Source organism: Rhizobium sp. BR 315 (assembly GCF_050577975.1).
Classification (GTDB): domain Bacteria; phylum Pseudomonadota; class Alphaproteobacteria; order Rhizobiales; family Rhizobiaceae; genus Rhizobium; species Rhizobium miluonense.
In genome coordinates, this window is sequence record NZ_JARWKZ010000002.1 from 1 (window position 1) to 230,194 (window position 230,194).

General features: G+C 60.3%; 201 protein-coding genes and 1 pseudogene (1 of these 202 cut by a window edge). 115 read left to right on the forward strand and 87 right to left on the reverse strand.

Translation table 11 applies throughout. The annotated features are described in order from the left end of the window. Nucleotides 1-2,825 (reverse strand): beta strand repeat-containing protein (locus QD409_RS02565; protein ID WP_430761883.1); only part of this gene is annotated, 2,825 nt, incomplete at its 3' end. A gap of 1,414 nt (nt 2,826-4,239) precedes the next feature. Between QD409_RS02565 and QD409_RS02570 the strand changes: the two genes are divergently transcribed. Continuing rightward, complete coding sequence (locus QD409_RS02570) at nt 4,240-6,579, forward strand: methyl-accepting chemotaxis protein (RefSeq protein WP_092855699.1); 2,340 nt, start codon at nt 4,240-4,242, stop codon at nt 6,577-6,579. Between the two features lie 158 nt (nt 6,580-6,737). Here QD409_RS02570 and QD409_RS02575 read toward each other — a convergent pair whose 3' ends face one another. From QD409_RS02575 to QD409_RS02600, 6 genes are all read right to left on the reverse strand, one after another. After that, nucleotides 6,738-8,375: a GMC oxidoreductase gene (locus QD409_RS02575; RefSeq protein ID WP_092855698.1), complete on the reverse strand. Its 1,638-nt coding sequence runs from the start codon at nt 8,373-8,375 to the stop codon at nt 6,738-6,740. A 17-nt stretch (nt 8,376-8,392) separates the two neighbouring features. Further along, the gene (locus tag QD409_RS02580) at nt 8,393-9,475 is read right to left on the reverse strand and encodes an ABC transporter ATP-binding protein (protein WP_092855697.1); all 1,083 of its coding nucleotides are present in this window, start codon (nt 9,473-9,475) and stop codon (nt 8,393-8,395) included. 4 nt (nt 9,476-9,479) lie between these two features. Beyond that, nucleotides 9,480-10,367, reverse strand: a complete 888-nt coding sequence (locus QD409_RS02585; protein WP_092855696.1) for a carbohydrate ABC transporter permease — start codon at nt 10,365-10,367, stop codon at nt 9,480-9,482. Further along, nucleotides 10,367-11,254 carry a carbohydrate ABC transporter permease gene (locus QD409_RS02590; RefSeq protein ID WP_092855694.1) on the reverse strand — a complete coding sequence of 296 codons (888 nt, stop codon included), beginning with the start codon at nt 11,252-11,254 and terminating at the stop codon, nt 10,367-10,369. The genes QD409_RS02585 and QD409_RS02590 overlap by 1 nt, the downstream gene beginning before the upstream one ends. 71 nt (nt 11,255-11,325) lie before the next feature. Beyond that, nucleotides 11,326-12,558, reverse strand: a complete 1,233-nt coding sequence (locus QD409_RS02595) for an ABC transporter substrate-binding protein (protein ID WP_092855692.1) — start codon at nt 12,556-12,558, stop codon at nt 11,326-11,328. 57 nt (nt 12,559-12,615) lie between these two features. Then, complete coding sequence (locus QD409_RS02600; protein ID WP_092855701.1) at nt 12,616-13,569, reverse strand: sugar phosphate isomerase/epimerase family protein; 954 nt, start codon at nt 13,567-13,569, stop codon at nt 12,616-12,618. A gap of 268 nt (nt 13,570-13,837) precedes the next feature. On the opposite strand from QD409_RS02600, the gene QD409_RS02605 reads away from it, so the two are divergent. From QD409_RS02605 to cysG, 6 genes are all read left to right on the forward strand, one after another. Next, nucleotides 13,838-14,905, forward strand: coding sequence for a LacI family DNA-binding transcriptional regulator (locus QD409_RS02605; protein WP_092855690.1), 1,068 nt, complete (start codon nt 13,838-13,840; stop codon nt 14,903-14,905). Between the two features lie 461 nt (nt 14,906-15,366). Next, the gene (locus tag QD409_RS02610) at nt 15,367-16,632 is read left to right on the forward strand and encodes an MFS transporter (protein WP_430761884.1); all 1,266 of its coding nucleotides are present in this window, start codon (nt 15,367-15,369) and stop codon (nt 16,630-16,632) included. Nucleotides 16,633-16,650: 18 nt separating this feature from the next. Continuing rightward, on the forward strand, nt 16,651-19,101 hold the full coding sequence (nirB, locus tag QD409_RS02615; RefSeq protein ID WP_092855686.1) for a nitrite reductase large subunit NirB: 2,451 nt from the start codon (nt 16,651-16,653) through the stop codon (nt 19,099-19,101). 10 nt (nt 19,102-19,111) lie between these two features. Beyond that, nucleotides 19,112-19,456 (forward strand): nitrite reductase small subunit NirD, encoded by a 345-nt coding sequence (gene nirD / locus QD409_RS02620; RefSeq protein ID WP_092855680.1) that lies wholly within the window; start codon nt 19,112-19,114, stop codon nt 19,454-19,456. Next, nucleotides 19,456-22,113: a nitrate reductase gene (locus tag QD409_RS02625; RefSeq protein ID WP_092855678.1), complete on the forward strand. Its 2,658-nt coding sequence runs from the start codon at nt 19,456-19,458 to the stop codon at nt 22,111-22,113. The genes nirD and QD409_RS02625 overlap by 1 nt, the downstream gene beginning before the upstream one ends. Further along, nucleotides 22,085-23,638, forward strand: coding sequence for a siroheme synthase CysG (gene cysG / locus QD409_RS02630; RefSeq protein ID WP_092855676.1), 1,554 nt, complete (start codon nt 22,085-22,087; stop codon nt 23,636-23,638). Before QD409_RS02625 ends, cysG begins: the two co-directional genes overlap by 29 nt. Here the strand turns inward: cysG and QD409_RS02635 are convergent. The 4 genes from QD409_RS02635 to QD409_RS02650 are packed head-to-tail and all read right to left on the reverse strand — an operon-like array spanning nt 23,606 to nt 28,615. Further along, a complete protein-coding gene (locus tag QD409_RS02635; RefSeq protein WP_430761885.1) occupies nt 23,606-24,151 on the reverse strand; it encodes a sarcosine oxidase subunit gamma in 546 nt (181 codons plus the stop codon). The two genes, cysG and QD409_RS02635, sit on opposite strands and share 33 nt — an antisense overlap. Continuing rightward, nucleotides 24,144-27,077: a sarcosine oxidase subunit alpha family protein gene (locus tag QD409_RS02640; protein WP_430761886.1), complete on the reverse strand. Its 2,934-nt coding sequence runs from the start codon at nt 27,075-27,077 to the stop codon at nt 24,144-24,146. The genes QD409_RS02635 and QD409_RS02640 overlap by 8 nt, the downstream gene beginning before the upstream one ends. Further along, complete coding sequence (locus QD409_RS02645; protein WP_092855670.1) at nt 27,074-27,352, reverse strand: sarcosine oxidase subunit delta; 279 nt, start codon at nt 27,350-27,352, stop codon at nt 27,074-27,076. Before QD409_RS02645 ends, QD409_RS02640 begins: the two co-directional genes overlap by 4 nt. Before the next feature lie 12 nt (nt 27,353-27,364). Beyond that, nucleotides 27,365-28,615, reverse strand: coding sequence for a sarcosine oxidase subunit beta family protein (locus QD409_RS02650; RefSeq protein WP_092855700.1), 1,251 nt, complete (start codon nt 28,613-28,615; stop codon nt 27,365-27,367). An 88-nt stretch (nt 28,616-28,703) separates the two neighbouring features. On the opposite strand from QD409_RS02650, the gene QD409_RS02655 reads away from it, so the two are divergent. The 14 genes from QD409_RS02655 (at nt 28,704) to QD409_RS02720 (ending at nt 42,791) form a co-directional block, all read left to right on the forward strand. Continuing rightward, complete coding sequence (locus QD409_RS02655; RefSeq protein WP_092855668.1) at nt 28,704-29,663, forward strand: GlxA family transcriptional regulator; 960 nt, start codon at nt 28,704-28,706, stop codon at nt 29,661-29,663. A 75-nt stretch (nt 29,664-29,738) separates the two neighbouring features. Then, on the forward strand, nt 29,739-30,422 hold the full coding sequence (locus QD409_RS02660) for a helix-turn-helix domain-containing protein (RefSeq protein ID WP_092855666.1): 684 nt from the start codon (nt 29,739-29,741) through the stop codon (nt 30,420-30,422). Nucleotides 30,423-30,514: 92 nt separating this feature from the next. Continuing rightward, nucleotides 30,515-31,423, forward strand: a complete 909-nt coding sequence (locus QD409_RS02665; protein ID WP_092855665.1) for a class II glutamine amidotransferase — start codon at nt 30,515-30,517, stop codon at nt 31,421-31,423. A gap of 33 nt (nt 31,424-31,456) precedes the next feature. After that, a complete protein-coding gene (locus QD409_RS02670; RefSeq protein ID WP_092855663.1) occupies nt 31,457-32,143 on the forward strand; it encodes a GXGXG domain-containing protein in 687 nt (228 codons plus the stop codon). 15 nt (nt 32,144-32,158) lie between these two features. Continuing rightward, entirely contained in the window at nt 32,159-33,487 is a 1,329-nt protein-coding gene (locus QD409_RS02675; protein WP_004125619.1) for an FMN-binding glutamate synthase family protein, read from the forward strand. 87 nt (nt 33,488-33,574) lie between these two features. Beyond that, on the forward strand, nt 33,575-34,882 hold the full coding sequence (gene glnT, locus QD409_RS02680) for a type III glutamate--ammonia ligase (protein WP_092855661.1): 1,308 nt from the start codon (nt 33,575-33,577) through the stop codon (nt 34,880-34,882). Between the two features lie 99 nt (nt 34,883-34,981). Further along, entirely contained in the window at nt 34,982-35,866 is an 885-nt protein-coding gene (purU, locus tag QD409_RS02685) for a formyltetrahydrofolate deformylase (protein WP_092855659.1), read from the forward strand. Nucleotides 35,867-35,869: 3 nt separating this feature from the next. Then, the gene (gene folD, locus QD409_RS02690; RefSeq protein ID WP_430761887.1) at nt 35,870-36,775 is read left to right on the forward strand and encodes a bifunctional methylenetetrahydrofolate dehydrogenase/methenyltetrahydrofolate cyclohydrolase FolD; all 906 of its coding nucleotides are present in this window, start codon (nt 35,870-35,872) and stop codon (nt 36,773-36,775) included. 112 nt (nt 36,776-36,887) lie between these two features. Next, nucleotides 36,888-38,021: an aminomethyltransferase family protein gene (locus QD409_RS02695; protein WP_092845315.1), complete on the forward strand. Its 1,134-nt coding sequence runs from the start codon at nt 36,888-36,890 to the stop codon at nt 38,019-38,021. A 10-nt stretch (nt 38,022-38,031) separates the two neighbouring features. Next, the gene (locus QD409_RS02700) at nt 38,032-38,637 is read left to right on the forward strand and encodes a dimethylamine monooxygenase subunit DmmA family protein (RefSeq protein WP_092845317.1); all 606 of its coding nucleotides are present in this window, start codon (nt 38,032-38,034) and stop codon (nt 38,635-38,637) included. Continuing rightward, nucleotides 38,634-39,599, forward strand: coding sequence for a PDR/VanB family oxidoreductase (locus QD409_RS02705; RefSeq protein WP_092845319.1), 966 nt, complete (start codon nt 38,634-38,636; stop codon nt 39,597-39,599). Before QD409_RS02700 ends, QD409_RS02705 begins: the two co-directional genes overlap by 4 nt. Before the next feature lie 29 nt (nt 39,600-39,628). Continuing rightward, complete coding sequence (locus QD409_RS02710; protein WP_092845321.1) at nt 39,629-40,669, forward strand: heme-dependent oxidative N-demethylase family protein; 1,041 nt, start codon at nt 39,629-39,631, stop codon at nt 40,667-40,669. Between the two features lie 67 nt (nt 40,670-40,736). Next, a complete protein-coding gene (locus QD409_RS02715) occupies nt 40,737-42,074 on the forward strand; it encodes an NAD(P)-binding domain-containing protein (protein ID WP_092845323.1) in 1,338 nt (445 codons plus the stop codon). A gap of 117 nt (nt 42,075-42,191) precedes the next feature. Beyond that, the gene (locus QD409_RS02720) at nt 42,192-42,791 is read left to right on the forward strand and encodes a methyl-accepting chemotaxis protein (protein ID WP_092845325.1); all 600 of its coding nucleotides are present in this window, start codon (nt 42,192-42,194) and stop codon (nt 42,789-42,791) included. Here QD409_RS02720 and QD409_RS02725 read toward each other — a convergent pair. After that, the gene (locus QD409_RS02725; protein ID WP_430761888.1) at nt 42,788-45,157 is read right to left on the reverse strand and encodes a DUF1989 domain-containing protein; all 2,370 of its coding nucleotides are present in this window, start codon (nt 45,155-45,157) and stop codon (nt 42,788-42,790) included. The genes QD409_RS02720 and QD409_RS02725 overlap by 4 nt on opposite strands. A 244-nt stretch (nt 45,158-45,401) precedes the next feature. On the opposite strand from QD409_RS02725, the gene QD409_RS02730 reads away from it, so the two are divergent. Then, nucleotides 45,402-47,186, forward strand: coding sequence for an APC family permease (locus tag QD409_RS02730; protein ID WP_092845329.1), 1,785 nt, complete (start codon nt 45,402-45,404; stop codon nt 47,184-47,186). A gap of 643 nt (nt 47,187-47,829) precedes the next feature. Here the strand turns inward: QD409_RS02730 and QD409_RS02735 are convergent. Beyond that, nucleotides 47,830-48,135: a hypothetical protein gene (locus tag QD409_RS02735; RefSeq protein WP_092845331.1), complete on the reverse strand. Its 306-nt coding sequence runs from the start codon at nt 48,133-48,135 to the stop codon at nt 47,830-47,832. 608 nt (nt 48,136-48,743) lie between these two features. Here QD409_RS02735 and QD409_RS02740 point away from each other — a divergent pair. Then, nucleotides 48,744-49,499 (forward strand): IclR family transcriptional regulator, encoded by a 756-nt coding sequence (locus QD409_RS02740; RefSeq protein WP_092845333.1) that lies wholly within the window; start codon nt 48,744-48,746, stop codon nt 49,497-49,499. A 212-nt stretch (nt 49,500-49,711) separates the two neighbouring features. Here the strand turns inward: QD409_RS02740 and QD409_RS02745 are convergent, their stop codons facing one another. Next, the gene (locus QD409_RS02745) at nt 49,712-50,599 is read right to left on the reverse strand and encodes a helix-turn-helix domain-containing protein (protein ID WP_092845335.1); all 888 of its coding nucleotides are present in this window, start codon (nt 50,597-50,599) and stop codon (nt 49,712-49,714) included. Nucleotides 50,600-50,711: 112 nt separating this feature from the next. Between QD409_RS02745 and pobA the strand changes: the two genes are divergently transcribed. Next, nucleotides 50,712-51,884, forward strand: a complete 1,173-nt coding sequence (gene pobA / locus QD409_RS02750; RefSeq protein ID WP_092845337.1) for a 4-hydroxybenzoate 3-monooxygenase — start codon at nt 50,712-50,714, stop codon at nt 51,882-51,884. Between the two features lie 6 nt (nt 51,885-51,890). Here the strand turns inward: pobA and pcaQ are convergent, their stop codons facing one another. Then, complete coding sequence (gene pcaQ / locus QD409_RS02755; protein WP_092845339.1) at nt 51,891-52,817, reverse strand: pca operon transcription factor PcaQ; 927 nt, start codon at nt 52,815-52,817, stop codon at nt 51,891-51,893. Nucleotides 52,818-52,911: 94 nt separating this feature from the next. Here pcaQ and pcaD point away from each other — a divergent pair, with 94 nt between their 5' ends. The 14 genes from pcaD (at nt 52,912) to QD409_RS02825 (ending at nt 67,332) form a co-directional block, all read left to right on the forward strand. Then, a complete protein-coding gene (pcaD, locus tag QD409_RS02760) occupies nt 52,912-53,721 on the forward strand; it encodes a 3-oxoadipate enol-lactonase (protein ID WP_092845341.1) in 810 nt (269 codons plus the stop codon). Further along, nucleotides 53,718-54,122, forward strand: a complete 405-nt coding sequence (gene pcaC / locus QD409_RS02765; RefSeq protein ID WP_092845343.1) for a 4-carboxymuconolactone decarboxylase — start codon at nt 53,718-53,720, stop codon at nt 54,120-54,122. The genes pcaD and pcaC overlap by 4 nt, the downstream gene beginning before the upstream one ends. A 12-nt stretch (nt 54,123-54,134) precedes the next feature. After that, nucleotides 54,135-54,884 (forward strand): protocatechuate 3,4-dioxygenase subunit beta, encoded by a 750-nt coding sequence (gene pcaH / locus QD409_RS02770; protein WP_092845345.1) that lies wholly within the window; start codon nt 54,135-54,137, stop codon nt 54,882-54,884. Beyond that, nucleotides 54,884-55,498 carry a protocatechuate 3,4-dioxygenase subunit alpha gene (gene pcaG / locus QD409_RS02775; RefSeq protein WP_092845347.1) on the forward strand — a complete coding sequence of 205 codons (615 nt, stop codon included), beginning with the start codon at nt 54,884-54,886 and terminating at the stop codon, nt 55,496-55,498. Before pcaH ends, pcaG begins: the two co-directional genes overlap by 1 nt. A gap of 3 nt (nt 55,499-55,501) precedes the next feature. Continuing rightward, nucleotides 55,502-56,554 carry a 3-carboxy-cis,cis-muconate cycloisomerase gene (locus QD409_RS02780; RefSeq protein WP_092845349.1) on the forward strand — a complete coding sequence of 351 codons (1,053 nt, stop codon included), beginning with the start codon at nt 55,502-55,504 and terminating at the stop codon, nt 56,552-56,554. Between the two features lie 144 nt (nt 56,555-56,698). Further along, complete coding sequence (locus QD409_RS02785) at nt 56,699-57,871, forward strand: ABC transporter substrate-binding protein (RefSeq protein WP_092845351.1); 1,173 nt, start codon at nt 56,699-56,701, stop codon at nt 57,869-57,871. A 92-nt stretch (nt 57,872-57,963) separates the two neighbouring features. Beyond that, on the forward strand, nt 57,964-58,827 hold the full coding sequence (locus QD409_RS02790) for a branched-chain amino acid ABC transporter permease (protein WP_092845353.1): 864 nt from the start codon (nt 57,964-57,966) through the stop codon (nt 58,825-58,827). A 1-nt stretch (nt 58,828) separates the two neighbouring features. Beyond that, nucleotides 58,829-59,833 carry a branched-chain amino acid ABC transporter permease gene (locus tag QD409_RS02795; RefSeq protein ID WP_092845355.1) on the forward strand — a complete coding sequence of 335 codons (1,005 nt, stop codon included), beginning with the start codon at nt 58,829-58,831 and terminating at the stop codon, nt 59,831-59,833. After that, on the forward strand, nt 59,830-60,594 hold the full coding sequence (locus tag QD409_RS02800; RefSeq protein WP_092845357.1) for an ABC transporter ATP-binding protein: 765 nt from the start codon (nt 59,830-59,832) through the stop codon (nt 60,592-60,594). Before QD409_RS02795 ends, QD409_RS02800 begins: the two co-directional genes overlap by 4 nt. After that, nucleotides 60,575-61,291, forward strand: coding sequence for an ABC transporter ATP-binding protein (locus QD409_RS02805; RefSeq protein WP_092845359.1), 717 nt, complete (start codon nt 60,575-60,577; stop codon nt 61,289-61,291). Before QD409_RS02800 ends, QD409_RS02805 begins: the two co-directional genes overlap by 20 nt. A gap of 138 nt (nt 61,292-61,429) precedes the next feature. After that, nucleotides 61,430-61,822, forward strand: a complete 393-nt coding sequence (locus QD409_RS02810; protein WP_092845361.1) for a GFA family protein — start codon at nt 61,430-61,432, stop codon at nt 61,820-61,822. A gap of 136 nt (nt 61,823-61,958) precedes the next feature. Beyond that, nucleotides 61,959-65,585, forward strand: a complete 3,627-nt coding sequence (locus QD409_RS02815; RefSeq protein ID WP_430761889.1) for a hydantoinase B/oxoprolinase family protein — start codon at nt 61,959-61,961, stop codon at nt 65,583-65,585. Between the two features lie 86 nt (nt 65,586-65,671). Continuing rightward, the gene (locus QD409_RS02820; RefSeq protein ID WP_092845365.1) at nt 65,672-66,199 is read left to right on the forward strand and encodes a winged helix DNA-binding protein; all 528 of its coding nucleotides are present in this window, start codon (nt 65,672-65,674) and stop codon (nt 66,197-66,199) included. A gap of 302 nt (nt 66,200-66,501) precedes the next feature. Continuing rightward, on the forward strand, nt 66,502-67,332 hold the full coding sequence (locus tag QD409_RS02825) for an MBL fold metallo-hydrolase (protein ID WP_092845367.1): 831 nt from the start codon (nt 66,502-66,504) through the stop codon (nt 67,330-67,332). 36 nt (nt 67,333-67,368) lie between these two features. Here the strand turns inward: QD409_RS02825 and QD409_RS02830 are convergent, their stop codons facing one another. After that, entirely contained in the window at nt 67,369-68,115 is a 747-nt protein-coding gene (locus QD409_RS02830) for a polysaccharide deacetylase family protein (RefSeq protein WP_092845368.1), read from the reverse strand. Beyond that, nucleotides 68,105-69,202 carry a glycosyltransferase family 4 protein gene (locus QD409_RS02835; RefSeq protein WP_092845370.1) on the reverse strand — a complete coding sequence of 366 codons (1,098 nt, stop codon included), beginning with the start codon at nt 69,200-69,202 and terminating at the stop codon, nt 68,105-68,107. Before QD409_RS02835 ends, QD409_RS02830 begins: the two co-directional genes overlap by 11 nt. A 200-nt stretch (nt 69,203-69,402) precedes the next feature. Between QD409_RS02835 and QD409_RS02840 the strand changes: the two genes are divergently transcribed. Both QD409_RS02840 and QD409_RS02845 read left to right on the forward strand, forming a co-directional pair. Further along, nucleotides 69,403-71,127, forward strand: coding sequence for an adenylate/guanylate cyclase domain-containing protein (locus tag QD409_RS02840; protein WP_092845372.1), 1,725 nt, complete (start codon nt 69,403-69,405; stop codon nt 71,125-71,127). Between the two features lie 90 nt (nt 71,128-71,217). Then, the gene (locus tag QD409_RS02845; RefSeq protein ID WP_092845374.1) at nt 71,218-72,096 is read left to right on the forward strand and encodes an FkbM family methyltransferase; all 879 of its coding nucleotides are present in this window, start codon (nt 71,218-71,220) and stop codon (nt 72,094-72,096) included. 2 nt (nt 72,097-72,098) lie between these two features. Here QD409_RS02845 and QD409_RS02850 read toward each other — a convergent pair whose 3' ends face one another. Next, nucleotides 72,099-72,578 carry a class I SAM-dependent methyltransferase gene (locus tag QD409_RS02850; protein ID WP_092845376.1) on the reverse strand — a complete coding sequence of 160 codons (480 nt, stop codon included), beginning with the start codon at nt 72,576-72,578 and terminating at the stop codon, nt 72,099-72,101. A 144-nt stretch (nt 72,579-72,722) separates the two neighbouring features. Between QD409_RS02850 and QD409_RS02855 the strand changes: the two genes are divergently transcribed. From QD409_RS02855 to QD409_RS02905, 11 genes are all read left to right on the forward strand, one after another. Further along, nucleotides 72,723-73,898 (forward strand): DUF3095 domain-containing protein, encoded by a 1,176-nt coding sequence (locus tag QD409_RS02855; RefSeq protein ID WP_092845378.1) that lies wholly within the window; start codon nt 72,723-72,725, stop codon nt 73,896-73,898. Nucleotides 73,899-74,273: 375 nt separating this feature from the next. After that, nucleotides 74,274-75,611: an adenylate/guanylate cyclase domain-containing protein gene (locus QD409_RS02860; protein WP_092845380.1), complete on the forward strand. Its 1,338-nt coding sequence runs from the start codon at nt 74,274-74,276 to the stop codon at nt 75,609-75,611. A 160-nt stretch (nt 75,612-75,771) separates the two neighbouring features. Continuing rightward, complete coding sequence (locus tag QD409_RS02865) at nt 75,772-77,682, forward strand: ABC transporter ATP-binding protein (protein ID WP_092845382.1); 1,911 nt, start codon at nt 75,772-75,774, stop codon at nt 77,680-77,682. Then, nucleotides 77,676-79,592 (forward strand): ABC transporter substrate-binding protein, encoded by a 1,917-nt coding sequence (locus QD409_RS02870; RefSeq protein ID WP_092845384.1) that lies wholly within the window; start codon nt 77,676-77,678, stop codon nt 79,590-79,592. The genes QD409_RS02865 and QD409_RS02870 overlap by 7 nt, the downstream gene beginning before the upstream one ends. Next, on the forward strand, nt 79,585-80,583 hold the full coding sequence (locus QD409_RS02875) for an ABC transporter permease (RefSeq protein ID WP_092845386.1): 999 nt from the start codon (nt 79,585-79,587) through the stop codon (nt 80,581-80,583). Before QD409_RS02870 ends, QD409_RS02875 begins: the two co-directional genes overlap by 8 nt. Beyond that, nucleotides 80,580-81,755 carry an ABC transporter permease gene (locus tag QD409_RS02880; RefSeq protein ID WP_092845388.1) on the forward strand — a complete coding sequence of 392 codons (1,176 nt, stop codon included), beginning with the start codon at nt 80,580-80,582 and terminating at the stop codon, nt 81,753-81,755. The genes QD409_RS02875 and QD409_RS02880 overlap by 4 nt, the downstream gene beginning before the upstream one ends. 101 nt (nt 81,756-81,856) lie before the next feature. Next, nucleotides 81,857-83,071, forward strand: a complete 1,215-nt coding sequence (locus QD409_RS02885) for a glycosyltransferase family protein (RefSeq protein WP_092845648.1) — start codon at nt 81,857-81,859, stop codon at nt 83,069-83,071. Nucleotides 83,072-83,088: 17 nt separating this feature from the next. Beyond that, nucleotides 83,089-84,348: a glycosyltransferase family 4 protein gene (locus tag QD409_RS02890; protein WP_092845390.1), complete on the forward strand. Its 1,260-nt coding sequence runs from the start codon at nt 83,089-83,091 to the stop codon at nt 84,346-84,348. After that, nucleotides 84,345-85,490, forward strand: coding sequence for a glycosyltransferase family protein (locus tag QD409_RS02895; RefSeq protein ID WP_092845650.1), 1,146 nt, complete (start codon nt 84,345-84,347; stop codon nt 85,488-85,490). The genes QD409_RS02890 and QD409_RS02895 overlap by 4 nt, the downstream gene beginning before the upstream one ends. A 238-nt stretch (nt 85,491-85,728) precedes the next feature. Beyond that, complete coding sequence (locus tag QD409_RS02900; protein ID WP_092845392.1) at nt 85,729-88,443, forward strand: ABC transporter ATP-binding protein; 2,715 nt, start codon at nt 85,729-85,731, stop codon at nt 88,441-88,443. A 52-nt stretch (nt 88,444-88,495) separates the two neighbouring features. Further along, nucleotides 88,496-88,972, forward strand: coding sequence for a cyclic nucleotide-binding domain-containing protein (locus tag QD409_RS02905; protein WP_004124544.1), 477 nt, complete (start codon nt 88,496-88,498; stop codon nt 88,970-88,972). Between the two features lie 90 nt (nt 88,973-89,062). Here the strand turns inward: QD409_RS02905 and QD409_RS02910 are convergent, their stop codons facing one another. The 8 genes from QD409_RS02910 to QD409_RS02945 all read right to left on the reverse strand — a co-directional run bounded on the left by QD409_RS02910 (nt 89,063) and on the right by QD409_RS02945 (nt 99,726). Beyond that, complete coding sequence (locus QD409_RS02910) at nt 89,063-89,296, reverse strand: hypothetical protein (RefSeq protein ID WP_139115038.1); 234 nt, start codon at nt 89,294-89,296, stop codon at nt 89,063-89,065. Between the two features lie 49 nt (nt 89,297-89,345). Continuing rightward, nucleotides 89,346-90,488, reverse strand: coding sequence for a fumarylacetoacetate hydrolase family protein (locus QD409_RS02915; protein ID WP_092845396.1), 1,143 nt, complete (start codon nt 90,486-90,488; stop codon nt 89,346-89,348). 180 nt (nt 90,489-90,668) lie between these two features. Beyond that, nucleotides 90,669-92,039 (reverse strand): alpha-glucosidase/alpha-galactosidase, encoded by a 1,371-nt coding sequence (locus QD409_RS02920; RefSeq protein ID WP_092845398.1) that lies wholly within the window; start codon nt 92,037-92,039, stop codon nt 90,669-90,671. 18 nt (nt 92,040-92,057) lie between these two features. Then, nucleotides 92,058-93,728, reverse strand: coding sequence for an ABC transporter ATP-binding protein (locus QD409_RS02925; protein WP_092845400.1), 1,671 nt, complete (start codon nt 93,726-93,728; stop codon nt 92,058-92,060). A gap of 13 nt (nt 93,729-93,741) precedes the next feature. Then, nucleotides 93,742-94,869, reverse strand: a complete 1,128-nt coding sequence (locus QD409_RS02930; RefSeq protein WP_092845402.1) for an ABC transporter permease — start codon at nt 94,867-94,869, stop codon at nt 93,742-93,744. After that, complete coding sequence (locus QD409_RS02935) at nt 94,869-95,879, reverse strand: ABC transporter permease (RefSeq protein WP_092845404.1); 1,011 nt, start codon at nt 95,877-95,879, stop codon at nt 94,869-94,871. The genes QD409_RS02930 and QD409_RS02935 overlap by 1 nt, the downstream gene beginning before the upstream one ends. Before the next feature lie 158 nt (nt 95,880-96,037). Further along, a complete protein-coding gene (locus QD409_RS02940) occupies nt 96,038-98,122 on the reverse strand; it encodes an ABC transporter substrate-binding protein (protein ID WP_092845406.1) in 2,085 nt (694 codons plus the stop codon). 137 nt (nt 98,123-98,259) lie between these two features. Further along, nucleotides 98,260-99,726, reverse strand: coding sequence for an alpha-glucosidase/alpha-galactosidase (locus QD409_RS02945; protein WP_092845408.1), 1,467 nt, complete (start codon nt 99,724-99,726; stop codon nt 98,260-98,262). A 244-nt stretch (nt 99,727-99,970) separates the two neighbouring features. On the opposite strand from QD409_RS02945, the gene QD409_RS02950 reads away from it, so the two are divergent. After that, nucleotides 99,971-100,840, forward strand: coding sequence for an AraC family ligand binding domain-containing protein (locus tag QD409_RS02950; RefSeq protein WP_425348521.1), 870 nt, complete (start codon nt 99,971-99,973; stop codon nt 100,838-100,840). Between the two features lie 191 nt (nt 100,841-101,031). Next, entirely contained in the window at nt 101,032-103,275 is a 2,244-nt protein-coding gene (locus QD409_RS02955; protein ID WP_092845412.1) for a glycoside hydrolase family 2 protein, read from the forward strand. A gap of 83 nt (nt 103,276-103,358) precedes the next feature. Here QD409_RS02955 and QD409_RS02960 read toward each other — a convergent pair whose 3' ends face one another. Beyond that, a complete protein-coding gene (locus tag QD409_RS02960) occupies nt 103,359-104,270 on the reverse strand; it encodes a GntR family transcriptional regulator (protein ID WP_092845652.1) in 912 nt (303 codons plus the stop codon). 362 nt (nt 104,271-104,632) lie between these two features. Here QD409_RS02960 and QD409_RS02965 point away from each other — a divergent pair, with 362 nt between their 5' ends. The 4 genes from QD409_RS02965 (at nt 104,633) to QD409_RS02980 (ending at nt 109,560) form a co-directional block, all read left to right on the forward strand. Then, entirely contained in the window at nt 104,633-105,652 is a 1,020-nt protein-coding gene (locus tag QD409_RS02965; RefSeq protein ID WP_092845414.1) for an aldo/keto reductase, read from the forward strand. A 270-nt stretch (nt 105,653-105,922) separates the two neighbouring features. Then, nucleotides 105,923-106,912, forward strand: coding sequence for an ABC transporter substrate-binding protein (locus QD409_RS02970; RefSeq protein ID WP_092845416.1), 990 nt, complete (start codon nt 105,923-105,925; stop codon nt 106,910-106,912). 94 nt (nt 106,913-107,006) lie between these two features. Next, entirely contained in the window at nt 107,007-108,557 is a 1,551-nt protein-coding gene (locus tag QD409_RS02975) for a sugar ABC transporter ATP-binding protein (RefSeq protein WP_092845418.1), read from the forward strand. Between the two features lie 31 nt (nt 108,558-108,588). Continuing rightward, entirely contained in the window at nt 108,589-109,560 is a 972-nt protein-coding gene (locus tag QD409_RS02980) for an ABC transporter permease (RefSeq protein WP_092845420.1), read from the forward strand. A gap of 31 nt (nt 109,561-109,591) precedes the next feature. On the opposite strand, the gene QD409_RS02985 is transcribed toward QD409_RS02980, so the two are convergent. From QD409_RS02985 to QD409_RS03000, 4 genes are all read right to left on the reverse strand, one after another. Next, nucleotides 109,592-110,599, reverse strand: a complete 1,008-nt coding sequence (locus tag QD409_RS02985) for an acyltransferase family protein (protein ID WP_092845422.1) — start codon at nt 110,597-110,599, stop codon at nt 109,592-109,594. Then, complete coding sequence (locus QD409_RS02990) at nt 110,596-111,888, reverse strand: O-antigen ligase family protein (RefSeq protein WP_092845424.1); 1,293 nt, start codon at nt 111,886-111,888, stop codon at nt 110,596-110,598. The genes QD409_RS02985 and QD409_RS02990 overlap by 4 nt, the downstream gene beginning before the upstream one ends. Nucleotides 111,889-111,897: 9 nt before the next feature. After that, nucleotides 111,898-113,172 (reverse strand): polysaccharide biosynthesis/export family protein, encoded by a 1,275-nt coding sequence (locus QD409_RS02995; RefSeq protein WP_092845426.1) that lies wholly within the window; start codon nt 113,170-113,172, stop codon nt 111,898-111,900. Between the two features lie 83 nt (nt 113,173-113,255). Then, the gene (locus tag QD409_RS03000) at nt 113,256-113,936 is read right to left on the reverse strand and encodes a sugar transferase (protein ID WP_092845428.1); all 681 of its coding nucleotides are present in this window, start codon (nt 113,934-113,936) and stop codon (nt 113,256-113,258) included. Between the two features lie 732 nt (nt 113,937-114,668). Between QD409_RS03000 and QD409_RS03005 the strand changes: the two genes are divergently transcribed. Together QD409_RS03005 and QD409_RS03010 are read left to right on the forward strand one after the other, a co-directional pair. Beyond that, nucleotides 114,669-114,959: an exopolysaccharide production repressor protein gene (locus QD409_RS03005; protein ID WP_092845430.1), complete on the forward strand. Its 291-nt coding sequence runs from the start codon at nt 114,669-114,671 to the stop codon at nt 114,957-114,959. Nucleotides 114,960-115,049: 90 nt separating this feature from the next. Beyond that, a complete protein-coding gene (locus QD409_RS03010; protein WP_092845432.1) occupies nt 115,050-116,057 on the forward strand; it encodes a glycosyltransferase family 2 protein in 1,008 nt (335 codons plus the stop codon). Between the two features lie 12 nt (nt 116,058-116,069). Here QD409_RS03010 and QD409_RS03015 read toward each other — a convergent pair whose 3' ends face one another. Both QD409_RS03015 and QD409_RS03020 read right to left on the reverse strand, forming a co-directional pair. Beyond that, complete coding sequence (locus QD409_RS03015) at nt 116,070-117,014, reverse strand: polysaccharide pyruvyl transferase family protein (RefSeq protein WP_092845434.1); 945 nt, start codon at nt 117,012-117,014, stop codon at nt 116,070-116,072. Nucleotides 117,015-117,102: 88 nt separating this feature from the next. Beyond that, nucleotides 117,103-118,062, reverse strand: coding sequence for a glycosyltransferase family 2 protein (locus QD409_RS03020; protein WP_092845436.1), 960 nt, complete (start codon nt 118,060-118,062; stop codon nt 117,103-117,105). A 453-nt stretch (nt 118,063-118,515) separates the two neighbouring features. Here QD409_RS03020 and QD409_RS03025 point away from each other — a divergent pair, with 453 nt between their 5' ends. From QD409_RS03025 to QD409_RS03060, 8 genes are all read left to right on the forward strand, one after another. Beyond that, nucleotides 118,516-119,871, forward strand: coding sequence for an acyltransferase family protein (locus tag QD409_RS03025; protein ID WP_245297940.1), 1,356 nt, complete (start codon nt 118,516-118,518; stop codon nt 119,869-119,871). A 4-nt stretch (nt 119,872-119,875) separates the two neighbouring features. Continuing rightward, a complete protein-coding gene (locus QD409_RS03030) occupies nt 119,876-120,682 on the forward strand; it encodes a family 16 glycosylhydrolase (protein ID WP_092845438.1) in 807 nt (268 codons plus the stop codon). A gap of 106 nt (nt 120,683-120,788) precedes the next feature. Continuing rightward, nucleotides 120,789-121,997, forward strand: a complete 1,209-nt coding sequence (locus QD409_RS03035) for a glycosyl transferase family 1 (RefSeq protein ID WP_092845440.1) — start codon at nt 120,789-120,791, stop codon at nt 121,995-121,997. After that, entirely contained in the window at nt 121,994-122,992 is a 999-nt protein-coding gene (locus QD409_RS03040; RefSeq protein WP_092845442.1) for a glycosyltransferase family 2 protein, read from the forward strand. The genes QD409_RS03035 and QD409_RS03040 overlap by 4 nt, the downstream gene beginning before the upstream one ends. Beyond that, nucleotides 122,989-123,927, forward strand: coding sequence for a glycosyltransferase (locus QD409_RS03045; RefSeq protein WP_092845444.1), 939 nt, complete (start codon nt 122,989-122,991; stop codon nt 123,925-123,927). Before QD409_RS03040 ends, QD409_RS03045 begins: the two co-directional genes overlap by 4 nt. Then, a complete protein-coding gene (locus tag QD409_RS03050; RefSeq protein WP_092845446.1) occupies nt 123,924-124,952 on the forward strand; it encodes a glycosyltransferase family 2 protein in 1,029 nt (342 codons plus the stop codon). Before QD409_RS03045 ends, QD409_RS03050 begins: the two co-directional genes overlap by 4 nt. A gap of 4 nt (nt 124,953-124,956) precedes the next feature. Further along, on the forward strand, nt 124,957-125,862 hold the full coding sequence (locus QD409_RS03055) for a UTP--glucose-1-phosphate uridylyltransferase (RefSeq protein ID WP_092845448.1): 906 nt from the start codon (nt 124,957-124,959) through the stop codon (nt 125,860-125,862). An 83-nt stretch (nt 125,863-125,945) separates the two neighbouring features. Beyond that, a complete protein-coding gene (locus QD409_RS03060; RefSeq protein WP_092845656.1) occupies nt 125,946-128,288 on the forward strand; it encodes a polysaccharide biosynthesis tyrosine autokinase in 2,343 nt (780 codons plus the stop codon). A gap of 5 nt (nt 128,289-128,293) precedes the next feature. Here the strand turns inward: QD409_RS03060 and QD409_RS03065 are convergent, their stop codons facing one another. From QD409_RS03065 to QD409_RS03085, 5 genes are all read right to left on the reverse strand, one after another. Then, a complete protein-coding gene (locus QD409_RS03065) occupies nt 128,294-129,181 on the reverse strand; it encodes a DMT family transporter (protein WP_092845450.1) in 888 nt (295 codons plus the stop codon). Between the two features lie 128 nt (nt 129,182-129,309). Then, nucleotides 129,310-129,870, reverse strand: a complete 561-nt coding sequence (locus tag QD409_RS03070) for an NADPH-dependent FMN reductase (RefSeq protein WP_092845452.1) — start codon at nt 129,868-129,870, stop codon at nt 129,310-129,312. 71 nt (nt 129,871-129,941) lie between these two features. After that, nucleotides 129,942-131,168 (reverse strand): NAD(P)/FAD-dependent oxidoreductase, encoded by a 1,227-nt coding sequence (locus QD409_RS03075; protein WP_430761890.1) that lies wholly within the window; start codon nt 131,166-131,168, stop codon nt 129,942-129,944. A 10-nt stretch (nt 131,169-131,178) separates the two neighbouring features. After that, nucleotides 131,179-131,490 carry a MocE family 2Fe-2S type ferredoxin gene (locus QD409_RS03080; protein ID WP_092845456.1) on the reverse strand — a complete coding sequence of 104 codons (312 nt, stop codon included), beginning with the start codon at nt 131,488-131,490 and terminating at the stop codon, nt 131,179-131,181. 25 nt (nt 131,491-131,515) lie between these two features. Beyond that, nucleotides 131,516-132,604, reverse strand: coding sequence for a fatty acid desaturase family protein (locus QD409_RS03085; protein ID WP_430761891.1), 1,089 nt, complete (start codon nt 132,602-132,604; stop codon nt 131,516-131,518). Between the two features lie 150 nt (nt 132,605-132,754). Here QD409_RS03085 and QD409_RS03090 point away from each other — a divergent pair, with 150 nt between their 5' ends. Together QD409_RS03090 and QD409_RS03095 are read left to right on the forward strand one after the other, a co-directional pair. Continuing rightward, on the forward strand, nt 132,755-133,783 hold the full coding sequence (locus QD409_RS03090; protein WP_430761892.1) for a LacI family DNA-binding transcriptional regulator: 1,029 nt from the start codon (nt 132,755-132,757) through the stop codon (nt 133,781-133,783). Between the two features lie 159 nt (nt 133,784-133,942). Continuing rightward, nucleotides 133,943-134,755, forward strand: a complete 813-nt coding sequence (locus QD409_RS03095) for a TIM barrel protein (RefSeq protein WP_092845460.1) — start codon at nt 133,943-133,945, stop codon at nt 134,753-134,755. 35 nt (nt 134,756-134,790) lie between these two features. Here QD409_RS03095 and nikR read toward each other — a convergent pair. The 3 genes and pseudogenes from nikR to cbiE form a co-directional block, all read right to left on the reverse strand. Then, nucleotides 134,791-135,211: pseudogene (nikR, locus tag QD409_RS03100) on the reverse strand (nickel-responsive transcriptional regulator NikR). Between the two features lie 77 nt (nt 135,212-135,288). Beyond that, nucleotides 135,289-136,047, reverse strand: a complete 759-nt coding sequence (cobM, locus tag QD409_RS03105; RefSeq protein ID WP_092845462.1) for a precorrin-4 C(11)-methyltransferase — start codon at nt 136,045-136,047, stop codon at nt 135,289-135,291. A 19-nt stretch (nt 136,048-136,066) separates the two neighbouring features. Next, nucleotides 136,067-137,293: a precorrin-6y C5,15-methyltransferase (decarboxylating) subunit CbiE gene (gene cbiE / locus QD409_RS03110; protein WP_092845464.1), complete on the reverse strand. Its 1,227-nt coding sequence runs from the start codon at nt 137,291-137,293 to the stop codon at nt 136,067-136,069. Here cbiE and QD409_RS03115 point away from each other — a divergent pair. Continuing rightward, a complete protein-coding gene (locus tag QD409_RS03115; RefSeq protein ID WP_092845466.1) occupies nt 137,292-138,062 on the forward strand; it encodes a cobalt-precorrin-6A reductase in 771 nt (256 codons plus the stop codon). The two genes, cbiE and QD409_RS03115, sit on opposite strands and share 2 nt — an antisense overlap. On the opposite strand, the gene QD409_RS03120 is transcribed toward QD409_RS03115, so the two are convergent. The 6 genes from QD409_RS03120 to QD409_RS03145 form a co-directional block, all read right to left on the reverse strand. Next, on the reverse strand, nt 138,026-138,790 hold the full coding sequence (locus QD409_RS03120) for a precorrin-3B C(17)-methyltransferase (RefSeq protein ID WP_092845468.1): 765 nt from the start codon (nt 138,788-138,790) through the stop codon (nt 138,026-138,028). The genes QD409_RS03115 and QD409_RS03120 overlap by 37 nt on opposite strands. Next, a complete protein-coding gene (locus QD409_RS03125; protein ID WP_092845470.1) occupies nt 138,787-139,524 on the reverse strand; it encodes a precorrin-2 C(20)-methyltransferase in 738 nt (245 codons plus the stop codon). The genes QD409_RS03120 and QD409_RS03125 overlap by 4 nt, the downstream gene beginning before the upstream one ends. Beyond that, nucleotides 139,521-140,153 (reverse strand): precorrin-8X methylmutase, encoded by a 633-nt coding sequence (locus tag QD409_RS03130; RefSeq protein ID WP_092845472.1) that lies wholly within the window; start codon nt 140,151-140,153, stop codon nt 139,521-139,523. The genes QD409_RS03125 and QD409_RS03130 overlap by 4 nt, the downstream gene beginning before the upstream one ends. Before the next feature lie 2 nt (nt 140,154-140,155). Continuing rightward, the gene (gene cobG, locus QD409_RS03135) at nt 140,156-141,586 is read right to left on the reverse strand and encodes a precorrin-3B synthase (RefSeq protein WP_092845474.1); all 1,431 of its coding nucleotides are present in this window, start codon (nt 141,584-141,586) and stop codon (nt 140,156-140,158) included. A gap of 59 nt (nt 141,587-141,645) precedes the next feature. After that, entirely contained in the window at nt 141,646-142,422 is a 777-nt protein-coding gene (gene cobF / locus QD409_RS03140; protein ID WP_092845658.1) for a precorrin-6A synthase (deacetylating), read from the reverse strand. Between the two features lie 82 nt (nt 142,423-142,504). Next, a complete protein-coding gene (locus QD409_RS03145; protein ID WP_092845476.1) occupies nt 142,505-143,338 on the reverse strand; it encodes an AraC family transcriptional regulator in 834 nt (277 codons plus the stop codon). Nucleotides 143,339-143,456: 118 nt separating this feature from the next. On the opposite strand from QD409_RS03145, the gene QD409_RS03150 reads away from it, so the two are divergent. Then, nucleotides 143,457-144,653: an MFS transporter gene (locus tag QD409_RS03150; protein ID WP_092845478.1), complete on the forward strand. Its 1,197-nt coding sequence runs from the start codon at nt 143,457-143,459 to the stop codon at nt 144,651-144,653. Nucleotides 144,654-144,940: 287 nt separating this feature from the next. On the opposite strand, the gene QD409_RS03155 is transcribed toward QD409_RS03150, so the two are convergent. Together QD409_RS03155 and alr are read right to left on the reverse strand one after the other, a co-directional pair. Then, nucleotides 144,941-146,191, reverse strand: coding sequence for a D-amino acid dehydrogenase (locus QD409_RS03155; protein WP_092845480.1), 1,251 nt, complete (start codon nt 146,189-146,191; stop codon nt 144,941-144,943). A gap of 31 nt (nt 146,192-146,222) precedes the next feature. Further along, nucleotides 146,223-147,356 carry an alanine racemase gene (gene alr, locus QD409_RS03160; protein WP_092845482.1) on the reverse strand — a complete coding sequence of 378 codons (1,134 nt, stop codon included), beginning with the start codon at nt 147,354-147,356 and terminating at the stop codon, nt 146,223-146,225. A gap of 125 nt (nt 147,357-147,481) precedes the next feature. Between alr and QD409_RS03165 the strand changes: the two genes are divergently transcribed. Continuing rightward, entirely contained in the window at nt 147,482-147,946 is a 465-nt protein-coding gene (locus QD409_RS03165) for an Lrp/AsnC family transcriptional regulator (RefSeq protein WP_092845484.1), read from the forward strand. A gap of 47 nt (nt 147,947-147,993) precedes the next feature. Here QD409_RS03165 and QD409_RS03170 read toward each other — a convergent pair whose 3' ends face one another. Then, the gene (locus QD409_RS03170) at nt 147,994-148,461 is read right to left on the reverse strand and encodes a sensor histidine kinase (RefSeq protein ID WP_430761893.1); all 468 of its coding nucleotides are present in this window, start codon (nt 148,459-148,461) and stop codon (nt 147,994-147,996) included. Nucleotides 148,462-148,488: 27 nt separating this feature from the next. After that, nucleotides 148,489-149,538: an ornithine cyclodeaminase gene (locus QD409_RS03175; RefSeq protein ID WP_092845486.1), complete on the reverse strand. Its 1,050-nt coding sequence runs from the start codon at nt 149,536-149,538 to the stop codon at nt 148,489-148,491. Nucleotides 149,539-149,680: 142 nt separating this feature from the next. Between QD409_RS03175 and QD409_RS03180 the strand changes: the two genes are divergently transcribed. Next, nucleotides 149,681-150,118, forward strand: a complete 438-nt coding sequence (locus QD409_RS03180) for an Lrp/AsnC family transcriptional regulator (protein WP_037154240.1) — start codon at nt 149,681-149,683, stop codon at nt 150,116-150,118. A 57-nt stretch (nt 150,119-150,175) separates the two neighbouring features. On the opposite strand, the gene QD409_RS03185 is transcribed toward QD409_RS03180, so the two are convergent. After that, nucleotides 150,176-150,433 (reverse strand): hypothetical protein, encoded by a 258-nt coding sequence (locus QD409_RS03185; protein ID WP_092845488.1) that lies wholly within the window; start codon nt 150,431-150,433, stop codon nt 150,176-150,178. 264 nt (nt 150,434-150,697) lie between these two features. Here QD409_RS03185 and QD409_RS03190 point away from each other — a divergent pair, with 264 nt between their 5' ends. After that, the gene (locus tag QD409_RS03190) at nt 150,698-151,045 is read left to right on the forward strand and encodes a hypothetical protein (RefSeq protein ID WP_092845490.1); all 348 of its coding nucleotides are present in this window, start codon (nt 150,698-150,700) and stop codon (nt 151,043-151,045) included. Nucleotides 151,046-151,136: 91 nt separating this feature from the next. Here QD409_RS03190 and hutC read toward each other — a convergent pair whose 3' ends face one another. Then, on the reverse strand, nt 151,137-151,892 hold the full coding sequence (gene hutC / locus QD409_RS03195; protein ID WP_092845492.1) for a histidine utilization repressor: 756 nt from the start codon (nt 151,890-151,892) through the stop codon (nt 151,137-151,139). A gap of 194 nt (nt 151,893-152,086) precedes the next feature. On the opposite strand from hutC, the gene QD409_RS03200 reads away from it, so the two are divergent. From QD409_RS03200 to solA, 6 genes are all read left to right on the forward strand, one after another. Next, entirely contained in the window at nt 152,087-152,926 is an 840-nt protein-coding gene (locus QD409_RS03200; RefSeq protein WP_004124716.1) for a transporter substrate-binding domain-containing protein, read from the forward strand. 101 nt (nt 152,927-153,027) lie between these two features. After that, the gene (locus QD409_RS03205) at nt 153,028-153,753 is read left to right on the forward strand and encodes an ABC transporter permease (protein WP_092845494.1); all 726 of its coding nucleotides are present in this window, start codon (nt 153,028-153,030) and stop codon (nt 153,751-153,753) included. A gap of 10 nt (nt 153,754-153,763) precedes the next feature. Beyond that, entirely contained in the window at nt 153,764-154,468 is a 705-nt protein-coding gene (locus QD409_RS03210) for an ABC transporter permease (protein WP_092845496.1), read from the forward strand. A 24-nt stretch (nt 154,469-154,492) separates the two neighbouring features. Beyond that, nucleotides 154,493-155,269 (forward strand): ABC transporter ATP-binding protein, encoded by a 777-nt coding sequence (locus tag QD409_RS03215; protein WP_092845498.1) that lies wholly within the window; start codon nt 154,493-154,495, stop codon nt 155,267-155,269. Continuing rightward, nucleotides 155,266-156,771: an HAL/PAL/TAL family ammonia-lyase gene (locus QD409_RS03220; RefSeq protein WP_092845500.1), complete on the forward strand. Its 1,506-nt coding sequence runs from the start codon at nt 155,266-155,268 to the stop codon at nt 156,769-156,771. The genes QD409_RS03215 and QD409_RS03220 overlap by 4 nt, the downstream gene beginning before the upstream one ends. Nucleotide 156,772: 1 nt before the next feature. Beyond that, a complete protein-coding gene (gene solA, locus QD409_RS03225; RefSeq protein WP_430761894.1) occupies nt 156,773-157,921 on the forward strand; it encodes an N-methyl-L-tryptophan oxidase in 1,149 nt (382 codons plus the stop codon). Nucleotides 157,922-157,941: 20 nt separating this feature from the next. On the opposite strand, the gene QD409_RS03230 is transcribed toward solA, so the two are convergent. Further along, on the reverse strand, nt 157,942-158,436 hold the full coding sequence (locus tag QD409_RS03230; RefSeq protein ID WP_092845502.1) for a cytochrome b: 495 nt from the start codon (nt 158,434-158,436) through the stop codon (nt 157,942-157,944). A gap of 119 nt (nt 158,437-158,555) precedes the next feature. Further along, complete coding sequence (locus tag QD409_RS03235; RefSeq protein ID WP_092845660.1) at nt 158,556-159,971, reverse strand: aldehyde dehydrogenase family protein; 1,416 nt, start codon at nt 159,969-159,971, stop codon at nt 158,556-158,558. Nucleotides 159,972-160,065: 94 nt separating this feature from the next. Here QD409_RS03235 and QD409_RS03240 point away from each other — a divergent pair, with 94 nt between their 5' ends. Both QD409_RS03240 and QD409_RS03245 read left to right on the forward strand, forming a co-directional pair. Further along, the gene (locus tag QD409_RS03240) at nt 160,066-160,980 is read left to right on the forward strand and encodes a LysR family transcriptional regulator (protein ID WP_092845504.1); all 915 of its coding nucleotides are present in this window, start codon (nt 160,066-160,068) and stop codon (nt 160,978-160,980) included. 144 nt (nt 160,981-161,124) lie between these two features. Further along, the gene (locus QD409_RS03245; RefSeq protein WP_092845506.1) at nt 161,125-161,742 is read left to right on the forward strand and encodes an O-methyltransferase; all 618 of its coding nucleotides are present in this window, start codon (nt 161,125-161,127) and stop codon (nt 161,740-161,742) included. A 51-nt stretch (nt 161,743-161,793) separates the two neighbouring features. Here the strand turns inward: QD409_RS03245 and QD409_RS03250 are convergent, their stop codons facing one another. Both QD409_RS03250 and QD409_RS03255 read right to left on the reverse strand, forming a co-directional pair. Then, nucleotides 161,794-162,552, reverse strand: coding sequence for an alpha/beta fold hydrolase (locus tag QD409_RS03250; protein ID WP_092845508.1), 759 nt, complete (start codon nt 162,550-162,552; stop codon nt 161,794-161,796). A 50-nt stretch (nt 162,553-162,602) separates the two neighbouring features. Continuing rightward, nucleotides 162,603-164,375 (reverse strand): cytochrome c biogenesis protein DipZ, encoded by a 1,773-nt coding sequence (locus tag QD409_RS03255; protein ID WP_092845510.1) that lies wholly within the window; start codon nt 164,373-164,375, stop codon nt 162,603-162,605. A 359-nt stretch (nt 164,376-164,734) separates the two neighbouring features. On the opposite strand from QD409_RS03255, the gene QD409_RS03260 reads away from it, so the two are divergent. The 9 genes from QD409_RS03260 to QD409_RS03300 all read left to right on the forward strand — a co-directional run bounded on the left by QD409_RS03260 (nt 164,735) and on the right by QD409_RS03300 (nt 171,800). After that, nucleotides 164,735-165,787: an alpha/beta fold hydrolase gene (locus tag QD409_RS03260; RefSeq protein ID WP_092845512.1), complete on the forward strand. Its 1,053-nt coding sequence runs from the start codon at nt 164,735-164,737 to the stop codon at nt 165,785-165,787. A gap of 114 nt (nt 165,788-165,901) precedes the next feature. Further along, the gene (locus QD409_RS03265) at nt 165,902-166,642 is read left to right on the forward strand and encodes a response regulator (protein WP_092845514.1); all 741 of its coding nucleotides are present in this window, start codon (nt 165,902-165,904) and stop codon (nt 166,640-166,642) included. Continuing rightward, the gene (locus QD409_RS03270; protein ID WP_092845516.1) at nt 166,639-167,961 is read left to right on the forward strand and encodes a sensor histidine kinase; all 1,323 of its coding nucleotides are present in this window, start codon (nt 166,639-166,641) and stop codon (nt 167,959-167,961) included. Before QD409_RS03265 ends, QD409_RS03270 begins: the two co-directional genes overlap by 4 nt. A gap of 188 nt (nt 167,962-168,149) precedes the next feature. Further along, entirely contained in the window at nt 168,150-168,566 is a 417-nt protein-coding gene (locus QD409_RS03275) for an organic hydroperoxide resistance protein (RefSeq protein WP_092845518.1), read from the forward strand. Nucleotides 168,567-168,683: 117 nt separating this feature from the next. Beyond that, the gene (locus QD409_RS03280) at nt 168,684-168,827 is read left to right on the forward strand and encodes a hypothetical protein (protein WP_167667928.1); all 144 of its coding nucleotides are present in this window, start codon (nt 168,684-168,686) and stop codon (nt 168,825-168,827) included. A gap of 52 nt (nt 168,828-168,879) precedes the next feature. Further along, entirely contained in the window at nt 168,880-169,611 is a 732-nt protein-coding gene (gene minC, locus QD409_RS03285) for a septum site-determining protein MinC (protein WP_092845519.1), read from the forward strand. 29 nt (nt 169,612-169,640) lie between these two features. Further along, on the forward strand, nt 169,641-170,456 hold the full coding sequence (gene minD, locus QD409_RS03290) for a septum site-determining protein MinD (protein WP_092845520.1): 816 nt from the start codon (nt 169,641-169,643) through the stop codon (nt 170,454-170,456). Next, nucleotides 170,453-170,713, forward strand: a complete 261-nt coding sequence (minE, locus tag QD409_RS03295) for a cell division topological specificity factor MinE (protein ID WP_004124753.1) — start codon at nt 170,453-170,455, stop codon at nt 170,711-170,713. The genes minD and minE overlap by 4 nt, the downstream gene beginning before the upstream one ends. Before the next feature lie 316 nt (nt 170,714-171,029). Further along, a complete protein-coding gene (locus QD409_RS03300) occupies nt 171,030-171,800 on the forward strand; it encodes a polysaccharide deacetylase family protein (RefSeq protein ID WP_430761902.1) in 771 nt (256 codons plus the stop codon). A gap of 15 nt (nt 171,801-171,815) precedes the next feature. On the opposite strand, the gene QD409_RS03305 is transcribed toward QD409_RS03300, so the two are convergent. Then, nucleotides 171,816-172,424 carry a TetR/AcrR family transcriptional regulator gene (locus QD409_RS03305; protein ID WP_092845523.1) on the reverse strand — a complete coding sequence of 203 codons (609 nt, stop codon included), beginning with the start codon at nt 172,422-172,424 and terminating at the stop codon, nt 171,816-171,818. Between the two features lie 110 nt (nt 172,425-172,534). On the opposite strand from QD409_RS03305, the gene QD409_RS03310 reads away from it, so the two are divergent. The 3 genes from QD409_RS03310 (at nt 172,535) to QD409_RS03320 (ending at nt 177,029) form a co-directional block, all read left to right on the forward strand. Next, complete coding sequence (locus QD409_RS03310) at nt 172,535-173,224, forward strand: PspA/IM30 family protein (RefSeq protein ID WP_430761895.1); 690 nt, start codon at nt 172,535-172,537, stop codon at nt 173,222-173,224. A 37-nt stretch (nt 173,225-173,261) separates the two neighbouring features. Next, nucleotides 173,262-173,543, forward strand: a complete 282-nt coding sequence (locus QD409_RS03315; RefSeq protein WP_092845527.1) for a YiaA/YiaB family inner membrane protein — start codon at nt 173,262-173,264, stop codon at nt 173,541-173,543. 90 nt (nt 173,544-173,633) lie between these two features. Continuing rightward, on the forward strand, nt 173,634-177,029 hold the full coding sequence (locus QD409_RS03320) for an acyl-[ACP]--phospholipid O-acyltransferase (protein WP_092845529.1): 3,396 nt from the start codon (nt 173,634-173,636) through the stop codon (nt 177,027-177,029). 95 nt (nt 177,030-177,124) lie between these two features. On the opposite strand, the gene QD409_RS03325 is transcribed toward QD409_RS03320, so the two are convergent. Genes QD409_RS03325 through QD409_RS03335 form a run of 3 tightly spaced genes read right to left on the reverse strand, consistent with a single transcriptional unit; the run spans nt 177,125 to nt 180,385 of the window. Next, nucleotides 177,125-178,138, reverse strand: coding sequence for a sensor histidine kinase (locus QD409_RS03325; protein WP_092845531.1), 1,014 nt, complete (start codon nt 178,136-178,138; stop codon nt 177,125-177,127). Continuing rightward, a complete protein-coding gene (locus QD409_RS03330) occupies nt 178,138-178,842 on the reverse strand; it encodes a response regulator (RefSeq protein ID WP_092845533.1) in 705 nt (234 codons plus the stop codon). Before QD409_RS03330 ends, QD409_RS03325 begins: the two co-directional genes overlap by 1 nt. A gap of 46 nt (nt 178,843-178,888) precedes the next feature. Beyond that, a complete protein-coding gene (locus tag QD409_RS03335) occupies nt 178,889-180,385 on the reverse strand; it encodes a DUF4153 domain-containing protein (protein ID WP_092845662.1) in 1,497 nt (498 codons plus the stop codon). Between the two features lie 773 nt (nt 180,386-181,158). Here QD409_RS03335 and QD409_RS03340 point away from each other — a divergent pair. The 3 genes from QD409_RS03340 (at nt 181,159) to QD409_RS03350 (ending at nt 184,702) form a co-directional block, all read left to right on the forward strand. Next, on the forward strand, nt 181,159-182,961 hold the full coding sequence (locus QD409_RS03340) for a diguanylate cyclase (RefSeq protein ID WP_092845535.1): 1,803 nt from the start codon (nt 181,159-181,161) through the stop codon (nt 182,959-182,961). A 113-nt stretch (nt 182,962-183,074) separates the two neighbouring features. Then, nucleotides 183,075-184,148 (forward strand): serine hydrolase domain-containing protein, encoded by a 1,074-nt coding sequence (locus tag QD409_RS03345; protein ID WP_092845537.1) that lies wholly within the window; start codon nt 183,075-183,077, stop codon nt 184,146-184,148. A gap of 2 nt (nt 184,149-184,150) precedes the next feature. Continuing rightward, nucleotides 184,151-184,702: a GNAT family N-acetyltransferase gene (locus QD409_RS03350; RefSeq protein WP_092845539.1), complete on the forward strand. Its 552-nt coding sequence runs from the start codon at nt 184,151-184,153 to the stop codon at nt 184,700-184,702. On the opposite strand, the gene QD409_RS03355 is transcribed toward QD409_RS03350, so the two are convergent. Further along, nucleotides 184,685-185,497: an AraC family transcriptional regulator gene (locus QD409_RS03355; protein ID WP_092845664.1), complete on the reverse strand. Its 813-nt coding sequence runs from the start codon at nt 185,495-185,497 to the stop codon at nt 184,685-184,687. The two genes, QD409_RS03350 and QD409_RS03355, sit on opposite strands and share 18 nt — an antisense overlap. 322 nt (nt 185,498-185,819) lie before the next feature. Here QD409_RS03355 and leuA point away from each other — a divergent pair, with 322 nt between their 5' ends. Then, the gene (gene leuA / locus QD409_RS03360) at nt 185,820-187,493 is read left to right on the forward strand and encodes a 2-isopropylmalate synthase (protein ID WP_430761896.1); all 1,674 of its coding nucleotides are present in this window, start codon (nt 185,820-185,822) and stop codon (nt 187,491-187,493) included. Between the two features lie 39 nt (nt 187,494-187,532). Here leuA and QD409_RS03365 read toward each other — a convergent pair whose 3' ends face one another. The 4 genes from QD409_RS03365 to QD409_RS03380 all read right to left on the reverse strand — a co-directional run bounded on the left by QD409_RS03365 (nt 187,533) and on the right by QD409_RS03380 (nt 191,230). After that, entirely contained in the window at nt 187,533-189,194 is a 1,662-nt protein-coding gene (locus QD409_RS03365) for a DUF4166 domain-containing protein (RefSeq protein ID WP_430761897.1), read from the reverse strand. Then, nucleotides 189,191-189,610: a thiol-disulfide oxidoreductase DCC family protein gene (locus QD409_RS03370; RefSeq protein WP_092845543.1), complete on the reverse strand. Its 420-nt coding sequence runs from the start codon at nt 189,608-189,610 to the stop codon at nt 189,191-189,193. Before QD409_RS03370 ends, QD409_RS03365 begins: the two co-directional genes overlap by 4 nt. Nucleotides 189,611-189,811: 201 nt before the next feature. Then, nucleotides 189,812-190,066 (reverse strand): GCG_CRPN prefix-to-repeats domain-containing protein, encoded by a 255-nt coding sequence (locus QD409_RS03375; RefSeq protein WP_092845545.1) that lies wholly within the window; start codon nt 190,064-190,066, stop codon nt 189,812-189,814. Nucleotides 190,067-190,336: 270 nt separating this feature from the next. Then, nucleotides 190,337-191,230: a phosphatase PAP2 family protein gene (locus tag QD409_RS03380; RefSeq protein ID WP_092845549.1), complete on the reverse strand. Its 894-nt coding sequence runs from the start codon at nt 191,228-191,230 to the stop codon at nt 190,337-190,339. Nucleotides 191,231-191,537: 307 nt separating this feature from the next. Here QD409_RS03380 and QD409_RS03385 point away from each other — a divergent pair, with 307 nt between their 5' ends. From QD409_RS03385 to QD409_RS03405, 5 genes are all read left to right on the forward strand, one after another. Further along, nucleotides 191,538-192,491, forward strand: coding sequence for a helix-turn-helix domain-containing protein (locus QD409_RS03385; RefSeq protein WP_092845551.1), 954 nt, complete (start codon nt 191,538-191,540; stop codon nt 192,489-192,491). 155 nt (nt 192,492-192,646) lie between these two features. Beyond that, a complete protein-coding gene (gene adh, locus QD409_RS03390; protein WP_092845553.1) occupies nt 192,647-194,155 on the forward strand; it encodes an aldehyde dehydrogenase in 1,509 nt (502 codons plus the stop codon). A gap of 81 nt (nt 194,156-194,236) precedes the next feature. Next, nucleotides 194,237-194,629, forward strand: coding sequence for a DUF779 domain-containing protein (locus QD409_RS03395; RefSeq protein WP_092845555.1), 393 nt, complete (start codon nt 194,237-194,239; stop codon nt 194,627-194,629). A gap of 93 nt (nt 194,630-194,722) precedes the next feature. Next, nucleotides 194,723-195,319, forward strand: a complete 597-nt coding sequence (locus QD409_RS03400; RefSeq protein ID WP_092845557.1) for a DJ-1/PfpI family protein — start codon at nt 194,723-194,725, stop codon at nt 195,317-195,319. A 19-nt stretch (nt 195,320-195,338) separates the two neighbouring features. After that, nucleotides 195,339-195,689 (forward strand): ribbon-helix-helix domain-containing protein, encoded by a 351-nt coding sequence (locus QD409_RS03405; protein WP_092845559.1) that lies wholly within the window; start codon nt 195,339-195,341, stop codon nt 195,687-195,689. Between the two features lie 105 nt (nt 195,690-195,794). On the opposite strand, the gene QD409_RS03410 is transcribed toward QD409_RS03405, so the two are convergent. Both QD409_RS03410 and QD409_RS03415 read right to left on the reverse strand, forming a co-directional pair. Then, nucleotides 195,795-196,307: a hypothetical protein gene (locus QD409_RS03410; protein ID WP_092845561.1), complete on the reverse strand. Its 513-nt coding sequence runs from the start codon at nt 196,305-196,307 to the stop codon at nt 195,795-195,797. A 364-nt stretch (nt 196,308-196,671) separates the two neighbouring features. Beyond that, the gene (locus QD409_RS03415; RefSeq protein WP_092845563.1) at nt 196,672-197,292 is read right to left on the reverse strand and encodes a TetR/AcrR family transcriptional regulator; all 621 of its coding nucleotides are present in this window, start codon (nt 197,290-197,292) and stop codon (nt 196,672-196,674) included. Nucleotides 197,293-197,353: 61 nt separating this feature from the next. Here QD409_RS03415 and QD409_RS03420 point away from each other — a divergent pair, with 61 nt between their 5' ends. Both QD409_RS03420 and QD409_RS03425 read left to right on the forward strand, forming a co-directional pair. After that, a complete protein-coding gene (locus QD409_RS03420) occupies nt 197,354-198,283 on the forward strand; it encodes an alpha/beta hydrolase family protein (RefSeq protein WP_092845565.1) in 930 nt (309 codons plus the stop codon). Nucleotides 198,284-198,414: 131 nt separating this feature from the next. Then, nucleotides 198,415-199,404, forward strand: coding sequence for an aldo/keto reductase (locus QD409_RS03425; protein WP_092845566.1), 990 nt, complete (start codon nt 198,415-198,417; stop codon nt 199,402-199,404). 81 nt (nt 199,405-199,485) lie between these two features. Here the strand turns inward: QD409_RS03425 and QD409_RS03430 are convergent, their stop codons facing one another. After that, complete coding sequence (locus tag QD409_RS03430) at nt 199,486-200,184, reverse strand: dihydrofolate reductase family protein (RefSeq protein ID WP_092845666.1); 699 nt, start codon at nt 200,182-200,184, stop codon at nt 199,486-199,488. A 2-nt stretch (nt 200,185-200,186) separates the two neighbouring features. After that, complete coding sequence (locus QD409_RS03435; RefSeq protein WP_092845568.1) at nt 200,187-200,582, reverse strand: (R)-mandelonitrile lyase; 396 nt, start codon at nt 200,580-200,582, stop codon at nt 200,187-200,189. Nucleotides 200,583-200,702: 120 nt separating this feature from the next. Between QD409_RS03435 and QD409_RS03440 the strand changes: the two genes are divergently transcribed. The 6 genes from QD409_RS03440 to QD409_RS03465 all read left to right on the forward strand — a co-directional run bounded on the left by QD409_RS03440 (nt 200,703) and on the right by QD409_RS03465 (nt 204,452). Continuing rightward, nucleotides 200,703-201,596 (forward strand): LysR family transcriptional regulator, encoded by an 894-nt coding sequence (locus QD409_RS03440; RefSeq protein ID WP_092845570.1) that lies wholly within the window; start codon nt 200,703-200,705, stop codon nt 201,594-201,596. Between the two features lie 243 nt (nt 201,597-201,839). Then, nucleotides 201,840-202,874 carry an aldo/keto reductase gene (locus QD409_RS03445; RefSeq protein ID WP_092845572.1) on the forward strand — a complete coding sequence of 345 codons (1,035 nt, stop codon included), beginning with the start codon at nt 201,840-201,842 and terminating at the stop codon, nt 202,872-202,874. 93 nt (nt 202,875-202,967) lie between these two features. Continuing rightward, nucleotides 202,968-203,258, forward strand: a complete 291-nt coding sequence (locus tag QD409_RS03450; protein WP_092845574.1) for a hypothetical protein — start codon at nt 202,968-202,970, stop codon at nt 203,256-203,258. Between the two features lie 104 nt (nt 203,259-203,362). Then, a complete protein-coding gene (locus QD409_RS03455) occupies nt 203,363-203,542 on the forward strand; it encodes a CsbD family protein (RefSeq protein WP_092845576.1) in 180 nt (59 codons plus the stop codon). Nucleotides 203,543-203,593: 51 nt separating this feature from the next. Next, nucleotides 203,594-203,878 carry a BON domain-containing protein gene (locus QD409_RS03460; RefSeq protein WP_092845578.1) on the forward strand — a complete coding sequence of 95 codons (285 nt, stop codon included), beginning with the start codon at nt 203,594-203,596 and terminating at the stop codon, nt 203,876-203,878. 55 nt (nt 203,879-203,933) lie between these two features. Beyond that, nucleotides 203,934-204,452, forward strand: coding sequence for a DUF992 domain-containing protein (locus QD409_RS03465; RefSeq protein ID WP_092845580.1), 519 nt, complete (start codon nt 203,934-203,936; stop codon nt 204,450-204,452). Nucleotides 204,453-204,573: 121 nt separating this feature from the next. On the opposite strand, the gene katG is transcribed toward QD409_RS03465, so the two are convergent. Continuing rightward, nucleotides 204,574-206,772: a catalase/peroxidase HPI gene (katG, locus tag QD409_RS03470; RefSeq protein WP_092845582.1), complete on the reverse strand. Its 2,199-nt coding sequence runs from the start codon at nt 206,770-206,772 to the stop codon at nt 204,574-204,576. Between the two features lie 301 nt (nt 206,773-207,073). Here katG and QD409_RS03475 point away from each other — a divergent pair, with 301 nt between their 5' ends. Then, nucleotides 207,074-208,075: a hydrogen peroxide-inducible genes activator gene (locus tag QD409_RS03475; RefSeq protein ID WP_092845584.1), complete on the forward strand. Its 1,002-nt coding sequence runs from the start codon at nt 207,074-207,076 to the stop codon at nt 208,073-208,075. A 188-nt stretch (nt 208,076-208,263) separates the two neighbouring features. After that, on the forward strand, nt 208,264-208,440 hold the full coding sequence (locus QD409_RS03480) for a hypothetical protein (protein WP_245297942.1): 177 nt from the start codon (nt 208,264-208,266) through the stop codon (nt 208,438-208,440). A 172-nt stretch (nt 208,441-208,612) separates the two neighbouring features. On the opposite strand, the gene QD409_RS03485 is transcribed toward QD409_RS03480, so the two are convergent. The 5 genes from QD409_RS03485 to QD409_RS03505 all read right to left on the reverse strand — a co-directional run bounded on the left by QD409_RS03485 (nt 208,613) and on the right by QD409_RS03505 (nt 213,507). Beyond that, nucleotides 208,613-209,794: a M20 aminoacylase family protein gene (locus QD409_RS03485; protein WP_092845588.1), complete on the reverse strand. Its 1,182-nt coding sequence runs from the start codon at nt 209,792-209,794 to the stop codon at nt 208,613-208,615. An 80-nt stretch (nt 209,795-209,874) separates the two neighbouring features. Continuing rightward, nucleotides 209,875-210,654 (reverse strand): amino acid ABC transporter ATP-binding protein, encoded by a 780-nt coding sequence (locus QD409_RS03490; RefSeq protein WP_092845590.1) that lies wholly within the window; start codon nt 210,652-210,654, stop codon nt 209,875-209,877. Next, nucleotides 210,651-211,595, reverse strand: a complete 945-nt coding sequence (locus tag QD409_RS03495; RefSeq protein ID WP_092845592.1) for an amino acid ABC transporter permease — start codon at nt 211,593-211,595, stop codon at nt 210,651-210,653. The genes QD409_RS03490 and QD409_RS03495 overlap by 4 nt, the downstream gene beginning before the upstream one ends. Further along, nucleotides 211,592-212,482, reverse strand: coding sequence for an ABC transporter substrate-binding protein (locus QD409_RS03500; protein WP_092845668.1), 891 nt, complete (start codon nt 212,480-212,482; stop codon nt 211,592-211,594). The genes QD409_RS03495 and QD409_RS03500 overlap by 4 nt, the downstream gene beginning before the upstream one ends. A 47-nt stretch (nt 212,483-212,529) precedes the next feature. Continuing rightward, nucleotides 212,530-213,507, reverse strand: a complete 978-nt coding sequence (locus tag QD409_RS03505) for a nitrate ABC transporter substrate-binding protein (RefSeq protein WP_092845594.1) — start codon at nt 213,505-213,507, stop codon at nt 212,530-212,532. 100 nt (nt 213,508-213,607) lie between these two features. Here QD409_RS03505 and QD409_RS03510 point away from each other — a divergent pair, with 100 nt between their 5' ends. Continuing rightward, complete coding sequence (locus tag QD409_RS03510) at nt 213,608-214,936, forward strand: PLP-dependent aminotransferase family protein (protein WP_092845596.1); 1,329 nt, start codon at nt 213,608-213,610, stop codon at nt 214,934-214,936. Between the two features lie 9 nt (nt 214,937-214,945). Here the strand turns inward: QD409_RS03510 and QD409_RS03515 are convergent, their stop codons facing one another. The 9 genes from QD409_RS03515 to QD409_RS03555 form a co-directional block, all read right to left on the reverse strand. Then, a complete protein-coding gene (locus QD409_RS03515; protein WP_092845598.1) occupies nt 214,946-216,016 on the reverse strand; it encodes an acyltransferase family protein in 1,071 nt (356 codons plus the stop codon). 38 nt (nt 216,017-216,054) lie between these two features. Then, complete coding sequence (locus QD409_RS03520) at nt 216,055-216,870, reverse strand: galactosyl transferase (RefSeq protein ID WP_092845600.1); 816 nt, start codon at nt 216,868-216,870, stop codon at nt 216,055-216,057. 94 nt (nt 216,871-216,964) lie between these two features. Then, nucleotides 216,965-218,455, reverse strand: coding sequence for a lipopolysaccharide biosynthesis protein (locus tag QD409_RS03525; RefSeq protein ID WP_167667929.1), 1,491 nt, complete (start codon nt 218,453-218,455; stop codon nt 216,965-216,967). Between the two features lie 212 nt (nt 218,456-218,667). After that, the gene (locus QD409_RS03530; RefSeq protein ID WP_092845602.1) at nt 218,668-219,300 is read right to left on the reverse strand and encodes a J domain-containing protein; all 633 of its coding nucleotides are present in this window, start codon (nt 219,298-219,300) and stop codon (nt 218,668-218,670) included. 366 nt (nt 219,301-219,666) lie between these two features. Next, complete coding sequence (locus QD409_RS03535; protein ID WP_092845604.1) at nt 219,667-221,169, reverse strand: DegQ family serine endoprotease; 1,503 nt, start codon at nt 221,167-221,169, stop codon at nt 219,667-219,669. 265 nt (nt 221,170-221,434) lie between these two features. Then, the gene (locus QD409_RS03540; protein ID WP_092845606.1) at nt 221,435-222,091 is read right to left on the reverse strand and encodes a DUF2161 domain-containing phosphodiesterase; all 657 of its coding nucleotides are present in this window, start codon (nt 222,089-222,091) and stop codon (nt 221,435-221,437) included. A 157-nt stretch (nt 222,092-222,248) separates the two neighbouring features. Next, a complete protein-coding gene (locus QD409_RS03545; protein ID WP_430761898.1) occupies nt 222,249-225,509 on the reverse strand; it encodes a GH36-type glycosyl hydrolase domain-containing protein in 3,261 nt (1,086 codons plus the stop codon). 176 nt (nt 225,510-225,685) lie between these two features. Further along, a complete protein-coding gene (locus QD409_RS03550) occupies nt 225,686-228,154 on the reverse strand; it encodes a glycoside hydrolase family 2 protein (protein ID WP_092845610.1) in 2,469 nt (822 codons plus the stop codon). Between the two features lie 28 nt (nt 228,155-228,182). Then, nucleotides 228,183-228,368, reverse strand: coding sequence for a hypothetical protein (locus tag QD409_RS03555; protein ID WP_092845612.1), 186 nt, complete (start codon nt 228,366-228,368; stop codon nt 228,183-228,185). A 347-nt stretch (nt 228,369-228,715) separates the two neighbouring features. Between QD409_RS03555 and QD409_RS03560 the strand changes: the two genes are divergently transcribed. Next, nucleotides 228,716-229,147 carry a VOC family protein gene (locus tag QD409_RS03560; protein WP_092845672.1) on the forward strand — a complete coding sequence of 144 codons (432 nt, stop codon included), beginning with the start codon at nt 228,716-228,718 and terminating at the stop codon, nt 229,145-229,147. A 63-nt stretch (nt 229,148-229,210) separates the two neighbouring features. Here the strand turns inward: QD409_RS03560 and QD409_RS03565 are convergent, their stop codons facing one another. Together QD409_RS03565 and kynU are read right to left on the reverse strand one after the other, a co-directional pair. Continuing rightward, nucleotides 229,211-230,041 (reverse strand): alpha/beta hydrolase, encoded by an 831-nt coding sequence (locus tag QD409_RS03565; RefSeq protein ID WP_092845614.1) that lies wholly within the window; start codon nt 230,039-230,041, stop codon nt 229,211-229,213. A 36-nt stretch (nt 230,042-230,077) separates the two neighbouring features. Next, a protein-coding gene (kynU, locus tag QD409_RS03570; protein ID WP_092845616.1) for a kynureninase crosses the window boundary here: on the reverse strand, nt 230,078-230,194 show its 3' end. 1,131 nt of this gene lie beyond the right edge of the window; only the last 117 of its 1,248 coding nucleotides appear in the window; the start codon falls outside the window, past its right edge; its stop codon occupies nt 230,078-230,080.

Consider the following 230,194-nt stretch of genomic DNA (forward strand, 5'->3'; position numbering starts at 1 on the left):
GCGACCGGAGCCTGGATGTTGATCGCCAGGCTGTAGGCGCGTGACCCCGTGAATGGCCCCGAGCCGGTCGAACTGTCGGTCGCGGTGACGGTGAAGTTGAATGTCCCGGATGCCGTCGGCGTGCCGGAGAGCACGCCCCCCGTCGACAGCGTCAGGCCGGCCGGCAGGGCACCGGCGGTCACCGCCTGGCTATAGGGAGCGGTTCCGCCCGAAGCCGTAAGGGTCTGGCTGTAGGCAGTGGCAACGGTTGCAGCCGGCAGCGTTGCCGGGGCGAGCGAAATCGTCGGGGCGCCGATGGTCAGACTGTAGGCTCTGGTGCCGGTAAACGTAAGACTGTCCGTCGCGGTGATGGTGAAGTTGAAAGTCCCCGCCGCAGTCGGCGTGCCGGAGAGCATGCCGCCGGAGGAAAACGCCACACCGGGAGGCAAGGAGCCAGCCGACAGGCTATAGGTATAGGAGCCGGCGCCGCCCGAGGCCGTGAGTGTCTGGCTATAGGCAGTTCCGGCCGCGCCAGCCGTCAGCGTTGCCGGTGCGATCGTGATCGTTGGTGCGGAAATCGCTATGCTGTAGGCCTGGGTGCCGGTAAATAAGTTGCCGTCCTTCGCGGTAACGGTGAAGTTGAAAGTCCCCGCCGTAGTCGGCGTACCGGAGAGCGCGCCGCCCGAGGAAAACGCCACACCGGGAGGCAAGGCACCAGCCGACAGGCTATAGGTATAGGAACCGGTGCCGCCCGAGGCCGTGATGGTCTGACTATAGGTAGTCCCGGCCGTGCCAGCGGGCAGCGTTGCCGGTGCGATGGTGATCGTGGGTGCGGCAATCGTTAAGGTGTAAGCCCGCGAGCCCGTAAAAGGGCCTGTGCCCGTGGAACTGTCGGTCGCAGTAACGGTAAAGTTGAAGGTCCCCGCGGTAGTCGGCGTACCGGAGAGCGCGCCGCCCGAGGAAAGCCCTACGCCAGCCGGAAGGGCGCCAGCCGAGAGGCTATAGGTGTAGGAACCAGTGCCGCCCGTGGCCGTCATGGTCTGGTTATACGCCGTCTCCGCTGTTCCGGATGGCAGAGAGGAAGGGTTGACCACGATCGTCGGCGCAGAAACGCTTAAACTATAAGCCCTCGAACCCGTGAACGGTCCGGTCCCGGTCGAGCTGTCAGTCGCGGTAATTGTAAAGTTAAACGTACCCCCTGCCGTCGGCGTGCCGGCGAGAGCTCCTCCAGAAGAGAGCGTCAAACCGGCAGGCAGAGCGCCGGCGGTGATCGCATAGCTGTAAGAATTAGTGCCGCCCGATGCGGTGACGGTCTGGCTGTAGGCAACAGCAACGGCCGCCGTCGGAAGCGTCGTCGGCGCTACCGTGATCGTTGGCGCAGCAACGGTCAGGCTGTAGGCCTTGGAACTGGAGAATGGCGCGCCAGTTCCAGTCGAACTGTCGGTTGCGGCGACGGTGAAATTGAACGTGCCTCCCGCCGTCGGCGTGCCGGCGAGAGAGCCTCCCGATGAGAGCGTCAAGCCGGCAGGAAGAGCGCCGGACGTGATCGCAAAACTATAGGAACTGGTGCCACCGGATGCCGTGATCGTTTGGCTGTAGGCAGTTCCGACGACGCCCGCCGACAGAGAGGATGGGCTAACCGAGATCGTTGGTGCAGCAACGGTTATGCTGTAGGCCTTGGAGCTTGCGAATGGTCCGGTACCTGTCGAGCTGTCCGTCGCGGTGATGGTAAAGTTGAAGGTGCCTGCTGCCGTCGGCGTGCCGGAAACCGAGCCGGTCGTTGTCGACAGGCTCAAACCGGCCGGAAGCGAGCCGGCGGTGATCGCATAGGTGTAGGGGCCGGTGCCGCCGGTGGCACTGACGGCCTGGCTATAGGCCACCGCGACAGTGCCGGATGGCAGTGTCGATGGACTGAGTGAGACCGTCGGTGGGCTGACGGTTATGGTTGCCGTTGCAGGCGTTGAGGTGCCTGCGCCATTTGTGGCAGTGTAAGTAAAGCTGTCTGGGCCGGAATAGCTTGCGGTCGGTGTATAGGTGATCGAAGTACCGCTCGCCGAGGCGCTGCCGTGCGCGGCCTGGGTCGCAATGGCCACCGATGATGCAGCTCCACCCGTAAGGTTGAGCGTGATCGGATTTGAGCTGCTGCCGTGGCTCACTGTTGCGCTGACCGGATTGGCGACGGGCGGCGGCACGTTTTGAACCGAAAAGTTAATCGTCACAACATTGAAATAGGGACCTGGCGATATGCCGTGCAGATTCGGACTGCTATCGGTTACAGTAACCTGAAAACTGAAGTTCCCTTGAGAGGTCGGGGTGCCGCTGATCGTACCGTTGCTGGCCAATGAAAGTCCCGGAGGAAGGGTCGAGCCGGTATAGAGCGCAAAACTGTATGGAGCCAAAGCGCCTGATGCGGAAAGCGTTGCGCTGTAGGCAACATTCACGCTGGCGGCTGGGGGAGTGGCAACCGCAATATTGTTGGATGGGTTCGGGACGGAGATTGTATAGGACTTGGTTGTTGTCGTGCCGACATTGTCCGTGACGGTAAAGGTTGCCGTATAATTACCGGCCTGCGTGGGAGTGCCGCTGATGGTTGATCCACTGAAGGATAGACCCGGCGACAGTGAGCCGCTGGTGAGGGAGAAGGTATAGGGTGCAGTGCCGCCGCTTGCGCTCAGCGTTTGGCTATAGCTTGTGCCGACTTGCGGGCTGGCCAGCGATGCCGGCGAAACGGTGATGGGGCTTGTAGCTGCCGCAATCGCTACATTGATCGTGAAAGGGTTTGCACTCGCATCTGCCACCACGAAGCTGTCGCTGGTGGCTCCATCACCGTTATTTGTATATGTCACTACCCCCGCAGCGGCATCGACGGTTACCGAACCATGCTGGGGAGAGGTCGTGTTTGGTCCGGGATAGGGGTTGAGGCCAAACGGATCACACTGAACACCGATGTTGATACTAATCGACCCACCGGAAGCCATCGGGTTCGTCGATGGTGTCGTGTTCGCATCGGGCACATTGAAGATTGAGCAAGCGGCATAGGCGGCGCTCGGGGCCGCGAACATCAGACCAATAGAGAACAGAATAACAATCAGCGCTAGCTTAGAAAGTGGCGTATGAGCGCGCGCATCGGCAGATTTTAAACTTGGAACTGCTTCAACGGCATGATTTACAAACCGCCTCATGCAGCACATCAAGCTTTTGATGAGATCGAGTTGCGATGTACTTGTTTCGTTCTCAAGGCGATGCCCGCATCTTGCAAGTCCAATGCCCAGCCGTTCATCGATTTTCATTTGCCCAATCCAAAGATCGAGCTCACATCCGACCGGTAGCCACCAGCAGGAGTTGCTCGCGTAATTGCCTGCCCGCACTTTGGCTTACGCCCCTCACTCGATTTCAGTACTATCGGAAGTGGTTGCATGGCAATTTGCTAAGCTTGGGATTCCTCTGGATTGAGTTTTGTGAAAGCATTATTCAATCGAATGTTGTATATTCACAACAATGCGAATAAGCGGTGCTGCATTGCTACCCGGCAGGGTCGTGGCGTTGGCACGTTGCCCTTGGCTTAAGGGGTGACGGGTAGTTGCGATGAGATGAGCTCCCCGTGAGCTACAATATTTTGTGGGGCTGCAGTTTATTTCTCTGAGCTGCTATGGCGGTCATGAGGCAATACGCCTTCTCACTCCTCTGATATCGAAGGGCTAGGTCCACCGCAAACCGCTCGCGTAGTCCGGATCGAACTTCTTCGCTCGGCATCGAACAGTGTCGAGAGAAACGATGATGCCAGCCGATATCCTTTAACATTTGCGCGGGTACCCCAATCGGCGATGTCCGGGTCAGACCCGATTGCGGGCGGAAAACTGTGACACGCTCAGCTGACGATGGGTTGGAGCAAGAATACTCGTTGTCAAACAGCGCCTTCAGCTAAATTAGCGCTATATTTTTGTATATTATACTTTAGTTTTTGATGTTATTTCCTGTAGGTCCGTGAATAATTAGTGATCAAGTTTGTCGTCGAGCCGAAAAAGGACGCAGACCGCAATTATTTCTATGTATTTTCAGAAGGCAATATTAATTCTGTTTCAATAAAGCTGGGCTAACGTTGTCTCTGATTGGACGGGCCATGAGGAGCCTGTGCTCGGGCGGCGTCTCGACGGCTCACTGACTGCTTTTCTTTTAGAAATTACACCACAAGAGCTCCAGAAATACGGGTTTCGGCGAAGCGGGTTAGCATCACGGCACCCCGAACGTAGGTGAGCAATTATGTTTTTTTCTCTTCGCAATATACTTGTTGGAATTTTCCTTTCTCTCAGCGTTGCTCTATGCGTGCTAACAGGATCTTCCATGCTCGATGCCTATCGCGGCGAAAGCACTTATGCCGACGTCTCGAAGTTCACCATGTTAGACCGCGCGCTCTTCCAAACACTCGCCAACTTCCGGAACGAGCGAGGTGACGGTTCGTCGCTCGCCAAGCTTGAGCTTGGCACGCAAGACGCAACGCTTGCCATGTTGAAAGCGGACCGGGTCATCGTCGACAAATATATGGCTGACGCAAAATCGGTCTCTGCAAACATTGACGAAGAGGCGCTCAAAGCGCCAATTGCCGATGTCATGAGCGCATACGATCGGGTCGTCGCATTCCGCTCAAAGCTCGACAGCGAAGTCGCCAAGAAGCTCGCCGATCGCGATCCGACACTGCAGGCCACGACGCTGGACATCGGCCAGCAGCTCCTGACCGCGCTGGAAACTGGTTCGACCGCCGTTGAAAGCCAGATCCGCGCGAGTGATCCTTCAATGTCGGCGCTGATCCAGATCCGTGCACTGACATGGTACACTCGCGCGACAGCGGGTGCAGCAAACCTGTTGTTCGTCAACACGCTCGCCTCCGGAGAGGCGATGAAGCCAGAAGAAGTCAGCAAGATCCAACAGTTCGACTACGCTGCCAGCTTCACCTGGGGACAGATCGGTACTCTAGTCAACCATCCGTCGACACCGCAGGTGGTCAAGGATGCCTACAAGATTAGCAACACGACCTATTTCAGCGGCGACTTCGCGGCAAAGCACAGTGCACTACTTGCCAAGTTCGCAGCCGGCGAGAAGAAGGCTATGTCCCTCGACGACTGGCGCCCGCTCGGCAACGCTGCCCTTTTGACCATCACAAACACCGCCGCTGGAGCCGCAGATGGCATGGTGGCCAAGGCAGCCGCCAGCCAGCATGATGCATTCATAAGCCTGATCGCCTACGGGCTCACCTTCCTTGTCGCCGCGGTTCTGAGTATCACTGGTATCTGCGTCATCGTCTTCCGCGTCACCAAGCCCGTCGGCGCGCTAACACATTCGATGACGGCGCTCGCCCAAGGCGACCTCTCGGTCTCGATCGGTGGCGTCGAGCGGCGCGATGAGATCGGTGCCATGGCGCGTTCCGTTGAGGTGTTCCAGCAGGCCGCCCTGCGCAACAAGGCGCTCGAAGCCGAAGCCGCAGAGGCACGCGTCACATCGGAGAATGAGCGCGTCGAAGTCCAGCGCCGTGCCGAAGCCGAGGCCGAACAAAGGCTGCTGCAGGCAACGGGTTCGCTTGCGACAGGTCTGCGTCATTTGGCCTCTGGCGACCTGCGTTGCGAAATCGAAACGCCGCTGGCTGCGCAGTTCGAAGCTCTGCGTCACGACTTCAATTCATCGGTCAGCCAGCTTCGCGCTGCCATGTCCCAGGTCGGCCAGGCCGCGTCACTCGTAAATAGTGGCAGCTACGAGATCTCGCAGGCTTCCGATAACCTCTCCAAGCGCACCGAGCAGCAGGCCGCGTCGCTGGAAGAGACGGCGGCCGCACTTGAAGAGGTTACGGCGAACGTCCAGTCGACCTCCAAGCGAACTGGCGATGCACGTGACCTAGTCCGCGGGGCCCGGTTGCGGGCAGAAAGCTCCAGCCAAGTCGTCAACAATGCCGTCAATGCTATGGGCAGAATCGAGCATTCGTCCAAACAAATCAGTCAGATCATCAGCGTGATCGACGAGATCGCCTTCCAGACCAACCTGCTCGCGCTCAACGCCGGTGTCGAGGCAGCGCGTGCGGGTGAAGCCGGCAAGGGCTTTGCCGTGGTCGCCCAGGAAGTGCGCGAACTTGCCCAGCGTTCGGCCAATGCTGCCAAAGAAATCAAGACTCTGATCGGCAATTCCGGAGTTGCCGTCGGCGAGGGAGTGAAGCTCGTCAACGACACCGGCGAGGGCCTGGCGGCTATCGCCGACCTAGTCCTGCAGATCAATCAGCACATGGATGCGATCGCCATTGCCGCCCAGGAGCAGTCCATGGGCCTGTCGGAGATCAACAGTGCCGTTAATCACATGGACCAGGCGACACAGCAGAATGCCGCCATGGTCGAAGAGATGAACGCGGCTGGCGCCGGTCTGGCCGAGGAGAGCAAGCGCCTCGGCGAACTCCTGAGTGCATTCCGCACAGGCGAAGCCGAACGCAGGGAGCCACAGGCGCGGCCCGTAGCCCGGCCTGCCTCTGCCCCGACAACGGGTCGACTTGCCGCACGCGCCGCTCCGGTCACGCAGGGCAATGCCGCGTTGAAACAACTCCAGCAGGAGTGGTCGGAGTTCTGATAAGTCTGACGTCAAGACAGGCAACTACGCCTTGCTGCGGTTAGCGCCGCGAGGATCGCCCCGGGCACCTTGTCCGGGGCATTTTCGTTTAGCCGTTTCAGCCCCACGCCGATCATGAATGTACTTGGACTGCCGGCTAGCTTTGCAGGCGAGCTTGTTCAGTGCTGGTGGACAAGCCTCCGGCATGCACGAACTGTCAACGCCATGACGGTAAGGGTCGTGCCGGCGATACCGCTGCCGGGGAATGCACTGGCATCCGTGACAATGACGTTAGGTACGCCCCAGAGCTGATTGTAGGGATTGAGCACGGAGTTCCGTGGGTCATCCCCCATCCTTGCGCCACCCGTTTCGTGGATCGCCGCTCCCATGCACATGGTCTTGCGGAACCATTTGCGGAACATGAGTCGGCTGAATGGATCGGCATCGGGAAAGGCGCCGCGGCCCATTTCCCTGAGACCGATAGGCGAGCCGATGAACTCCAGATCTCCGCCGACATCGCGCACCATCTCGACAAGCGCCTCCTCCTGCTGGCGGAGAAGCGCGTGCTCTTCCTCGCCCATGACGCATCGGATATGCGGAACGGGAATTCCCCAGGCATCCTTGCGCCTCGCGTTGAGGGTGATGCGGTTGTCTGCATAGGGCAGCATGCGACCGAAGCCGAAGAATGCCAGCCGGGCAGGCTCGCTATCGGGCGTGGGTGCTCGGCCAATGCTGCCTTGATAATCGAAATCGCCACGACCGGCATCACCGGCTCCAAAACGCGGCACGAAGATGCCGCCAGATGGGTTGTAGAAGGGATCAGTGGGGGCGGAATCGTCGACTGCCCATCCCTTCGCCTTGGAGAAGGAGCCGAAGGCGAGGCAAGGCAGCTGGTCCATGAAATAGCGTCCGAGTGCACCCGAACTGTTGCCCAGCCCCTCGGGATGCCTGGCCGATGCCGAATTGAGAAGCAACCGTACGCTTTCGATCGGCGAAGCCGACAGCACCACGAAGGCGGCGCGGACAGTCTCCACCTTCCCGGTGACGCGATCGATGAATTCGGCACCCGTGGCCCGGGTCCCTTGCTCGTCCGTTGCGATGCGGCGAACGATGGCATCGTGACGGATGGTCAGGCGTCCTGTCGCAAGCGCCTCTCTCAAGGGCTTGGGCGTGCGCTCGGGATCCGGGGCGATATAACGCCAGGACACGACATGCCGCTGCGGCCAGCGACCCTCCACTTCGCTCTTGAAGATTTGTTCGGCCGGCGTCAGCTTTGCCGGATGTGCATAAATTCCATCCGGCAGCGTCTCGACGCCGTCAGGATTGCCGTAGAGCCCGAGGCAGGCTTCAACCTCGTCGTAAAAGGGCGCAAGCTCATCATAGCCAACCGGCCAGTCCATGCCCTTGCCGGTTCGCGACTGGATCTTGAAGTCATCGTCCGTCCAGCGCAGCAAGACGCGGCCGAAGCTGTGCAGGCGACCGCCGCCCTGGCGCCCGCGGATCCACAGGAACGGCGCGTCCTTCGGCGTTGTGTAGGGGTTCTTTCGGTCGTTGACGAAGAAATGGCTGAAGCGCTCGGTGAAGAAGGCTGCGCGCGCCTGAATCGGCTGGCCCTTCACTGTGGCGCGTGCGCGCTCCCAAATGTTGATGCTGCTCGCCGGCTGCTTCTTGCGAGCCGGATCGAAATCCTTCTGGCTCACTGCGGGACCGGCTTCGAGCAAAAGCACTGAGAGCCCCTGAGCGGTCAATTCCTTGGCGGCAAAGGAGCCGGCAGCGCCGGAACCGATGACCAGCGCGTCATAAGTAGTCTGGGACATAGATTTTTCCGTATATTTCAGAGACGGACGCCGTCGGCGTCAAAGAGGGAGGCCTTGGCGATATCGAGGCCGGGCGAGATCGCTGTGCCTGGCTGCAGCGTCGTGTCGCCCATGATGCGATAGGAAAGGCTTTGCCGAGCCCAATCGAACCAGACCACCGTGTCGGCGCCCATCGGCTCGACCACCGAGACGATACCGGCAATGGTTGGCAAAGACCCTGTTCCCCGGTCGGGAACGATATGTTCGGGCCGGATGCCGAGCGTGGCGGCACCCGGCTTGATGGCTGCCAGAAAAGGATAGTTGGCCAGATCGATGGCCAGGCCAGTGCTTTCGAAGACCGGGTTTTCAGCCTTGATCGCGATCTCCCCCGTGATGAAGTTCATCGCCGGTGCGCCGATGAAGCCGGCGACGAAGAGATTTGCGGGGCGGTGGTAGATCTCCGACGGACTCGCCAGCTGCTGGATGACGCCGTCCCTCATGATGGCAATGCGGTCGGCAAGGGTCAGCGCTTCGACCTGATCGTGGGTCACATAGATCATCGTGTTGCCGAGGCTCTGATGCAGCTTCTTGATCTCGACGCGCAGCTCGTTGCGAAGCTTGGCGTCGAGATTGGAAAGCGGTTCGTCGAACAGGAAGACATCGACCTCACGGACGAGGGCCCGGCCGATCGCAACGCGCTGACGCTGACCACCCGACAATTCCGACGGGCGGCGATCGAGCAGCTTTTCCAAGTGCAGAAGCGAGGCCGTGCGGGCGATACGAGCCTCTATCTCCGGCTTGGGCAATCCAGCGACGCGCAGGCCGAAGGAGAGGTTCCTGCGCACCGTCATCCGCGGGTAAAGCGCATAGGACTGGAAAACCATGCCGATGCCGCGATCTTTCGGCTCCTCCCAGGTCACGTTCTTTCCGGAGATCCACATTTCGCCGTCGCGGATATCCTGCAATCCGGCGATCGCATTCAGCAGCGTCGATTTCCCGCAGCCGGATGGGCCGAGCAGCACGAGAAACTCGCGCGGGGCGATGTCGATGGAGAGCTTCTCGATGACGGTATGGTCACCATAGGCAATCTTGAGGTCTTTTACCGATACGGCAGGCTGCATGGCATTACCCTTTGACAGCACCGGCTCCGACACCGCGCAGGAACCAGCGGCCGGAGAAGAAATAGATGGCGAGAGGAACGACGGCGGTCAGAATGGTGGCGGCCATGTTCACATTGTAGGCGCGTTCGCCCATGGTTGTATTGACGATGTTGTTGAGCTGGACGGTCATCGGCAGGTTGTCTCGGCCGGCGAAGACCAGGCCGATCAGGAAGTCGTTCCAGATACCTGTGAACTGGAAGATGGAGGCAACCATCACCATCGGCGCGGACATCGGCAGCATGATCTCGAGGAAAATGCGCCAGAAGCCGGCCCCGTCGACGCGGGCCGCCTTGCAGAGCTCTTCGGGAATGGCGACGAAATAATTGCGAAACAGCAGCGTGACCAGCGGCAGGCCGAAAATGACGTGAACGAGGACGACGCCGGCCACGGAATTGTAAAGGCTCAAATTGGCAAGTAGCCGTACCAGCGGATAGAGGAAGATCTGGTAGGGGATGAGGCCGCCGGCCATCAGCAACCCGAACAGAAGGTTCGAGCCTTTCGGCCGCCAGAGCGACAGTGCATAACCGTTGATCGCCCCGATGGAGACGGAAATGACGACGGCGGGCACAGTAATCTTGATCGAGTTCCAGAAACCGATACGCACGCCAAGGCACTGCGTGCCCATGCAGGCTCCCGACCAGGCGGTGTTCCAGGCATTGAAATCAAGGGTATCCGGCAGTGCGAAGATATGGCCCTGGCGGATTTCCTCCATCGACTTCAACGACGTGACGAGCATGGTGTAGAGAGGCAGCAGGAAGAACAGCGCAGACAGGATCAGGAATGCGTAGAGCCCGATCTGGCCGACGCTAAGCCTGGACGGCTTGAGGCCACGAGGATGGAGGCGGGTTGTCATCAATGCGCTCCCCTTCTTCTGGCGCGCATGGCGAGCGCATAGCGGAACGGGGCGACGGCCATGACGACGGAAAGCACCAATACGGTTGCACCGGCGCTGGCGAGCCCGAGGTTCTGGCGTTCGAACAGATTGTCCATGATGAATTTTGCCGGCACTTCGGTCGAGTAGCCGGGGCCGCCGCCGGTTTGCGCGACGATCAGATCGTAGGTCTTGATCACGCCCATGGAGAGCAGCATTCCCGATGCGGCAAGCGCCGGCCCGAGTTGCGGCAGGATGATCGAAAAGTAGATACGCCAGACCGGTATACCGTCGATCTGAGCAGCCTTCCATTGCTCCTCGCTAATCCCGCGCATGCCGGAGAGCGCAATGACCATGACGAGCCCGGCGCCTTGCCAGACACCGGCGAAGACCACCGTATAGATCGCCATGTCGCGATTGACGATCCAGTCGAAGACGAAGCCCTGCCAGCCAAGTGCCCGCACGGTCGCCTGAATACCGAATGTCGGATTGAGCATCCATTGCCAGATCAGCCCCGTGACAACGAAGGACATGGCGTAGGGATAGAGGAAGATGGTGCGGAACACGCTCTCGAAGCGGACCTTGCGGTCAAGGGCTGCCGCCAGCACGAAGCCGAGAGCGAGGCACCCTCCGACATAGAGAGCACCGAAGATCAGCACATTCTCCAGCGATGCAAGCCAGCGCGAGTTTTTAAACAGCTTGGCATATTGAGCGAAGCCGACATAGTTGGATGACGGGAAGATCGTCGAATCCGTGAAAGACAGGCGGACGGACCAGACCATGGTGCCGATATAGACGAAGATCGCGGCGATCCATGTCGGCAAGAGTGCAAAGGTCGCAGCCAGGGAACGTCTGCGCTTGGCTCGCATGTGCAAACTCTCTCAAAAGAACGGAGGAGCCGACCGACGATCACATCTTCGACCGGCTCGAAATACAGGCTCTATTCGAAGATCGCGAAGAACTTCTTCGCACCCGCGGCGCTGTCCTCCGAGGGGTTGCTCCAGAATTCGTCGACGAAGTCGTTGAGCGCGCCTGCCTGCTGTGGCGAGAGGATCAGCGCCTGATCCGGAACGATCTTGCCGGCGCCCATCAGCTCGAGGCCCTTCTGCGCGCACGTATCGAGCTTCGATTTGTCGACGTCGGTACGCATCGGCACCGAACCCTTCTTAAGCGAGAACTCGACCTGCACGATCGGATCCATGGCGACTTCGGCCAGCAGCGCCTGCCCCTTTTGCGATGCCGCATCGGCGATCTTCGGGAAGGAGAAGGAGTCGGCGACATAGACCATGCCGGGGGATTGCGGAGCAAGCATGCAACCATAGTCCTTGCCAAGCTGTTTGCCGGCCGCGACGAATTCGCCCTTGGCCCAGTCACCCATGAACTGCACGCCGGCCTTGCCGGTGATGACCATGGCAGTGGCATCGTTCCAGTTGCGCCCCGGCGCGCCCTCGTCGACATAGGCGCGCAGCTTGCCGAGAATATCGAGCGTCTTCTTCACGCCTTCGACGGAAGCGTCGCCTTTGTCCTTGTCGACATAGATCTTCAGGAAGCCGTCTATGCCGACTTGCGTCAGCAGGATCATATTGAAGACCTTGGATTCCTGCCAGGACTGGCCGCCCCAGGCGACCGGTTGCACGCCGGCGGCCTTGAGCTTGTCGAGTGCCGCGAAGAAATCGTCCCAGCTCTTGGGCTCGCCGTTCACGCCGGCTTTGGTGAAAGCGTCCTTGGAATAGAAGACCCAGCTCTCGCCATGGGCGTCGGTGGGAGAGAGATAGGTCTGGCCTTTGAAGGTAGTGAGATCATGGATCGATTTCGGCAGAACCTCCGCCCATTTGCCTGCTTTTGCGATATCATCGATCGGGCTCAGCAGGCCCTGACTGACGAAATCGGCATTGGCAAGGCCGATCACCGCCTGTTTGGCAGCTGGCGGATCACCGGCGACCAACCGGTTCTGGAAGGCGGCGTCGGCCGCACCGAAACCGGCAATGGACGAATCTTTCCAGACCCCGCCGCGCTTTTCGAATTCCTGCTTGATGACATCGAGGGCGGCGGCTTCGCTGCCTGATGTCCAGGACGTCATGACTTCCGCCTTTGCCTTGTCCTCGGCATAGGCGGGAGCGGAGGCTGCCGCGAGTGCAGCTCCGACCAAGAGCAATTTCATCGTATTATTCATTGTTCACCTCTTCAAGAAGGCCCTCTTTGCGGGGCCATTGGTCTTCAGGTCATGAAATCAGCGATAGATCGGCAGCAATGCCTGCCGTACCAGCGTCAGGCCGTTGGCGATATCGCCGACCGGATCGGGTGCGGCGTCAAGCTCGAGAATAGCCCAGCCTTCGTAAGCGCGGTCGCGTAGCAACCTGATCCAGCCCGGCCAGTCGACGCGGCCGAGCCCGAAGCCGCAGAAATAAGGGCGATGACGATCATGAATATGCTCGTCGATCGGAGTGTCGGTCGGCATCGGTCCAAGCGCATCCTTCCAATGAGCGATGATGACCCGCTCATGGTGGCGTTCGACGACCTCAAGCGGATCGGAGCCGGCAACAATAATATGGGCGGTGTCCGGGCACATGTGGACATATGCAGGATCCGTCAACAGCATCAGAAGATCGACATCGCGAGAGGCGGCAAAGATCGAATGCGCCTCCGTGTGAACCGCGAGGCGCACGCCCTTCGCGTAGAGGATTGCGCCTAGGCGGTTGAGGAAATCGGCAATCTTGCGGGCCTGCTCGAAATCGAAGAATCGAACGGGCTGAGCGCCTGGGGTCTGGCGCAGCGGCGCGCCGATAACCATGATATCACTGCCGCAAGCCTTGAGAAATGCGGCATATTTCTCTGCCTTTTCGATGATGGCTGCCTGCGCCGATGCTTCGGCAAAATCGCCTGCAGCCTCGAGTTCGGCAAAAAAGCCGCTTGCCAATGCCAAACCGCGCTTGGAAAGCTCGCCCGCAAAGGCTTCGACCGAACCATAGGTTTTCGTCGCATCCTGCCAGTTGAAAGGAGAAAAGGTCAGCTCGACGCCAGTGACGCCGGATGCCTGTACGGCGTCCAGAATCTTGTCCCAAAAGGAGCGAGGTTCGCTGCGGGAGAGGGCGATTATGCCATCGTAATCCTCAACACCCCAGAAGGCGGGATGAAAGAAGGTAACGAGATCCACGCCAAAGCGAAGCCGTTCGGTCGAGCTCATGATGCTGTCCGTTCTCAGGATAGAGGCCATCGTCTGCGGAACTGATGTCGCAGCAGATAATCCGTAATGATTTCAATATATTATCATTTGGCAATCGTTTGCCATTGCTTGATAGTAGACAAGTCCTTTTCATATGCAAGCGATTTTTGGCAAACGTTTGCTAAGTCAGCGGAATTCCCGTAGCATCCGACACCGCAGGCATCGGGAAGGAAACAAAAAAGTGAAAAATAACAACAATTTGCCCGTGGCGGAGTATTCAGGACCCTTGATGGCGGACGTTGCGAGATTGGCAGGGGTGGCGATCTCAACGGTCAGCCGGGCACTTGCCAATCCCGGTCGGGTTAATGAGAAGACACGAGCTAAGATCGATGCAGCAGCAAAGCAATTGGGCTACACGCCGAATGCTATGGCGCGTGGCCTGCGGGTCGGCAAATCCAACACGATCATGATCATTCTGCCGGGTTCGCTCTATTACGGCGTTTCCCAGGTCATTCCGCAAGTCCTGCAAAGCATCAACAAAGCCTTGCTGCAGAATGGTTATAACCTGATGATCGCCAATCTCGGCCGCGACGTGGAATCTGAGCGCCATATTCTCGATCTCGCCTTCGGCGGCACCATTCGCGGCGCCATCATTCTCTCGTCCAAGCTGCCGGAAGTCGACGGCCGATCTCTTGCCAATGCTGGTTTGCCGATCGTCTCCATGTTGCTCGACATGAGTGATGCCGGTGTGCCGAGCGTCGTCACCAACGATCGCGAGGCGGTGCGGGATGCAACGGCCGATCTTATCCAACTTGGTCATCGCCGCTTTCTCTATCTTGCCGGCCCAGAGAACAACTATCATGACCTCGAGCGTTTTAGCGGCGTCGTCGAGGCACTACAGGAAGCAGGACTGCCAGAATCTGCGGTCGTTCGCTCGGGGGGCAAGCTGGATTATCAGCATGGTTTTGACATTGGCGTACACGCGGCGAGCGACTTTGCCGCACTTGCGGATAAACCGACCGCAGCCATCGCAACCAGCGACGACATGGCAATTTCTTTCATGAGTCGGGTGCAGCGTATGGGGCTGTCGATTCCGGGCGGCCTTTCGATCGTTTCCTTCGATGGTTCGCCCGTTTGTGCATTTTGCTCGCCGCCGCTTTCAACGATCGAGCAGCCGATGGAGGAGATGGGGCAGATGGCGGTCGCCATTCTGATGGTAGCCATCGATCGGCCGGAGCAAATGCCAGAGATGCGAAATGTTATCCGCAGCCGGCTCATTCAGCGTGAGAGCGTCGCTGCACCCGTAAGGGTAGTGTCGCCGCCTTCATCCGGAAATCATGAGGGCTCGACAATTTAAATCAAAGCCAGAAGATGACTTCAGCTGCGATGCATATGCTTGAGAAGAAGGTGTGGGCACATCGGTGACCGCGAAACGCGAGCCGTGGAAGCCTATTCGATCCCGATAAGGTGGGCGCCCATCTCGCCGCGCAGGCGGAGTCATGGCGCTATGCCTATTTTATACGCATTGCACAATTTTTTGACAGGATTGTTGCGACCGATCTCGCCATTGCAGCAATCCATCGCCGGCAGGCTCTGAATATAATCATTTAAAAACAATGGTGTAATCAATCTGGCATGGTCATTGCTTGGTAATGGGTAGGCCTTCGGCCACGATTTTGGCGTCCAACGACGGGCGTCACCAGCAAAGCTGCTGATCGGAAGACCTCGCGCTACACCGACGTATGCGCCCTGACCAGCGGCATTTTATTTTCAACCCTAGCGATGGATCGGCCCGACCTTGTCGGCCTTGGAGAAATCATGTCTGTTCATGAGAGAGCGCAATCCATATCCCCCGGCGAGCCAGCCAAGGCATTGTGGATTTCCACAATTGCTTTCACCCTCTGTTTTGCAGTCTGGACGATTTTTGCGATCATTGGCATTCGCATCAAGCAGGAGCTCGGCCTTTCCGAAGCCCAGTTCGGATTGCTTGTCGGCACGCCGGTTCTCACCGGATCGGTTGTTCGCATCGTGCTCGGGATTTGGACGGGCCGTTATGGCGGCCGTCTCGTCTATACAGTCACGATGCTGGCCGCAGCCGCGGCAACTTTTCTTTTATCCTATGCCACGACTTACGCGCAGATGCTGATCGCCGGCCTTGGTGTCGGGCTTGCCGGCGGCGCGTTCGCGGTTGGCGTCGCCTATGTCTCGCCGTTCTTTCCACCAGAGAAGCAGGGGACGGCACTTGGTATCTTCGGAGCTGGCAACGTCGGTGCCGCCGTCACCAAGTTTGCGGCTCCCGTCGTCCTGATTGCATGGGGATGGCAAGCTGTCGCCGAGATATGGGCATTGGTGCTTGCTGCAATGGCGATCGTCTTCTGGTTCACCACCACAGACGATCCGGCTTTCCGCGTACGTCGCGACCGCAAGCTCCCATCCAAGAGCCTACTGCAGGAATTCGCACCGTTGAGGAACGCCCAGGTCTGGCGGTTCTCGCTTTACTACTTTTTCGCCTTTGGCGGCTTCGTAGCCCTGTCGCTGTGGCTTCCTCGTTATCTGATCGGCGTCTACGGCTTCAATCTGGAGGTCGCCGGTATGGTGGCCGCCGCCTACTCCATTCCTGGCAGCATTTTCCGTGCCTTCGGTGGGATGGTCTCGGACAGGAAGGGAGCCCGAAGCGTCATGTACGTCATGCTGGCGGTGTCGGCAGTCACGACGCTGATCCTTTCGCTACCGGCTGCGCCTGCATCCGGCTCCGCCTTCGGAATCACGCCGCCGGTCTTCATCGCGGTCATCTTCGTTCTCGGCTTCGTCATGAGCCTCGGCAAGGCGGCCGTCTATAAGCATATCCCTGCCTATTACCCGGAGAATATCGGCGCCGTTGGCGGCATCGTCGGCATGATGGGCGGTCTCGGCGGCTTCATCCTGCCCATTGCTTTCGGCCTGCTCAAGGATCTGACTGGGCTTTGGTCGAGCTGTTTCCTGCTGTTGTTTGCGATTGTCGCGATTTCGCTCATCTGGATGCACCTCTCTATTCGCCAGCTTGAGCGCCGCGGGCTCTCCGCGCCCGTCGTGACCGCTACCTGATCTCAAGGACTTAGAACTATGACCCGGAAACTCGTCATCATCGGCAACGGCATGGCCCCAGGGCGCATGCTGGAGCATCTTCTGGAAAAGGCGCCTGATCTCTATCAGGTCACGATCTTCAACGCCGAACCGCGCGTCAACTACGATCGCATCATGCTGTCGCCGGTCCTTTCCGGCGAGAAGGACTATGAGCAGATCATCATCCATGGCGACGGCTGGTACATCAAGCACGGCATCACCCTCTACAAGGGACACAAGATCGTCGCCATCGACCGCGCTGCAAAGACAGTAACGTCGGACCATGGCGTGACCGAGAGTTACGACAAGCTGGTGATTGCGACCGGCTCCGTCCCATTCATCATTCCGGTCCCAGGCAAGGAGTTGCCGGGGGTCATCACCTATCGCGACCTCGACGATGTGCAGGCGATGCTGCTTGCGGCGCAGTCGCGCGAAAAGGCGATCGTCATCGGTGGTGGTCTGCTCGGTCTCGAAGCGGCGGCCGGCCTTGCCTCCCGCGGCATGGACGTCACCGTTCTCCACGTCATGCCGACGCTGATGGAACGTCAGCTCGATCCGGCCGCGGGCTATCTCCTGCAAAAGGCCGTCGAGGAACGCGGCATCAAGGTCATCACCAAGGCCAATACCAAGGCGATCGTCGGTAATGGCAAAGTCGAGGGGATCGAGCTCGATGATGGACGCGTGATCCCCGCCACGCTCGTCGTCATGGCCGTCGGCATTCGCCCCAATATCGGTCTTGCCAAGGAGGCCGGCATCGCCGTCAACCGCGGCATCGTCGTCGACGACGGCATGCAGACCTCCGATGGCAGCATCTTGGCACTTGGCGAATGCGCCGAGGTTGGCGGTATGGTCTATGGCCTCGTCGCACCGCTTTATGAGATGGCGCGCGTCGCCGCCGCGCATCTCGCTAGCGACACGACCGCCGCCTTCGTGCACTCGGACACGCCGACGAAGCTGAAAGTCACCGGTATCGATCTGTTTTCGCTCGGCGACTTCGCCGACGGCGACGACCGCGAGGAGATCGTCCTGCGTGACGCGGCGGCCGGCGTCTACAAGCGCCTGGTGCTGAAGGACAACAAGATCATCGGCACCGTGCTTTACGGAGAAACGGCCGACGGCGCCTGGTTCAACGACCTGAAGAAGAAGGCGACCGACATCTCTGAGATGCGCGAGACCCTGATCTTCGGCCAGGCCTATCAGGGAGGGTCGCCGCTGGACCCTATGGCGGCCGTTGCAGCCTTGCCGGATGATGCGGAAATCTGCGGCTGCAACGGCGTCTGCAAGGGCAAAATCACCTCGACCATCACAGCCAAGGGCCTGACCTCGCTCGACGACGTGCGTGCCCACACAAAGGCTTCGGCCTCCTGCGGCTCCTGCACCGGCCTTGTCGAACAGCTGATGTCGATCACGCTTGGCGACAGCTACAACCCCGCCGCCGTCCAGCCGATGTGCGCCTGCACCGAACTCGGACATGATGATGTCAGAAGACTCATAAAGGCCAAAGGGCTGAAGAGCATTCCCGCTGTCATGCAGGAGTTGGAGTGGAAGACCTCCTGCGGCTGCGCGAAGTGCCGCCCGGCGTTGAACTACTACCTCGTCTGCGACTGGCCGGACGAATATGCCGATGACTATCAGTCGCGCTTCATCAATGAGCGCGTGCATGCCAACATCCAGAAGGACGGAACCTATTCCGTGGTGCCGCGCATGTGGGGCGGCGTTACCAGCTCCAACGAGCTGCGCGCGATCGCCGATGTCGTCGACAAATTCGAAATCCCGATGGTGAAGGTGACGGGCGGCCAGCGTATCGACCTTCTCGGCGTGCAGAAAGAGGATCTGCCCGCCGTCTGGTCCGACCTCGGCAAGGCCGGCTTCATTTCGGGCCAGGCCTATGCCAAGGGCTTGCGTACGGTGAAGACATGCGTCGGCTCGGACTGGTGCCGCTTCGGCACGCAGGATTCCACCGGCCTTGGCATCCGCATCGAAAAATTCATGTGGGGCTCCTGGACGCCGGCAAAACTCAAAATGGCCGTCTCCGGCTGTCCGCGCAATTGCGCCGAGGCGACCTGTAAGGACATCGGCGTCATCTGCGTCGACAGCGGTTTCGAAATCCATTTCGCCGGTGCGGCCGGCCTCGACATCAAGGGCACGGAGGTTCTGGGCCTCGTCAAGACGGAGGACGAGGCGCTCGAACATATCGTGGCGCTGACGCAGATGTATCGAGAACAAGCCCGCTATCTTGAGCGCATCTATAAATGGGCCAAGCGCATCGGTCTCGACGAGATCCGCCGCCAGATCATGCAGGATCACGAAAAGCGCAAGGCTTATTACGAGCGCTTCGTCTTCAGTCAGACATTCGCGCAGGTTGATCCCTGGTCGGAGCGTGTCTCCGGCAAGGACAAGCACGAGTTCAAGCCGATGGCGACCGTCGGTTTCCATCAGGCTGCAGAGTGAGGAGATTGATATGAATTGGTCAAAAGAAACCTGGTATGAAATCGGCGATATCTCGGACATTCCTCTGCGTGGTGCCCGGTGCGTGAAAACCCCACAGGGCAAGATTGCCGTGTTCCGCACTGCCGAAAACGAGGTTTTTGCCATCGAGGATCATTGCCCGCACAAAGGCGGCCCGCTGAGCCAGGGCATCGTTCACGGCAAGGCCGTGACCTGCCCGCTGCACAATTGGGTGATCTCGCTCGAAACCGGCAAGGCGGTTGGAGCCGACCAAGGCGAGGTGCGGACCATTCCGATCCGCAACGAGAATGGTGCTCTCTTCATCGCGTTCGAAAGCCTGATGATGGCGGCTGAATGATGGAAACGGAGGTCAAGACAACCTGCCCTTATTGCGGCGTCGGTTGTGGCGTCATCGCCAAGGTCGGCGAAGACGGCAAGGTCTCCGTCAAAGGCGATCCCGACCATCCTTCCAATTTCGGGCGTCTGTGCTCCAAGGGATCGGCGCTTGCTGAGACGATCGATCTCGACGGGCGCCTCCTCCATCCGGAAATTGCCGGCCAAATGGCCAGCTGGGACCAGGCGCTCGATCTGGTCGCCGGAAAGTTTGCGGATACGATCAAAAAATACGGACCGAATTCAGTCGCTTTCTATGTCTCCGGGCAGTTGCTGACCGAGGATTATTATGTCGCCAACAAGCTGATGAAGGGTTTTATCGGCTCTGGCAATATCGACACCAATTCCAGGCTCTGCATGTCGTCATCCGTCGCCGGCCATCGCCGCGCCTTCGGCTCGGATACGGTGCCCGGCACCTATGAGGATCTGGAGTTGGCTGACCTCATCGTGCTGGCGGGCTCCAATCTTGCCTGGTGCCATCCGGTGCTCTACCAGCGCATCGCCGCTGCCAAGGCGGCGCGCCCCGGCATGAAGATCGTCGTCATCGACCCGCGCAGCACGATGACCTGCGATATTGCCGACCTGCACCTCGCAATCCGGCCGGATGCCGATGTAGCGCTGTTCATGGGTCTTTTTGAGCATCTGGTTGCTAGCAATACGATCGACCAGAACTACATTGCCGAACATACCGGCGGCTTTGCCGAGGCTTTCGCCGCCGCAAGCTCCTTGTCGTTCAACCAGGTGCTTGACCTGACCGGTTTGCCCGCCATGCAGCTTCGCGAGTTCTATCGGCTGTTTGCTGCGACCGAGAAGGTCGTCACCTGCTACAGCCAGGGCGTCAACCAATCCTCATCCGGCACCGACAAGGTCAATGCCATCATAAACTGTCATCTCGCGACCGGCCGTATCGGCCGGCCCGGCATGGGGCCATTCTCGCTGACCGGCCAGCCGAACGCCATGGGCGGTCGCGAGGTCGGCGGGCTCGCCAACATGCTTGCCGCGCACATGGCGATCGAGAGTGCTGAGGATCGCGACCGGGTGCAGCGCTTCTGGCGATCACCGCGGATTGCCGCCAAGCCGGGCTTGAAAGCTGTCGATATGTTTCGCGCCGTCGCGGATGGCCGGATCAAGGCGCTCTGGATCATGGCGACGAACCCCGTCGTCTCGATGCCGGATGCTGACGCCGTAGAGGCCGCCATCAAGGCCTGTCCTTTCGTCGTCGTCTCCGATGTCCTGCGAGAGACGGATACGACGCGGCACGCGCATGTGCTGCTGCCCTCACTTGGCTGGGGCGAAAAGGACGGCACCGTCACCAATTCCGAACGACGGATCTCCAGGCAGCGCCAATTTCTGACGGCGCCAGGCGAAGCCAGGTCGGACTGGTGGCAAATGGCGGAGGTCGGCCGTCGCATGGGATTTTCCCAAGCTTTTTCCTTCCGGACGAACGCAGATATTTTCGCTGAGCATGCTGGCCTCTCCAGCTTCGAAAACCAGGGTAGCCGCGACTTCGACGTCGGTGCTTATGAAGCGGTCGCGACCGCGGAATATGACGCACTTCAGCCTTTCCAGTGGCCGCAGCCTGCCGGAACGACACCAAAGCCGACGCGCTTCTTCGCAAATGGCGGATTTTATCATCCCGATCGCAAGGCGCGCTTCGTCGCGATCGAGCCGCCGGCAAGCGATCGAACCGACAGCCGCTTCCCGCTGACACTCAATACCGGGCGCGTTCGCGATCATTGGCACACCATGACCCGTACCGGCAAAAGCGCACGGCTATCGGCCCACATTGCCGAGCCTTTTGCCGAGATCCATCCCCGCGATGCGATCGAAATCGGTGTCGCGGAAGCCAGCCTGGTCGAGATCGAAAGCCCGCATGGCAAGGTAATCGTCCGCGCTTTGGTGACGGAGCGACAGGCGCGTGGCAGCCTGTTCGTGCCGATGCACTGGAACGATAGTTTTGCCGCCAAAGCCCGTATCGACGCCGTGGTTGCCCCCCTCACGGATCCGGTTTCCGGCCAGCCGGCTTCGAAGAATGTTGCGGTTCGCGCACGTCGTTTCCGGGCATCGCACTATTGCTTCGCGGTCTCGGCAGCAAAGCCGCGCGATCTCGATAGCCCTTATTGGGCGCTCGCCAAGGCCAATGGCGGATGGCGGACCGAACTTGCCTTCGACCTTATACCGGAGAACTGGATCGGCTGGTGCCGCGCGACGTTCGATATACCCGCCAATCTGGAGCCGCTCGGCTATGCCGATCAAGCCTCCGGCGATCTGCGCCTGGCCTTCTTCGATGGGGAGCGGCTGCTCGCAGCTCTATTCGTCGCTCGACAGCCGGTCGCCGTTGCCCGCAGCTGGGCGATCTCTCAGCTCACCGCCGAACACACCAATCTGCGCAAGCGCTTCGCTCTCGTCGCCGGTCGCCCAGGTGCGGACAAACCCGATCCCGGCGCCACCGTCTGCTCCTGCTTCGGGGTCGGCGTCAACCAGATCGTCGCGGCAATTCGTGGTGGCTGCCACAGCGTCGAGGCGGTGGGCAAAGAGCTCAAAGCGGGAACCAACTGCGGCTCCTGCCGTGCCGAAATCAGAGGGATCATCGATGGATGTCTTGCAGCTGCCGCGGAGTGACGTACCCGCCCGAATGGAGCCGCTTGCCAAATTGCCGGTGTTCTGGGCGCTTGAAGGCAAACGCGTCATCGTCGCCGGCGGCTCGGATGCGGCTGCCTGGAAGGCGGAGCTTCTTGCCGCCTGCGGCGCCGACGTTCATGTCTATGCAGACGAGCTTTCCGACACGTTCGAAAAGCTGATCCTGCGCGGCGCCGAACATCCGCAAGCCGGCTTCACCCATCACCCACGGATGTGGAATGAAGCAAGCTTTGCAGGTGCGGCCATCGCCATCGCCGATTGCGGGGAAGACGGTGAAGCACAGGCCTTTTTCGAAGCCGCCTGTATGGCCGGCGTGCCGGTCAATGTCATAGACAAGCCCGCCTTTTGCCAGTTCCAGTTCGGATCGATCGTCAATCGCTCGCCGGTCGTGGTGTCGATTTCGACGGATGGAGCAGCTCCCATCCTCGCTCAAGCGATCCGCCGGCGGATAGAGACGCTGCTACCCCGGGCGTTGAAAGGTTGGGCAGCACTCGCACTGTCACTGCGAGAGACTGTCCATGAGCGGCTTGCGCCGGGGCCGCTGCGTCGCCTCTTCTGGGAGGGCTTCGTCGATCGCGCGTTTTCAGGTTTAGATACGCCGGAGGAGGGCGTCGGCGGGCAGCTTCTCGATGAAGCCGAGCGGCTTCGGGAAGCGCCCGCCCATTCATCAGGAGGCCGCGTCACGCTTGTTGGAGCAGGGCCCGGCGATGCCGAGCTGCTAACGCTGAAGGCTGTCCGTGCGTTGCAGGCGGCCGACGTGATCCTCTTCGACGATCTGGTTTCGACAGAGGTCCTGGAGCTTGCCCGGCGTGAAGCCAAACGCATGCTGGTTGGCAAGCGCGGCGGCCGTACGAGCTGCCGCCAGGAAGACATTAACGACATGATGGTGAAGCTCGCAAAGGCAGGCAAGCATGTTGTTCGGCTGAAATCCGGCGATCCAATGGTCTTCGGCCGCGCTGGTGAGGAGATCGCGCATCTCGACCGGGAAAACATTCCCGTCGATATCGTTCCCGGCATAACGGCTGCGAGTGCAATGGCCTCTCGGCTCGGGATTTCCCTGACGCATCGCGACCATGCACAGTCCGTTCGCCTCGTGACGGGGCACTCCCGGCACGGCTGTCTGCCCGCTGACATCAATTGGGCTGCCATTGCTGATCCGCATACGACGACCGTGTTCTACATGGCGGGCAGGACGGCACCGTTGATCGCAGAACGGCTGCTCAAAGAAGGCTTGTCCCCTGAGACATCGGCCGTCATCATCAGTGACGTCAGCAAGCCAACAGAGCGCAATTGGCGCGGAACGCTTGTCGAGATACCGAGTGGGATCGCGACCATCGGCTACGACAATCCGGTACTCATCGCAGTCGGAAACGCACTCGCAGCACGTCAGGCTCTCCCCAAGGATTCCATCAAGAACACGTCATTTGCCTGGCCGCGCCCACCATCGGGGCGACACTCCCGGATCTGGAGCGGTTCAAGAGGCAACGCGCGACGCGCCGAAAGATAGCGCCAGCGCCTCGAGTTCCTCATAGAGCGATTGCGCAAAGCTCCGCAGCACGGTCAGCTCGAAGTCGTTGCCGCCGGTACGGGTGAGTTGGATCGAAATATGACCGAAGAGGGTCATGGCACTGCTTCCTTCGGGGAAATTCACTGGATACAGGTCGACGGCGGTACCCTTGTTGAGGAGCGCGACTGCATCGAGCCCGGAGACGTGAATACGGATGCGCCCGTGGCTCTGGTCCGAGATGAAGGCGCGGCCCGCCAGCGCGTCCGCAAGAGCCTGCCTAATGGGTTTGGCGAGTTGCTCATTGCCAGCGATGAACCATTGCCGATATCCGGCCGGGCGCACGGAGCTTTCCTTAAGGCCCGCCGCGAGAAGATGGCTCGCAATCTCTTCGCTCGTGATCGCGCCCATCACATGCAGGAGGTGCCCTTCCGGCAAGGCTTCCAGCCGGATGGCCTCGCCTCGTAAAACGTCCTTGCCGGCGAGGACCGGCTTCAATGTCGGCAAATCAGGCATGGAGTTTCTCATTCTGAGGGTCGACAAAGACGGGGCTGCAGAGCACCGCATCCGTGAATTCGTTTCGCAGGCCATTCCAGATGGTGATCTTCTCGCCGATGCGCTCCGGTCCGTTTTTGACCAATGCGAGACCGATCGTATGACCGAGGCTTGGCGAAAAGGCGCTCGATGTCACATAGCCTTGATCGTTTTCGAGAGTTGCTGCGGCGTCAGCCGCCAGGATATGAGCGCCTGTGCGGAAGCTGTTCGCCGGATCCAGCGGCTTGACGCCGACCAGGCGAGGGCGGTCGGCAGCCTGAAGGCCCTCGCGGGCAAGCATCGCCTTGCCGATGAAATCGGGCTTCGTCGTCGAGACCATGCGGACAAAGCCGAGATCGCCCGGTGTTACCGTGCCGTTGATCTCGGCGTGGGTGACATGGCCCTTTTCGATGCGCATAACGCCGAGCGCCTCGGCACCATAGGCGCAAATCTCATGCTTCCGGCCGGCCTGCATGATCGCATCGGCGACGAATTCACCATAGGCCGCGGGGACGCCGAGCTCGTAGGCGAGTTCGCCCGAGAAGGAAATGCGAAAGAGCCGGGCTTCGAGCTTGCCGCCGAAGAGTGAAACAGTACGGGCGCTCATAAAGGAGAAAGCCGTATCAGAGATGTCTTCATCGACGATCTCCGAAAGTATCGCTCGCGATTTCGGGCCCGCCACTGCCATCTGTGCCCATTGGTCGGTCGACGACGCAAAATAGACCTCCAGCTCGGGCCAGAGCGTCTGCGCGCAGAATTCCAGATGTGTCAGTACGCCGGCTGCAAGCGCCGTCGTTGTCGTCATGAAGAAATGATCTTCGGCGAGGCGGCTGGTGGTACCGTCGTCATAGATCATGCCGTCTTCGCGCAGCATGATGCCGTAGCGTGCCTTGCCGACGGGCAGCTTGGCAAAGCCGTTGCCGTAGATGCGGTCGAGGAAGGCGGCCGCGTCCTTGCCGAAGATCTCGATCTTGCCGAGCGTCGAGACGTCGCAAATGCCGGCATTCTTGCGGATGTTCAGCACCTCGCGATCCACACTTTCGCGCCAGGTCTTTTCGCCCTCGCGCGGAAACCAGGAGGAGCGATACCAGAGGCCGGTCTCAACGAAGGTCGCGCCATTCTTCTTCGCCCATTCATGCAAGGGGGATTTGCGCGCCGGCTGAAAATGCTTAGCCCGCGAACTACCCGTCAGCGCGCCGAAGGAGACCGGCGTGTAGAAAGGCCGGAACGTTGTGGTCCCGACTTTACCCGGCGAGACGCCACGGGCTTCCGCAAGGATGCCGATGGCATTGATATTGGAAAGCTTTCCTTGGTCGGTTGCCATACCATTGGTCGTGTAGCGTTTGGCAAGCTCGACATGGCCGTAGCCCTCGCGCACGGCAAGACCGAGATCTTTGAGATGGACGTCGTTCTGATAATCGACGAAGGCTTTACCCTTGGCGCCTTTGACGGACCAGAGTGGCGAGACTGAAGCCTGAACGTCTTCCTCGAGCGCAAAGGCCGGTACGACCTTGGCGAAGCCGATCTGCTCGAGTGCTTCTGCTGCCTTGCAGGCACCGTCGCCAAGGCAAGCCTCGGTTGAGGCAAAACCGGCAGCGGCGCCCGCTGTCTGCAAACCTTCCTGCCTTTCAGGCGCGAGGAAGGCCGCATGTCTGTCGGACCAGACGGGCTTTCCGCCGCGATGGCAGGCGAGGTGAATGATGGGGCTCCAGCCGCCGGACATCGCAAGAGCATCGGCATCGATCTCCTGCGTGCCTGACGCGCTCGCAATGCTGATCCTACGGACTTGCTTTGTGCCAAAAGCATCGGTGATGCATGCGCCGGTCAGCACTTGCGCCTTGCCGTTCCAGTGTTCGCTGCCATTGGCGCGAGTATCGACGATAGCTGCCACTTCGACGCCCGCAGCCTCGAGGTCCGCGGCAGTTCGGTAGCCGGAATTGTTGGTCGTGAAGACCACGGTGCGCTTGCCGGGAGCAACAGCCTGGCGATTCAGATAGCTGCGCATGGCGCCGGCCATCATGACGCCTGGAATGTCGTTGCCGCCGAACACGAGCGGTCGCTCCTCCGCCCCAGTCGCAAGAATTCCCTGCTTGGCGATGATGCGCCAGAGACGTTCGACCGGCTGGCGTGGATCAGGCGTTGCCATATGTTTTTGCACGCGCTCGACCGCGCCGAAGACATTGTCGTCGTACCAGCCGACGATGGTCGTGCGCGGTAGGCATTGCACGTTCGGCAGGCTTTCGAGCTCCGTCAGAATGTCGCTGAGGGCGGATTCGCGATCGGCAAGAAAGCTCCCGCCGAGAGCAAAGCCCTCGTCCGCAAGCAATACGCGCGCTCCGGCGCGTCCTGCCGTCAGCGCGGCCGCAAGTCCCGTCGGTCCCGCGCCGATGACGAGCAGGTCGCAATGCGCCCAGCATTTCTCGTAGGAATCGGGGTCAGGTTCGTAGGAAGCCTTGCCGAGACCGGCAGCCTTGCGGATCACTGGTTCGTAAACCTTCTCCCAGAAGGCGGCCGGCCACATGAATGTCTTGTAGTAAAAGCCGGCGCTCAGGAACGGCGAGAGCAGCCCGTTGACGGCGCCGACATCGAAGCCAAGCGAGGGCCAACGGTTCTGGCTGCGTGCGATCAGCCCGTCGTGAAGTTCGATCATCGTGGCGCGGGTGTTGGCCTCGGTGCGTCCACCCGTGCCGGTCGTGACGAGCGCATTGGGCTCGGCAGCACCGGCCGTCAGGATGCCGCGCGGCCGGTGATATTTGAAGCTGCGGCCGACGAGCTGGATGCCGTTGGCGAGGAGGGCGGAGGCAAGCGTATCGCCGGGATGACCGTTCAAATTCCGGCCGTCGAAACTGAAGGCAACGGTTCTGGTGCGGTCGATCCGGCCACCGGAGGAAAGGCGATAACTGCTCATGCGCCATCTCCAAGCTTGGCAAGTGCCGCATCGCTGACGGCATGGATCTTGTGGGTGACGGTGTCACGTTCGACGATCAGCCAGCGCCGGCAGCCGGAGGAATGATGCCAATATTCCTTGTGTTGCCCTTTCGGATTGTCGCGCAGATAGACATAGTCGTACCAGATATCCGAATTGGCATCTGCAGCCGGGCGCGCAAGGCTCGCATCACCCTTGATGGTAAACTCCTCCTTGGGGCGGATGCCGCAATGAGGGCAGGAAATCAGGCTGGCCATCTCGTCATGTCCTCAATGCAGGTTGGGCTGTGCACCCACGCCTTTTTCATCGATCTGATAGCCTCGCCGGAAACGGTCGAGGCGCAATTGCCGCGCCGTTTCATGCGGCTCGTTGCGGGCGATCAGATGGGCATAGCAGTAGCCGGAGGCCGGTGTGGCCTTGAAGCCGCCATAGCACCAGCCGGCGTTCAGATAGAGATTGTCGATATGGGTTCGGTCGATGATCGGTGAGCCGTCCATGCTCATGTCCATGACGCCGCCCCAGCTGCGCAGGTAGCGCACCCGGGTCAGCGACGGTATCAAGGCGACGCCGGCCTCGGCGACATGTTCGACAGTCGCGAGATTGCCGCGCTGGGCATAGGAATTGTAGCTATCGATATCGCCGCCGAAGACGAGGCCGCCTTTGTCCGATTGCGAGACGTAGAAATGTCCAGCCCCGAAGGTCACGACACAATCGATGAACGGCTTCAATCCCTCGGAAACGAAAGCCTGGAGCACATGGCTCTCGATCGGCAGGCGCAGACCCGCCATGTCGGCGACGACGGTGGAGTTGCCGGCCGCCGCAAGCGCCAGCTTGCCGCATCCGATGAAGCCTTTGGTGGTCTCGACGCCGGTCACACGGCCATTGTCTCTGCGTATGCCGGTCACCTCGCAGCCGGTAATGATGTCGACGCCGCGGCTGTCCGCGCCTCTGGCATAGCCCCATGCGACGGCATCATGTCGCACAGTGCCGCCGCGCGGCTGCAACAGGCCGCCCATGATGGGGAAGCGGGCATTGTCGAAATCGAGGAAGGGCAGCTTCTTGCGAACGGCCTCGCGATCAAGGAATTCCGCATCGACTCCGTGCAGGCGCATGGCGTTGCCGCGTCGCGTGTAGGCATCGCGCTGGGCATCGGAATGAAAGAGGTTCAGGACCCCGCGCTGCGAAACCATGGCATTGAAATTGAAATCCTGCTCCAGCCCTTCCCAAAGCTTCATCGAGAGCTCGTAGAAAGGGTTATTGCCCGGCAGCAGATAGTTCGAACGGATGATCGTGGTGTTGCGGCCGATGTTGCCCGAGCCGAGATAACCCTTCTCCAGAACGGCGACGTTGGTGATGCCGAAGGTCTTGGCGAGATAGTACGCCGTCGCCAGCCCGTGGCCGCCGCCACCGACGATGATGACGTCATAATGCTGCTTCGGTTGTGGCTGGCGCCAGGCGGGCGCCCAGCCGGTATTGCCGCGAAGGCCGTTGAGGAAAATGGAGAGAGCGGAATAGCGCATGGAGTCATCCGAGTGGAATTGCATCCATGATGGCAGAACGGCATTTACCGACTTGCCCATTCAGGACATATTTCGATAGAAAAGGGACATGTCAGCGATCGATGCCAAAAACGTCCAGAATATCGGCTTCATCCTGATCCCAGGATTTGCGCTGATGTCTTATGCTTCGGCAAGCGAGCCGCTTCGCGCCGCCAATTTGCTGGCCGGCCGCGAGATCTACCACTTGTCGACCTTCTCGCCGGATGGCATGCCCGTCTCATCGTCGGGTGGTGTGCCCGTCCCGGCAGCCCCGCTTCCCGCCCGTGGATCCGGGCTTGGAACGGTCTTCGTCTGCGCGGGCGGATCGCCGCGAGATTGGCATTATCCTGCGGTGCTGGCCTGTCTCAGGCAACTCGCGCGCGAAGGAGTGCGTATCGGCGGCATTTCCGGCGGTCCTTATCTGCTTGCCGCCGCCGGCCTTTTGGCCGACCGGGATTTCACCATCCACTGGGAGCACGCTCCGGCGCTGCTCGAGTCATTTCCCGCCTTGTCGCCGCGTCAGGCCCGTTTCGTCATCGATGGTAACCGCATCACCTGCGGCGGTGGCATCGCACCGCTCGATATGATGCATGTGCTGATCTCCGAGCGTATGGGACCGGATTTCGCCCGCCGGGTCAGCGATTGGTATCTGCATACGGAAGTCGGCGAGCCGACGGCCCCGCAGCGCGGCTCTCTTGCCGAGCGCTACGGCGTCCACCATCCCGGCCTGCTGAGCGTGCTGGAGAAGATGGAAGAGACGATCGAGATGCCGCTGGATCGCGCCAGCATGGCGCGGATTGCCGGCGTTACGCCGCGCCATCTCGATCGATTGTTTGCTGCGCATCTTGGCTCGACATTCCTCGACCAATATCGCCGCATCAGATTGGCGCACGCCCGACGGCTGCTTGAACAGAGCCCGCTGTCGATTTCCGAAATCGCGATCGCCACCGGCTTTTCCAGCGGCGCCCATTTCTCCAGGGCCTATCGCAACCTTTACGATATTGCTCCGAAGGAAACGCGCCGGGTGTAGTTTTCGTCTTAGTTGAGAAAATTTCACTGTGAGGATAGAGTGATGACAACGAAGAATAACCGTAAGGAACTGTAAATGAAAACCAAGCCGGGCAAAACAGCGAAAGAGGAGCATCCGAACAGCGGGCGGCCGGCTTTCTTGCAGGATCCGCACGCGGTGCGCGAGCCGAAGGAAAACAATCTCGAAATGGCGATCGGCCACGAGGTGCGCGCCTATCGCAAGAAACTTGGCATTACGGTCACGGACTTGGCGGCGGCAACCGGAATTTCTCTCGGGATGCTATCGAAGATCGAAAACGGCAATATCTCGCCATCCCTGACGACGTTGCAATCGCTTTCCCGTGCGCTGGGAGTGCCGCTCACGGCTTTCTTCCGGCGCTACGAGGAGCCGCACAATGCTGTCTTCGTCAAAGCGGGACAGGGTGTCGAGCTTGAGCGGCGCGGCACGCGTGCGGGCCATCAGTATAATGTGCTCGGCCATATCGACAATAATTCGAGCGGCGTCATCGTCGAACCTTATCTCATCACTCTGACGGCCGATTCCGACGTTTTCCCGACTTTCCAGCACGAGGGAATGGAGTTCCTTTATATGCTCGAAGGCGAAGTCATGTATCGCCACGGCGACCAGCTTTTCCCGATGCAGCCAGGCGACAGCCTCTTCTTCGATGCCGATGCGCCGCACGGACCGGAGGTTCTCGTGAAACTGCCGGCGAAGTATCTTTCGATCATCAGCTACCCGCAGCGCGGCAAGACCGACTGACTTGCCTTAAAAGAAAAAAATATTCTTTTGAGTTGAAAAGCCGCGATCAAACTGCTAGCCATTTTGCAGATGCGAAAATGGAGGGTTTGGGCATGTGCGGAATTGTCGGTCTCTTCTTGAAGGATAAGGCGCTGGAGCCAAAACTCGGAGCACTTTTGTCCTCCATGCTGGTCACGATGACCGATCGCGGACCTGATAGTGCAGGTATTGCGATCTACGGCAACGATAATGGCAACACGGCGAAAATAACCATTCAGTCTGCCGATCCGACAAAGGATTTCGACGGTCTCGAATATGAACTGCGGCGCTCGCTCGATGCGCCGGTGTCTGTGGCGGTCAAAAGCACCCACGCGGTCGTCACCCTTGCGAAGAACAGGCTTGACGAAGGCAGGGCGGCGATTGCGGCGCTGCGGCCCCATGTCCGGGTGATGAGCAGCGGCGACGCCATCGAAATCTACAAGGAGACGGGCCTGCCGAAGGATGTCATTTCCCGTTTCGGCGTTGCTGCCATGTCGGGAACCCATGGCATCGGGCACACCCGCATGGCAACGGAATCAGCCGTTACGACGCTCGGCGCCCATCCCTTCTCGACCGGATCCGATCAATGCCTGGTCCACAATGGGTCTCTATCGAACCACAATAATCTTCGTCGCGAACTCGTACGCGAAGGCATGACCTTCGAGACGCAGAACGATTCGGAAGTTGCTGCCGCCTATCTGACCGCCGAGATGGCCAGGGGTAAGGATCTCGGCGAGGCTTTGACCGGCGCACTCAGCGATCTCGACGGCTTCTTCACCTTCGTGGTCGGTACTAAGTCCGGCTTCGGCGTCGTTCGCGACCCCATCGCCTGCAAGCCGGCTGTCATGGCCGAAACCGATCAATATGTGGCCTTCGGCTCGGAATACCGGGCGCTCGTAAACCTGCCGGGCATCGAGAATGCCCGCATATGGGAGCCGGAGCCGGCGACCGTCTATTTCTGGGATCACGAAAAGGCCGCCTAGTTTTAGTCCTGGTGCAATCGAGAAAGTTCTTTCATGCCAGTTTTCGATCTATCCGTTACTTCGCTGCGCGAATTTAACAGCATGCTTCACAGCCTTACGGTCGGCGCCAATGATACCGCCTTCGAAGTCGTTAATCCTCGCGGCCATCATGCCGTCGCCGTCGGCATCGACACGCCCGTCACCGTCGATATCCGAGGATCGGTCGGCTATTATTGCGCCGGCATGAACGACGGCGGCACGGTCACGGTACACGGCTCCGCCGGACCGGGTGTCGCGGAGAATATGATGTCGGGCACCGTCGTCATCGAAGGCGACGCTAGCCAGTATGCGGGGGCAACCGGCCAGGGCGGCCTTCTGGTCATCAAGGGCAATGCGGCGTCCCGTTGCGGCATCTCGATGAAGGGCATCGATATCGTCGTTCACGGCAATATCGGCCATATGTCCGCCTTTATGGGGCAGTCCGGCCATCTGGTCGTACTCGGTGATGCTGGCGATGCGCTCGGCGACAGCCTTTACGAGGCCAAGCTTTTCGTTCGCGGTTCGGTGCAAAGCCTGGGCTCCGATTGCATCGAGAAAGAGATGCGGCCGGAGCATCTGCAAAAGCTTGCCGAGCTTCTCGAACGGGCGGGCGTCAGGGGCGTAAAGCCGGAGGAATTCAAGCGTTATGGATCGGCGCGCAAGCTTTACAACTTCAACATCGACAATGCCGACGCGTATTGAGGCGAAAGGGACACTATGAGCTATCACAACCCGCTTACGCCCCCGCGCAAGTCCGCAACCTTTGACGATCACACGCTGGCCGAAATCCGCCGCGCCGCAGCGACGGGGATTTACGATATCCGCGGTGCCGGCACCAAGCGCAAGGTGCCGCATTTCGACGATCTGCTATTCCTCGGTGCGTCGATTTCCCGCTATCCTCTCGAGGGCTATCGCGAGAAATGCGACACGACGGTCGTTCTCGGCAGTCGTTTCGCCAAGAAACCCATCACGCTCAAGACACCGATCACGATTGCCGGCATGAGCTTCGGCGCTTTGTCGGGCAACGCCAAGGAAGCACTCGGCCGCGGCGCCACGCTTGCGGGCACGTCCACCACGACGGGTGATGGCGGCATGACCAATGAGGAACGCGGCCATTCGCAGACGCTGGTCTATCAGTATCTTCCCTCGCGCTACGGCATGAACCCCAAGGATCTGCGCCGCGCTGACGCAATCGAAGTCGTCGTGGGGCAGGGCGCCAAGCCCGGCGGTGGCGGCATGCTGCTCGGCCAGAAGATCTCCGACCGCGTCGCCAACATGCGCAACCTGCCGAAAGGCATCGACCAGCGTTCGGCTTGCCGCCACCCCGATTGGACCGGGCCGGACGATCTCGAGATCAAGATCATGGAATTGCGAGAGATCACCGACTGGGAAAAGCCGATCTACGTCAAGGTCGGCGGTGCGCGTCCCTATTACGATACCGCCCTTGCTGTCAAAGCCGGCGCTGATGTCGTCGTCCTCGATGGCATGCAGGGCGGCACGGCCGCGACCCAGGATGTCTTTATCGAAAATGTCGGCATGCCGACCCTTGCGTGCATTCGTCCCGCCGTTCAGGCGCTGCAGGATCTTGGCATGCATCGTAAGGTGCAGCTGATCATCTCCGGTGGCATTCGCTCTGGCGCGGATGTGGCGAAGGCGCTTGCGCTCGGCGCGGATGCGGTTGCGATCGGCACGGCGGCACTGGTCGCCATCGGCGACAACGATCCGCGCTGGGAGGAAGAGTACCAGAAGCTCGGCACGACGGCTGGCGCTTATGACGACTGGCATGAGGGCAAAGACCCAGCCGGCATCACCACGCAGGATCCGGAGCTTTCAAAGCGGCTGGACCCGATCGTGGCAGGCCGACGTCTTGCCAACTATCTTAAGGTAATGACGCTGGAAGCGCAGACGATTGCGCGTGCCTGCGGCAAGAATCATCTGCATAATCTGGAGCCGGAGGACCTGTGCGCGCTGACGATGGAGGCCGCGGCCATGGCGCAAATCCCGCTTGCCGGCACCAACTGGTATCCGGGCAAGGGAGGCTACTAGCCATCTGACTTTTCCGACCGGGCCGAAGAGCCCGGCGGCTGCATGCATACATCGAAGTGTCTCGAAGAAATCCAAAGGGGAACGAGAATGACACTGGATCTTGCTGCTTTTGCGAAAGACAAAGGCATCAAATATTTCATGATCAGCTATACCGATCTTTTTTCCGGTCAGCGCGCCAAACTGGTGCCGGCCCAGGCTATTGCCGGGATGCAGGAAGACGGCGCAGGTTTTGCCGGTTTTGCCACCTGGCTCGACATGACGCCGGCTCATCCCGATCTGTTTGCCGTACCAGATGCATCATCCGTCATCCAGCTCCCATGGAAGAAGGATGTTGCATGGGTTGCGGCCGATTGCATGATGGAGGGCGAGTTGGTCGCCCAGGCGCCGCGCAACGTGCTGAAAAAGCTCGTCAAGCAGGCTGAAGCGGAAGGCAAGCGCGTCAAGACCGGCGTCGAAGCCGAATTCTTCCTGATCACCGCCGATGGTTCGAAGATCTCAGACGAATACGACACCGCGGAAAAGCCCTGCTACGATCAGCAGGCCGTCATGCGCCGCTATGACGTCATTGCCGAGATCTGCGATTATATGCTCGAACTCGGCTGGGGCGCCTATCAGAACGACCACGAGGATGCCAACGGCCAGTTTGAAATGAACTGGGAATTCGATGACGCCCTGAAGACCGCGGACAAGCACTCCTTCTTCAAATTCATGGTCAAATCGGTCGCCGAGAAACATGGCTTGCGCGCAACCTTCATGCCGAAGCCCTTCAAGGGTCTCACCGGCAATGGCTGCCACTGCCATATCTCGGTGTGGAGCAACGATGGCAGGACCAACGTCTTTGCCGACAGGGAAGCGGAATTCGGCCTATCGGCGGAAGGCCGGCACTTCCTCGGCGGCATCATGAAACACGCTTCGTCGCTGGCGGCGATCACCAATCCGACGGTCAATTCCTACAAGCGCATCAATGCGCCGCGCACAACGTCGGGCGCCACCTGGTCTCCCAACACCGTGACATGGACCGGTAACAACCGTACCCATATGGTGCGCGTGCCGGGACCCGGCCGCTTCGAGCTGCGCCTGCCTGATGGTGCGGTCAATCCCTATCTGCTTCAGGCGATCATCATCGCTGCCGGCCTCGACGGCTTGCGCAATAGGGCCGATCCCGGCCCGCATCACGATATCGACATGTATGCAGAGGGGCATCTGGTGAAGAACGCCCCCCGCCTGCCGCTCAACCTGCTCGACGCACTGCGGGCCTATGACGAGGACGAGGGTCTGAAGGAGGCAATCGGCTCGGAATTCTCTGCCGCCTATCTGAAGCTCAAGCATCAGGAATGGAACGCCTACTGCTCGCACTTCACGCAGTGGGAACGCGACAGCACGCTCGATATCTGAGCGCCGAGCGGAGGGTTTCCCGAATGAGCAGGCGCGCCGGAGTTCCAAGCTCCGGCGCAGCAGCTGGGTATCGCCCGTTGATGGCGGAGGAAGATCATCATGAAGAACTATGTACTGACTGTATCCTGTAAATCGACCCGCGGCATTGTTGCCGCGATCACCGGCTATCTCGCCGAACAGGGCTGCAACATCGTCGACTCCAGCCAGTTCGACGATCTCGATACCGGCATGTTCTTCATGCGCGTCTCCTTCATTTCTGAAGAGGGCGTCGGCGAGGCGGCGCTGGTCGAGGGCTTCAAGCCGATCGCCGAGAAGTTTGCCATGGTTGCCGACATTCATGACAGCAAGAAGCGCATGAAGGTGCTGCTGATGGTCTCGCGCTTCGGCCATTGCCTCAACGACCTGCTCTATCGCTGGAAGATCGGCGCGCTGCCGATCGACATCGTCGGCGTCATTTCCAACCATTTCGAATATCAGAAGGTCGTGGTCAATCACGACATCCCCTTCCACCATATTCCGGTGACCAAGGCCAACAAGCCCGAGGCGGAAGCCCGGATCATGGATGTGGTCGAGCAGACCGGCACGGAGCTGATCGTGCTCGCCCGCTACATGCAGATCCTGTCGGACTCCATGTGTCAGAAGATGTCGGGGCGCATCATCAACATCCACCATTCCTTCCTGCCGTCCTTCAAGGGCGCCAATCCGTACAAGCAGGCCTATGAGCGCGGCGTGAAGCTGATCGGGGCGACGGCGCATTACGTCACTGCCGATCTCGACGAGGGCCCGATCATCGAACAGGATACGGCGCGCATCACGCATGCGCAGTCGGCCGATGATTACGTCTCGATCGGCCGTGACGTCGAGAGCCAGGTCCTGGCGCGCGCCATCCATGCGCATATCCACTTCCGCACCTTCCTCAACGGCAACCGCACCGTTGTCTTCCCGGCAAGCCCGGGAAGCTACGCATCCGAGCGCATGGGCTGAGCTATGACGCTTGCAACAGTGATCGATGGCAAGGTTGCAGCCGCTTCGGTAATCGGGGCGGTGAAGAGTGCGGCCGCAGGGCTTGAGGCGGAGACCGGTGTGAAGACCGGACTTGCGGTCGTCATCGTTGGCGACGATCCGGCCAGCCACGCCTATGTGAACTCCAAGAGCAAGATGGCCAAGGAGTGCGGTTTCAACTCAGTCCAGCACACGCTGCCGGCCGAGACCACGCAGGAGGCGCTTGCTGACCTGGTCCAGTCCCTCAACGAAGATCCGTCCATCCACGGCATTCTGGTGCAGCTGCCGCTGCCGAAGCACCTGGATTCCGATGCGATCATCCAGTCGATCCGGCCGGACAAGGATGTCGACGGGCTGCATGTCGTCAATGCCGGCAAGCTGGCAACCGGCGACCTTGCAACTGGGCTGATCTCCTGCACGCCGGCTGGCGCCATGCTGCTGGTGCGCTCGATCCATGGCGAGGACCTGTCGGGCCTCAACGCCGCCGTCATCGGCCGCTCCAACCTGTTCGGCAAGCCGATGGCGCAATTGCTGCTCAATGCCAATGCGACTGTCACGACGGCGCATTCGCGCACGAAGGATCTCGCATCCGTCGCAAGAGGTGCGGATATTCTGGTGGCGGCCGTCGGCCGGCCGGAGATGGTCAAGGCCGATTGGATCAAGCCGGGCGCGACGGTCATCGACGTCGGCATCAATCGTATTGATGCACCCGAGCGCGGCGAGGGCAAGAGCCGGTTGGTCGGCGATGTCGCCTTTGCACAGGCGTCCGAAGTCGCCAAGGCCATCACGCCGGTTCCGGGTGGTGTCGGACCGATGACGATCGCCATGCTGATGGCCAATACCGTCATTGCAGCTCATCGCGCAGCCAACAGAAAGCCGCCGAAGTTTTGAAGAAAATGCCCTCCGAGTGATGACAAAAAACCATTCGGATCGGCTTGCCAAGGCATGAAAGACGACTATAGTCAGGAAATAAATATTCCATACAAGAAAATGAGGGAACGAAATGGCATTATCATGGCGTTTCTCCGCCTTGGCGGACCGGCACCGTGCTCTCGGATCGAAACTCGAAGACTGGAGCGGTATGGGAACCGCCTGGACCTACGAGAAGGGCATGTCGGACGAACATGTCGCGATCCGTACCAAGGCCGGGCTAATGGACGTTTCCGGCCTCAAAAAGGTGCATCTGGTCGGCCCGCACGCCATCGCCGTGCTCGACTATATCACCACCCGCGACATGTCGAAGATCTATCCCGGCCGCTCGGTCTATGCCGCGATGCTGAATGATCGCGGCTATTTCACCGACGACTGCATCGTCTATCGCACCGGACCGAATTCCTGGATGCTGGTGCACGGCTCGGGCTCCGGCCACGAGGAACTCGTCAAGCAGGCTGCCGGCCGCAACTGCGCTGTCCTCTTCGACGACGATCTGCACGACCTCTCGCTGCAGGGTCCGATCGCGGTTGACTATCTCGCCAAATATGTGCCCGGGATCCGCGACCTCAAATATTTCCATCATATGCAGACGACGCTGTTCGGCGCTCCTGTAATGATCTCGCGCACCGGCTATACCGGCGAGCGCGGCTATGAAATCTTCGTGCGTGGCCAGGATGCGCCGATGGTCTGGGATCGCATCGTCGCGGAAGGCAAAGAGATGGGGATCATTCCCTGCTGCTTCAGCGTCCTCGATATGCTGCGCGTCGAAAGCTATCTGCTCTTCTACCCCTATGATAACTCGCAGATGTATCCTTTCGCCGATCAGCCTCCCGGTGACAGCCTCTGGGAACTCGGCCTCGACTTTACCGTCAGCCCCGGCAAGACCGGCTTCAGGGGTGCCGAGGAACATGCCCGCCTCAAGGGCAAGGAGCGCTTCAAGATTTTCGGCATGCTGATCGATGCCGATGGCCCGGCCGATCTCGGCGACGAAGTCTTTGCCGATGGCAGACGAGTCGGCGTCATTACCTGCCCGTGCTATTCTGCGCTCACCAAGAAATCGATGGCCATCGCCCGTCTCGATGTCGACAAGGCGGTGCAGGGCACCAAGCTCGAGGTGCGTGGCAAGAGCCTGAAGGCAAGCGCCATCGCCCATACCCTGCCATTCGACGATCCGGAAAAGAAGAAGAGGACGGCCATCGGCTAAGGAGGCGCTCATGCTTGTCGAAGGCATCAAGAGCCGGCCGGTTTACCATGGTCTCGCAATCCAGCCGCATGCTCGCCGGCACCTCTTCGTTCTCGAAGGGGAGGGCGCTCATGCTCTTCTCGATCACAGGCCCGCGCTCGACGACACGATCCTGTCGCGTAGCGAAATCCTCTATGTCGCGCGCGGCTCGCAGGGCAAGGGCCATGACGAGACCCTGCGTAGCCTCGGCGCCGACATGTTCTTCACGGCGCCGACCATCGCAACGCTGCTCTTTCGTCTGAAAGGGTCGCTTTCGACGGCCCATATGGGGACGCGGCTTTATATCGCCGGCACGGAAGGCTTCATCGGCCAGGCGATGATGGTGGCGCTCGATTACGGCATGGACCATGCCTCGATCATCTCGGAGCATCGCGGTTCGCTGGCGCGCCGAGTCCAATGCGTCCACTGCAAGGGCATCACCGAGGACGTCACCCACAGTCCGTTCAGCTGCAGCCATTGCGGGCTTCCGCTTCTGGTGCGCGATCATTATTCGCGTCGCCTCGGTGCCTTCCAAGGCGTCAACATCGACGCCGAAGAGCCCGGCAGTGCGCCCGATCCCGAGGAGTTGTTCCTATGAGCGGTGGTACGGAAATCCCAGTCCGCGTTGCGAAGGTCACTCCCATTGCCGAGCGCATCAAACGGTTTCGTTTCGAGCGCCTCGACGGCAAGCCCATGCCATATTTCTCCGGCGGCGCCCATGTGATCGTCTCGATGAACGACGAAGGGCACATGAGGCGCAATGCCTATTCGCTGATGTCGCCGCCGCATGATTGTTCGGCCTATGAGATCAGCGTGCTGCGCGTCGAGGATTCGCGTGGCGGTTCGGCCTTCATGCATGAGAAGGTGAGGGAGGGCGACCAACTCAAAGTCAGCTATCCTGTCAATCTTTTTCAGCCGGATTGGCGCGGCCGCAAGCACCTCCTCATCGCCGGCGGCATCGGCATCACGCCCTTCATCGCGATGATGCAGCAGTTTTCGCGCGAGGGGGTCAATTTCGAGCTGCATTATGCCGTGCGTTCGCTGGATCGCGGAGCCTATTGCCGCGAGCTTGTCGAACAATATGGCTCGCAGCGCGTGAAGATCTATTGCGATGCAGACCGCAATTTCATCCCCGTCGCCCGTCTCCTCGAAAGCCAGCCGCTCGGCACGCATCTCTATGTCTGCGGCCCCTCAGGCATGATCGACGGCGTGCTGAGAACGGGTATCGAGGCCGGCTGGCCAGAGCAGAACCTGCACTCCGAGCGCTTCCTGTCCTCGCAGCCCGGCAAGCCTTTCTCGATCGAGCTGACGCGCTCCGGCAAAACTGTTCACGTCGGCCATCATGAGAGCATGCTGGAGGCGATCGAGGCAGCTGGCGTCGACGCGCCTTTCCTCTGTCGAGGCGGCGCCTGCGGGCAATGCGAGACCGGTGTTGCCGTCTGCGACGGCAAGCTTCTGCACCAAGACGTTTATCTGACCGAACAAGAAAAGGCTTCCGGCCGAAAGGTGATGATCTGCGTTTCCCGTTTCGAGGGAAGCGCACTGCATCTCGACCTTTAGGCATCGGGCCGATACCCAGGAGAACGGACATGGCAATCGCCTTCAAGCAGGAAACGTTCCGGGACGATTTCAGCTATCGCAACAGTCCGGAAAACATCCGGCGCTTTCCGTTCCCGTTCGATCGCGACGAGTACATGTACTCGGTCAACATGGAACCGCATGTGACGGGGCAGAAGAACACGATCTACGAAAGCCTGATCGATGTCGACGAACACTACGTCGCTGAAATGCATGACAGGGCGCTGGTGCTGAAGGAAGATCCGCTGCGCTATCAGGCGCTGCCGCATATGATGTCGGCCCAGTGGGATACGTTGGAACTGCTGATGGAGGAGCAGGCCGCCGGCTATCCCGAGCACTTCACGCTCACCAAGAACGGTGATCAGTGGCGCTGGATCAACCGGCCGCTCGGCATCGACGACACCTTTACCTTCGGTGATGCGTCGACATTGCCTTACGAACCCTTCGAGTACATCACCCGCCAGGCGCAGGGCGATTTCTGTATCGTCGACCAGCGCGACAGCAATCTCTGGATGGATGCCGGCATGGTGACGACCCAGGCCGACTGGTCGCTCGATTTCGACATCGGCATGAATTTCATGGAGTGGCATGGGCCGGTACCGCTCGCCCACCAGATCGGCGTCTTCGACCGTGCCTTGAAATTCCTTTTGAACCTGCAGCAGGGCAAGCCGACACGCCGGTTCAACTGGACGATGACGATCAATCCTCGTCTCGATACCAGCCCGGAAAACTATCCGAAGTGGGGTCCGGACCGCACCACGGTGACGCCGGACAATGTGGGCGAGAAGGTGCATCTGCGCGTCGAACTGCAGAGCCTCTGGCGCCTGCCGCGCTCGAACGCCATTCTCTTCGTCATCCGCTGTTACCTGATGAACATGAACGAGCTCGTGACCGTGCCGAAATGGGCGCGTCGCTTCCCGCGCGTGCTGCGCACCCTGCCGCCGGAGCTCATCGACTACAAGGGCCTCACCCGCTTCCGCGAGATGACGATCGACTGGCTTTCGAAATATGACGACGGGGCGCCGACCAGCGCCGGCACTTTCCCGGATTGATCCCGACCGCCGGGCCGAACGACCGCATGCGATAAAAATTCGATACAATCGAGAAGGGGAATGCTTCATGACAAGAGTTGCCGTTATCGGTGCCGGACCTTCGGGGCTTGCCCAGTTGCGGGCCTTCCAATCGGCAGCGCAGAAGGGTGCCGAGATTCCGGAAATCGTCTGCTACGAAAAGCAGTCCGACTGGGGTGGGCTGTGGAATTACACATGGCGCACCGGCCTCGACGAATATGGCGAGCCCGTCCACGGCAGCATGTATCGATACCTCTGGTCGAACGGCCCCAAGGAATGCCTGGAATTTGCTGACTATTCTTTCGAAGAGCATTTTGGCAAGCCGATCGCCTCCTATCCGCCGCGCGCCGTACTCTGGGATTATATCAAGGGCCGTGTCGAGAAAGCCGACGTGCGCAAATGGGTGCGTTTCAGCACCCCCGTGCGCATGGTGCGCTTTGACGAGGAAACGAAGAAGTTCACCGTGACGGCGCATGATCGCGCCCAGGACCGGATGTATGACGAGGAGTTCGATTACGTCGTGGTCGCTAGCGGCCACTTCTCGACGCCGAATGTTCCCTATTTCGAAGGCGTGAAGACCTTCAACGGCCGCGTATTGCATGCGCATGACTTCCGCGATGCGGTGGAATTCAAGGGCAAAGACGTGTTGCTCGTGGGCCGCAGCTATTCAGCCGAAGATATCGGTTCGCAATGCTGGAAATACGGCGCGAAATCGGTCACGACGAGCTATCGTTCCAAGCCGATGGGCTTCAAATGGCCCGGGAATTTCGAGGAGCGGCCGCTGCTGACGCGGCTCGAGAACAAGACGGCCCACTTCCTCGACGGCTCTTCCAAGGAGGTCGACGCACTGATCCTCTGCACCGGCTATCACCATCATTTTCCGTTCCTGCCGGATGAGTTGCGGCTGAAGACGGCCAACCGCCTCTGGGCCGATCATCTCTACAAGGGCGTGATCTTCGACAAGAATCCGCAGCTGTTCTACATCGGCATGCAGGATCAGTTCTACACCTTCAACATGTTCGACGTGCAGGCCTGGTGGGCGCGCGATGTCATGTTGGGCCGCATCAAGTTGCCGCCGGAAGACGAGCTGCAGGCGAATTTCGACAAGTGGCGTGCGCGTGAGGAAACGCTCGAGGATGCCGAGCAGATGATCTGGTACCAGGGCGACTATGTGAAGGAATTGCTCGCCGAGACCGATTATCCGAGCTTCGATATCGAAGGCACGAACAAGACTTTCATGGAATGGGAGCACCACAAGGCGGAGAATATCATGGGCTTCCGCGACCACGCCTATCGCTCGTTGATGACCGGCAATATGTCGCCGAAACACCATACGCCCTGGGTCGATGCGCTCGACGACTCGATGGAAGAATATCTGCGCAACTGATGCGCCCGGCACATTTCCGCGTAAACCGGCAGGGGAGGCTGAAGCCGATCCCTGCCGGCCTGTTTGAGTTGAGATGAAGCAATTTGATCAGCAACTTTTCCTTCGGGTACGGCCTTCATGGATTTTCAAACCAGCGTCCTTGGACGCATGAGCGGCTTCCTTTATCGTTGCCGTGCTGACGAGAACTACACGATGCTTGACATGACCGACGGCATCGAACGCATCTTCGGCTATCCCGTCGACGAGATCGTCGGCAACCGCGCGCGGACCTTCACCTCCATCATGTACGAGGAGGATGTTCCACTCATGGACGAGGTCGTCGGCAGGGCGTTGGAGAGCCGCACGGACTGGACGATGGAATATCGGATCCGTCACCGCGACGGCCATCTCGTCTGGGTGACGGAGACAGGCGGCGGCGTCTGGGACGAGGCCGGGGAGCTGCTCTATCTCGAGGGCAGCATCATCAACATCGAGTCGCTCTATCAGCGTATCGACGAGCAAACCTCGGGCATGCGGGTCACAGCTTCCAAGACCAACGAGATCCTGCAGTCGCTGCGCTACCTGAAGCTCCTTGCGGTCAATGCCGGCATCGAGGCCGCAAGAGCCGGAACGGCAGGGTCCGGTTTTGCGGTCTTGGCCGCGGAAATGCGCTCGCTTGCAAACTCTTCAGAAGAAGCCGCGCGCGCGATCTCGAACGCGCAGAGGAAGACAGACTAGGAGCGTGGCCGCGTCTTCTGCGGGTCGTAGTGGGAAAGCGGCACGATCGTAGCCGGCAACCGCTTCTGGTGGCCATCGAGCTTGCCGATTTCGACCTTGGTGCCTACCGCCGCATGCGTGACGTCGACACGGGCAAGTGCGATCGTCTTGCCGAGGATCGGCGAGCGTGTCGCGCTGGTGACGACGCCGATCTGGGCACGGCCGATATGGATGCAATCGCCGTGGCCGACCGCCTCATTGGCTTCTACATCGAGCCCCACCATCAGGTGGCGCGGATTTTCCTTTCGCCTGATCAGCGCCTCGCGGCCGATGAAATCATCCTGCTTGGATTTCAACGGCACGCTGAAGCCGATACCGGCCTCGAAGGGATCGGTCTGATCGTCGAATTCATCATGGGCAAAGATCAAGCCTGCCTCGATGCGCACCATGTCGAGCGCCTCCAGACCCATGGGCCTCAGCCCAAATGGCTCGCCGGCTTTCCAGACGGCATCGAAGACGGCCGAAGCATCCTTCGGGTGGCAGAAGATCTCGTAGCCGAGCTCGCCGGTATAGCCGGTGCGTGAGACAACGACCGGCGCGCCTTCGAAGTGGCCGATACGGCCCACCGCGAAACGAAACCACTCGAGTTCGCCGATCGTCGGCTGGCGCGGCGCCGTCCAGATGATCTCCTTCAGGATGTCGCGGCTCTTCGGGCCTTGCAGCGCGATGTTGTGCATCTGGTCCGTGGAGGAGCGGACCCAGGCCTTGAAACCTTTCTTCTCCGCCTGTTCGCGCAGCCAGATGCCGCTATAGTCATCGCCGCCGATCCAGCGGAAATTCTTGTCACCGAGACGAAACAGCGTGCCGTCGTCGATCATGCCGCCATGTTCGTAGCACATGGCGGAATAGACGACCTGGCCGGTCGAAAGCTTGCGGACATCGCGGGTCAGGCAATATTGCAGCAACTCTTCCGCGTCCGGTCCGGTCACCTCGAACTTGCGCAGCGGCGAGAGGTCGATGACGACGGCGCGTTCGCGGCAGGCCCAATATTCCTCGATCGGTCCTTCGGAGGAGAAGCGGTTCGGCAGCCAGAAGCCGCGATATTCTGTGTAATCCCGCGTCAAGGCTGAAAGGCGAGAATGGAATGCGGTTTCCCGCGTCAGTTCGGGGTCAGCGTCAGGGGTCATGCGATAGGCCACCGCTCGTGTGAATTTCTCTTTGCCGGAAAAGGTGCGGACATGAATGTCGGTCGGATCCCAGCCGTTGGCCGCGTCGATATCGTCGGGGCAGGAGGAGGAGACGCAAACAAGATCGGTCAGCGCGCGCATCAGCACATAATCGCCCGGCCGCGACCAGGGTTCGTCGAGATAAAGCTGATTATTGTGATCGACGTTGGTGTTGTAGAAGTAGTTGAGTGCCTCCCAGCCTTTGCGGCCGGGAATGCCGTAAGGAGCGAGTACCGCATTGAAGTTGTCGGTGCAGTTCACATGGCCGGGATAGCCAATATCATCGTAATAGCGTGAATTGCAGGCCGTGGCGAAGGCGTCGTGCCGGCCGACCGTATCCTGGACGATTTCCACCAGCGGTTCGAAATCCCGGTCGAAAGCTTTCGATGGCAGACCAGGAGTTGGATAGCTGCGGCCGAGCAGGGTGCGCGTGACGGTGGAGTCGAGCGCAAGATCAAGCCCCTTGTCCACCTTGCGGGCAGAAAAGGCCTGGAAGTCCGTGCACTGCCGCCCGTAAACGTCGATGATCTGGATGAATTCTCCGGCGCGAACGAAATAGGCCGAGGCGGTTGCCGCTCTGATGCGGATATCCTCTATGGGGTCGGCCAAGGGTTCGGGCAGGGCAGAGGTGTAGTCCTGCAGGATCGTGGTGCGCCGGATCCTGATTTCCAACGGCGTTGCGGTGTCCTGCGCCTCGGGCGACATGGGCGCGCCCGGAGCGCAGACGATCAGCAGACCTTTCAGAGCAATGGTAAATTCTGCCGTGCTGCCCGGTGGCGAAGCCTGGCCGAAGACACGCAGCGCCCCTGCGGAGGCGAGATCGGCGCCGCGCCGCTGCAATGCCGCACGCACGCGCGAAGCGCTTTCCTCCTTGGAGGACAGGATGGATTTCAATCCTTCGGCGGCGCAGGTGAAGGCGGTGCCCAATCCGGCGGACTGAAAACGGCCCTTCTCGTCGAGGAAGGAGAGCTCGCATACCTGACCGCCCTCGCAGTCGCTCAGCGTCGCACGGTCGCCCGGCTCCACACGCACGACCAGCGTTCCGCCCCCCTTGCAACGATAGCGTTCCGTGTCGTGTGGTAGCGTCGGAATGCCTGGATAACGAACAGTACTTACCGAAATGGGCCGTATTCCGGCGATCGGCGGATGGAGATCTCGCATGTAGCCCTCTCGGGAAAATGATGTGCCTCACCACACCGGAATCATGCTGACAAAATGCCGCCGGAAAGTAAAGTGATGTTGACTAAAAAGAAAATATCTTCACTATGCATAAAGGTCTTGCCTCTGGAAATCCGCGCACAGACGCGGCTCTCGAAAACCTCCAGCAAGCCCGCAATGCCATGGGAGGCACGTTCAGGGAGACGTACGAGAGATACGTCCGGAACAAAGATGGGGAATATCACCGATGACGGATATTGTGGACGCCGGCGTTTCTGCTGGCACCGAGGGTAAACTTATACGCGCGCTCGACTGGAAGGGCGCGTTCTGGGTGGCTGCAGGTGTGCCGCCGCTCGTTCTTTTCTCCATCGGCGGCATCGCCGGCACGACGGGCAAACTCGCCTTCGTCGTCTGGATCATTTCGATGATCATGGGGTTCCTGCAATCCTTTACCTATGCGGAAATTGCCGGCATGTTCGGCAACAAGTCGGGCGGCGCCTCGGTTTATGGTGCGACGGCCTGGCTGCGTTACTCGAAATTCATCGCTCCGCTTTCGGTGTGGTGCAACTGGTTTGCCTGGTCGCCGGTCCTGTCGCTCGGCTGCGCCATTGCAGCCGGCTATATTCTCAATGCCTTTTTCCCGATCCCGGCGGCGGATTCGCAAGCTGTTCTCAGCTGGATCAGTGCGCATGCGACGTCTATCACCGCCGATAGCCCGAGGGTCGCAGAATATATCGCTGCGCATGCCGGCACCTCTCCGCAAGATGCGGTAAAAGCGCTTCTGAGCGCTGATGGCGTTGCGGCATTCACGCCTGCCATTCGCAACTGGTCGCTCGTCAGCTTCAACATTCCCTTCCTTGCCACGGCCAACATCAATGCCACCTTCTTCATCGGCGGCATCCTGATGCTGGTCATATTCGCGATCCAGCATCGCGGTATCTCCGAGACGGCAAGCGTGCAGAAGTGGCTGGCGATCATCGTCCTCGTGCCGTTGCTCATCATCGGTATCTATCCGATCGTCAGCGGCCAGATCGCCTCCAGCAACGTCACCGGCTTGCTGCCGCCGACCGCCGCCTATGCCGGCACGGACGGGACATGGAGCAATGGTGGCTGGACGCTTTTCCTCGGCGGTCTATATATTGCAGCCTGGTCGACCTACGGGTTCGAAACGGCCGTTTGCTATACGCGGGAACTGAAGAACCCGAAGACGGACACCTTCAAGGCCATCTTCTATTCCGGTCTTGCCTGCTGCATCTTCTTCTTCCTCGTGCCGTTCGCCTTCCAGGGCGTGCTCGGTCATGCAGGCATGCTGGCGCCCGGTATCGTCGACGGCACCGGCGTTGCCGAAGCGCTCGGCGGCCTGATCGGCGCCGGCCGCGTCGTCACCCAGCTCCTTGTCATCCTGATGATCATGGCGCTCTTTTTGGCCATCATGACAGCCATGGCCGGCTCGTCCCGCACGCTCTATCAGGGCTCGAAGGACGGCTGGCTGCCGAAGTATCTCGACCATGTGAACGAGCATGGCGCACCGACCAGGGCGATGTGGACGGATTTTGCCTTCAACCTCTCGCTTCTCGCTATTGCGTCCGACACCAGCGGCTACTTCTTCGTGCTCGCCGTCTCCAACGTCGGATACATCATCTTCAACTTCCTCAATCTTAACTCCGGTTGGATCCACCGCATGGATTCCGGCCATGTAGAGCGCCCGTGGAAGGCACCTTCCTGGCTGATCGGCCTCAACACCGTTCTCGCTTTCGTCAATGCGCTCTTCCTCGGTGCCGGCGCCAAGGTCTGGGGCTATGCGAACGCACTCTGGATAGGCTTTGCTTTTGCCGCATTGATCCTGCCGGTTTTCGCCTACAGGCACTATGTCCGTGACGGCGGCAAGTTTCCGGCCGGCGCCATGGACGATCTGGGTCTTGTCGGCCAAGATCTGGGCGTGAAGAAAGCAGGAATTCTGCCGTACCTGGCCTTGGTCGGCGGCCTAGCCATCGTACTGATTGCCAATTGGGCCTTCCAGTTGCCGGCTTAGAAAAAGACGGATGAAATTAGCTGTCCCCGCTGTGGCGAGCCACGGCGGGGCGACTCTTAGGAGATCTTAGAAGCGGCGGCGACTCCGCCCCCAAAGTTAGAGCTAAATGGAAAGTGTCGAGTCTCGATAATATTTGCTGGCGCAACACCTCAGCCCGTCGCCTGGGATGGCAAAATCGACTGCGACGAGCGATCACCGCCATTCAAGCGCGAAATTCATCGTTGTCGTCGGAGGTTCGTTCGATTCAGCTGAATGACAGTTCCTCCGTCCAAATGCTTACTATCAGCTGCCCCGACAGCATTGGCATTTGAGCGGCCTATCTGGACCATTTCCTCTCCAGCCATATCACGCCGGCTCGCCAGCATTCGGATCCTAGCGCGTGAGCCGAAGTTTAACCATTGTTCCCACTTGTTTTCAGTTCAACCCTGTTGCCGCTGAGAACGACGATCTTGTCAGCCACTGACATTTTCTCGACGTCATCGCGGGTAACGTAGATCATTGCTGTTCCACGTCCGGTATGGAATTCGCATCAACTCGATGCGCTTGTATTTCCATCGCGAAGAACGGTTGTGGATAGCTCCACTCGATTTTGATTTTACCACTCACCGCGCATCGAATCTGCGCGACATGGCGGCGCGAGCTCTTAAATCCCTGATCCGTCGAGCTGCTGGGCGTCGCCGCCTTCCCAAGGCGAGGGCATCGAGGTGCGATTGGGATTGGCCGAAGGCATCGGCATCCAGCACTTCAATTCCGGCTCGGCATATTCGATGATGTGGCCGGGCGAGGAATCGGAGGCGCGCCAGCCTTCTGTACCGAACTGATCGCCATGCGACCAATATGCGAGATCAACTTCTGCCGGCCCCTGTTCGGACGGGCGGATCGTGACAAGGATCCGACTGCCGTCTTTCGGCGCGCTTGCCATGTGACGCCAGCGGTCTGGTTCTTCCATCGCTTTTCCTCCTGCCTTGCTGCAGGTTGCGAGTGTCGCCTTGTCATCGAAAAGGGTCAACTCAAACTTTGAACAACCCATCCGCTATCAATTGGCTTTTCGATCGAGAGATCACTCGGAATCTCCTCAACATCGGCGGAACGCCGCTACTGATGTGGCTCATAGCTCCGCCGAAGAGAGCGGGGCGCAAACTATCAACAGGCAATTTAACCCCAGGCTAGTCCCCGTTCAGTCCCTGCACCCCTCGAAACGTTTAGCGGCAAGCAGGCGACGTCCGGCGCAGGGCGGGCGCTCGAAGAGCCGTGTGAGGTGGATGGCTATCTTCCACTTTGGTCAAAACTGCCGGTGAGACGTCCGCGTGCCACAGTGTCTTCCCGCATCCGGTGCAGGTTCTGAACAGACGAAAGAGAACAGCCTTCGCGGGCACCGCCAAACTAGGCTGATGGAACGGTCTCGGGCAGAAAATCACACTTTTTGACGAACTGGCGTCGACAGAGCCGAGCCCCCGGATTTATGCTGACAAATCAAAACGATGCGCACCGTGAATCTCGCAGCAAAAACAGTGTTGAGAATTTGCGCTATGGACACAACAAAAGTGCAGGATCAGGATGCGCGAAACAGATTTCGTCAGCGGCTTTGCCAAGGGATTGAAAGTCATCGAAGCCTTCGGCGAGACGCGGCAGCGCCTGACGATTGCCGAAGCGTCGAAGCTGACCGGGCTCGACCGTGCCACCGTGCGCCGTTCGCTGCTGACGCTTTCTGAGCTAGGCTATGCCGTCTATGACGGGAAGTTCTTCACGCTGACGCCGAAGATCCTCAGGCTCGGTCATGCCTATCTTGCCGCGACGCCGCTGCCGATCATCATCCAGCCGCACCTCGATCAGCTTGCGGAGCGCGCCGGGCAGAATGCTTCGGCTTCCGTGCTCGACGGGACGGAAGTCGTCTATATCGCGCGGGCCTCCCAGCGCCGGGTCATGTCGATCAATCTGACGCCGGGGAGCCGCCTTCCGGCCTTTTGCGCCTCGATGGGCCGCGTCCTGCTCGCCGCCTTGCCGGAAAGTGAGGCGCGTTTGGTGCTTGGGCGGACCGACCTCAAGGCGAATACGCCGAATACCAAGACCGATCCCGAGGAGCTGATGGCCGAATTCCGCCGGGTGAGGGAGCAGGGCTATGCCGTCATCAATCAGGAGCTGGAAATCGGCCTCTGCTCGATAGCGGTGCCGGTGGAAAACGACCGCGGGCAGACCGTGGCGGCAATCAATATCGGCGCACCGGCCGCCTATGTCGCCGCTTCCGACATGGTGGAGCGGTTCCTGCCGCTGCTGAAGGAGACGCAAAAGGCGCTGCGGCTGGTGCTGCCTTAAGCTTCACGGCTCTCGGGGCCATCCTCGTCCTTCGAGGCTCCGCCTTCGGCTACGCACCTCACGATGAGGATTGAGCATGCCCGGTGATCGATATGCTTTGCAGCCTTTTTAGCGAAGCGAAAAGATCAGCCCTCATTGTGAGGAGGCCCAAAGGGTCGTCTCGAACCACGAGGGCGGGTGGTTGCCTGATTTTTCCGCTCAGATTGCTGTGCTTACAAGCCCAGCCTCTCCCGCTCCTCGATGCGCCAGGCGCGGGGCGTCTGGCCGGTCTGCTTCATGAAGAAGCGGGAGAAATAGGCCGGGTCGGCGAAACCGAGGCGATAGCTGATTTCCTGGACGGTCGCGAAGGTGAAGACCAGTTCGCGCTTGGCCTCATCGAGCAGCTTGCGGGTGATCAACTCGTGTGCGCCGTGCCCGGTCCGGCCGCGCACGATGCGGCTGAGATGCGCCGGCGAGATGCCGAGGCTTTCGGCATAGAAGGCGGCCGGCTTGTGCGAGCGGAAGTGGCGCTGGATGAGGCCCTGCAGCATCTCCATCCGGCGCTCGCCGTCATCGTCCGGGCCAGATCCTTCGTCAGCCTTCTGAGCGATGCGCGCCGTCAGCAACAAGGCCGAGGTCAGATAGGCCTCGAGCAAATCGTTGCGGCCATTGCGGTGGCTGGCAAACTCTTCACCCAGGCGCTTTAGCGTGCTGGCGACATGCGCAGCGTCCTCGTTTTGCATGTCGAGCAAGGTCAGATGCGGATCGGCAAGCCATGCTCCCAGCCGGCTGCGATCGCCCGGAGAGGCCTTCAGATGCGAGATCAGCACCGTGATGACGAAGCCGTCTATGTCTCTCGAAAACCGGAAGCCGTGGTTGAGACGTGGCGGCACCGTAATGACGGCGGGTGGCGTAATGGGGTGGGGAACGCCGTCAAATACGGCGTCGCCGGATCCGGCATCTATGTACAAGATCTGAAAGAAGCTCTCATGCCGATGCGGGCGGATTTCCCAGTGATGAAGGCTGCTGCGAGACGGAATCGTCTCGCAATGCAGCCAGAAATCCGGCTTTCGGCCAGTATTTTCACCATAGAGCTCATAGATCGGCACATTCTTCGTCATGGCTCTTCTCCCTCGAAATGTTCGATTTGTGCAATTTCATGACCGAAATGTCCATTGCGAACTTGCGATGCGCCGAAGAGACTTGAAGCAAGATCACGCATGGGAGGAGACGATGCGCACTCAAGTCGCCATTATCGGTTCAGGGCCATCCGGGCTGCTGCTCGGCCAGTTGCTGACGGAGGCCGGCATCGATAACGTCATTCTCGATCGCGTCGGCAAGGATTACATCCTCGGCCGCGTGCGTGCCGGCGTTCTGGAGGAAGGCACCGTCCGATTGCTGGACGAGGCGAAGTCCAGCGCCCGCCTGCATGCGGAGGGACTGCCGCATGATGGCTTCTCGCTCGCCTTCGACGGCCGCGACCATCGCATCGACCTCCATGGTCTCACAGGCGGCAAGCGGGTCGTCATCTACGGCCAGACGGAGATGACCCGCGACCTCATGGCCCGCCGCGAGGAAAGCGGCGCTCCGACCATCTACAGCGCGATCAATGTCCAGCCGCACGGCTTCGATGGCGATACGCCCTATCTGACCTACGAGAAGGACGGCGTTTCCCATCGCATCGATTGCGATTTCATCGCCGGCTGCGACGGCTTTCATGGCGTCAGCCGCAAATCGGTTCCGGAAAAGGCGGTCCGCAGCTTCGAAAAGGTCTATCCTTTCGGTTGGCTCGGCGTGCTGGCCGACGTGGCGCCCGTCAATCATGAGCTGATCTACGCTAATCATCCTCGCGGCTTTGCGCTATGCTCCATGCGCTCGATGACGCGCAGTCGCTATTACATCCAGTGTCCGCTCGACGAAAAGGTCGAGGACTGGAGTGACGACCGCTTCTGGGATGAGCTGCGCCGTCGACTGCCCGCTCATCATGCCGAGGCGCTGATTGCGGCACCATCCTTCGAAAAATCGATCGCGCCGCTGCGCTCTTTCGTGGCCGAACCCATGCGTTTCGGTCGCCTCTTCCTCGTCGGCGACGCCGCCCATATCGTGCCGCCGACTGGCGCCAAGGGGCTCAACCTGGCGGCGAGCGACGTGCACTACCTGTTTTCAGGTATTGTCGAGCATTACCAGGATCGCTCCAATGCCGGATTGGATGCCTATTCCGTGCGTGCGCTCGCTCGCGTCTGGAAAGCAGTGCGTTTCTCCTGGTGGATGACGACGATGATGCATCGCTTTCCCGATACCAGCGATTTCGATCAGAAGATCCAGGAAGCCGAGCTCGACTATCTCACCCATTCGCGCGCCGCTTCGACCGCGCTCGCCGAGAATTATGTCGGTTTGCCGTTCTAGGCAGGCCTAGAGCCTCTGGGTAACTTCGCTTGCCGCTTCCCGGATCGTCTGCATCAGGATCGACAATGGAAGGGTGGGGATGGAGTCGGTGCGCATGGTCAATCCCACCGGTCCCTTTGTCTCGCTGGTGTCGATCGGCAGGAGCGCAAGTAACCCGTCATCAACATCGCCGGCAACGACGCCGGCGGAGATGATCCAGATCGCGTCACAGGAACGCACGAAGGCGCGGCCAAAGGAGTCGGAAACAGTATCGATCTGGTTGGGCAGCCCGCCGGCGCCGTTGGCGATCAGAAAACTCTCGACGAAGGGGCGGATGATCGAGCCGCGCGTCGGCATGAGGATCGTGTAGCGATTGAGATCGGAAAACAGCGATTGCTGGGAGGAAAGCAGCGGATGGTCTGCCCGAACGGCGAAAACCACCTGCTCTGAGTAGAGGTGCTCAAAGGAAAAGCCCGTCATGTTTTCGGGGCTTGCAAGCCGCCCAACGACGAGATCGAGATCGCCAACGCGCAACTGTTCAAGAAGGACGGCGTTCTCGCCGGTCACGATCTTGATGCGGCTCCAGGTCTCCTCCTTGAGAAACAATTCCATCGCCCGCGGCATGATCCGCGTCGAAACCGTCGGCAGCGCGCCGACGCGGATCGGCGGCGCTTCACCGGAACGTTCCTGCGAGACGGAATCCAACCCCTGGCGGAGTGCGGTCAGCGCAGCACCGGCATGGCGGAGGAAGACTTCGCCGTAGCGGGTGATGCGGATGCCGCGCCCGTCGCGTTCGAAGACGGCGACGCCGAGCGCCTCTTCCAACTCGCGGATCGTCTTCGTCACCGCCGGCTGGCTGATATTCAGCAGGCCGGCCGCCTTGATCACGCTTTTCTGGCGCGCAACCTCGACAAAGGTTTGCAGATGGCGGAACTTAATGCGTGCGTCGAGCATGCTCACTCATAACCGTGGAGTTATCGTAGGGCAAAGAAATATCATTTTACCTAACCAGATTATACATCCAATCTCGCGCATGAGGAGATTTCCAGTGCAGTTTGCCCGCATCAACGACGTCACGATCCACTACCAGATCATTGGTGGCCCCGCCGACAAGCCGGTTCTTGTCTTTGCGAATTCGCTCGGCACCGATTTCCGGATCTGGCGGGATGTGATCGTTCGTCTTGCCGGCGATTTCGCCATCGTGCTTTACGACAAGCGCGGCCATGGCCTCTCCGATCTCGGCCAGATGCCCTATTCCATCGAAGATCACGCCACGGACCTTGCTGGCCTGCTCGATTTCCTCTCGGTCAAGAATGCCGTGATTTGCGGCCTGTCGGTCGGCGGGCTGGTCGCGCAATCGCTCTATCAGCGGCGCCCGGATCTGGTGCGGGCGCTGATCCTCTGCGACACCGCCCACAAGATCGGCACGGCGGAGAGCTGGAATGCCCGTATTGCGCAGGTCGAGACACACGGCATCGAATCCATTGTCGATGCGATCATGGAGCGCTGGTTCACGCCTGCCTTTCGCCGCCCGGAAAACATCGCCTTCGCCGGCTACTGCAACATGCTGCTCCGCCAGCCGGTCGCAGGTTACGCCGCAACCTGTGCCGCGCTCCGCGATGCGGATCTGACTGAAGCCGCCGCCAAGATCGCCGTGCCCACCATCTGCATCGTCGGCGATCAGGACGGCTCCACCCCGCCTGAGCTGGTGCTCTCGACGGCAAAGCTCATTCCGAATGCGCGCTATGAAGTGATCAAGGACGCCGGCCATATCCCCTGCGTCGAACAACCCGAGGCGTTGACCGAAGTCATCCGTGCCTTCGTCGATGTCGTCCTGCGTGGAGAACAAGCCCCATGAATGACCCCACCACGCCGTCCGAGCGCTATCTGCAGGGCATGGCCACGCGCCGTGCCGTGCTCGGCGACGGCCATGTCGATCGCGCCCAGCAGGGATCGACCGAGTTTGACCGACCTTTCCAGGAACTTATTACCGAGGCAGCCTGGGGGCATGTCTGGTCGCGCCCGACGCTCAGTTGGCGCGAGCGGTCCATCGTAACGATCGCGCTGCTTGCGGCGCTCGGTCAGGACGACGAGGTGGCGATGCATGTGCGCGCGACGCGCAACACCGGCGCGACGCGCGACGATGTTTGCGAGGCGCTTCTGCATGTGGCGATCTATGCCGGCGTGCCGGCTGCCAACCATGCGATCAAGATCGCTAAGCAGGTTTTCGAACAAATGGACGCCGAAGAGGCGGCATGAAGCGAGGCAGACATGTCCGATAGAACCAACAGCAAGCCCGAAACGGGCGCCTTTTTCGCCAGAGACCGCGCCTGGCATCCGCCGGCGTTTTCGCCAGGATACAAGACTTCCGTGCTGCGCTCGCCGCAGCGGGCATTGCTGTCGCTCGACGGCACCGTCTCCGAAATTACCGGGCCGGTCTTCGGCCATTCCATATTGAACGACCTGGACAACGACCTGATCCATAATTTCGCCAAGCCGGGTGAAAGCGCGATCGGCGAGCGGATCATCGTTCACGGCCGCGTGCTCGACGAGCGCGGCCGGCCGGTGCCGGGCGTCTTGCTCGAATTCTGGCAGGCCAATGCCGGCGGGCGTTATCGCCACAAGAAGGAAACCTATCTCGCCGCCATCGATCCGAATTTCGGCGGTTGCGGCCGCGCCATCACCGACGATGAAGGGCGCTACGCCTTCCGCACCATCCGTCCCGGCGCTTATCCTTGGCCGAACGGCGTCAACGACTGGCGGCCGGCCCATATCCACTTCTCGGTCTTCGGCCATGGCTTCGCGCAGCGGCTGATTACGCAAATGTACTTCGAGGGTGATCCAATGATCTGGAAATGTCCGATCGTCGGGACGATCCCCGACAAACAGGCGATAGAGCAGCTAATCGCACCGCTCGACTGGGGCAACACGATCCCGATGGACGCTCGCGCCTATAAATTCGATATCGTGCTGCGCGGTCGCCGTTCGACCCTGTTCGAAAACCGGCTGGAGGGCAATTGATGGTACAGGAACTCGGCTATCTCAAGGAAACGCCGTCGCAAACGGCAGGGCCTTACGTCCACATCGGCCTGACGCCGAATTACAGCGAGATCGGCGGCATCTACGAAACCGATCTCGGCTCCTCCATGGTCAACGACAAGACGCTCGGTGAACGCATCACGGTGACGGGCAAGGTCCTCGACGGTGCGGGCGCGCCGGTCAAGGATGCCGTCCTCGAAATCTGGCAGGCCGATAGCGCCGGACTTTACAATAGCCCCTCGGAACTGCGCGGCACAGCCGATCCGAACTTTACCGGCTGGGGGCGTTGCCCGACCAACTCGGCCGACGGCGTTTTCCGCTTCGAGACGATCAAGCCGGGTCGCGTTCCCTTCAAGGACGGCCGCAAGATGGCGCCGCACATCACCTTCTGGATCGTGGCGCGCGGCATCAATATCGGCTTGCACACGCGCATGTATTTTCCGGAAGAGGCTGCCGCAAACGCCGAAGACCCGCTGCTTGCGCGGATCGAACACAGGGATCGTGTTGCAACGCTGGTTGGGGTCAAGGCAGGCTCTACCTACACCTTCGACATCCATTTGCAGGGCGACAAAGAAACGGTTTTCCTCGATATATAGGCCATGAGCGTTTCTCCCTTCGACCATCCGTTCCTGTCCGGTCTCCTCGGTGACGAGGAGATCGCGGAGTATTTTTCCGCAAAGGCCGATATCCGTGCCATGCTTGCCTTCGAAGCTGCGCTTGCCAAGGTCGAGGCGCAGCGTGGGCTGATCTCGCCCGCGGCGGCCGGGCGGATCGCGGAGGTTTGCACGGGTTTCGAGCCCGATCTGGAGAGCCTGAAGGCGGCAACGGCGTCGGATGGCGTCGTCGTGCCTGAACTTGTCAGGCAGCTGCGCAAGGCGGTTGGTGAGGATGCGGGCAAGCATGTTCACTTCGGCGCCACCAGCCAGGACGTCATCGACACCAGCCTGATGATGCGGCTGAAGGCGGTGGCATTTGTCTTGAGCGGTCGGCTCTTCGCCGTATCGTCCGCGCTGACCAAGCTGGAGGAGCGTTTCGGATCGAACAGGCTCATGGGCCGCACCCGAATGCAGGCCGCGATCGCGATCGCCGTGTCCGACCGGCTGCGGGCATGGCGCCATCCGCTCGACCAGTATCGCGATCGGCTGACGCAGGAGACTTTCCCGCTGCAGTTCGGCGGTGCCGCCGGCACGCTGGAAAAATTCGGGCCGCAAGCGGCCGAAATCAGGAGCTCGCTGGCACAGGCGCTCGGCCTGACGGATGAGCCGCAGTGGCAAAGCCAAAGGGGGCGCATCGCCGAGTTGGCGGGATTGCTGTCGATGATCTCCGGCAGTCTCGGCAAGATCGGCCAGGATGTCGCGCTTCTGGCGCAGACAGGTGACGAGATCGAGCTTGCCGGCGGCGGTGGCTCCTCGGCCATGCCGCACAAGCAGAACCCGGTCGCAGCCGAAGTGCTGGTGACGCTTGCCCGCTTCAACGCCGTCCAGCTTTCGGGCATTCATCAGTCCCTCGTCCATGAGCAGGAACGCTCGGGCGCTGCCTGGACGTTGGAATGGCTGCTATTACCGCCTATGGTGGTGGCAACGGCGGCATCGCTGCGCCATGGGCTGCAACTGATCGGCACGGTCAAGCGCCTGGGAACGATAGGGAAGTAGGATATTCCTAGTCATCCATAACCAAATGAGTATGGATGATGACCTTTATTTCATTTTACATCACCATTTCCTATGAGAAATTGGCGGTGATCAGAATTTGAACGATCAAGGGCGGCTCGGAAAATGGCTGCCGGGAGGAGAAAAATGAAACGGTTTGTATTGGCCGCTATCGCGGCTGTTGCTCTTGGCGGTACCGCCTATGCCGACACGATCAAGGTTGGCGTCATCGGTCCTTTCTCCGGTCCATTCGCATTGCAGGGCAAGAACTTCAAGGCCGGTATCGACGCCTACATGGCTGTGAATGGCAAGAAGGTCGGCAAGGACGAGGTGGAGGTGATCTACCGCGACTTGCCCGCGGCTGATCCCGCCCAGTCGAAGTCGCTGGCGCAGGAGCTCGTCGTCAAGGAGCATGTCCAGTATCTCGCCGGCTTCTACTTTACGCCGGATGCGATGGCCGTGACGCCGATCCTCAAGCAGGCCAATGTGCCGATGGTGATCTTCAATGCTGCGACATCGGCAATCGTCACCAAGAGCCCGCTGGTCGTGCGAACCTCCTTTACCACCTGGCAGACTTCGACGCCGATCGCCAAAGTTGCCTATGATGCCGGCGTGAAGAAGGTCATCTCCGTCGTCAGCGATTACGGTCCCGGCATCGACGCCGAAAATGCCTTCAAGGCCGGTTTCGAGAAGCAGGGTGGCCAGGTGGTTCAGGCGATCCGCATGCCACTTTCAACCAATGACTTCAGCCCGATCATGCAGCGTATCAAGGATTCCGGCGCACAGGGCGTCTTCGCCTTCCTGCCGTCAGGCCCGACGACGCTCGGCTTCGTCAAGGCCTACAATGAAAACGGACTGAAGGCTGGTGGTATCAAGCTGTTTGCGCCCGGCGATCTGACGCAGGAATCCGATCTGCCGGCGCTTGGCGACGCCGCACTCGGTATGCAGACGACCTTCCATTATGCGATTTCCCACGATTCTGCTGAAAACAAAGCCTTTGTAGCAGCCGCTGGGAAGGCGATCGGCAATCTCGCCGAGCTGACCTTCCCGGCCGTCGGTGCCTTCGACGGCATGCATGTCATCTACAAGATGATCGAAGCGACTGGCGGCAAGCAGGATGCGCAGAAGGCTGTCGATGCCGTCAAGGGTCTGTCCTGGGTCAGTCCTCGTGGCCCCGTCACCATCGACGCCGAAAGCCGGCATATCACGCAGAATATCTATCTGCGCGAAGTCGCCAAAGGTAACGATGGCAAGTACTACAACAAGGAAATTCAGACCTTCGAGAAGCAGGGCGATCCTGGCCTTGCTGCCGCGAAGTAAAGCGCTCTTGTAACGTCGCCGGCCTGAACGGAAAACTTCGCTCGAGCGGGTGACGGCAGCGGTCGCGCAACAAAAACGGACCAGCGATTTCAATGCAAACCGTGCTCAGCATAGCAGTCGATGCCCTCGCTTACGGCATGGTGCTGTTCGTCATCTCCATCGGCCTCTCCGTCACCATGGGGTTGATGCGCGTCGTCAATCTGGCCCATGGCGCCTTTGCCATGATCGGCGGCTATATCGCCTCCTATGCAGCACACGACCTTGGTCTTGGCTATGCTGCGGCCGTATTGCTGGCCGTGGTCGGCACCGTCATCATCTCCATCCCGATCGAGCGGCTGCTCTACCGACGCATCTATGGCGCGCCGGAATTGACGCAGGTGCTGATGACGATCGGCATCACCTTCTGCATCATCGGTATCGCCAACTACGTCTTTGGCCCGACTTTGAAGACCATCCCCTTGCCGGGCAGCCTGCAGGGTTCCGTCGATCTTGGGTTCCGGACCATCGGCACCCATCGCATCTTCGCGATTGTCTGCGGTCTCGTGGTCGCTCTTGCGCTCTGGTATTTGATCGAGAAAACCTCGTTCGGCGTCAAGCTGCGCGCCTCCGTCGACAATGCCGCAATGGCGGCCGCCCTCGGCGTGCGGACCGAAATCGTCTACGCGGTCAGCTTTGCCGTTGCCGTCGGGCTTGCCGCCTTCGGCGGCGTGGTGGGTGCGGAACTTCTGCCGGTCGAACCCTATTATGCCCTGCGCTATATGGTGACCTTCCTCGTCGTCGTCTCGGTCGGCGGTGCCGGCTCGATCTCCGGCGCATTGCTCGCCTGCCTCATCCTCGGCTGCATCGACACGACCGGCCGTTACCTTATGCCGGAATATGGGGAATTCTTCTTTTATCTGGCCGTCATTGCCATCGTCTGCGTCTTCCCGCGCGGCTTTGCCGGGAGAATGAAGTAACATGGCATTGACCCTTGAAAGAGAGACGGCTGTGACCGTGACCAGACATCGTACATTCGGGCAGGATCTGATCGCGGTCGCGGTCATCGTCGTCGCGGCTGCCGCCGGCTACCTGCTGTTTCCTGATAATCTCGCTCTCCTCACTCGCCTGATCGCGGTCGCGCTTCTCGTGCTCTCGCTTGATCTCGTCACCGGTTATTGCGGCGTGGCAACACTCGGTCATGCGGCGCTGTTCGGCGCCGGCGCCTATGCGGCGGGTATCGCATCCGCCCACTATGGCATCAACGATCCGCTGCTGATGACGTTTGCGGGCATTGTCGCCGGAGCCATCGCCGGCCTGGTGTGTGGTGTCGTCATCTTAAGGGCGCACGGATTGCCGCAGCTCGTGCTGTCGATCGCGCTGGTCTATCTCTTTCACGAGTTCGCCAACAAGGCATCCAGCTGGACCGGCGGCAGCGATGGGTTATCAGGCATTTCGCCGGATCCCTTGTTTGGCACTTTCGAATTCGATCTCTATGGCCACACGGCCTATATCTACGGCGTCGCGCTGCTGCTGACTGCGCTTGTACTGCTGCGCTTTCTCGTGCGCTCGCCCTTCGGCATGCTCTGCCGCGGTATCCGTCAGGATCCCTTGCGCATCCGGGCCATGGGTGCATCGCCAAAGGCGGCGCTGATCAAGATGTATATGATTTCCGGCGCTGTTGCCGGCATCGGTGGCGCCTTGAACGCGATCTCGACCCAGGTCGTCGGCCTCGACAGCCTCTCCTTCACGCAATCGGCCGAGGCCCTCGTCATGCTCGTGCTCGGCGGCACTGGCTCGTTGTTCGGTGCGCTCGTCGGCACGCTGATCTTCATGCTGTTCGAGGACTACGTCTCGGCCGCCAATCCCTTCCATTGGCTGACGATCGTCGGCGCCTTGCTGATCCTCGTCGTTCTCTTCGCGCCCAAGGGCATTTACGGCACGGCCGCCGCCTACATTGCTCGTCGCAGGGAGGCGCGGGCATGAGAGCGATTTTCGAGGTCGGCAATCTGAAGAAGGCGTTCGGTGGCCTGACGGTGACCAACAATGTCAGTCTGTCCATGGCGCCGGGAGATCGCGTCGCCTTGATCGGCCCGAACGGCGCCGGCAAGACCAGCTTCGTCAATCTCGTGACAGGCAATTTGCCGGCGGATTCCGGCGAGGTCCGCATCGCCGGGCAAAACGTCAACAAGCTCGATGCCATCGGCCGTGTCCGGCGCGGCCTGGTGCGCTCGTTCCAGGTGACGCGGCTGTTTCACGACATGACGCCGGCCGAACATGTCGGCATGGCGGTGTTGCAGCGAACAGGCCGCTCCGGCCGCATGTTCGGCAATTTCCTCGCCATGCGCGATGTTATGGCCGAGACCGAGGAGTTGCTTGGCACGCTCGGCCTTGCCGGGCTGATGCATCGCAAGGTCAGCGAGATCGCCTATGGCCAGCAGCGGCTATTGGAAATTGCTGTCGCCATGGCCCTGAAGCCGAAAGTGCTTCTGCTCGACGAGCCCGCCGCCGGCGTGCCGCAAAGCGATACGGGCCGCATCGAGCAGGCGCTCGCCGATCTGCCCGCCGATCTCGCCGTGCTGATGATCGAGCATGACATGGATCTCGTCTTCCGCTTCGCCAAGCGCGTCGTGGTGCTGGCCGCCGGCACAATCATATTCGACGGGTCACCGAAAGACGTGACGCAGGATGCGCGGGTGCGCGAAGCCTATCTTGGGAGCTACGCCAATGCCGGCCACGCCGCTTGAAGTGGAAAACCTGTCGGCCGGCTATGGTCCGACGCGGGTGCTGGAAGGGGTTTCCTTTTCGGTTCCGGCCGGCGGCCGGCTTGCCGTGCTCGGCCGCAACGGCATGGGCAAGAGCACGCTGCTTGCCACCCTTGCAGGCCAGACACGCCGCTATGATGGCCACATCCGGCTGGGCTCGGCCGATATCGCCGGCCTGCCAAGCGCCAGACGCGCCCATCAGGGCCTCGGTTACGTGCCGCAGACGCGCGACGTCTTTCCGACGCTGACCGTGGAGGAGAATCTGTCCGTCGGGCTGAAGGGACGGCCGAAGAGCGCCTTGCAGGAAGCCTATGACATGTTCCCGCGGCTGAAAGAGCGCCGCCGGAACCTCGGTGGCCAGCTTTCCGGCGGCGAACAGCAGATGCTGTCGACTGCCCGCACGATCCTCGGCCGCCCCTCCGTCCTGCTTCTGGACGAGCCGCTGGAGGGGCTCGCCCCTGTCATCTGCGAGGAATTGATGGCCGCCTTTGCCAAACTCGCCAAGTCGGGTGACATGACGATCCTGCTCGTGGAGCAACGCATCCAAAGCGCGCTGGATTTTGCAAGCGATGTCATCATTCTTGAACGTGGGCGGCTTGCCTGGAAGGGTACGCCCGAGGCGCTGGCGCGGGATCATGATGCAGTCGAACGCCTGCTCGGCGTTGGCGGATTGCACTAGCACATCCGCCTTGCGGCCGTGCGCCGATGTGGCGCGACTTCGATTTCGTACGGTGCATTTCCGCTCGCCGCGTGCAATTGCCGTAGCAGTTTTGCTGTCGTAGACACTCCGCCTGCCTGAATTTGGAGGAGGTGCAACATGGACCGATTCACTGGAGGTTGCCTGTGCGGCAAGGTACGAATAGTGGCGTCGGGGCGCCCATATCGTGTCGGCATTTGTCACTGTCTCGACTGTCGCAAGCATCATGGGGCGCTTTTTCACGCTTCCGCGATCTTCCCTGAGGATGCGGTGACGATCGAAGGCGAAACGCGCGACTATGCCGGCCGGTTTTTCTGCCCTCATTGCGGCTCGTCCGTTTTTTCGCAAAGCGCTGACGAAATCGAAGTGAACCTGGGGTCTCTCGATGCCCCTGATCAGCTGACACCGACCTACGAACTCTGGACCATCCGCCGCGAATCCTGGCTGCCGCCGTTTCCGCTCGCGAGACGATACGAGCGTGATCGCGAGGCAGCGAGCCGCTTCGAGGATTAGGTCGCACTCGCAGCAAGGATTATACTAAGAAAACCTGTCGAAGGTTGCCGAAACCGGCGATTCAGGTTGACGACAAAACGTTGATAATTTATCGATATATTATCATTGTTATGGCGTCGCACTGCTGGAGGCGGATTTGTCGGAGAACACTTCGGGTCGTTGGGACTTCTGGATCGATCGCGGCGGTACCTTTACCGACGTTGTCGGGCGCGATCCGTCTGGCGCTCTCCACGCACGCAAGGTCCTGTCGGAAAATCCCGAAGCCTATCGCGATGCGGCCGTTCATGGCATCCGCCTTCACCTCGGTCTCGGCAAGAGCGAGCCGGTTCCCGAGGGTACGATCGGCGAGGTCCGCATGGGCACCACGGTCGCCACCAATGCGCTGCTTGAGCGTAAGGGCGAACGCCTCGCTCTGGTGACGACGAAGGGTTTCAGGGACGCACTGCGCATCGGCTATCAGGAGCGCAAGAAGATCTTCGCGACCGAGATCGTCAAGCCGGAAGCGCTGTACGAAGACGTCGTCGAGATCAAGGAGCGGGTGCTTGCCGACGGCACCATTGAGCGCGCTCTGGATGAGAAGACGGCAGAGATGGCGCTACGCGACCTTCTCGCCAAGGGCTATCGCTCCGTCGCCATCGTCTTCATGCATGCCTATAAGTTCCCGGCTCATGAGGCTGCAGTCGCCAGGATCGCGAGATCCCTCGGTTTCGAGCAGGTCTCGGTCAGCCATGAGGTCTCGCCGCTGATCAAGCTGGTCGGCCGTGGCGATACGGCTGTCATTGACGCCTATCTCTCACCAGTGCTCGGCCGTTATATCGGCCAGGTCTGCGATGAGCTCGATGTCGAGCGCACCGGCGCGCGCGTCATGTTCATGATGTCATCAGGCGGACTGACGGCGGCCGATATGTTTCAGGGCAAGGATGCGATCCTCTCTGGCCCGGCAGGCGGCGTGGTCGGGCTGGCGAAGACCGGCGAACAGGCGGGCTTTGCCAATGTCATCGGCTTCGACATGGGCGGCACCTCGACGGATGTGGCGCATTTCGATGGCGAATATGAGCGCGCTTTTGAGACGGAAGTGGCCGGTGTGCGCGTCCGCGCGCCGATGATGCTGATCCATACCGTGGCTGCAGGCGGCGGCTCGATCCTGCATTTCGATGGCGATCGCTTCCGCGTCGGGCCAGATTCTGCCGGTGCCTTTCCGGGGCCCGCCTGCTATCGCAACGGCGGCCCGCTGGCGGTCACCGACGCCAATGTCATGGCCGGCAAGCTGCTGCCGGAATTCTTCCCCTCCATCTTCGGACCCGATCAGGATCAGCCGCTCGATGTCGAGACAGTGCGCGGCAAGTTCGCCGCACTCGCCGCTGAGATCGGTGACGATCGCAGCCCGGAAGATGTGGCCGACGGCTTCATCCGAATCGCTGTCGCCAATATGGTCGAGGCGATCAAGAAGATCTCGGTGCAGCGCGGTTATGACGTGACGCGCTATGCGCTCAACTGCTTCGGCGGCGCCGGTGGGCAGCACGCCTGCCTGGTTGCCGATGCGCTCGGCATGAAGAGCATCCTTCTGCATCCGATGTCCGGCCTTCTTTCGGCCTATGGCATGGGGCTTGCCGATATCAGGGCAACGCGCCAGAAGGCGCTTGGTGTCTCCCTTGATGGATCGGCACCTGCCGCAATTGCAGCGCTTGGTAGCGAATTGCGCGGCGAATGTGTGCCCGAGCTCGAAACGCAGGGCGTTGCAACGGGCAACATCAAGACGGTCCAGCGCGCCCATATCCGCTATGCCGGCACCGATACTCTTCTGGCAGTCGAGACGACCTTCCCCGAGATTGACGACCCCTTGCGGTTGCGCAGCCAGTTCGAGACGCTGCACAAGCGCCGCTTCGGCTTCGTTGCCGAGGACAAGCCCTTGGTCGTCGAGGCCGTCGAAATCGAAACGATCGGCGGCGCGGCTGCCGATATCGCAGTCGAGCTGGAAGCCGCTGGCGAAGGCGAGGCGCAAACTGCAAGGCGCACGGCTTTCTATTCGGGTGGCGAGAGCCACGATGCGGCCGTTGTCCTGCGCCAGGCGATCAAGCCCGGCCAGACAGTCACCGGCCCGGCTATCATCATCGAGCCGAACCAGACGATCGTGATCGAGGACGGCTGGCAGGCGCAGCTGACGGTCAAGGATCATATCGTCCTCAAGCGCATCAAGGCGCTGCCCGAGCGCAATGCCATCGGCACCAAGGCGGATCCCGTCATGCTGGAGATTTTCAACAATCTCTTCATGTCGATCGCCGAGCAGATGGGCATGACGCTGCAGAACACCGCCTATTCGGTGAACATCAAGGAGCGGCTGGATTTTTCCTGCGCCGTCTTCGATGCGGATGGCAATCTGGTCGCCAACGCACCGCATATGCCGGTTCATCTCGGCTCCATGGATGCGTCCGTGGCAACCGCGATCCGTGAAAACCCCATCATCCATCCGGGCGATGTCTTCCTCATCAACGCGCCTTACAATGGCGGCACGCACCTGCCTGATCTGACCGTCTGCACTCCGGTCTTCGACGACACCGGCCAGAAAATCCGCTTCTGGGTCGCCAGCCGCGGCCATCATGCCGATATCGGCGGTATTTCGCCGGGCTCTATGTCGCCGCTCGCTACGCATATCGAGGAAGAAGGCGTCTATATCGACAATTTCAAGCTGCTCGATCGCGGCCGCTTCTGTGAAGCGGAGCTTACCAAGCTGCTGACAGGTGCGCGCTATCCGGTGCGCACGCTCGCCCAGAACGTCAACGATCTCAAGGCTCAGGTCGCCGCGAACGAGAAGGGCGTCGCCGAGCTGAAGAAGATGATCGTCCACTTCGGCGAAGACGTGGTCGACGCCTATATGGGTCATGTTCAGGACAACGCAGCGGAAAGTGTTCGCCGTGTTCTCGACCGTCTGTCCGATGGCGAATTCAGCTATGAGATGGATCAGGGCTGCAAGATCGTCGTCAAGATCTCGATCGATAAGGACAAGCGCGAGGCGACGGTCGATTTCACCGGCACTTCGCCGCAGCGTTCGGACAATTTCAACGCACCGCAGCCCGTAACGCGCGCCGCCGTGCTCTATGTCTTCCGTGTGCTCGTCGAGGCCGATATTCCGATGAATGCCGGCTGCCTCAGGCCGATCCGGATCATCATCCCCGAAGGCACGATGCTGACGCCGGAATATCCGGCGGCTGTCGTCGCCGGCAATGTCGAGGTCAGCCAGGCCGTGACCAACTGCCTGTTCGGTGCGGTCGAGGCGCTTGCTGCAGCTCAAGGCACGATGAACAATCTGACCTTCGGCAACGACGCCTATCAGTATTACGAGACGATCTGCTCCGGCGCGCCGGCAGGCCCAGGCTTCAATGGCGCCGATGCCGTGCACACGCACATGACCAATTCGCGTCTCACCGATCCCGAAATCCTTGAGACGCGTTTCCCGGTCGTGCTGGAGGATTTCCACATTCGTCCGAAGTCCGGCGGGCGTGGCAAGTGGAATTCCGGCAACGGCACACAGCGCACCATCCGCACCCGTGAAAAGCTGGAGTTCGCCATCCTGTCGGGCCATCGACGCGTGGCACCCTTCGGCGTCAAGGGCGGCGAAGCGGGGCAGACCGGCCGCAACTATGTCCGTCGCAACGATGGGGCCATCGAGGAGCTGATCGGCTCGGCCCATACCGTACTAGAGGCGGGCGAGGCCTTTACGGTCGTTACCCCCACCGGCGGTGGCTACGGAAAGCGGGACGAATAAGAACGCAATGCCGAAGCCGGGCAGCAATCGGTCGCTCGACTTCGGCAATCTGCAGGTGCCTTGATCCGGTTCGAAGGAGTTTTCAGGTGACGTCTGAGGAAAAGAGTAAGCGACGCGAGTTGATCGTATCGTCAGCCCATCTTGCAGGCGGCAGTTCGCCGGCTCTGTCGGAGCTGGAATACGGGTCGATCCTCTTTTCCCATGCCTTCAATCGTTGGCTTGTCCGCTGCATGGCGGCGGCCGGCGTGCCCGGCCTTTCGCCGGTCGAGATCCTGGTCATTCATTCCGTGCGGCATCGCGACAGGCCGAAAACGCTTGCCGATCTCTGCCTCGTCCTCGATATCGAGGATACGCATGTGGCCAATTACGCCATCAAGAAGCTGGAAGCGGCAGGCTTGGTCAAGAGCGGCAAGGCCGGCAAGGAAAAGACGATCCGGGTCACCGACAAGGGCCTGGATGCGTTGAAGCGCTATACCGAAATTCGCGAACGGCTGCTGGTGGAGGCGACCAAGGTGTCCGGTCTTTCGCAGGATGGCCTTTCCGATATCGCCTCGCATCTCAGGGCATTGTCCGGCTATTACGAACAGGCCGCGCGCTCGGCAGCCACGCTGTAAAACAGCAATAGGGACGAGCCTGTCGCAAATTCAGATCCTCCCAAGATCGGCCTTCCGTTCCGGGAGTAATTTCGCGCCGAACGACCGGGCCGCGACAGTCGAGCCCAGCCCCTTATCTATTTTGTCGTAGCATACCTATATTAGATTTGTGCGATCCGTTGGTGGTACTCGCCAAACGATCCTTATCGATAGAAAGATGAGATCCAGTTTTTACCACCGCGCAACTTTTGGAAATTGCTGGCTTCGCACGATAGCAAAAGTGTGCTTTTTTTGACCGAAAGGGGAATGGTGTAAAAACTTCCATGAACAACGATAGTTTCGAGCTGAAATTTTGGGGCGTGCGGGGAAGCATCCCGGTATCGGGACCGGAATTTGAGCGGTACGGCGGCAATACGTCGTGCATAGAGTTAAAACATGCCGGCAGGCATATCCTATTCGACGCCGGGACCGGTTTGCGCGAAGCGGCCGCATCCCTTGCCAGGGAAGGGGTCCGCAATATCGATCTCTTCTTCACCCATTCGCACTACGACCACATCATCGGCCTGCCCTTCTTCAACGCCATCTATGATCCGCGCGTCAGCGTCGATCTCTGGTCGGGCCATCTCGCCGGCAAGACGACGACACGGCAGCTGATCGGCCAGTTCATGCGGCCGCCATGGTTCCCGGTCGAACCGGATATCTGTCGCGCCGCGATGAATTTTCGCGATTTTGCCGCGGGCGACACGCTGAAACCGCATCCGGGGATCGTCATGCATACAACTCGTCTGAACCATCCCGGCGGCTGTATCGGCTATCGCATCGAATGGTCGGGCCGGGTGATCGCCATGGTCTACGACACCGAGCATGTGAACGGCCAGCTTGATGAAGCCGCACTCGCGCTGATGGCCGATGCCGACCTTGTGGTATACGACGCGACCTATATCGAGACCGAAATGCCGAAATATCTCGGCTTCGGCCACTCCACCTGGGTGGAAGGCATCAAGCTCGCCAAGAAGGCGGGCGCCAAGCGGCTTGCCCTGTTTCATCATGCGCCCGGCCGTACGGATCGCGAGCTGGATGAGATGCAGCGCGAGGCGCAGAAGAGCTTCCCCGAAGCGTTCTTCGCCTTTGACGGACAGTCGCTGCAGCTCTGAGCGCTCGCAGCGACAGACCGAACTGGCTGCACGGCGTTAGTGAACGAAGTTGCCGACCGGCCGCCATTCTATGGCGGCATGGCCGGCCGTTTCCTCGAACAGCGTCTCGATGAAACTCCAGGCAAGAGCGTCATGCACGAGATGATGTGTCATCACCCCAATCGGCTCGTCATTGCCGTCAAAGCGGTTTTGAAGTTCTTCCACCAGGCGTCCGATGATTTCGGCATGCGATAAGCCTCCGCGCACGCCATGCCATCTCATGATGTCGATATGCGTGTTGATCAGGCCGATAGGGGCCTGTTTTGCCAATCCGAAAACCGAGACGGCGCGATAGCCGAAGGGGGCGAGATGCGGCAGCAGCGCATCGTCGATCCGGTTCCACGGCGGCACGAGCAGCGGGACGAACTGCTGGGGATAAAGGGCTTTCAGCTTGTCGAAGCCCCGATGAAGTTCGTCGAGCACGACCTCTTGCGGTCGGTGCAGGCCAAGCTCCTGCTTCTTGGTATCATCCGGGGCATAGTTCCGGTGCGTCCAGCCATGCACCGTGGCGGTGATGCGGTTTGCATGCGTCAGTCGTTCGGCCAATGCTTGCCCGGTCGGGCCTGGAATGATCGCAAGCGTCATCGGCACCTCGAAACGATCGGAGAGCGACAGCAGGCGATCGAGGGCAGGGGTCGGCTCGATCGCGTCGTCGTCACGGAACCAGAGTTTTGCCTTTCGTCCCGCCTTGCTCCATCGCTGCAGCTCGGAGCGCAGGGGCTGCCATTCGGCTCTATCGCTCATAATAGGTATCTCCCAAATATTTTCGAAGAATGGTTTCCAATCGCTTCGACGCGGCGGTCAGGGACCGCTCCTGATGAACGAAGTCATAGGCTGCATCTGCCATGGCCTGCCGCCTGTCCGGATCGTTTAAAAGCTGGGCGATGGCGTCGGCATAGGCGCCCATATCGCCTTCCGGCGTCAGCAACCCCGTCCTATTAGCCATCACCACTTCCGGCACGCCTGCCGTCGCCTGCGCGACGACGGGAAGGCCTGCGGCCTGCGCCTCCAGATAGGCAAGGCCATAGGCCTCGTTGCAGCCGGGCCAGACATAAAGGCCGGCTGTCGCAAGCTCCGCTGCGATCTCGGATGTGGAGCGCTCTCCGCGCCAGATGATCCGACTTTCGTCAAATGTGGAAAACAGCGACCTGACCTCGGTCCGCATCGGTCCGTCGCCGATGATGGTTAGGGTCCAATCCTGGTCGCGGATCAGATCGAGCGCGCTTGCCAGCATCGCATAGCTGTCGAATTTATCGCCTTTGCGCAGCATGGCCACGGCAATCAACCGCCGCGGATCGGGGTTAGAGCGGGCAAAGGGCGCGGCGTCGATGAAAGGCAGGAAGCGCTCGTAACGGCCGTCGGGGATGGCGTCCAGCAGACCGATCCGATCCCGTTCGGTAAAGCACAGATTGACGGCGGCGAGCCGAACCGCATCGGCGATGAGGCGCTGGTTCTCATCCCAGCCATTGGCATCATGGCGTCGAGAATAAGACGCTTCCGCGGTAACATAGGGAATGCCGATCCTGCGGGCGATCTGCGGGCCGAGGAGATCGGGCGTCTTGTAGTAAGGATGATAGGTGAACCACAGGTCAGGGGTGGGCTCATTCTGCCATCGGCCAAGCAGCCGGACTATTTCGCTTTCACCCTGCCGGGAAATTTCCGCTCGCGGAGCGGCTTCAGGGTTTGGCGTGAAACTGCGCAATTCGGAAGCGATTTCGACCCGATGTCCCGCCATTTCCAGCGCTGCGATGATCTGCCGGGCCATCAACCTGTCGCCGGATGGGACCGGATGGCCGGGCGATTTCAGCGGAGCGTAGAAAGCGATCTTCATGATGCCGGCACACGGTTGACGATTAAGTGATGATGGAAGCCTGAATCGTGAAAGGATTGCCCGAATTCCGACCGGTTGCGTGACAATAAGGTGCCTGCTTCAAAACGCCGCATGCTCGACAGTATGCAGCGTTGCGGCTAGATGAATAGGCGATAGCCGTTTTCGCTTCTGTTGTGAACGGGCAATATACATTGGGTACGATGACCATCGAGGCAAGAAAGCCAATCATTTCCGATCGCCTTGTGCGAAAGCTGCGACTTGGCTCGGGTTTGGTCGTTTTTACCTTCGTGATCATGCATCTGGCCAACCACTCCCTCGGGTTGATCTCGCTCGGTGCAGCCGAATCTGCGCAGCATTGGTTCATGGCGGTCTGGCGCAATCCGGTCGGAACCGTGCTTCTTTATGGAGCACTGATTCTCCATATCCTGCTCGTGCTGCGAACGCTTTACAGGCGCAGAACGCTGGTCATGCCCGCCGGCGAAGCTTTTCAGATCGTGACCGGTCTGCTGGTGCCCCTTCTCCTGATCGACCACATCGTTGCGACGCGCATCGTCCATGACGTCTATGGCTATCACGATTCCTACAAGGCGATCGTGCGCAGCCTATGGGTGACGACACCGTTCAACGGTGTGCGTCAGTCGCTCGTGCTCCTGATCGTTTGGCTGCATGGATGTATCGGCGTTCATTTCTGGCTGCGCTACCGCCCTTGGTATGCGGCGATCGCTCCCGTGATCCTGTCGCTCGCTATCGTTCTGCCGGTTCTCGCCTTGCTCGGCTTCGCGGCGATGGGCAAGACCGTGGCACATGAAGTCGCTCACGAGGATGAGCGCGGCTATCGCGGCGGCTATTACAGCGACGTGCGGAGTTATGGCGAGACTGGCTCCGTGCCGGGTAGTCAGATGGCTGAAGCCTTGTGGCCATATCGGGCCGGGTTCTATGGCGCCTTCAGCCTGTCGATCGTTGCTCTCTTCGGTTTCCGCACGCATCGCAGATTGCGCGAGCGGCTATTCCAGGTCGCGATCCGTTATGCCGGCGGCGAGGTCGTACACGCGCCGCGCGGCTTCAGCGTCCTGGAAGCGAGCCGCCTCGGAGGCATCCCGCACTATTCCGTCTGTGGCGGCAAGGGCCAGTGCTCCACCTGCCGCGTCCAGATCATCGATGGCGCCGAGAACCTGCCGCCGCCGGAAGCCTTGGAGCAGAAGACCCTGAACCGCATCGGCGCTACGCCGGATGTCCGTCTTGCCTGTCAGCTGCGGCCCACCGGAAATGTCAGCGTCGTGCCGCTCCTGACGCCGATGGCCGAAGCGGCCATCCCGGTCTATAGCCACGCCGCCAGCCCCGGCCGTGAACGAGAAATCGTCGTGTTCTTCTGCGATCTCCGCCATTTCACCGCGCTGACGGAATCGCGCCTGCCTTTCGATATCGTTTTCCTGCTCAATCGCTATTTCGCTATCGTCGGACGCATCATTGAGGAGAATGGCGGCCGGATGGACAAGTTCATCGGCGATGGCGCCATGGCCCTGTTCGGTCTTCGCACCACCCCCAAGGAAGCCAATCGTCAGGCGTTGAAAGCGGCTGCCGCGATCGTGCGGGAAATCGACAAGCTCAGCGCCGAACTCGCCGACGAGTTGACCACCCCTCTCGAAATCGCCATCGGCCTGCACGCCGGTTCGGCGGTGGTCGGTTCGATGGGATATGGCAGCGTGAAGAACGTGACGGCGATCGGCGATACGGTCAATGTCGCCAGCCGCCTGGAGAGCGTCGCCAAGGAGTATAACAGCGCCTTGGTCTTTTCCGAGCCGGTGGCCCAGCTTTCGGAGATCGACGTCGCTGGCGTCGAAAGCCGCGAGATTGCCGTTCGAGGCCGCGGCGAGCCCTTGCGGGTCTATATCGTTTCGAAGGAAGCGAGCAGCCGCTTTGTCTGATGTCTCAAGTCAGGCCGTGCAGTCTGATGCAGCGTGCGATCCCGTGTCCCCCGTTTGCAACGGGAAGGCGCTGGTGTAGGGATAGCGCCCATGTTCGACGGCAAGATCCTCACGAGAAAATACTGGAAACGCGCCTTCCGCAGAAAGCGGGATGCGATCGCGACGCGCCTGTTTAATACCCGCCTCGGTCGGGATATCCTCGTGAGTGCGCTTGGTCCGCGCGTCAAGACGATGACGGTGGATTGCGGCGATCACGTCATGAGCTTTTCGCCGGCCGATTACATCGGCCGCAAGGTCTTTCGGAAGGGGCATTTCGAGCGCGACCATGTCGACCGGCTGCTGAGCGTGCTGCGCGAGCGTGGCCTGTTGCGCAAGGGGTCGGCCTTGCTGGAACTCGGCGGCAATATCGGCACGCAGACCTGCTATTTCGCTCTCAGCGGCGTCTACGGGCGCATCGTCAGCGTCGAGCCGGACCCGCGCAATTTCCGGCTGCTATTAACCAACATTGCTGACAACGGCTTTCAGGCCGCCGTGACCGTGGTCAATTGCGCCGCTGGCGATCGCGCTGGGCAACTCGATTTCTATCTGAATCACAAGAACCACGGCAAAAGCAGCGCTCTGCGCCAGAGCGCAAGCGACGAAAAGATCTCGGTTCCCGTCCGGCCTGTCGCCGATATTCTGATGCAGGCCGGTGTCGATCCCGCCGATGTCGGCCTGATCTGGATGGATATCGAGGGTTACGAGCCGGTCGCTTGCCGGTCGATGCGGATGCTGATGGCCCGCAAAGTACCGCTCTACATGGAGTTCACGCCCGCCTTCTACGGCCAAGAACAGGCCGCGGCCTTCGTCAGTGATCTCGCCAGCCACTACAGCGACTGCTTAGCCTTTCTCGAAGGCCGCGAGGAGACGATGAAGGTGGCTGATCTGCCGACAAAGGGTGAGCAGTTCGACGTCCTGTTTCTGGGCTGAAGCTATTCGCGTCGATAGATGAAATAGCGTCCTGCCTTGACGGTATCCGGCAGCGGCAAAGCTTGGAGGTCGGGATGGTCGAGTGGGAGGCCGCTGACCGCAAGTCCGCCTGGCGCCAGAACGCCGGCCATGATACCGGGCAGCCAGGTGAGTGTGACCGCATCCTTGTCTTCGTAGCCGGTGCCGATATCGGCATGGGCAAGCGAGGCTCCTGCCCCAACGAAGCCCCCGACCGTGTCCTTGATTTCACCGAGAACGAGATTGTCGGCTGACGGCATGGAAGGACCGTAGGCGTTGGCGGCCCGGTCGAAGGCGATAATGCGGCGATCTGGGAAGAGTTCGCGCAGGTGATCGAAAGTGCGGCCATTGCCCAGACCGAGCTCTAGTACCGGGCCCTCAAGCAATCTGACCTGATCGGCAACGGCATTGAGAATATCGCGCTGCGCGCTCAGGCGGCGAATGAAACTATCCAGGCGGCTCATCGTATCTGTTATATCCTTGGCGTTTTTGATGCCTCTGTCGCTCGCAGTAGCACGGCCGGCATTGTCGGTCGACCGCCCGCTGGTTTTTCGGCATGTTTGCTGTAGGGATAGAGTGTTGCGGTGCTCATGAAAGGGGGAGCAGTCATGGTCGAGATACCCAATGACGATTTCTTCCACAAGCTGACGGCTTTTACCCGCTTCGAGGGTGTGACCGACAGCGCCAATTATCGGCCTCTTCCGGATGATTGGCTGATTGCGATCGCCGACATCGTCAGCTCGACAAAGGCAATCGCGGCAGGCCACTACAAATCCGTCAACATGGCGGGCGCAAGCGTGATCTCCGCCGTGCTCAACGCACTCGACAAGGGCGACTATCCCTTCGTTTTCGGCGGCGACGGCGCACTGGTTGCCATTCCGCCGACGGGAGAGGCACGGGTGCGACCGGCCCTTGCGGCAGTGCGCAGCTGGGTCAAGGAGGAATTGCAGCTCGATCTGCGTACCGCGCTCGTGCCGATGTCGGCCGTTCGCAGCGAGGGGCTGGATGTCATGGTCGCCCGCTTCAGCCCCAGCGAATACGTGTCCTATGCCATGTTCTTCGGGGGTGGCACGAGCTGGGCCGAAAAGCAGATGAAGGCGGGCAATTTCATCGTGGAGCCGGCGGCGCCGGAAGCCAGGCCTGACCTGACCGGCCTGTCATGCCGCTGGAATCCGATCAAGGCCAATAATGGTGAAATCGTCTCCATCATCGCTGTTCCCGGCGATATCGGTAACAGCGTGAAATTCCAGCAACTCGTCGCCGATATCATCGCCATTTCCAGAGAAGAGAGCCGCGACGGCCATCCGGTACCGGCCGAGGGGCCGACACCGTCGCTGGTCTTCGACGGAGTCGATATAGAGGCACGCGCTCAGGCGCCGGCTGCCGATCGCTGGTGGCGCAAGCTAGCCATCGACGCGCAAGTTGTTCTCGTCTACATCCTTGATAAGTTCGGGCTGCGCGTTGCGTCTTTCGACGCGAAGATCTACAGGCGTGACTTGGCCGCCAACTCCGATTTCCGCAAATTCGACGACGGCCTGAAGATGACCATCGATGTCGATGCCGACCACCTCTCGCGCATCGAGGCGAGGCTGCGCCAGGCAGAGGCGGAAGGCGTCTGCCGCTATGGTCTGCATCGGCAGGACAGCGCGCTAATGACCTGTTTCGTGCCGACGCCGTTGATGCGCGATCATATGCATTTCATCGACGGGGCAAGCGGCGGTTATGCGATGGCCGCCATGGCAATGCGGGGCAAGAAGCCGCCTGAGTTTGCGGTCGGCGGTTGATTACGCAGATTCCGGGCGAGCGATACATTTCGTCGGCTATTTTGCCACGGAAGCAATTTTATCGAGCCAACGTGTCTTTTGCCCATTGTTTCAGCGATATGTTCGCCTTATCTGAAGGAGAACAAAACGAGAGTCGGCGATTTTGGCCGCTGTCTTTTGCCGCATTTCGACGGCGTCGAGCGCGCGAAGAAGTGCAGCCAATTTTTACAGCGTTGGTGCAATCCTGGGCTTTCGCGGAGGAGTGCCGCTGCGTCATATGATTGTTTCATCCGACCCAACTGGGCCGGAGGCACTGCGGAGGGCAGCCTGGGAACTTGGTCGCCGCTGCTTTGCTGGGCGACGCGTCGATAATTGCAAAGATAGGCCGCGGGGATAATGACTGCTCATTCGACTGTTTCCGATATTCTTCTCGACAAGGTTGCAGAGTGGTTGACCCAGGCGGCGTTGACCGGGGAGAACCTTGAGACCATCGTTCGGGGGTTCTGCGAGCGCATGGCGGCTACCGGGATGCCGATCAATCGGGTGCACCTGACCTTCTCGATGCTGCATCCGCTCTATGACGCGCTCGGCTTCACCTGGCGGCGAGCCGGCGGGCTGACGATCGAGGGCTACAGGCATGTGAACGAGAAGCCCGAACGCTTCGTACAGAGCCCCTATTATTATCTGCTGTCGAATAATCTTCAGCACTTGCGCCGTCGGATCGATCTGGACGGCGCCATCGAATTTCCGATTTTCGAGGATTTGCGTAAGGAGAAGGTCACCGATTACCTGGCCTTCGTGCAGACCTTCGGCGCGGGTTCGGTGCAGGGCATGATGGGCTCCTGGTCCACCGACAGCATCGGTGGCTTCAGCGAAGATATGATCGGTGCGCTGATGCGCATCCAGAATCATCTGGCCATGGCTGCCAAGATGGCGGTCCTTGGCAGGCTCGCCAACAACATGCTGACGACCTATCTCGGCGGCGACGCCGGCAAGCGCGTGCTGAACGGGCAAATCCGCCGTGGTGATGGTGAGACGATCCGTGCCGCATTGGTCATGGGCGACATGCGGCAATCCACCGTCTATGCCGAGAAAGAAGGGCGGCAGGCCTATATCGATACGCTCAACGAATTCTTCGACGCGATCGCTGCGCCATTTAATCGCAATGGTGGCGAAATAATGAGTTTCCTCGGCGATGGATTTCTGGCCGTCTATCCTTGCGGCCGGCACAAGGATCCGTCGAAAGTGGCCTGCGAGGCGGCGCTATCGGCTGTCTTCGAAGCGCAGCGTCGCGTCTCCGCCTTGAACGAGGAGCGCCAGTCACGCAATCTGAGCGCCGTGCGCTACGGGATCGGCCTGCATGTCGGCAATGTCATGTTCGGCAATGTCGGCTTGAAGGACCGGCTGACCTTCTCGGCCTTCGGTGCTGCCGTCAACGAAGTGGAGCGGCTGCAATCCCTGACGAAGAAATATGCGACCGAGGTCGTCGCAAGCCAGGCATTCTCCGGCTACACGGACTGCGAATGGGGAACGCTCGGGGAGGAGAAGCTGCGCGGCGTGCGTCAGCGCTTTACCGTCGTCTCTCCGAAGCCCGCAACGGCGGCCAGCCGCGTGGCGGATATCTTCAGCGATGCGGAGACGGATGGGTTATCCGAGGCGGAGCAGGTCATTCTGTTGCACAGGGATGCCAAGAAGTTCGAAAGCCATCTTCAAGTCGATAGGTTCCGGCCCTGACTGTTGCATTCTGCCAGTTCAGCATAAGCCCATATATCACTGGAAAGACGACAGTTTTTTAACAGCCCCACCACTACTTTGACAAGCTGGACACCTGTTCTGGCCTACGTTAGTGTGCCGTATAAGGCCACAACGGTCAGGTGAGTGGGAAGTAATATGTATGGCGTCAGGGACTGATCTGCTGCGTATCGAGAACCTCGACGTCTCGTTCTCGCTTTATGGGGATAAGCTGAATGTCGTCAAGAATGCCGGCCTGAGGGTGCTTCCCGGCAAGGTTACGGCATTGGTCGGCGAATCCGGCTCAGGAAAGTCGATTATCAGTCAGTCGATCATGGGCATTCTTCCCGCTGCGGCAAAGGCAACGGGACGTATTCTCTTCACCGATCCGCTCGATGGCCAGACAACGGACCTTCTCCAGCTGCCGCGTGATGGCGTTGAGATGCGCAGGCTGCGCGGCGCACGCATGGCGAAGATCTTTCAGGAGCCGATGACCTCGCTGTCGCCGTTGCACACGGTCGGCAATCAGATCAGTGAGGCGCTCCGCATCCATCGTCCCGGCATCAGCAGGGCGGAGCAGCGCGAAATGACCGAGGAGATGCTGGGCCTCGTCGGCTTTCAGGATCCCTACCATACGTTCAACATGTATCCCTTCGAGCTTTCGGGGGGCATGCGTCAGCGTGCGATGATCGCCATGGCGTTGATTTGCAACCCGGCGCTGCTGATTGCAGACGAGCCGACGACGGCGCTCGACGTCACCATCCAGGCGCAGATCCTCGGCTTGCTGCGTAATTTGCAGCAGAGCTTCAACATGGCGATACTGTTGATCACCCATGATCTTGGCGTCGTTGCCAACATGGCCGATGAGGTCGTTGTCATCTATCACGGCGAGATCATGGAGGCGGGGCCGGTCGATACGATCTTCCGCAAGCCGCAGCATCGCTATCTGAAGGCTCTGATGTCGGCCGTGCCGCATTTCGACATGAAACCGGGCGAGCGGCTGAAGGCTTTGCGCGAGGTTCCCGTCAATCTCGGCACATTCTCCGGCAAGAAGAAGCTCATTGGCAGCAGCCCAAGGACTTCGGGCACGGCGCCCGAAGTCCTGCTCAGCGTGCGCAACCTGACCAAGACCTATACTTCGAAGGCCGGTGGGCTGTTCGGTAAGCGGGATGGCACGAAATTCCGCGCGGTGGATGACGTCAGCTTCGATATTCGCCGCGGCGAATGTCTTGGTCTGGTCGGCGAAAGCGGCTGCGGCAAGACGACGGTGAGCAAGATCCTCATGCGGGCGATCAGGGCCGACAGCGGCTCCGTCAGCTTCGACGACGGCGGCGGCAAGATCGATGTGCTCGCCGTCAAGGGCAGGGAGTTGATGGATCTGCGCACGAAGATACAGATGGTCTTCCAGGATCCTGTCTCGTCGCTCTCGCCGCGCATGACCATCCGCAATATCCTAAGCGAGCCCCTGGAAATCCACGGGCATGGCGACAGCGACGAACGCAAGGAGAAGGTCAAGGCGCTGATGCAGGCGATCGGGCTCGATAAGCACTATCTGAGCCGCTATCCCCACAGCTTTTCCGGCGGCCAGCGCCAGCGCATCGGCATTGCCCGTGCCTTGGCTCTCGGGCCGAAGCTTCTGATCCTCGATGAACCCGTCTCGGCGCTCGACGTCTCGGTCCAGGCGCAGATCCTCAATCTTCTCAAGGATCTGCAGAAGGAGCTCGGCCTGACCTATCTGTTTATCTCGCATAACCTTGCCGTGGTCGATTACATGGCCGATCGGATTGCCGTCATGGCGCGGGGCCGCATCGTCGAAATCGCACCGCGTGAGATCATCCTGCGCGAACCCGTCCATCCCTACACGCGCTCGCTGCTCGCCGCCGTGCCGTTCCCCGATCTCGACCGGCCGCTGGATTTCTCGGCGCTGAACAGCGAGGGTCCGGCAGCCAGGCAGAAATGGGGGCCGCAATTCTCGGAAAGTGCGGATGCGGATCTCGCCTATGCCGATTTGGGCGGCGGTCATTTTGTTCGCGCCCGCCGGGGTGTCGATGCCCAGGAGTTGCGCAAATGGTAACTCGCAGAACTTTTCTTGGCCTGCTGGCCTCCACGGTGCTTCCTGCGCCTCTTGCCGCAGCCGATGTCGACAACGAGCCCGAATATCTCGCCGATTGGCTGAGAGCCGGCCAGTTGCCGCATCTCGCCAAGCGCCTGCCGAAATTCCCGCGCGTCGTCAACGTCGCCGGCATGGGGCGTGCGCCAGGCCACTATGGTGGCTCGGTGCGCACCATCATCGGCAGCCAGAACGATATCCGTTTCATGACGATCTACGGCTATGCCCGTCTCGTCGGCTACGATCGCAACCTGACGCTGCAGCCGGATATTCTGGAGTCTTTTTCCTCCGTCAATGACATGGTTTTCACCTTCAAGTTGCGCGAAGGGCATAAATGGTCGGACGGGCATCCCTTCACCGCCAATGACTTCCGCTACTGGTGGGAAGATGTCATCCTCAACAAAGAGTTGACACCCGGCGGCGGGGCCCTGGAGCTGCGACCGCACGGCAGCCTGCCGCGTTTTGAGATGCTCGACGAATTGACGGTGCGCTATTCCTGGGATGATCCCAATCCGGGTTTTCTGTCGATTCTTGCCGCCCCGCAGCCGCTGGTCATCGCCGGCCCGGCGCATTATCTCAAGCAGTTCCACAAGAAATACCAGGACAGCATTCGCCTTGCTTCGCTGATGCAGGAAAACCGGGCGAAGAAGTGGCAGGACCTTCATATCAAAATGGGCCGCTCGTACCGGCCTGAAAATCCCAATCTGCCGGTACTTGACCCCTGGAAAAACACGACTGCACCGCCGGCCGAGCAGTTCATATTCGAACGCAACCCTTATTTTCATCGCGTCGACGAGAACGGGCGGCAGCTGCCCTACATCGACCGCCTGATCCTGAACATCAGCTCGTCGTCGATCATCGCCGCCAAGACCGGTGCGGGAGAGAGCGATCTTCAGGCAACCGGCATAGACTTCAGCGACTATACCTTCCTGAAGGAGGCGGAGAAGCGCTATCCGGTCAAGGTCAATCTGTGGAAATCGGTGCGCGGCTCGCGCGTCGCGCTGTTTCCAAATCTGAACAGCGCCGATCCCCTCTGGCGGGATGTCCTGCGCGATGTCAGGGTGCGCAGAGCCATGTCGCTGGCGATCGACCGCCATGAGATTAACATGGCCGTCTTCTACGGCCTTGGCACGGAGAGCGCGAACACCGTCCTGCCGGACAGCCCGCTCTTCAAGCCGGAATATGCGTCGGCCTGGATCGCGCACGATCCGGATCAGGCCAATGCTCTCCTTGATGCAGCCGGTCTCGCCAAGCGCGACGAGGACGGCATCCGCCTATTGCCGGATGGGCGTCGGATGGAGATCACCGTGGAAACGCCGGGTGAAAGCACGCTTGATTCCGACGTCCTGGAACTGGTGACCGATCACTGGCGCAAGGTCGGCATTGCGCTTTTCACACGAGTCTCGCAACGCGATGTTTTTCAAAGCCGCGCCATGGGCGGGCGCATTCAGATGTCGTTGTGGTACGGCCTCGACAATGGTGCGCCGACGGCGGACATGAATCCGGCGGAGCTGGCACCGACGACCAACGACCAGATGCAATGGCCGCTCTGGGGCATGTATTACCTCTCGCGCGAGACGAAAGGGGTTGCGCCGGACGTTCCGGAAGCGGCCAAACTCGTCAAGCTGCTTCATGAGTGGGAGGCGGCCGCCTCCTCCTTCGAGCGTGCCGAGACCTGGCACAACATGCTGGAGATCTATACGGACCAGGTTTTTTCCATCGGGCTCGTCAATGGCACGCTGCAGCCGATCGTTCACTCGTCGCGCATGCAGAACGTGCCTGATAAGGCGCTCTATGGCTTCGCTCCGACCTGCTATCTCGGGGTCTACATGCCAGACACCTTCTGGATGAAGGAGGATCGTCCCAATGCTTAGATATATCTTCTGGCGCATTGCGGTGATGATCCCGACGCTGATCGTCATCTCCATGCTGGTCTTCACCATCATCCAGCTCCCGCCTGGCGATTTCTTCGAAAGCCAGATCGCCGAGCTGCGCGCTCAGGGCGAGACCGCGGACCTTCAGAAGATTGAGGAGCTTCGCCACGAATATGGGCTCGACCGTCCGCTTCCGGTTCAATATCTCCGCTGGGTCGCCGGCATGCTGCAGGGCGATTACGGCTACTCTTTTGAATATCAGTTGCCGGTATCGGATGTGGTCGGCGACCGCCTGTGGCTGACCATTCTGGTGTCGATGACAACAATCCTCGTGACGTGGCTCATCGCCTTCCCGATCGGCATCTATTCGGCCACGCATCAATATAGCTGGGGCGATTACGGCCTCACCTTTCTCGGATTGCTTGGCATCGCCATCCCGAACTTCATGCTGGCGCTGATCCTGATGTATTTCGCCAATGTCTGGTTCGGCGTGTCGGTCGGCCATCTGATGGATCAAAAATACCTGTCGCAGCCGATGAGCTGGGAAAAGGCGCGTTCGATCTTGGCGCATCTGTGGATCCCCGTCATCATCGTCGGCACGGCGGGGACGGCGGGTATGATCCGCCGCCTTCGCGCCAACCTGCTCGATGAAATGCCGAAGCAATATGTCATCACCGCGCACGCCAAGGGCCTGCATCCGCTGAGGGCGCTGGTCAAATATCCGTTGCGCATGGCGTTGAACTTCTTCGTCGCCGATATTGGTTCCATCCTGCCGTCGATCATTTCCGGCGCCGAAATCACCGCCATTGTGCTGTCGCTTGAGACGACCGGGCCGATGCTGATCCGTGCCTTGCAGAGCCAGGACATGTATCTTGCCGGCTCGTTCCTGATGTTCCTGGCCTTCCTCAACGTTATCGGCGTGTTGATTTCCGATATCGCTCTCGGCTTTCTCGATCCCCGCATCCGCTTGCAAGGCAGGAGCACAAAGTGACCGCACCCCTGCCAAGCCCTGGCGCCCCACTGGAGCATTATGTCTCGAGCGCGGATTTCGATCCGGATCAGTTCGAGGCCATGTCCGCTGGCCAGCAACGCTACTACATGGCCTCTCAAAAGAAGCTGATGTGGTGGAAGTTCAAGAAACACAAGCTCGCGCTCGCATCCGGCATCTTCCTGGCGCTGATGTATGGGATGATCCTGATCGTGGAGTTCGTGGCGCCCTACGGGCTGCACAGCCGCAACGTCGACTATATTCATTCGCCACCGCAGGCGATTCACTTCTTCGACAAGGGCAACTTCGTCGGGCCGTTTGTCTATGGCCGCAAGATGACACTCGATATCGACACGCTGCGCAGGAGCTATACCGACAACACATCGGACGTGCAGCCCATCCGCTTCCTCTGTCGCGGCGATGCCTATCGCTTCTGGGGGCTGGTGGATTCAAACGTCCATCTGGTTTGCCCGGCCGTCGGCGGCCAGATGTATCTGCTGGGAACGGACCGGCTCGGCAGGGACGTGCTATCGCGGATCATTTATGGCGCGCGCATTTCTTTGACGATCGGGCTGATCGGCATTGCCATCAGCTTCGTGCTCGGGATCGTCATCGGCGGTCTTGCGGGATATCACGGCGGCTTGTTCGACCTGCTTGTTCAGCGCGTGATCGAAATCCTTCAATCGATACCAAGCTTGCCGCTATGGATGGCGCTAGCCGCGATCATGCCGGTAAGCTGGAGCCCGATCATCGTGTATTTCGGCATTACCATCATTCTCGGCATTCTGGACTGGACGGGTCTTGCGCGTGCCGTTCGCTCCAAGCTTTTATCGTTGCGCGAGGAAGACTATGTGCTTGCCGCCCAGCTGATGGGCGCACCGACAAGGCGCATCATCGGCCGTCATCTTGTGCCGGGCTTTATGTCGTATCTGATCGCTGCGGCGACGACCGCGGTTCCTCGCATGATTCTCGGCGAGACGGCGCTGAGTTTCCTCGGATTAGGCCTGCGCCCGCCGATCACGAGCTGGGGTATTCTGCTGACCGAGGCCAAGGACGTCAGTGTGATCGCCTTCTATCCGTGGCTTCTTTTCCCGATGATCCCGGTGATTTTGGTCATTCTGGCGTTCAACTTTTTAGGAGACGGCTTGCGCGATGCCGCCGATCCCTACAAATAGCAGGGTGAATGGCGAAGACAGGATTGCAATTCGAGGAGCGGACGCGGATGTCGTTTGCCGACATCCGCGTACATGACTTTCATCCCCCAGAGGTTTTGCCCATGAAGCGGCGCTTAGAAGATGCTCGAATCCTCATGTATAGCCACGACACGTTCGGTCTCGGCCATCTCAGACGATGCCGTACGATCGCACATTCTCTCGTGGAGGATTATCGCGGGCTGAACGTATTGATCATTTCCGGCGCGACGATCGCCGGTGCCTTCGACTATCGGTCGCGCGTCGATTTCGTCAAGGTGCCGAGCGTCATCAAGCTGCGGGACGGCGAATATACCTCGATGGCAAGCCATGTCGCTCTTCAGGAAACGCTGAAGATGCGGCAATCGATCATTCGCCACACCGCAGAAACATTTCAGCCCGACGTCTTCATTGTCGACAAGGAGCCGATGGGGCTCAAGGGCGAAATCGAAGAGACGCTGACCTATCTCAAGGCGCGGGGCACGACACTTGTTCTCGGCATGCGCGACGTCATGGATGCACCGCACCTTTTGGATGCGGAATGGAAGAAGAACAACGTCCTGCACAAGATCGACCAATTCTACGATCGCGTCTGGGTCTACGGTCCGCCGGATTTTCATGATCCGCTCGTCGGTCTCGACGTTCCCATGGGCGTACGCCGGAAGATGGAGTTCGTCGGCTTCCTGCAGCGCAGTGTTTCCACCCTCGGCACGAAGTCGGAACATGTGCCGGATGAGGATTATATCCTGGTCACGACGGGCGGCGGCGGCGATGGCGCGGACCTGGTCAGCGATGTCCTCGGCGCCTTCGAGCACGACGAAACCCTGACGCACAAGACGCTGATCGTCCTCGGCCCCTATATGCCGGCTAAGGAGCGAAGCCAGCTCTTGGAACGCGCAAGCAGGATTGCCTGTCTGCAGGTGATCGAGTTCGACAACAAGATGGAAGAGCTGATCGCCGGCGCAAAGGCCGTCGTTGCCATGGGCGGCTACAATACCTATTGCGAGATCCTCTCCTTCGACAAGCCGGCGCTGATCATTCCACGCACCCGGCCGCGCGAGGAGCAGCTGATCCGAGCGCAGCGGGCAAGCGAGCTCGGTCTCGTGGATATGCTGCTGCCCGAGGAATCCGCGGATCCGAAGCAGCTTGCCGCGGCCTTGAAGCGGCTGCCCAACCGTGCACCGCCATCGGCGAGCAGCAGCAGTATGCGCCTTGAAGGGCTGGTGCATATTTCGCGCACCGTCGGCGAGTGGTTCGATGATCGCGAGCGCTATACGCCGCTGTCGATCGTTGCCGAGTAGATCGTCGGGACTCGTCGATGCGAAAGAAAATACTGGTAGTCCTCAAGGGCTATCCCCGCCTGTCGGAAACCTTCATCGCGCAGGAACTTCTCGGCCTGGAAAAGGCCGGGTTCGACCTGACGCTGATTTCGATGCGAAAGCCGACGGACAAGAAGCGCCATCCCGTGCATGACGAGATCAAGGCGCGCGTGGTCTATCTGCCGGAGTATCTGCACAACGAACCCTTAAGGGTCCTGCGCGCCTTCTTTGCTAGCCTCGGCAAGCCGGGATTCAAGCGGCTGCTGAAGCAGTTCTGGGCGGATCTCAAGCGGGATATCACGCCGAACCGCGTGCGCCGCTTCGGTCAGGCATTGGTGCTGGCGCATGAATGGCCTGACGGGGGCGGATGGCTGCATGCGCATTTCATCCACACGCCAGCTTCCGTGACTGCCTATGCCAGCATCATGACCGGCATTCCTTGGACCTGCTCGGCGCATGCCAAGGATATCTGGACCTCGCCGAACTGGGAGCTTTCGGAAAAGCTTGGTCGGGCCCGTTGGACGGTGACCTGCACACGCAATGGCTTCGAGCACATGCGTGATCTGATCAAAGTGGATGATAAGGTCTATCTGAGCTATCACGGCTTGGATCTCGACCGCTTCGGACCTTTTGCCGGCGAACATTCCAACCGCGACGGCACCGAGACGTCCGATCCCGCCTTCGTCCTCAGCGTTGGGCGCGCGGTGGAGAAGAAGGGGTATGACGTGTTGCTGAAGGCGCTGGCACTGTTGCCGGGCGATCTCAGCTGGCGTTTCACCCATATCGGTGGCGGCGACGGCCTGTCTAAATTGAAGGTACTGGCCGAGACGCTCGGTATTGCCGATCGCATCACCTGGAAGGGAGCGTTGGCACAGGAGGAGGTGCTGGCGCATTACCGCCAGGCGGATATTTTCGCGCTCGCCTGCCGCGTGGCCGCCGATGGCGATCGCGACGGTCTGCCGAATGTGCTTGTCGAGGCGTCCAGCCAGCGCCTTGTCTGCATCTCAACCAATGTCTCGGGCGTTCCGGAACTGCTCGATGACGGCGAAAACGGCCTCGTGGTTCCCACGGAAGATCCCCAGGCGCTTGCGGCGGCGCTGGAGCTTGCGATCCGCAATCCGGCGCTGCGCCACCGGCTCGGTGATGCGGCTGAGCGGCGGGTGCGCGAGCATTTCGACCATCATGCCAGCATTCGGCAATTGACACGGCTGTTCGAAGAGCAGTGGCAAAAGGAAGATCAATGGCGGAAATCCGCATGACAGCCACGCATGCCAGCCCCTTGCGCATATTCTTCTACGTCCAGCATCTGCTCGGCATCGGCCATCTGGCCAGGGCCAGCCGCATTGCCAGCGCCATGGCGAAGGACGGCTGCCAGGTGACGGTCGTCACAGGCGGTATTCCGGTGAATGGCTTTCCCGGCAGCGACGTGACCTCCGTCACGCTGCCGCCGGTAGTCGCCAGCAGCGCCGGCTTTTCCGGGCTTGCCGATCAGTCCGGCAACCCGGTCGATGAGGCGTTTCTGGCACGCCGTTGCGAGCTTCTGCTCGAAGCGTTTCGGCGGGCCGAGCCGGATGTCGTCATCATCGAAGCCTTCCCCTTCGGACGGCGGCAGATGCGCTTCGAGCTGCTGCCCTTGCTCGATGCCATCGCCAAGGCCGATCGCAAACCGCGGCTCTACACATCGGTACGGGATATTCTACAGCAGCAGAAGAAGCCGGGGCGCGACGAGGAGACAGTAGGGCTGCTTCGCGATCATTTCGACGGCGTTCTCGTTCACGGTGATCCTCATTTCATTCGGCTGGAAGAAACCTTTCCTCTGACCGCATCCATCGCCGACAAGATCGCCTACACTGGGCTTGTTGCGCCGGCGCTCCCCCCGGAGCCCGCCGAGAGCTTCGATATGGTCGTGTCGGCTGGCGGTGGTGCCGTCGGGCGCGACCTCATCCGCGCATCGCTCGAGGCCGCAAGCCGTGTGGCGATCGACCGCCGCTGGCTGTTGGTGACCGGACCGAACTTGCCGGAACAGGATTTTGCCGATCTGGCCGCCGACGCGCCCGAAAATGTCGAGCTCGTCCGCTTCCGCAAGGATTTCCCGTCCTTGCTGAGAGGGGCGGAGCTGTCGATTTCCCAGGCGGGCTACAATACGGTCGGCGACCTCCTCGTTGCCGGCTGCCGCGCCATTTTGGTGCCGTTCACGGCCGGCGGCGAAACAGAACAATCGGTTCGGTCCGAGCGACTGGAAAAGCTGGGTCTGGCACTCGCTTTGCCGGAAGCGGGACTGACGACGGATTTGCTCGTCACGGCGGTCGAGACGGCGCTGTCACGGCCCAAGCCGAATAGCCCCGACATCGATCTTAGCGGAGCGGCAAGGACCTCGGCCATTGTTCGCGGCGCCGCGTGACGGACAAGGCGGGACGCCGATCGTGATGACCCGTCGATTTATGCTCCTGGATTCCTGCAATCTTGTGATATAAATCAAGAAATCGATGAATCGGGAGGAGCGTGGACGAAGGACCGGGCGGAGTCCCTTTTCACAATGGGGCCACGTATCCACAACAAACTCACCCTGTATTTCTGCAACAACGGTGCCGGCATCCGGTCGGCGCTGGGCGTTTGAATCTGAAAGCCTGCAATAAGCGATGGAAAAAAGCCTAGCGCGATATATTTGGTCGAATACCCGGCTGGAGCAGGTTTGGATCCTGCTGGTCGTTGCGGCTTCGATGATCCCTTACTTCCTGTCCTTCGACCTGCCGAAGCAGATCGTCAACGGGCCGATCCAGGGTAAGGGTTTCGAGCATCCCGGCGACACACAGACGTTCATGCACATCGCCTTCGACGTGCCGTTGATCGGCCATATCGTGTTGTTTCACGGCATACAGCTTACCCGTATGTGGATGCTGGTCGCGCTGAGCCTGGTGTTCCTGGCGCTCGTCGTCCTCAATGGCCTCTTCAAGCTCTATATCAACACCTATAAGGGCCGGCTCGGCGAGCGCATGCTGCGTCGTATCCGTTTCGAGTTGATCGATCGGGTATTGCGGTTCCCACCGGCGCTTTTCAAGCGGGTGAAGCCCGCTGAGATTGCCACCATGATCAAGGATGAGGTGGAGCCGATGGGCGGCTTCACGGGCGATGCCTTCGTGCAGCCGGCGCTCCTGGGCGGTCAGGCGGTCACCGCTCTCATCTTCATCATCATGCAGAATTTCTGGCTGGGCATGATCGCCGCTGGCATCGTCGCCGTGCAGGCGATCGTCATTCCCCGCATGCGCAAGCGGTTGCTGGAGCTCGGCCGCCAGCGGCAGCTGACGGCACGCGAGCTTTCCGGCCGCGTCGGCGAGATTGTCGATGGTATCGGCACCATCCATGCCAACGACACGACGAACCTGGAGCGCGCCGACATCGCCCACCGCCTCGGGCTGATCTTCTCGATCCGCTACGATCTCTATCAGTGGAAGTTCCTGGTAAAATTCATCAATAACTTCCTCGCACAGGTCACACCCTTCCTGTTCTATCTGGTCGGTGGCTTCCTCGCCTTGCAGGGGCGTTTGGACATCGGTCAGCTCGTCGCCGTCATCAATGCCTACAAGGACTTGCCAGGCCCCCTCAAGGAGCTGATCGACTGGGACCAGTCGCGCCAGGACGTTCAGGTCAAGTACAATCAGGTGGTCGAGCAGTTCAGTGTCGACCAGCTGATCGATCCGAAAATTCAGGTCGTTTCGCACGCACCCGCAGGCCGCATCACCCATTCCCTGGTTGCGACCAACGTGACTGTCGTCGATGACAGCGGCGCCCGCGTGCTCGATCACATCTCGGTCGAGATCCGTCCCGGAGAAAGGGTCGCGGTCGTTGGCGACAGTGGCGCCGGTGGCGAATATCTGGCCGAAGCATTCGGCAGGCTGGTCTGGCCCGATAGCGGTCGCGTCTCGATTGACGGGCGTGACCTATTGGAATTGCCGGAGTCTCTGACCGGAAGGCGCATCGCCTACGCATCCTCCGAAACCTTCTTCTTCCACGGCACGTTGCGCAGCAATCTTCTCTATGGCCTCAAGCATGCTCCGCTCATTCCTCCCGTCTATGACGAGGAGGAGGCCACTAAGGCCAAGTGGCGCATGAACGAGGCACGGCGCGCGGCCAATCCCGAGCTGGAGCTCAACAGCGATTGGGTCGATTATGCTGCGGCAGGCGCGACTGGTCCGGACGATATCTATTCGGCTATCCGCCCGGTTCTGGATGCCGTTGCCATGTCGCAGGACATTTTCGACATGGCGTTGCGCTCGAATGTTGATACGGCGACACATCAGGATCTGACGTCGCGCATCGTCGAACTGCGTCAGGCATTGCGGCTAAGGCTGCAGGAGGAGAAGCTCGAGGATCTCGTCGTTCCCTTCCAGTTCGATGCCTATAATCCGCAAGCGACCGTTGGTGAAAACCTGCTGTTCGGCACGCTGAAGCGGCCGCAGATGACCAATCGCAAGCTTGCAGCGCATCCGTATTTTCGGCAATTGTTCGCAGAAACGGGGTTGATTTCCGACCTCTACGATATGGGTCTGGAGATAGCAGAAAACGCCGTCGAACTCTTCACGGATCTTCCGCCGGACCATCCCTTCTTCCAGCAGCTGACCTTTATGACGGCGGAGGATATTCCGACCTATGAGGCGCTGCTGCAGAAGCTGAACGGCAAGGGCTATGAGGCGGCGACCGACGACGAACGCTCCGCGATCATCCGTCTAAGTTTCTCCTACATCGAGCCTCGCCACCGTTTCGGTCTTCTGACGCAGATGCTCATGGAGAAGATCGTCGAGGCGCGCGCGAAGTTCTATGAGAACATTCCGGCGGATCTTGCCAGCGTCATCGAGCGCTATGATCCGGAACGCTTCACCGCTTCCGCGACCCTGATGGACAATGTGCTGTTCGGTCGCATCGCGCATCAGCAGGCGAATGCCCCCGAGCAGATTCACCAAATCATGTATGATGTGTTCGGGCGTCTCGGCATGCACGATGGCGTTCTGTCGATCGGCCTGGATTTCGATGTCGGTTCGGGTGGCAAGCGCCTGACGAATGTGCAGCGTCAGAAGCTCAATCTTGGACGCGCGCTGTTGAAACGGGCGGATTACATCATCTGCAATCGTCCTCTGCCGGCGCTCGACCATCGCATTCAGGACCAGATTGCGAGAGCCATCCTCGGTGATCTCGACAATGGAGGCCATGCGCCGGCGATCATCTGGGTCCTGTCCAATCCGAGTTTTGCGGAGCTGTTCGACCGTGTGCTGGTCTTCGATCACGGCAGCCTTGTCGAAAGCGGATCGACCACCGATCTTTTAGAGAAAAACGGTATGTTCAAAGAACTGTTATCGTAATATTCTATCTGCACAGTGGCGTCTGGGGCCGAACACTGGGGGTTTGAAGCTCATGCTTCTGAAAGATGAAGTCGAAATGCTGAAGCGGGTGCCGATTTTTTCGCGCATCGCACCTGCGAAGTTGAAACTTTTGGCGTTTACGTCAGATCGCGTTAGCTACAATGCTGGCCAGATCCTGTTTCATCAGGGCGATCAAGGCGACGCGGCCTATGTTGTTCTTTCAGGAACTGCTGATATTCTCGTCGATAGCCCAGCCGGCGAGATCAAAGTTGCCGAAGTCGACCTCAACTCCATCGTCGGCGAAATTGCCATCCTCTGCGACGTCTCCCGTACCGCGACCGTGAAGGCCACCTCGAAGCTGGAGGCATTGAAGATCAGCAAGGAGCATTTCCTGAAGCTGCTCAGCGATTTCCCGGAAATGGCCGTCGAGATCATGCGCGTTCTTGCCGATCGTCTGAACCATACGACCTCCGAACTCACCGCCGTTCGCAGCCGTTTGAGCCAACCGCAGCCAATGTCCACGCATTGAGGCGGGACGATCCCCCTCGTTCGGCTAAAATTCCTTGCGAAGAGCGCTGCGTAATCCAACCCAGATCGGACTACGCTTATCCTTCGCCTGCTAGTAGGCGATAAAGAAGGTCGAGATCAGAAGCGTGATCCCGACCCAGCCGATGAGAAGCAGGCGCCAGGTCGCCTTCATCCTTCCCCGAACGAAAGCCTTTCTCGCTGCCTTATCAGTCTTGAAAGCCGGATTGCTCGCGGCTTGGACATTCGTTGCGACGATGCGACGCCATCCGCCGCCGATCCCGATAATTGCGAGGATGAGGCATGCGATGCGAACAATATCGATCATTCCGAACTCGCTGAAAAAGACCATTGCCAAGCGTCGGCCGTCTGGCTTTTCAAATCAATCCACGCCGTGCCAGATTGCGCATCAGGTGAGAGACGCCAAAGGTCCATGGCGGGCATTCTGTCGATAGAAGCACACGGTTCCGCAAGGCGCCCAACCTATCGTTGGAGATGGTGACGATGTCGCCAACCTTGTGGGTGAAGCCTTGCCCGGGAGTGTCACGATCTTCGACGGGTGCAAAAAGTGTTCCCATGAACAGCACAACGCCGTCGGGATATTGGTGATGGCGGCCGATGGTCTGCGAGACGAGATCAAGGGGATCGCGGCTGATTTCCTTCATCGACGAGCGGCCGTGCAATACATAGCCGTCCTCGCCCTCGACCTTCAGGTCGAGATCGGCATTGCGCACATCATCGAGCGTATAGGTTTCGTCGAAGAGGCGGATGAATGGCCCGATAGAGCAGGAGGCGTTGTTGTCTTTTGCCTTGCCGAGCAGCAGTGCGGACCGTCCTTCGACATCGCGCAGATTGACGTCGTTGCCGAGCGTTGCGCCTTTGACCCGGCCCTGGCTGTCGACGGCAAGGACGATTTCCGGTTCCGGATTGTTCCACTTGGAGATCGGATGCAGGCCAACGTCCGCGCCCAGCCCGACCGAGGACATCACCTGCGATTTGGAAAAGACCTCAGCATCGGGACCGATGCCGACTTCGAGATATTGCGACCAGACACCTTCCTCGATCAGCGCGGCCTTGACCTTGGCGGCTTCAGGCGAGCCGGCCTTGAGGTTGCGCAAGCTGTCGCCGATCAGCGCGGTCACCTTGCCGCGGATCGCTTCGGCAAGATCCGGATTGCCGGCTGCGCGCTCCTCGATGACGCGTTCGAGCATCGAGCGAGCGAAGGTGACGCCGCAGGCTTTGATCGCCTGCAGGTCGACTGGAGCGAGAAGATGAATGGTCGCACGATCGGCCTTTGCTGCGAGCAAGTCGTCAAGCTTTGCGACCGCTTCGCCCTGCTGCGCGCGGACGAAAGCGACCGCATCGTCTTTCTCCAGAAGGTCGCGCGCAGTCGGCGCCTCTTTCGAGGTGATGTCGTAAACGGTGCCATCCTGGACTGTGACGAGAGCAGGGCCTTCGACATCGGGGCGCCAGATACGTCCAATAAATGTACCGGTACTGAAAATGTCTGAATTGGCCATGTCTTCGATCTCCCCAAAACTCCGACCCGTTTCTAGCGCAGTCGGTCCGGCTTTGCCATCCGGCGTCTGTCGGTAATTCAGCGTGTTGCGGACATTTGTTTTCTGCCGGTGGGCCAAAGACATAAGGCCTCGCGGCAGCGCCGCGAGGCCCCTTGGGCCGCAAGCCGGGAGAGAGTAGCTTTAGGCGGCCTGAACCTTGCGATTGCCACGCGCCCATTCCGGCAGCCAATCGCCATGAGCGACCAGCAGCTCGTCGACCAGCGACCAGATCTGGTCGAGATCGAGTTCGGCGGCCGTGTGCGGATCCATCATCGCTGCGTGGTAGATGTGCTCGCGATTTTCAGTCATCAGGGCTTTCACCGTCAGTTCCTGCACGTTGATGTTCGTGCGGATAAGGGCGGTCAACTGCGGCGGCAGATCGCCGACATAGGTCGGCTGGATGCCGGAGGCATCGACTAGGCAAGCGACTTCCGCGGCGCAATTGTACGGCAGCGAGGTGATGCAGCCATTGTTACGGACGTTGCCATAGATGACGGAAGGTTCGCCGGTCCAGACCGAATTGATGATCGAGGAGGCATATTCCTTCGATTGCTTGACTTCGATCTTCTCGGCGGTGCGATATTCCTCGGCCTGGTTCTTCCAGCGCGCCACCTGCTCGATGCAGCGCTTCGGATATTCGTCGAGCGGAATGCCGAATTTCTCGATCAGGTCCTCGCGGCCTTCCTTGATGAAGTAGGGCGTGTATTCGGCGAAATGTTCGGAGCTTTCGGTGACGAAATAGCCGAGGCGGGTCAGCATCTCGTAGCGTACCTTGTTCGGGCAGCGCGGATTCCAGCCGGGCTTCGGCGCACGTCCTTCGCGATAGGCGCGGACGAGATCCGGGTAGAGATTGCGATAGGAACCATCCGGCTGGCGATGCTCGAATTCGAGATAGAAGGCCATGTGGTTGATGCCGGCCGAACGATAGCGGATCTCGTCATAGGGAATGTCGAGATCGTGCGCCAGTTCCATGGCAGTGCCCTGCACGGAATGGCAAAGGCCGACCTGCTTGATCGTCGGGTACTTCTCGCCGATCGCCCAGGTGTTGATCGCCATCGGGTTCACATATTGCAGCATGATTGCGTTCGGGCAGACGGCGAGCATGTCTTCGCAGATCTTCCACAGATGCGGAACCGTGCGCAGGCCGCGCATGATGCCACCGACGCCGAGCGTGTCGGCGATCGTCTGACGCAGGCCATATTTCTTCGGCACTTCGAAATCGGTCACCGTGCAGGGCTCATAGCCGCCGATCTGGAAGGCGACGACGACGAAATTAGCGCCGTCCAGCGCCTTGCGCTGATCGGTAAAGATCTCGACCGTGGCCGGAGCGCCGAGCGTCGAAGCCAGCTTGCGGGCGACGATCGCGCTTTCTTCCAGCCGCTGCGGATTGATGTCCATCAGAGCGATTTTTGCGCCTGCGAGCGCCGGGCGCTGCAAGACGTCGCCGATGATGTTCTTCATGAAGACAGTCGAACCGGCGCCGATGAAAGTGATCTTGGGAGTGCTTGTCATTTCAAAATCTCCTGGATGCTATGAAGCTACCTCGAACGCCGCTCTAACGAGGCGTTCGGTGTAAGCGGTCTTGGGATGGGACAGAACCTCGTCGACCGGCCCTTCCTCCATGATCTTGCCGTGCTGCATGACGATCACGCGATGGCAAAGGGCGCGGACGACCTTGAGGTCGTGCGAGATGAAAAGGTAGCTCAAGCCCCGCTCGTCCTGCAGCTTGCGCAGGAGGTCGATGATCTGGGCTTGAACGGAGAGATCGAGCGCGGAGGTCGGCTCGTCGAGCAGGATGAATTCCGGTTCGAGCGCGATGGCACGGGCAATCGCGATACGCTGGCGCTGTCCGCCGGAAAACTCATGCGGGAAGCGCGAGAGAATGTTGGCCGGCATGCCGGCGCTGACGAGCGCGTCCTTGACGCGGTCCAGCCGCTCGGCCCTGTTGGCGCCGATATTGTTGACCACCAGCCCCTCGGAAATGATCTGGCCGATGGTCATGCGCGGATTGAGCGACGAGAACGGATCCTGGAAGACGACCTGCATACGGGACCGCAAAGGCCGCATCTCGGCGCGAGATCTGCCATGGATTGCCTGCCCGTCGAAGAAAATCTCGCCGCTATCGGCATCGATCAAGCGCAGAAGTGCCTGGCCGAAGGTCGTCTTGCCGGAGCCGGATTCGCCAACCAGCCCGAGCGTTTCATGACGGCGAAGTTCCAGGTTCAGACCGTTGACGGCGACGAGCTCGCGCATGTCGGGTTTGAAGAAGCTGCCATGCCGCATCATGAAGGCGACCTTGACGGACTTGCCTTCGAGAACGGTATCACAGTTCGGCGGCAGTGGTTTTGCCCGGCCGCGCGGCTCCGACGACAGGAGATGCTTCGTATAGGGGTGCTGCGGATGAGCAAACAAGGCTTCCGTCGTATTGTGCTCGCGCATTTCTCCGTGCTGCATCACGTAGACATAATCGGAAAACTGGCGCACCACGGTCAGGTCGTGGGTGATCAGGATCACCGCCATGCCGAGCTGCTTTTGCAGGTCGCGGATGAGGTTCAGGATCTGCGCCTGCACGGTCACGTCGAGCGCCGTCGTCGGCTCGTCGGCGATCAGCACGTCCGGATCGTTGGCAAGCGCCATGGCGATCATCACACGCTGGCGCTGGCCGCCAGAGAGCTGATGCGGATATTGCTTCAGCCTTGCTTCCGGATCGGGAATCTGAACCTGCTTCAATAGATCGAGCGCCCGCTTTTCGGCGTCCCGGCGGCTAACCTTGCGATGAACACGGATCGCCTCGACGATCTGGCTGCCGATCGTATAGATCGGGTTGAGCGAACTCATCGGCTCCTGGAAGATCATCGAGATGCGGTCGCCGCGCAGTTGCCGGCGGGCGCGCTCCGAGAATTTCAGGACATTCTTGCCGTCATAATGAACGACAGACTTGTCAGAAACCACGGCGCGTTTGGTCAGCAGCCCCATCACGGTGCGGGCCGTTACCGATTTTCCGGAACCGGACTCGCCGACGATGGCAATGGTCTCACCGCGATAGAGCTGGAAGGAGATATCCTTGACGGCATCGACCACGCCGTCCTCGACCTTGAACTTGACGGCGATGTTGCGGGCATCGATAACAGGCGCGACGGCCCTTTCGCCGGCGTCGAAGCGAATGTCGGGAGCGAAGGGATTGACGAGTGCGAGAGCCATATCCGTTCTCCTTTCAATAAGGGTCGATCGCGTCGCGCAGTCCGTCGCCGAGCGCATTGAAGGCGAAGACGGTGACGAGAACGAAGGCGACGGGCGAGAGAATCCAGGGGTAGGAGCCGATGACCGAATAGGTCGACGTATCCTGCAGCATCAGACCCCAGGAGATCAGCGGCGGTTTGACGGCAAAACCCAGGAAACCCAGGAAGGATTCAAGCAGAACCACGCTCGGGATCGCAAGCGTCACGGCGACGATGACGTGGCTCATGACGTTCGGGAATATGTGCTGCAGGATGATACGCCGGTCGGTGGCCCCGATCGCCATCGCTGCTCGCACGTAGTCGATCCTTGCCAATGCCAGCGTCTTGCCGCGAACCTCGCGTGACATCTGTGCCCAGCCGAGTGCAGACATGACGATGATGACGAAGGCAAGGAAGACATTGGTCGGCGCTGTCACGGGGATCAGCGAAGTCAAGGCCAGATAAAGCGGCACTTGCGGGAAGGCGAGAACGACCTCGACAAAGCGCTGGATCCAGGTATCGAGGACACCCCCGAAGTAGCCTGAGATCATGCCGATCGTGGTGCCGACGATGGTCACGATGGCAACGACCGTCAGGGCGATCATCAGCGAGATACGCGAGCCGTAGATGGCGCGCGACAACACGTCTCGGCCGAACTTGTCCGTGCCGAGGAAATGAACCGGGCCGCCGTCAGTCGCACCGAAGAGATGCCGATTACCGGGGATCAGGCCGAACATGTAATAGGGGTCGCCTTTGACGAAGAGGCCGAGCAGGCGCGGGTGATCGTAATCCGGCCCGACGATCGGTTGGAAGGTGACCGGGTCGAGATCGGTGGTCTCGACGAGCGCGTAGACTCTAGGCAGGAAGACGAGATTGCCGTCCTTGTCGTGAAAGCTGATGACCTGCGGCGGCGCGAAGCCGGTGTCGGTCGCCTTGGGATCAAGCGGCGCGACGAATTCGGCAAAGACCGCCATAAGCAGAAGCAGGATGACGAGGACAAGGCCGCTCATACCCGTCCAGGAACGCTTCAGGCGTCGCCAGACCAGTGCGACGTAGCTTTCGCTGCCGCCTTTGTGCTTGATCTTTTCTTCCGGTGGGGGCGGGGAGTTGCTGAAGGCGAGCATTAGTGGATCCCTCCCTGTTGACGCACGCGCGGATCGAGCAGCGCAAGCAACATGTCGGCGATGATGTTGCCGATGATGAGGGTTGCCGAAAGCACCATCATGAAGGTTGCCGTGACATAGACGTCGCCGACGGCCATGGAGCCGACGATAGCCGGCCCGACTGTGGGCAGCGAGAAGATGATTGCGGTCTCGATTTCACCGGTCAGCATGTAGGGAAGCACGACGCCCTGATACATGATCAGCGGATGCAGCGCATTCGGCACGGCATGGCGCATGACGACCGCGCCGCCGGAAAGACCTTTCGCCCGTGCAGTCTCCACATATTGGGCATTCAGCGTATCGAGAAGATTGCCGCGCATGACGCGCATATTGTAGGCAAGGCCGCCGAAGGTGGCGATCGCAACGACCGGCCAGACATGCTTGACCAGATCGACGAACTTGGCCCATGACCAGGGGGCGCCACCATATTGCGGCGAGAAGAAGCTGCCTATCTCCGAGACATTAAGCTGGAAGACGAGGATATAGACGATGATCAGCGCCATCAGGAAGCGCGGCACGGTCATGCCGAGGAAGGATATGCCGGCAAGCAGATTGTCGATCCAGCTATATTGCCGTGTTGCCGCCCAAATGCCGAAACCGATGCCGAGGATGGAGGCCAGGATGTGGCACACCAGCGCCAAGGCCAGGGTTCGAGGCAGACGCTCGCCGACGACATCGGCGACAGGCTTGTTATAGACCATGCTATATCCGAAATCACCTCTGGTGACGATGCCGCCGACCCAGTTGAAATACTGGACGATCATCGGCTTATCGAGACCATGTTCGCGGCGGTAGGCCTGCGCCTGAGCATCTGCCTGTTCGAAGGACGCGCCGCCCTGGTTCATCAATTGCGAGCGGATGTAATCGGCATAGTCGCCCGGCGGTGCCTGAATGATAGCGAACGTCACCACGCTCAGGATGAAGAGCACTGGAATGGCGGAGGCTATGCGAACGAGCAGGAATCGTAACATCGGACGGTTCGCTTCTCTTGATGCTGTCAGCAGTCTCATTCCATCAGGACGATATGCGTCAGCGGTTCATTCTTGTCCGGCGACAGCGAGTCGCTGGGATGCTTCAGGTTCCCTGCCAGCCGACCTCATGCCGGCTGGCAGGGGAGCTTCATATGGCCCTATTTGATCGGGCCGGCGCTGCCCGGGGCACCCGGAAGCTGATCGGGGAACAGCTCGTATTTGCCCTGCTTGTCCGCAGCCACCCAGAGACGTTCGCGCAAGACGGAGTCTTCTGCCCAGTTGAACAGGAAGATCGGCGTGCCTGGAGGAACGTTGGAGAAGCGCTTGTTGATGATCAGCGCGCCCGGATATTCGGTCAGGCCGATATTGTAGAGGTTCTCGGTCGAGATCTTCTGGAACTTCTTCATCAGAGCCACGCGTTCGTCACTGTTCTGCGACTGCGTGAACTTGTTGACGATATCGACCATCTCCTTTTCGAACGGCATCAGATCGACCTTGCCGTCCGAGCCGGCGCGATGGTTCCAGCTCGTTCGCGGACCGACCGGCGCGAGCTGCTCGGTGTTCTGCACGACCGAGGCGAGCTCCGTGGTGTTGCGCCGAACCATCCAGTCGAAGCGACCGCTGTAGTTGGCGTCGTCACGCTGGTTGCCGTCGAGCGCATTGATGACGACGCGCAGGCCGAGCTTCTCCATCTGGGCGATCACACCTTCGGCCAGGCTCTTGTCCGTGGTGTAGCTGTTGTTGACCAGAAGAGTGAGTTCCACGTCCTTGCCGCCATTGACGCCAGCGGGGAAGTTGACGATGCCGTCGCCGTCCGTGTCCTTGAGGCCGGCCTTCGCAAGCTCGGCTTTGGCGGCGGTGAGATCGAACGGATAATAGACGGTCGAATTGCGGTCGTAAAAACTGCTGCCGGAGGAGAGGCCACCCGGATAGATCGCCGTGAACGGTCCCTTGACCAGCGACTCACCGATTGCCTTGCGATCCAGCGCCATGCTGACGGCCTTGCGAAAGTGCTCGTTGCGGTTCAGCTCGCGTACCGCCTGAGCGCGTGCGTCCGGATTGCCCCAGCCATTGGCGGAGAAATTCATCTGCAGGTTATAGCCGATGAGGCGGGGGCCAAAGGCGAGACGGGCTGGAGCTTCGGGTTGTGCGGCGCGCTTCAGCGAGGCAACGAAGTTTTCCGGCTGTTCGAGGTTCGAAAAGTCCCCGGAGCCGGCAACCGCCTGCACGTCGCGGTCTGCCCAGGTCGAGAGCTTGTAGTGCAGCTCGTTGAGGTAAGGCAGCTGATTGCCCTTCTCGTCGACCTTCCAGTAGTAAGGGTTGCGGCGCATCACGATGATGTCGTCGGAACGGTATTCGACCGGCACCCAGGCGCCCATGACAGGCATGTTCATGAATTCCGGCGGGAACGCATTCTTGAACTGCTCGTAAGTGTTCTTCGAATATTTCGGATGCTGCGGCTTCAGGATATGCGACGGACCGGGGCAGAAGGTGCCGTACGCCATGGCGTAGAGATATTGTCTCGGGAACGCATCCTTGAAGGTCCACTCGACGGTGTAATCGTCGATTTTCTTCAGCGTCGTGCCGGCCCCGAACGTTTCCGGGCTAGCGCCGTTCAGCGGCGAGACGTTATGATCGTTGACCTCGTCTTCCCAGTAGAACATCAGGTCGTCGGCGTTGAAGGGCACCCCGTCGGACCATTTCGCGCCTTCGACCAGATGCATGGTGAGCTTGTGGCCATCCGTCGACCATTCCCAGCCCTTGGCGAGGTTGGGCAGGGGTTCGGTATCCTTGGCTTCGACCTGGAAGAGTGGCGCGGTGCGCGTCAGGCATTCGGAAAGGCCGATGTCGATGCCGCCCCAACCCTGTGTCTGGCCGCCGCCATAGTTCCAGCCCTCCGGCCGGCCACCAATGACGTGTCGCAGCGTGTCGCCGTAGACGCCGATGCCGTCGGGCATGTTGCCGGTCTTAAAGACGAGCGGCTCCTTCGGCAGGCGGTCTTTCACGGGCGGCAGCTTGCCGCTCTTGACGAATTTGTCCGTAACCCAGGCCGGCTCGTGATAGTCCGGTAGCGCCTTGAACTCCAGGATCGAGCTGCGCTCGACATATTTGATCTTTCCTTCCGCCGGGAAGACCGCTGGAACCGGTGGCACTGTCGGTTCGGCCGCATAGGCGCTGATGGCGATCGCCGATGTGGCAATCGTCAACGCGGCTAGAAGGCCGATCGGTCGAAAATGTCTCATCTTTTTCTCTCTCCCTCTTTTGCGTGCGCTCTGTTCGAGGCGCCGCGCTCCTCCAGTACAGGGGAAATAGTCGATTTGCGGCGGTGGATCTCCGCTGAAATCCCCGCCGCATTCTCATTTCCCGAACTCTGCCTGCATCAACCAGCTTGTTTCAGGGCGGCTTTTTCTGCCCGCAATTCCTCGATCGAGCGGACATTGCGGCTTGCCGCGCCCTTCCAGTCGCGCGTCTTGACCTTGCTGCGCGACAGCCGGTCCTTGGCCCCATCAACCGCATGTGCATATTGCGGCAGCCAGCGAGCTTCGGCGACGACCATCTCGTCGACCATCTGCCAGACCTCCTCCGGCGTGGCGATGGCACCGACCAACGGGTCGTGCAGAACGGCAAGCTTCAACAGGTCGATATCGCCACTGATGGCGGCGTGCACCGACATGCGCTGGACATTGATGGACGACATGCAGGTTGCCGCGCATGCCTCGGGCAAGGTGATGCCCGCCACCATGTTGATACCGAAACGATCGACGAAGCCAGGGGATTCGATGATGGCATCATCAGGTAGATTGGTGATGACGCCATTGTTCTTGACGTTGAAATGGCCGCGGTAGACACGGTTGGTTTCAAGCGCCTCAAGGATATGGCTGGCATGCTCGTTGGAGCGCCTGCTAACATCGATCGGCTGCGAGGCGCCGTCGAGGATCTGCTGGAATTCCGTCTCGAACCAGTTGCGCGTCTCGGTGGAGTAGCGCAGATAACCGCCGGTTTCGCCATGGATCCAGTCGGACATATCGATCCACTTGTTGATCTCGTCCGGCCGCTTGCGATACCAGGGCAGGTATTCGGACAGGTGACCGTTGCTCTCCGTCGAATAGACGCCGAACCGCTTAAGCACGTCGATGCGTAGCTTTTCCTGCTGCGAAAAGACCGGATGCGCCTCGAAGGCGGCGATCAATTCGTCCTTGCCGATCTTGCGGCCGTTGAGGCGCAGATCGACGAACCAGGTCTGGTGGTTGATGCCCGAGCAGATATAGTCGAGCTCACTCTTGTCCTTCGCGCCGAGCACTTCGGCGATCTGTTCGGCACCATGCTGGACGCCATGGCAAAGACCGATCGTGTCGACCTTGCCGTATTCGATCGCCGCCCAGGTGTTCATCGCCATCGGGTTGGCATAGTTCAGGAATTTGGCGCCGCTCTCGGCAACGTCGCGGATATCTTTGCAGAAATCGAGAATGACCGGAATGTTGCGCTGACCATAGAGAATGCCACCGGCGCAAATGGTATCGCCGACGCACTGGTCGATGCCGTACTTCAGCGGAATGCGGATATCCTCGGCATAGGCCTCGAGGCCACCGACCCGCACGCAGCTGATGATATAGCGCGCGCCTGCGATCGCCGCGCGGCGATCCGTGGTCGCGGTGACGCGGGTCGGCAGCTTGTTGGCCTCGACGATCCGGTCGAGGATCGCCTTGATCATCGTCAGATTGTGCTCACTGAGATCGGTCAGCGCGAATTCGACGTCGCGGAATTCCGGCACGCACAGAATGTCGGTAAACAGCTTTTTCGTGAAGCCGACGCTGCCTGCGCCGATAATAGCGATTTTGAAACTCATGATCCTCACCTTCAAGTCGGTCGAACAATCAGCGGCGGGGGAGCCGGCAGCATCTCTGCCCTATGATCGTATCGGTTACGAAACGGGCCGAAATTGCGGTTTTTTCTCCAATCGCCGGTCCTCGTCGGCGGTCAAGCGCTGTTTTCTGACGGGATTATGCCTATAATTACGGAGGCGAACAGAGAACTATTATGCTTTCAGGGGTAATTTTGTGCTGCAGGAATTGATCGACAATGGACAGGTCATGCGGACGGTTTCCTTACCGCGCGGACGCCACCGGCTGCATGCCATGCCGACGAGCGCCGGCTATGAGATCCGGCGGGACGAATCCTATGATTGGGATGGGCGCCGACGCGGCCAGACGCCGTTTACCGTGCTTCAGCACACGATCAGCGGCACCGGCCGGCTGCGCTATGAGGGCCGCAACTATCGTGTGAATACCGGCGAGACGCTGCTCGTTCTCGTGCCGCACAATCATCGCTACTGGTTGGAGAAGGGCGAGCGCTGGGAGTATTTTTGGATATCGATGAACGGCGAAGAAGCGTTGCGCATCCATCGTCTGATTCTTGCTGCGGCCGGTCCGGTGTTGAAGCTGCAGCAGGCAACCATCGATCATCTTGCCGATTGCAGCCTGCGGCTCGTCAAGGGCGCTCAGACGCCTGCCTCTGCCTCGGCTGTCGCCTATGAGGCGGCGATGGCGCTCTATGACGATGTCTTCGGTTCGCATGCCTTTGCCGCCGATCGCTCTGCCATGCAGATCGTCATCGACCATATCGATGCCAATCTCGACAAGCCGCTTCCTGTCGATGAGCTTGCCAAGGTGAGCGGCCTCAGCCGCGCCCATTTTTCTCGCGTTTTTGCCGAGAGCGAGGGCGTGCCGCCGGCGGAATTCGTGCTGCAGCAGCGCATGCAGCGCGCCGCGAAACTGCTGACGAAGGCTGCCTTCATTCCGGTCAAGGAAGTAGCGATCATGTCGGGCTTCGATGATGCCAACTATTTCTCCAAGGTATTTCGCCGTATCTACGGCATCAATCCGACGGAATTCCGCACGACCGGCATGTATGCCGCGGTGCGCAATCCGGTCGAGGAGGGGAAGAACGGCCGAAACCGATAGGCGGCGGCAAGGAGGCCACAGTCGCTATCGCTTACCCGGAAAGGAGAAATCCGCCAAACGGTCGCATTGCGCGTCGGCGACGAGGCAGTATAGATATCGCCCCGCGGTATCATGCCTGCCTTGCCGCGCCTGATTTCCAGTCACCATCTGTTCGCCACCCGATGCGACGGGCTTAATCGATAGGATTGAATATGCGTTCTGTTGTCGCCTTCAACGAATCCTGGACGTTTCAAGAGGGGTTTTCGCCCGCGTCTGCCGGCCGACCGCAGGATGGGCAGCGTGTCACGCTTCCGCATACCGCTGTCGAACTGCCCTTCAACTATTTCGACGAGAAATCCTATCAGCGCGCCTTCACCTATCAGAAAATAGTGAACTGGGACGAGACGTTTGCCGGGCGCGAGATATCGCTGATCTTCGATGCGGCCATGGCCGATGCCGTCGTCTATCTGAACGGCGACGAGATCGCGGCACACAAGGACGGCTACACGCCGTTCGAGGCGCGCTTGACCGGCCGTCTGCGTCACGGCGAGAACCTCGTCACGGTCAAGATCGATGGCAGCGAGAACCCCGAGATCCCGCCTTTCGGTGGCCGGATCGATTATCTTACCTATGCCGGGATTTACCGCGATGTCTGGCTGAAGCTGACCGATCCCGTATCGATCGCCAACATCAAAGTCGAGACGGGCGATGTTCTTTCCGATCTCAAATCCGCGACCGTGCGCTGCGATATCTCCAATCCGCAAAATCTTGCTTTTAAGGGAAGGGTGACCGTTACCCTGCGGTCCGCTGATGGCGTGGCCATCGCTTCGGGGCAGGCTAACACCTCCGGCGAGAGCGTGACGCTCGGCTTCGATCGCCTCTCGGGCCTTTCGCTTTGGGATCTCGACAATCCCGTCCTCTATTCGGCCGAAGTGGAGCTTGCGAGCGATCAGGGGGCGGATCGGCACGCCGCGACCTTCGGTTTCCGCATCGCGAGCTTTACCGCCGAAGGTTTTCTGCTGAACGGCAAGGCGCTGAAACTGCGCGGGCTCAACCGCCATCAGGCTTTCCCTTATGTTGGCTATGCGATGGGGCGCTCGGCCCAGGAGCGCGATGCCGAGATCATGAAGCGCACGCTGAAATGCAACATCGTCCGCACCTCGCATTATCCTCAGTCGAAGTGGTTCCTGGATCATTGCGACCGTATCGGCCTTCTCGTCTTCGAGGAAATCCCCGGTTGGCAGCACATCGGTGACGAGGAATGGCAGCAGGAATCGATCCGCAACGTGCGCCGCATGATCGAACGCGACTGGAACCATCCCTCGATCGTCATCTGGGGCGTGCGCATCAACGAATCCCAGGATTCTCACGATTTCTACGCCGAGACGAACCGGCTGGCGCGTGAACTCGATCCGACGCGCCAGACCGGCGGCGTTCGCTACATCACCGAGAGCGAGATGCTCGAGGACGTCTACACGATGAATGATTTCATCCTCGGCAATGAGGAACTGCCTGGCGCCAACCGGCCGCGCACGCCGCTCCGGCCGCAGCAGGAAAACACCGGCCTTTCCAAGGACGTCCCCTATCTGATCACAGAATTCGGCGGCCATATGTATCCGACGAAAATTTATGATCAGGAGCAGCGGCAGGCCGAGCATGTGCGCCGGCATCTGGAAGTCCTGAATGCCGCCTATAGCGATCCGTCGATCTCGGGCGCCATCGGCTGGTGCATGTTCGACTACAATACGCATAGCGATTTCGGCTCGGGTGACCGCATTTGCTACCACGGCGTCACGGACATGTTCCGCGAGCCGAAATTTGCCGCCTACGTCTATGCCAGCCAGTGCGAGCCTTCCGAAGAGGCCGTCATGAAGCCGGTGACGATCTGGGCGCGCGGCGAGCGCAATATCGGCGGCGCCCTGCCGCTTATCGTTCTGACCAATTGCGATGAGGTCGAGCTGCGTTACGGTTCGCTGACCAAGCGTCTCGCTTCGGACAGGGAGACTTTTCCGCATCTGCCGCATCCGCCTGTTGTCTTCGATCACCGTTCCTTCACGCCGGACGAGCTTGGCGTATGGGGTATGGAATGGGAGGATGTGCATTTCACCGGCTACATCGGCGGCAAGCAGGTGGCGGAGCTGCATATGGTCGCAAATCCACTGCCGACCTCGCTTCAGATCGAAGCCGATGCCGATACCATGCGCGCAGGCGAACGCGATACGGTGCGCGTCATCGTGCGCGCGCTCGATCAGGCTGGCTCGCGGCTTCCCTTCCTGAATGATGTCGTCACCATCAAGGTCGATGGCCCGGCCAAGGTTATCGGGCCGGAAACGGTAGCATTCCAGGGTGGAACCACGGGTTTCTGGTTGCAGGCAACGGGAGAGGCTGGCGCCATCAAGCTCGAGGTCGCCTCGCCGCGTTTTGCCAGCCAAAGTTTGAGCCTCGCTGCAAAATAAAGCGCCGAAACGGGCGATTGCAGATAGTCCTGTGATTGCCCTGTCCCATCGCGGACTGGGATCGGATACGCCGATGTTCGCAGTCAGGCAGCTGAGCCGGCTGTTTCTCCGGTGGTTTGCGGAATCGACTGCAATAGTGTCTGTCTTGCCGAGGCAAGATGCGTGCGGCAAGCGGCGTCGATCCGTTGCGGATCGCGCGATTGCAGCGCTGCGATGTAGTCGAGATGTTCGGCCACGGCGCGGGCATTGCGCTCGCGGGCGAAGGCCTTGTTCCATTGAAAGTGATAGTGGAAGACGATGGCGATGACATCATAGAAATCGGCAATGAAGCGATTGCTCGAGGCGCGGTGGATGAGGAGGTGAAACTTCTCATCAAGGCGCGAAAAATCGCGGTAATGCGCGTCGAAATCCTTGAGCAGTTCACGATGTTCCCGCTCGATCGCCTTGAGATCATCCCAGGCGCGATGATTGGCAGGCAGACGGCCGAACTCGGCCGCCGAATGGAGTTCGAACATTTCCCGCACGTCGGCGAGTTCGAGCGCGAATTCGCTGGTGAAGCCCTTCAGGATCCAATGGCTGTTCGGCCGCTTCTCGATCAGCCCGAAGCGGCTGAAGCGAATGAGAAATTCGCGCACGACGGAGGTGCCGGTGCCGATTTCGCGTGCCAGTTCCAGTTCGTTGATCTGCATGCCGGGCTGGGCTTCGTCGGACATGATGCGCATCATGAAGCTGCGCTCGATGATGTCGTGCAGTGAATCGGTTTCCTCCTTCGGGAAGAAATCTGCCTGGTTCGGCAGGCGCAGAACCGTCTTTTGCCGCTTGTTCCAGAGAATGATGCCGGCGTCGCTGAGACGCATGAGGATTGCCCGCGCCGTGCTGCGGCTGACGCCGAGTTCGGCTGCGATTTCTGGTTCGCTCGGCAGCTCAGTGCCGAGCTTCAGGCGTGCTGCGTAGCGATTATACGCCTCCTTGAAGAGCGTGTTTTGCCTTGCCATTTCCCCCTCGCTTGTCGCCGCCGCTCTTTGCCGGCGGCGCTGTCTGAACCATGATCGAATGGCAGTCAATTGCAGGAGTGTTATGCCGGAACCGTGCGGACCGCTTTCCTCCGGGGCGGTGACGATTTCCTCGTTGACACCAAAATGTTTATTGTAGATAAAAAACAAAATCAATTGGCGCCGGACGTCGGAATGTCCGATAAGGTCGATGAGGGAGGAATTGAACATGGTGACGCGTGAAGCCCGCGACCCGAGCGCAATTCACTCATGCCAGCGATAAGTAAATCCGCAAATTGACGATAGTTGTCCGTCAAGCCATAGGCGGCGAGCATTGAAATGACCGTCATCACAAGGGAGAGGTGATGAAGACGAGAACAATCGGCAGGACGGGCCTTGAGGTCACCGAGATCAGCTTCGGCGCTGCTGCGCTGGGCGGCCTCTATCGTGCCTGTCCGCGCGACCAGGCGATGGAGACCCTACAGGCTGCCTGGGATAGCGGCATCCGCTATTTCGATGTTGCGCCCTGGTATGGCTTTGGCCTTGGCGAGCGCCGCGTCGGTGATTTCCTGCGCGATCAGCCTGAGGACAGCTATGTGTTGTCGACCAAGGTCGGCCGCCTTATGCGCCCGGTACCGACAGACAAGGTGCCCAATTACGGCTACGTTGACCCGCTGCCTTTCGATGCCGACTATGATTACTCCTATGACGGTATCATGCGCTCGGTCGAGTTCAGCTATGCGCGCCTTGGGCTCAATCGCATCGATATTCTCTATGTCCACGACATAGGCGGCTATACTCACGGCAAGGCCCTCAACGAGCATCACCTCGGCCAGCTCCTGGGATCCGGGTTGAAGGCGCTGGAGCAGCTGAAGTCGTCAGGCGCGATCAAGGCCTATGGCCTCGGCGTCAACGAGGTGCCAGTCTGCCTGGACGTGATGCGTGCGGCCGATATCGACTGCATTCTCATGGCGGGGCGCTATACTCTGCTGGACCGTTCCGCCGTTGCCGAGTTGCTGCCGCTCTGCGAGAAGACGGGAACGTCGCTGGTGGTGGGCGGCGTCTTCAATTCCGGTATTCTGGCGACAGGCCCGGTGCCTGGCGCACATTTCGACTATCTGCCGGCAACGCCGGATATTTTGGCCAAGGTAGGGGCGATGGAAGAGATCGCTCGCAAGCATGGCGTGCCGCTCGCCCAGCCGGTGATTCAGTTCCCGCTGCGCAGTTCTTGCGTGGCCTCGGTCCTGCTCGGCACGGCGAAGCCGGAAAGTCTTATCCGCAATATGCAGCTCGTAGAGCCCCGGCTCCCCGACAGCTTCTATGCGGAATTCGAAGCACTGACCCTCGTCGCGCCTCCGCTGGGAGACGAGGCGGTCCGGGTCTAGAGCAATTCCCGGAAAACTGCGCAGCGGTTTTCCCGGAATTGCGTGAAACAGCAGATGGAGCGGTTTTGCGATTCCGTGAGACGCTGAACCGCTTCAACAGAGAGCTATCGGGCCGTCGCAAAAGGCGGCATCGAAGAGGAGGAAAGCCTGTTTTGGCGTCGGTGGCCTTTCCGCCGCGCGATGCGTGACGCCTCAAGGCGTTGCGGTACCGAGCCGTAAGCGTTCAGCGGCCGGTGTGCAGGAAGCAGAGCGCGTTGAGAGGAGAAGCAGATGAAAATTACCAAGTCACTTCTGTCCCGCCGCACCTTTGCCGGCCTTGCCGGCGCTGCCATTATCGCAATGGCGATGCCCGTGCAGTCCTTCGCAGCCGACGTGACCATTCCGATCATCGTCAAGGACACGACATCCTTCTACTGGCAGATCGTTCTCGCCGGCGCCCGCCAGGCGGGCAAGGATCTCGGCGTCAAGGTGCCGGAACTCGGCGCACAGTCGGAATCCGACATCAACGGCCAAATCAGCATTCTGGAAAACGCTGTAGCCGGCAAGCCGGCTGCCGTGGTCATTTCGCCGACCGAGTTCAAGGCGCTCGGCAAGCCCGTGGATGAAGCCGCCAAGTCCGTGCCGGTCGTCGGCATCGACTCTGGCGCCGATTCCAAGTCCTTCATCTCGTTCCTGACCACCGACAACGTCCAGGGCGGCCGCATCGCCGCTGACGGTCTTGCCGCTGCAATCAAAGGCATGACCGGCAAGGAAGAGGGGGAGGTCGCGATTATCACCAGCCTTCCCGGTGTCGGTTCTCTCGACCAGCGTCGTCAGGGTTTCCTGGAAGAGGTCAAGAGCAAGTATCCGGGCCTCAAGGTCGTTGCCGATAAATATGCGGACGGCCAGGCCACCACCGGCCTCAACATCATGACCGACCTGATCACGGCCAATCCGAAGCTCGTCGGCGTCTTCGCCTCCAACCTGATCATGGCCCAGGGCGTCGGCCAGGCCATCGCCGAAAACAAGCTCGGCGACAAGATCAAGGTCATCGGCTTCGACAATGACGACAAGACCGTCGGCTTCCTGAAGTCCGGCGTTCTTGCCGGCCTCGTTGTGCAGGACCCCTATCGCATGGGTTATGACGGCATCAAGACGGCGCTCGCCGCTTCCAAGAAGGAAAAGGTTGCCGCCAATGTCGATACCGGCGCCAACCTCGTCACCAAGGCGAATATGAGCGATCCGAAGATCGACGCCCTGTTGAACCCGAAGGTCAAGTAAGGCTTGAGGCCGCGCCCGCGAGATTGGGCGCGGCCTTTCCGTCTGACCGCCTCCTTGAGGCGGCCGCGCGGCCATGCGAGAGGGAGGAGACCTCATGACGAGCCTTGAAGAAATCAGCCATCGGCACGACGACACCGTTAAAACGGAAGCCAGTCGCATTCCAGCTGGCTCGCCCATTCTCGAACTCAAGGGGCTGCAGAAGCGCTATGGCTATGTCGAGGCGCTGAAGCCGGCGACTGTCACGTTTCTGGCCGGAGAGATTCATGCGATTGTCGGCGAAAACGGTGCCGGCAAGTCGACGCTTATCAAGCTCCTGACCGGCGTGATCACAAGGACGGCCGGCGAAATCTTCTGGTGCGGCCATCCGGTGGCGCTTGCAACGCCCAATGAGGCAATTGCCCGCGGTATCAATGCCGTGCATCAGGAAGTGGTGCTTTGCCCGCATCTGACGGTCGCAGCCAATCTCTTCCTGGGCGATGAAGTCAATCGTTTCGGCCTGATGCGCAAGAAGCAGATGGTGACGATGGCGCAGACGGTGCTCGACGATCTCGGCTTCGGATTGCCGGCCGGCGAACTCCTCAGTTCTCTCACAATCGGTCAGCAGCAGCTGGTCGCAACTGCAAGAGCCGCGATGCGCGGCACGCAGTTTCTGATTTTCGACGAGCCGACCGCCTATCTCACCCGTCAGGAATCGGCGCAATTGTTCAAGCTGATCCGCCGCCTGCAGGGCGAGGGTGTGACGATCGTCTATATCAGTCATCGCATGGAAGAGGTGTTCGAGCTGGCCGATCGCGTCTCCGTGTTGCGCGACGGCACACATGTCGGCACCCGCGCCATCGCCGAAACCAACGACGACGAGCTGATCAAGCTGATGATCAATCGTTCCATCGAGCAGATCTACCATAAGGAGGAGATTCCGCTCGGCGACACCATCCTCGAGGCGCGCGGCCTTTCCGGCCCTGGCTTCGAGAATGTTTCGATGAGCGTTCGTGCCGGCGAAATAGTCGGCCTTTATGGCCTGATCGGCGCCGGCCGCAGCGAATTCGCTCTCGGTCTTTATGGGCGCCAACCGCTCTCCGCCGGGGAAATCCACTGGCAGGGACGCAAGGTCGACATCCGCAACGAGCGCGATGCGATGGAACTCGGCATTGCGCTGGCGCCGGAAAGCCGGCGCGATCAGGGGCTCTGCCTCAACCTGCCCATCGGGCTGAACATCAATCTGCCCGTCTTCAGACGGCTGAGCCGTGGTCCGATCATCAACAACAAGAGCGAGGCAGTTAACGCCGACAAGCAGATCCGCGACCTCAGCATCAAGACGCCGAGCCGACGGGTTCTGGTCTCCGCCATGTCCGGCGGCAATCAGCAGAAAGTGGTCATCGGCAAATGGCTGAGCCACGGCGCCAAGCTCTTCATCTTCGATGAGCCGACCGTGGGCGTCGATGTCGGGACGAAGGCCGAGATCTATCGGCTGTTTGCCAAGCTGCTTCGCGGTGGTGCCGGCATTATCGTCATCTCGTCCTATCTGCCAGAGGTCTACGAGCTCGCCGATCGTCTGCACGTCTTCCGCCACGGCCAGCTGGTCGCCAGCCATGATTTCCATGCTGCAACGCATGAGGAAGTCCTCGGCGAGGCGATCGGCGTCTGAACAACAAACAAGTCGAAAGAGGAGAACAAAAATGGCCGCGAATACGACAGAAGGCCCGACCGTTGCGCCGCGGCGAAAGATGAACATCCTCTTCAGCTTGACGCTGATCCTGCTGCTTCTCGCACTCTGGGTTGTTCTCGGCTTCTGGACCGACAAGTTCTGGACGCCACTCAACATCACCAACCTGATGCGTCAGGGCTCGATGACGGCCATTCTTGCGCTCGGCCAGACCTTTGTCATCATCACGGCGGGCATCGATCTTTCCGTCGGCGCGATCGTCGGCTTCTGCACCGTCATCGTCGCCTGGTTACTCCACGCCGGGTTTCCGGTTTGGGCCGCTATCCTGATAACCCTGATGTTCGGAGTGTTGATTGGCGCATTCCATGGATTCGGCATCGTGCGCATGGGTCTGCCACCCTTCATCATCACGCTGGCGACGCTGACGTCTCTGCGCGGCATCGGCCTGCTGATTACCAACGGTGCGACGATCAATATCGTCAATGACGATTTCACCAATTTCGCCGTCTCGGACGTCTTTGGGATCCCGAGCCTGTTCTGGATGGTGATCCTGGTGGCGATCCCGGCCGTCATCTTCCTGCATCTGAGCCGCTGGGGCCGCTATCTTTTCGCCGTCGGCTCCAATCGCGAGGCTGCCCGCCTTTCTGGCGTCAACGTCAATTGGATGATCTATCTCGCCTACATCCTGTCGGGAACCTGTGCCGCCTTCGTCGGCGTTTTGCTCGCATCGCGCATCGCCATCGGCAATGCCACCCAGGCCGATGGCTGGGAGCTGCAGGCGATCGCCTCGTCGGTCATCGGCGGAACCAGCCTGTTCGGCGCGGTCGGCTCCGTCTACGGTCCGCTGATCGGCGCCTTCATCCTGGCGACCATCAACAACGGCGCCAACCTGCTGAACCTGAATTCCTTCTGGCAGCGCATCATCACCGGCGTCCTGATCATCGTGATCGTCTATTTCGACCAGCTGCGGCGCCGGCGGCTTTAGTCCGTCCCCCGGTTGGGGCGCCGGTCCGTTCTCACGCTGGCGAGGGGCGAGCCCTTCGCCAGCTGAAGTTCCGCAACAGATTGCGCAGCGGCTTTTCGACCAGCTCGTAGGCAAAGACGCCGAGCAGGGTTCCCAATATCAGGCTGATAAAAGCGACGACATCGGAAGGGATCGGTGTCCTCGCCACGAGCTTTAGGATCACCGAGATTGCCAGCGTATGCCATAGGTAGATGGAGTAGGAGGCGTTGCCTAAATAGGTGAGCGGCGGAATCTCCTGCAGCCTGCCGCTGCGCTCTACCGAGACCATGCCCAGCACCAGCGCTATGGCGAGCGGCCCGCACGTCAGCTCGTTGAATTCGAGACCGAGAATCTCGATAGCGGCGAAACCGGCAATCGAGGCAACCATGAGAGCAAGACCCAATCCAAATCCGGGAATGGTCCCTTTCAGCCAGAGCTGTCCTAGAACCGCACCTGCGACGAATTCGAGAATGATCGGCCTGGTATAGGTGACAAGCAGCGGCGATTCCGGGTGGGTGATGGCGCCGACGATGACGAAGGCGGCAAAGACGCCGATCAGGCTGCCAAGGCGCAGGCGCCGCGGCAGGAACAGGCAGGCCGCAAAGATGACGTAGAAGAACATCTCGAAGTTCAGCGTCCATCCCTGCACCAGAATCGGCCATATTTCTCCATTGCTTGCGCTTGGCGAGCGAACGGGAATGAACAGCAGCGAGCCGAAAATATGGCTTGCCGTCAGCTTCATGCTCGGAAACAGGCCGACAACTGCGCCGCCGATCATGATGGCCGTCACGATCCAGTAGGACGGCGCGATGCGTTGCAGCCGGTCGAGGACGAACTGAAGCGGCGTCACCGGGCGGCGTTCGCTCATGGTCCACATGATGAAGCCGCTGATGACGAAGAAGATGTCGACGCCGGCTGCTCCGATGCGGAAATGGCCGCCGCTGCGCTCGGCTGCATGAAACAGCACTACGGCGAGCGCTGCGAAGGCGCGAAGATATTGGATGCCATGAAGCGTTTTCATCGGCTCGTCTGCGGCCCCCAGTTTGATGGGGGAGCAAATTCCATCCGCTGTTCGGCATGCGGCGGTGCGCTTATCGGCGCGCGCGTTCGCATGGAGAGCTTTCCTGCCGTGAAATAGAACAGGAAGGAGCCGACATGGTATGGATTGAGAATATCGATCTCCACGAAGGACCGGATCAGCAACAGGGTCGCGACACCCAGGAGCACGTAGGATTCATCGTTTCTGATGTCGCTGAGGAAGCGGTTGATATGGCCGATGAAGGCCGTCAACAGGATCGAGGCAAGCAGGAATACGCCGATAAGGCCTGTTTCCACAGTCGTTTCGATATAGGTATTGTGGAAATGGAAGCCTGCGCGCGAGGCGATGTAGAACTCTTCCCACAGTCGCTCCGGCTCGGAGAAGCCCTGGACCCAGTAGGCCTGATAGCCGACCCCGAAGAAGGGGTTTTGCTGCGCTGTCGCGATGCCCTGCTGCCAGAGATAGGTGCGCCCAGTGAGGGTGGAATCCTTGCCGAAGGCGCCGAGGATGAGATCAACCGCACCGAGATAGACACCGGCAACGGCGAGCACGGCGCCTGATATGGCCACGGTCGCAAACAGCGTTTTGCGCTGCTTCGGCGACAGGAACAGGATGACGCGCAGGCTGACGCACAATACCACGACCAATCCCGTCGTCAGCACCGATGTCGCCGATGCCGATGCGAGCAGGCAATAGGCCGACAGTAGGCCGGCAACACCTGCACCCAGCATCCAGATTCGCCGCTCGCCCAAAACAAAAACGGCGGCAAAGGCGAAATATATGCCGAGCGAGGCATAGAAGCCGAGCTGGTTCTTGGAATCGAAGGCGCCGACGAAGCTGTAGGTTCCGTCTATGGGGTCGTAGGCATAGTAGCCGAACAATATCGAATAGATGAGCACGATGCCGGTGCCTGCGATCGCGCCGCGCGCGAGCGTGCGGATATCGAGCGTTCGCATTGCGACCAAGGCGCAGAAGATATGCGTCGTATACTGGATCGCGGCTCGCGCCGTCGTGGAAGGAACCACCGACCAGAAGATCGACAGGCAAGTGAATACACCGAAGGCGAACAGCCAGAGCTGTCTGTGATAGCTGCCGAGCACATTCCGGTAGTCGATCATGACAAGCGGAAACCACAGCGCGTAGTAGAGCAGGATCGAAGGCTGGCCGAAGCGGGAAGAATAAGCAAAGACGAAGAAAGACAGAGCAGTCGCCACCATGCCATAGGTGGCGTTGCTGCCTGGACGGACAAAGATCGATTTGGCTATCCGCATCGACTTTCCCTATCGCATGGCAAGACCGGTGCTGACCTTGATGAGGTCGCCCGGCAGTACCTGCGTATTTTCCTGGGCCTGGATTTCCTTCGTCTGGCCGTTGTCGCCCCGAATGATCGTATAGACGACATTCACACCTTGCCCGCTGGGATCGAGGTTGCTGGTATCGGCAGATTGAGCGACCGCTTCCTGCATGAGAGACTGGCTGGTGGAAAGCTTCAGCTGCAGCGTTTCGAGCTTTGCATCCGTATCCTGCATGTCCTGGGCCAGAGAACTCTGCCAGTCGTTGTGCAGGGTAATCTCGTCCTGGTTGGCCTTGTTGATATCCTGCTTGGCCTTCAGTGCAGCCGTCTCGGTATCAAGAAGGGTAGCCTCCAGATCGGAGGCGCGCTGCTCGGCGGAGATGCGGCGAGAGGCGAGCTCCAGACCTCTTTCGGCAAGGCTTTCGACCTTGTCGCGGTCGGCTTTGGCCAGATCCAGCTGGCGGCTCTGGGTTTCGTTCTTCTTCCCCAAAGCCTCGACCTCGTTTTGCAGAAGGGTCTTCAGGTCATCCAACGATTGCATCTGGGTCTTCATACGCTGGCTGCGCGTCTCCATCAGCGCTTTTTCGCTGGCGAGCAGGCCTGTTGCCTGCGGCAATTGCTTGAGTTCAGCCGGGATCTCGATCTCGTCCTTGCCGGTCAATTCGGCCAGAAGGCGTGCCTTGCGCATCAGCAGCCGCCCGCGCTCGGCCATGTAGACCACGGCGTCGCCCTTGGCGGTGATGAAATCGCGGGCGAAACGCTGGCCGGCGTCGCCGCGGCGCATGCCCCCGCCAAGGCTCACGGCCTTGAGCACGGTCAGGTTCGGAACAAAGGGAAATTCTCCCGGATTCTGGACCTCTCCGGAAAGGTAGATCGGTCGAAACTGCGACATTTCGACGGAGGCCGAGGGCCGATCGCGCAGGCCGAACTGCTTCTGCAGGCCGACGCCGATGGCTTCGGCGATCTCATCCGTCGTCTTGCCCATGGCAGGCAGATCACCGATGAAAGGGATGGAAACTGAACCGGAAGGGCCGACCGTATAATCGCCCGAGACCACCGCCCAGTCACGGATGGTGCCCTCGGCGGTCTGCCATTCGGCGACGCGCACATGCAGCTTGTCCATCACACCCAGATGATATCCGGGCAGGTTTTCGGCGTAGGCTGCACCCGATATCGCGCAAGTGCCGAGGACAACGAGAGCCGAATATCGGACCGACGTGTATATGCGAGCAAGCCTCTTAGAAGGCTGAAATTCAATCATGCAGGATCTTCCCTGTTAATAGATCGCAGTCCCGTCAGTACGGGAAACCGCAGGACACATCCTGCGGTCACTGCAGGTCGTCATCAGTAGCTGCCACGTGACAGGCAGACGGCCGGGATGGTTTTGGCGATGATCATCATGTCGCTGCTGAGCGACCAGTTCTTGACGTAATGCGCATCGAAGGCCACGCGGCTTTCATAGGAGACGTCATTGCGGCCGCTGACCTGCCAGAGGCCGGTCAGGCCGGGGCGGGACTGCAGATAGTAGATCGCCGAAGTCTCATAGAGCTCGAGCTCGTCTTCCACGACGGGACGTGGACCGACGACACTCATCTCGCCGCGGATGATGTTGATCAACTGCGGCAGTTCGTCGAGGCTCAGCTTGCGCAGCACGGCGCCGACGAGGGTTACTCGCGGGTCGTTCTGCAGCTTGCGCGTGGCACGCCACTCTTCCATAGCTTTTGGGTTGGCTTGCAAGTGAGCCTGAAGAACCTTGTCTCCGTTGACGACCATTGTCCTGAACTTCAGGCAGCGGAAGCTTTTGCCGTTGTGACCGATGCGGCGGTGGCCGTAAAAGGCCGGACCCCGATCGGAAAGTTTCACCAGCAACATCAGCATCAGGAAGAGAGGGCTGATGAAAACCAGTGCAGTCATTGCGGCGGAGACGTCGAAAACGCGCTTTAGTACTCCACCTGTGGGCGGAAAGACATCGCTTTCCGTAGCGCTGAAAAAAGCCGATGCGGCCGATCTCGTCGCAGACTTCATAGAGAAAACTCCATTCATGTTGGCGAATTGGTCGGAAATTCTCGGACGTGTAATTAGAGCTTTGATGGCAGGAGTGTAGGCGGTGATTTTGACTTTTTAATCCAAACTTTTGTAGCGATATGGCATGGCGGTATATTGATACCTCATCATTAGTGGGTCCATTTAAATCAGCGATTTTCTATATATGCGGTCTACTGTATCGAGCTGCGTATAAAGCCTGTGCCGACAGCTCATTTGCGTCGCCAATGATGCTTTTCGAGAATTTTATAGGTGTCGAAGGGCAAGCTATTCATTATCTTTGGCTTCTCTAGCCTTCCCGTCGCTTTCGATGCCGCAAGTGCACACTTGATTCATCACCTGGATATATTGCACTGCAATAATATATTGCGGCGCACATTACTGACGGCTCTCACTCCCGCACTTTGTAATAAAAGTTGATTGAATTGCGACGAAAGCCGCGACCTCGAAACGGCCGGTAGGTATCCATGAGATTGTGTCGTTTGGGTGAGGCACTCTATGGATGAAGGCGGGAAAACGAACAAATTCAATTGTAACTATAATCGACGCGTAGTTTTAACGAGCCTGGCGCTAGGATCGTGTCAATTCGTAACGGATCATCGTGACTTGGTTGAATCTCAATGAATCATAAAATATATTTGACCTACAGGTCTGATAATGGAGGAAAGACCTTGATCGCATTTTTTCCAATGGCTGGGCGGGCGAGGTAACATTATGTATGCGCCGCGCGTTTTCATCAGCATGCTGGGCACGCTGGTCGTATTTGCCATCGCGACTTACTTTCTGACGAACTCTCTTTCGACGACCCTCATCGAAACGGCCATCTGCGCTGTGCTTCTGCAGATCGGTTATTTTCTCGGTGTGCTCTACCTCGTTTGGAAAGAGCGAAAGGCCCAGCTTGCGTTATTGAACGAGAATAAGGCTGCAGCGCCGATTGCCGAAGACACGAGCGTCGGCGGTATGCCGGCACCCGGCCTCAAGCGTTCCGAACCATTCAACCCCTGACGGACGCACCCAGCCATATCTTTTGCCGGCCGACAGGTTGCCGGATCTAAGCCATGTCCTAAGTCTCCGGCAGAACCATTGGAGGCTGACGTGACCGACAGTGCAGAAACGAGTGTCTGTGTAATCATCGCTGCAAAGAATGCCGGCGACACCATCGGGCTTGCCATTACATCGGCCCTTCGGGAGCCGGAAGTCGCCGAAGTCGTCGTTATCGACGACGGTTCGACAGACGGTACTGCGGCGATTGCCGCCCGAGCGGATGATGGCAGCGGCAGGCTCATAGTCCGCGAATTCGAAAAGAACCGTGGCCCCGCCGCAGCGCGCAATCACGCCATAGAAATATCCACGGCTCCGCTGATCGGTATCCTCGACGCCGATGATTTCTTTTTCCCCGGGCGCTTCAAGTCACTGCTTGCAGATGACGACTGGGACTTCGTTGCCGACAACATCGCTTTCGTCAGCGCCGATACCGTACCGGAGGCGCATGCCAGGCTCGACCATTTCGATGCGAGGCCACGATTTCTCGATCTCGTCGCCTTCGTCGAAGGCAATATCTCCAAGCGTGGCGTCCGTCGCGGCGAGATCGGCTTCCTGAAGCCGCTCATGCGCCGTTCCTTTCTGGAGGCACATGGTCTGCGCTACAACGAAGCGCTGCGACTGGGGGAGGACTACGATCTCTATGCCCGCGCACTCGCCAAGGCCGCGCGCTATAAGATCATCCACAGCTGCGGCTACGGCGCGGTGGTTCGTGGCGATTCCCTCAGCGGCCGGCACAGAACCGAGGATCTGCGGCGGCTTTACGAAGCGGATCGGGCGATCCTTGCGAAAGGCGGCCTGTCGTCGCCTGATGCCGCCGCGATCCGCCGCCATGAGCGGCATGTTCGTGATCGCTACGAGCTACGGCATTTCCTGGACATCAAATCACAGTCGGGCCTCGCGGCGGCGGCGAGCTACGCGCTTGGCCACCCCTTTGCCATCCCGGCCATAGCAGGCGGGATCCTTGCAGACAAAACCGAGCGCTTCCGCAAGGGCGTTTCGCCGATCGCGCATTCGGGAGAAAACGGCCTGCGTTATCTTCTGCAGGCCGCTCCTGAATAGAGGTATCGCGATTTACAGATAATCGCGGCGCACGCCTTCGATGACATTCAGGAGGCGCTCCTTGCAGGCCGCAAGTGCGCCGTCCTTGCTCAATTGCGGCTTTGCCTTGCTCGCCTGCCAGAGAGCAAGCGTCGAGGGCATGGCGAGCGCCTGTTTCGCCATCACCCGAAGCGTGGTCTGCTCGGGGTCGGCAAGCAGGACGGTTTCCCCGTGCCGCCGCTTTTCGATATCCGCCGTCGCTTGCTGATTGCGTTCGAAGCCGACGCCCCAGAACTTGGCACCCTTGGCGATCGCTTCGGCACGGGTGGAGACGGGAATGTGCTTCGGCGCATAGGTGACGCCGAGCGAACGCGCCCAGTCGTTCCATTTGAAGCTGTTGATCGAGCGCGAGGAACTGACCGCAATCCACGGAACGCGGAATGCGTCGGCAAGGATGGCGCCATGCATGGATTCCGCCACGATCAGCTCGGATGTCGCAATCTCGCGGATCACGGCTTTCGCCTCGCCGCGAGGGTCGAGATAGGAAAGCCCGACGGTCTTGCAGATCTCGGGCCAGATACCGGCGGCAGCGGATTCCCAATGCGGTATGAAGGTGCGCCGGCCTGATTTCGACAGGTTTTGGAATTCCGGCATCTCCGTCACGAGCACGGCCGGGTCGACAATGCCCATTTCGACCGGCAGGCCGGCCTTTTGCGCCGTCAGCGGGCCACGAACGCAGCGGACGTCCCATTGCGACCGGTCACCCATGTCGGGAAGCGAGCCGTAGCCGAAGCCGCTGCCGATGACGAGCTTGCGCCCGTCGGCGGGCAGGATCTCCGTGTTGAGGACGGTGCCGACACCGACCAGCATGGTCTCTTCATGAACATTGCGAAGGCCGGGAAGCAGGAAGTCCCAGAGCCAGAGATTGAGGTCGTCACCGAAATTGCCATGGGTGGATTCCCAGTGGAACGGCTTCATGAAGGACTCCTTGCTGATCCAAACGATAGCGGGGGCATGCCGCAATATCTTCGATGCGGCATGAGCAGCCTATGCTGCGCTGCAAAATCTAGGGCGCGAGTTTGCCGACGGCAAGCTGCATGGCGCTTTGTAAAATTCCCGGGTCGCGCAAAGCCCATTTCGCCAGCAGTGCGATCTGCGGCATGCGCCGGCTTTTCACCTGCCGTGCCTGGCTCCAGAGCGCCTGGCGGCGGGCACGGTTCTTATAGAGCCTGATGGCGGCGACATCCTGCGGCCGTCGCGAAAATCTCTGCTCCAGCGTATTGAGTGCCGTCCAGGTGTTGAACTGCTGGCGCAGGAACTGCGGCGAGTCATTGTCGATACTGTGAAAGATATTCACGCCTTCGCCGCGCAGCGCGCCGGCGTCTTCGCACAGCAGCACGCGCTTGGCAGCAAGGATGCAGTCGCAGAAGAAAAGCACGTCTTCTGCCGCCAGCCGCAATGTCGGCTCGAAGCGGATCTTCTCGAAAAGCGGGCGCCCGATCACCATGCAGGACATGTGCAGGAAGCTCCAATCCTGCAGCATGACGCTGGCGATATTGGGGATCTCGACCACGGTCGGCCTGTCCGACAATCGCACCGTATCGGCCGATTTCCCGATTTCCGCGATGCTGAAATGATAATAGAACTCCTTGCCGCCATCGATGGAGTCCCAATAGCAATCGGCGTTGTAGTGGGTCAGCGTGCCGAATGCATTGCTGAGGTGCTCCGGTGCCCATTCGTCATCGGAGTCGAGGAACGCCACGAACCTGCTTTCGGCGGGCACGTTGTTGAGGCCGGTGTTGCGTGCGCCTCCTGGTCCCGCATTGCTCTGGCGGATCACCCGGATGTGCTTTCGCTCCTTGCTGCTCAGCGATTGCAGCTCTTTTTCTGCCGGAAGCGGTGATTCATCGTCGACAATGAGAATATCGAAATCCTGAAATGTCTGCTGGGATATCGATCTCAAGGCGCGCTGCAGAACGCCGGTTTGCTTCTGATAGAACGGAATAACAATCGTGATTGACGCCATTTTCCCGCCTTTACGGTTTCGATTCAGGGGCTTGTGGTGTCGTCTCTTGCGGACGTAACCAGCGGCTTTTCGGCTGCATCAACCGCCATTCTCCGGTTGCCTAACCGGCAGTGAATGCCGCCGTGACGCCATCAGGTAGCGCCGATTCGATGCGGAGCAATGTTGAAGAGCGAGATTTTCTGGAACTTTATTCACACAAGGCAGAGATCACCGAACTGCGCGTCGCTGAACCATGATGACGTATTGCGCGCCGGGATCGGACGTTGCTGCATCCATGAGGGGAGAGATGTGAAGAAACTTTCCCACAAGGATTGCAGCTTTGTCGCATTTTGGTCATTCTTCACACTCCGAAATCTGCTGCGCTGCAAAAAATCTTCATCCTCCGGCAAAAAAATCAAGGTGGGCTGAACGCTTCACCCAACAGCCGGCGTCCGGATATCGAATGACGCCTAAATGCCTTTCACAGCAAGGCTTTTCTTCGATCTAAATCGATTGTTTCATCCTGGAGGCGGCGCAACACGGCGTTCCCGGCACCTGCTTGCACGCCATTTTCCGCTCATTTTTGCTGCGCTGCCATATTCCCTTTCCAAAGAGCGCCCTAGGTTATCGTCTGCGAGCCTTGCTCTGCTCTCATTGAAACGGCTGCGAGGGGGGATGCGGCCCGAAGAAGGGGTGACAGACATCGTGAATGTGACTGCCAGCGTGTCTTCGCGGATAAATCTCATGCGTATCGTGCTTATCTCGGGCATCATCTTTGTCCATATACCGTTCGATACACATAGCAGCCCGTTCAGTGGTGCTTACGGCCTTTTCGATTGGCTGCGAGTATTTCTGCGTGACAGTTTGTTTCGAGTTGGAGTTCCCTGCTTGAGTGCGATCTCGGGTTATCTGTTGTTTCGTAATGGATCGACATCGATAGAATATGGAAAGACGATCCAGCGGAAGACGAAGACAGTTATATTGCCGTTTCTCCTCTGGAATTGTGCTTTCTTTCTATTCGTCCTGATCCTTCAATATTACGGAATCGGAGATGGATATCTGCCTGATCTGTCGGAGGCCAGCCCACGTACACTATCGACGCTTCTATTCGCGGTCGACGGCACGCCGATTAATCTACCGCTCTATTTCCTGCGCGATCTGTTCGTCTGCATTATTATATCACCTCTTCTGGCGTTTCTCATTCTGCGGGCGCCGCTAGTGACCTTGGCCTTTCTGCTTCTACTTGCAGCCTGGCCGATATCGCTCGGTATCGTGTTGCGGAATTCCATTCTGTTCAGCTTCAGCTTCGGCATCTATCTCAGCCTTTATCGTGTCGATGTCACGGTCATGGATCGCTACGCCGCTCTGATCGGACCTACATTCATCGCGCTTGCCGCTCTTCTGGCAACTGCTGCGTACGTGAATGGCCCGGGCCTGCCGTTGTGGCTGGAGGTATGCCGCAATCTGATGGTGGTTGTCGGTATTCCCGGTTTTTGGGCGCTGTCGGCGATCTTGATCCGCAGCCGCGTCGGGCAGGGCCTTGCGGCAACCGGTAGTCTCAGCTTCTGGATCTTCTGCGCCCATTATCCGCTGCTTTTCTGCCTCTGGGTTCTTTGGAACCGCGGCGGCAGCGAACTCTATCCGATCTTCTATCTTCTGGCGGTAGCACTCGCCTTGCTGCTGCTGCCCCTGACCAATGGCATGGCGCGCAACGCCCTGCCAAGCTTCTACAACCTGCTGACCGGCAGCCGGGTGCGCCCGCAAATCGGCGCCCTCGCAGTTCAGAACTGCACCGCCGAGGATCGGCGTGTGCGTTCCAAGCAAAGGTGATGCCATGACGACATCGAAGAAAAACTACGTGCAAGGACTTGGTCTTGCTGCAATCGCTCTCATGAGCGGATGCTTCCTGCCGCAGGCAGCATCCGCAGAGGATGCGCAGCAGTCGGGCGCGTCCTTCGTCGACAATTTCGAGCGCATCGATACCGGACGCTGGTACATCTCCGATGGCTGGAACAATGGGCCGCACCAGAACTGCACCTGGTCGCGAAAGCAGGTGAGCATCAAGGACGGCATGCTGCAATTGCAGTTCGTCCAGTCCAAGACTGGCGAGCGCAACTATGCCTGCGGCGAGATCCAGACGACCAAGCGTTATGGCTACGGCACCTACGAGGCGCGCTATCGCACGGCCACCGGGCCTGGCCTGAACTCCGCCTTCTTCACCTATATCGGCCCGACCGACAAGAAGCCGCATGACGAGATCGATTTCGAAGTGCTCGGCAAGAATTCCGGCCAAGTTCAGCTCAACCAATATATCTCCGCCAAGGGCGGTAACGAGAAACTGGCACCGGTTGCCGGTGGTGCCGATCAAGGCTTCAACGACTACGCCTTCATCTGGGAGAAGGATCGCCTGCGCTATTACGTGAACGGCAAGCTCGTCCAGGAGGTAAAGGATCCTTCGAAGATACCGTCGAATGCCCAGAAGATTTTCTTCAGCCTCTGGGGCACCGATACGCTGAGCGGCTGGATGGGCAAGTTCGCCTATAGCGGCGAGCCCGCAACCATGCAGATCAAGCGTGCTGCTTTCACGGCCGCAGGCGAGAAGTGCCTGTTCCCGGAATCGATCACCTGCAAGATCAATTGAATCTGGCCGGTCGCGGGGCGCCGCTCGCGACCGATCGCAATGTCGCCATGCAACACCAGCCACACGAGGCGCCCGGCTTTCGCCAGGCGCAGAAGCGGAAATTTTGATGCTGCATATTCTTTATTTCGTCCACGATCTTGCCGATCCCGCCGTGCGCCGACGGGTGCTGATGCTGCAGGCGGGCGGGGCACTCGTGACGTTGGCGGGTTTCCGGCGCGAGGATAATGCGCTGGCCACCATCCATGGTGTCGAGCCGATCGAGCTCGGCAGGACGCAGGATGCCCAGTTTGCCCAGCGTGTTGCCGCAGTCGCCAGATCGGCAGCGAAATTACGCAGCGCGTTGAGTTCGGTCGCAAGGCCTGACGTTATCATCGGCCGCAACCTCGAGATGCTGGCGCTGGCCAATCGCGCCAAGTCCGTCTTCGGCGGCGACATGCCGATCGTCTATGAGTGCCTTGACATCCACCGGCTGCTGCTGCGCGACGATGTGGTGGGTGGCGCGCTTCGTGGCGCAGAGCGCCATTTCGGCTCGCAGGCGGCGCTGCTCATCACCAGCTCTCCTGCCTTCGTCGAGCGCTATTTCCGCCCGCGCTCCGGCCTGCGCCTGCCCATCATGCTGCTCGAAAACAAGGTGCTGGCGCTCGAGCCAGCTGCACGCGCCGCTGCACCGAGCGCAAGGCCGCCGGCTGCAGGCAAACCATGGAAGATCGGTTGGTTCGGCGCGCTCCGTTGCCGCAAGTCTTTGGCATTGCTCGACGATTTCTCTCGCCTGATGGAAGGTCGTTTCGAGATCGTCCTGCGAGGCAGGCCCGCTTATGCCGAGTTCGAGGATTTTGATCGCCTCGTGCGCGATGCGCCCTTCATGCATTTTGCCGGCGCCTACAAGAACCCTGAGGATCTTTCGACGATCTACAACGACGTTCAGTTCTCCTGGGCGATCGACTTCTTCGAAGAAGGGTTGAATTCAAGCTGGCTGCTGCCGAACCGCCTTTATGAAGGCGGCCTCTATGGCGCCGTGCCGATCGCGTTCGATGGCACCGAGACGGCAAGGTTTCTCGCAAGCCGAAAGATTGGGCTTACGCTTGATACGGCCGACGCCGCACATCTCGCCGCGCTTTTGGGTAGGATGGACGAGCAGCGCTATCTCGCAGCTTTCGAGGCCGTGGCATCCCAGGACAGCAAGCAATGGATGACCGATCGTGCCGACTGCCAGGGACTGGTGCAGCGGCTGGCATCCCTCACGCGCGCCAATGAGCCGTTTGCCGAAGTACAGACCCTCCCACAACTGCATCGCAATAGAGGTGGATTGCAATGACGACCGGAAGTTCAGGAGATATGCGCTGCATAATCGTTATTCCTTGTCTCAACGAGGAAAAGCATATCGAGCCGTTGATCGGTAAACTCGGCCAGGCGCTGGATGATCTTGACGCCCGGATCGTCGTCGCCGATGGCGGCAGCACCGATCGCACGCGCGAGATCGTCGGGGACATCGCCGAGAGAGATCCGCGTGTCCTGCTGCTCGACAATCCGAAACGGCTGCAGAGCGCCGCGATCAATCTCGCCATGGAAGTCTTCGGCGAGGACTACGAATACTTCATCCGTATCGACGCGCATGGCGACTATCCGGTCGATTATTGCCAGACACTGGTTCAGGAAGCCGGCGCGACCGGCGCGGATTCCGTCGTCGTCGCCATGCGCACGATGGGCTTCAGTGCCTTCCAGAAGGCAACCGCGGTGGCGCAGAATTCCAAGCTCGGCAACGGCGGTTCGAAGCATCGCGAGGGCGCCAAGGGGCATTGGGCCGAGCATGGGCACCATGCGCTGATGCGGGTTTCGGCCTTCCGCTCCGTCGGTGGCTATGACGAGACCTTCAGTCACAATGAGGATGCCGAGCTGGATTACCGGCTGCACAAGGCCGGCTATCGTATCTGGCTTACGGACAAGACGGCCATGACCTATTATCCGCGTGCCAGCGTCCCGACGCTCTTCAAACAATATCTCGGCTACGGCCGCGGCCGGGCGCGCAATATTCTCAAGCATCGCAGCATGCCGAGCCCGCGCCAGATGCTGCCGCTGGCGGTCGTGCCGATCTTCATCGGCGCCTTCCTGGCCGTTCTCAATTGGATTGCGGTCATTCCCGTCGGCCTCTGGGCCGTGGCCTGCATCGCCTACGGCTTCTGGATCGCCCTTGGCCACCGGAACCCCTATGGGCCGCTCGCGGCCATCTCCGCCATGGTCATGCATTTCGCCTGGTCCATGGGCTTCTGGATGGAGGTCTTCAGCTTCCGCAATCGCAGGGTCGCGTCATGATGCAGGTCCATCGGCGCCCGATAAAGATCGACATCGCAGTATGCACCTATCGGCGGGCAGAGCTCGATCAGACGTTGCTGTCGCTGGCGGTGCTCAGCGTTCCTGCCGGCGCGATCATCCGGATCATCGTTGCCGACAATGATGTCACGCCGAGCGCGCGGGACCGTGTCGAAGCCATGCGTTCGGCGGTGCCCTTTGAGATCCTCTATGTCCATTGCCCGGCATCGAATATCTCGATTGCCCGCAATGCCTGCCTGGATCACGCAAGCGGTGACTTCCTAGCCTTCATTGACGACGACGAGACGGCTTCGGAGGACTGGCTGACGGAAATGCTCGTCATGGCCGATACCACCGGCGCCGATGCCGTCCTCGGTCCCGTCCAGGCGGTTTACGCAAACGTTGCTCCCGCCTGGATGCAGCGCGGCGATTTCCATTCGACCTTACCCGTCTGGGTCTCGGGAGAAATTCTGACCGGCTATACCTGCAATGTGTTGCTGCGCCGTGGCGCGCCCTCGCTTGCCGGCCGGCGCTTCAATATCGCGCTTGGGCGCAGCGGCGGCGAGGATACCGAGTTCTTCAGCCACATGCACAGGGCCGGCGGCAGGATCGCCTATGCCGAAGATGCGCTGGTCTATGAGCCCGTTCCCAACGGACGTGCGACGATATCCTGGCTGTCGAAGCGCCGGTATCGCATGGGGCAGACGCATGGTCGCATGCTGCTGGAGGCAGCTGGCGGTTTCGGGCGCTGGCGCGCGATCGTGCTTGCGGGCACGAAATCCGCTTACTGCTTTGCTGCCGCAGCGCTGCTTTCAGCGTCTCCCGTCAAGCGGCATCGCTATGGCCTGCGGGGCATCATGCATGCCGGCGTCGTCAGCGGCCTCTTTGGAGTTCGCGAAATCGAGCAATACGGAAGTCTGGAGAAAGCACCGCAATGACGGATTTCATCCCCGATGTCAGTTTCGTCATCGCTGCCTACAATGCCGAGGACACGCTCGAGCGTGCCATCGACAGCGCTCTGGCCCAAGGTGCCGTCAGCATGGAAGTTATCGTCGTCGACGATTGCTCGACGGATGGTACGCGCGAAATTGCCGGTAACCACCCGGATCCGCGTGTTCGCCTCGTCGCTATGCCCCGCAACGGCGGCCCGGGTGCTGCTCGCAATGCCGGGCTCGATGCAGCCCGCGGCCGCTGGGTGGCCGTGCTCGATTCCGATGACGCCCTGCGCCCGGATCGCATGGCGCGGCTGATCGCCAGGGCGGAAAGAGCCGAGGCGCAGATCGTGGTCGACAATCTTGACGTCATTCGCGAGGATATCGGAACGACGGCGACCATGTTCCCCGAGCCGATGCTGGCGCGCATGCCATTGCTGACGCTGGCAAAATTCATTGCCTCCAACATGATTTTCCAGTCGGAGCATAATTTCGGCTACATGAAGCCGATCTTCGAGCGTGCCTTCGTCGAGAAGCATCACCTGCGCTTCGACGAGACGCTGCGGATCGGCGAGGACTATATTTTCCTGGCGTCGGCTCTGGCGAGAGGCGGCGTCTGCGTCGTCGAACCGACCGCAGGCTACCTCTACTACATTCGCGAGGGATCGATCTCGAGGGTGCTCAGACAAGACCATGTCGAGGCGATGCTCGCAGCCGACACCAGATTCTTTGCCGAGCATCCCTTCGGCGCTGCAGCCCTTGCCGCACAACGGCGGCGCACGCGCAACCTGAAGGATGTCATCGCATTCCTGAAGCTGGTCGACAGCATCAAGGGACGCGAATTGCAATCCATGCTGAAGATCGCGTGCCTCAACCCCCGCGCGGTGCGTCATCTCAGCATGCCGGTTTTTGCCCGTTTTCGTCGGTTGGCCACGTCTCTGCGGAGCCGCCGTCAACCGCCGGCGCCCACCCCTCAACTTTCCTCCCCCCTGCCTAATATGGGCGCAGGCCCTCACTCTAACAAAGGATAGAGCCATGGACCCCAAACATCGTGTCAGAAAAGCAGTCATCCCGGTTGCTGGTAACGGAACGCGCTTCCTGCCCGCTACCAAGGCGATGCCAAAGGAGATGCTGACGATCGTCGATCGTCCGGTCGTGCAATATGCCGTCGACGAAGCCATCGAGGCCGGCATCGAGCACATCGTCTTCGTCACCAGCCGTAATAAGTCGGCGATCGAAGACCATTTCGATGATACGCCGGAGCTGATTTCCTCGCTGCAGCGTGCTGGCAAGAGCCATCAGGTCAGCGAGTTGGAGCGCCTCCTGCCTCGGCCGGGCTCCGTGAGCTTCACTCGCCAGCAGGCTCCGCTCGGCCTCGGCCACGCCGTCTGGTGTGCCCGCGACCTGATCGGCAACGAGCCCTTCGCGCTGCTTTTGCCCGACATGCTGTGCTACGGCATGCGTGGCTGCATGGCCGGCCTGATGGATCTCTATAACGAGGTTGGCGGCAACATCGTTGCCGTCGAGGAGTGCGCTCCGGAAGAGACGTCGAAATATGGCATCATCGGCAAGGGCGCGGCGGTTCGGCATGGCTTTGCCGTGACCAAAATGGTCGAAAAGCCGCATCCGTCCGAGGCGCCTTCAAACTTTTACCTCAATGGTCGTTATATTCTTCAGCCCGAGATCTTCGATATTCTGGCCCGCCAGGAGCGCGGCGCCGGTAATGAGATCCAGCTGACCGACGGCATGCTGCGTCTCTCCGAGACGCAATCGTTCCATGCTCAGGTCTATAACGGACGCACGTTCGACTGCGGGTCCAAGCATGGCTTTATCGAAGCGAACGTCGCTTTCGCGCTCGCTCGCTCCGATATTGGCGGCTTGGTCTATGACTCGATCCGCAACCTGGTCGTCTCGCACGAAGCGCAGATGACCGCCGCTTAAGCCTGTTCACATTTGACCTGCGGCCGTGAGGGTCGCAGGTCGTGGCTATTGTTCATTCAGGCTTCTCCGACAAGGTGGTCGCCATGCATCAGAAGAATTTCACTTTCCATAGCGCTCTTCCCCAAGGAGAGTCGCAGGATAGTTTCATCGACCTCGATCGGCTGATGGCGATCGTGACCCGTCGCATCCGCACCATCCTCCTTACCGTGGCTGCCTGCGTCATTCTGGCCGTGGCCTATTTGCTGACCGCGACGTCGAGCTACACGTCGATGACGCAGATATTGCTCGACGAAAGCATGACGAAATATGCCGAGGATCAGCCACCGGCCGCCAGCGGCCAGCAGGCGGACATGGAAATCGCAAGCGCTGTCGAAATCCTCAAATCGAACGAGATGGCTTTACGCGTTGCCGATACCGGTGGTCTTGCCGACAACAACACGCTGCTCAATCCGCCACTATCGCCGGCAGCCTTGCTGAAATCCGGTGTCGGCCTCATCGTCAGCATCTTTACGCCGGGCCGCCCGCCAATGACGCCGGAAGAGCAGCGTGAGGCCCAACGTCAGAAGGTTGCTGCCGTTTTGCAGGACAACCTCAAGGTCGAGCGCGTGACGCGAAGCTCGGTTGTCGCGGTTTCCTACAGCTCGACCGACAAGCAGCTGGCCGCCAAGGTCACGCGTGCCTATGCCGATGCCTATCTGACCGACCAACTGAACGCCAATTTCGACGCGACCGAACGCGCGTCCGTCTGGCTGCAGGAACGTCTGAACGATCTGCGTCAGCGCTCGCAGGAGGCTTCGCTCGAAGTCGAGAAATACAAAGCCGACAACGGCTTGACCTCGACCGGCGGCGAGCTGATGTCGGAACAGCAGATTTCCGACTTAAACAAGCAGTTGATCATCGCTCAGGCCGATTCGGCCAGCGCCTCCGCGCGCTACAATCAATACAAGTCGATCATCGACCAGGGTCCGGACAATGCCGTCAAGAACGCAACCATTTCATCCAGCCAGACCGATAATTCCGTCTTGCAGGATCTGAAGACACGCTATCTCGCGGTCCAGAAGCGCGAGCAGGACGTCACGCAGAATTTCGGCGCCAATCATCCGCAAGCCGTGGCACTCCGCGCCGAGCGGCAGGATATTACGCGCCAGATCTATCAGGAGCTCCAGCAGCTCACCGCCAGCTACAAGAACGAATATGACGTGGCGCAATCGCGAGCGTCGTCGCTGCGCGAAAGCATCGAAAACGTCGTTGGTAAGAATTCCGAAGCCAACAAGTCGCTGGTTCATTTGAACGAATTGAACCAGAAGGCGACGGCACTGAAGAGCCTTTACGAATCCTACCTGGGCCGTTTCGAACAGGCGACCCAGCAGCGCTCTTTCCCGATCGCCAAGGCGCGTGTCATCTCGGTTGCCGGCGTACCCACTGCGCCCTCCAGCCCGAAGAGGACGCTTATCATGGCGCTTTCGGTCATCCTCGGTCTGATGGCCGGCTGCGGATTGGCTGCCCTCCAGGAGTTCCGCGATCGCTTTTTCCGTGTCGAAGCGGATGTGCGCATGGCTCTCGGGCTCAAGTTCCTCGGCTATCTGCCGCTGCTCGGCCAACAGAGCAAGAGCAAGAAGAAACCGCGCAAGCCGAATGCAGGACCAGTGCCAGCAACCGCGGAAGAGCCGGAAAACGGCGTTGCCTTCGAGCGTATCATGCGTATCTCGGTCGAAGCGCCGCGCTCGATCTTCGCCGAGACCTTGAGGAACGCCAAGCTCGCCAGCGACATCATGCTACAGGGCCGCGCCGATCGCGTGATCGGCGTCGTTTCGGCGTTGCCCGGCGAGGGCAAGTCGACGACGGCCGCCAATTTTGCCGCCCTGCTCGCCAGCAGCGGCAAGCGCACACTGCTTATCGATGCCGATTTGCGCAATCCGGGCCTCAGCCGCACGTTGAAGTCGCCGCCGCAGGCCGGCTTGATCGAGGCTGTGCTTGGCGAGGTTCCTTGGACCAATGCCGTAAAGGTCGACCCGCGCACCAAGCTTGCCATCCTCCCGGTTGCTGTGCGCGATCACCTGCTGCACACCAGCGAGCTTCTGTCCTCGCAGGGCATGCAGCATCTCATGGAAAATGCGCGCAAGTTGTTCGACTACATCGTCGTCGATCTTGCACCTCTTGGTCCCGTCATCGACGCAAAGGCCTTTGCGCCGCAGGTCGATGCCTTCCTGCTGGTTGCCGAATGGGGTGCGACGCCGACCAATCTGGTTCGCGATATTCTGGAGCAGGAGCCGCAGATCAATTCGCGGATCCTCGGCGTCATCCTCAACAAGACCGACATGTCGGAATTGCCGCGCTACAGCGATTTCGGCGGGACGGAGCGCTACCGGCAGAAATATGTGAGCTACTACACCGAGGCGCAGCCGCGCGCCCAGGTGGATGCTTAGTCTGCCTATGCCTTGCCGGCTTTGAGCCGGGTTCTCGCCAAGGCATGTTCGCGCCAGATCGTGAATATGCCTGCCGCAACGACGATGAGCGCGCCCACAATCATGGGCGCGCTCAGCTTTTCGCCGAATATGCTGACACCGATAATGGCGGAGAGCACAAGCTGCAGATAGGTCAGCGGCTGGATCACCACCGCGTCGAGCAGGTCGTAGGCGCGAATGAGGAAATAGTGGCTTGAGACGCCGGTCAGGCAGAGAATCCCCATGAAGATCCAGTCATGCGGCGCGAGCGTCGTCCAGAAGAATGGGCCGATGCAGCTCATGGCGACCGCGCCCACCACGCCCGTATAGAAAAAGCTGGTCATGGCACCGTCGTCGCGGCTGACATAACGTGTGAGGACGACATAGAACGAAAACAGTAGTGCGCCGGAAAGGGGCAACAGGAAGCGGACATCGAAGACGCCGCTCTCCGGTTTCAGGATCAGCAGGACGCCGACGAAGCCGAAGCAGATCGCCAGCCATCGCCGCCAGCCGACCTTTTCGCCAAGGATCGGTATGGACAGCATGGCCACCATCAGAGGCCCGGAGGAAAAGATCGCCTGCGAATGGGCCAGTCCGACGATGACGAAGGACGAAATGGCGACGACGATCTGTGCGGCGAGCAGCAGACCGCGGGCTATCTGCAAGACCGGGCGCTTGGTCCTTATGTTGCGTCGCAGGCCGCCCGGTGCGCGCGAGGCCATCGCGATGGCAAAAAGCATGAAGGCCCAATAACGGATCATCGCCACCAGAAGCGGCGGATAGGCGCTGACGAGGTGCTTGGATATGCCGTCCTGTATGGCGAATATGCTGATGGCCAACAGTGTGAAGACGTAACCGGTACTATTGGATTTCATTATTTTTGACGGAAGAAGATGTGGGGGGCTCGGAGGCGCCGGAACCCGGCGTCGCGGTTACATTAGCTTATTCATCGGCTAGTCATAGGCTTCATATCTGACTTTCGGATTAGCCGAGCAGCCGCGCGTCAGCCTTTTTTACGAGCCTCGACGAAAGCACTGAAACCTTCGATGAACGCCGCGAGATTGTGCTTCACCTTCTCGTCGACGATCGCGCCGTCGGCGTCGAAGACGCTGCCGGCCCGCGACACCATCAACCGGCCGCCAAACCAGGCTTCGGCACCGAGTGTGCGCAGGACCGTCAGCCAGGCATTCTGGCTGAGGATGGTGCCAAAATTGCCGGGCGAGGCGCCGAGGACRGCGACCGGCTTTCCRCCGAAGACCTGAGCGATGTCGGTCGAGGGGCGGCTCATCCAGTCGATGGCGTTCTTGAAGACGCCGGGAAGCGAATTGTTGTATTCCGGCGTGAACAGGATCAGCCCATCGGCTGCGATGGCCAGATCCTTGAGCTCGCGGACCTTTTCCGGAATGCCGTCCGCCGCCTCGAGATCGGCGTCATAGAGCGGCACGCCGTGGATGGTGCGGGCGATCAGCTCGACGCCGCTTGGCGCCAGCTCGACGGCGGCGTGGAGCAGGGCCGTATTGAAGGAGCCTTTGCGCAGGCTGCCAGAAATGCCGAGTATCTTCATCGCTTCCCCCATTTGCCGTTACAGGGAGACATTTATGGTTCGACGCCCTTCGTCAAGTTCCAAGAGCGATCTTACGCTGCGAGCAGCGACTTCAGCTTGACGGTGCTTGCCGCCAGAGCATTGTGATCCGGATGCGCGCGGGCTGCAATCAGCATTTCGGCGAGGCGGATATCGCGCGCGATGGCATTGCCGCGGCCGATGCCGCTTGCGGCAAGAAGCCGGCCGTCAATGCCCAAATGAAACAGGATGAATGCCCCGTCATCAAGGTCGCGCCGGACATGAGTGACCGCCTCATCCGCAAGGCCGGCAATCTGCAGCGTCAGGTCATACTGGTCGGACCAGAACCACGGCACGGCGGATATTTCGGCGCCTTCTCCCAGCATGTTGGCGGCGGCCAGATTTGCCTGCTCCTGTGCATTGCGCCAGGATTCGAGGCGAATGCGCCTTCCGCTATAGAGTGCGAGCGGGAAGGAGCAGCAATCGCCTGCCGCATAGATGTCGGCAATGGAGGTTTCTAGGCGCTCGTTGACGGCAATGCCGTTGTCGATGGCCAGCCCCGCTTCCGCGGCAAGCGCGACATTCGGCAAGGCGCCGATGCCAACGAGCAGCAGATCGGCAGAGATCATTTCGCCGTTAGCCAAACGAACGACCGCCTTCTCGGCTTCTTCCGCGATGGCTTCGATGCTCTGGCCGCAGCGGATCTGCGCACCTTCCTGACGATGGCGTTCGGCAATCGCCTMGGCGATTGCCTCCGGCACGCCGCGCTTCAACACGCGCGGCAGGCCTTCGATGACCGTGACGTCGGCACCGCGCATGCGCGCCGTTGCCGCCAGCTCAAGACCGATGAAGCCGCCACCGATGATGGCGATATGCTGACCGGGGTGAAGCGCGGCATGCAAAGCCACCGCATCTGCATGGGTCCGCAGCATGCGGATGCGGTGGGAGGCGCTGTCGACGCCGGGGAAACTCCGTGCCGAGGCTCCGGTTGTGAGCAAAAGTTTGTCGTAACCGAGTGTTTGTCCGCCAGCGAGGCTGATCGTTTTCGTGACAGGATCGATCGCCGAGACCGTCGTACCGAGCCTGATGTCGATCGATTGCTCCCGGTATCGCTCCAATGTGGCGACGAATTTCGGTTCCGGCGCTTCACCCGATCCGCCTTTCGAAAGGGGCGGACGTTCGTAGGGGGCGAGCGGCTCGGTGCCGATGAGGGTGATGTCGCCCTCAAATCCCTTTTCACGAAGCGCGAAGGCGGCACGGGCACCGCATTCTCCGGCCCCGACGATAACGAAATGCGCCATGCCTGCCTCCTCAAAGCCCGATGAAGACGGTGCCGTCCTCGACCTTGACCGGGTAGGTCTGCAGGTTGACGCAGACCGGTGCACCCTTGGCTTCGCCTGTGCGATAGTCGAAGCGGCCATTGTGCTTGGGACATTCGATGATGTTATCCATGACCAAGCCGTCGGCGAGATGGATCTTCTCGTGGGTGCAGAGGCCATCCGTGGCGAAATAATCGTCCTCCGGGCTGCGATAGACGGCGAAAGTTCGCCCGTCATGATCGAAACGGATGACATCCTCTTCGTCGATCGCATCGGCGGCGCAGACTTCGATCCAGTTGCTCATGTTTTCCTCTCTTTGCATGTCCGGTTTATTGAGCGGCCGCGGCCGGAGGTTCGCCGTGGAACTCCTCGCGATAGGGCCGCGCCGTCGGCGGCAACTCGCGCTTCAGGAAATAGTCCTCGTTGCGCAATTGCCGCAGGAATGCCGGTATCATCTCGCGATAGCCGGACCACATGGATGGGTTCGGCGCCGGCAGGTCGTGCTTGATCATTGCATGCAGCTTCGGCAGCGCATGATAGGGCACCATCGGGAACATGTGATGTTCGACATGGTAGTTCATGTTCCAGTAGATGAAGCGGCTAATCGGATTCATCATGACGGTGCGGCTGTTCAGCCTGTGGTCGATGACGTTGTCGGCAAGGCCGCCATGCTGCAGCAGGCCGGTCAGGACGTGATGCCAGGCGCCATAGAGTCGTGGAAGACCGATCAGCATCAGCGGCAGGATCGAGCCCATGGCGATTGCCGTTGCAATGGTCACGACATAGACGGCAAGCCAGATGCGGGCGATGCGAATGGCCTTCGGCTGCTCCATCTCGGGGATAAAGGTCTTTTCCGCGGCGCTGACGACGCCGCCGGCATTGCGCAGCATATCTACGATGGCGTGCCAGGCATCGAGGATGCCGAAGAAATTCAGGACGAGGCGAAAGAGATCCGGTGGCCGCATAACGGCAATTTCCGGGTCGCGGCCGACGATAACGGTATCCGTGTGGTGGCGCGCATGGCTCCAGCGCCAGGTCACCGGATTGCGCATGATCATGAAGCAGGCGATCTGGTAGACCGCGTCGTTCATCCAGCGCGTCTTGAACGCCGTGCCATGGCCGCATTCATGCCAGCGGCTATCGGAGGCTGAGCCGTAAAGCACGCCATAGGCCAGGAAAAAGGGGATGCAAATCCACGATCCCCAGAAATAGACACCCAGGGCAGCGAAGACCGCCATGCTGCCGAGCCAGATGATGGTGTCGCGGATCGCCGGCGCGTCTGAGCGCTGCATCAGCGCCTTCATGTCCTTGCGCGGCACATCCGTATGATACCATTCGGCGGCCGCGAGTCCGGTTTCCACTGCCAGCCTGCCGCTCACACCGAGCAGATCGTAGTCACGCTTGATTATCGTTGTCATCCATGCCTCCCGCGATGTGCAACAGCACACCGCCCTCGATGCCAGAAACGATAGATCGACTTTTCGCTTGCCTCAATGCATGAATGATGGAATCTATCAAAACATATCAAATTCTGATGTCATCAATGATGGCATATCTCAGGAGCAGCCATGCGTCGGCCCACCATATCGGATCTTGCCAAGGCATCCGGCGTCAGCGTCGCCACGATCGATCGCGTGCTGAACGGACGGCATCGTGTACGCGAGGAAACGGCACGGCGTGTCTACGAAGCGGCGCAGGAAATCGGCTATCATGCCGTTGGTCTCCTGCGTCAGCGGGTCTTCGAAGACCTGCCGCAATATCGATTGGGCTTCGTCTTGCAGAAGCCGGTTCAGGCCTTCTATCAGGCATTTGCCAGGGAGATCGCCACGGCCGCGCAGGCGGTCACTACAGCGCGGATCAATGCCCATATTGATTTCGTAGCCGCCTCGACTCCGACTGCGATTGTCGAGAAGCTGAAGATAGTCGCCGCACGCAGCCAAGCGGTTGCGCTCGTCGCGCCGGATTACCCGGCGGTCACGGCTGCAATCGAGGAATTGAAGGAAAAAGGCATTCCGGTCTTTTCCTTGCTGTCCGATTTCTCCACCACGGCGCGCCAGGGCTACATCGGTGTCGACAACCGCAAAGTCGGGCGCACGGCCGCCTGGATCATCGCGCGCTCGGCGCGGCGCCCGGGCAAGGTGGCCTGTTTTGTCGGCAGCCATCGCTTCCTTGGTCATGAGCTGCGCGAAATCGGCTTCCGGTCTTATTTCCGCGAGAATGCGCCGGAATTCGAGGTGCTGGACACGCTCATCAATCTCGACACGCCGGAGATCACGCATGAGGCGACGCTTGATCTTCTGCAGAAACACCCCGACCTCATCGGCTTCTATGTTTGCGGCGGCGGCATGGAGGGGGCTATTTCGGCCATTCGAGAGGAGCGGCTGTCCGGCAAGCTGATCGCCGTCGTCAATGAGCTGACGCCGGAATCGAAGGCAGCACTCGCCGACGATGTCGTTGCCATGACGATCGGCACGCCGCTGCCCGCACTCTGCAACGAACTGATGAGCCTGATGATCAAGTCCGTCGAGAGCGACGAGGCTGTCGTTCCCGGACAAAACTTCCTGCCATTTGAAATTTTTCTATCGGAAAACATCTGACTGGGATGATTGAATTCCATCATTTTGCCGATAATTCTATCAGGAATGATGGCTGAAGCCGATGGAACAAGGCCCTGAATCTCGCTAGTCCTTCGCAAAGCAGGCGCGGCGGATTGGACTATCTTTTGCGGCCGGACGCCTTGAGGAGGAGTGCCCATCATGAGTTCCATTCGTTTCGCGCTCAATCATATGTGCGCGCCGTCCCTGAACCTGGAATCGTTTTTTGCCGCCGCAAAGGAGCTCGGCATCGACAGCGTCGAGATTCGCAACGATCTTGCCGGAAACGCGATACTGGATGGCACGCCTGCAAAAGCCGTCAAGGAACTGGCCGAGCGCCAGGGGCTTACAATCATCTCCATCAACGCGCTGCAGCGCTTCAACGAATGGAATGATGAGCGCGCCCGAGAAGCGGCGGAGCTCATTGATTATGCGCGCGATTGCGGCGCGAAAGCCCTCGTTCTTGTTCCGGTCAATGACGGCAGCGGCCGTGAGCCGGAGGTGCGCCGCGCCAATCTCCGCAACGCGCTGTCGGCCCTGAAGCCGATGCTGGAGGCTGCCGGCATTGTCGGTCTAGTCGAGCCGCTCGGCTTCGAAATCTGCTCGCTGCGCCTGAAGAGCGAGGCGGCTGCCGCGATCGAAGAGCTCGATGCGAAATCCACCTTCCGCCTTGTGCACGATACCTTCCACCACCACCTCGCAGGCGAGGCCGCGACTTTCCCTGATCTAACGGGTCTGGTGCATATTTCCGGTGTCAGCGATGCCGACGTTTCGGTTGCGGACATGCGTGATCCGCATCGGGTTCTGGTCGATGCCAGCGACCGTCTCGACAATGTCGGCCAGTTGCGGGCACTGCTTTCCGCCGGTTACGCCGGCCCGGCTTCGTTCGAGCCCTTCGCACCGACGGTACACGCCCTGAAGGAGCCCGTGGCCGCGATCAAGGAAAGCATGGCCTATATGACGGGCAAGCTCTGAGTTTTGCGGGTTGTCCGCGGGCAACGGCGCTTCACTCAACCGTGGGAATGGGCTTCCGCGTGATGCGGGCCATGCTCCGAGGGAATGAGGTGCAGGTTGCCGAAGCGGACGCCACGCTGGGTAGCCAAACGATCGGCAAAGGCCTGTATCTCATCGGCCTTGCCTTCAGCACCGAGACCTCAAGGCAATCATGTCCGTCGATATGGACATGCAGGGTTGAGACCGAAAGATCATTGTAGTCATGTCGCGCCGTCGTCAGGCGGCGCGACAGGTCGCGAGTTTCATGCCTGTAGATATAGGTAGGCGCTGCACAACGTTTCGCATGGCCGTCTATGCATGCGTAACGGCATTGCGGACAAGATCGCGCGGCGTTTTCGAACGGCTGGAATAGCCAGGCTGCGCGCTGATCTTGTCGATCGTCTCGAGAAGATCATCATCGATGGTGATGCGCTGCATCTCCCGATCCTCTTCCGTGCCGTCGGCTTTGAAGCAGAATAGAGGAAATTTCAGCCAGTTTTGCAATGGTGCCCGACTTATTGCCGGCCGCGGAAACGGCGCTGATAGGCGGGGTCGTAGAGCGAGCTTTCGCGAAAATCGCTGGCAGCGAGCGATGGCCCGACGAAGATCAGGGCAGTGCGCTCGATCGGCTCGGCCGCCACTTTCTCCTCGATCGTGGCAAGCGTGCCCCGAACGATCCGCTCGTCGGGCCAGGAAGCCTTGACGACGATCGCAACCGGACAATCGGCGCCGTAAAGCGGCGTCAGGTCCTCGACCACCTTTCCGAGCGCGTGGATTGCCAGATGGATGGCGAGCGTTGCGCCGGTCGCGCCGAATTTCTCCAACGTCTCGTTGTTAGGCATCGGCGATGCGCGGCCGGAAACGCGGGTCAGAATCAGGCTCTGGGCGACGGCCGGTATGGTCAGCTCGCGTCCGAGCGCAGAGGCTGCAGCGGCGAATGCAGGAACGCCGGGCGTCAGCGTATAGTCGATGCCGTGCTGCTCAAGCCTGCGGATCTGCTCGGCAACAGCACTCCAGACGGAGAGATCGCCGGAGTGAAGGCGTGCGACATCCTCGCCGGCTGCCGAAGCTTTTAGATATTCCGCCTCAATCTCGTCCAGCGACATCGGAGCCGTGTCGATGATGCGGGCGCCAGGCGGGCAATATTGCAGCAGTTCCGGCGAAACGATCGAGCCGGCATAGAGGCAGACGGGGCATTTGCCGATCAGATCGCGGCCACGCACCGTGATCAGGTCGGCTGCCCCGGGGCCTGCGCCAATGAAATGCACTGTCATCGCTCTACCTCATTCTGAATTATGGCTTGGTCCACGACCATTGCGTCACTGGCATGGCCGGCCGCCAGCCGGTCATGCGGCCGACAGGTGCTGCGCGCGCAATATCGATGCGGGTCAGCGAGCCGCCCCGGCGTGCCTGTTCGGCAAGCAGAAGGGCTTCCATTTCGGTCGTGACGGCATTGGCAACCAGCCTGCCGCCGCTTTTCAATTGGCCGATCGCGGCATCGAGCACGCCGGCGTCGCTGCCGCCGCCGCCGATGAAGATGGCATCCGGCGTCGGCAGTCCAGCAAGCGCATTCGGTGCCTCTCCCTCGACAATAGTCAGGCCCGGGACGCCGAAATTCGTTGCGTTGCGGCGGATCCGCGCCGCGCGCTCGCTGGAGGCCTCGATGGCGATGGCGCGCAGCGAGGGATCGGCCAGCATCCATTCGATGCCGATCGAACCGGAACCGGCGCCGATATCCCAGAGTAGCTCGCCGTGGCGCGGTGCCAGTGCCGACAGCGTCATGGCACGGATTTCCCGCTTGGTGATCTGGCCGTCATGGTCGAAAAGCTCGTCGGCCAGGCCGGCGCTCAGGGGCAAAATCCGGGCGGTTGCTTCGGCCTTGACCTCGACGCCGCAGATATTGAGATCGTTGATATCGGAAAGGGCGAACTCGGCGGCGCTCTGGCGGGAGACCTTCTCATGCGGGCCGCCAAGTGCTTCCAGAACCGTAAGCTCGGATGGAGCAAACCCTGAGCTTTGCAACAGGGCCGCCAATTCGGCAGGACCTTTGCCATCGGATGTCAGCGCCAGGATCTTTCTGCCGGGATGCAGATACGGCCGTATGAGATCGACGGGTCGGCCGTGCAGCGAGAGAACCGTGATGTCCTGTAACGGCCAGCCCAGGCGGGATGCCGCGAGGCTGAACGAAGATGGTGCTGGAATGACGGACATCTCATCGGCTGGAATACGCCGCGAAAGCGTCGCGCCGACGCCGTAGAAGAAGGGGTCACCGGAGGCGAGAACCACTGTCGGCTTGCCGCGCCGGGCAAGAACGGCTTCGACGGATTTTTCGAATGGCGAAAGCCATTGATGTGTTTCGCCCGTGATCACCGGGCTCATCAACTCGATATGGCGCGCCCCGCCGAAGACGACCGGTGCCTCGGCGATCAGCCGCTTGGCTTCGTCGCCGAGGCCAGCTGGACCGTCTTCGCCGATGCCGATAAGAGTGAGCCAGCGTTGAATGGAAGGTATCTCAACCATGGGCAAGGTCCGCATACTGATCCTGGGCGGTACGACCGAGGCCCGTGCTCTGGCGGCGTCGCTTGCCTCCCGCGCCGATCTTGACGTTGTCCTGTCGCTCGCGGGCAGGACCGCCGATCCGGCGCCGCAGCCCGTTCCGGTGCGCAGCGGCGGTTTCGGCGGCGCGGAGGGTCTTGCTCGTTATCTTCAGGATGAAGGGATCGATCTGTTGGTCGACGCCACCCATCCTTTCGCAGCCCGCATCTCCGCCAATGCTGCGCAAGTGGCTGCTCAATGCGATGTGGCGGCTTTTGCGTTGCGCCGTCCGGCCTGGGTGCCGGTCGAGGGCGATGACTGGCTCTCGGTGCATAGTGTTTCGCAGGTCGTGGCCGCGCTCGGCACTCTGCCCTTGCGCGTTTTCCTGGCGACTGGCAGGCAGGAGGCGCATCTGGCCAATGCGGCGCCGCAACACCAATATTGGGTCCGCAGCGTCGATCCCGTGGAGCCGCCTTTGACGGTGCCCTATGTCAGCTACATCACCAGCAGGGGCCCTTTCCGATTGCCGGACGAACTGGACTTGCTGCAAGGGCATGGGATCGAGGTCGTCGTCGCCAAGAATAGCGGCGGCGATGCGACTTACGGCAAGATCGAGGCGGCAAGGGACCTCGGCATCAAGGTGATCATGATCGAGCGCGCGGAGACTACCGGTTTGCCAGTGGTCGAAACAGTCGATGCTGCGCTCCAAAGGGTCGATCATCTCGTATCTTCCCTGATGAAACGCGGCGTATAGACGAGATCCGGGCGCCCTTCTCGCGCAATGATGCGCGTCTCGGCCGAGCCGATGATGACGCAGGTGGCCATATCTGCTTGAGAGGCTTCAGCATCCGCAAGCCGCGCCACCGTCATGCGTTCGTCAGGGCGGCCGGCGGCGCGCCCGAAAATGACCGGCGTATCCGCAGGCAATATGTCACGCAGAATTTCGAAGGCCTTACCGAGCTGCCAGGGCCGCGCCTTGCTGATCGGATTGTAAAGCGCGATCACGAAACCAGTCTCGGAGACTGCTCGAAGCCGGTTCTCGATGAGCGGCCAGGGCTTCAGATTGTCCGACAGCGAAATCGCACAGAAATCGTGACCGAGAGGAGCGCCGATACGGGCCGCGACCGCAAGCATGGCCGTAATGCCCGGCACGACGACGAGGTCCACCTTGCGCCATTCCTCCGGCCCGTGATCGATCGCCTCGCACACCGCCGCCGCCATGGCAAACACCCCGGGATCCCCGCCGGAGACGACGCAGACATTTGCTCCCGCCGCTGCACGCTCTAGCGCCGCCTTGGCGCGGTCCAGTTCTTCGCGGTTGTCTGAGGCATGACGGATCTGGTCGCTGCGTAGCGTCAGTCGGTCGAGATAAGGGCCGTAGCCATAGAATTCATGCGCATCCGCAACCGCAGCCAGCGCTTCCGGCGTCGTCTGCTCAGGCTTGCCGGGACCCGTGCCGATGACATAGAGACGCCCGCTCATGGCCGTCCTTCCCAACCCGGAACCAGAACCAGTGAGAAATAGGGAGCTTCGGCATCGTCGCGGCTGGCAAGCGGCGCCATCGTGCCGTTCGCCATCGTGCCGCGCTCCACATAGATGGCTTCGTTCAGCCGGCCGGCAGCATCAAGCGCGCGGCGGATCTTCGGCAGGTTGCGGCCGACTTTCATGATCACGGCCGCCTGCGTGTCGCCAAGGCGGCGGGCAAGCTCGGCTTCCGCCATGGTTCCGGGCAGGACGGACAACACGTCGTCTCCCTGCACCATCGGCAATCCGGCCAGAGACCAGCAGCCGGACATGGCCGTCACGCCCGGTATGACTTCGGTCGGGAAGCGATCGGCAAGGCGCACGTGCAGATGCATGTAGGAGCCGTAAAAGAGCGGATCGCCTTCGCTGAGTACGGCAACCGTCTTTCCTTCCCGCAGGTGTGCCGCCACCATTTCGGCCGAGGCGTCATAGAAGGCGGTGATCTGACTTACATAGTCCGGCGCACACTTATCGATCTCCGTCGTGACGGGATAGTAGAGCGGCAGGAGCGTTACGTCCGCCTTCAGCAGATCGCCAACGATCGTGCGTCCGTTGCCGTTCTTGCCCTGTTTGGCAAAGTAAGCGACGACATCGGCGCGCTCCAAGGTCTTGACGGCCTTGACCGTTAGCAGCTCCGGATCGCCGGGACCGGTGCCGACGCCAATCAACTGGCCAGAGGAAGACGTGCTCATAGGCCCGGCCTCGCCAGTGCATTGACGGCCGCTGCCGTCATCGGGCTACCGCCGAGCCGTCCCCGCACGATGGCAAAGGGTACGCCGTAGGAATTCTCAGCCAGCGCGTCCTTCGATTCGGCCGCGCCGACGAAGCCCACAGGCATGCCGATGATGGCGGCGGGTTTCGGAGCGCCGTCGCGCAGCATTTCGAGAAGATGGAAAAGGGCGGTCGGCGCGTTGCCGATGGCAACGACGGCGCCGGCAAGGCGTTCGGTCCACAGATGCATGGCAGCGGCTGAGCGCGTGTTGCCGATTGTCGTCGCGATTTCTGCCGTGCGCGGATCCTGCAACGTGCAGATCACCTCATTCTCCGCCGGCAGACGGGCGCGGGTAACTCCACGAGCGACCATCTCGGCATCGCAAAGAATCGGCGCGCCGTCGGACAGCGCCTTGCGGGCAGCGGCGACGAAGTCGGGCGAGAAATGGAAATGCTGCGCTGCTTCCACCTGTCCGCAGGCATGGATCATGCGGATCGCAACATCGGCCTCGGCGTCGGAAAAGCGCTTGAGATCGGCTTCGCTGCGGATGATCGTGAAGGAGCGTTCATAGATCGCTTCTCCCTCGCGGATATAGTCATAGTCAGGCATTTCTATCCCTGTCGTAAAGCCGTCGCGATTGCGTCCCGGCCGAGCCGTTTAAGACACTGGTGCGTCGATTCGCCAGCAACTTTGTTGTTTCGTACCAGCTCGCCCAGCCGAGCCAGCACCGATTTCAGATTTTCTTTGCCGATATGCACCGTGGGTTCGGCCGAGGCCGATCCATCCAGGACGATCCCATGGCCCGTTGGAATACCGACGACGGCGAGCGCTGTCGGAGCAGGATGGGCGCATCCCTTCGGGCAGCCGGACAGGTGCAGTTCGAAGGAACCGTCGAGCAGCTCGGGAGCGAGAGCAACACAATCTAAGGCGGCCTGCTTAGTGGCGTAGTGTGCGGATGCGCAGGCTCCAGCGCCCGAGCAAGGAATGATGTGATTTGCCGGATCGTCGCTGCGCGTTTGAAAACCGCAGGAAGCAGCTACCGTACGAACGCGCTCGAGTTCGTCGGCCGCAAGGCCCAGCAACAGCATGCTGTGTTCCGGCCCGGTGCGGATTTCGGAGACGCCGTTCTCTTCGGCAACGGCAAGAAAGCGTGCGAGATCTTTTGCGTGGATCTGGCCGAAGGATGGGCGCAATCCGAGCGCGCGACCGTTCCTCCCCAGTGAGATGATCCCGATGGGGGAGGTGGGTGGCCTGGCTGTCGTCTGAGCATGGGCGGTCACGTCCGGAAATTGCCCTCGCAGGTCCGCCGGATCAAGGTCGCGACCGCGGGCGCGAGGTCCGAGGAGGCTCAATCTTTTCAACAACGCGACCACGCCGGCAATCGCCTCGTCGCGAGGCAATGTGGCGAGCGGCGTTGCCGTTGCATCCGTTCCTGCGATCGCGAGCGTCCATAAACAGCCTGCGCCATCATCGGGTTTGGTCGCCTTAAGCCGGATATCCGCCGAAAGTCCGTCCAGAGCGAGCTGACCGCCGCCATCGATGATGATCGCGAGCTTCGCCGCCAGAATCGGTTTGGGAGCGAGGTCGTCAATGGTCTCCTGCAGGCGTTCCGCAAGACTGCGGGCACTCGCCATTTCCAACGGATCGAGGCCGCTCAGCGGTGGGATCTCAATGGCAACGCCGTTTTGAACGACGATACCGGCGCGTTCTATATCGGCGGCAAGCGCCTCCATGCTCTGCAGGATCATGCCGCGCAGTTGCAGATTGCCGCGCGCAGTGATCTCGATCAGACCGTTGCCATGTTTTTCGGCCGCAGCGGCGAGTGCGCGAAATTGGGCAACCGTCAATCCAGGGGTCACCGGCCGCAGCCGCACGAGGAGACCATCGCCGGTCTGCATCGGCTCGCTCAGCGAGGGGCAGGCGCCGCGAACCATGGCCGGCGAAGGCGAGGCGTCGACGAGACCTTCAGCTAGCTCTTGCGAGAAGCACGCCGGTTCATCCATCGTCTGTCCGTTGGTCGCAACCATGAGACTGCCCTTCATAAGGGACACTTCCTTGCATAAACCGGATCGGCGGGCAAATGATTTGGCTCAGCGGCAGCTCATGCCCGATCGTCGAAATCATCCCCCTTGCGCAGCAGGTAGATGTCCATGATCCACCCGTGTCTCGCGCGGGCTTCTTCCCGTGTCGAAACAATGCGCTCGGAAACATCAGCCAGCCTACCGGCGATGATGATCTCGTCCTTTGTACCGAGATAGGCGCCCCAGTAGATATAGGCCTCGGGATCGTCGATCTTGCTGAAAGCCTGCTCGCCGTCGAGCATGACGACCGCCGTTTCAGCAATGCCGGGAAAACTCTCGGCCAGCCGGCGTCCCGTGGTGATCTGCACCGGCTTGCCGACGAGATTGAGGGCGATGCGGTGGCTTGCGGTCAGTGCCTGGATGCTGGTGATGCCTGGAATGACGCTATAGTCCAGCGCGACGTTACCGCGCGCGACGACACGTTCGATGATGCGCAGCGTGCTGTCGTACAGGCCGGGATCGCCCCAGACCAGGAAGGCCGCGCTCTCGTCTTCCGTCAGATGCTCAAGGAAAAGCCGTTCGTAAATGGCTGAAATCTCTTCATGCCAATCGTCGACGCCCTGCACATAGCTGCGGTCGGCGGTGCGGCGCGATGGCACGTCGTAGCCGATGAAACCGGTAGTTTTGCTGGTGACGTAGCGCTGGCAGATATCCCTGCGGACATCGGCGAGCTCTGTCTTTGCCGCGCCCTTGCTGGGAATGAAGATGACACTGGCGGCATTCAACGCATTGATCGCCTGCACCGTCATATGCTCGGGATTTCCGGTGCCGATACCGACGATGTAAATGTGCCGCATATGCTTGTCCTTGTTTTCAGCGCTGTTTGCCGGAAGCAACGGGCCGTTTCAAGAGGAGCGTCGCCAGATCGGCTTCTCTGGTTCATGATCGCCGATCGAAGGCCCAGCGGTTGACTGTATAAGCGCGCGGCGACGAGCCGAGCATGCGCCGGAACATTGTGGTAAAGGCCGCCACGCTCTCATAGCCCGCTTCGAGCGCGACATTGGTGACGGGAGCCCCGCCGGCCAGCCGTGGCAGGCAGGCGAAAACGCTTGCCTGCTGGCGCCAGGTCGTGAAGCTGATGCCGGTCTCCTTGCGGAACTGGCGCGTGAAGGTCCGCCGGCTCATGGCAAGCTTTTCGGCCCAGTCATCCAGTCTGGCGTTGGGCGAAGGGTTGGCGACGTATTCGCGGCAGAGCGCTGTCAGGCGGCGGTCGGAAGGGAAGGGCAGGCCGAGCGGACGTTCCGGCAGCGTGGCGATCTCTTCGACGAGCAGCGACAGGACCAGCTTGGCCTTGCGATGGCTGACAGGCGCCTCCCGTAACCGTATGGCTTCCAGCAACAGGCTGCGGGCGAGGTCCGTGACCTCGACGACGCGCGGAACCTCATCCTTCGGAGGCTGATTGCGCGGCGTGACATAGACGGATTTCATGCTGACGTCGCTTAGAATCTCGATCGAATGCTCCAGTCCTACGGGGATGAACAGCGCGTGCCCCGGAGGTACCATCCAGCGCCCCCGCGCCGTCATGATCAGGGCGACGCCGGCAAAGATGCAGAGCAATTGCGTGCGGCGGTGATGGTGCCACGGAACGGTGTAACCCTGTGGCGGCTCGGCGCTGTGGACGAGCACATCCGCATCGGATTCCTCCATCCAGCGCATGCTCTGGACATGCAGGTCGTCGAGGGTGGCCAGCAATTGTTTCGGCAGTTTTTCCATAATGGCCCAATCGAGAAACTATTGGACCAAAACACGAAAGAAGGTCACCCACAAGCCGTGTAAAAGGCGGATCGAACAATTTGGTCGGTGGGAATCGCCGGCGCTGGAAGGAATCTCCATGGTTGCGGCGTTTTCGGGTGCGCAAACTCGATTTGAGAAGACGACGATCTCGGTCGTTATTGCGGTCGGCACCTGCCATCTGCTGAACGACATCATGCAATCGCTGCTGTCGTCGCTCTATCCGATGTTCCGAGAGAATTACGCGCTCGATTTCGTGCAGATCGGGCTGCTGACGATGATGTTCCAGATCACCGCTTCGCTGTTGCAGCCTGTTGTCGGCATCGTCACCGATAAATGGCCGATGCCCTATTCGCTGCCTGTGGGCATGGTCAGCACATTCGCGGGCCTCCTGCTGCTCGGCTATGCCGGAAGCTTCACCATGTTGCTGGGCGCTGCCTGCCTGATCGGTTTCGGCTCGGCCGTCTTCCATCCGGAAGCCTCGCGCGTCGCGCGTCTGGCCTCCGGCGGCCGTCATGGCCTCGCCCAGTCGCTGTTTCAGCTCGGCGGCAATGCCGGTTCGGCAATCGGGCCGCTGATTGCCGCATTCTTCGTTCTTCAGCACGGCCAGAAGAGCGTGGCATGGCTTTCGGTGCTGGCCGTTATCGGCTTCATCGTTCTGAGCTGGGTCGGCACCTGGTACGTCAACCATCGCCGCCAGCAGGCCAGCCGTCCCGTGCCCAACCGTACCTTGCCGATCGCGCGCAGCAAGGCGATGTGGGCGCTTGCGATCCTCATCCTGCTGACGGCGACGAAGAACGTCTACATGGCGAGCATTTCGAGCTATTTCACCTTCTATGTCATCGACAAGTTCCACCTCGACGTTCGCGATGCCCAGCTCATGCTCTTCCTGTTCCTGGGCTCGGTCGCCGCCGGAACGATCATGGGCGGCCCGGTGGGGGACCGCCTCGGCGCACGCTTCGTGATCTGGTTCTCCATCCTCGGCGTCATTCCCTTCGCACTGCTCATGCCCTATGCGGATCTGTTCTGGACCTGTGTTCTGACCGTCATAATCGGGTTGGTCTTCGCTTCGGCATTCCCAGCGATCGTGGTGTTCGCACAGGAGCTGATCCCGGGTCGCGTGGGATTGATCGGCGGTATTTTCTTCGGTTTCGCCTTCGGAGCAGGCGGACTTGGCGCGGCAGCGCTCGGGGATTTTGCCGATACGCACGGCATTTCCTTCGTCTATACGATCTGCTCTTACCTGCCTCTGCTCGGTCTGTTCACGATCTTCCTACCCCGCATTCCCAGGCATTGATTGGTATCGGCGGGCGATGAACTCGACTCTCATGCGGACATATGAGCCCCCTTCTCCCCAGCGGGGAGAAGGTGCCGACAGGCGGATGAGGGGGAAGCTGCGAGCGGGAAAGTGCCTGATTTCAAGGAGGCTTGGCCCCCTCATCCGACCCTTCGGGCCACCTTCTCCCCGAGGGGAGAAGGAGGTTGCACCAACGACCGACCTCATATGCGATTCTCCTGCCGCTTGCAGGGAGAGGAGATTATTCCCATAGGTGTAAAAAGGGATGGCGGATGAGGCGTGCCTAATCAAGCGTAGCGGCTGACGGCGAGATCGGTCGCGTCGATATCAGGCTTGCGGCCGCTGACGAGATCGCTGATGACGCGCGCCGAGCCGGAGCTCATCGTCCAGCCAAGCGTGCCGTGTCCGGTGTTGAGGAACAGCCCCTTGATCTTCGTTGGCCCGATCACCGGCGTTCCATCCGGCGTCATCGGCCGCAGGCCGGACCAGAAGGAGGCCTTGGCGACGTCGCCGCCGGGGAAGAGGTCGGTGACGGAATGCTCGAGCGTTTTGCGCCGGGCAAGGCCGAGATCGTTGGTGTAGCCGGAGATTTCAGCCATGCCGCCGACGCGAATGCGATCGCCGAGGCGGGTGATGGCGATCTTGTAGGTCTCATCCATCACGGTCGATTCCGGCGAGCGCGATGCATCGGCGATCGGGATCGTCAGGGAGTAGCCCTTAACCGGATAGACCGGAAGCTTGATGCCGAGGGGCTTGAGCATGATCGGCGAGTAGCTGCCGAGCGCGACGACGACAGCATCGGCATCCATACGACCACGGTCGGTGACGACGCTGCGCACCTGACCGCCCTGAACGTCGAGCCCCTTGATCGCGGTGCCGTATTGGAAACGGACGCCGAATTCGACTGCCTTGGCGGCGAGCGCGTTGGTGAACTTGAAGCAGTCGCCGGTCTCGTCCTTCGGGGTCAGCAGGCCGCCGACGATCTTTTCGCGAACATGCCGCAAGGCCGGCTCGACACGGATGCAGCCCTCGGGATCGAGCACTTCGTAGGGAATGCCGTCGGCCGCCAGAGCCTTGACGTCCTTGGCGGAGGCGTCGAGCTGCTGCTGCGTGCGGAAGAGCTGCAGCGTGCCCTGCATGCGTTCGTCATAGGCAATGCCCGTCTCTTCGCGGACGGCAGCCAGCGAGATGCGGCTGTAATCGGCAAGGCGCAGCATGCGGCTCTTGTTGATCGCGTAGCGTTCCGAGGTGCAGTTCGACAGCATCTTCACGAGCCATGACAGCATCGCGCCATCGACCTTGGGGCGCAGGATGAGCGGCGCGTGATGCATGAACAGCCATTTGATCGCCTTCATGGGGATGCCGGGAGCCGCCCATGGCGAGCAATAGCCGAAGGAGACTTCACCCGCATTGGCAAAACTCGTTTCCAGCGCCGGCCCTTGCTGACGGTCGATGACCGTGACTTCGTGGCCTGCCTTGGTGAGCTGATAGGCGGATGTGACGCCGACAATGCCGGCACCCAGAACGACGACTTTCATGATGTCCTCAGTAAATTGAGCAATGGGAAGGTCAGCGGTATTGCCGATGGAAGCGATGGCCGAGACTGGTCAGGATTTCATAGGAAATCAAGCCGGCGTCCCGGGCGATATCATCGATGGTTTGATGATCTCCCAGGACCTCTACGAGGTTTCCGAATGACAGGGTTCCTTCGGGCAAGGCGCTGATATCGATTGTCGTGCTGTCCATCGACACGCGGCCGACGATCGGCAGCCGCACGCCGTTGTAATAAACCGAACCACGGTCGCTGAGGCTGCGGGGAAGACCGTCGGCGTAGCCGGCCGCGATCGTCGCAAGCCGGGTCTCGGTCTTCGTCACATGCACGCCGCCATAACCGACGCGCGTGCCGGCCGGAACGGTGCGCGTCTGCACCACAGCGACATCGAGGCGAACGACGGGCTCCATCGGATTTGGCACGCCGCTGGTCGGCGCGCCGCCATAGAGCGCAATGCCCGGCCGCACCAATACCCCATGAAAATCGCCGCCAAGGAAGATGCCGCCGGAATTGGCGAAGGAGAGATCGTAACCGGGGAATTCTTCCACGACGCGACGCATCTCTGCAAGCTGATCGGCATTCTGCACGCAATCGGCCTCGTCGGCAGAAGCGAGGTGGCTCATGATGAACAGGATGTCGAGATCGTCGACAGTTGCCAAATAGGCTGCGACGGCAGCTCTGTCTTCCGGAGGTATGCCGAGCCGCGACATGCCGGTATCGAACTGCAGGACAGCGGGAAGCTTGCGTTGCAGGGAACGAGCGGTTTCCGACCACTGCTGCAGCTGATCGAACGAATTGATGACGGGGATGACGCCACCTTCCACGCAAGCAATTTCGTTACCGGGCATTAGGCCGTTCAGCACGAAGATCGATGCATCGCGTGGCAGGTGCGGACGCAGCCGCAGCGCTTCAACGAAGTGGGCGACAAAGAAGTGCCGGCAGCCCCTTCCGTACACGGCTTTGGAAACCTGGTTTGCGCCAAGCCCATAGGAATCCGCCTTGACGACAGCAGCTGCGCGCGCTGGCGCAACAATTGAGGAAAGCTTCTCGTAATTCCGGCGCAAGGCGGCCAGATCGACCGTCAGATAACCGCAAGCACCTCTGTCGATCGTCAATTTTGACGTTCGCGAATCCACTACACCGCCGTCCATGTCCGCCCTCATTCTTCCGGCGCGAGATTATTGAAATGATCGTGAAATTACCCATCAAACAGTGATTGATTGTTGTGTAGTTGCATTGATATTGAAACGATCGACGAATTTTTGAAAGAATCCACATGGCCGCACTCGACGCGATCGATCGCAATATTCTTCGGCTGCTGCGCCTCGATGCCCGGGTCAGCAATGCCTGGCTGGCGGGCGAGGTCGGGCTGTCGCCGTCCGCCTGCCTGCGGCGCATCAAATTGATGGAGCAGGCAGGCGTGATCCGGGGCTATACGGCACTCGTAGACACGTCGCAGGCCGAAGCGGCGATCGCCGTCATCATCAACATTACGCTCGAGCGGCAGACGGAGGATCACCTCGATCGTTTCGAGGCGGCGGTTCGCAAGCATCCGGAGATCCGCGAGTGTTTTCTGATGACGGGCGGGTCCGATTATCTGCTGCGTGTGGAGGTCGCCACTGCCGGAGACTTCGAGCGCATTCACAAGGATATTCTCTCAACCCTGCCGGGGGTGCTGCGAATCCATTCGAGCTTCTCGATCCGCAACGTGCTTGCGACGCGGCCGAAGATTCAGCGTTGAACAGGCCGATGCGCGTGGCGCATGCGGCCGCGTCACACGGTTCCTGCTCAGCCCTGATCCCAGCCAATGCCGGTCGCAGCATGGACCTCGCAGATCAGTCCGTTCGGATCATAGCTGATATTGACCTGGCCATTCAGTTCTGCCGCCAGCAGGCTTTCGATCAGCCTTGAGCCGAAGCCCTTGCGTGTCGGTGGTTCGACCATAGGCCCTCCTGTTTCCTGCCAACGCAGGACGAGCCGTTCCGTCTCGCCGGTTTCCAGGGACCAAACGATGGCGACGCGCCCGTCAGGCGCCGAAAGCGCGCCGTATTTGGCGGCATTCGTCGCCAGCTCGTGCAGCGCAAGCGATATGGAGACGACAGTTCTCGGCGCGAGCTTGATCGACGGGCCGGAGATATTGAACTTCTCCCTGGGATAGGGTGACAGCGCCTGGCCGATGACGGCAGAGCTTCCTGTTCGCCGTCGCTTATTGACGCAGACGTGATGCGGCGAGCCGCAGCGGCTGGTGTTCTTCACGAACAGATAGCCGGCCGCGGCGCTTCCTTACTCCGCCCGGAGCAGCATACCGAACAGATCGCGCGGATCGTCCGGGTCGGCAATGATATCCAGTTTCTGGAAGTAATCCGTACCTGCCAGCTTTTCGCGCACATAGCGCAAGGCGGAGAAATCCTCGATGGCGAAGCCGACGCTGTCGAACAGGGTGATCTGCGTGTCGCTGCGTCGGCCCTGCGCGCGGCCGTTCACGACCTGCCAGAGCTCGGTTACCGGATAGTCCGGGTCCATCTGCTGGATTTCGCCCTCGATGCGGGTTTGCGGCGGATATTCGACGAAAGTATCGGCACGCAGCAGGATATCGCGATGCAGCTCGGTCTTGCCGGGGCAGTCGCCGCCGATGGCGTTGATATGGACGCCGGCGCCGACCATGTTGTCGGTCAGGATCGTGGCAAACTGCTTGTCGGCCGTGCAGGTCGTGATGATGTGGGCGCCTTCGATGGCCGCCTGCGCCGTTGTGCAGGGAACCAATCGCAGGCCTTTTCCGCCAAGGTTGCGCACGGTCTTTTCCGTGGCCCTCGGATCGATGTCATAGAGACGAACCTCTTCGATCCCGAGGACCGCCTTCATCGCCAGAGCCTGGAATTCCGCCTGCGCGCCATTGCCGATCAGCGCCAGGATGCGAGCTCCCGCCGGTGCGAGATGGCGGGCCGCCATGGCCGAGGTGGCGGCAGTGCGCAGCGCGGTCAGCAGCGTCATTTCCGTCAGCAGCACCGGGTAGCCGGTCGACACTTCCGCCAGCAGGCCGAAGGCGGTCACGGTCTGCAGCCCCTGCGACATATTCTTCGGGTGCCCGTTTACATATTTGAAGCTGTAGACCGCGCCGTCGGACGTCGGCATCAGTTCGATGACGCCATCATGAGAGTGGGAGGCGACGCGTGGCGTCTTGTCGAAAAGATCCCAGCGGCGGAAGTCCGCCTCGACGGCCTCTGTCAGTCCGACGAGCATGGCTTCTATGCCGACATGATGGACGAGCCGCATCATGTTCTCGACGCTGACGAAGGGGATGAAAGCTTTTTCCGACGGAAGCAGTGCGGGCATTTTGGTGTCCTCGATCAGATTATTCCCAGCAGGGTAACAAGCAGGCCGATTGACTGAAATCTCAAAACTGTGCCAGTTCTGGTATCGTGCTGTACAGATTGTATAGCTGCTATTGTGAAAATGACAGAGTCTGGATTCTAGAATGTCCGTTGCCAAATATATTCCCGATGATCTCGATCGACGCATTATCGGTCATTTGCGTGCCGATGGCCGCGCCTCGCTCTCCAAGTTGTCGGATGTTTTGGGCGTGGCGCGCGGCACGGTGCAGAACCGGTTGGATCGCCTTATCGAGACCGGGACGCTGATGGGCTTCACCGTGCGGGTGCGGGAGGATTATGACGAACAAACCGTCCATGCCGTCATGATGATCGAGGTGGTGGGAAAATCGACCACGCAGGTTATTCGCAAGCTGCGAGGCTTGCCTGAGATCTATTCGCTTCACACCACGAACGGCAACTGGGATCTCGTTGCCAATATCCGCGCGATCAGCCTTTCGGATTTCGACCGCGTGCTGCGCGAGGTCCGCATGATCGACGGTGTCGCCAACAGCGAGACTAGTCTGCTGCTGAGTAGCCTCTGACGGCTTGAATCTCGAAAAGTCGTCAATCGAAACGGCCCCGTCCGCGCCGGCCCCGCTTCACGGGCGGCGGGCGCGGAATATGCGTTTCCAGATGGTGCCGCCGAGAAATCGGTTGAACACGATGAAATAGGCAACGATGAGTGCGAACAGCAGAAGGGCCGGCAGGCCGTGAAGCTGAAAGCCGTCTTCGGTCTTGCCGCCGAAAATCGATGCAATGATATAGCCAAGAACAAAGAAGGCGGTCAGAAAGTCGAAGATGGCGGCAAGTACGATGCGCCATGTGGCTGGCTGCGTCTCGGCATTTGCGTCAGGCATGGTCGGGTCCCATCGTGTCTGTGAAAGATGTCTGCGAGAACGTACGGACGATTGGCTGGCAGATCGCAGCAACGATACATCCGATGCGGCGGCTTTTTGTCAACCGCCGAAGCTGCCATTTCCATCGCTATGGAGCTGGCGGCAGCGGGCCATTATTGGGCCTTTTTCGGCGAGCGGCGGTCGTGGCTCCGTTGACTTGAGCTTCGGCTCGCAAGGCCGAGTCCTTCGGCTTGAAAACTTGCGGCTTGTTGTTATGATTTCTTAATGGAACTCACTTTGCTCGCTCACGCCCTTGCCTGGACCGTGCTCGGTCTGGTCGTGTTGACCACCGTCGTCCCGGTCGGGGCGAAATATCCATTCATGGCGATGGCGAGCATCGAGAGCGTCATTCCCTTTGGGCTTATGGGGTTCCTGTTCGTCATGGCCTATCCTGAAGACCGCCGCATTATTGCTCTCGTCTGCATATCGGTGGCCGCTATCAGCGAAGGGATGGCGTCGGTCCTGCCGGAAAAGTGTCTGCGGATCGAGCGTGCGATCCTGAAAGTGCTCGCCACGGTAGCGGGGTTGCTTTTGGGGGCACTGCTCATGGAATGCGTGTTGCAGATTTCTTAGCTTTGCCGCCCGTATCCAGGGTTCTGCGAAACGCAGCCACCTGAGCTACGCTCCTGCGCAGCGAATAGGTGATCTTATCTTCCATATACAACTAACGATCTGAAGGCTTGCCGCTTTGGCTCTCCAGCCGATAGCGATGCCCGGGGTAGACGAGGCGCGCCAGGGAGACGACGCCGCGCGCCGACCATGTCCGCCGACGGATCGTCAGGCAGGGTTCCGTCTTGAGGATCGTCAGCAGCTTGCATTCCCAGGCCTGCGGCATCACCGATTCGACCACATGTTCGGAGCCGCTGAGCGGGGCCACGTCCGAAAGATAGGCATTCGGCGTCATGACCGTGAAGTCCTGCTGCAGGTAGTCGGGAGCGGCTTCGGGGTGGACGTGGCGGTCCTCGATCTGCACCGGCACGCCGTTCTCGCTGTGCACGATCAGTGAGTGGAAAACGAACGATCCAATGTCCAATTCCAATGCGTCGGCAACGTCAGGTGACGCTGCTTCGCGGGCAAGCACGATCACGGTTGCCTGGTGAGAATGGCCGCGTTCGGCGATTTCTTCGGCGATATTGCGCACTTCGAATAGGGCGGACACGCCTTTGCGCTCGGCAACGAAGGAGCCGACGCCCTGGATGCGGACCAGTTCGCCCTCGTTAGCTAGCTCACGCAGGGCGCGATTGGCCGTCATCTTGCTGACGCCGAGTTCGGTGACGAGTTCGTTTTCTGAGGGTACGCGATGCTTGGGTGGCCACTCGCCGCTGTGGATGCGATCGAGTATCATTTGCTTGACCCCGACGTAGAGCGGCGATGCGTCGTTTTCCGCCAGTTCGCGTTTCATCTCGCCGGAGTGCTTCATTGATTAATCCCTTTGCACGACCTGAATCTGCCTCGAAAACAACTTTCCCACTTGCATATCATAAATTATCTCATATGGTACCCTATACAACCTCGCAATCAATCCAAAAATAAATTGGAAAAAAGCGGGCAAGCCGGCGAAGATCGGTAGGAAGTGCTGCAAGGCCCATTTCAACCTCAGAGGAGCTCTATACGATGAAATTCAGTGCAATTCTCTTGTCAGGCGTCGTAGCTGCCGTCGCCTTCACGGCGCCCGCCGTCGCCAAGGACTGGAAGACGGCGACGATCACCCTGGAAGGCGCCTATGCGCCCTGGAACATGACGAATGCCGACGGTACGCTCGGCGGCTTCGAGCCGGAACTCGCCAAGATCCTGTGCGAGCGCGCCAAGATCGATTGCAAGCTGGTCGCTTCCGATTGGGACGGCATGATCCCGGCTCTCAACGCCGGCAAGTTTGACGTCATCATGGATGCGCTGTCGATCACCGACGAGCGCAAGCAGGTTATCGGCTTTACCGTTCCCTACGCGGCTACTCCGGCAGCCTTCGCAACTGCCAAGGACAGCCCGCTTGCCAAGGCTGCAGGCACCGGCGCCACGATCAAGATGACCCCTGGCCAGACCGGCGTCAAAGAAATCGACGTGCTGAAGGAAGCCTTCAAGGGCAAGACGATCGGCATTCAGGCCGCCACGGTCTATGCCAAGTTCGTCTATGACAATTTCGGCTCGATCGCCACGATCCGCGAATACAAGACCGGTGCTGACCGCGACCTCGATCTGCAGAACGGCCGTATCGATCTCGGTTTCGACGACGCGGTCTACTTCGCGAACGCTTTTGCCAGCGCCAATGACTCGCTCGCCTTCACTGGTCCGGAAATCGCCGGCTCCATCTGGGGCGAGGGCGAAGGCCTCGGCATCCGCAAGGCCGATACCGACCTGCGCGACAAGCTGAATGAGGCGATCAAGTCGGCACTTGCCGATGGCACCATCAAGACCCTGTCGATGAAGTGGTTCAAGGTCGACGTCAGCCCGAACTGATCGGTGCGACCTCCGGGTCGCGGCCGCGGTCTCCGGCTTTGCCGCCGGAGGCCGTATGATATCCTGACGCTTGAAACTGCCACGGACGGGGAATGGACGCTATGGCAACCTTGCAATTGCTGGGCTTCGGCTCGAACGGGTGGGGCGCGCTGCTGCTCGTCGCGGCCTTGATGACGCTCGCCGTCACGGCGACGGCGTTGTTGATCGGGGCGGTGCTGGGCGCAATCGTCGCCTCGGCGAAGCTCTCCGGCAACCTGATCCTAAAGACGCTCGGCAATGTTTACACGACCGTCTTTCGCGGCGTGCCGGAGCTTCTGATCATCTATCTCATCTATTTCGGCGGTTCGTCGGCGGTCACCTCAGTCGGCAAATGGCTCGGCTATGACGGCTTTCTCGGCCTGCCCTCCTTTGCGGCCGGCGCGCTTGCCGTCGGCATCATTTCGGGCGCCTATCAGGCCGAAGTTTTTCGCGGCGCCTATCTCGCCATTGCCAAGGGCGAATTGGAGGCGGCCTCAGCGATCGGCATGCATGGCGGCCTGCGCCTGCGCCGCATCATCATTCCGCAGGTGATACGCTATGCCATTCCTGGGCTCGGCAATGTCTGGCAGCTCAGCCTGAAGGATTCGGCGCTGATCTCCGTGACGGGACTTGCCGAACTGATGCGCACCAGCCAGGTCGCTGCCGGTTCCACCCGCCAGTATTTCCTGTTCTTCATCGTTGGCGGCACCCTCTATCTGATCCTGACCAGCCTGTCGGATCGCATCTTCAACAACGCCGAACGCCGCGCCAACCGCAGCATGCCGGCTGCGACCATCGGCCAGGCCTGAGGAGGAAGACATGGATTTCGACTTCCTCTCGAGCACGATGATCACGCTGCTGCAGGCAGTGCCGATGACGTTGCTGCTGTTCTCTCTGTCGGTCGTATCGGGCGGCCTTTTAGCGCTCGTTATCGTCGCCATGCGCGTCAGCGGCAATCCGATCCTGTCTGGTTTCGCCAAGGGCTATATCTTCGTCTTTCGCGGTTCGCCGCTGCTGATCCAGATGTTCCTCATTTTCTACGGCTTGGCGCAGTTTTCCGTCATCCGCTATTCGTTCCTCTGGCCTTTCCTGCGTGAGCCCGTGGTCTGCGCGATCCTTTCGCTGGCACTGTGCACGGCCGGCTATACGGCCGAGATTTTCCGCGGTGGCATCCGTGCCGTTTCGCCGAAGGAAATCGAGGCGGCACGCTCGATCGGCATGTCCCGCCTGCTGCTCGTACGCCGCATCATCGCGCCGATCGCCTTCCGGCATGCTCTGCCGGCCTATTCCACCGAGATCGTGCTGATGATGAAGTCGACCGCGCTCGCCAGTCTCGTCACCGTTTGGGAAGTGACAGGCGTTGCGCAACGTCTCATCTCGCACACCTATCGCACCATGGAGGTCTTTCTCTGTGCGGCGATCATTTATCTCGTGCTGAATTTCATCATTCTGCAGGCCATGGCCCTGCTGGAATATTCGCTGTCCCGCCATCGCCGCGCCGTTCCGGCGGCGTTGAAGGCCTAAAGACTTCATTGGAGCAGGCAAATCATGCCAGGTGTCACCCGACTTTCAGTTCGCAACATCCGCAAGAGCTTCGGCACGCATGAAGTTTTGCGCGGTATTTCCCTCGATGCCCAGGATGGCGACGTGATCTCCTTGCTCGGTGCCTCCGGCTCCGGCAAGTCGACCTTCCTCCGCTGCATCAACCTGCTTGAGATCGCCAGTGACGGCGAGATCTGGGTTGACGGCGAGCAGATCCGCATGATCCACAAGAACGGCCAAAGCCGCCCGGCAAGCCACAAGCAGGTGGATCATATCCGTTCCGAGCTCGGCATGGTGTTCCAGAGCTTCAATCTCTGGTCCCACATGACGATCCTGCAGAATGTGATCGAAGGGCCGATCCATGTCCTGAAGCGCTCGCGCTCCGACTGCATCGCCGAGGCCGAAGCGCTTCTGGAAAAGGTCGGTATCGCCGACAAGCGCCATGCCTATCCAGCGCATCTTTCCGGCGGTCAGCAGCAGCGTGCGGCGATCGCCCGCGCGCTCGCCATGAAGCCCAAGGTCATGCTGTTCGACGAACCGACATCGGCGCTCGATCCCGAGCTCGTCGGCGAAGTGCTGCGCGTCATGCGCGCTCTTGCCGAGGAAGGCATGACCATGCTCGTTGTGACCCACGAGATGAGCTTTGCCCGCAATGTCTCCAACCGCGTCGTCTTCATGAAGGAGGGCCTTGTCGAAAGCACCGGCACTCCGGACGAGATGTTCGGTGGCGGCGCATCGCCGGCCTTCCGCCAGTTCATCGGTCATTTCGGAAACGGACAATGAGCGTCACCATCGATAGGCCTCTATCCTGGCGCGAGGTCGCTCGCATCGGCGTCGGCGAACCGCTGACCTTGTCTGAAGCGGCCTGGAAGTGTGTCGACCAGGCCAGCCGCATCGTCGAGCGCATCGTCGAGACGGGCGTGCGTGCCTATGGCGTCAATACCGGCGTCGGCGCCTTGTCCGATACCGTTGTCGACCGCGCTTCGCAGAGCCGTCTTTCGCGCAATATCATCATGAGCCATGCCTGCGGCGTCGGTCCTCTGCTGCCGCCGTGCGAAGTGCGCTCTATCATCGCGGCGCAGATTGCTAATTTCGCCCATGGCCATTCCGGCGTGCGGCCTGAGATTATCCGGCATCTTGCGGCGTTTCTCGAGCATGATTGCATCCCCGAAGTGCCCTCCAAGGGCTCGGCTGGCTATTTGACCCACAACGCCCATACAGCGCTCGTTTTGATCGGCGAGGGACGGGCTGTTGTGAAGGGGAAGGCCATGACCGGTGCGCAGGCGCTTGCCACGATCGGTCTCAGCCCCCTGGTGCTTGGCGCCAAGGAGGGGCTGAGCCTCGTCAACGGTACGGCTTGCGCCACGGGATTGTCGGCGCTAGCGGTCTACCGCGCCGAGCGCCTGCTCGATTGGGCCGATGCCATCGCCGCGTTGACGCTGGAAGCCGCCGGTTGCCAGATGGCGGCCTTCGATGAGGCCGTGCTCGCACTGCGCCCTTCGGCAGGCATTGCCAAGGTCGGCCGCAGGCTGCGCAGCCGCCTGCAAGGTAGCGGCCTCGTTGCCGCAGCCCTTGGTCGACGGACGCAGGATGCCTTGAGCTTGAGATCGGTGCCGCACGCCCATGGCGCCGCTTGGGATGTCTTCGAGCAGACCGCCCGCATCGTGGATCAGGAATTGGCCTCGGTAACGGACAATCCGGCGGTTTCGGGTACGCCCGAACAGCCTGTCGTCTCTTCGGAAGCCCATGCCGTCGCGCCGGCCCTCGGTCAGGCGGCCGATAGTCTCGCGATCGCGATCGCGCAGATTGCTGCCATGAGTGAGCGGCGGATGGATCGTCTGGTCAATCCGCTTGTCAGCGGGTTGCCGCCGTTTCTGGCAAGCGATGCCGGCAGCCATTCGGGTTTCATGATCGCGCAATATACGGCTGCTGCACTCAGCAACGACAATCGGCGGCTCGCCGCTCCCGCCTCGCTCGATGGCGGCCTGACATCGGGTCTGCAAGAGGATTTTCTTGCGCATCCGACGGCGGCCGCCGGCAAGCTGCTCGCGATCCTCGACAACGCCGAATATATCCTCGCGATCGAACTGATGGCGGCGGCGCAGGCGCATGATTTCCTTGCTTCGAAGGCCACGAGAGCACCGGGAACGGATCGTCTTTATGCTATGGCCCGTTCGCGCGTTCCTCTTTACGGCGACGACCGTCCATTGAATACCGACATGGAGAGCCTGCGGGACATGATCGCGCAGACTGCGCCGCCCGCTGAAAGTGAAACTGGAGCATAGAATGTCCGTGGAATTCGACGTCGCCGTTGTCGGTCTCGGCGCGATGGGGAGCGCTGCTCTGTCGTCGGCTGCGGCCCGAGGAGCAACGGCAATCGGCATTGAAGCGCATTTTCCGGCGCATGCCCTCAGCTCGTCACACGGCGACAGCCGGTTGATCCGGCTGGGTTACTTCGAAGATCCATCCTATGTTCCGCTGCTGAAGCGGGCCTATCATAACTGGCGCTCACTCGAGGCGAGGCTGCGTGCGGAGATCCTGACCGTCACGGGCGTTCTGCAGATCGGCGCGCCCGACAGCAAGATCGTCAGCGGCACGCGTGCATCCTGTGACATGCATGGATTGCCGCATGAGATACTCGACAAGGATGCCATGAAGCGCCGCTTCCCGGCCTTTGCACTTGAGGACGGCGAGATCGGGCTGCTGGACCCGCAGGGCGGCTATGTGCGCCCGGAGGCGGCTATCATGGGCTATTTGAGACTTGCCGCGGAAGATGGAGCAGTGCTGCATTTCGGCGAGCGTGTTGTCGCAATCGAGCCTGACGACACCGGCGTGACCGTCATTTCCACGACCGGGAGATATCGGGCGCGCAAGGTGGTCGTCGCCACCGGTGCCTGGATTGCAGAGCTTGTGCCGCAGCTGAAGGCGAATGCGCAGCCGATCCGACAGGTGGTCGCCTGGTATCAGCCGAAGGATGGCTTCGTGGCGGAGCCGCAGCGCATGCCCTGCTTCCTGCGCGACGAAGGGGACGAAGGCTCCTATTTCGGCTTCCCTGCGATCGGCATCGACGGCGTCAAGATCGGCCGCCACGCGCATTTCCGGGAGCCCATCGACCCGGAAGTGCCCAACCCGCCCGTGAACGAGACCGACACCGAACTGCTCGACAGTTTCGCCCGCAAGCGTCTACCGGACGCGGCCTCATATCGCGTGCGGGCGACGACCTGCCGTTATACAATGCTGCCGAGCGAGGATTTTCTGATCGACACATTGCCGGGGCAGGCGAATGTGGTTGTTTCTTCGGCTTGCTCCGGTCATGGCTTCAAGTTCACCAGCGTGGTGGGCGAAATCCTCGCGGATCTGGCGCTTCAGGGCGGCAGCGCACTACCGACCGCTCTCTTCTCCTTCGAGAAGCACTTTGGCGGCCAATCGGCTTAGCCGCCATTTTTGCAGCCAGTCTAGCCGATCGTCATGCGCCGCAGCACGTCCGACCTGAAGTAGAAATGCTGGACGAGCGCACCGAGTATATGCAGGACGACAACGGCCCAGAGCAGGGACTTGATCGGACCGCCATGGACGAAGGCGGCCGTGTCGATGCCGAAATAGTAGGCTGCTATTCCCGATAGAGGCATTGCGAAGATCAGCGCATAGAGCAGGAAGTGCGTTACGCTGGCGATATAATGCAGGAACGCGGGCTGATCATCCGGCGGCGTTGGGACATCGGATACCAACCTCAAGCCAAGGCGCACGATAGCCAGCAACAGGATAGCAATACCGGCATAGGCGTGGATATTGGCGCTGGCGACATCGGCTGGCGTCGGCGTCTGTCCATGGCGAATAAGACGCCGCCAGGCATTCATGCCATCGGGAAACAAGAGATTGAAGAAGATGAGTATGGCCATAAGCCAATGAAGGATGCGTTGCGGAACGGAGTAGGCGGATCTTGCAGGCATCGGATCTCCTTAGATTGGAATTGTTCTAAAGGTAGAACATGATTCTAACGAGAACCTGAATGTCATTGCCGCTTAAGGCGCCCCGGAAACCCATCGAGGTCCTCCGGGGCTCTCGCATGTCAGCTTAACACGGCACGCGGCTCGAGAAACGATTCCAGGCCGTAGGCGCCGAATTCGCGGCCCATGCCGGATTGCTTGAAGCCGCCGAAGGGTGCCAGCGGCTCGTGCGGCGCGCCGTTGATGACGACGCGGCCTGCCTCGATCTGCTCTGCCACCCGCTTTGCCCTTTTTACATCGGAGGAGAAGACGTAGGCCTGTAGGCCATAGACCGTGTCGTTTGCGATCTCGACGGCATGGGCATCATCGCGATAGGGAATGACACACAACACAGGCCCGAAAATCTCTTCGCGCGCGATCCGCATATCGTTGTTGACGCCGGAGAAGATCGTCGGCCGGACGAACCAGCCGCGATCGAGCCCTTCAGGACGTCCTTCCCCGCCAACGATCAGCCGTGCGCCTTCCTCCTGGCCGAGGTGAATATAAGACTGAACGCGATCCCATTGTTTCTGGCTGACCATTGGGCCGATACTGACGGCCGGGTCTTTGGCGTCGCCCACCTTGAGCGCCGAAACGGCATCAGCCAGTCGTAGTTGGATTTCGTTGAGACGGCTTTCGGGAGCGAGAATGCGGGTGCCGGCAATGCAGGCCTGGCCGCTATTGGCAAAGCTTGCCGCCAGTACCTGCGGAATGACGAGATCGAGATCGGCGTCATCGAGAATGATGTTCGGGCTCTTGCCGCCGAGCTCAAGCGTCACCCGCTTCATGGTCATCGATGCAGCCTGCAAGATCGCCCGTCCTGTGGCTGTCGAACCGGTGAAACTGATCTTTGCGATGTCGCGGTGGGCGCTAAGGGCGGCGCCGACGACATGGCCATAGCCGTTGACGATGTTGAAAACACCATCCGGCAAGCCGGCGGCGTGCAGGCATTCGGTGATGAGCTGCGTCTGGATCGCACTCATTTCCGATGGCTTGATGACCATGGTCGTACCGGCGGCGATGGCTGTCGCCAGTTTGCTGCAGATGAAGCCGTAATTGCTGTTCCAGGGCGTAATGGCGGCGGCGACACCGGCGGGCCTCATTTCCACTTCGGCATGGCCGATGCGGCGTCGAAACTCATAGTCATTGAGCGTCTCGGCCATGTGCAGAAAAGCCGTTGCGGCATGTGGCACTGAAAAGCCGATGAAGGCAGCCGGAGCGCCGTATTCCTCGCGCATGGCGTCGACGAGGTCCGCGGCACGAGCCGAGACGGCCTCATGCAAGCCATGCAGCATTGCAATGCGTTCGGCCTTGGAGCTTTGCGATAACCCTGCAAATGCCGCCTTGGCGGCGGCGACGGCATCGTTGACGTCCTGCTCGTTTCCAAGGCGTACGGCGCCAATCTGCGCTTCGGTGGTTGGGTTGAAAAGAGGGGCTAGCTCTGTGCCATGGGGCTGAACGAAGCGGCCGTTGATGTAAATCGTATCTATCGTGCGCATGAGCGTCTCCTTCATCTTTCCGATAAAGGTAAAGCGCGCTATTTGATTGGTGTAGTAGGACAAAGATGGACAGGCTGATGAGGAAAATTGCGCAATGAAGGCAAGCCTGGCGGAGCTTGAGGCAATCGCGGCTGTTGCGCGCCATGGCGGCTTTCGTGCCGCCGCACGCGAACTCGGCATGTCCTCGTCGGCGCTCAGCCATGCGGTTGCGGCGCTGGAGGAGCGTCTGTCCGTTCGGATCTTCAATAGGACGACGCGTAGCGTGACACTGTCGGATGCGGGTGAACGTTTTATTGCGGATATAGCGCCGGCTCTCGCCGCGATCGACAGGGCGATCGAGAACGCCGGCATATCCTCAGGGTCGGTATCGGGTACGCTGCGGCTCAACATGGCGCCCGGCGCGGCGCGCATGCTTTTGGTCCCCCTTATCCTCCAATATGGGCGGCGTTACCCGAACGTGGAGGTCGAAATCGTCACCGACAACGCTCTGGTCGATGTGATTGGCAAGGGTTTCGATGCCGGTGTACGTCTCGCCGAAGCCGTCCCGACGGATATGGTGGCGATACCGATCGTCCCCACGGTCCGCTCGCTCGTTGTGGGATCGCCGGCCTATTTCAGCGAAAGGCCACGACCGCTCACTCCCGGCGATCTTTCGCAGCACCGCTGCATTCGCGCCCGCATGGCGAGCGGCAAGCTTTATCGCTGGGAGTTCGAACGGCATGGGCAATCGATCCTGATCGACGCGCCAGGCAGCCTGACCCTCGACGCGTCCGACCTGATGTTGACTGCCGTTCTCGAAGGGGCGGGCCTTGCCTATATCGGCGAACCGTCCATGGCCGATCATATCGCGGCAGGCAGCTTGATCCCCGTGTTGCAGGATTGGAGCCCGCCCTATCCGGGGCTCAGCCTTTATTTCGCCCAGCGGCGCCAGATGCCCGCGAGGCTCCGTGCCTTTATCGATCTTATCCGTGAACAGACAGCATCCGGCGGCTCGCGGCCGGAAGATTAAATTTCATGCAGGCACCTCGCTATATATTGCGAACTATATCGAGATGTTCGATCACGGTGTCGGTCAGGCGATTGCCACCGTGCTTGATGACGCAGCCCGCACAATCGCACGCCGGTAAGCGACTGACTCAATGAGGAGTTTGTTATGGATCAGAAGATCGAAGCCGTCCTTGAGGCCTATCATGAGCTTATTCGCGAAGAGCAGAGCAAACCCAGGGAAGTGCCGCCGGGTGGACGTGATGGTGGTCAGGATCGCCGGTTGAGAGCCGTCGGCCCCGAGACCGGTCGTTTCATCAACATAGTGGCGAAAAGCCTGAAAGCGCCGACCATTCTCGAACTTGGCACGTCCTTCGGCTATTCCGGCATCTGGCTTGCAGAGGCTGCACGCTCCAGCGGCGGAAGGCTCATTTCCATGGAGCTGCATGCCTACAAGACCAAGTTTGCCAGGGAAATGGCAGAGAAGGCGGGGCTCTCGGAGCACATCGACTTTCAGATCGGCGATGCCGTCGAGATGATCAAGACGCTGCCGTCCGGTGTCGACTTCGTTCTCGTCGATTTGTGGAAGGATCTCTACATTCCTTGCCTGGAGGCCTTCTATCCGAAGCTCAATGCCGGCGCGATCATCGTTGCCGACAATATGTTCATGCCCGGCAATGAAGACGTGAAGCGCTATGGCGAGGCCGTTCGCGCCAAGCCGGGGATCACGTCCGTTCTATTGCCGGTCGGCTCCGGGATCGAAGTCAGTCGCTACGATCCCGTGTAAAGCACAGAGATCGGCGGCGGCTTTGTTCAGGAGGCCGCCGCCGGTTTGTTGTTACTTGCCAGCGTCCTTGGCTGCCTTTTCGATGACGGCGGCAACCTTTTCCGGCTGCGATGCGAAGACGGCATGGCTTGCCTTGATTTCGGTCACGTCGCTGGCGGCACGCTTTGCCATGCTGCGCTCAAGTTCCGGATTGATGGAGCGATCATCGCTGGCGACAACTGCCCAGCTCTTCTTCGCCTTCCAGGCAGGATCGCTGACCTTGGCCGTAAAGGCTGCCTTGGAGGCGAAAACCTGCGACTTTCCGAGGAAATCGGCTTCGTCTTTCGGCAAGTCCGCGGCAAAATCCGCCGCGAAGGTCGTCGGGTCGATATAGAGATACTGGCCGTCCTTCGTTTCGCGGATATTCATGCTGCCTGCGGGTTTGGAACTCGCAAGACCGATCAGGCTTTCGCCCTTATCAGGTTGGAATGCGGCGACATAGACGAGGCCTGCAACATCCGGCCGGTTGCCGGCCTCGGTGATAACAATGCCGCCATAGCTGTGGCCGACGAGCAGGCTCGGCCCGTTTTGAAGGTCGAGCACACGATTGGTTGCGGCGACATCGTCGGCGAGCGAGGTGATGGGCTCCTGGACGACGGTGACCTTGAAGCCATCCTTTTCAAGGATATCGGCGGTCTTGCGCCATCCCGAGCCGTCGGCAAGGGCGCCGTGGACGATGACGATGTTCTTGATCTCGGCTGCCTGCGCCGCAAATGCCACGGTGCTTGCGGCAAGGCCAAGGGCGGCGATGGAAAGAAAACGGGTATTCATGGGTGTGACTCCTATCAGTTGTGGTTCATGCTTTAGGTAGAGGAGGAATTTCAGCCGAAGGTGAAGGCGTAGGCCTGGACCCCGGGGTCGAGGAATCGGATCTCGAAGTTATGGGCGGTGACATCGCCGGACTGCCGGACAAGCTGGTAGAGCTTGGTCGCAGTCACAGTGCCATTTCCGGCGGCATCGATATCGGCGCCGTGGTCGGCGCCAGGCGCCTTTCCATCCACGGTCACCTGAAAGCGGATCGGCTTTCCATCAGCTGATGGCCCGAGGACGAGGTGCAGGTCGCGGGCGCTGAAGCGGTAGCTGATGCCGCCGCCTGCCTTGTCGAGTAATGCTTGCTCCGGGCCGACGGTCCAGGTTCCTGCCAGTCCCCATTGGTTGAGGCCGGGATTGGCAACAGAATAGTCGGCTGCAGTGTCTGCCTTCACGGGTTCAGGGGAAACGAAGCCCGTTGCCTGCTTATAGCCGACATAGGTTTCGCCGGAGCGGATATGGTTGAGGTCAGGGCTTGCTTCCGCACCCTTTGCGTCTGGAACGACAGGGGCACTCTGGGCCATGTCGCTGCCGGCTTCGCGCAGGAGATCCTGGATCGCTTGTTCGGTCTGGCGATAATTGCCTTCGCCGAAGTGCTGGTAGCGGACCTGTCCCTTGGCATCGATCAGATAATGAGCGGGCCAGTAGTTGTTCTCGAAGGCGCGCCAGATGCGATAGTCGTTGTCGATTGCGACCGGATAACCGATCTTGAAGTCGGCGATCGCCTTCTTGACGTTATCGACATTCTTTTCGAAGGCGAATTCCGGAGCGTGGACGCCGATCACGACGAGGCCCTGATCCTTATACTTTTCCGCCCAGGCGCGAACATAGGGGATGGTGCGGATGCAGTTGATGCAGGAGTAGGTCCAGAAGTCGACGAGCACCACCTTGCCGCGAAGCTCAGCTGTCGTCAGCGGCTCGGAGTTCAGCCAGGTGACCGCGCCATCGAGGGAAGGCGCGGGGCCTTCTACCGGAAGGTCGCTATGGAACGGGCGGGCCGCATCGCTGGCGGGGACTACCGCGCCATTGCTGGCAACCTCGGTTTCGGGACCTGAAGCCTTGGGGTGCAGCTTCTCCAGCAAAGCCTGTTCGAAGGAACCCGTGCTGGCGTAAGAGAGGCGAGCAAGCAGGCCGGTGTCAAGGCCAAGCGCGATGGCGGCAACGCCTGCCAGAACGGCGGCCCCTGCAAGCTGGCGGATGCGTTCGCTGACGCCGAGAGACCGCTTCATGCCGGCAAAGATCTTGCCGCCGGCAAAGAGTGCAACGGCAAGCGAGGTCGCAGCACCGGCGCCATAGGCCAGCAGCAGGAATGTCGTCTGCAGATTGGCACCCTTCAAGGCGGCGCCCGTCAGAACGAGCCCGAGGACCGGGCCGGCACAGGGCGCCCAGAGCAAACCTGTCGCAATGCCGAGCACGAAGGAGCTTCTGACGCTTGCAGTCGTGCGATGCGCGCCGGCGGCATTCAGGAGATTGTTGCCGAGATCGACGACGGGCCGCGATAGAGCGCTGGCTATGCGGGGCGAAATCAGGCTGAGGCCGAAGAGCCCAAGCAGGACGATTGCCACTAGGCGACCATATTCATTGGCGCGGATGGCCCAGGCGCCGCCGACCGCAGCAAGGGTTGCGACGAATGCGAAGGTGAGCGCCATGCCTGCAAGCATGGGCAGCGTGCTCTTGACGAAGGGCTGTCCGGCCCGGGCAAAGATGAAGGGGAGAATGGGCAGAATGCATGGACTTAAGATCGTCAGCGCACCGCCGAGATAGGCAATGATGAGAAGCGTCATCGTCTTGCTCCTTTAGAAGCGATTGACCGGCTGGCGGCGGCGATGGGCCGTCCTCAGCGTTGACGTCATCTGCCGGTGGCGACGTATCTCGAATGTGTCGGGGTCGATGGGAGAATGTACCGAAACGTCAATCTCTTCGGCTTCGATACACTGCGATACAAACTTGGCGATGCCGGCGCGATTTTGCCGCTGGCTCAGCGGCCTACCACGGCTGTTCCGCCAAGAGCGGCGGATTGTATCAGACTGTATCTTGGGTGCCGGAAGCTACATAATCATTCAAAAGACGGCCGCTTGCGACACACCGGCGATACATGCGGCTGGCTTTCTCAAGCTCACGATCCAATCGACAGGAGAGACAGATGTCTGAGGAAATCAATCACACCCGCCGCCGCTTCTTCGGCATTGCCGCAATTGCCGTCGCGGCTGCCGAATTTGGTCTGCCCGCCATCGCCGACGCCGAAGAAGCGAAGCCTTCCGCTTCGACGCTGCCCGCCGTCAAGGCCGGCAGCCATACTTCTTTCGATGCGCTGAAGCAGATCGATGCGGGCGTGCTCAACATCGGTTACGCCGAAGCCGGTCCCGCCAATGGCCCGGTCGTGCTGCTGCTGCATGGTTGGCCTTACGATATCTATAGCTTCGTCGATGTCGCCCCGCTGCTTGCCGGTGCCGGCTACCGCGTCATCATTCCCTATCTTCGCGGCTATGGGACCACCCGCTTCCTTTCGAAGGAAACCCCGCGCAACGGTCAGCAGGCAGCCCTTGCCGCCGATATGATCGCGCTTCTCGACGCACTGAAGATCGAAAAGGTCGTTGTTGCCGGTTACGATTGGGGCGGCCGTACCGCCGACATCATGGCGGCACTTTGGCCCGAGCGTTGCAAGGCGCTGGTCTCGGTCAGCGGCTATCTCATCGGCAGCCAGGAAATCAACCGCAAGCCCCTGCCGCCGAAGGCAGAGCTTGCCTGGTGGTATCAGTTCTATTTCGCCACGGAGCGCGGCCGCCTCGGCTATCAGGAAAACCGCCACGATTTCGCAAAGCTGATCTGGCACACCGCCTCGCCGCAATGGGCCTTTGACGACGCCACCTACGATCGCTCGGCTGCCGCCTTCGACAATCCCGACCATGTCGATATCGTTATCCACAACTACCGCTGGCGCCTGGGGCTCGTCGAAGGCGAGACCAAGTTCGATACCTATGAAAAGAAGCTGGCCACAGGACCGGTGATTTCGATCCCGACAATCACCATGGAAGGCGACGCCAACGGGGCGCCTCATCCGGAGCCGTCAGCCTATCGTGGCAAGTTCTCCGGCAAACATGAGCATCGCACCATCACCGGCGGCATCGGGCACAATCTTCCCCAGGAAGCGCCGCAAGCCTTTGCGCAGGCTGTGATAGATGTTGATCGTTTCTAGTTCGGCGATAGTGTGCGACAGGGCGCCGGCGTAAGCTGGCGCCTTCTGCCGTTGGCGCGACAAGAGAATGAATATTCGTAGGCTGCCGCTTACGATGATGAATGGAAAATGAGGATGGAACATGTCGACCATATCCTGATCGTGGATGACGATCGGGAAATCCGTGAGCTGGTGTCGAGCTATCTGAAGAAGAACGGCTTGAGGGCGACGACGGCCGCCGACGGCCGGCAGATGCGCAGCTTTCTCGAGGCCAATTCGGTCGATCTGATCGTGCTCGATGTGATGATGCCGGGCGACGACGGCCTGGTACTGTGTCGTGAGCTTCGCGCCGGAAAACACAAGGCGACGCCCATCCTGATGCTGACGGCGCGCAGCGACGAAATGGACCGGATCCTAGGCCTGGAGATGGGTGCCGACGATTATCTGGCCAAGCCGTTTGCCGCCCGTGAACTTCTAGCCCGCATCAAGGCCGTTCTTCGGCGCACCCGCATGCTGCCGCCCAATCTGCAGATCAGCGAAGCCGGACAATTGCTGGTCTTCGGGGACTGGCGGCTCGATACGGTCGGCCGCCATCTGCTCGACCGGGATGGAACGGAAATTACCCTGAGCGGCGCCGAGTATCGCCTGCTGCGCGTGTTCATCGACCACCCGCAGCGAGTGCTCAATCGCGATCAGTTGCTGAACCTGACGCAGGGTCGCGATGCCGATCTCTTCGATCGCTCGATCGACCTGCTTGTCAGCCGTCTTCGTCAGCGCCTGGGCGACGATGCGCGCGAGCCGACCTATATCAAGACGGTGCGCAGCGAAGGTTATGTCTTCTCGGTTCCGGTGGAGATCGCGGAGTTGCGCTCATGAGCACGGTGGCCCTGCAGCCTCGGGGTCTGTCATGGCCCAGCACCTTGCGCTCGCGCATCTTCATCATCCTGCTGCTCGGTCTTGCGATCGCCTACGGGCTCTCCTTCAGCGTTTTGTACCTGGAGCGCTACATGTCGGCGAAGGCCGTCATGCTCGGTACGCTGGAGCGCGATGTCGCGACCTCGATCGCCGTGCTCGACCGCTTGCCGGCGGGAGAAAGGGCGAATTTCGTCGATTGGCTGAGCCGCGGCAACTATAATTTCGAGCTGGGGACAGGGCTGCCGGGCGTGCCCGATACGTCCACCCGCAGCGCGGAGATCGCCGCCAAGATAGAGGATGCCGTCGGCCATCGTTTTCCCATCCATGTCGAATCGATACCCGGTCCGATCATGCGCCTGCAGGCGCATCTGAACCTGAGTGACGGCAGTCCGCTGACCATCGACATCGTGCCGAAGGGTATCATGCCCATCGCCAACTGGCTGCCTTACGTCTTTGTCGTGCAGATGCTGGTGATCGTCCTTTGTACCTGGTTCGCCGTCCGTCTGGCGATTCGTCCACTGGCTGAGCTCGCGGCGGCGGCCGACGCGCTCGATCCCGACAAGAAGGGACCGGCATTGAGCGATGGCGGGCCGAGCGAGGTGGCCCACGCCGCCAAGGCCTTCAACGCAATGCGGGACCGGATAGCGCATTATCTTGAGGAGCGCGTTCAGATTCTCGCGGCCATCTCGCACGATCTGCAGACGCCGATCACGCGCATGCGCCTGCGCGCCGATATTGCCGATGATTCGCCTGAGAAAACCAAGCTGCTGCAGGATCTCGGCGAGATTGAGCGTCTGGTGCAGGATGGGATAGCCTATGCGCGCAGCGCCCATAGCAATGGCGAGAAGAGCTCCCGCATCGACCTTGCCTCCTTTGTCGAAAGCATCTGCTACGACTATCAGGACACCGGCAAATCCGTCGAGATCCTTGGTCTTGTTCAGGGGACGACGACGACGAAGCCGCATGCGCTTCGCCGCATCCTCACCAATTTCATCGACAATGCGTTGAAATTCGCCGGGGCGGCGGAAATCGCTGTGGAGCGCAGGGATAAGGGCGAGATTGTCATAACAGTGCTGGATCGCGGCTCAGGCATTCCGCAGGACCAGATAGAAACGGCGATGCAGCCCTTCTTCCGGCTGGAACAGTCGCGAAACCGCAATACGGGCGGCACCGGGCTTGGCCTTGCGATTGCCCAGCAGCTGGCCCAGACGCTCGGCGGTTCCGTCAGGCTCTATAACCGCGATGGCGGCGGTCTGGCGGCCGAAGTCGTCATTTCCTGATTGATCCGACTGAAGATTTACAGGCTCTTTGTAAGCAATTGTATCCGGTCTGCAACGGCCTACGTTTTGTAACACTTCCGGCGATTCCGGAAACATGCCGGATACGTCGATCCATCAAAAAACACTCCGTCAACGGACGTCGCCCCAGACGACACAGCAAACCGGGCGACGCAACAAAGGAGTGTTCCATGACCAAGATCGACAAGGTTCTATACACGGCAAGAACGCATACCATCGGCGGCCGCGACGGCTCCGCGCGCAGCGATGACGGCCAGCTGGAGGTCAAGCTTTCGCCTCCCGGCAGCGCCCATGCCGGCACCAATCCCGAACAGCTCTTCGCAGCCGGCTGGTCGGCTTGCTTCATCGGCGCAATGGGCCTTGCCGCTGGCAAGCGCAAGATTAAGCTTCCCGCCGATCTGGCAGTCAATGCCGAGGTGGATCTTGGCACCACGGAAGGCGCCTATTTCCTGCAGGCCCGCCTGACCATCAGCATGCCCGGCATCGAGCCCGAACTCGCACGCACGCTGGTCGAGGAAGCCCACCAGACCTGCCCCTATTCGAAGGCGACTCGCGGCAACATCAATGTCGAGCTGAAGCTCGCCTGAGAATCGCCTGTACGCTGATATTGCGCGTCGTTTCGGAAGGCGCGGCGCGCAGAATCGTTAATTTTTTCGCATCGAGTCATCAGCAAGGCAACGTCTGCCTTGCGCCCGGAGGATTTCATGAAGCCGATCATTCTTCTCCTTGCAGGAGCTGCGATTTTCGCCGCTCCATGCGTCTACGATCCGAGCTCCAGCGAGCCTTCGGCGCTCGCGAGCATCGCCGTTTTATGGGGCGGTTCGGGCTCGAATGGAGCCTCGCGTTAACCACTTGTTAACCATATGAGCGGTACACAAGGTCAACGATTTATTTACATAGATGACCAAAGTGCTAACAGACGCTCGCTCGATCCGTATCAAGGGCCGCTCCTTCCTAGCGGTCATGCTTTCGCCGGATCTTCCGCTGGACCAGTGGTTGATCAGGCTTGATGATCTCGCAGCCCGTTCGGCCGGCTTCTTTCTGGGGCGGCCGGTTGTGCTCGATATCACCGATCTGCCGATAGACCGCGCCCAGCTGAAGGAGCTGATCGGCGAGCTTTCGGCCCGCAACGTCAGCATCATGGGCATCGAGGGCGGTCGTCCGTCGATCGCCGGGCCAGGCATGCCGCCGATGCTGAAAGGTGGGCGTCCGGCTGCCGATTTTGAGATCACCGAGGCGGAGCCTGTGGTGGAGCGTCGCAACAGCGAGCCGAAGGCGCCGCCTCCGGAAGTCCGGCCAGTCACGCAGTCACTGATCATCCGCGAGCCGGTGCGTTCCGGCCAGTCGGTGATCTTTCCCGAGGGCGATGTCACCATCATCGGTTCGGTGGCATCCGGTGCGGAAGTCATCGCGGGTGGATCCATCCACATCTATGGCGCCCTGCGCGGCCGCGCCATGGCGGGCTCGATCGGCAATGCCTCGGCGCGAATCTTTTGCCGCAAGCTCGAAGCCGAGCTGCTGGCGATCGATGGAATTTACAAAATGGCAGAAGACGTATCACCCAGCCTCAGAGGGCAGCCTGTTCAGCTCTGGCTGGATGGTGAAACGATCATGGCTGAAAAACTAATCTGAGCCGAAGCCGGCCAAAACAGGAGAGCGAGATGGGCAAGGTAATCGTCGTCACATCAGGCAAGGGCGGAGTTGGGAAGACGACTTCGACTGCCGCATTGGGGGCGGCTCTGGCGCAGAGGGGCGAAAAGGTCGTCGTGGTCGATTTCGACGTTGGCCTGCGCAATCTCGATCTGGTCATGGGTGCGGAACGGCGCGTCGTCTACGACATCGTCAACGTCATTCATGGCGATGCCAAGCTGCCGCAGGCGCTGATCCGCGACAAGCGGCTGGAGACGCTCTTCCTCCTGCCGGCTTCGCAGACCCGCGACAAGGACAATCTTACCCCCGAGGGCGTCGAGCGCGTCATCAACGAGCTCAAGAACTATTTCGACTGGGTCATCTGCGACAGCCCGGCCGGTATCGAGCGCGGTGCAACGCTTGCCATGCGTCATGCCGATGTCGCCGTCGTCGTCACCAATCCGGAAGTCTCCTCGGTACGCGATTCCGATCGCATCATCGGCCTGCTGGACTCCAAGACGCTGAAGGCCGAGCGCGGCGAGCGCATGGAAAAGCATCTCCTCTTGACCCGCTTTGATGCCGCCCGCGCCGAGCGCGGCGACATGCTGAAGGTCGATGATGTGCTGGAGATCCTCTCCATTCCGTTGCTCGGCATCATTCCTGAAAGCACGGACGTTCTGCGCGCCTCCAACCTCGGCTCGCCCGTCACGCTCGCCGATGCGCGCTGCGCGCCAGCGCTTGCTTATTTCGAAGCCGCACGCCGTCTTGCCGGCGAGCAGCTGCCGGTCACCATCCCCGGCGAGAAGCGGGGTATCTTCGGCAAGATCTTCGCAAGGAGGGCCGCATGAGCATTTTCAAACTGTTTCGCAAGCAGAGATCTGCACCGATGGCGCGCGAGCGTCTGCAGATTCTCCTTGCCCATGAGCGTGCCTCTGTGGGTTCGGATCTCGTATCCGTGCTGAGAGAGGAAATCCTCGCCGTCATCGCCAAGCACGTCCAGGTCGATCGCGATAAGGTGCAGGTGAAGATGGATCGCGACAAGGACGTCTCCATGCTGGAGATCGACGTCGAGATCCCGCGAGACGCCGCCTTGAAGGCGGCCTGACGGAAGCTCAGGCTGGGTACATATGTGCGAATTCCGCCGCTTGAGATCCCAAGCGGCGGAATTCTGAATTTTCTCGAAGTTTACCCTTGCAAAGGGTGCGATTCGCTATTATCTGCAGGCCATCACCTGTATCGATGGCCTGCCGTGCTGACATTTCTGTGTCGAGCCGGTGTTCGCTGTCCGGGTTAAAAAAGCAAGGGCGCTCCCCAGAAATGGGTAGAGCGCCCTTTGCTTTTCTCGCATTCGTGGCACTTTTCTTGTCCAGCGCGATATGCCAGTTTGCAAAGATGATGCGGGGGGCGGCAGCTTGGGCGAAGTGCATGACCTGATGAGTGCGTTGTTCAGATGGATGCTTGCCGGCATTTTTCTCGTGGCATGCGCGGTCGGCGCCCAGGCTGCGGACAAGACGATCTTTCTGACATTTGACGACGGGCCGCTGCCCGGAACGAAGAACATTCTCTCGGTACTGAGCCAGGAAAATGTGCCCGCCGCCATGTTCATGGTCGGCTTGCATGTCGAGACCATTCCGGCCGGGCGCGAGCTGCTGGCCGAAGCCAAGGCGATGTCGCTGGTGACCATCGGCAACCATAGCTACAGTCACGCCAACAATCGCTACAGGAAATACTACTCCAACACTCAGGCCGTCGTGGCGGACATGCTTCATGCCAATGACGTTCTTGGCCTGAAGCCGATCGTCCATGCGCGGCTGCCGGGCAGGGACGTCTTTCGGCTTCCGACTGTCTCGAGAGAGGATCTGTCCATCAATGTCGCCCAATGGGAGCGCGAGTGGCTGGACTATGAGTTCGTTGCCGAAGCGGGCTTCTATCTCTACGGCTGGGATTTCGAATGGGTACACAGCGACGACGGCAAGCCCGTTCAATCGGTGGACCGTCTGGTCAGCGAAATCGACCACCTCTTTCAATACGGCCGCTTCACGCAACGCGGCAAGATGATCCTGCTGATGCACGACGAAATGTTCCAGGACCAGTTCAACGGCCAGGAAAACCTGCAGGCGCTCACCCGCACGCTTCGTCAGCGCGGCTATGCTTTCGGCGATATCAGGGACTATGCGCCGTCGAATCCCTGAACCGCGAGAATTTGCCTAGGCCTGCCTTGCCGCAGCTCCGGCCGCCACGGTCAGAATGAAGTCGTCGAGTTCCCGTTCCAGGCTTTCGACCGGCAGACCGACAAACCGCCCCTCGAGGCTGATGCTGACGACGCCATGAACGGCGCCGAACAGGGTTCTCGCGCGAATAGCGCGCGCCGTCTCCGACATGGTCGGCTGCAGTTCGGCAAGCGGTTCGGCAATGACGCCCATCAGGAACATATGCTCCTCAAGATGCCATTCCGGGCTCGGACGATTGTCCGGTGGCCGGTGATCGAAGAGCGCCTTCCATAGATTGCGGTGGGTGACGGCAAACCGCAAATAGCCGCGCGCGAGATTGCGCAAACGGTCGGTGGGCGTGTGATCCTTGACCTCGGCCAGAGTTAGCGAAGCTTCGAGCCCCTTCAGCGTCGCCGAATTGACGTGAATGACCAGATCGTCGAGATCGGCAAACACGGTGTAGAGACCTCCAAGCGCGCAGCCGACATCCTGCGTTACGTCGCGCGCCCGCAGGTTGGAAAGCCCGTCGGCCGCTATGCGATTGCGCGCCGCCTCGATCAGCCGCAGCTTCAGATCCTCGCGCTTTTCCAGGGTTTTTCTCGCCATTGACCATTCCAATCCGATTTTTGAACGTTGTTCAAAATTTTTCTTGAACGGCGTTCATGATTCTGGCATACATCATTTCGTGAACATCGTTCATAAACGGGAGACGACAAATGTTCAATTCAATTCTGACGCTCATCCGCGGTAGAGCTTACGATGCGGAGCAGGCATTCATCGATCGCAATGCCGTGCCTCTGCTTGCGCAGCAGATCCGCGACGCGGCCGTCGCCATTCAGTCGGCACGGCGGGCAGTGGCAATTGCCGTTGCACAGAATGAGCAGGAAAAGAGCCATTATTCAGCGATCGTCGGTCGCATCGCCGACCTGGAAACTCGCGCCGTTGCCGCCTTGCAGAAGGGCAATGACGAGCTTGCCCTGGAAGCCGCCGAGGCGATCGCCCAGCTCGAAGCCGAGCGCGATGCTTCCGAGAAGGCGCAGGCGCAATTCAACCAGACGATCGGCAAGCTCAAGGCAACCGTTCGCGCATCGGAAGCGCGGCTGCAGGAATTGCAGCGCGGCGAGCGGCTGGCCCGCGCTACCGAGCAGACACAGAAGCTCAATGTCGCCTGCGACGACAAGTCGGGCCTCGCGACCCTCGACGATGCGGAGGAAACGCTTGCCCGTCTTCAGGCCTACCAGAACCGCTGCGAGGTCGCAGCTTCCGTCATGAAGGAAATGGACGCAGCGAGCCGGCCGGCAACCATTGTCGAAAAGCTTGCCAATGCCGGCTTCGGAGCCCCGCTCAGTCCTTCAGCCGACGAGGTGCTGACCCGCCTTCGCGAACGCATGAATTCAGCAGCCTGAAACCGAACACATCAAACAGATTAGAGAGGGTACGATCATGAACGACAGTTTCCAGAAACATTCCCAGGCTTGGGTGAGCTTTTCCTACATCTCTTTCGCCGCCGCTGCTTTCATGCTTTTCGTCGGCCTCTACATGATGCCGATCGACCTCTGGGGCAAAGGCTATCTTGCCATGGGCATCCTGATGCTGGTGCAGACGACGGTCAATGTTACCAAGACGGTTCGCGACAATTCCGAGGCTGACAAGCTGATCCGCAAGGTAGAGGATGCTCGCACGGAGAAGCTCTTGGTTAAGTTCAATCGTGACGGTCAGGACTAAACTTTATTAACGACGCCACAGGGTTGTATCTGCGCTCAACCTTTGCGTAACAACTCTGTGGCGTCTTGTTGGCTAAACGAGGGATATGCCATGCAAAAGCACCTGATGAGATCGAGGAAATTCGCGCCGCTGTTCTGGACGCAGTTCCTCACCGCCTTCAACGATAATTTCCTCAAGCAAACTCTGGTTTTCGTCATTCTCGCGCAGATGGCGACGGAGGGGGCGGCGCTGGTGACGCTTGCCGGCGGCATCTTCATCGTGCCGTTCCTGCTTTTGTCGGCGATTGCCGGCGAGCTCGCCGATAAATACGACAAGGCCAAGATGGCGGAGCTGCTGAAGCGCTGCGAGCTTGGCGTCGCGGCGATCTCCGTCATCGGCATCGCCTTCTCTTCCATCTGGATCCTGATGCTTGCCCTCTTCGGTTTCGGCGTCATCTCCTCGCTCTTCGGACCGATCAAATACGGCATCCTGCCGGATCATCTGGCAAGCCGGGACCTTCCCAAGGCCAATGCCTGGATCGAAGGCGGCACCTTCATCGCCATTCTCACCGGCACCATGATCGCCGCGGTCGCCTTCCGTGAGGGCGAGAATGTCTGGATCTTCGGCCCGATGATGATGGGGCTTTCCATCCTCTGCTGGTTTGCCGCCCGCATGATCCCTTCGACGGGTTCCAAGGCGCCGGATCTGGTCGTCGATACGAATGTCGTGCGTTCCAGCTACAGGCTGGTCAACGAGCTTCGCGCCGATAGCCGCATCTGGCGTGCCTCGCTGATGAACTGCTGGTTCTGGTTTGTCGGCGCCTTCATCATGTCGATGCTGCCTGTTATGGTGACCGATATTCTCGGCGGTTCCGAAATCGTCGTTCCGGCCTATCTGGCGATCTTTGCCATATCCGTCGCCATCGGCTCGGCCATTGCCGGATGGATGGCTGCCGGCCGCATCGTGCTTTTGCCGGCGCCCGTCGGTATGCTGATCGTCGCGCTCTTCGGCCTCGACCTCGCCTGGAACCTGTGGGGCCTTCAGTCGACCGATCACGCGCAAACCATTCTTGCCTTCTTCTCTGGGCCGAAGACTATCCACGTCGCGGTCGACCTGGCCGGCATGGCGATCGGCGGTGCCTTCCTCGCCGTTCCGACCTTTGCAGCCATGCAGAGCTGGGCGCATGAGGATCGTCGTGCTCGCGTCATCGGCGCAGCCAACGTCCTGTCGGCTCTCTTCATTGCAGTGGGCCTGGCGCTTGTGGCCGTGCTGCAGGCCGTTGGTCTGTCGATTCCGGTCATCATTCTCAGCATCTCCGTGCTCAACATCGCGATCGCCTGGGTCATGCTGGAAATGCTGCCGACCAATGCCTTCCGCGACCTCATTTCGATCATCTTCCGCGCTTTCATGCGGCTGGAAGTCGAGGGTCTGGAAAACATCCGCAAGGCCGGCCCGGCGCCGATCATCGCGCTCAACCATGTGAGCTTGCTCGACGGTGCGCTGGCGCTTGCCATCACCGAAGAAGAGCCCGTCTTTGCCATCGACTATGCATTTGCCAAGAAATGGTGGGTGCGGCCGCTCCTGAAAAAGTGCAAGTTCCTGCCGCTCGACCCGACGAAGCCGATGGCGACGCGTTCGCTGATCAAGGTCATCCAGGACGGCAGCCCGGTCGGCATCTTCCCCGAGGGGCGTCTGACCGTGACGGGCACGCTGATGAAGGTCTATGACGGCGCCGCCATGGTCGCCGACAAGACCGGCACAATGATCGTGCCCGTTCGTATCGATGGTCTGGAAAAGAGCTATGCCTCCTATCTGACGTCGAGCCATGTCCGTCGCCGTCTCTTTCCCAAGGTCAAGGTGACGATTCTCGAACCCGTCAAGCTTGACGTTCCGGTGGAACTCAAGGGCAGGAAGCGGCGCATTGCGGCCGGTGCCGCCCTCTACCAGATCATGTCGACGCTGATGTTTCGCACCGCCGACACCGACAACACGGTCCTCGGCCGTATCATCGAAACCGCCCATGAACACGGCGGCAAGAAGCTCGCCGTCGAGGATCCGATTGCCGGAAAGCTGTCCTATGCCAAACTTCTGACCGGTGCTGCGGTCCTGGGGGCGAAGTTCAAGAAGATGTTCCCCAAGGAGAAGACGCTCGGCGTCATGCTGCCGAACGCCAATGGCACGGCTGCGACCGTCCTCGGCGTCATGTCGGCGGGCAAGGTCCCGGCCATGCTGAACTTCACGGCAGGCGCTGCCAATATCCTGTCCGCCTGCCGGACCGCCGAGGTCAAGCACGTCCTCAGCTCCCGCGCCTTCGTCACGCAGGCCAAGCTCGGCCCAGTGGTCGAGGAGCTCGAAAAGCAGGTGACCTTCGTCTGGCTGGATGAGCTGCGCACGCAAGTCACCTTCCTCGACAAGATCGTCGGGTCGCTTCGCAAATATCGGCCGCTGGTCAAGCGCAATGCCGGTGATCCGGCTGTCATCCTCTTCACCTCCGGTTCCGAAGGCGCGCCGAAGGGCGTGGTGCTGAGCCACCGCAATATCCTTTCGAACGCGGCCCAAGCGGCCTCGCGCATCGACTTCCATCCCGGCGACAAGGTGTTCAACATCCTGCCGATGTTCCACTCCTTCGGTCTGACGGCGGGCACGATCCTGCCGCTGGTCTCGGGCGTGCCGATCTTCCTCTATCCGTCGCCGCTGCACTATCGCATCGTGCCGGAGCTGATCTACGTCTCGAATGCGACCATCGTTTTCGGCACGGATACGTTCCTGAACGGTTATGCGCGCAGCGCTCATCCCTACGATCTGAGGTCGATCCGCTACATCTTCTCCGGTGCCGAACCGGTGAAGGCCTCAACCCGTGAGGTCTATATGGAGAAGTTCGGTCTGCGCATCCTGGAAGGCTATGGCGTCACAGAGGCCGCTCCGGTGATCTCGCTGAATACGCCGATGTACAACCGCTCCGGCACGGTCGGAAAGATCATGCCGGGCATGGAATGGAAGCTGGAGCCGGTTCCCGGCATCGACGAGGGCGGACGTCTGCACATCCGCGGTGCTAACGTGATGGCCGGCTACATGCGCGCGGACAATCCCGGCGTTCTTGAGCCGCTGCCGGAAGGCTGGCACGATACCGGCGACATCGTCACCATCGATGAGGACGGTTTCGTCAAGATCCGCGGCCGCGCCAAGCGCTTTGCCAAGATAGGTGGCGAGATGGTCTCGCTCGCAGCAGTGGAGACGCTTGCCGCGCAGCTCTGGCCGGGTGCGCTCAGCGTTGTTTCGTCCGTGCCAGACGCCAAGAAGGGTGAGCGTCTCATCCTCCTCACTGATGCGCCGAACGCCACGCGAAGCGATTTCCTGGCATTTGCCAAATCGAAGGGTGCCACGGAAATGATGGTCCCGGCGGAAGTGACCATCGGCAAGGTGCCGGTCCTCGGCTCGGGCAAAGTCGATTTCGTGACTGCCCGCGCCATGGCGCTCGAAGGACTATCGCAATCGCAGGCGGCATAAATTCAAGCAGCTGAACGGCAAAGCGGTCGGTGGTTGGAGCCATCGACCGTTTTTGCCATCGACATCAAAGCATTACAGATCGCTTCGATTCCGATTCAGAAGATGCGTGGCAGGACGATCTGGAAGGTCGTGCCGTCCTTGCTGCTTTCCAGCACCTCGATGCTGCCGCCATGCGAGGCCAGCATGGCCCGGACGATGCCAAGGCCCATGCCGGTGCCGCCATCCTCGCGCCGCGTCGAGAAGAAGGGCTCGAAGATGCGATCGCGATTGCCATCGGCAATGCCGCCACCATTGTCGCGAATTCGGATCGTCATCCTTCGCTCATCGCCACTTGCCTTGATCGCGAACCTCTTGGCACCGTTCTGAAACGCATTCTCCGCCAAATTGGCGAAGATGATGCCGGCGGCCTCGCCGGGTAGCGCCAGCATCTCGTCGGTGCTTCCATCGTCGATGACAGCCAGCCGGCGAAACTGGGCTCCGAGCTCAGCTATGATGTCGCTGACGCTGCTGGAACCCTGTTCGGACGGCAGCTCGGCTTTCGCCAGGTCCCGCAAGCGTGACAGCAGAGTATCCAGTCGATCGGTATCGGCGATGATGTTGGTGAGAAAGCGGTTGCGCTGCTCCTGGCTCATCGGACTGTCTTCGTCATCGTCGCGCAGCAGTTCCGCCGCGCCCTTGATCGAGGTGAGGGGCGATTTCAGCTCATGCGAGACATGCACTGCAAAGGTGCGGACATGATCGGAATGATCGACCAGCTTACCGGCGAGGTCGAGAAAGCTCTGCGACAGCGTCGCCACCTCCCGCGTGCCGTAATTGTCGAGCGGCCGGATCGCCGCTCTGCCACCGCGGGCGATTTCGTCTGTTCTGGCAATCAGGGCATTGATCGGCACGGTCAGCGTGCGCGTCAGTACATAGGCGACCGCGAGCGTGAGGATCAGAACGACGGCAAGCGTAGCAATTTCAGCCGGTGCCATCGCGCCGGAGGCGGCGCGCACCGCGCGAAACCAGATGACGGTCAGCACCGGAAGCGTCATTACGGTCAGGAGCACGGCATAGACGATAAGGTAAAGCGGCGGCCGCCACTTCGGTTTCACCCGCGGAGCGTCCATCAGGCGCGCCCTTCCGTGCCGGATGTCAGCTTGAAGCCGATGCCGTGTATCGTGGTGATGATGCCCTTGCCGCCTGCGGCGGAAAGCTTGGCGCGGATATTGCGGATATGGCTGTCTATGGTGCGATCGGCGACCTGCATGTCAGCGCCATAGGCCGCCTCCATCAGCTGATCGCGGCTGAAGACGATCTCGGGGCGCGACAGCAGCGTGTCGAGGATGGCGAATTCGAGCGCCGTCAAGCTCAGCGGCATATTGGCGAAACTTGCTGTACGGCCACCGCGATTGAGTTTCAACAAGCCAACGGAAACCGAACCGTTGCTCGCATCCGGCTCCGAACCGTGTCCGCTGCGCTTCAGGATGGTCTTGATCCGCGCGACGAGTTCGCGCGGGCTGAAGGGCTTGGTGACGTAATCGTCGCCGCCGATCTCCAGGCCGAGGATCCGGTCTATTTCCTCGTCGCGCGCGGAGAGAAACAGGATTGGAAGATTGGATGTCTTGCGGATGCGCCGGCAGACCTCCAGCCCATCCATTTCAGGCATGCCGATATCGAGCACGATCAGATCGAGGCTGCCCCGATGAAAAGCCATCATGGCCTCCGTGCCATTGCGAGCTGTCGTCGTCGCCATGCCGGCACGATCGAGCGCGAAGCAGATCACGTCGCGGATATTGGGTTCGTCGTCGACGACGAGGATGCGCTGGGCCATGCGATGCCTGTTTTGGTTTCACCGCCTGTTTTTCCTCGTTTCGGCATCATCTTGCAAGCGTTGGGTGCTCTTGAAGATAGCGACCGAGACGAGCGGCGCGATAGGTCCAGCTTCTCCAGTCGCGCGGTTCTTGCCATTCGCCCCAGGTCAGCGCGCCGCGGGCTGCGCTCGCAAGAGCAATCTGCTCTTTCGCCTCGGCGGGCAAGGCGGCCATATATGCATCAAGTGCGGGGATGGCCGCAGGGCCGAGTGTCAGGAGATAGTCGATATCGAGGGCAATGCCTTCGCCCGAAATTTCCCGGCTATGGTTTACGTTAAAGCGGGCGATGAAGGCAGGAATATCGACCAATGCGGCGGCGTAGAGCGTCAAAACCAGCGTCGCGGAGCAGAGTGCGATCAGCCATTCGTTGGAGCGGCGCAGCAGAATGCGCAGGAGGATGAGGAAGAGGCCGATAGCGACGAGGCCCATCCATATGCCGGCCGCAACGCGCAGCTCCGTCAGCGAATAGACTTCGACATAGAGATCGAGCCGCAGGATGGAGGAGAGGCAAAGCAGGATGTTCTGCGCGATCCACAGATGCACCAGGCCGCGGAGCAGAGCACTTTTGTCCCCAGGGCCGCCGTGGCGCATGGCAACGAGTACGAAGATTGCAGCCAGGAGCGCGGTGACCAAAAGCGGATAGGCGCCGCGATGCGCATATTCGGCATGGCTCATGCCGTTGGGCAGGCTCGCCCCGCCCCAGAGATAGGTGAGATCAAGCAGCGTCTGCACGGCAAAAAGCGCGTTGAAGACGGCAAGCGAGCGTAGCAACGCGGCATGCCCGAACAGCCCATCCTCAACCCCTAGGGCGACCTCCGCAATCTTTTGCCGATGCGGGCGCCGGCGCTTCAGGCGCGGGTGAAGCAGCAGGGACAGGAAGACTGCGGCAGCGAGCCAGAAGCCGATGCGCCACATGCTCAACAGTTGCAGCAGGAAGGTAAGGTCGATGCTGCGCAGCGTCCTGTCGATCAGCGGATTGGCCATTGCGAACAGGGCAAGGAAGCCGGCGGCGAAACTCAGTGGCATGATCCAGCCGCGAAGATGATGCCGGACGCCTTCCGACGACGGCTTTTGCAGGCGCTGCAGCCAGCGATAGCTTGTCTGGCGGAAAGGCCGCAACGGCACCTCCAGGAGGAAGCGGAGCAGGGTCAGCGGTAAGCGGATCCATTGCCGAGGGAGAAGCCCGGAGGCGCCGAGCGAAACGCAGCTGAGGCCGAGCAGGCTGATGGTGATACCCATCCGGGATGCGGTTTCGACAAGCGGCGCCGACGCCACAAAGTTAAAGGCGAGAAGCGCCGAAGTCTCTAAAGCTGATTGTCTTCTTCTGGAGCAGATCAGCAGGCCGGCGGCAGCGATATTGGCAAAGAGAAAGAGATTGAGTCCAGGATACCTGTTGAAGAGGAGGATGTCGGCCAGTGCGACAAGAACGATCAGTATCAGGAGTTTGCGATTGGAGCTGCTTATGGGCTTCGTCGAAAGGACAGTTGCATTCGAGAGGCTCATCGGCATCGGCTCCACGTTGTTCGTTCGGCAGCGATAAAGGGGATGATCCTGGCCTGCTGAACGGGCCGGCCGGCTTGAGGATGATGATCTTCCGTCAGCCACCAGCCTTCCCTGAGGAGGTTACGTGGCAGGCGAACGGGCGGAGCGGTGATTTCTTCGGGTGCGTTGTTCATGGCACGACAGTGGCGCGCGCCTTTGCAGAATTTGTGCAGAGCCCGAGGAGCTATTCAGGAAAATTACAGGGCGATTCTCCAGCTGGAAGCGGCCTCGGAACCTGCCTTGTCGGAAGTATGGACAATAACTGCAGCCGGCAAATTCCATTGAAGCGAGGATTGATTGCAGGATTTTGCGTCTGATGTTTCGAAATGAAGCAATCAATTGTGGAACTTAAGCATATATTTTCCAACTTGCCGTCCGCTTATGGATTGCCGATCTGAAAATCGATTTGTTGACCGGGCTGTCGTACGCACCCCTGACGACAGCCGGGAGTCCCGGTGCCTGCCGTTCAGTCAGGCCCGGGATTCTCGTCAATGGAAAGCGATCATGATGTCTCGCCGTCTCGGATCGCGCAGACGGGGGCGTTGACGAGGGCGTTCCCATGTCAGGGTGCGACGCGGGCGTCAGATCAGCACAAGGAGATTCATGCCAAATGAGCTCGGCGCTTTCCTCTCGGCTTATTCGCGCTTTATCCTGATGAATGCTTGTTCTAACTGGGGGATCGGCAAAGCAGGCACTCTGGGCATGCATGAGCCAGGCGCAAAGGAAGTCGGTAGATGAGAATTACGACAATTACGAATTGGGCCTACGGTATCACCATGGTCCTGACCGTGCTGTCTGCCGCGGCTTTCATTCTGTCGGCTCAAAGTGCAACCCAGGAAAGGCAGGCGGTCGAGCAGCACCTGTTGCTCAATAGCATGGGCGAGGAGCTTGCACTCGGCGCGGAGGAGACGACGGATGAGGCGCGTCTCTACGTCATGCGCGGCGAGGCTCGGCATCTCGATGCCTTTACCATCGATGAGGGCGAAGAACGCCGCCGCGATACCGCGATCAATGCCCTGCGCGGCCTTGGCATTCCCAATGGCGAACTTCAGCTCGTCGAGCAGGTCACGACCGATGCGGAAGCGCTTGATAAGGTTGAGGAAGCGGCGGTCGCGGCCTATCGCGGCGGCAATCAGACCGGCGCGCGCGACACTCTGTTCGGCCCGGAGCACGAGCGCATCCAGACTGCTCTTCTCAATGACGTGACCCAATTTCGCTCTTTGGCAGCGGCGCGCACCCAGGCTACTGTTCGCAGCGCACAGGCGCGAAGCGATCTTTGGGGCGATATCGCCAAGGTCATGCTCGCTCTGACCGCGGTGATATTTCTTGGAGTGCTTTACTTCATCCTTCGGCGCAGGGTTGCCTTGCCGCTGGTTCGCATGACGGGAATCGTCAATCGGCTCGCAAAGCAGGATTATGCCGTCGAGGTGCCCAACGACAGCCGACGCGACGAGATCGGCGAGATGAACGACGCGATACAGGTCTTCCGCGAGAACGGGCTGGAGCGCAATCGGTTGGACGCCGAGCGCAAGCGGGATCTGCAAACCAAGGACCTTATCCTGCAGATGATGCATCGTCTCCAAGCCTGCTATGCGCAGAAAGAGCTGGCGGAAGTCGTCGCGCTTTTCGTGCCGCAGATCTTCCCGGGAATTGCCGGCTGCCTCTATACGATGAATGAGAGCCGGTCGGCGCTGACCGAGGTGAGCCGATGGCTCGATCCTGCCCACACGCAGCCGTCTTTTCCGGCATCCGCCTGCTGGGGACTGCGCCGAGGACGGCTGCATGTCAGCCATGTGGCGGATCACGATATTGCGTGCCAGCATCTGGATGAATCGGGCGTTCCGGGGCTTTGCGTTCCCTTGACCGCGCTCGGTGAGGCGATCGGGCTGCTCTATTTCGAGGACCGTAAGAAGGATGCGAGTGCCGTGGACGCGCCGCAGCTCTATCTGGAGCTGATTGCCGAAAACGTCGGCCTGGCGATCGCAAATCTGCAATTGCGGGACAAGCTCGTCAACCTCGCCGTGCGTGATGCGCTGACGGGGCTGTTCAATCGGCGCTCGCTGGACGAAGCGCTGAACGCCCTTCACAGGGACCAGTCTGCCCGCACGGTCGTCTGCATGATGATCGACATCGATCACTTCAAGCGCTTCAACGACGAGTTCGGTCATGATGCGGGGGACGAGGTCTTGCACCATGTCGCGCAGATCGTTTCCGATACGATCGGCGATGTCGGCACGGTCTATCGGTTCGGTGGGGAGGAACTGACGGTGATCGCAACCGACATTGCCGATGGGGCAGGCTTTGAAACTGCAGAGAAACTCCGCACGAGCGTCTTCACCACGCCCTTCTCCTATCGCGGCCGTATCGTGGGGCCGCTTTCCATCTCCGTCGGCATAGCCTCGTCTCCGGTCTCGGGGCCGACGACGACGCTGATCAATCGCGCCGATGGTGCTTTGCTCCAGGCAAAGTTGAGCGGGCGTAACAAAACGGTTGCCGCATTCGCGATGGGGCCCGAAGGGGAATTGAAAAGGGGATAGGGCTGATTTTCCGGGTCGAATGTGGATGCCGAAATTCGGTTTTATCATCTTGATGAATACGCGTATCGATTGTAGCCTAAGGTCAAAGTCATGTAGCGAAGGGCGGAGATTTCATGGTCGTCACGCAGAGCGCTTCACCTTTTTCGCCGGATGGCGAAACCCTGAAAGCTCTAGGCTTCGATCCGACGCTGACGCGTAAGCTTGCGGCCGGTATCGAAGCCGGCTTGCTGCGCGACCTTCATGTGGTGCTCGCGGCCCGTTCCCACCAGGTTTTCCTGGAGTATTATACCGCCGGCCCCGATGAGAATTGGGGAGCCGCACTTGGCGATGTCGCTTTCGATGCCGACACGCTGCACGATCTCCGATCGGTAACGAAGAGCATCGTCAGCCTTCTTTATGGCATTGCGCTCGACAAGGGATTGGTGCCGCCACCGCATGCGCCTCTCTTCGAGCAATTTCCGGAATACGACGATCTCGCCAAGGATGCCGCGCGCAGCAAGATCACCATCGACCACGCGCTGACCATGACGCTGGGGATGGAGTGGGACGAAAACCGTCCCTATACCGACCCGCAGAACAGCGAAATCGCGATGGAGAATGCACCGGATCGCTATCGCTTTGTTCTGGAGCGTCCGCTCGTCGCGGAGCCGGGAACACGTTGGATTTATTCCGGCGGCAGCGTTGCGTTGGTCGGCGCCATCATCGAGCGCGGCAGCGGCAAGCGTCTGCCCGATTTCGCGCGTGAGGTTCTCTTTGAGCCGCTGAATATCGCAAAGTTTCATTGGACGGCCGGACATGACGGCGTGGCGTCGGCAGCGTCGGGACTGCGCCTGACCGCTCCCGATTTGCTGAAGATCGGCATGCTCCTTCTTCAGAAGGGTAGATGGAACGGGGAAAGGGTCGTCTCGGAAGATTGGATCGTGCAATCGTTCTCGCCGGTGATATCGACCGAGGACGGTTTGGGTTATGGCAGGCTTTGGTTTTGTGGCGACGCTCCGGCGCCGGCACTTTCCGATCCGTGCCCTTGGTACGCCGGGTTTGGGAACGGCGGGCAAAGGCTCTGGCTCATGCCGGATGCCGATATCGCCGCCGTCGTCTATTCCGGCAAGTATAATTCATGGGATGCCTGGATTACGCCCACCCGCGTCTGGCGGGAGATCATTCTTGCCAACTTCCTGAGAGCGTGAAGATGGCGCTGCCGAGAAGCGAGTTTCCCGCACTTCTGACCGAGCGGCTGCGACTTCGCGAACCGAGCATGGATGATCTCGACAGCTTCCATGCGCTGATTTCGATTCCGGAGGTCACACGGTTCTCGAACTGGTATGATGCTCCGAAAAAGGCGCAGATCGAGCGCTCCTTGAAATGGATGTGCAAAATCTTCCCCAAGGGAGCGGGCTGCACATGGTTTATCGAGGACCGGGATTCCGGCAAGCTACTCGGCGCCATCCGCTTCAACAGTTTTGACAAGCGCGCCTGCTGCGCGGAGCTCGGTTATGAATTGCATCCATCGGCCTGGGGTAAAGGGCTGATGAGCGAGGCAGCACGGGCCGTCGTCCGATGCGGCTTCGACGATTTTTCGTTGAACCGTATCGAGGCTTGGACGCTGCCCGGAAACGCCGCTTCCGATCGGGTTCTCGAAAAGACAGGGTTCCGATATGAGGGCACGCTTCGCCAGAAGGCGCGGTTCAAAGGAGCCTTCCATGATTTCCGCATGTTCGGCTGCCTAGCCGGCGACCGATAGCGATTGCCCGTCTGTAACGCCCTGCGCCGTCTCCTCGGGCGGGTTCAAAGATTGAAAATAGTTGCGTGGTGATCGCCCCAGAGATCGTCGAAACATGGCGGAAAAGGCGCTCGGGCTGTCATAGCCGCATTCCAGAGCGACATCGAGGATGCTCCTGCCTTCTGCGAGCAAGGCAAGTGCCTTCAGCATCCGCGCCTGCTGTCGCCACTGACCAAAACTCAGGTCGGTCTCCCGCTGAAACAGGCGCATGAGGGTTGCCCGGCTCATGTGGAGTGCGGCTGCGGCTTCCTCGATCGAGCTCGCGCTTGCGAGGTTGTCGCGCATGGTCGCGCAAAAGGCGGCAAGGGCGGGGTGCCGCGGTAGCGGTAGGTTGAGTGGTTGAGCTGGCAGGAAAGTTAGTTCCAGAAGCAGCAGCCGAATAACGGCTTCCACCATTTCCTGACCGTCGGGCTTCGCCGCAAAATTGGTCAGCCTCAGGATGAGCTCGCGGAGCAGCGGCGTGACCTCGACCACCGTGCAGGCTTTCGGCAAGGCGTCATTGTCGCCGATATCGATCAGCAACGACCGAAATTGAACGCTCGTGTGGCTGGCCGTCACATGTTCGAGGTTCGGCGGCAGCCAGACCGCGCGGCTTGGCGGCACGACCCAGGTGCCACTATCCGTTGTCAGCGAAATGACGCCGCTGACGGCATAGAGAAGCTGCGCTTGCGGATGACTGTGCTTGGGGCTGGAGAAGCGATGGTCATCATGTGAGATGACGGCAACGGCGTCGGTGACTCTTGTGCCAGATCGCAAATGCGTATGATCCTTTTGCGACGATAATTGATCCACACGCGCGAGAATATCAATAATTCCGGCGATATCCTAGGGATACTTTCAAGCAGGATATCTCATCAGGTGTTTGCCCCATCCCATAATCTGCATCGATCGGAGCGGCCGCTTCATACTGCCATCGCATCGATTCATGCCTGGGCAAGCGCGGGAGCCGCGTTCGACGCGTGCACTTCTCTTCTGCTTTCCGTTGCACTGCGACTTAGCGGCGGTCGTCGGGATTGACGGCTTCCCGGCGACCGTAGGCCGCTGTCTTCCAAAATACCGACAAGCAACGGAACGGATCATGTTGAAGAATCCCGAAACGAAATATCGTCCCTTTATTTCCCCCATCGCATTGCCGGATCGGCAATGGCCGAACAGGCGGCTCACCAAGGCGCCGCGCTGGCTCTCCACGGATCTGCGCGACGGCAATCAGGCGCTCGCCAACCCGATGGATGTCGAGCGCAAACTGCGCTTCTACGACATGCTGATCGCCTCCGGATTCAAGGAGATCGAGGTCGCTTTCCCGTCGGCCTCGCAAATCGAGTTCGATTTCGTCCGCGCGCTGATCGAGGAGGACCGCATCCCCGAGGACGTGACGATACAGGTGCTGACCCAGTCGCGCGCCGATCTTATCGCCCGTACTTTCGAATCCGTGATGGGCGCCCGCAAGGCCATCGTCCATCTTTACAACGCCACCGCACCGCTCTTCCGCCGCGTCGTCTTCGGCATGGAGCGGCACGAGATTGTCGATCTCGCTATCAATGGTGTTACTGCGATGCTGGAGGAAAGCCTCAAGCAGCCGGAGACCGATTGGACCTTCGAATATTCGCCGGAAACCTTCTGCTTCACGGAGCCCGACTTCGCTCTGGAAATCTGCGAGCGCGTGCTCGATGTCTGGCAGCCAACGGCCGAGCGCCCCGCCATCCTCAACCTGCCGGCCACGGTCGAGGTTGCGATGCCGAATGTCTATGCGGATCAGATCGAATGGTTTTGCCGCAATATTTCGCGTCGTGACGCCGTTGTCATCAGCGTCCATCCGCACAATGATCGCGGCACGGCTGTGGCCTCCGCCGAACAGGCGCTGCTTGCGGGCGCCGACCGCGTCGAAGGGTGCCTGTTCGGCAATGGCGAGCGCACCGGCAATGTCGATCTGGTGACGCTGGCCTTGAACCTTTACACGCAGGGCATCGACCCCGGCCTCTCTTTTCCGTCGATCCGCGAAGTCGTCAAGACGGTGGAATATTGCAATGGGTTGCCGATCCATCCGCGTCACCCCTATGCGGGCGAGTTGGTGCATACCGCTTTCTCCGGCTCGCATCAGGACGCCATCCGCAAGGGGTTTGCCGCGCATGAGCGACGCAACGACGGCGTTTGGGAAATGCCCTATCTGCCTGTTGATCCCGCCGATATCGGCGAGAGCTACGAGGCCGTTATCCGCGTCAATAGCCAATCGGGGAAGGGTGGCGTTGCCTGGGTGATCGAGCAGGACAAGGGCCTGAAATTGCCGCGCGCCATGCAGGTCGATTTCAGCAAACGTGTGCAGCTCCTCGCCGACAGCACCAAGCGCGAGCTGACGGCGGAGGATATCTGGAAGGAATTTGCGCGGGCCTACCACGTCGACGATGTCGAAAACTTCGAACTTGTCGATTATGAAGGCGGTTTCCGTAAAGGCCCGGGTGCGGAGCGTGTCTTTACCGGCCGTATTCGCCATCGGGATCGGAACGTCGCGGTGACAGGCCGCGGCAACGGCCTCGTCTCGGCAGTCCTTGCCGCGATTGGCGAAGCCTTTGGAGTCGACCTCAACGTCATCGACTACCAGGAACATGCGCTTCGTCGCGGAACGGATGCAAAGGCGGCTGCCTACCTGCAATGCGTCCGGCCGGACGGTATGCAGGTCTTCGGCGTCGGCATCGATGAAGACGTTGCCACGGCAACGGTCAAAGCCGTCCTCAGCGCTGCAAGTGCGGCCAGCTAGCCACAATGATTACGTCGCTATCGGCCGTCAAGTCGGCCGTTAGCGACGGGGTAGTCGCACAACGCGTGGGATAAGATCAGTCAAGCTGCCGCAGCCAGCCGCGATAATGGACGACCAGGCCGATGAGCGGCAGGGCGATCGAGACATCGAAGTGAAAGCGGTCATCCTCCGCCCACTCATCGGCGGTACTGCGCGGCGCCAGGAACAGAGGAAGGGAAGCCGGAGAAATGACCAGCCGCGTATCTCCATGCTGAGGCCATTTCCGCGCGCCGGCAGGTCGAATGCGAACCGAAAAGGGCCGAAGCGCTCGACGAGATGGCCTTTTTCCTCACTCAGGTGACTGCAGAAACATCGGCCGGAGAAGTCACGCTCCCATCGCTCGATGCCGTCTTCCTCCTCGAAGGAGACGTGAAGGGGGTGATTTCCGGCAGGCGGAAATCCGAACACTCCGGCAACCAGCCGGGCCGCGAGAGAGCGTCCGCGGCTGACGGTCGCTTCGCCCTCAGCACCGCCGTCCCCGAAGACTGCATGCATGGCACGGACAGGTTCCGACAGGCGTGCGAAGGCTGCGCCCATGACGCGCTGATAGAGCGGCGTGTAGGATGTTTCGTTTGTCTCGTCGCTGATGGCCAGAGCGCGAAACAGGTCGCGGAACTGTGTAAGCTCCAGCAGGCCGCCGGCGGGCCGGGCCCCGGGCGCGAGCTGTCCGCTGCGCAGAGCGCGCGCCAAGAGCTGCGCGGGAAGGGGCCGGATTTCCACGCCGTCGCCGTTGTCGGCAATAAGTGTCCAGCGTCGGGCCAACATCGCCCCCTGCGAAATCCCCTTGGTTTCGATCGTCATCGCGGAACGCGCTGTACCGAGCTTTGCGGTGAAGCCCTGCAACGGCAACAGAAAGTGGCCGATCTTTCGTAGCGACGTCACCCAGCCCCAGACGACCGGCCAGGAGAGCAACCACAATGCCAGGGTCTGGAAGGCAAATTCCGGTCCAGCCCGGAAGAGAACGCTCGGTCGGCCCGGTGTGCCGTCAACCAGAAGATCGTGATCCGGTACGTCGGCAAGCGCAACCAGCCGCTGCAAGCCGGGCTTGCCGATGACAGCATAGTTTTGACGCTTCAGCATATGCCAGCCGCGTTTCTCCCGCCAGCGCCGGCCACGCCACAGGGGCACCGGCTTGCCGACATAGCTGAGGATCGCCGATGCGACGGAGGCGCCGGCTGTCGCCCTATTGGAGGCGCTGATTGACATCTCGATGGAATGAACCTCGTCCATGTCGCGAGTGAGGGCAGCAACGACGGCGCTGGACAGAGCGGGTACGCTTGACGCACCGGAGACGATGGCAACGCCGGCGGCGCGGGCAGGCTCATCGAGCGAGCTGATTGCGCCAACGAAATCGCGCGCATCGGCAAGGTCGATATAGTGGATTCCGGCTGCGATGCAGGCTTGGGCGACCCGTCGCTCGCTCTGCTGAAAGGGGCCTGCGGCGTCGATCAGGAGAAAAGGCTTTTGCTCGCTGAGGATGGCGGCCAGGTCGCCATTGCGGTCGGCGCGCAGCGCAATGGCATTCGGCAGCTGACGGGCAAGCGCTTCCGCCGCCTCGTAGTCCCGCCCGGCAACCACAACCTGGAAGCCGTCGCCGGCCAGGCGCCGCGAAAGGCGCGAGCCGAAGCCGCCATAGCCACCGAGAACGATGATTTTCTTCAAAGGATGCGATCCGCCTGCTCGGGCGTCGGCAACCAGCACGTTTCGCGCCTGCCGAAAAGGCGGTATCGGTTGCGAGCCAGCCAACGATAGACGGGATTGCGTACCATTCTTGGTACGAGCCTTAGAAGCGCAAGCGCTTTCCAGGGCCAGCCAAGGCCGGCATAGATGGCAAGCAATGCGTCGCTATCCCGCAACACTGTCTCGCCGTCCACGATGATCATACTATTGGGATTGGCGGGATCGATGCCGCAGCGCCGATAGAGCCGGGCTCCCGTTTCATTCTGCATGGAGGCGAGGCGAAAACGGCCGGTATGGTCGTGACGCAGGACGAATTGCGCATTGGCGGAGCACAGGACGCACATGGCGTCGAAGACGATGATGGGCCCCTGATAGTCGGTGTCGTTGCTGTCGCTCATGCGCGAGGTCGATGCTCGTTGCCGCTTATTCTGACGACAGCTTTGCCCGGTTGTGAAGCGCGCGTCAATTGCACGCTGACCTGCGCGGAGCGCCATCGGTCCGGGGAACATGCAAGGCGGAGATCCGGCAAAGGCCGGCCATCAGATCGACGCGCGGATTGCATTCGACCCGATCGCGGCGATCGGGTCGAATGTCTTGGCTTAGCGATAGCGCCATCCGCCGTGCCACCATTCGCGGTGCACCCAGTAGCGATGACCATCCCAATAGCCGCGTCCGGGATAGACAACGCCGTAGGCCGGGCCGACGGGCACGACGACAATGGGGTGGCGATCTGGGCGGCAATAGCCATAGGGGTTGCGATGGAAACCCATGCCGCATCCGTCGCGGGCCTCGGCCGGGGAGATTGCGGCAAAGCAGGCGGCGGCCGCCAAGGCAAGCAAAGTGAGCTTTCTCATGATGTACTCTCTTCCAAATGAACCTGAGTTATCCCTTCGATGCTTGAACGGCGGCGACCGACAAATCCGTCGCTGCGCAAACACGAAATTTGCGGGCGATCGCATGGGAGATGACGTGGGAGCCGAGCTGGGTCGAGGTGGCGGTAGCAGGGTGGAGATTGCAGCCTTGTTCGCGCAGTCGTACCAGTCCCCTGTGCGCGAAGGCTTTTGCCGGGTGATCGGCGCCGGCTTCAAACGGGTTGGCTGTGAGGGACAGAGCCTTTTGCTGGACTAGGGCTGTGTTTCCAATGCTGGGGGAGGAAGGCTGGCTTTCAAAGCGCATGCCTTCTTGTTCCTCGCCAGCCTGCGTCGCAGCAGTGTGCGCAGAATCATCAGAGTCGTCCTATATCGTTCTCTCGCGCACAAATGACCGTCGGAGCGGTAGGTGAACAAGATCCTGCGGCGGGCAAAGGCGTGGGCCAGCGACAAGGTGAATGCCACTCCGACGCCCCAACCCATCAGGGTGTCGCTCGCCCAATGGGCGCCCACCCACTGCCGAGACAGACAGATCAGTACGCCGGCCGGTATGAAGAGCGGGCGCAGGCGCGGAAAAACGAGCGCCAGCGACATCGCCATCGCGCCTGCCGTTGCCGAATGTCCGGATGGAAATGATGCGAAATCCGCATGGAAGGCAAAAGGCCGAAAGTAAAACGCGCCGTTGGTCTCCAGGAGCTCCGGACGGGCGCGGCCGATAACATTCTTCAGAAGCGAGTCGACAAGGCCGCCGCCGGCCACGGACAGGAAGATGAACGCAGCGGCGGTTGCGACGAGATCTGCGCCGGCCCGCGCTGATTTCCGCAACTTGTGTGCGGGTATGAGGACAGTGAGTATCAGCAAAACGCCGCTGAATGAAAGAACGAGAAGGCCGGTGCCGAAGCTGCTGATCCACTTCGCCGCTCCGCGCAACTGCTCGGGAAATGATTTCATCCAGACCCCGAGCGGGTAATCCGCGGTTTTCATGACGAGCAGGGAGAGGATGAGGAAGATGATGATGATAGCGATCGGGCGCTCGAGCAGTGGGCGATTTGCAGGGGGCGCAGCAGCCGGCGTTGCGAAGAAACGTCTGACGCCATTGACCAGGCGTGCGCGGCAGGTATTGGCGGCTCCGATCAGGGTTTCCTTCATGAAGTCAGAACCTCGAAGGCGGGCACAGGGCTGCTTCCCCGCTGCGGGCAAAACGCTCACCTATGAACCTGGCATTCATGAAACTGCGCCTCAAGCTCCGTCTTCTCGCTTCGCTGCTGTTATAATAACACGCTGACAACGGCCTGAAAGGGTTGCGTCATCGGATGCCTGACGCCGGCCGATCCAGCAGGACCCAAGCGCGCGAAATCTGCCGGCGGGTGCGCGACGGCGAAAGGTCCGGTGGGGAGGATTGCGCTGACCGGCTTTTTTAGCGACAATTGCTATTGCGTTCGGTGGGAGGAGCCAGATGCACGAATATTCCGCACATGCGGATCAGGTCTACGCATCGGCGAAGTCGGCCGCAGCCAGTTCGTCTGTCGCTGCCTCCTGGCGGCGCTGCATGGTCATGCACCGCCTTGCACCGGAGGAAAAGCGTTTACCCATGCGGCTGACGGCACAGGAATTCGCGGCCGCCGCGGAGCGGTCGGGGCGCCTGATTGCCGAAGCCTCCAATGAACTGGATCGTCTCTTTCTTGCAGTCGGCAAAGCCGGTTGCTGTCTGCTGCTGACCGATCGGGAAGGGATTGCGCTTGACCGTCGCGGCGCCGCCGGCGACGATAAGGAGTTTCACGATCTTGGTCTCTGGACCAGCTCCGTCTGGACCGAGGCGAGCATCGGCACGAATGGTATCGGCACTGCCCTGGCGGATGAACGGGCCGTGGCGATTTTCCGGGATCAGCATTTCCTCTGTGCCAATATCGACCTGAGCTGCACAACTGCGCCGATCCGAGATCATCGCGGGCAACTGGCCGGCGCGCTTGATATTTCCACCTGCCGCGATGACGTCAACGACGCGACATTGGCGATCCTGTCCCAGACCGTTCGCGATGCGGCACTGCGCATCGAGCTCAACTTGTTCAGGAGCGCCTTTGCCGGTGCCCGTTTCGTCATGGTTCCGACGGATATCGCCTCCACCTCGGCGCTTCTGGCCGTCGATCGCAATGATCTCGTCCTTGGGGCGACGAGAGCCGCGCGTCTCGCGCTGAAGCTCGACGATTATCGTATCGCGGCCGGCATCCCTGCCGCCGACGTATTGCGCGAGCAACAGGGGGAGGCGGGCGAGGACCTGCTGGAAGCCGAACGTGCTGCCTTGCTGCGCGCCCTTTCCCGCGCCAACGGCAATGTCTCGCAAGCCGCAACGGCGCTCGGCATGAGCCGCTCGACGCTGCATCGAAAGATGAAGCGGCTTAATCTGCACTGATACTTCCGCAATGTGCGCTTGCGTGGCGCAGCTGTCGCAGAGTTGCGACACTGTGCGCTGCACCATGACGGGGCACATCTATCGCCCGAGAGCATATGCACTCAGATTTCTCCCATTGGGTTCGCTCACCGGACCCGCGACCAAGGGAGGATTGCATGCTGCATCAGAAGATCGTCGAATCTCCGTTCAAACTGAAATACGGCAACTATATCGGCGGCGAGTGGCGCGAGCCTATCGGCGGTAGATATTTCGACAACCTCACGCCGATCACTGGCGGCAAGATCTGCGAAATTCCGCGCTCCGACGAAAAGGATATCAGCGCCGCGCTCGATGCTGCCCATGCGGCAAAGGACAAATGGGCCCGGACCTCCGTCACCGAGCGTTCCAATATCCTGATGAAGATCGCCCAGCGCATGGAAGACAAGCTGGAAGTGCTGGCGCAGGCGGAAAGCTGGGACAATGGCAAGCCGATCCGCGAAACCATGGCAGCCGACATTCCGCTCGCCATCGACCATTTTCGCTACTTCGCCTCCTGCATCCGTGCCCAGGAAGGCTCGATCGGTGAGATCGACCACGATACCGTCGCCTACCACTTTCATGAGCCGCTCGGCGTCGTCGGCCAGATCATTCCGTGGAACTTCCCGATCCTGATGGCCGCCTGGAAGCTTGCGCCGGCGCTTGCCGCCGGCAATTGCGTCGTCATCAAGCCGGCCGAGCAGACACCGGCCTCGCTGCTGGTCTGGGCCGAGCTCATCGGCGATCTCCTGCCGCCGGGCGTTCTCAACATCGTCAACGGCTTCGGCCTGGAGGCCGGCAAGCCACTGGCGACCAGCCCGCGCATTGCCAAGATCGCCTTTACCGGCGAGACGACGACAGGCCGGCTCATCATGCAATATGCCAGCCAGAATCTGATCCCCGTCACGCTCGAACTTGGCGGCAAATCGCCGAACATCTTCTTTGCCGATGTGGCCGCCGAAGACGACGATTTCTTCGACAAGGCGCTCGAAGGCTTTGCGATGTTTGCCCTCAACCAGGGTGAGGTCTGCACATGCCCGAGCCGTGCGTTGATCCAGGAATCGGTCTACGACCGCTTCATGGAAAGGGCGGTCAAGCGCGTGGAAGCCATCAAGCAGGGCAATCCGCTGGATTCCGCAACCATGATCGGCGCTCAGGCCTCGAGCGAGCAGATGGAGAAGATCCTCTCCTATCTCGATATCGGCAAGCAGGAAGGTGCCGAAGTGCTGACGGGCGGCGCGCGCGCCGATCTCGGCGGCGAGCTGTCGAGCGGCTACTACATCAAGCCGACCATCTTCAAGGGCCACAACAAGATGCGTGTGTTCCAGGAAGAAATTTTTGGTCCGGTCGTGTCGGTGACGACCTTCAAGGATGAGAAGGAAGCGCTCGAAATCGCCAACGATACGCTTTACGGCCTTGGCGCCGGCGTGTGGACCCGCGATGGCAATCGTGCCTATCGCTTTGGCCGCGAGATCCAGGCAGGCCGTGTGTGGACGAATTGCTATCACGCCTATCCGGCCCATGCGGCCTTCGGCGGCTATAAGCAATCGGGCATCGGGCGTGAGACGCACAAGATGATGCTCGATCACTACCAGCAGACCAAGAACATGCTGGTGAGCTACAGCCCGAAGGCGCTGGGCTTCTTCTGAGCCCTCCCAACGAAGCCGATGAGGCTCCCGGCTGCGGCCGGGGGCCTTCAAGCATCTGCAGCTCGGTGATGGAGGATCATCATGGACGATAATGGATCCGAGCCTCGGGTGCTCGCGACCGACAAGGCGCTCGAGCTTATCCGCGAGATTCAGAAGGATCATCCCGATATCCTGTTTCATCAGTCGGGCGGCTGTTGCGATGGTTCTTCGCCGATGTGCTATCCGGCAGACGAGTTCATGATCAGCGATAACGACGTCAAGCTCGGGGAGATCGGCGGCGTGCCGGTCTATATCAGCGGCAGCCAGTTCGAGGCGTGGAAGCACACGCAGCTCATCATCGACGTCGTGCCGGGCCGCGGCGGCATGTTCTCGCTCGACAACGGGCGGGAGAAGCGGTTCCTTACCCGCTCGCGCCTGTTCGGCGGCGGTGAGGCTTGCGCTGCTCCTGATCTTGGCCGTCCGCCGACCCACTAAGTCCCTTCAAAAATAGCGTGTAGTATTCGCCTAATACCCGCGATCCCAGGTGCTTTGATAATGTGCTGCCGTTGGTTTTAAGGGAGGAAGACGATGCCAGCAGCGAAGATTTTGATGATCACCGGTGATTTCACCGAAGACTATGAGACCATGGTGCCGTTCCAGACGCTGCTTGCCTGCGGCTATACGGTCCATGCCGTGTGCCCCGGCAAGAATGCCGGCGAGACGGTGGCAACAGCCATTCACGATTTCGAAGGCGACCAGACCTATTCCGAGAAGCGCGGTCATAATTTCGCGCTCAACGCTTCCTTCGCCAGCATCCGCGCCGAAGACTATGATGCGCTCGTCGTTCCCGGCGGCCGCGCGCCGGAATATCTGCGCCTCAATCCCGATGTGATCAAGGCCGTGCAGCACTTCTTCGAGGCGGGCAAACCTGTTGCCGCCATCTGCCATGGCGCGCAATTGCTGGCGGCTGCAGGCGTTCTCAAAGGACGCACCTGCTCGGCCTATCCCGCCTGCCGTCCCGAGGTGGAACTTGCCGGCGGCATCTACGCCGATATTGCCATCAATGACGCTGTCGCCGATGGTAACCTCGTCACGGCACCGGCGTGGCCGGCGCATCCGTCGTGGCTGCGGCAATTCATGGCGGCGCTCGATGCCGCCGCTTTGTCGGAAGCAAACGCCGCCTGAAACTGAAGGGGAGATGCGCATGTGCGAATTGTTCATCAAGGCCGATGCCAAGCTCTGGGAAAGCACGACGCGGTCGCTCCGCATCGACGGCATGGTGACCAGCGTCAGATTGGAGAATTTCTTCTGGTCGAAACTGGAGGAAATCGCACGGCGTGACGGCATGAACGTGGTGCAGCTGATTACCAGGCTGCACCATGAATCAATCGATGCCGGCCACGATCTCGGCAACTTCACGTCTTTCCTGAGGGTCTGCTGCGCGCGCTATCTCGACCTTCAGCTTGCAGGCGACGTTTCGACCGATCTCTCCCAGCCTATCGCCGGCGTCGATGCTCCTGCCATCCTGGGGCGGGAACGTCTGAAATATCATTGACTGTGCTTGTCCTTCGCCGCGCCCCACGCGGCGGAGGCCGCTCTATCTCCAGTCAGGCAATCGGAGAGTTTGTGCGACAGCCGGGGTGTGATTGGACAACGATCTCTAAAGCTTGGCAAAGGCCACACTTCTCCAGATCCATCCGGCCTCCAGCGTTGTTTTCTGCAGCGGCGTCTTGATGGCGGCTGTGTCGAAGGCATAGTCGTAGATTAAGCCAAAGGATCCATCCTCGCGGAAACCATAAGACTTCTCGAAGCTCTTTTCCGCCGTTTGGCCGCGAAAAGCTGATGCCACCAGAGCAATTGTTGGAATGCCCGCACGCCATTCGACCGACCATTCCTGGTCAACGGAGCGGACCTCTCCCTTTTGCTCATCAAACCGCATCAATACCTTGAAGAGCCGTTTGATGCCGGCTTTCGCAAAGAACTCGTACCATCGCGCATCGACGATCTTCCACTCCGCAACAAGGTCCACGCCTTCGGCCGCACCGTCGCGGATGAAAAACGGCGCGGATTCCTGGTTGATCGACAGCAGGGCGTTGCGAAGTGTGTCCACCGATTGGTGCACCGCGCCCTTTGCCGGATACTTTTTGCCGGTGAACAATTCCCAAAGGCCCATTTTCGCCATCCGTGTCCATGTGAGGGAAGTCTGGCGATAGTGATACATGCGACACCATCAGCAGCAACCGCCATTTTTGGGGACATCGTTCAGCGCCGGCGGGATGGCGGGCAGGGTCGTCTTTCCACGGTAAAAATACAACCATAAAGGAGCCTGTTTTCGCCGGGGTATCCTTGGTTATTCTATGTTTAACAAGCCTATGGTGGGGGTTCGGATAATGACTATCGCGTGAGGCGTATCTGCTTAGCGCAACGCTTCCATGAGGTGCAAATCGATAGGAATGACGACGAAGAGGGCGATGCTCAGGCGGCCCATCAAGCGATTGTTGGACCAGATGATATCGGCCTCTACGGCCTCCTACCCTTCAAATAGTTTGGCTCGCGACTATTGGCTGAAGCCTGCCGGATACGGGTAGGCGATCACTGATAAGCCGGGCTGCAGCCTCCGCTGCGGTCTCCATATAGCTCGGGTCGCGATGCAGCAGCACGACTGCAAACGAGCCGTCGAGGAGCAGCATGATCTGCCGGGCGAGCGGTGCGGCATCGTTGTCTGCTCCTGCTTCCATGAAGATCGTTGAGAGCCAATCCTCGACGCGCTTCTTGTGGGCGCGGGCGACAATCAAAGCCGGATGGCCGGGAAGATTAATCAGCTCGACCGATGTGCGCAGAAAGCCGCAGCCTTTCCATTTGGCAATGCGGGCGGAGTGGGCGAGATGGCGAAAGATGCCGCCGACTTTCTCGGCAATATCGCCTTCCGCCTCGTTGAACCAGCGCTTGAAGAGCGCGAGGTTCGGCTCGTCGCGCGCCTGCAGATGGGCGGCGATCAAGTCGTCCTTGCTGCGGAAATGATAGTAGAGGGTGCGCTTGGTCACCCCAGCCTTTTCTGCGATCGCATCGACGCTGACCGTCCGGATGCCGTCTTGTTGGAACAGTTTTCCGGCAGCCTGAAGAATACGGTCGCGCGTCGGCAGGGGCTTGTCTTTCATGGCTCAAAGTATACCGGGTAGTGAATATACACAACGCCGCAATCATCCCATCTTACGGGCCATGAGCCAGCAACCACTCTCATCCTCGAACGCAAACAATCTGCCGATTTCCATTCGCTGTCAGGATGGCGTCGTTCTGGGCGGTCATCTTTGGCTTGCGGAGGCGAAGAAGCCGGAAGGCAGCGTCATCATCAATCCGGCAACGGGCGTCCTTGCGCGCTACTATCATCGTTACGCGCAATTTCTGGCGCGACATGGATTTGATGTTCTGACCTTCGACTATCGCGGCATCGGCCAATCACGTCCGCAGCAGCTGCGCGGCTCCCGATATCGCTGGCGGGAGTGGGGCGAGCAGGATTTCGATGCAGCGCTTCGCTGGATGACGGCCGACCGGCGCAACGGCCCTCTCATGGTGGTCGGTCACAGCATCGGCGGCTTCCTGCCGGGACTGGCCGAAAACGCTGGGAAGATCGACAGAATGCTGACGGTCGGGGCCCAATATGCCTGGTGGGGCGATTACATGCCGCGCCGGCGGCTCGGCCTCTTCGTCAAATGGCATGTCGCCATGCCCGTGATGACGGCCCTCTATGGCTATTTTCCCGGCCGTCGCCTTGGCTGGTTGGAAGACCTGCCGGCCGGCGTGGCGAACGAATGGAGCTTTCGCAGGCGCAGGTTCGAGCTTAGCCATCCGAGGGGAGAGAGGGAGGATGTGCTGCGCCGTATGGCCGCGGTCAAGGCGCCGATCCTGGCGGTTGCGGTTTCGGATGACGAACTTGGCACCGTGCCCGCCGTACGCCGTACGCTGAACTACTATACCGGCGCGCAGCGGGCAGCAGTGCTGCTGAAGCCTGAGGATTTTGGCCGTGACGCGATCGGTCATTTCGCTCTGTTCCACGACAGCCATGCGGCGGGCTTCTGGACCGACACGCTGTCGTGGCTACGCGAGGGCAGCAATCCCTGGCCGGCAGCGGCGCTGAAACCGGAAGGCTGATCGTTCGCCTTGCTGTATTCATGAAATCTGAATATAGCTCCATGCCGATTATGTCGGCTAATCGTTAGACGCCGCCTCGCATATCTTATCCGCATCGAACCCGGAACGCTCGCAGGAGCAGGAGAAATGCGATGAAGAAACGTATGCTTGGAAATAGCGGCCTTGAGGTTTCGGCCCTCGGCTTCGGCTGCATGGGTCTGAACTTCAGCTATGGCCACGCCCTGAGCAAGGATGAGGGTGTCAGGCTCGTACGCGATGCCGTCGAGCGGGGCGTCACCTTTTTCGATACCGCGGAGGTCTATGGTCCCTTCACCAACGAGGAAATCGTTGGCGAGGCTCTGCGGCCTGTTCGCGAGCAGATGGTGATCGCCACGAAATTCGGCTTCAATATCGAGAACGGCAAGATGAACGGCCTCGATAGCCGTCCAAATCATATCCGCGAAGTGGTGGATGCCTCGTTGAAGCGGCTGGGCATCGAGGTCATCGACCTCCTCTACCAGCATCGCGTCGATCCGGAAGTGCCGATCGAAGACGTAGCCGGCACGGTGAAGGATCTGATCGCGGCGGGCAAGGTGAAGCACTTCGGCCTGTCCGAGCCAGGTGCGCAGACAGTGCGTCGTGCCCATGCCGTTCAGCCGGTGACGGCTCTGCAGAATGAATATTCGCTGTGGACCCGTGGGCCTGAGAACAATGGCATCCTGCAGGCCTGTGAAGAGCTGGGCATCGGCCTCGTTGCCTACAGCCCCCTCGGCAAAGGCTTCCTGACTGGTGCGATCAGCAAGGACACGAAGATCAGCGAGAACGATTTCCGCAAGATCCTGCCGCGCTTCACGCCCGAGGCCATGGAAAAGAACCAGGCACTCGTCGATCTCCTGAAACAGATTGCCGATCGGAAGAAGGCGACGCCAGCCCAGATCGCGCTTGCTTGGCTGCTGGCGCAAAAGCCCTGGATCGTTCCGATCCCCGGCACAACCAAGCTGCATCGTCTGGAGGAGAACCTTGCATCGGCGGATGTCGAGTTGAGCCCGTCCGATCTGGCCGAAATCCAGCGCGCCGCAGCGGAGATCGCCGTCGAAGGCGAGCGCTATCCCGAGCAGCTGATGAAGACCACCGGCCTCTGAAGCCTATGGGTGAGAACTGGTGGCCGCCGATAGGCGGCCATCTTCTACGGGTAGTCTTCCGCAACGCCTTTGTGAACTGCCTCAAAGGGATGTGACGGCGTAACGCAGATGGATCACACCCTGATCCAGCGTTTCGCAGCTTTTGAGAGCGAGTTGAATTTTGCCTGCCAGCCCCTCCGTGCCGAATTCCACGAAACTCTGACTTGCGGCGCGTCCATCCAGAGCAGGCGCAATGAGCAGGCTGATTTCGTCGACGAGGCCTTCCGCAAGCAGGGATCCGTTGATGCCGGCGCCGCCCTCGAGCAGCAGCCGTTTGATGCCGAGTTCGCGTTCAAGAGTGTCGAGCATGGCATGCATGTCGGGTTGGGCTTGCGCGGAAACGATGTAGGAAATGCCATCGGCCACCAGTTCGGCCAGGTGGCTGTCGGGCACATCGCTGCCGAGAAGGACGACGATGTGATCGCCGTCGATTTCGTTCCTGGCGAAATGCAGCTTGCCGGAGGTGTCGACGGCAATTGCATAGTTGCCGGCTTGCCGATTGGCGAAGTGGGAGGGGCGATCGACCTTGCCGTGCTCACGCGGCGGATGCGGCTCGCCCTTGCTCATTTCGGCCATGGTGACGCGGCCGACCATCCAGGCGTCGCCCGCCAGCTTTTCGTGGCATGATTGGTAGAGCGCCGTCCAATCGCCGAGCTTGCCGTCGGGGCTCGCCGTCCAGCGGCTGAGGTGCAATCCGCCGTCGAGCGAGGAGATCATATGGCAGATGACATAGGGCCTCATGGTCATGCTGTCCCGAGATAGTCATCGTCGCTCACCTTCTCCATCCAGATCACCGCCGAACCGTTTTCCTTCTCGGCGATTGCGATGTGGCTCATGGCGCAATCGGGTGCCGCACCATGCCAGTGTTTTTCACCGGGCTCGAACCAGACGATATCACCGGGGCGGATCTCCTCTATTGGACCGCCCTCACGCTGGACGCGCCCCAGTCCGGAGACGACGAGGAGGGTCTGGCCGAAGGGATGGGTATGCCATGCCGTGCGCGCGCCCGGCTCGAAGGTCACCGTTCCGCCACTCAGATTGCCTCGGCCGTTGAAGGGTGCATCGATGCGAACCGTACCGGTAAAGTAGTCTTCCGGTCCCTTGGCCGAAGGTTGCGAGCCGCTTTGCTTGATGTCCATGCTCTTGAACTCCCTGATGAAAAATACGGCGCGGCGGCCGTTCTTCAGGGCAGCTTAGACTTGTCTGATTGTTGAGACTATACAATATAAATGGCATGGAACTATAGCTGAGGTTCATAAATGCAGCGCGAGGAATTGGTCGATCTGAACGCTTTTGCGGTCGTTGCCGAAGAAAAGAGCTTCACGCGCGCCGCGGCCAAGCTCGGCACGTCGCAATCGTCCCTCAGCCATACGATCCGGCGTCTTGAGGCGAGGCTCGGCGTGCGTCTGTTGACGCGGACAACCCGCAACGTCGCGCCAACCGAAGCCGGGGAGCGGCTGCTGGCGACGCTTCGGCCGGCGTTGGAAAGCATCGGCGCCGAGCTTGCCTCCTTGAGCGAATTGCGCGAGAAGCCCGCCGGCACCATCCGCATCACGACCTCGGAACACGCGGCCGTCACTGTCCTGTGGCCGGCGCTCGAAAGGCTCCTGCCGCAATATCCCGACATCCACGTCGAACTCAGTATCGATTCCGGCTTGCGGGATATCGTTGCCGATCGTTTCGATGCCGGGGTACGGCTTGGAGAGGCAATTGCCAAGGACATGATTGCTGTGAGGATCAGTCCCGATATGCGAATGATCGTCGTCGGTTCTCCAGCTTATCTTGACAGGCATCCCGCCCCGAAAACGCCGAATGATCTCGCCGAGCATAGCTGCATCAATCAGCGCTTGCTGAGTGCCGGCGGTCTCTATGCCTGGGAATTGGAAAAGGACGGGCGCGAGGTACGCGTCCGGGTAGACGGACGGCTTGTGTTTAACAATGTCGGCATGATCGTGCGGGCCGCGAAGGCGGGACTGGGCCTTGGCTTCGTCATGGACGATCACGTTGCCGAGGATCTGGCGAGCGGCCGGCTGGTGCAGGTTCTCGGCGATTGGTGCACGCCGTTCTCCGGCTATCACCTCTATTATCCAAGCCGCCGGCAACCCTCGGCAGCCTTCTCCCTGTTGGTCGATGCTTTGCGCTATCGCGGCTGATGGCGAATATCGATGCCTATGTCGATCACGAAGCGGCAGAAAGTGTCGGCGCAGCCAGTGAAAGCTGCCTGAAAAAGAGGCGATGTTGCGCCTTCCGGGCAGCCTGTTGTCGATACCAAGCTGATTGTCCGGATTCTCGAAAACTAAAATCATAAATTGCGGTCTAATTCGCTTTTCCTGCCAATATTATTTCTATACCCAGCTTACGCAGCTATGGAATCCAGGCCGGTCGGGGGACACGGAATGCTTCTTGATGATCTTACCGCGCTTGGCCGATCCGGCTTGCGTGTCAGTCCGCTTGCCCTGGGAACCATGACTTTCAGCGAAGGCCTCACTTGGCAGGCTGGTACAAACGGGCCTGCGGCCATCCTGGATCGTTATCTCGCTCTCGGCGGCAATTATCTCGACACCGGCAGAGGAGATGCAAAACCGGGGGCTCAGACGATTGTCGGCAACTACCTCGAGCGGACATCGCCCAGGCGCGAGCGGCTTGTCATCGGCGCCAAGTTCGGTGTCGATCAGCAGGGTGCCGGGCCTGGCCGCAAATCCATCATAGCAGCGTGCGAAGCGACGTTGCGACGGCTGCGCACGGATTATCTCGATCTCTTTTGGCTCGATAATTGGGATATGCAGGTCCCTCTCGACGAAATACTGTCGGGATTGAACGATCTCATACAGTCGGGAAAACTGCGCTATTTCGGTATTTCCGATGCCCCGGCCTGGAAAGTTGCGCATGCGCAGCTGATTGCGCAATTTCACGGATGGGAGCCGTTCATCGGCCTGCAGATCGAATATTCGCTGGCCGCGCGGCTGTTTGAAAGCGAGCTCATTCCGATGGCGCGTGGAATGGGGCTCGGCGTCGTCTCGCATTCGCCGCTGAATGGCGGCCTCATCAGCGGAAAATACACACGCAAGAATATCGCAAACCTCGAAACCGACCGTGCCTCGCCGTTTGCGCGGCATCCCGACGAGCAGCGTCTCGAAATCGTCGACGCCCTGATCCGTATCGCTGCCGAACTCGACACCACCACCGCCCGTGTCGCCCTTGCCTGGGCCCTGGCGCGGCCCGCCGTGTCGTCGACCATCATCGGTGTCCATACTCTTGAGCAGCTTGACGATGACCTGGGTGCGCTCGATGTTCGGCTATCGCCCGAGCAGACGGCAACGCTCGATGTGCTGACGATTCCAGTTTATTCGCTTGATCTGCCGCAGATCTTGAAAGATGCGGCGCCATCCTTCTGTGTCGACTATGCCACGATGAAGCGCAGGCTCTCCTGATTCCTTTCGGGCTTGCCTTTGCTGCGCGCGTTTCGTCTTCTCTTTTCGGCTGATCGTCCTATCTAAGCCCGCAATGGCAATAGGAGGAGCGGCATGGGTGACGGGCTGCTGCCGCCGAATGTCGATCGCAATGTAGCCTCGGAACCCGCTGCCCGGTCGAGCGGTCGTATGGTCCTGCCTGACCATGAGGCACGATTTTCTTGGAAGACCGATGCCGAGATGGGCGAAAGGCTGCATCTTTTCAGGAAGGCGATCCGCCATCATCTTGCCGCGCTTTACGGAAAGATCGAGGTGAAGGCAGCTTCTATCCGGTTCTATTCGCGTAATTGGCGGAAGAACCTGCATTCTCGGCGTCAAAAAAGCTACTTTATACTAAGGCAATAGTACTTTCTGCCCTGTAAGCTCAGGCATTGCTGCCCTATTTCCCTGTTCGTGGCCTTGGTCGAAGGCCAGCGCTTTTTTTTTGAGCAAGCTGAGGAGACAAGACAATGGATAAAAACCGTGTCGTAGGTGCCGCCAAGGAGGCAAGCGGCTCGATCAAGGAGGCCGCAGGAAAGCTGATCGGCAACGATCGGCTCCGGTTTAGAGGCACTGTCGAAAAGGTCGAAGGGAAAATCCTCGTCAAAGTCGGCAAGGCCAAGGACGCCGTCAGGAAACTGCTTCGCTGACGCCGATCAGCATGTGAATTCCCATTCCTGCGATCCCACCGAGGCTCATTAATGCTTTTCCTGCGCAAGCTTTCATCGCTGACGACATTGCCGGATAGCCGAGCGACCTGTGCTGCCATCCGCAGCCTGATTGCCTATGCCGATGGGCTCGAGGGCTCGCGCATCGACGTTACCGCGATCGAGGGTGCGATCGTGCTGTCCGGTGTGGCATCCTCCAATGGGGCGCGCGAACGGGCGCTTTGGATTGCCGGCGAGTACGCCGGAGTTCGCATTGTCAACAACATCGCCGTCCGCGCCGATCAAGAACCTTCAGGCCAGTCCGAGATCGGCGTCTAGCCGCGCAAATGCGGGCCGGACTGGTCATGGTGCTCAAACTGTCGAAGGAGACGTCATGAGAAAGATCTTTATTGTGGCCGCGGCTGTTTCCGTTGCCTTTGGTTCGGCGGCTTCCGCTGCCAGCACCCATCATCCCGCCAAGAAAGAGTCGGCGCAGGTCGCCTCCCAGCCGAAGGAACGTCTTGGAACTCTCTCCTGCGAGGTGGCAGGCGGCGTCGGCATGATCATCGGCTCCAACAAGAAGGTCAGTTGCACCTTCAAGCAACGAACCGGCAAGGTCGAGCGCTATGTTGGCTCGATCGGCAAGCTCGGTATCGATGTCGGAGTCACCGGCAAAAGCTATTTGAGCTGGCTCGTGGTCAATACCGCTCCTACGCGTGTCGGTGATGGCGCCCTCGCCGGCACCTATGTCGGAGCGTCTGCCGGTGCTTCGGTAGGTCTTGGTCTAGGCGCCAACGCCCTGGTCGGCGGCAATTCGAAGAACTATGCGCTGCAACCGCTGAGCGCAGAGGCCGGAACCGGTCTCAACGTCGCGGCCGGTGTCTCCCGGCTGGAGCTGAGTGCCGTGCGATGACAGACGATCGCCATCGGTTTTAGGCGGACATAATGCCTCCGTGCGGAAACTGCACGGAGGGCGACAGGATGATCCGGACGCGATCTGAATTATGTCGCGTCCGAATGTTTTGTGCCTTACATCAAGCGATGTCGAAGCGGTCGGCGTTCATCACCTTCGTCCAGGCCGCCACGAAGTCGTGGACGAACTTCTGTCCGGCGTCGGCCTGGCCGTAGACTTCGGCGATCGCACGCAGCTGCGAGTTGGAGCCGAAGACGAGATCGGCGCGGGTAGCGGTCCACTTGACGTCGCCCGTTGCGCGATCGCGCCCCTCGAACACGTCCTTCGCGTCGGAGACGGCCTTCCACTCCGTGCTCATGTCGAGCAGGTTTACAAAGAAGTCGTTGGTCAGCGTTTCCGGGCGCTTGGTGAAGACGCCATGCTGGGTCTGGCCGACATTGGCGTTCAGCGCACGCAGGCCGCCGATGAGGACCGTCAGTTCAGGAGCGCTCAACGTCAGCAGCTGCGCCTTGTCGATCAGCAGCTCTTCCGTGGAGACGGTGTAGGCCTGCCGCTGATAGTTGCGGAAGCCGTCGACGATCGGCTCGAGAACGGCGAATGCTTCGACATCGGTCTGCTCCTGCGACGCATCCGTACGGCCGGGAGCGAAGGGGACGACCACGTCGTGACCGGCCTTCTTTGCAGCCTGTTCGATGGCGACAGAGCCGCCGAGAACGATCAGATCGGCAAGCGATACCTGCTTGCCGCCGGTATGGGCGTCGTTGAACTTCGCCTGGATGCCTTCGAGCGTCTGGAGCACGGAAGCCAGCTGAGCCGGCTGGTTGGCCTCCCAGTCCTTCTGCGGCGCAAGACGGATGCGTGCGCCGTTGGCGCCGCCGCGCTTGTCCGAACCGCGGAAGGTCGATGCCGAAGCCCAGGCGGTGGAGACGAGCTGCGGGATGGTCAGGCCAGAGGCCGCGATCTGGCCCTTGAGTGCCGCGATATCGTTGGCGTCGATCCGAGCGTAGTCAGCATCCGGGATCGGATCCTGCCAGATGAGCTCCTCGCTCGGCACTTCCGGGCCAAGATAGCGGGCGCGTGGACCCATGTCGCGATGCGTCAGCTTGAACCAGGCGCGGGCGAAGGCGTCGGCAAACTCATCCGGATTTTCGAAGAAGTGGCGCGAGATCTTCTCGTAGGCCGGGTCGAAGCGCAGGGCAAGGTCCGTGGTCAGCATGGCTGGTGCATGGCGCTTGGACTTGTCGTGTGCATCCGGTATCGAGCCGGCGCCGGCGCCATGCTTCGGGGTCCACTGATGGGCGCCGGCCGGGCTCTTGGTCAGTTCCCAGTCATAGCCGAACAGGTTCCAGAAGAAGTTGTTGCTCCACTTGGTCGGCGTCGAGGTCCAGGTGACTTCGAGACCGCTGCCGATCGCGTCGCCGCCTTTGCCGCTGCCATAGCTGCTCTTCCAGCCGAGGCCCTGTTCTTCGATGCCGGCCGCTTCCGGTTCCGGGCCGACGAGGGCTGCGTCACCTGCGCCGTGGGTCTTGCCGAAGGTATGGCCGCCGGCGATCAGCGCGACGGTTTCCTCGTCGTTCATAGCCATGCGGGCGAAAGTCTCGCGGATGTCGCGGGCGGCGGCAAGCGGATCGGGATTGCCGTTCGGGCCTTCCGGGTTGACGTAGATGAGGCCCATCTGCACGGCTGCGAGCGGATTTTCGAGGTCACGATCGCCGGTGTAGCGCTTGTCGGCGAGCCAGGTGTCTTCCGCACCCCAATAGATATCCTCTTCAGGCTCCCACACGTCTTCACGACCGCCGCCGAAGCCGAAGGTCTTGAAGCCCATGGATTCCAGCGCGACGTTACCGGTGAGGATCAGGAGGTCGGCCCAGGAGATGCTGTTGCCGTATTTCTGCTTGATCGGCCAGAGAAGGCGGCGGGCCTTGTCGAGATTGACGTTATCCGGCCAGCTGTTGAGCGGAGCGAAGCGCTGCGTGCCGGAGGAGGCGCCACCACGGCCGTCGCCCGTACGATAGGTGCCGGCGCTGTGCCAGGCCATGCGGATGAAGAGCGGGCCATAATGGCCGAAGTCGGCCGGCCACCAATCCTGCGAATCCGTCATGAGCGCGACGAGGTCCTTTTTCAGGGCCTCAAGATCGAGCTTCTTGAACTCCTCGGCATAGTCGAAGCTCTTGTCGAGCGGGCTGGATAAGGAAGAACCCTGATGGAGAATTTTGAGGTTCAGCTGGTTCGGCCACCAGTCGCGGTTCGATCTGGCCGAGACGCTTGTGTTTCCGTGCGGAAACGGACATTTGCCTGTATTTTCAACCTTTGTATCCATGACTTTCTCCCTTGGATGCCTTGAATTGTACTGCCCGAAAAAGGGTATAGGTTCCCCTCGGGAAGCAATGTGGGATCTTTCGTTGTTCCGGCTTTCCGCAAAGCGGATCACCTTGAAACAAAACACGATTCCATGCCCGGATTTCAGATCGATCCGGGCATCGATGAATTCTCTCAGTCAAAGCTCCCAATGTGAGCTGCGTATGACATACGGCGGCATCTCACCGCTGCTGCACGCACTCTAGCCAAGCTATTCGATTAATTTAAGTTGGATTTCCTGATGGGTGCGATAAGGTGAGGTTATGATAAATCTCACCCTCAAGCAGCTGCGCTATTTCGAAGCCTTGGCAAAGCATGGCCATTTCGGACGTGCGGCCGATGTTTGCGCCATTTCTCAGCCTGCCCTCTCGATGCAGATCAAGGAACTGGAGGAGCAGCTTGGCACCGACCTCTTCGAAAGGGGCGCCCGCCAGGTCCGGCTCACCAATTTCGGCGAGGCGTTCGCCGAACGCGTCCGCGAGATTTTGCGGTCGGTCGATGAGCTGGGGGATCTCGCGCGTGCCTCCCGCAGCCAGCCGGTCGGCCGTTTGAGGATCGGCATCATCCCGACCGTCGCGCCCTATTTGCTGCCGACCATCATTGGCAATCTCACCAGCATGTATGACGGTCTCGACATTCATGTGCGGGAGACACTGACGTCGAAGCTGGTCGAGGAACTGGCCGAAGGCCGGCTCGATACGGCCATCGTCGCTCTGCCTGTATCCGAGCCGTCCCTGACGGAAGTGGCACTTTTTGCTGAGAACTTCGTGCTGGTGCGGCCAAGCGAGGACGAGGGCAAGCCGGTGCCCAATCGCGAGGCGCTGCGCGAAATGCGGCTGCTGCTTCTCGAGGAGGGGCATTGCTTTCGCGATCAGGCCCTGTCCTTCTGCAACATACAGTCGGCGCTGCCGCGGGAGCTTATGGACGGCAGCTCGCTATCGACGCTGGTGCAAATGGTCAGCGCCGGCATCGGCGTCACCTTGATCCCGGAGATGGCTGTTGCGGTTGAGACGCGATCTGCCTCGGTATCGGCGGTGCGTTTCCAAAGTCCGCAGCCTTCACGGACGATCGGCATGATCTGGCGCAAGACAAGCCCCTTGGCCAAGCAGCTCATGCGGATTTCGGAAGTCGTTCGTCAATCGGCCGAGGCGATGCGCGAGCAGCACGATTCGATCTGGCGCACACAGGATTTTGCCGTTGGCGGTCTAACGCCCCCGCCTGTGCAGGGCGGCGTCGATGATGCTTTATCGTCCGGAGATCCCTGATTGCGCCCCGGAATAGCTGCTTTCGCCGACGCGGCGTGGGAAAAAATCCGAACGAGGTTATTTCTTTTCCACAAGCGCAGAGATTTCAAACGATTAAAGTAATTTTAATCGTTTAAATTTTTTAATGCCTTGATTTACAAAGAAACTCTTCCATGTCATCCCATTATCGCATGACAATGGAGGTCGTGATGCAAGAGTTCGAAAACGTACGAAATGAGATTCCTACGTATGTGATTGATCGCCTGGAAGGCGAATGGCGGCTGATGCAGGCTCAGGACTCGCAGCTGAAGACCGGGCTGCGGACGCAGACCCGGGAAAACACAGCCCCTGCCACGACCGACCGTTTCGGATCTCTGGATAAGTGACGGGTTTCCAGGGATCGGCGTTGACCGCGCCCTGCTAGGCCGAGACTTTCAAACCGCGCTTGGCGCCACACTTCTTCCCATTACCTCGCAGCGAAATTCGGATCAGCTCTGACCATTGGTCAGGGCTGTCGTTCCGCTGCGCAGGTTTGGGCCGGCAGGAGATGTTACTGTCTTAGGCGTCGAGATAGCGCTCGGTCAGCCGCGCCCACATGGCGGCGCCGGCCGTGAGGCTTTCATCGGCGAAATCATACTTTGCGCTGTGCAGAACCGGCGAGTTGACGCCATTGCCGAGGCGCAGGAAGCTGCCGGGCTTGTGTTCCAGGAAGTAAGCGAAGTCTTCGCTGCCGGGAATGAGGTTGCATGTGGAGACCTTGTCGGCACCGACCAGCTCTTCTGCTACTGTGCGTGCCAATTCGGTTTCCTTCTCCGAATTGACGACGACCGGATACCCGCGGATGTAGTCGATATCGACGCTGGCGCCATAACCTTCGGCAACAGAGTGCGCGAGCTGGCGGATTCTTGTCTCGAGGAGTTCGCGGATCTTCGGATCGAAGGAGCGGACACTCAGCGCCATCCGGGCGCTTTCGGGGATAACGTTCGAAGCTTCGCCGGCGTGGATGGAGCCGACCGTCACGACGGCCGTCTGCGTCGGGTCGATGCTCCGGGCAACCACCGTCTGCAGGCTGACGACGAGGTTACAGGCGACCACGATAGGATCGATAGTCAGATGCGGACGCGAGGCATGGCCGCCCTTGCCCGTTATGGTAATCTCGACGGTATCGGCCGCCGCCATCAATGGTCCCGAGCGCATCAGCCAGCTGCCTTCCGGCGCGCCCGGATGATTGTGCAAGCCAAAAATCGCGTCAAAGGGAAAGCGCTCGAACAGGCCGTCCTTGATCATGGCTTGGGCACCGCTCACCGCTCCGGCTTCTTCGGCGGGCTGGAAGATCAGGTTCACCGTGCCGTTGAACCGGCGGGTGCGGGCGAGATATTCGGCAGCCCCCAAAAGCATGGTCGTGTGGCCGTCATGGCCGCAGGCATGCATCTTTCCAGGCGCCTTGCTGGCATAGGGACGGCCGGTCTGCTCGAGGATCGGCAGCGCGTCCATGTCGGCACGGATGGCGATGCTCTTCTTGCCGGCTCCAGCCGTCAGTCGTGCGACGACGCCATGGCCGCCGACATTGCGTGTCACCTCATAACCCCAGGATTCCAGCTTTTCGGCGACGAAGCGCGCGGTTTCGGCCTCCTCGAAGGAGAGCTCGGGATTGGCGTGCAGATGCTGGCGGATGCCGGTCAATTCGGCCTTCATCGGTTCGAAGTCCGACAGGCGTGCGAAGTCGTTGTCGAGGGTCATGGCCACTCCAATGGTTTGTTTGAGCCGCGCGCACTATGAATCTGGGCGCGGCGGCTCAAAATGGGATCGATACCATCGCGCTAGATGAAGCGCGACAGGAAGCTTCTGGTGCGGGGATGCTGCGGATTGCCGATCACATCTTCCGGCTTGCCCTGCTCGACGATCTTGCCGCCGTCCATGAAGACCACCCGATCGGCCGCTTCGCGGGCAAAGCCGATCTCATGAGTGACGACGATCATCGTCAAGCCTTGGCTGGCAAGGTCGCGCATGGTGGCGAGCACCTCGCCGACCAGCTCCGGGTCGAGCGCGGAGGTCGGCTCGTCGAACAGCATCAGCTTCGGCCTGATGGCCAGCGCCCTGGCGATCGCCACGCGCTGCTGCTGGCCGCCGGAAAGCTGTCGCGGATAGTTATCCGTTTTGGCCGAAAGCCCGACGCGATCGAGCAGTGTCCGCGCATTGTCCGTCGCTTGGCTGCGGCTCTCGCCATGGATGCCGATCGGCGCCTCGATGACATTCTGCAGCGCCGTCATATGCGGATAGAGATTGAACTGCTGGAACACCATGCCGATCTTGCGCCGTTGCAGCGCGATGGCGTGATTGGACAGCTTGACGAGCCGACCCTTGTTCAGCCGGTAGCCGATCTGCTCGCCGTCGACTTCGATCGATCCGCGATTGATCGACTCCAGATGATTGATGCAGCGCAGGAAAGTCGACTTCCCGGAACCGGAAGGGCCGAGGATGACGACCACTTCTCCGGGGGCGACGTCGAGGTCGATGCCTTTCAGCACCTCGAGGTGCTCGAAGGATTTGTGGACGTTGCGGGCGCGGACGAGGGGCGACAAATTGACGTTGGCGTTCATTGGCCCGCCTCCTGCGCCGGTACGAGCGCCGGCGTGTCATCCTTTGCGGGCTTAGCCGCCGCGGAGCGACGGTCGCTACGGCTGTAATGACGCTCGATGTAGCTCTGGCCGATGTTCAACACCGAGGTGATCAGCAGATACCAGATCACTGCGACCAGCAGCATCGGGACCACTTCGAAGGTGCGGTTGTAGATCGACTGCACGGAGTAGAGCAGGTCGGCCATTGCGATGACGCTGACGAGCGAGGTCGCCTTGATCATGCTGATGAGCTGGTTGCCCGTCGGCGGCACGATGGAGCGCATGGCCTGCGGGATGATGATGCGGCGCAGAGCGCGGATGCGGGTCATGCCGAATGCCTCGGCGGTTTCGAACTGGCCCCTGTCGACCGAAAGCAGGCCGCCGCGGATGATCTCGGCCATGTAAGCCGCTTCGTTGAGCGCCAGGCCGGCGATCGCTGCCGTCATCGGGCTGATGACGGAATTCGTGTCCCAGCTGGCGAAGGTCGGGCCGAAAGGGATGCCGATCGACAATGTCGGGAAGAGTGTAGAGAGATTGTACCAGAAGATCAGCTGCACGAGCAGCGGCGTGCCGCGGAAGAACCAGATGAACAGGGAAGCAAGCGAGCTTGCCAGCGTGTCCTTCGATAGCCGGGCGATCGCTAGCAATAGGCCGAGCACGATGCCGAGGGCCATGGCGACGACGGTCAGCCCAAGCGAAACATAGAGGCCGTCGATGACAACGGGGTCGAAGAAATACTGGGCGACGACATGCCAGCCGAAGTTTTCGTTATGGGCGATTGACCAGGCGCAATAGGCTGCGATCAACAGCGTTACAACCCAGGCCGCCACACGGCCCTTCGGGAACGGTGTGTGGGCATTCGCCACATCCCGCTCCGCCGCATCGCCAGATGGCGATGCGATGTTTCCGGTATTCGTGCTCATTTTGGCAATATCCCGCCAAGATTAATACCGGGTTCCTTGATCATGTTGTTCTCAAGGCCCCATTTCTTCATGATGGCGGCATAGGTGCCATTGTCCATCAGAACCTTGACGGCATCCTTGAGAATCGGTCCGAGCGGCGAGCCTTTCGGCACGACGGCGCCCTGATAGAGATCTTCGAAACCGTTCTTCTGGCCGACGCCGGTCAGCTCCAGCTGACCGTTTGCCTGCGAGACGAAATAGGTGAGCGGTGCCTGCGAGGAGAAGAAGGCGTCGGAACGCTTGGAGCGGACGGCGAGGATCGAGCTTGGCTGGTCGGTGAAGGACTGGACCTCGATCGCACCCTTGCCGCCGGTCTTGCACTTCTCGGCCTGCACCTGGATGACCTTTTCGGCCGAGCCGCCGGCCATGACGGCGATGCGCTGGCCGCAGGCGCTATCAAGCGAGGTGATGCTCTTTGGGTTGCCTTTCTGGACGGCGAAGACGACGAACTCCTGCACCCAGTCGACGAAGTCATTGGCCTCCTCGCGGCTCTTGAAATCGCCGATCGGGCCGAAGGCGAACTGATAGCGGCCAGAATTGATGCCTGCGAGAATGGCAGGCAGGCCGCTGACGCTCTCATGCTCGATCTTCACACCGAGCACCTCGCCGATCGCATCGGTCAGATCGGCGCTGGCGCCGGTCAACTTGGTACCGGTGACGATTTCATAGGGAGGGAACGAGCCGTTGTTGACTGAAATCATTTTGCCTGATGTGCGAATGGCTTCCGGCAGCTTGGCCTGCAGATCCTTGTTGATCGAAAGTTTCGGCAAGCTGGCATCCTGCGCAAAGGCCGAGCCCCACATCATCAGGCTTGCCACGGCGAGGTAGCTCATTTTCTTCAGCGACATGTTCATTCCCCTTTTTTGCTTTGTGTCTCTGATTTTTCAGTCGATGATCAGGCAGCGCTCGTCCGGCTGCCGTCGACGTCGAACGGGAAAAGTTCCTCCGGCGTCATCAGGCGCGGCAGGATACCCTGCACATGCAATTCCCCAGCGAAGTCGGCGATCATCTTGCGGTTGGCGGCAAAGCCGCTCGCATCCCAACCCTCGGGCAGCTCGGATGCCGATTTCAACAGCTCGTCGAGCATGAAAGGCGTCGTGTCGGCATATTTGCGCCGCTTGCTCAGCCAGATGCGCTGCGATTCATCGAGGAGGGCACTCAATTCGGCGACGACCCAGGGATGCTCGGCGACGATGTCAGCCTTCAATCCGATCAGGTGCATGCCTGGTACATAGCCCACATCGGCAAAATAGCGATGTTCGGCGGCGCGGAAATCCGAAAGGACCTGACGGAAACCGGAATTGCCGGCAAAATAACCATCCGGCATGAAGGGTGTGAAGATTGCGTCGAGCAGGCCTTCCTTCAGCAGATCGACCATCGGTCTCTCGCCGGGTGCTGCCTCGATCCGGCCGGGACGGCCGAAACCGTCGAGGCGATCGGTGATCGGATGGGCTTCGGTGAGGCGGCCGGCATACCACATGGCATCCTCGACGCCGACGCCTTCTCGGCGAAGTGCGGCGCGTGTCCAGGTGTTACCCGAGTCGCGCCAGCCGGTGACGCCGATGCGCTTGCCTGCCAGCTGAGCAAAGCTCGTGATCGGGCTGTTCTTCGTGGTGATGACACAGCGATGGCGGAAGCCGCGCATGATGAAGTTCGGCATGCCGACCACGCTCTCGTCGCCATCGATGCGCATCTGCGTATAGCGGCTGAACGAGGTTTCAGCTGCGTCATAGGCGTCGCTCTTGCCGACATGCGAGATCAGCGTGCCGACCCGGTCGACCTTGAGGTCGAGTTTCGGGGAGGAGACATCGCCGAGGACCAAAGGCGTAATGTAGTCCCAGTCGCGGAGGGCAAGGCGGAGAGTAAGGGGCATGAAATTCACTCGCGGGAAAACTTGTTTTCTAAGTGAGTAAATGTTCAATATGTGCCGATCAAATGTTATTACGTTATTGAACATTAAAAGTGGCGCAGGAATGAGCGGAAATCGAGACGCGGCGTGGTTTGCCGAAAAATTGAACGATCGGACAATCCGTGGCATCGCACTGGAGACGAGCGCGCTCATTCGCGCCGGCGCGCTGCCTGTTGGTACGAAGTTGCCGCCAATCCGCGATCTCGCATTCGCGCTCGGGATAAGCCCGGCGACCCTGTCCGAAGCATGGAGCGAGCTCCGGCGTCAGAAGATCATCAGCGGCCGCGGCCGGAACGGTACATGGGTCAGCGGCGATCGCTTCGTTGCCCAGCCGGCGCGGCTCGCCAGCGTCGGTGATTATGGCTACGACGCCCTGAACCTCACGGCGGCCGTTCCCGACGTTAAGCTGCTGCCGAAACTGGAAGCGGCCATGGCCTATGGCGCATCAGCCGAAAATCTCAACAGCTATGAGCGCAGCCGTATCCTGCCGGAACTGGAAGAGCAGGTCAGGACGACCTGGCCCTACGAACCGGAGGCGTTCCTGGCGACCAATGGCGGCTACAACGCCGTCTATACCCTGATCAATGCGCTCGTCATGCCGGGCGCTGCCGTTGCGATCGAAGACCCGACCGGCATGCGCCTTCTCGATATTCTCGAGGATCGTGGTGCACGCATCATTCCGGTAAAATGCGATGAGGAGGGCCCGCTGCCGTCTTCGCTGGAGGAGGCGCTGAAATATCGCCCGGTCGCTTTCATCTTTCAGCCGCGCATCCATGCCGTCACTGGTCAGAGTGTGAGCGCGGCGCGCATGGCAAGCATGGCCGAGATTCTTCGGGACAAGGACACATTGATCGTGGAGGACGATGGTATCGCCGATATCTCGACGGCGCCGCGCCATTCGATGGGACATCTCTATCCCGATCGCGTCATCCATGTCCTCTCTTACTCGAAGACGCATGGGCCGGATCTGCGGCTTGCGGTGCTGTCGAGTTCGCGGGCGATCGTCGATCAGATCCAGTCCTATCGCAGCTTCAGCTCCGGCTGGACGAGCCGAATTCTCCAGGCGGCCGTTGCCTGGTTGCTGCGGGATGAGGCAACGGCGGTATGCCTCGATCATGCCCGGCAAATCTACCGGGGGCGTCGGGCCGGCCTGATCGACGCTCTCGGCGAGCGCGGCGTGGAAGCGCGACATGGGGGCGGACTATGCGCCTGGATACCCGTATCGTCAGAGCCTTTCGCAATGGTAACGCTTGCGGCGCGGGGCATTGCCGTGCATCCCGGCGCCAAGTTTTCGATCCTGCCCAGCAGCCATTTGCGCGTCGCGACGGCCAATCTCTCGGAACGGCGCAAAGAGGTTGCGGACGCAATCGCACTGGCCGCAGTTCATACCTGAACGACGGTGCTACCGGCTCGACGCCGCGCCCGCACCTTTAGGCGCCTCCTTCCCGGGTGAGGCATATTTGACCAGGACTGTCGCGAGCTTTGCCGAGATGAGAGCGATGATGGAAATCGCAACGAGATAGATCGCGATATAGACGGGATGCGGCAGTTGCGCATCACGCATCAGGTGCCCGTAGATCTCGGTAAAGCCACGATGGCACATATAGATCGGGTAGGAGAGATAGCCGAGAAAAATGCCGAGCCGCTGCAGCTTGGCCGGCAATTCGAGCATCGTACCGGCAAGGACGACGAGCGGTGAGACCAGGATGCAGAACACCAGCGCATATTTCAGCGAGTAGGTGGGCAGAAATAGCAGGATGCAGATCGCCGCAATGGGCAGCAGGGCGGCATAGCTGTTCACCGTCCGGCCGGGCGCGGTTCGGCTTCGCAACCGATAGATGATCATTCCAAGGGTGAAAGAGAAGAAGACGCGGGCAAAGCCGCCATCCACCGATCGCCATTCCCAGCCGAGATCGAGCGATTTGTGGAAGAAAACCGAGCCGATCAGCATCGCCAGGGATACGGCGGCGATGAGGATGAGGCTTCGCGTTTTCAGCCTGAACAGCACGAGCGCGAATACGAGATTGGCCAGCAGCTCCCAAAACAGCGACCAGGCCGGGCCATTCAGCGGATAGAGCGGCCAGATATCTCCCGCCGATCGGGTCAGAAAGCTCGGGGAAGGCAGCATGAAGACGGTCGACAAAATGCTCGCACCAAGATCGGCCCGCCCGATGCCTGCTGCCTGCCAGTGCAGCAGCAACTGCACGAGACCGAAGACGCTGCCGATCAGGAAGAGCGGATAGAGGCGCGCGTAGCGTGCCTTCATGAAAGCCAGCATTGTCATGCCGCTCGCGAGCTTTTCGCCATAGGCCCTGGCGATGACGAAGCCGCTGAGCACGAAGAAGAAGTCGACAGCGATATAGGCCGAAGGAGCATAGGGCCTGTCCAAGTGATAGACGACAACGGCGAATGCCGCGAGGCCACGCATCGCATCCAGGGCGGCATATCTATGTCTTGTATTGTCAGCCGTCATGGGTTGAGACCTCGTTGGGTAACAGCGACGCTTGTGTCCTATCCGGCCGCGTGAGCACCGAAGAATTCATTTCGCAGGTTCTGATCCAACGGACGGACGCGCGAGAGATTGGCCAAGAGCTGGCGGGGGCGGCGCAGCACCGATGCATTCAGAAAATGCGTCCGGATAAGGTTGGAGGACTTACTGTGAGCGCCGCTGTGTCCGACCCGGTAGATGGCGCCGCGGAAGGGAAGCGACCCAAGCGGATGACCGGCGTCCGCAAGTATCTTGCCGATGCGCACATGGCTGCCGAGCATCGACTTGATGTAGTCGACATCGGCGTCCTCGAAGGTTGCCGGAAGCCCATAGAGGTCTGAGCGGATGATCAGCGAGGTGCCGCAGAAATTGGCAAAGTCATTGTGATGCAGCAGTAGCCGGCCGCCCTCGTTCCAGAGATAGCCGCGGTCGATCTTCCAGCCATTGGCGTTGCTGTTCCTGCCGGCAAACTCGACGATATTGGCGCTGACGAAATCATCGTCGTCGACGATCATGAAGAAGCGCGTGTCGCGGGCGGAAAGCATGCCGCTCAGCACCCGGCGCCCTTTGTCCAGCCGGAAGGCGTCATAGACCTTTTCCCGGTCGGCGCCGTTGATGTCGTGCAGCTGGTTTGGCGGAAATGAGACGCGCTCGACGGAGAATTTCGGCGGCAGGTCCGGCAGGTCGGCGCCCTCATTGGCGACGATCACGCCGCGCCAGTCGCCGTTGGACTGTCCGGAAATCGAGGCGATCGTTTGAGACAGCCGGCTTTTCAGCGAAGGCCAGTCATTGGAATTGGCCTGATGGCGAACCGGGATGATGAAAGTAACCAGTGTCATGACGCGCCCTTTTGACAGGAGGTACGGCTGTTTCGGAAGCTGAAGAGGCGTTGCCGGTTCAAGTCTTGCTTCGATCCGGCGTCCGCGACGGCTGCTATTGGGTTCTTGCGCGGCGACCCTGCAGGGTCGTGCGCACAAGAAAGAGGATCCTTTCCCTGCATAGAAGAAAGATCAGGGCCGAATAGGTGATGCCGCCGACGAGGATCTCGGTGACGAGACGGGCGGCCATGGACCAGTCGCTCAAGGCCGACGATGTTGCCAAGACTGCGACGAGCATGCCGAGATAGGCCGCGATCGGCCTCAGGAACTGGCCGAAATATTCAGGGATGCTCAGCCCGATCAAACGGGAGACCATCCACAGCGTCGCCGGCCAAAGCATCAGCACTTCGAGCATCAGCGCAAAGACGATGGTCGAGACGCCATATGGGTAGAGAACAAACACAGTCAGAATGGTGACGATGTTGCGCACCAGCTGGTAGTAGAACCACCAGTCGGATTTGCCCTGGCTGGTAATCAAGGATGCCTGGATCACGCCGATGCCGCCCATGAGGCCGATCACGCAGAAGAAGCGAACCGGCCAGATGGCCGCCGTCCAGTGAGCGCCGAAGATCAGCGGAATGGCATCGTCGGCGACGGCTGCGAGCCCCATGAAGGCGGGAAAGGATACCAGCGAGCAGCCGAAGGTCGCCATGAGGAAGGCTTCGCGGACCTTGTTCTGATCGTGCTGTAGCGACGAGAGCAGCACATGGCTCACCGAGGTCAGGCCGCCGGCAACGACATTGTTGAGCATCTCGTAGAGCCGCCGGGCAAAATTATAGATACCGAGAGCGGCAGGGCTCACCAGCATGCCGATGATCAGCTGGTCGAGGTTCATGGTCTGCAGGAAGCGGTTGCCGGAGGCGAAAATGCCGTAATGCAGCAGCTCTTTCAGGCTCGAGAGCTTGATCCGGATGCCGGGCAGCCATTTCGCGCCCCAGAAGGCCGCGATGCAGGCTGCGGCGGGTGCGGCGATCTGTGCGATCGCAAGCGCCCACAGGCCGAAGCCGGCGAAGATCAGCGACAGGCAGATGACTGCAGAGACGAAGGTGGCGATCGCGGTACGCACGGCCGCCAGATGAAAGGACATCGTCCTGCCGATCAAGGCATTGGGAACGATGATCATCATGTCGAAGAAGATCTTCAATCCGATAATCGTCAGCAGGTTGACGATCTCGTCATGGCCGACCCAGTGGGCAACGGTCGGAGACAGTGCAAACAGCGCGGCGTAGAGAATGGCGGCCGAGAAGAAGGAGAGCCAGAAGACGGTATCGAGATGGCTGCGCCGGATCGACTTCTGCTGGATCAGCGCTTCGCCGAAGGCGGTGGGGCCAAAGCCGGCGGTGAAGCTGACGACGGCGAAGGCGAGCGCAACGAGGCCGAAATCTTGCGGCAGAAGAAATCGCGACGTGACGACAAAGACGAGACTGTTGAGCGCTGTCGGGATCAGCGTGTCCAGCGCCGACCAGAATGCGCCCCTCAGCGCGGCGCGCGATCGGTTTTCGCTTAGATGCTCAAAGACGATTTCATCCGCTTCGGAAGCCAGCAATCGTATACCTCGCCTTCTGGATTTTCGACCGACGCAGGCGCTACCCGGCATCGGCCAATTGCCGCTCCGCTATCTTTCGATGGATCGGGCGGCGTTCTGGAGGCTTGATCTAGGCCAGCTCTTCGATTTGTCTAGGGACGATTGTTGCATTGCAACATTACATTGCCAAAAAGTTTCTGCGATCGAGATAAACGCGAATGCTCACCGCATCGTCACTGTGCGGCGGAGCGAACCTTGGGTGCCTCATCCCATTCGATGTCGGGCGCGAGTTCGGCGTCGTCGTCGGGCTCGTTCATGACATAGAGATAGCCGTCGAGCATATCGCAGGCGCGTTCACTGGCGCCGATCTTTGCTTCCGTTTCGCTGATTGCAGTGGCGATCGCCTTGATGCGTGCGCGCAGCATGTGGCCGACCACATCCTTGCCCGGGCGCTTTCCGAGACGGTCGAGATGAAGGCCGATGCGGTTGGAGTGACGCTCCAGCTCGCTCTTGCTGAAATGCGCCTTGCGGATCTCCTCGAGCAGAGCCGCCCGCATCTTGGCGACGGGATCGAAGGTGCCGGGCTCGCGCTCGTCGAGGACCATTTCGGTGATAAGCTTTTCGATGGCAACCAGCGCCTGAAGATCGACGGCGTCCGTCAATTCGACATCGTAGCCGGTGTCGTCGAACACTTTGCGGCGCGTGGGGTCGAGAAGCAGCTCGTAGGCCTTCTGCAATTGCGAGAAGGCATCCGTGTCCCCGCCTGAATCCGGATGTGCCGCCTTTGCCCGCTTGCGATAGGCCGCCTTGATCTGCTCTTCGCCCGCATCGCGTGCAACGCCGAGAATATCGTAGGGATCAGTCACTCCAGCTCCTGCCGCCGCTTCGTCCTGTCTCGGGGGCCAAGCCCCTCATTGTTGGTTTCACTGGCAGGCAAATAAGTCCGCCATCGGGCCGTTCCTGTCCGCCTAGGGAAATCTTTGTACCATCACAACGGCGGAGTTTGGACAAAAACTGCTTCTTGTCAAAGCCGATGCGGAGTCTTCTGTGGAGGATGGTCGCGATTGTCAAGCAACCCATCAGCGTTTCGTTTCTCGATCGCACCGGGGTGGTCAGGTGCCAAGCTGCCTCTGCCAGGGCACAAGGTGCAGGCCCACTCTTGCGGGCCGCGGCACGAAAAACCCCGCCTCCGCAAGCGGAAACGGGGCTTTTGGCTGTTATGAGCTTCGACGTCAGGCGGCCGAGAACGGCACGGCGACGAAGGTCTTGGCGCCGTCGCGCTCGATCAGGAGCAGGACGGATTTGCGGCCATCCTTACCGGCCTTGGCGACGGCCGTCTGGACGTCATGGGCGTTGCGGACCGGCTGATCGTTGACCGAGACAATGATGTCGCCGGTCTGGATGCCGGCTGCCGCGGCCGACTTGTCCGGATTGACGCTGGCAACGACGGCGCCCTCGACGCCATGCGGCAGGTTCAGCTGCTGGCGGACATCGGGCGTCAGGTTGGCGAGGCCGACACCTATGCTTGGCTGGTTGGAAGGCTGGACCTTGCCGTCACCACTGTCGTTTGCGGCCTGCTTGCTGTCGTCATTGCCGCCGATGGTGACGCTGACATCCATGCTCTTGCCGTCGCGCCACAAGGTGACGGAGCGCTTGTCGCCGGGAGCGAGATCGGCAACCAGCCGCGACAGGTCCTTCGGCGTCTTGACGGTTTCGTTGCCGACGGCGGTAACGATATCGCCGCTCTTGATGCCGGCGCGTGCTGCCGGCGTGTCGTCGTTAACGTTGGCGATGAGCGCACCCTGAGCCTGCGACAGGCCCATGGCGTTGGCGACATCGGAGGTCACCGGCTGGATCGCGACGCCGAGATAGCCGTGATCGATCGAGCCGTTCTTTTCCAGCTTTGCGACGATCGACTTGGCTTCGTCGGAGGGAATGGCGAAACCGACGCCGACGCTGCCACCATTCGGCGAATAGATGGCCGTATTGATGCCAACGACATTGCCTTCGCGATCAACCAGCGGGCCGCCGGAATTGCCGTGATTGATCGGTGCGTCGATCTGGATGAAGTCGTCATAGGGGCCGCTATGCAGGTCGCGGCCGCGAGCCGAAACGATGCCGGCGGTAACGGTCGTACCGATGCCGAAGGGGTTGCCGATCGCCAGAATCTGGTCGCCGAGCTTCAATTTGTCAGAGTCACCCCAGGCGATGGTCGCCAGCGGCTTCGGCGCCTTGATCTTTAGGACGGCAAGATCCGATTTGGCATCGGCACCCAGCAGCTTGGCGGGAACTTCGGTGCCGTCGTCGAGGGTTACCTTGATGTCAACCGCGTTCTGAACCACGTGGTTGTTGGTGACGATGATGCCGTCAGGGCTGATGATGAAGCCGGAGCCGAGCGCCATGGCGTGCTGGTTCTGCTGCTGGTGCGGCATCTGCTTCGGGAAGGGGATGCCCTGGTTTTCGAAGAATTGGCGGAACTGCTCGTCCATCGGCGAGTTGCTGCCGTCGGTGCTGGTGTCGGTCGCCTTCATGGTGGTGGTGACGGTGACGACGGCGGGCTTGTCGGCATCGACGATAGCAGCGAAAGAGCCGCCGGGCACGATGATGCCGGCAGGTTCGGCGGCAGAGGCGATGGCAGCGGAGGTACTGAAGGCAAAAGGCAATGCGCCTGCGCCGACGATGATGGCGGCGCCTACGATGGCGGCGGTGCGATGTTTGCGGAGGAGAGATGACATGGCAAAAGTCCCTTGCGAGATTGTTGGCGAATTGGCGTCTTGTCCATGTCCGGGACAGGCGTCGAATGGGGCCGCGTCAATTCGTTCGGGGAACCTTGGTTTCCCGCCTTTACTCCAGGGAAGTGAAGTATAAAAATGAATTGGCGCTGATGAACAATATGATCCGCCAATCGACTTTTACAAATTAAATATTGATCATGTTTTTATTGCAAAAATTTAAGATATTACATGAATTTAATGTTCGTCGGCCGGAATTTCCCCATATTTAGCTTTGCGGCACCGGCCATCTTTTAAGGGCTTCCATTCCAAGCTCGGTCAGCGCGTAAATGCCGCGGTCGATGCGCTCGAACCAACCATAGACGTTATCTCTCAGGATTTGCGGGGCCTTCGGTGCTGCTTCGCGCATGTCCTTGGGGCGCTGCACCCCGTTTTCGAGCGCCGCCGCGCAGACCAGAGCCTGTTGCCGATAGGCCGTCATGATCGGTTTGCGCGTGCTGCCGCCAAGGGCCGGGTCACCCTTGCGCCGGCGATGTTCCTCAACAAGGCGTGATCTGCGCCGCGCATTTTTGCGGGGCATCGGCGCGACGGGGCTGACGACGATATCGACGACATCGCTGTCCGATACCGTCAGCATGCCAAAACCCAGCCGGCGGCAAAGGTCGCGGAAGCGGCGATCACTCTCCCGTCCCTTGCCCTTTACCGAGACTCGGGCGGCGATCCAGACTTCATCGCTGGCAGCAGCGCGATCGACGGCCTGCAGGATCAGTTCGAGATTGAAACTCATCTTCAACTCGCAAATGACGACGACGGGCGGCTCGCCATCATTCAGCCCCACGAGATCACAGCCGCCGATCTCGCCTTTCACGGCGTAGCCGGCCGCTTCGAGAAATGACTTGATCGGAAGATATAGCGCCGTTTCCAAATCCGCCTCCGGGCTTTTCACATCCGGATGAGGTTTAGCCGATTCGGTTAACCAGAAGGTCGATAGAGGTGAGAAGGCGGTTTTTGCTGTGAGACCGATTATCGCGAGCGAATGAAAAGAGACCGATAGTGCGGGCCCTTTTCCATTCACGATTGGCTCAGGCCTTGAAATCCAGCTTGACGTCGCATGTGCCTATCGAGGCTGGTAGCAGCGGCTTGCGGATGCGCTGACCGAACTGCCGCTTGAAGCCGAAGATGTTGCCGATCAGGCTCTTGGTATAGAGGCCGGGACCGCTGGAATAGATGCGCCAGCCGCCATCGACGGCAATATCGCCCGCCTTGACGCGCGCCCATTCCGACGAAGCCCGATAGCGGTCGTCGAAGGCCGCGTCGCTGCTGCTGAAATAGGTATTGCGTTGGCGGAGCGCCGCATGCTCGACGCGGCCGCTGACTGCGATCGGATTGGCGAGCGCGAGGGCTGCCCACACAGCTTCTGCATCGTCGTCGAGCGCCAACGCCTCGCAGTAGCGCAGATGCGCATGCACATACATGAGCCCGATCTCGCGGCCGAAGAAGGATGAGGATTCGGCGCGGCGGAACAGCTTTTCCGGGCCGCCGGAATAGGTCGCCGGCTTTTCCATCAACCGCACGCCATCCGGGAAGAGCAGGTTCTCGCGGATGATCTTCATGTGGGCATGGCGCTGATCCCTGGTGAACAGGCCGCCGATCATCGGCTGGGTCATTGCGATCAGCGAATAGTGCAGACCGGTTCTGGTATCCTCAGGATGCAGCAGCAATTCGACGCCGTCATGGCTCGGATCGAAGACGCCGTAGCCGGCGACGATGCCGTCGCGCATCAGCAGCCGGTTGAAATCGGCGCGCATGGCGACGGCCGTTGCTTGAAGCGACTGGGCCTCCTCGTTACGGCTGGCAAGGGTCAGGATGTTGGCGTAGCGCACCAGCTGTTCGTACAGCAGTGAAACGGTCCAGCTGCTGACCATCCAATCTCGCAGATGCGGATCAGCCGGCTGCAGGCTGTCGTTCCAGTCGCCCTCGCCATAGCGGATGAGGCTCGTGCCGGGCACGAAGCGGCTGCGCACGGTGTCCAGCAGCTTTTCGATATGATCGGAGATCGTTGCGCGCTCCGAAGTGAGCTGCATGCTGTCGTCGGCGCGCCATGGCACTGTTTCGGCAAGGAAGGCGATGTCGCCGGTTGCCTCGATGTAATCGCAGAGCGCCTTTAGCGGCCAGACGACGATATCGCCATGCGCTTCGCCGGCGCGGATATTGGCGTAGGGCTCCAGCATGAACCATTGCGGCCAGTCGCCACGGTCCCGATACTGCTCGGAAAAGAGCGTGCTGAGGATCTGCCGGGCCTCTTCATCATGCTCATAGGCGAGCAGGAATTCGATCGGCCCCTGGCAAACGTCACGCGTTCCCCAGGCAGCACCCGTATATTGCTCCAGCCCGTGCGGCACGCTCAGATGCACGATCGCATCATGCGCGATCCAGGGCAGCATGACGGCCTGTGCCGCCACATCGCGGCCATCGCCTTCAATGCGTGCGTCTCGGGTCACATGGCTCCAGAAGCGCTGCGCCGGCGCCAGCATCTCCTCGCTTTCGACACCGGCGCTGTAGCGTGCAGCGAGCGCTTCCGCGGCTTCCGGATCGGTCATCGATCCTGTGACGGCAAAGCGCAATTCCTTGGCCGGATGCGATTTCAGGGCGATGAACGGGCCGTTGCGGGCTGCGCCGTCGCTATAGAGCAGCTCATCGCCGCCGACTGTCTCGAAAGCATCGGGCGTTGAGGTCACGAGATGGTAGCCGGCCTTCGGATAGCGATCCCACAGCCACGACGGCTGCGGGCGGAAGGAGATGCGCTTGGCCGCTGCGTCGACCGCGATATTGGCAACCGCTTCATAGTCGCGCTCGCCGAGCACGATATGGCCGAATACGAGGAAGCGGCAGGCGGTTCCTTCGACCGATACGCTCCATTGCATGGCCGGATCATCGCCCGAAGCGATGGCCGACACGGTGATGGTTCGGCCGGAAAGCCGGTAGATCCAGCCGGTATCGCTAAGGCCCATCTCGAAGGCTGCCGGCACGCCGAGCAGGCGCCAGCCATCGCCGAGATCGACGAGGATGCGCAGGCCGCTTGATCGCGTCAGATTGTATGGATCGCGCGAGACGGAGAACAGCTTGTGGAAGGATGTGTTGCCGATGGTCAACTGCGCGGCAAAAATGCCCTGCATCCAGCAGGTGGCGGCCAGCGTCTGGTCGTCGAGCAGCATGTTTTGCCCGCTGCGGACGATGGCGCCGTGACGGCGAGCCACCAGTTGCTCCTTCTCGCGGAGCACGACATGCCTGTTGTGCGGCCCATCCGGGACGAAGAAGGAGATCAGCTTTCCGTCGGCATACTCTTCCAGCATACGCTTGGGGTAGAGGGCGTCGATCGTCGCCTGATCGAGGCTGTCGCTCTCGGCAAGAGGCGCCTCTTGTACGAGGCTTCGCGCAGGCTGCGCGGCGGTAATGGTGTCCATTGCCAATTCGCCTTGAAGCTTCGGCAAGCCGTTGAGATGGGCTAGATCGGCATCGCTGGAAGCGGCCGGATGATTGGCAATGAAGAGGCCGAAGAAGGTCGTCGTAGCTATCGCAGCCGGCGCGAGTGAAAGCGGCTTTGACTGGATTGCCGGGCAGGCGACCTCGTGCTGGCGACGTGCGCTCGGCAGGCTGGTGCCGAAGTCCCGCACCATGACGCCGTCATTGCCCTTGGAGGGCACGAGGAGCTGGATTGCATCGGTCGCGTAAGCCGCCGTGCCTTCGAGGCAGCCCTGCGCGAGCCACGGATTTCGGCCGCCACCCTGCTTGAGGTTCTGCCGGTTCATGATGACAGGACCGAAGGCGGCGTGGCTGGCAATGTGATGATCGATATATTGCGAGGCATAGGCTTCGCTGTTCATCAGGAAGCCGCGATCGCCAAGGCCGACATCCTGAACGAGGACGAGATCGGCCGAAAGCGCCGCATTGGTGCTGTTTTCCAGTGAGACCTGCCAGAACCATGCGGTCTGGCTCGGATGCAGCCGCAGGCTGACCGTGTGCCTTACGCCGGCCGTCTCGCCGCTCCAGGAAAAGCCGCTGCCGCTATGGCCGAACTGTACCGCAGCCTTCGGACCGACGATTTCAGCCGTTGCCGGCTTGGTGCCGCCGACGCGCAGGTAGAGCCGGCCGATGCCGCCGTAAACAGGCGAACCGAGCACCTGATTGATCATGATCCCGCCCTGCTGGTCGGCGAAATCTAACGAGAACAGCGTGCCGTTCGGCAAAGCCGAAGCGGAAAGACCGGCACTGTTGCCAAGCGTGATAAGACCGAGTTCTTCGCGACGGGGCGTTTGAAAGCTGCGATTGGCGTCGGAGGACATAAGCGGTGTCTCGCTGATTCATGGATCGGATTTGGTGCACTAGATCATAAGGCGACGCCCGATCATAGGAGGCAATTCGCCATTCATCCGCGCAATCTTTCGTGACGATTTACAAGCGATACCTACCCCGATCCGGCGCGATGCGCCGGATATCTCGAGAAAAGCGCGCTTCAAGTTCAGTGATGCGGAGGCTCGGCAACCTGATTGGCCGTGCGAAGGACGGTCGACAGATCGGCGTCTTCGAAAGCTTCCTTGGAGATGCCTTTCACCTTGAACGTCCTGCTTTCGCCGGGGGCGAGATTGACCAGCATGTCGTCGACTTCGGCATTCGGGCTGACGCGATCGACGAACAGGCAGACATCGCGCAAAAGCGACTGCGCGGTGATGGTGACAGCGATCCCTTCCGGCGTCTGGACGCTCTCAATGTCGAAGCGCGGCTTCGGATATTGCAGCTTCATATCTTTCTCGAAGAACCACCAGGCTTCGGCATCGCCAAGGCGGGCGCGCAAAAATTCCCGTCTGGGATCACCGGGCGTCGCAATGTCGCTTGGGATCTCGATATCGGTATTTTCGAAGCGATCGCACAGGATGCGCCAGACGTGGTGGCGGGCAAGCACCGTGCCGTTGAAGTCGAAGCGTTCGACGGTGAAGGGCACACGCCAGAACAGGGTTGCGTCATTGACGGCAACGGCGGCAAGTCCATCGCCGCGCGGCTGGATGGTGAGGAGATGCGGTGCATAGCTGTGGCGCAGCGCATACCAGAGCGGCTTCTTCCTGCCGGCGCCATCGACTGCTGCCCAGGAGGTGACGGGCCAGCAATCGTTGAGCTGCCAGACGATGGTGCCCATGCAGGTCGGCCGATGCGAGCGCATGTGATCGATGCCGTAGCTGATCGCGCGTGCTTGATTGAGCTGTGTGACAAAGAGCCAATCGTCGAAATTTCGCGGATGTGGGAACCAACCTTCCAGGCCCTGCAGCAGCTTGTCGTTGCCGCTGGTCGCTTTCTGATGATGCAGTACGCCCGGCGAGGCCGGCGCACGGTCTTTCTCGCGAACGGATTGGGCAAGCGTCGCAAAGGTCGGCGGCGCCTGCCATCCGAATTCGGAGCAGAAGCGCGGGATATAGTTGCGGTAGGTCTCGTAGCCCACCTCGTTCCAGACGTCCCAGATGTGCTTGCAGCCATGTTCGTCTGCGTTCGGCGCGATCTCCATGGAGCCGGAATAGGGGCTGCCCGCCCAATAAGGACGCATCGGATCGATCTCGGCGACCAGCTTCGGCAGGAGATCGAGATAGTAGCCGGCGCCCCAGGGGCGGTTGCCGAGCACATCCTGCCAGCCCCAGTCGAAATAGCCCCAGATATTCTCGTTGTTGCCGTTCCAGATGACCAGCGAGGCGTAGGGCATGAGCCTTGTGATCGCTTCGCGCGCTTCCGCCTCGATTTCGCTATAGACCGGTTCTTCTTCGGGATACGTGGCGCAGGCAAACAGAAAGTCCTGCCAGACCATGATGCCGGCGGCGTCGCATTCCTCGTAGAACGTATCGGTCTCGTAGATGCCGCCGCCCCAGACGCGCAGCATATTCATATTGGCGTCGCGGGCCTGGGCAATCCTGTCGCGGTAGCGCTCGCGGGTCACGCGCGGCAGGAAGCAATCGTCGGGGATCCAGTTGGCGCCGCGGGCAAAGACAGGCACGTCGTTGACGACGAGCGTGAAGGCCGAGCCGATCTCATCCGGCGTCGTATCCAGCCGCACGGAGCGGAAGCCCACGCGGCGCTTCCAGCCGTCGAGTGCCGCACCGTCCGAGCCGAGCAGCTGCAAATCGAGATCGTAAAGCGGCTGGCCACCCATCCCATGCGGCCACCAGACCTGCGGATTATCGATGCGGCATTCGATCAGCGCGTGAGTTTCGCCCTGCGCCACGCGAACTTCAGCGCGCTTGCCGCCGATAGACAAGAAGAGCGCCACGCTGTCGGTGCCTGTCTCCGCCCATTCGATCTCGACATGCAGGCGGGCAACGCCCTGGCTACCTTGCAGCGTGATTTCCGGGCGGATGGTGCCGAGGCGCGCTTTCGACCAACTCTCGATGGTAATCGGCTTCCAGATGCCTGAGGTGACGACCGACGGCCCCCAGTCCCAGCCGAAATTGCAGGCCATCTTGCGGATGAGATTGCTCGGGCCGGGATAATTTTGGGGGATATCGGCGGCGCTGCCGAGCTGCTTGCGCACGTCCTCGCCATGCTCGTAGGCCGATTGGAAATCGACGATCAGTTCGTTGCGGCCGCTTTTGAGGTGGTCGCCGATGTCGAAGCGATAGCTGCGGTGCATGTTGCGCGTTTCGCCGAGCACATTGCCGTTCAGCTCCAGGCGCGCTGCCGTATCGAGGCCTAGGCATGAGAGATCGATGCGCTCGGCGTCCTCGTCGTCCCAATCGAACGCCAGACGATAGCGCCAGGCCGAGCGACCGATCCAATCCTGCGAGATCTCGTTGACGTCGAGATAGGGATCGGTGATCAGTTGCGCCGCCATCAGGTCGAGATGCACGTTGCCGGGGACCGCTGCAGGGATGGTGTTGGGCAGGGCCGGTGCGCTGGAGGGCGCGCGAAGGCGCGAGATGGTCCAGCCGGTGTCGAGCGTCTGTCTTTTCATGTCATGTGTCCGTGATGAAATGGATGTCTCAAACAGCCTTTGGCGCGATGAAGAGCAGGCCTGCCTGCAGATGGCGGTTCATGTGGTAGGCGTAGGCGATTCGATCCCGGCGCTTCAGCGCTTTGATGAGATCGCGATGCTGGCCGTGCGCGTGGCCCAACCGATGATCCATCGCCGAGGGCTTCCTCCCGATGTCATCCATCTCCACCACCATCCGTCCTCCACTGCTCGAAGACATATTGTTGGTCAACGAAAGCTGTCAAGCCGACCGGGCGGCGATATCGGAGCGAAAGGTTGTGGTGCTAGTGGGATTTCGAGCGATGCCGAGGATGGCGCGGCCTGCCTTGCAAATGCTCGCTCCTTCTGTCGATACCGCCTTGGGCAGCCTGCTTCTGCCCGCAAATGCCTGTCTTCGTGGCTTCTGTATCAACGACTTCCTCGTGCCTTCAGAAAAATAATAAAAAATAGATCTGTCCTGTCGGAAAGTCGTCTATGCCGACGTCCTTGGGTCAGCCCATCGCAAGGGGCGCCACAAGCAATCTCGTTCGCAAGGAGACGAACATGACTGATGCAGCAGAACAGAAGCAATCCTCCCAGCCCCGCGTGCCGGTTCGCGGCGGCGTGGTGGCCTATCTGACCGTGGATGGCGCGGTCAAGGCGGCCGAATTCTACAAGCGCGCCTTCGGCGCCGAGGAGGCCTTCATGTTTCCGGTCGATGAAAAGGGCCGGACGATGCACATCCATCTCTATATCAACGGCAGCTCGGTCATGCTTGGCGATGCCTATCCCGAATATGGCCACGCATTGGAGAAGCCGCAGTCCTTCGTGATGCAGTTGGTAGTCGAAGACTTCGACGCGTGGTGGAAGCGTGCCGTCGACGCCGGGCTGGAGGTCGTCGTCGAGCCGCAGGTGATGTTCTGGGGCGATCGCTGGGGTCAGATGCGCGATCCCTTCGGGGTCATCTGGGCCATGAACGCGCCCGTCAACGAGTGATGATGGAATGCCCTCGGTGCAGGCTTGTACCGAGGGCATGTTCTGACTGCTATCGCGAGATTTCTATGCCGCGAGCAAGGTCCTCATCAGCGGATGACCGGTGTCCATAAGACCATCCAGCACTGAGAAATGATGTTTGTCCGGCTCGACCACGGCTTCCGTCGCGGCGCCAAGGCCGGTCCAGATATTGGCGAGCAGCGCATTCTGGCGGATGAATTCGGCGCGTTCGGCGCCGCCAACCCAGCAGGTCAGGCGAATGGCGTCGACCGGCTCCAGCAGGGCCGGGCTTTCGGCTCTTGCTTCGGCGTCATCGATACGAAGCTCTTTGTTCATTTTGCGCTTCATGATCGGGCGCAGATCGTGGACACCGGAAATCGCAAGCACGTGACGAATACGCCCAAGGATCATCTCGCCAAGCGGCGACGTCGTCGTCATCATCCGGGCGACGAGCTGACCGCCGGCTGAGTGACCTGTCAGAATGATGGGGCCACCGACCATCTCGGCCGCAGCCGTGATCGCCGCTGCGATCTCCTTGCCGATTCCGCCGATGCGATTTTGCGGGCAAAGCGTGTAGGACGGAATTGCGACTGCATAGCCGGCCGTGACCGAACCCGCCGCCAGATGTGACCAATAGCTTTTATCCAGCTGCAGCCAGTAGCCGCCATGAACGAAGACCACCAAACCTTTCGGCTCCCCTTCGGGCAGAAAAAGGTCGAAGCGATTGCGCTCACCGGGACCATAGGCAAGGTCGAGTTTTGCGCGGCCGGCCGCAGCCATGCTGTCTCGGAAGGATCGAGCCGGCTCGATCCAGGCCTCCGGCCATTGGTCGCCATCGACGATGTAGGCGCTATTGGTATAGGCGCTGTCCCAATCGGTGAGTTTGAAATAGCTCATCTGCAACTCCTCTGGCCGGCGACCGGTAAAACTGGATCAGGTCACCGCCGAGCGAACGGCAAAGCGCTGATCGCGCCAGGATCCGCTGCTCAAAATCTCTTCCAGTACCGAAGCTGCCAGCCATACGTCGCGATAGCTGACATAGAGCGGGGT

What these genes read in the sequence shown, in the direction of transcription:
- QD409_RS03315 (WP_092845527.1), top strand. Translation starts at nt 173,262, where the DNA reads ATGAACGACAGTTTCCAGAAACATTCCCAGGCTTGGGTGAGCTTTTCC.
- QD409_RS02965 (WP_092845414.1), top strand. Translation starts at nt 104,633, where the DNA reads ATGAAGACGAGAACAATCGGCAGGACGGGCCTTGAGGTCACCGAGATC.
- QD409_RS02950 (WP_425348521.1), top strand. Translation starts at nt 99,971, where the DNA reads ATGCGGACGGTTTCCTTACCGCGCGGACGCCACCGGCTGCATGCCATG.
- QD409_RS02980 (WP_092845420.1), top strand. Translation starts at nt 108,589, where the DNA reads ATGGCCGCGAATACGACAGAAGGCCCGACCGTTGCGCCGCGGCGAAAG.
- pcaG (WP_092845347.1), top strand. Translation starts at nt 54,884, where the DNA reads ATGGTACAGGAACTCGGCTATCTCAAGGAAACGCCGTCGCAAACGGCA.
- QD409_RS02810 (WP_092845361.1), top strand. Translation starts at nt 61,430, where the DNA reads ATGGACCGATTCACTGGAGGTTGCCTGTGCGGCAAGGTACGAATAGTG.
- QD409_RS03080 (WP_092845456.1), bottom strand. Translation starts at nt 131,490, where the DNA reads ATGAGCAACTGGATCGAAGTCTGCGCCGCCGATGCGATCGACGAAGAG.
- pobA (WP_092845337.1), top strand. Translation starts at nt 50,712, where the DNA reads ATGCGCACTCAAGTCGCCATTATCGGTTCAGGGCCATCCGGGCTGCTG.
- QD409_RS03050 (WP_092845446.1), top strand. Translation starts at nt 123,924, where the DNA reads ATGACGGATTTCATCCCCGATGTCAGTTTCGTCATCGCTGCCTACAAT.
- QD409_RS03345 (WP_092845537.1), top strand. Translation starts at nt 183,075, where the DNA reads ATGGTCGTCACGCAGAGCGCTTCACCTTTTTCGCCGGATGGCGAAACC.
- QD409_RS02955 (WP_092845412.1), top strand. Translation starts at nt 101,032, where the DNA reads ATGCGTTCTGTTGTCGCCTTCAACGAATCCTGGACGTTTCAAGAGGGG.
- nirD (WP_092855680.1), top strand. Translation starts at nt 19,112, where the DNA reads ATGAATTGGTCAAAAGAAACCTGGTATGAAATCGGCGATATCTCGGAC.
- QD409_RS03505 (WP_092845594.1), bottom strand. Translation starts at nt 213,507, where the DNA reads ATGCCCCTTACTCTCCGCCTTGCCCTCCGCGACTGGGACTACATTACG.
- minC (WP_092845519.1), top strand. Translation starts at nt 168,880, where the DNA reads ATGACCAAAGTGCTAACAGACGCTCGCTCGATCCGTATCAAGGGCCGC.
- minE (WP_004124753.1), top strand. Translation starts at nt 170,453, where the DNA reads ATGAGCATTTTCAAACTGTTTCGCAAGCAGAGATCTGCACCGATGGCG.
- QD409_RS02960 (WP_092845652.1), bottom strand. Translation starts at nt 104,270, where the DNA reads ATGGCAAGGCAAAACACGCTCTTCAAGGAGGCGTATAATCGCTACGCA.
- QD409_RS03150 (WP_092845478.1), top strand. Translation starts at nt 143,457, where the DNA reads ATGGTTGCGGCGTTTTCGGGTGCGCAAACTCGATTTGAGAAGACGACG.
- minD (WP_092845520.1), top strand. Translation starts at nt 169,641, where the DNA reads ATGGGCAAGGTAATCGTCGTCACATCAGGCAAGGGCGGAGTTGGGAAG.
- QD409_RS02890 (WP_092845390.1), top strand. Translation starts at nt 83,089, where the DNA reads ATGCGAAAGAAAATACTGGTAGTCCTCAAGGGCTATCCCCGCCTGTCG.
- QD409_RS03085 (WP_430761891.1), bottom strand. Translation starts at nt 132,604, where the DNA reads ATGACAACGATAATCAAGCGTGACTACGATCTGCTCGGTGTGAGCGGC.
- QD409_RS02645 (WP_092855670.1), bottom strand. Translation starts at nt 27,352, where the DNA reads ATGGCCAGCCTGATTTCCTGCCCTCATTGCGGCATCCGCCCCAAGGAG.
- QD409_RS02625 (WP_092855678.1), top strand. Translation starts at nt 19,456, where the DNA reads ATGGAAACGGAGGTCAAGACAACCTGCCCTTATTGCGGCGTCGGTTGT.
- QD409_RS03115 (WP_092845466.1), top strand. Translation starts at nt 137,292, where the DNA reads ATGGGCAAGGTCCGCATACTGATCCTGGGCGGTACGACCGAGGCCCGT.
- QD409_RS03045 (WP_092845444.1), top strand. Translation starts at nt 122,989, where the DNA reads ATGATGCAGGTCCATCGGCGCCCGATAAAGATCGACATCGCAGTATGC.
- QD409_RS02850 (WP_092845376.1), bottom strand. Translation starts at nt 72,578, where the DNA reads ATGAGCCGCCTGGATAGTTTCATTCGCCGCCTGAGCGCGCAGCGCGAT.
- solA (WP_430761894.1), top strand. Translation starts at nt 156,773, where the DNA reads ATGTCCGTGGAATTCGACGTCGCCGTTGTCGGTCTCGGCGCGATGGGG.
- QD409_RS03380 (WP_092845549.1), bottom strand. Translation starts at nt 191,230, where the DNA reads ATGAAGGAAACCCTGATCGGAGCCGCCAATACCTGCCGCGCACGCCTG.
- QD409_RS03550 (WP_092845610.1), bottom strand. Translation starts at nt 228,154, where the DNA reads ATGAAAAGACAGACGCTCGACACCGGCTGGACCATCTCGCGCCTTCGC.
- QD409_RS03455 (WP_092845576.1), top strand. Translation starts at nt 203,363, where the DNA reads ATGGATAAAAACCGTGTCGTAGGTGCCGCCAAGGAGGCAAGCGGCTCG.
- QD409_RS02720 (WP_092845325.1), top strand. Translation starts at nt 42,192, where the DNA reads ATGGATTTTCAAACCAGCGTCCTTGGACGCATGAGCGGCTTCCTTTAT.
- QD409_RS03370 (WP_092845543.1), bottom strand. Translation starts at nt 189,610, where the DNA reads ATGAGCGACAGCAACGACACCGACTATCAGGGGCCCATCATCGTCTTC.
- QD409_RS02745 (WP_092845335.1), bottom strand. Translation starts at nt 50,599, where the DNA reads ATGACGAAGAATGTGCCGATCTATGAGCTCTATGGTGAAAATACTGGC.
- QD409_RS03065 (WP_092845450.1), bottom strand. Translation starts at nt 129,181, where the DNA reads ATGAAATCCAATAGTACCGGTTACGTCTTCACACTGTTGGCCATCAGC.
- QD409_RS03020 (WP_092845436.1), bottom strand. Translation starts at nt 118,062, where the DNA reads ATGGCGTCAATCACGATTGTTATTCCGTTCTATCAGAAGCAAACCGGC.
- QD409_RS03395 (WP_092845555.1), top strand. Translation starts at nt 194,237, where the DNA reads ATGGACGATAATGGATCCGAGCCTCGGGTGCTCGCGACCGACAAGGCG.
- QD409_RS03500 (WP_092845668.1), bottom strand. Translation starts at nt 212,482, where the DNA reads ATGTCGCTGAAGAAAATGAGCTACCTCGCCGTGGCAAGCCTGATGATG.
- QD409_RS02865 (WP_092845382.1), top strand. Translation starts at nt 75,772, where the DNA reads ATGGCGTCAGGGACTGATCTGCTGCGTATCGAGAACCTCGACGTCTCG.
- QD409_RS03480 (WP_245297942.1), top strand. Translation starts at nt 208,264, where the DNA reads ATGCAAGAGTTCGAAAACGTACGAAATGAGATTCCTACGTATGTGATT.
- QD409_RS03230 (WP_092845502.1), bottom strand. Translation starts at nt 158,436, where the DNA reads ATGCCTGCAAGATCCGCCTACTCCGTTCCGCAACGCATCCTTCATTGG.
- QD409_RS02970 (WP_092845416.1), top strand. Translation starts at nt 105,923, where the DNA reads ATGAAAATTACCAAGTCACTTCTGTCCCGCCGCACCTTTGCCGGCCTT.
- QD409_RS02995 (WP_092845426.1), bottom strand. Translation starts at nt 113,172, where the DNA reads ATGATTGAATTTCAGCCTTCTAAGAGGCTTGCTCGCATATACACGTCG.
- purU (WP_092855659.1), top strand. Translation starts at nt 34,982, where the DNA reads ATGAAGAACTATGTACTGACTGTATCCTGTAAATCGACCCGCGGCATT.
- QD409_RS03060 (WP_092845656.1), top strand. Translation starts at nt 125,946, where the DNA reads ATGCATCAGAAGAATTTCACTTTCCATAGCGCTCTTCCCCAAGGAGAG.
- QD409_RS03310 (WP_430761895.1), top strand. Translation starts at nt 172,535, where the DNA reads ATGTTCAATTCAATTCTGACGCTCATCCGCGGTAGAGCTTACGATGCG.
- leuA (WP_430761896.1), top strand. Translation starts at nt 185,820, where the DNA reads ATGTTGAAGAATCCCGAAACGAAATATCGTCCCTTTATTTCCCCCATC.
- QD409_RS02885 (WP_092845648.1), top strand. Translation starts at nt 81,857, where the DNA reads ATGAAGCGGCGCTTAGAAGATGCTCGAATCCTCATGTATAGCCACGAC.
- QD409_RS03560 (WP_092845672.1), top strand. Translation starts at nt 228,716, where the DNA reads ATGACTGATGCAGCAGAACAGAAGCAATCCTCCCAGCCCCGCGTGCCG.
- QD409_RS02790 (WP_092845353.1), top strand. Translation starts at nt 57,964, where the DNA reads ATGCAAACCGTGCTCAGCATAGCAGTCGATGCCCTCGCTTACGGCATG.
- QD409_RS03495 (WP_092845592.1), bottom strand. Translation starts at nt 211,595, where the DNA reads ATGAGCACGAATACCGGAAACATCGCATCGCCATCTGGCGATGCGGCG.
- QD409_RS03405 (WP_092845559.1), top strand. Translation starts at nt 195,339, where the DNA reads ATGTGCGAATTGTTCATCAAGGCCGATGCCAAGCTCTGGGAAAGCACG.
- QD409_RS03210 (WP_092845496.1), top strand. Translation starts at nt 153,764, where the DNA reads ATGGATTTCGACTTCCTCTCGAGCACGATGATCACGCTGCTGCAGGCA.
- QD409_RS03130 (WP_092845472.1), bottom strand. Translation starts at nt 140,153, where the DNA reads ATGCCTGACTATGACTATATCCGCGAGGGAGAAGCGATCTATGAACGC.
- QD409_RS03535 (WP_092845604.1), bottom strand. Translation starts at nt 221,169, where the DNA reads ATGTCATCTCTCCTCCGCAAACATCGCACCGCCGCCATCGTAGGCGCC.
- QD409_RS03435 (WP_092845568.1), bottom strand. Translation starts at nt 200,582, where the DNA reads ATGGACATCAAGCAAAGCGGCTCGCAACCTTCGGCCAAGGGACCGGAA.
- QD409_RS03055 (WP_092845448.1), top strand. Translation starts at nt 124,957, where the DNA reads ATGGACCCCAAACATCGTGTCAGAAAAGCAGTCATCCCGGTTGCTGGT.
- QD409_RS03030 (WP_092845438.1), top strand. Translation starts at nt 119,876, where the DNA reads ATGACGACATCGAAGAAAAACTACGTGCAAGGACTTGGTCTTGCTGCA.
- QD409_RS02895 (WP_092845650.1), top strand. Translation starts at nt 84,345, where the DNA reads ATGACAGCCACGCATGCCAGCCCCTTGCGCATATTCTTCTACGTCCAG.
- QD409_RS03460 (WP_092845578.1), top strand. Translation starts at nt 203,594, where the DNA reads ATGCTTTTCCTGCGCAAGCTTTCATCGCTGACGACATTGCCGGATAGC.
- QD409_RS02925 (WP_092845400.1), bottom strand. Translation starts at nt 93,728, where the DNA reads ATGGCTCTCGCACTCGTCAATCCCTTCGCTCCCGACATTCGCTTCGAC.
- QD409_RS03245 (WP_092845506.1), top strand. Translation starts at nt 161,125, where the DNA reads ATGGATCAGAAGATCGAAGCCGTCCTTGAGGCCTATCATGAGCTTATT.
- QD409_RS03510 (WP_092845596.1), top strand. Translation starts at nt 213,608, where the DNA reads ATGAGCGGAAATCGAGACGCGGCGTGGTTTGCCGAAAAATTGAACGAT.
- cbiE (WP_092845464.1), bottom strand. Translation starts at nt 137,293, where the DNA reads ATGGTTGAGATACCTTCCATTCAACGCTGGCTCACTCTTATCGGCATC.
- QD409_RS03485 (WP_092845588.1), bottom strand. Translation starts at nt 209,794, where the DNA reads ATGACCCTCGACAACGACTTCGCACGCCTGTCGGACTTCGAACCGATG.
- QD409_RS02595 (WP_092855692.1), bottom strand. Translation starts at nt 12,558, where the DNA reads ATGAATAATACGATGAAATTGCTCTTGGTCGGAGCTGCACTCGCGGCA.
- QD409_RS03320 (WP_092845529.1), top strand. Translation starts at nt 173,634, where the DNA reads ATGCAAAAGCACCTGATGAGATCGAGGAAATTCGCGCCGCTGTTCTGG.
- QD409_RS02660 (WP_092855666.1), top strand. Translation starts at nt 29,739, where the DNA reads ATGAAAACCAAGCCGGGCAAAACAGCGAAAGAGGAGCATCCGAACAGC.
- QD409_RS03490 (WP_092845590.1), bottom strand. Translation starts at nt 210,654, where the DNA reads ATGAACGCCAACGTCAATTTGTCGCCCCTCGTCCGCGCCCGCAACGTC.
- QD409_RS02975 (WP_092845418.1), top strand. Translation starts at nt 107,007, where the DNA reads ATGACGAGCCTTGAAGAAATCAGCCATCGGCACGACGACACCGTTAAA.
- QD409_RS02870 (WP_092845384.1), top strand. Translation starts at nt 77,676, where the DNA reads ATGGTAACTCGCAGAACTTTTCTTGGCCTGCTGGCCTCCACGGTGCTT.
- QD409_RS02710 (WP_092845321.1), top strand. Translation starts at nt 39,629, where the DNA reads ATGGCAATCGCCTTCAAGCAGGAAACGTTCCGGGACGATTTCAGCTAT.
- QD409_RS03410 (WP_092845561.1), bottom strand. Translation starts at nt 196,307, where the DNA reads ATGGGCCTTTGGGAATTGTTCACCGGCAAAAAGTATCCGGCAAAGGGC.
- QD409_RS02845 (WP_092845374.1), top strand. Translation starts at nt 71,218, where the DNA reads ATGTTCGACGGCAAGATCCTCACGAGAAAATACTGGAAACGCGCCTTC.
- QD409_RS03090 (WP_430761892.1), top strand. Translation starts at nt 132,755, where the DNA reads ATGCGTCGGCCCACCATATCGGATCTTGCCAAGGCATCCGGCGTCAGC.
- QD409_RS03040 (WP_092845442.1), top strand. Translation starts at nt 121,994, where the DNA reads ATGACGACCGGAAGTTCAGGAGATATGCGCTGCATAATCGTTATTCCT.
- QD409_RS03015 (WP_092845434.1), bottom strand. Translation starts at nt 117,014, where the DNA reads ATGAAGCCGTTCCACTGGGAATCCACCCATGGCAATTTCGGTGACGAC.
- QD409_RS02910 (WP_139115038.1), bottom strand. Translation starts at nt 89,296, where the DNA reads ATGATCGATATTGTTCGCATCGCATGCCTCATCCTCGCAATTATCGGG.
- QD409_RS02840 (WP_092845372.1), top strand. Translation starts at nt 69,403, where the DNA reads ATGACCATCGAGGCAAGAAAGCCAATCATTTCCGATCGCCTTGTGCGA.
- QD409_RS02930 (WP_092845402.1), bottom strand. Translation starts at nt 94,869, where the DNA reads ATGCTCGCCTTCAGCAACTCCCCGCCCCCACCGGAAGAAAAGATCAAG.
- QD409_RS02640 (WP_430761886.1), bottom strand. Translation starts at nt 27,077, where the DNA reads ATGAGCAGTTATCGCCTTTCCTCCGGTGGCCGGATCGACCGCACCAGA.
- pcaH (WP_092845345.1), top strand. Translation starts at nt 54,135, where the DNA reads ATGTCCGATAGAACCAACAGCAAGCCCGAAACGGGCGCCTTTTTCGCC.
- QD409_RS03175 (WP_092845486.1), bottom strand. Translation starts at nt 149,538, where the DNA reads ATGCCCGCACTGCTTCCGTCGGAAAAAGCTTTCATCCCCTTCGTCAGC.
- QD409_RS02915 (WP_092845396.1), bottom strand. Translation starts at nt 90,488, where the DNA reads ATGGCCAATTCAGACATTTTCAGTACCGGTACATTTATTGGACGTATC.
- QD409_RS03155 (WP_092845480.1), bottom strand. Translation starts at nt 146,191, where the DNA reads ATGAAAGTCGTCGTTCTGGGTGCCGGCATTGTCGGCGTCACATCCGCC.
- QD409_RS02920 (WP_092845398.1), bottom strand. Translation starts at nt 92,039, where the DNA reads ATGACAAGCACTCCCAAGATCACTTTCATCGGCGCCGGTTCGACTGTC.
- QD409_RS02785 (WP_092845351.1), top strand. Translation starts at nt 56,699, where the DNA reads ATGAAACGGTTTGTATTGGCCGCTATCGCGGCTGTTGCTCTTGGCGGT.
- QD409_RS03350 (WP_092845539.1), top strand. Translation starts at nt 184,151, where the DNA reads ATGGCGCTGCCGAGAAGCGAGTTTCCCGCACTTCTGACCGAGCGGCTG.
- QD409_RS02725 (WP_430761888.1), bottom strand. Translation starts at nt 45,157, where the DNA reads ATGCGAGATCTCCATCCGCCGATCGCCGGAATACGGCCCATTTCGGTA.
- QD409_RS03415 (WP_092845563.1), bottom strand. Translation starts at nt 197,292, where the DNA reads ATGAAAGACAAGCCCCTGCCGACGCGCGACCGTATTCTTCAGGCTGCC.
- QD409_RS03330 (WP_092845533.1), bottom strand. Translation starts at nt 178,842, where the DNA reads ATGGCCCAGCGCATCCTCGTCGTCGACGACGAACCCAATATCCGCGAC.
- QD409_RS02835 (WP_092845370.1), bottom strand. Translation starts at nt 69,202, where the DNA reads ATGAAGATCGCTTTCTACGCTCCGCTGAAATCGCCCGGCCATCCGGTC.
- QD409_RS03515 (WP_092845598.1), bottom strand. Translation starts at nt 216,016, where the DNA reads ATGACGGCTGACAATACAAGACATAGATATGCCGCCCTGGATGCGATG.
- hutC (WP_092845492.1), bottom strand. Translation starts at nt 151,892, where the DNA reads ATGAAGCACTCCGGCGAGATGAAACGCGAACTGGCGGAAAACGACGCA.
- QD409_RS03475 (WP_092845584.1), top strand. Translation starts at nt 207,074, where the DNA reads ATGATAAATCTCACCCTCAAGCAGCTGCGCTATTTCGAAGCCTTGGCA.
- katG (WP_092845582.1), bottom strand. Translation starts at nt 206,772, where the DNA reads ATGGATACAAAGGTTGAAAATACAGGCAAATGTCCGTTTCCGCACGGA.
- QD409_RS02600 (WP_092855701.1), bottom strand. Translation starts at nt 13,569, where the DNA reads ATGAGCTCGACCGAACGGCTTCGCTTTGGCGTGGATCTCGTTACCTTC.
- QD409_RS02655 (WP_092855668.1), top strand. Translation starts at nt 28,704, where the DNA reads ATGTCAGCGATCGATGCCAAAAACGTCCAGAATATCGGCTTCATCCTG.
- QD409_RS02940 (WP_092845406.1), bottom strand. Translation starts at nt 98,122, where the DNA reads ATGAGACATTTTCGACCGATCGGCCTTCTAGCCGCGTTGACGATTGCC.
- QD409_RS03235 (WP_092845660.1), bottom strand. Translation starts at nt 159,971, where the DNA reads ATGCGCACGATAGATACGATTTACATCAACGGCCGCTTCGTTCAGCCC.
- QD409_RS03280 (WP_167667928.1), top strand. Translation starts at nt 168,684, where the DNA reads ATGAAGCCGATCATTCTTCTCCTTGCAGGAGCTGCGATTTTCGCCGCT.
- glnT (WP_092855661.1), top strand. Translation starts at nt 33,575, where the DNA reads ATGACACTGGATCTTGCTGCTTTTGCGAAAGACAAAGGCATCAAATAT.
- QD409_RS03265 (WP_092845514.1), top strand. Translation starts at nt 165,902, where the DNA reads ATGGAACATGTCGACCATATCCTGATCGTGGATGACGATCGGGAAATC.
- QD409_RS03240 (WP_092845504.1), top strand. Translation starts at nt 160,066, where the DNA reads ATGAAGGCAAGCCTGGCGGAGCTTGAGGCAATCGCGGCTGTTGCGCGC.
- QD409_RS02860 (WP_092845380.1), top strand. Translation starts at nt 74,274, where the DNA reads ATGACTGCTCATTCGACTGTTTCCGATATTCTTCTCGACAAGGTTGCA.
- QD409_RS03440 (WP_092845570.1), top strand. Translation starts at nt 200,703, where the DNA reads ATGCAGCGCGAGGAATTGGTCGATCTGAACGCTTTTGCGGTCGTTGCC.
- QD409_RS03205 (WP_092845494.1), top strand. Translation starts at nt 153,028, where the DNA reads ATGGCAACCTTGCAATTGCTGGGCTTCGGCTCGAACGGGTGGGGCGCG.
- QD409_RS03165 (WP_092845484.1), top strand. Translation starts at nt 147,482, where the DNA reads ATGGCCGCACTCGACGCGATCGATCGCAATATTCTTCGGCTGCTGCGC.
- QD409_RS03095 (WP_092845460.1), top strand. Translation starts at nt 133,943, where the DNA reads ATGAGTTCCATTCGTTTCGCGCTCAATCATATGTGCGCGCCGTCCCTG.
- QD409_RS03385 (WP_092845551.1), top strand. Translation starts at nt 191,538, where the DNA reads ATGCACGAATATTCCGCACATGCGGATCAGGTCTACGCATCGGCGAAG.
- QD409_RS02740 (WP_092845333.1), top strand. Translation starts at nt 48,744, where the DNA reads ATGCGCGAAACAGATTTCGTCAGCGGCTTTGCCAAGGGATTGAAAGTC.
- QD409_RS02795 (WP_092845355.1), top strand. Translation starts at nt 58,829, where the DNA reads ATGGCATTGACCCTTGAAAGAGAGACGGCTGTGACCGTGACCAGACAT.
- QD409_RS02695 (WP_092845315.1), top strand. Translation starts at nt 36,888, where the DNA reads ATGGCATTATCATGGCGTTTCTCCGCCTTGGCGGACCGGCACCGTGCT.
- QD409_RS02825 (WP_092845367.1), top strand. Translation starts at nt 66,502, where the DNA reads ATGAACAACGATAGTTTCGAGCTGAAATTTTGGGGCGTGCGGGGAAGC.
- QD409_RS03555 (WP_092845612.1), bottom strand. Translation starts at nt 228,368, where the DNA reads ATGGTGGTGGAGATGGATGACATCGGGAGGAAGCCCTCGGCGATGGAT.
- QD409_RS03465 (WP_092845580.1), top strand. Translation starts at nt 203,934, where the DNA reads ATGAGAAAGATCTTTATTGTGGCCGCGGCTGTTTCCGTTGCCTTTGGT.
- QD409_RS02800 (WP_092845357.1), top strand. Translation starts at nt 59,830, where the DNA reads ATGAGAGCGATTTTCGAGGTCGGCAATCTGAAGAAGGCGTTCGGTGGC.
- QD409_RS02990 (WP_092845424.1), bottom strand. Translation starts at nt 111,888, where the DNA reads ATGCGGATAGCCAAATCGATCTTTGTCCGTCCAGGCAGCAACGCCACC.
- QD409_RS03520 (WP_092845600.1), bottom strand. Translation starts at nt 216,870, where the DNA reads ATGACACTGGTTACTTTCATCATCCCGGTTCGCCATCAGGCCAATTCC.
- QD409_RS02945 (WP_092845408.1), bottom strand. Translation starts at nt 99,726, where the DNA reads ATGAGTTTCAAAATCGCTATTATCGGCGCAGGCAGCGTCGGCTTCACG.
- QD409_RS02665 (WP_092855665.1), top strand. Translation starts at nt 30,515, where the DNA reads ATGTGCGGAATTGTCGGTCTCTTCTTGAAGGATAAGGCGCTGGAGCCA.
- QD409_RS02805 (WP_092845359.1), top strand. Translation starts at nt 60,575, where the DNA reads ATGCCGGCCACGCCGCTTGAAGTGGAAAACCTGTCGGCCGGCTATGGT.
- QD409_RS03430 (WP_092845666.1), bottom strand. Translation starts at nt 200,184, where the DNA reads ATGAGGCCCTATGTCATCTGCCATATGATCTCCTCGCTCGACGGCGGA.
- QD409_RS03565 (WP_092845614.1), bottom strand. Translation starts at nt 230,041, where the DNA reads ATGAGCTATTTCAAACTCACCGATTGGGACAGCGCCTATACCAATAGC.
- QD409_RS02670 (WP_092855663.1), top strand. Translation starts at nt 31,457, where the DNA reads ATGCCAGTTTTCGATCTATCCGTTACTTCGCTGCGCGAATTTAACAGC.
- QD409_RS02875 (WP_092845386.1), top strand. Translation starts at nt 79,585, where the DNA reads ATGCTTAGATATATCTTCTGGCGCATTGCGGTGATGATCCCGACGCTG.
- QD409_RS03445 (WP_092845572.1), top strand. Translation starts at nt 201,840, where the DNA reads ATGCTTCTTGATGATCTTACCGCGCTTGGCCGATCCGGCTTGCGTGTC.
- QD409_RS03375 (WP_092845545.1), bottom strand. Translation starts at nt 190,066, where the DNA reads ATGAGAAAGCTCACTTTGCTTGCCTTGGCGGCCGCCGCCTGCTTTGCC.
- QD409_RS02575 (WP_092855698.1), bottom strand. Translation starts at nt 8,375, where the DNA reads ATGTCCCAGACTACTTATGACGCGCTGGTCATCGGTTCCGGCGCTGCC.
- QD409_RS03025 (WP_245297940.1), top strand. Translation starts at nt 118,516, where the DNA reads ATGCCTTTCACAGCAAGGCTTTTCTTCGATCTAAATCGATTGTTTCAT.
- nirB (WP_092855686.1), top strand. Translation starts at nt 16,651, where the DNA reads ATGACCCGGAAACTCGTCATCATCGGCAACGGCATGGCCCCAGGGCGC.
- QD409_RS03190 (WP_092845490.1), top strand. Translation starts at nt 150,698, where the DNA reads ATGGAACTCACTTTGCTCGCTCACGCCCTTGCCTGGACCGTGCTCGGT.
- QD409_RS03305 (WP_092845523.1), bottom strand. Translation starts at nt 172,424, where the DNA reads ATGGCGAGAAAAACCCTGGAAAAGCGCGAGGATCTGAAGCTGCGGCTG.
- QD409_RS03035 (WP_092845440.1), top strand. Translation starts at nt 120,789, where the DNA reads ATGCTGCATATTCTTTATTTCGTCCACGATCTTGCCGATCCCGCCGTG.
- QD409_RS03325 (WP_092845531.1), bottom strand. Translation starts at nt 178,138, where the DNA reads ATGGACGCTCCGCGGGTGAAACCGAAGTGGCGGCCGCCGCTTTACCTT.
- QD409_RS03255 (WP_092845510.1), bottom strand. Translation starts at nt 164,375, where the DNA reads ATGACGCTTCTCATCATTGCCTATCTCGGCGGTGCGCTGACGATCTTA.
- QD409_RS02650 (WP_092855700.1), bottom strand. Translation starts at nt 28,615, where the DNA reads ATGCGCTATTCCGCTCTCTCCATTTTCCTCAACGGCCTTCGCGGCAAT.
- QD409_RS02715 (WP_092845323.1), top strand. Translation starts at nt 40,737, where the DNA reads ATGACAAGAGTTGCCGTTATCGGTGCCGGACCTTCGGGGCTTGCCCAG.
- QD409_RS03145 (WP_092845476.1), bottom strand. Translation starts at nt 143,338, where the DNA reads ATGGAAAAACTGCCGAAACAATTGCTGGCCACCCTCGACGACCTGCAT.
- QD409_RS02735 (WP_092845331.1), bottom strand. Translation starts at nt 48,135, where the DNA reads ATGGAAGAACCAGACCGCTGGCGTCACATGGCAAGCGCGCCGAAAGAC.
- QD409_RS03260 (WP_092845512.1), top strand. Translation starts at nt 164,735, where the DNA reads ATGTCTGAGGAAATCAATCACACCCGCCGCCGCTTCTTCGGCATTGCC.
- QD409_RS02985 (WP_092845422.1), bottom strand. Translation starts at nt 110,599, where the DNA reads ATGAAAACGCTTCATGGCATCCAATATCTTCGCGCCTTCGCAGCGCTC.
- QD409_RS02700 (WP_092845317.1), top strand. Translation starts at nt 38,032, where the DNA reads ATGCTTGTCGAAGGCATCAAGAGCCGGCCGGTTTACCATGGTCTCGCA.
- QD409_RS02855 (WP_092845378.1), top strand. Translation starts at nt 72,723, where the DNA reads ATGGTCGAGATACCCAATGACGATTTCTTCCACAAGCTGACGGCTTTT.
- QD409_RS03200 (WP_004124716.1), top strand. Translation starts at nt 152,087, where the DNA reads ATGAAATTCAGTGCAATTCTCTTGTCAGGCGTCGTAGCTGCCGTCGCC.
- QD409_RS02610 (WP_430761884.1), top strand. Translation starts at nt 15,367, where the DNA reads ATGTCTGTTCATGAGAGAGCGCAATCCATATCCCCCGGCGAGCCAGCC.
- QD409_RS03545 (WP_430761898.1), bottom strand. Translation starts at nt 225,509, where the DNA reads ATGTCCTCCGACGCCAATCGCAGCTTTCAAACGCCCCGTCGCGAAGAA.
- QD409_RS02905 (WP_004124544.1), top strand. Translation starts at nt 88,496, where the DNA reads ATGCTTCTGAAAGATGAAGTCGAAATGCTGAAGCGGGTGCCGATTTTT.
- QD409_RS02635 (WP_430761885.1), bottom strand. Translation starts at nt 24,151, where the DNA reads ATGCCTGATTTGCCGACATTGAAGCCGGTCCTCGCCGGCAAGGACGTT.
- QD409_RS03425 (WP_092845566.1), top strand. Translation starts at nt 198,415, where the DNA reads ATGAAGAAACGTATGCTTGGAAATAGCGGCCTTGAGGTTTCGGCCCTC.
- QD409_RS03220 (WP_092845500.1), top strand. Translation starts at nt 155,266, where the DNA reads ATGAGCGTCACCATCGATAGGCCTCTATCCTGGCGCGAGGTCGCTCGC.
- QD409_RS02590 (WP_092855694.1), bottom strand. Translation starts at nt 11,254, where the DNA reads ATGCGAGCCAAGCGCAGACGTTCCCTGGCTGCGACCTTTGCACTCTTG.
- QD409_RS02730 (WP_092845329.1), top strand. Translation starts at nt 45,402, where the DNA reads ATGACGGATATTGTGGACGCCGGCGTTTCTGCTGGCACCGAGGGTAAA.
- QD409_RS02780 (WP_092845349.1), top strand. Translation starts at nt 55,502, where the DNA reads ATGAGCGTTTCTCCCTTCGACCATCCGTTCCTGTCCGGTCTCCTCGGT.
- QD409_RS03185 (WP_092845488.1), bottom strand. Translation starts at nt 150,433, where the DNA reads ATGCCTGACGCAAATGCCGAGACGCAGCCAGCCACATGGCGCATCGTA.
- QD409_RS02585 (WP_092855696.1), bottom strand. Translation starts at nt 10,367, where the DNA reads ATGACAACCCGCCTCCATCCTCGTGGCCTCAAGCCGTCCAGGCTTAGC.
- QD409_RS03335 (WP_092845662.1), bottom strand. Translation starts at nt 180,385, where the DNA reads ATGAGCCTCTCGAATGCAACTGTCCTTTCGACGAAGCCCATAAGCAGC.
- QD409_RS03005 (WP_092845430.1), top strand. Translation starts at nt 114,669, where the DNA reads ATGTATGCGCCGCGCGTTTTCATCAGCATGCTGGGCACGCTGGTCGTA.
- cysG (WP_092855676.1), top strand. Translation starts at nt 22,085, where the DNA reads ATGGATGTCTTGCAGCTGCCGCGGAGTGACGTACCCGCCCGAATGGAG.
- QD409_RS03125 (WP_092845470.1), bottom strand. Translation starts at nt 139,524, where the DNA reads ATGAGCACGTCTTCCTCTGGCCAGTTGATTGGCGTCGGCACCGGTCCC.
- QD409_RS02830 (WP_092845368.1), bottom strand. Translation starts at nt 68,115, where the DNA reads ATGAGCGATAGAGCCGAATGGCAGCCCCTGCGCTCCGAGCTGCAGCGA.
- QD409_RS03275 (WP_092845518.1), top strand. Translation starts at nt 168,150, where the DNA reads ATGACCAAGATCGACAAGGTTCTATACACGGCAAGAACGCATACCATC.
- cobG (WP_092845474.1), bottom strand. Translation starts at nt 141,586, where the DNA reads ATGAAGGGCAGTCTCATGGTTGCGACCAACGGACAGACGATGGATGAA.
- QD409_RS03270 (WP_092845516.1), top strand. Translation starts at nt 166,639, where the DNA reads ATGAGCACGGTGGCCCTGCAGCCTCGGGGTCTGTCATGGCCCAGCACC.
- pcaC (WP_092845343.1), top strand. Translation starts at nt 53,718, where the DNA reads ATGAATGACCCCACCACGCCGTCCGAGCGCTATCTGCAGGGCATGGCC.
- QD409_RS02675 (WP_004125619.1), top strand. Translation starts at nt 32,159, where the DNA reads ATGAGCTATCACAACCCGCTTACGCCCCCGCGCAAGTCCGCAACCTTT.
- QD409_RS03250 (WP_092845508.1), bottom strand. Translation starts at nt 162,552, where the DNA reads ATGAATACCCGTTTTCTTTCCATCGCCGCCCTTGGCCTTGCCGCAAGC.
- QD409_RS03420 (WP_092845565.1), top strand. Translation starts at nt 197,354, where the DNA reads ATGAGCCAGCAACCACTCTCATCCTCGAACGCAAACAATCTGCCGATT.
- QD409_RS02580 (WP_092855697.1), bottom strand. Translation starts at nt 9,475, where the DNA reads ATGCAGCCTGCCGTATCGGTAAAAGACCTCAAGATTGCCTATGGTGAC.
- QD409_RS02705 (WP_092845319.1), top strand. Translation starts at nt 38,634, where the DNA reads ATGAGCGGTGGTACGGAAATCCCAGTCCGCGTTGCGAAGGTCACTCCC.
- QD409_RS03000 (WP_092845428.1), bottom strand. Translation starts at nt 113,936, where the DNA reads ATGAAGTCTGCGACGAGATCGGCCGCATCGGCTTTTTTCAGCGCTACG.
- cobF (WP_092845658.1), bottom strand. Translation starts at nt 142,422, where the DNA reads ATGCGGCACATTTACATCGTCGGTATCGGCACCGGAAATCCCGAGCAT.
- QD409_RS02605 (WP_092855690.1), top strand. Translation starts at nt 13,838, where the DNA reads ATGGCGGACGTTGCGAGATTGGCAGGGGTGGCGATCTCAACGGTCAGC.
- adh (WP_092845553.1), top strand. Translation starts at nt 192,647, where the DNA reads ATGCTGCATCAGAAGATCGTCGAATCTCCGTTCAAACTGAAATACGGC.
- folD (WP_430761887.1), top strand. Translation starts at nt 35,870, where the DNA reads ATGACGCTTGCAACAGTGATCGATGGCAAGGTTGCAGCCGCTTCGGTA.
- QD409_RS03120 (WP_092845468.1), bottom strand. Translation starts at nt 138,790, where the DNA reads ATGAGCGGGCGTCTCTATGTCATCGGCACGGGTCCCGGCAAGCCTGAG.
- cobM (WP_092845462.1), bottom strand. Translation starts at nt 136,047, where the DNA reads ATGACAGTGCATTTCATTGGCGCAGGCCCCGGGGCAGCCGACCTGATC.
- QD409_RS02900 (WP_092845392.1), top strand. Translation starts at nt 85,729, where the DNA reads ATGGAAAAAAGCCTAGCGCGATATATTTGGTCGAATACCCGGCTGGAG.
- QD409_RS03215 (WP_092845498.1), top strand. Translation starts at nt 154,493, where the DNA reads ATGCCAGGTGTCACCCGACTTTCAGTTCGCAACATCCGCAAGAGCTTC.
- QD409_RS02935 (WP_092845404.1), bottom strand. Translation starts at nt 95,879, where the DNA reads ATGTTACGATTCCTGCTCGTTCGCATAGCCTCCGCCATTCCAGTGCTC.
- QD409_RS03400 (WP_092845557.1), top strand. Translation starts at nt 194,723, where the DNA reads ATGCCAGCAGCGAAGATTTTGATGATCACCGGTGATTTCACCGAAGAC.
- QD409_RS03180 (WP_037154240.1), top strand. Translation starts at nt 149,681, where the DNA reads ATGTCCGTTGCCAAATATATTCCCGATGATCTCGATCGACGCATTATC.
- QD409_RS02570 (WP_092855699.1), top strand. Translation starts at nt 4,240, where the DNA reads ATGTTTTTTTCTCTTCGCAATATACTTGTTGGAATTTTCCTTTCTCTC.
- alr (WP_092845482.1), bottom strand. Translation starts at nt 147,356, where the DNA reads ATGGACGGCGGTGTAGTGGATTCGCGAACGTCAAAATTGACGATCGAC.
- QD409_RS03450 (WP_092845574.1), top strand. Translation starts at nt 202,968, where the DNA reads ATGGGTGACGGGCTGCTGCCGCCGAATGTCGATCGCAATGTAGCCTCG.
- QD409_RS03340 (WP_092845535.1), top strand. Translation starts at nt 181,159, where the DNA reads ATGAGAATTACGACAATTACGAATTGGGCCTACGGTATCACCATGGTC.
- pcaQ (WP_092845339.1), bottom strand. Translation starts at nt 52,817, where the DNA reads ATGCTCGACGCACGCATTAAGTTCCGCCATCTGCAAACCTTTGTCGAG.